The sequence below is a fragment of the Lutibacter sp. TH_r2 genome (assembly GCF_033101135.1).
GTDB lineage: Bacteria > Bacteroidota > Bacteroidia > Flavobacteriales > Flavobacteriaceae > Lutibacter.
This window is the reverse complement of sequence record NZ_JAWMPV010000001.1, coordinates 1,499,460-1,728,227: the sequence shown is the minus strand read 5'-3', so window position 1 is coordinate 1,728,227 and position 228,768 is coordinate 1,499,460. Positions and strand designations below refer to the sequence as shown.

Here is a 228,768-nt window from a genome sequence, read left to right as displayed (position 1 = left end):
TGATAGAGGAATACAATATTGCAGTAATGTATACACTCAAATACTCAAGAGAAAAAAAATTGAAATTTCTATGACTGAAGAAAATCACTGTTACGAAAATGCACTTGCAGAGAGAGTAAACGGAATATTAAAAGATGAATTTTATTTAGATCAAACCTTTATGAATACTGCGCACGCAAAAAGAGCTGCAAAAAATGCAATTAATTTATACAACCAAATAAGATTACACTTATCTTTAGACTTTAAAACACCAAATATGGTATACAAATTAACAGCGTAAAATTCAATTTAACCTGTAGCCGTATTTTAGGACTAGACATTAAAAAAAACGATAAATATTAGATTTATAAGTTAAATGATAGTATTTTTGATAATATCAAATGATAGTATCAATATGAATCCACCTTACGAGATAACTCCAGAAATATTAAGATTAATAACTTCAATTTCAGAAAAAATAGGAGAAGTCAATGCAAATTATTTAAACAAACCTTCTACTCTATTGAGAAAACAGAATAGAATTAAAACAATTCATTCTTCTTTAAAAATTGAGGGAAATACATTGAGTGTTGAACAAATAACCGCTCTTTTAGAAAACAAACGAGTAATCGGACCGAAAAAGGATATAAAAGAGGTTTTAAACGCTATTGATATTTATGAAAATTTAGAAAAATACAATCCATTAAGTGAAAAATCCTTTTTAATAGCACACAAGGATTTAATGAGTAACTTAATAGAAGATGCTGGAAAATATAGAGTTCAAGGAGTTGGAATTGTAAAAGGAACCAAAGTTGAACATTTAGCTCCTCCGTATGAAAATGTAAAATACTTAATGAAAGACCTTTTTGAGTATTTGAAAAACCCAAATGAACTTGAATTAATCAAAAGTTGTGTATTTCATTATGAAATGGAGTTTATTCATCCATTTTTAGATGGTAATGGTAGAATGGGAAGATTATGGCAAACACTGATTCTTATGGAAAAATATCCAGTTTTTGAATACTTACCATTTGAAACATTGATAAGTAAAGATCAAGAAAAATATTATAAAGCATTATCTGAATCTGATAAATCAGGAAAATCAACTAAATTCATTGAATATATGCTCAAAGTAATTGACATATCCATAAGTGAATTATTGAACTTTAATAATCGAACTTTAAATGAAAAAGATAGACTAGAATATTTTAGTTCACTGAATAAACTAGAATTTACGAGAAAAGATTATATGGATGTTTTTAAAGATATTTCATCCGCAACAGCTAGTAGAGATTTAAAAAAAGGAGTTGAATTAAACTTATTTGAAAAAATCGGAAAAATGAATAAAACGAAATACAAATTAATAACTGGGTACAACAATGCATAACCAAAATTGTTTCATTTAGTAAAATAGAATGTTTCTTAATTCTAAATTTATTAATTTTATTAAACGAAAAATTGCAAAACCAAAACACAACTTTGGTTATTCTAAACCGTTGTAATTAACGGCGGATTTCAGGTCTGAAATCTTTAATAATGGAGATTAATATTACTGCAAGAAAATAATATATATGAGAGATTTCTTTAAAGAAATATTTAAAATAATATTGGGATTGTTTGAACAATTCCCAATTATAACGGGGATTTTATCTCTTTGTATAGCTATTTATTGTATCAAATATTCTTTACCAAAAGCCTATAGAGATGATAAAACAAGTCTTTATTCGTATTATAATATGTTAGGACTAATAATAGTTATAACATTATTTAGTTCAATAATATTTTTTATTCAATTGTTTAGAATATTCTAGGAAATTCAAACTATCTGAATATAATGATTAATGGTAATGACAAATTGAAAAATAATCGATAAAAACGAATTTAGAATTACATCGGATTTAAGCAATGAAACGTGAATGATAAATAAACAATGATTAGAATATTTAACCAAACAAGTTTTAAAGAATAATTAAAACAAACTGACAAATTCAAGATTTTGACAATTATACCGAATTTTAAAGTTGAAACGAAAAGATTTTTTAGCACTGGAATGAAAAGCCGCTAAATTACAACACCGTGTATAATTCATTGCTAGTTATAGCCTACTTACGAAAGTCCTCGCGGACTTTCTATCTGTGATTTATTTGCTACTTTAGTGCTTAAACACGCAACGAAATCATACACAAAACCGTTGTGGTTTATATTACGATTGAAAAAAACAAGAAAAATTATAACTTGTCTAAAATTTAAAAACTTGAATATTAATAATTAAATTTAAATACTATGAGAAAGATTAAAAACCATTTATGGAAATCAATTCTATTTTTAGGATTACTGATTTTAACGACAAATTGTGCTGATGATGACCAACCGTTAAAAGTACTTGAGCAAAAATCAGGTATTATTATCAAGCAATTAAACTATCAAGAATTATTGTCTGATAATAAAGTAATCGAGAAAATTCAAGATATTCAGAAACTGCAAAAAAAATCACTTTACAACAAATCAACTAAATATATAGCTGAATATGATTTTTCTATTGATTTGGAAACGGCAAAAACTGTAGAATTAGAAAATTATAAAACCTATAATTTTCTAATTCAAAGAGAAAACCCCCAAGATGATAAACTTGAAAATTTATTTTTAAGACTAAATAATGTAGGAGAATATGATACTTATATTTTAAAATATGACTTTTCTGCAACTGAATTTGAAAATTTAACCATAGTAGATTTAAACAATAGAAGAACAGAATACACCCCTATTGATATTGCTTTTTCACCAACAACAAACACTTCTGAAAAATATATTTGTACAGAAACATGGGATACAATAGAATTTATATCTCCAAGAGATTTTGGCTCTGATGAAAATAATATTATTGTTACTTTTTTGGTAAGTAGTGAATGTGTGTGGTTTAATGAAGGTGCAGGTATTCCCATAGGAGAAAACAATTATGAAAATGACCCAACTGACACAAGTTCAGGGGGAGCACCAACTGATACAACTAATAATAACTATGTATATTCAACTCCTGTATTTAAAAGCCCAGAAGCTAAAATGCTTGATGATTTTTTTGAGAACTTGACAGATGGTCAAAACGATTGTTTAAATTCTCAATCAAATTTAGATTTGCATAGTGAAATTAAAACTTTTTTAAAAGCAAATTTTGATGAAAATAATACCACTCTTGATGAAAACTTTATTGACGCTCAAAATTTTGCTAAATTAGTACTTGATAATTGTGGAAGTCAAGTAGATTGGGCTGAAAAAATTATTTTAGACCCTTCATTTAAGAATAATATTAAAGCTTTATGTGCTTATGAAAAACTAAAAGAGGCAGGAGGTCTTAAACAAATTCTAAAAGATTTTTTTAATACCAAAAGTACGGCTAACTTAATAATAAAATTAGAACCTAATCTTACTTGTAATAATAACCCATCTTTCGGCTGTACCTCTTTTAATAAAACTACACAAACTGCAACAATTTCAGTTGACACAGATTATATTACTGAATTTCAGTGGCAAAATAGTCCAGTCGTATACAAAACACCTATGCTAAGTATAGCGAAGATTATTATACATGAAGCAATACACGCTCAATTGTTTTATAATGCATATCAAGTAGATATTAATACTGAACTTTCAGATAAAACTTTCGAAGATTTATATGAAGAGTATAGAAAATTAGAAGGATGGCAACACGAATATATGGCAGATCATTATATCTCAATAATTTCAAGTGCTCTTGAGGAAGTACACCTTTTATTAAACGACCAAGGCTATATAAATTATATAAACAACAATTACCCTGATTGGACTTGGCAACAGATTTATGAAAATATGGCTTGGAATGGTTTAACACAAACAACAGCTGGTCAAACTTATCTATCAAACCCAGATAATGCAACATTATATTCCTTGCAAAACACAAATGTAGCTACCAACTCTAATGAAACTCAAAATTGCGATTAATATGAAAAAAATAATTTTATTATTAATACTACTCACCTTAAATTCTTGTGCTAGTCAAATTAAAACCGATAAAGAAAAGGGAGGAGAAAAATATTATTTCTATTTTGATAGTGCACATCCAAAAATGACAGTTTATGAAAAAAATAATTATTATAAGTTTTATATACAGATGGATAACGACTATCCAGTAATTTTTATTCCTAAAGATAGTGTTATGAAAGAGATTAGGATAGAATCTTTGAATAATTATGATTATAAAGATATTAATTGGCTAAATAAATTATCCAATATTGAGAGAAGTAGATTTTTTTCAAGAACTGCTACAACAAATGAATATTACCTTATCGAAAAAAGAAAATCTGATAAATTTCTATATTTAAGAAAAGTTTATTTTATCGAGGAAATAGATTAAAAATACAAACCACAACCACGTGTTCATTTCATTGCTTTTTTATTCACTTCACTAGAAATCTCAAATTAAATAAATGTAAAAAAAATTTAATTAACTTTGAACTAGATCAACACTACAAAGTTAAACTCCAAACCGTTGTCGGTAATTAAAAAATAGATAAACACTATAATTTCAAAAATATGAATAAGTTACTTACTCTTATACTTTTTTTTAATTTGTGCATCTCACATTCGGTTTCATCGCAATGCCAATATGGAGATGCTGGTATGGTAGTAGATTCGAACTGCTTGGATTTTTCACAATATCCTATCATTAGTGAATTTGTAACAGCTGGCGTACAAGGAGGTGTTCCGAACAACTTACCGGTAATAGCTACAATAAATAACACAGTTAATATTCAAACCACAATAGATAATTCAAATGGAGCTGGCGTTATAATACTTACTGCTGGAACTTACTCCATACCTTCAACCATATACATGAAAAGCAACATTGTACTTAGAGGTGAAAATGCTGAATTAGTTATTCTTGAATCAACAATTAAATCTACATGGACACAAGGCAAAAAAAACACCATAGAATTTGATAATGTTTCTAATTCAGGTATTGAAAACCTTACTATACTTTATAATGTTATTGGCTATGAACCCATTGATAGGTTAAATTGGCTTGATGGGAGTTGGTGTGGTGACTGTTTTCAAAATGAGCCTCATGGCCTAAACAACCTTTATGTTAGACAAGTTTCTATTAATAATTCAAGTAACAATTGCTGGGTAGATGGTTGCAGAATACTAAAATCTGGTACTGACCCTATTTTATTAGCAGGTAATCACAACACACTTCGGAATAATTACATTGATAGATGTTATAACAAAGGAGGTTCTGGTAATGGATATTACGATATTCGTGGCGACTATAACTTAATTACAAACGAAACAATTAAAAGAATAAGACATTTTGCTATTCAACAAGGAGCTGAATACAATGTTATTATTGGAAATTATATAGAAGGAGATGTAAATTTTCATAATGGAGATAATGGTAATAATCTTTTAGAAAACAATGAGATAAAGCTTCCTACTTGGCATGGTTGGGATATCTTTGGAACAGGAGGAATTGCTTATGGACATCAACCTCCAGGTCCAAATAACATATTTGTAAATAATACTACAAATTACAAAAATAAAGGACCTAGGTATGCTGACGCAAATGTTATTTATACTTTTACCAATTACGGACAACCAGATACTACTAATTTAACTATGCCTAAATGCAATACTTTTTATCCTATGAGTATATTATAACACCTTAAATTTACTAACGTACATAGACTTAAATAAAATTTTTATTCACCAAACCCTCTGAAAGATAAATTATATTTAAAAGGAAATATCATCTTATTAAAAAAAGAAATAAACATGTATAATGTACTTGGATAAAAAGTTGATTTTGCTATAAACAACTCAAGTCAAAACAATTTTGAAATAGATATGAGTAATTTTAAAACAGCGTTTTATATATTAAAAACTAAAACTACCAAAAACAACTAGTATATTTTATTGTTTGGTTCTAGCACACTTACAAAAATCCGTGAAGATTTTCTATATCAGTAATTATTTACTAAATTTAATGCTTAAATTCTCAACAAAACACACCAAAAAAAACTTACATAAAACAGCTATGAAAATATTTTTTACAGTATTAATTCTGTTATTGAGTATTCATGGTTATTCTCAAAAAAAATATCATTTTGACTATGTTTTAGAATATGATATAATTATGAACGAGGATTCAATTAAACTTGAAGATCAATATCATAAGCAGTTTAATAAAAACTTCAAAAGATATTATTTAACTAATTCAAAAAACAATCAATATTTTGCTGCAATTACAGAAAAAGACAGTTTAAATTATAAACTTATTTTGATTGACCACTCTTCTAATATTATAGCAAAAGTTGACTTCTTAAAATCTGATTTAAATCGAGCTGAATTTATAAACATAAACTGTGAAAATGTAAAACAAACAATAAATTTTTTTAATAGTAAAAAATATGAAATATATAAATTGAAAGATACAATAATCAACAAAAATTCTTTTTTCTTTTATAGATACGGCTTAAAAAAAGAAAAGAAACGAAAAAAAGAAGAGGAAGGTTTTGATTATTATATAATTGATAAAACATCCGATTTCCATCTACCATTACTAACATTCTCCAATATATTTGAAAATTGGTCGAAAAACAAAAATTTACCAAATGGGTTTATTAAAGAAAGTTATCATATTAATTTTAAAGGGAAATTGAGGGCTTCTGAAAAATTTGTAACATTCAGAAAAACTGATAAAAATATAATTCTACCGAAAAATTGCATTAAGAAAAAAATTATTATCAAATAAATAAAACTTGTTGTAATAACATACAAAATTTAACGCTTAAAAACGCAACAAAACATACCAAAAAGTATACAACATTCGAAAATTTGTATAAAAAGTTAGTCTACTATTAACCGACTTTTGTCTTATTATTTTAATCCAAAAAAATAAAAATGAATACAAATCAATTTGGTAAAAAAGGTTGGACACCAGACAGAATAGAAAACCTAAATGGTAAAACATATGTAATTACAGGAACTACAAGCGGAACAGGATTTGAAGCAACAAAAATATTGCTTTCTAAAGGAGCAAAAGTGGTAATACTAAATAGAAACCCAAAGAAAGCAGAAGACACCATTAAAACTTTAAAACAAGAACTTGGTAACCATATAGACGTTACAAATATTGTATTAGATTTATCAATACAAGACTCTGTAAAAAAAGCAGCCAAAGAAGTTCTAAAAACAACACCTCAAATTAATGCTTTAATATGCAATGCAGCAATTGCCCAAGTACCAAAACAAACGCTAACAGTAGACGGTTGGGAAAGCCAAATGGGAACCAATTACTATGGAAATTGGACTTTACAAGCTTTACTGTTTCCTCTTATTGAAAAATCAAAAGGACGAATTGTAACTGTTGGAAGTATGGGTTATAATATGGGTATTAAAACCATCAAATTTGATGATTTAAATTGGGATAATAATTACACGCCTAATAATGCCTATAGTCAAAGTAAACTGGCACAGATAATGTCTATGTATGAATTACAAGATAGATTGAAAGAAGCTGGAAAAACTGATGTTAAGGCATATGCTTGCCATCCAGGCTCTTCAAGAACCAACTTAATAAATACAAGTGGAAGTACAATGATGAAATTCATCTTTAACCTAATGAAATTATCACCATTAACACAATCGGCTAAAAAAGGTGCGTATCCACAATTAATGTGTGCAACAGAACCTAATTTAGATCAAAGTGGTTTTTACGGTCCTAAAGGAAAAAATAATTGGGTTGGACCTGTTGGAGAACATAAATTAGAGCCACACGCCAAAGATAAAGTGGTAGCTAAAAGGCTATGGGAACTTTCGGAAAAAGAGACAGGTATAAAATGGAATATTTAAATTTGTAGTATGCAACATTTTAAAACACTATCATCGTATTTAGATTATGTAGGACTTCCTCGACCAGAGCATCCTATGGTAAGCATTTTCAACTCAAAAGGCGAAGGTTATTTACCTTGTCCACGAGAAAGTTCACCACCAATTACAAATGATTGCTATTCCATTAGTTTAAAAAAGTTTGTAAAGGGAGATTTAAACTACGGACGAACAACATATGATTTTACAAATGGCGCTTTAATTTTTATTGCACCAAGACAGGTATTACAATGGGATAGTAGTGTTGTTTTTGAGCAAAAAGGCTTTTCAATAAATTTCCATGAAGATTTTTTAAAAGGAACGGAATTAGCGCTACAAATAAAAAAATATAGTTTCTTTTCCTATTCTGTAAATGAAGCATTACATCTTTCTCCAAAAGAAGAAAAACAAATAGAATCAATTGTAGAAAATATCGAAATTGAGTATCAAAATAACCAAGATGTTTTTAGTAAAGACATTATTATTTCTCATTTAAACACATTATTAAAATACGCTAATCGTTTCTACCAAAGACAGTTTTTGAATAGAAAAGAACTATCAAATAACTTGTTAGAGCAATTTAATCTACAATTGTCTGAATATTTTGAACTAGGACAACTACAAGAAAAAGGTATTCCAAGTATAGAACAAATAGCAAATAAAATGTCTGTTTCTCAACGGTATTTAAGTGATACACTAAAAAAAGAAACAGGAAAAACCACTACCGAACATTTACACTTACATTTAATTGATGAAGCAAAAAATATTTTATTGAAACCTAATAAAAGTATTTCAGAAGTGGCTTATGAATTGGGATTTGAATATCCTCAATATTTCTCAAAATTATTTAAAAAGAAAGAAGGAATTAGTCCAACTGAATACAGAGAAAAATATAAACTAAATTAAAACTATGGATATTTTAAAAACAGCAACAAATTGGGCAAAAGCTGAACTATTCTCAACTCCATTTTTTATACTCTTTGGGCTTGTATTTATAGCGGTGAGTTTAGGTTTTTGGCAGTTAGGTAAAACAGATATAGCACGAGCATACATAATTCCAACTTTGGTAGCAGGTCTTTTACTTTTAACCATAGGTTTAGGATTATTTTTTACCAATAAGTCAAGAATTACTCAATTTGAAAAAGCTTATAATAAGAATGTTACCACATTTGTCGAATCAGAAATCACTCGATCTGAAGCAACTCTTAAAGAATACAATACCATTGTTTTTAAAGCTATTCCAATTATAATTATAATAGCAGCCTTGTTAATTATTCTTATAAATACACCTACTTGGCGTGCAATTAGTATAACAACAATAGCTATGCTAATAGTTATCTTATTAATTGACGGAACTGCACACTCTAGAATTGAAGCCTACCATAAAGAATTGAAATTAGTGTATATAAAAAATGAAATGAAAAAATTACAAATTAATCATTAAATCATTTAAAAAAGCACTGTAATTATTCAACTCAAAAGGAACATCTGCATTTTTTTCCATATCGTGAAAATGATGTGTTGCTAATAATTCCATTCCTGTAAAAGCATTCATTCTGTGAAACCCAAACATAGCACCTTCATCCACACTTTTTTGATTAAAAAATTCATTTTCAAAAGTAAAAGCCGTTTTAGGCGCATTCCAACTTGTAGTTAGTATATATTTTTTTCCGTGCATTAAACCACCAGTTCCGTAATTGATGTTTGGATTTTTTCTACTTCTTCCATCACTTGCGTAAATTCCATTTTGATGACCTTCTGTAAAAACTTCATCTATATATTTTTTAAATCCAAAAGGTATTTGAAACCACCAAATAGGCGTATGATAAATCACTGTATCAGCCCATTTAAATTTTTCAACCTCTTCCTTTACATCGTATTTTTCACCTACTTTAGTAGCTTTTACTTCAAATCCTTCGTGTGATTCAAAATATGAAATAGTGGTATTAAAAAGTGTTTCGTTAAACTTTCCGCCAGAATGTGCAAATGGATGACTTCCATTAATTATAAATATATTTTTCATTTGTTTCTTATTGTATTTGGGGCAAAATTAAGCCAACACTTTCCATTATAAAAATAATATAAATCATACCTTTGTATAAATATTTTAATAATTATGGTCAATTTAGAATGGTACAGAACGTTTAAAGAAATATATGAAAACGGGACGTTAACAAAAGCTTCTGTAGCGTTATATGCATCGCAACCTGGAGTTAGTGTGCATTTAAACGCTTTAGAAGCTTATGTTGGTAAAAAACTATTTGAACGTACTTCTAGAAAAATGATTCCAACTGAAGATGGAAAGTTTTTATATGAATATATTATTGAATCTTTAAAAAAACTTGAAATTGCAGAACAGCATTTTAAAAGAACAACACAAGAAAAAAATCCATCACTTAACATTGGAATGTGTTCAGAAATGTTTCAACTTATTATTGAACCCGAAATCCCTAAACTAGACTTTGACCTTGTAGCTCGATTTGGAGCACATACAGATTTAATAAAAGACCTAAACAATGGCATTTTAGATTTAGTAATTACACCTAAAAAACAGCATGAAAAAAAATCATTGGTTGAATATGTTCCTTTTTCAAAAGAAAGAATCGTATTAATAGCTGGAAATAAAACCAACACAAGTGAAATACAAAAACATATTAAATCAAAAAATTTAAGTAAATTAGAAGATGAATTACTTCAAAATGTTTGGTATAGTTCATCAAACGAAATGGAGCATTTTAGACGTTTTTGGTTTGAGAATTTTAATAAAAAACCTGCTTTTAAGCCCAACTATATTTTACCAAATATTACCTCAATTATTAGATGCTTAAATAATGGAAACGGGCTTGCATTGGTTCCAGATTTTTTATGTCAAGAACAAATTTTAAGAAACGAAATAAATTTAATTTGGGAAGGTGAAGTGAAAACGGAAAATATCTTATATTTTGCATCGAGAACAGATTTAAAGTATAAAAAAGAATTAGATACAATTAAGACTATATTTACATCAAAAATGAAATAAATTAGTCCAAAAAGGTTTATATTTTACAACATAATCAAAACAAATAAAATGGTTGAAATTTTAACTACTATATTTTTCGTTTTTGCAGTAATTGATCCAATTGGTTCAATACCTGTATACCTAGAGGCAACTAAAGAGTTTGACTTGGTACATAAAAAGAAAATAGCTATTCGAGCCTCAATAATGGCTTTTCTAATACTTTTATTTTTTATTGTAATTGGACAACTAATTTTAGAAGGAATGTCAGTATCACTTGATGCTTTTCAAATTTCAGGTGGAGTAATTCTATTTTTATTCGCTTTAACTATGATATTTGGAGATGGTAAACCTGAATTGGAAAAAAACCGAATTACTGACTACAAACACGTTACAATATTTCCTATTGCTATTCCTTCTATAGCATCTCCAGGAGCAATTATGGCAGTAGTTTTAATGACAGATAATCATCTGTACACAATTCAACAACAATCCATTACTACTGGAATTGTTTTGCTTGTTATAGGAATTACTTGTTTAATTCTTTTAGCAGCAAATCATTTACAAAAGAGAATAGGAAATTATGGAATCACAGTTATAAGTAAAATTATGGGACTAATTTTAGCTTCTTATGCTGTTCAAAGTATATTAAGCGGAATTAGTAGTTACTTTGGAAACGTGTAAAAACGTATGGTAATAATAGGTTTAAAAATGCTTAATTCAGTAAAATACAATGCTTCTAAAACTGTGCTTTCCTGAAAAAAATTTGCTAAAAAACAAACATCCTAATTTACAATAAATAAAAAACGAAAACTAACTAGTTTTCGTTTTTAGGTTTAATAAATTCAGACTGATATTTTTCTAAAAATTTCTTCTGTCTTGCTAGCATTTTCTGTCTTACCTTATCAATATCCATAAAATCTTTTCCAAAATTACTTCCAAAAAAATCATCATTAAAATAATGGTTACTAAAAAGTGAATCTTGAGAAAAAATATCTTCAAAACCTTGATTTTCAAACTGTGAAAAACCTGTAAAAAATCTTGACTTAAAAGATTGCATTAAACTATCTTTATCTAGATTGGAAAAATTATCAAATTTATTATTTGATGACCACGAATAAATACTATCATATCTTATTAAATTTCCATTTTCATCAAATTCTTTATCAACTTTCCAAGTTCCTCTAGGTTGTTCGGCTATAGTCTCTTCACTTTCTTTAGGTGCTATTTTTCTAGCCTCCTTATTTTGACCACTACAACTAACACTTAATAATCCAACCATAAATAATAAAATATACTTTTTCATCACTTTAAATTTTTTAAGTTAAACTCTAGTATTAATAGGATGCTGAAAATATCAGCATCCTGTTTAGCATTTTACACTGATTTAGTAAAACAACTATGAAATTTTAATACTTCTAGCAGGCTTTTGTTTAGCCTCTTCTTTTTTAGGTAAATGAATACTTAAAATACCTTCTACATAGCTTGCATTAATCTTTTCATCATTTACACTTTCCGGTAAATTAAAAGTTCTTTTGAATGAAGAGTAACCAAATTCTCTACGAGTATAATTTTCTTCTTTTTGCTCTTTAGTTTCTGTAGAAATTGATAATACTTGATTATCTAAATCGATATGAAAATCTGATTTCTTTAAACCTGGAACTGCCATTTCTACTATAAAAGCATCACCTGTTTCTTTTATATTTACTTTTGGTAATGTAATACCTGTATTAAAATTTGAAGTAAATACTGATGGTAAGTCTCTGTTAAAAATATCATCTAACCAATTTGATAAAGTTGGGAAGCTTACATTTGAATTTGTGTTTGCTAAACTTCCGTTTTTAGGAACACTAACTAAATTGCTCATAATTACAAAATTTTTAATTAAACATTATTTCAAATTTGAAATCTTAAATGACTTCTTTTTCTTTTAAAACAAATAAAATACCAAAATGAAAAATTTATGATATTCTATGAAATTTTGACATATAAATGTATAATTGACATATTAAACCTAAAAAACTGACATATTACTACTACAACATCAAACTTATAACCCAACCATAAATAAAAAGAACCAATACAGCTAATACTATTTTTTGTGCATTACATATGCTTATGCATTAAATAAATTATAATTCTTCAAAACCAATGTTGATATGTTTTTGTTTGTTTTTTACTAACTTTATTACATGAAATTATATCTATATATATTCTTAATTATTGCTTTTACTTCATGTAAAAAAAATACACCTGTAGTTACTGAAGTAGATGAACCAATAGAAAACCCAACTGAAAACCCTTCCGAAATTTTAAGTTTTTATTATGGTGCAGATTTATCGTATGTTAATGAAATGATAGATTGTGGAGCTATATATTACAACACTAATGGTGAAAAAAAAGATCCATATACAATTTTTAAGGAAGCAGGAACTAATTTGGTTCGCGTACGGCTTTGGCATAATCCAACTTGGACTAACTACTCTAATTTAGATGATGTAAAACTTACTATTGAAAAAGCTAAAAATGAAGGAATGAAAGTATTACTCGATTTTCATTATTCTGATACTTGGGCTGATCCTGAAAAACAAGAAATTCCAATAGCTTGGGAAAGTGAAATTGACAATAAAGAAAATTTAGGTGAACTAGTATATAATTATACATATTCCACATTAACTAGTTTAAATAATTTGGATTTACTTCCTGAAATGGTACAGGTTGGAAACGAAATTAATGGAATGATTCTTCAAAAAGGTGAACTTGTTTGGCCAATTGACTGGGACAGAAATTCATATTTAATTAATAAAGGAATAAAAGCTGTTAGAGATTTTTCATCTAAAAAAAATAAAGACATTGAAATAATGCTTCATATTGCACAACCTGAAAATGCTTTATGGTGGTTTAAACAAGCTACAGCAAATAATGTAACTGATTTTGATTGGATTGCGCTCTCCTACTATCCAATTTGGTCTGAATATAATTTAAATACTGTTGGAGCTGCTCTAGAAACTCTTATCAACACTTATAATAAAAAATTAATGATTGTTGAAACGGCATATCCATTTACACTCGAAAACAATGATGAAGCAACTAATATTTTAGATAATAATGCTTTAATTGATGGTTATCCTGCTACACAACAAGGCCAATTAAATTACTTAAATAAATTAGCAGAAATTGTAAAAATTTCTGGAGGTGAAGGTATTATTTACTGGGAACCTGCTTGGATTTCAACAAATTGCAGTACACTTTGGGGAAAAGGTTCGCATTGGGATAATGCAACACTATTTGACCATAATAATAAGGCAAATTTAGGAATGCAATTTTATAATAATTTGAACGAATAAATTAAATTCTCAAGTGACATTTTACTAAAAAACGTGTCTAATTTATAAATACGTTTTAATTATGAATAGGATGTCTCCGATTGATGTTTACACTAAAAATAAGTACGAAGAAAAATATAGAGTTTATTTAAAACAATACGCTATAAATGAATGGAAGCCTAGTGTTAAAAATATTGAGGAGTTTGTTGAAAAAATAATTTCATAAAATTAATTATAAATAAAAAAGCCTCCGTTTTGGAGGCTTTTTTTATATTATTAAACTAGTACTTTTCAGGCACAAATGTTTGATAATCCATTGGAGGTCTTACATAACCAATATGTTCTGGTAACGAAGGCAGTTCAATTGGTTCCAAATTCATTTTTTCGTAAGGAATTTTACTTAAAATATGGCTAATACAATTTAATCTTGCTTTCTTCTTATTATCAGCATCAACTACATACCAAGGCACTTGTTTTGTATCGGTATGAGCAAACATAGCATCTTTTGCTTTTGAATATTCCATCCATCTAGATCTAGATTCTAAATCCATTGGACTAAATTTCCATCGTTTTACTGGATTTGCAATTCTATTTTTAAATCTTCTTTCCTGTTCTTCATCACTAACAGAGAACCAATATTTTAATACAACTATACCAGAACGCACCAACATTCTTTCAAATTCTGGACAAGAACGTAAAAACTCGTTATACTGCTTATCTGTACAAAATCCCATTACCTTTTCTACACCAGCTCTATTGTACCAACTTCTATCAAATAACACAATTTCTCCAGCTGCAGGCAAATGCGATACATAACGTTGAAAATACCATTGTGTTTTTTCTTTTTCAGTAGGAACACCTAATGCAACTACTTTACAAACTCTAGGATTTAATGGCTCTGTAAATCTTTTAATTGTTCCTCCTTTTCCTGAAGCATCTCTTCCTTCAAAAATAATAACAACTTTTAATCCTTGAGATTTCACCCATTCTTGAAGATGCACTAACTCTTTATGAAGAATAGCAAGTTCTGCATCGTAATTCAACTTTTTCTTTTTCTCTGTTTTCATATTTGATTCTGCCATACGCTAATTTAACAAAAAACATAAAAAAAGCCTCCAAATTGGAGGCTTTTTACTTTAATATATCATTTTTTATAATCCAAGTGCCTCAACACCTTGCTCAAAAATTACATCAACAGGTATATTTTGCTCACTTAATTTATCTAAATCAGCTTGTAAATCTGCAGGAATAATACCTTTTTCTTCAACCAATTTTAAAACACCATCATAATCTCCATTTCCTTGCAAGGTCAAAATTAGGTTTGAAAGATCTTTCATTGCCACTTCCATTTTATCATAATCTACTTTATAAGTACCATCTTCATTTTTAGAAAATGCTCCTTTTTCTTTAAAGAAATTAAAACGAATCATATTTGCTTTACCGTGTGCACTTGATGCTCCAAAACGTACAGAACGAAAAATACCAGCCATAAAAGTGGTCATATAATCTTTCATATCACCATCAATTTCACCTTTTTTGTGCAATTGCTGTACCATATACAACCCTAAAATATCTGCTTTACCTTCTTCTAATGCTGAAGCTAATTCTTTTAATGAAGAACGAACAGTTCCCTTGCCATTAATTGTATTTTTTATACCTAAACCGTGCGCAACTTCGTGAAACATTGTGTTTGCAAAAAACGCATCAAATTTTATGTGTTTACGTTGACTTTCTTCAATTAAAACATTTGAAATAGGAATTAAAATTTTATCGAATTTAGCACGCATTGCATTTTTTAATTGCAAACGTCTTGATCCATTTTTTAGTTGAACTTCCTCATCATTTGGCAAATTAATAGCAATGGTTTTACTTCCTGCATTACAATCACCAGCATAATAAACAACATCATAAGCGTTTAATTCAGAATCTGTTCCTGGTTTTTCTTGTTTATAAGCATCATCTACCGGTAAACCTACTTGTAATTCAGGTAAAAATTGAGCAAATTTTTCTAATTTTTTACTCCATTCCATATCCTTAATTAAAACATAACCTTCATGTGATGCTTTGTTACCAAACAATTGATCTTCATACGTTTCAATTGGTCCTACAACAATATCTAATCTATTTGTTTTCATTTCCATCCAAGCAAAATCACTTGGTTGGTAATCATCAGTTAAAAATGCTTGTGAACGTAATTCTAAATATTTTTTTAAACCTGCATCTTCGGCAAGTTTAGAAGCTTCTAATAATAAATCTGAAACTTCTTTTACTTGTGCTTCAAACTGAACTTTATAAGGTATAACCTTTAAACTTCCATCTTCATTTCTTCTTACAAAAGTGTATAAACTAGATTTGCTTTCATCTGTAAAAGCTTCAAATTCAGCCTTTGTAATATCAGCAGGATAATAATTTGCTCCTAGAGGTTTGGTTCCAATTCCTTCAACAAAAGATGTATTCCCGTTTAATCTATCCCAAGGACCGTAATTAATTTCAACAAACTTTTTAGTTTCTTCATCTTCTATTTTTGAAAGTAACTCGTTTTTATCTCCATAAGCTTCATACCAAAACAATTCATTCATTTTACTTGCTGCCTCTATTAAAAGCGGTAACATTTTACGTTCGTTTTCAGACAATAAACTAACATCTGAAGTTAATTTAAATGGTACATATTTGTCTAAATTTTTACTCATTTCACTAGTGTTTTCTTCAACAGTTACTTGTTTTTTTGGTTTACGTGCGTTATCTCCTTGTTTACAAGAAAACAGTACAGCTAAAACCATTATTGCTATAACTTTTTTCATTATTCTATTTTTTACTTATGTTATTTATAATTTCTTGTATTCTTTTTTCGTCTATATTATAAGGTAATTCTAACCCTTTTTTCTCTGGAAATTGCTCAATCATAACAGTTGTAGAAGGGAAAGCAAAATCAACACCAATTTCTTTAGCTAATTTTAAAATTGCAATATGCAAACTATGTTTTGAAGCTTGCTCTTTATTCCAATCTAATGCTGTAAAATAAACATTTACCAAAATTAATAAAGATGAATCTCCAAAGCCAGAAAATTCTACGTTAAAAGCATCATCTCTAGTTGCTGAATGTAGTTTAATAATTTTTCGAACTCCATCAACAAAAGCATCAATTAATTCTGGCGGTGTATCATAACGTAAACCTAGATTAGTAGTGTAACGCCTGTATGCGCGCAAACCTTTGTTATTTACAACCATTTCAGACAATGTACTGTTTGGTATTTGATACACTGAAGTATCAGCCGCACGCACTGTTGTAGATCGGAAACCAACTGTTTCTACCGTACCAACAACTTCACCAGCCTCAATCCAATCGCCAATATGAAAGGGTTTGTCTATAAAAATCATTATAGTTCCAATCAAGTTTTTTACAGTGTCTTGAGATGCTAACGCTACTGCAATACCTCCAATAGATGCACCTGCAATTACCGTAACTGGTTTAATACCAAACAAGGTTAGCATTTTTAAAAAACCAACAAAAATTACAATTCCCGTTAAAAAATTATTTAATATTGGTACTAATTGATCGTCTAATTTATTGTGTGTAGATTCTGCAAATTCTTCATAAACACTCATTATAACCTTTACTAATTTAAGAAATACATATATCCAGAAAACAGTTACCATTATGTTTAATACTAAAAATATGACTGTATTTACATCTAAATCTAGCATTAAAGATGGAAGTAAAGTTTTCAGAAACCAAATGACTATTAATAGCACAATTGGTCTAGTTAATTTTTTTAATGCTACATCTATTTTGGCATTTGATTTATGAACTATCCATAATTGAATTTTACGTAAAATATAAAGTACAATTTTCTTTAAAAGAAAAAATAGAATAAAACATAATATAACTAATATTAACAAACCTAAATATTGCCATAATTCAATATTTAAAATTTTTGAATGCCCTATTTCAGGAATAATTTGAAGTAGTTTTTCAGTATGCCAAGGGTAAATACTTTTGTATAAATTATTTACTTGGCTTGTAGTTTCAGAAGAATAATACCAATTACCTCCTACTCTTTCTACATAAATTTCAGGCATTTGGTATGGAAACAATACATATCTATTTCCAATTTTATAACCCGTAGTATCTGAATACATTGTATTAGTTGGTACTTTACTAAAATCTACTTTTAGCCCTTTACCATCTAATATTTTCTTCAACTTTATAGCAATTTCTTCAGCTTCTTCACCCTGAAAACCGTAAATGGTAGTTGCTGCTTTTACAGGTTCATAAGAATCTGACTGTAAAAAATATAAATGCGTATAAATTGCTGAATTTGGGTTGCTTAAATCAACTTTTACTTCTTTTTGAGAATATAATAGCATTGATGATAGCAACAAAAAAAATAATGTTATTTTCTTCATTCTAAATATGGTTAAATACAATTTCAAATTTAAGATATTAATATATAGAAATTATTACCTTTTTCTCCTTTTCTTATATTTATTTTTTCTTCTAGGAGCTTTAGTAATTGTATCATCAAAAGTATCTTTTGCTTTTCCTGGTTTATTTTTTCTCCAAGAATTTCCTTGTGGAATTAACTTCTCTAATAAATCTTTTCTACCAACATTATTTAAAATATTTCGAATCCAATCTTGATTTTCTTTCTTATACCAAAAGAAAAATTTATGTTGATCGTCTCGCTCCTTTTTTGTTTTAGGAGTTTTTGTTGGCTTTAAAGTGTACGGATGATAACCAGAGTAATAAATCACCGTAGCAACCGTCATTGGTGTTGGTGTAAACCCTTGAACTTGTTCTAACTGAAAGCCCATATCTTTAGTTTCTGCAGCTAAATTTGCCATATCTTGCAATTCTGATGCTGGATGACTTGATATGAAATATGGTATTAATTGTAAGTTTAATTTTTTACGAATATTAATTTTATCAAAACGCTCTTTAAACTTATGAAAATACGTAAAAGAGGGTTTACGCATTAACTTCAACACAGGATCTGATGTATGTTCTGGTGCAACCTTTAAACGACCAGAAACGTGGTTAGTCATTACTTCTTCAGTATACGCATCTAACTCTTTTGGATCTGCTTTTTTATTGAATTCAGGCACCAACATATCGTGTCTAATTCCACTTCCTATAAACGATTTTTTTACTTTTGGATGCTTATCTACAGCCTTGTATAAATCTGTTAATGGTTTGTGTGAAGTATCTAAATTATGACAAATAACTGGTGAAATACAAGAAGGCGCAACACACTTATCGCAAATCTCCTGCACTTTACCTTTCATTTTATACATATTTGCTGAAGGTCCACCAATATCAGATAAATAACCTTTAAAATCTGGCATTTCAGCAACCTTATCTACTTCTTTTAAAATAGATTCTTGACTTCTGCTTGCAATAAATTTACCTTGATGTGCAGAAATTGTACAAAAACTACAACCTCCAAAACAACCTCTATGAATGTTAATAGAAAACTTAATCATTTCAAACGCAGGTATTGGTCCACGCTTGTTATATTTTGGGTGTGGTAAACGCGTAAACGGCAAATCAAAAGAAGCATCAATTTCTTCTTCCGTCATAGTTTCATATGGCGGATTGATAACCAATGTTGAATTACCAACATTTTGAAAAATTCTTCTAGCATGCAGTTTGTTTGATTCTTGCTCAATAGTTTTAAAATTTGCTGCAAACTTTTTCTTATTCAACAAACAAACTTCGTGAGAATTAATTCTAACATCTTCCCAATTTTTATTTTTAGGTATGTTTTCATCTCTAGGTAATAACAAAGCTGTTTGCTTTACAGTTGTTAAACTAGAAAAAGGAACACCTTTTTGCAATAAGTTTACAATTTCTCGTAAAGGCTGCTCTCCCATTCCATAAACTAACAAATCTGCTTTAGAATCTTCTAAAATAGAAGGTTTTAATTGATCACTCCAATAATCGTAATGTGTTACTCTTCGTAAAGAAGCTTCAATTCCACCAATTAAAACTGGAACATCTGGAAACTTCTCCTTTAATATTTTTGAATATACTGAAGTTGCATAGTCTGGTCTAAAACCCTTATCACCATTTGGTGTGTATGCATCTTTATCTCTTCGTTTTTTACTTGCGGTATAATTACTTACCATTGGATCCATACAACCACCAGTAACTGCAAAAAACATTTTTGGAGTTCCCATTTTAGTAAAATCCTGTAAATTATCGTTTACACTTGGTTGTGGTACAATGGCTACGCGCAAGCCATAACTTTCTAAAATTCTACCAATTACTGCTGGCCCAAAGGCAGGATGATCTACATAGGCATCTCCGCTAAACAATATAACGTCTAATTCTTCCCAGCCTCTTAACTTAACTTCTTTGTTTGTAGTTGGTAACCAATCTGAAAGTTTGTTCATTCTCATATTTTGCAAAAATACACTATTTAAAACAATTCTAAATCAGAATATTAAAACCAACTTAAAGTTAAGTAGTGTTAATGAGTGTTAACAAATTAAACCTTTATAAAACTTATCAGTCATAGTACCAAACAAGAATAATTAATAACAAATTAAAAACATAGAAAGATGAAAAAATTAATTGCACTTTTAACATTAGTATTGGTATTTTCTTTAACAGCAAATGCACAAAAACAAAAATCAGGTAAAAAAGGTAGTCAAACAAATTTAACTGCAGAACAAGTTGCTACAGTTCAAACTAAAAAATTAGATCTTCTTTTAGATTTAAATGAATCACAAAATGATAAAATTTACACCATATTTAAAAAACAAGCAGAAGACAGAGAAGCTGCACGTGCCGAAATGCAAAAACGTAGAACAACTGGAACAAGACCTACTGAAGAAGAAAGATTCGCATTTCAAAATGAACGTTTAGACAGACAAATTGCTCATAAAGCTGAAATGAAGAAAATTTTAAACAGTGACCAGTTTGAAAAATGGGAAGAATTTCAAGAAATGAGAAGACAAAAAGGAAATAAATTCAATACCAAAGGTAAAGATGGTAATGGATCTCAAAAAAATAATAGAAGAAATTAAAATAATGTTAAGTAGTTTAGTTTAACATTTAAGTTAAGTTTGGTTTATAAGCTCTGTAATGCAGAGCTTATTTTTTTATTTGTAAAACTTGACCAATAGAAATTTCGTTAGAATTTAAACTATTTAAATGTTTTAATTCAGCTACTGTTAAACCATATCTTCTAGAAATTGAATATAAAGTATCACCCTTAACAACCGTATAAGTATCCATTTTATTAGATACTACTTCCTTTGGTACAAATCTTTTTCCTAAAACTTCCGTATCGTATTTATGTAAATCGTATTTCTCAATTAAGGCAATTAATTTAGCTGGATATCTTCTGTCTGTAGCATAACCAGCAGCACTTAAACCTTTAGCCCAAGCTTCATAATCTCCCTCTTTTAATTTAAATAATTTTGCGTATCGAGATCTTCCAACTAAAAATAATGAATGATCTTCAAAAGATTCTGCAGGATCGGTATATTTTCTAAAACACTCTCCTTTAGCATCATCATCATGATACACTTTTCCACCAGTCCAACCTTTATGACATTTAATTCCAAAATGATTATTGGATTTTTGTGTTAGTTGACTATAACCACTACCCGATTCTAAAATACCTTGTGCCAATGTTATACTAGCAGGTATTTTATATTCACGCATTTTATCCATAGCAGTACCATTAAACTTATTAATGTAAGCTATTGTTTTATTTTGAATGGGTGTAGTTTTATTGGGTTTTGTAACTATAGTTTTTGATGAACTAGTGCGCTGTTTTACAACTACTTCTTTTTTATGTTTAGAAGTTTTTTCAACAACTTTCTTTTTAGATTTACAACTTCCTAATAAACCTACAATTAATAAACTATATAGTATGTATTTTATTTTCATTCTATGCAATTATGGGTAATTTTTTCTTTTTTAATATTGAATTCATTCCATCAATTCCTTGTAAACCTCCAGTATGAATTGCTAATAATTTGGTTCTTTCGGGAAAATAATCTTTTTTAATTAAATCAACAATTCCAAACACCATTTTTCCTGTATAAACTGGATCTAAAGGAATTCCTGTTTCTTGTTTAAATTTATTTATAAATAGTATTAATTCTTCTGAAATTTTTCCATAGCCACCAAAACTATAATCAGTATTTAAACTCCAATTTTTTGAAGTTAGTACATATTTTTTTATTTCATTCTGAAGAAAATCTCCCTTTAAAGCAGGAAAACCTAATACTTTTTGATGTGGTTTTAACGAATTTATCAATCCTGAAATAGTTCCTCCTGTTCCAATTGCAGAGCAAACAACATTATAAATTGAGTCTTCTTCAGTTAAAATTTCTTCACAACCTTTTACCGCTAACTCATTAGTTCCACCTTCCGGAACTAAATAAAAGTTACCATATTTATTTTTTAATTTTTGAATAAATGCTGAAGAAGTTTTTTCTCTATAGTCACTTCGCGAAACAAATTCAAATTGCATATTATGTTCTGAAGCAAATTTTAGCGTAGGATTATGTACTAAAACTTCATCTAATTTATTAGCTAATTCATCGCCACGAATTACGCCAATTACTTTAAAACCAAATTCAAAACCTGCAGCTGCAGCTGCGGCTATATGATTAGAATATGCGCCACCAAAAGTTATAAGTGTATGATGTTTTAAGCGTTTTGCTTCTTCTAAATTGTATTTTAATTTTCGGTATTTATTTCCAGAAATAAAGTGATGCAATTTATCTTCTCTTTTTATAAAAAGCTGAACTTTTTTCCCTTCTATTTCAGAAAAAGAAACTTCTTGTATACTGCTATTTTTATTTTTTAAGAACAATTTTCAATCTCTTCAGTTAAGTTAGACCATTCATCCATCAACTCATCCAATTCATCTTTTTTAGCTTGATAATTTGCGAAAAAATCCGGATTCGAAGTAACAGCTTCAGCGTTTTCAAAAATTTCAGCATCTAAATCCATAATTTCTTTTTCTAAAGAAGCTATTAATTTTTCTACCTTACTTAATCTATTTTGAAGCTTTTTCAACTCCTTTTCTTTCTGTTTATTCTCTAAATAAGCATCTTTCCCTGTTGATTTAACTTCTGATTTCTCAACAGTTCTTTTTTCAACTTCACGTAAATCATCCAATTTATGTTGTTCCAAAAAGTAATCTATATCACCTAAATATTCTTTAATTTTTTGATCTCTAAATTCATAAACCAAAGAACCTAAACCTTGTAAAAAATCACGATCGTGAGAGACCAAAATTAAGGTTCCTTCAAATTGTTGTAAGGCTTGTTTTAATACATTTTTTGAAGCAATATCTAAATGGTTTGTTGGCTCATCCATTATTAAAACATTAAACGGATGCAACAACATTTTACACAAAGCCAAACGGTTTCGTTCACCTCCAGAAAGTACTTTTACCTTTTTATCTACTTCTTCACCTCTAAACAAAAACGAACCCAACATATCACGAACTTTGGTTCTGTTTGAGTCTGTTGAAGCGTCTTCCATTATTTCTAAAACCGTTTTCTCTTGATCTAAATATTCAGCTTGATTCTGCGCAAAATATCCCAATTGAACATTATGCCCCAATTTCATTTGCCCATCATACTCAATCTCTCCAACAATCATTTTTGCCAACGTAGATTTTCCTTGTCCATTTTGCCCCACAAAAGCAATTTTACTATTGCGCTCAATCAACAAATCTACATTTTGCAATACTTGATTGTCACCATAATTTTTAGCTAAACCTTCAGCTTCAATAATTATTTTACCTGGTTGAACAGAAACTGGAAAACGAACATTTAAAACAGCATTATCATCTTCATCAACTTCAATTCGCTCAACTTTATCTAATTTCTTAATTAACGATTGTGCAAATGCAGCCTTTGAAGCTTTGTAACGAAATTTTTCAATTAATTGTTCCGTTTGTTTAATCTCCTTTTCTTGATTTTTTTGAGCTTGTAATTGCTTTTCTTTAATATCCCCACGCAATTCTAAAAATTGAGAATATGGTTTTGGATAGTCATAAATTTTACCTAATGAAATTTCAATAGTTCTATTAGTAACATTATCTAAAAACATTTTATCATGCGATACCAAAACCACAGCTCCCGAATAGGTTTTTAAAAAGTTTTCTAACCAAATAATAGATTCAATATCTAAATGGTTTGTTGGCTCATCTAATAATAAAATATCATTTTTTTGAAGTAGTAATTTGGCTAATTCAATACGCATACGCCAACCTCCAGAAAAAGTTTCTGTTAACTTTCCAAAATCTTCACGTTTAAAACCTAAACCTTGTAATATTTTTTCGGTATCACCTTGATAATTGTATCCTCCAAGTAATTCATACCTATGTGTTAAATCGTCTAAATCGTGTAATAAATCATTATAGCCTTCACTTTCATAATCTGTTCTTTCACCAAGTTGATTGTTAATTTTTTCAAGTTGTTTTTCTATTTTTTTAATTTCAACAAAAGCAGTATACGCTTCCTCCAAAATTGTTTTACCAAAAGTAAAATCAATATCTTGTTTTAAAAAACCAATAGTAGTGTCTTTCTCAAAAGCTAATGTTCCTGAATCGTATTCTTGTTCATCAGAAATAATTTTTAACAATGTGGATTTTCCTGCTCCATTTTTACCTATCAAACCTACTCTATCTCCACCGTTTAACTTAAAGGTTATCCCTGAAAAAAGTTCAGTTCCTCCAAATGAAACGGTAATATTATGTGCATTCAGCATAAATTGTTACAAATTAAATGTTCAAAAAAATTAACTTTGCAAAGCTAACTAAAATTGTAAAACCGTAATGATTAAAAAAGGCACAAAACTTTATAGCATTTTATTTAATAAATGTCCAAGATGCCATGAAGGTGATTTTATGGTTGAAAAAAACATGTTTAAACTTTCTAAAGCCTTTAAAATGCATGAAAAATGTAGTAATTGTGGCTTAAAATATACCATGGAACCTTCTTTTTTTTATGGAGCAATGTACGTGAATTATGCTTTAACTGTAGGAATTGCTATAGCTACGTTTGTAATTTCTACTTTAGTATTTAACCTAAATTTATTACAAAGTTTTATTCCAATTGTAATTGCTTTATTATTACTTTTTCCTGTTTCTACTCGATTATCTCGAATTATTTGGATTAATATTTTTGTGAATTATGAAAAAGGGTTAAAATCTAATGAAAACGCTGAATAGAAACTTCTTTATCTAGCTCTATTCCTTTTTCTAAATGATTATACAGTTGTTCTGAAACAGTTGGTGCAATCATTACTCCACGAGTTCCTAAACCGTTTAAAACTACTAAATTTAGGTGTTTTGGATGTTTTCCTACTAAAGGTCTTCTGTCTTTTATAGTTGGTCTAATTCCTGCTTTGTGTTCAACAACTTTAAAGGGTACAGTTATAAATGATTTTAATTTTGAAATCAATTCTTCTTTCCCTTCTTCAGTTGGAATCGAAGTTTTATCCTTCCAATTAAAAGTTGCGCCAACTCTGTAATAATTATCGCCTAAAGGCAATACAAAAACAGCTGCTTTTATTAAAAAATCTACATTTAATTCTGGCGCATGAATAGTTATTAATTCACCTTTTACTTCTACCATTGGTAAATAATTAAAAAAAGGATTCTTTTTAATGCCAAAACCTTCACAAAACACAATTTTTTTTGCTGACGTTTTTTTATAAACAACACTCTTTTCAGAAATCTTCAACTTTTCATAATCAAAAGATTCTTTTATTAATTTTCCTCTATCTAAAAGATAGTTTTTATAATCACTTAATAGCGAAATTGTATCTATTCTTCCAGTTTTAGTTAATCTTCCAAAGCCACATTCCGAATTAATACCTTTGTATTTTTCATTTACAATTGTTGTATTCATAAACGGCGACAACCTTGGTTTATCTGCAGCTACAAACCAATTATTCTGTTCCTCTACCGTTTTAAATATTCTATAAATATCAATTTTATAATCGTATTTATTATTGAATTTGGCTTCTAATTTTTTGTAAAAAGGCAATGCTTTTTCTAGTTGTGGAATTGCATTCCAAACAGGAGAAAAACGCTTTAAAATAACTGGATTGTACATTCCTCCAGCAACCAAAGATGAATTTTGAGATTCATCTTCAAAAACAATAAACGTTTTATTGTTTTTTTCTAATTCTTGGGTAAAAGCTAATCCTGCTAATCCCAAGCCTACAACTATATAATCTACTTGCATTTGCCAAATATACTAAAACAAAAACTCCTGCAATTGCAGGAGTTTTTAATATTTATTTTTAGTGAAAATTAGTAATTCCACATATCTAATTCCTTATTTCTAATTTCGTCTTTAATCTTGTTAGATTCCAATACTTGGAATAAAGCATTTCCTTTTACGTAATGTGCAACATCTCTATCTCCATATATATTTTCTTCACGATAAATAATTGCATTAAATCTACGAGCATTTAACAAATGGTCAAATGAAATTGGATATGCAGAATTTTTCTGATTGAAAACTTTCATTTTATGAAGCGATTTTCTTGCATCTGGATACCAAACCCAAAATAATGCTAATTGCTCTGAAATATCCATATCTTCTCTACCCATTGTTTGTACATCTGGTGCAACTGGAGCCAAAGCAAGTAATCTATACTTTAATTCTCCTTGACGTTTGTCAAAATACCAAAGACCTTTAATTTTAAAACCTTCAACATCTTGAGATGTTAAATTAATTCTATCAATATATTCATTAATATTAGTATTCCCTGCATTTAGCTCATCAAATCCGGCATCTGTAGTATCAATACGTTGTAATTTTACATTAATTTCAGATTTAGCCATTTTAGCGGTAAAATAAGAGTCATCATAAATCTCATCAATTTCACCATTTTTAATGTTTCTCAATAATGTATCAAATAAAGAACGTCTATCCATAGAAACATTAGTTGTATCTACTGGGTAGTAATATGGTAAATTAATTCTTTCATTCAAATCAATATACTCCCACACTACTTTAGACCAAAGAATATCTCTATCATCAATATAACCATATTCTAAAGGCTCATCATTATCATAGGCTAATTGTTCAATCGTTTTCTTCCCAATGTCAGAAGGATTTCTAGCATTTAGTAAATTAGATTGTGCAAATGCTGTTTGAAACAACACTAGCGCTACAATAAACATTCCAATATTCTTCTTGTTCATTACTTTAATTTTTTATTATTGAATTTCAATACTTACAGGAGAAGCTGGCTTAATTCTATAACCAGAATTTCCCGAAATAGTTGATTTTATATCAAAAATTGTTATTACATCTCCACGTTTAGCTTTTGCAATAGCTTTTTGAGCTTGTACATTCATTCTACTACCTCTAACAACAACAGCAGATTGCCCAGGAACTTTAACAGTAAAACCTGTTGTATTTAATTTTAAGTCAAAATCAAAATCTGCCAATTCAACACCTACTGTAGAATTTCCTAAACTAGTTTTAGGCATTTTTACAACACCACTTTGTTTTCTAATTGTTCCTTGCGGTGAAGGAATATCTTTAATTCTAAAGGCCATTGAAGAACTTACCGGGCTTCCGTCAGGTAATTTCCCCGTAACTCTAATTGTTACTTCTTTACCTTGTTGAGGAATCATTACATATTTTCCTGAACCAGCTACTGATTTTAATCCAGGTGCTGATGCACTTACTAAATTATCAGGCACTCCTGGAATAGAAATAGTCATAGGGTTAGAAACTCCACGGTAAACCACATTCATTTTATCTGCTGAAATTACGGCACTGTTTGGTTTTGGAATTACAGCATAAGATGAGTTAATAGGAATCTCTACATCTTCACCTTTTTCTTTAAACACAAACATTCCTTTAATATCACGTTCTCCAACTCCACCCGCAGGAAATTGCAATAATACTTGACCTGCTTCAATATTTTCACTGCTAACTTCCTTATTATTAACAGTTACTTTTTCAGGTTTTAAAGTTGGATCCACTTTTCCTAAAACAATTTTTCCTTTGAACATTTCACCTTGGAAAAAAGCAGTTTTTTCAGGAATTACAATAGCTTCATATTTAGTCATAGAAACATCACTTTCTAATTGACCTCCTAATAAAGTATTATATATTTCAGATTGTGTATTTTTAACATCATTCTGCATAGCAGTAAGGTTAGTAACAGTAGATATTAAAGGAAAACCTTCATATCTGTTATTTAACCATGGTTGTTTTGTTCCGTCATCTGAAGTTTTTTGATCTGATGTATCAAATCGTTTTAAAATATTAGCAGCTAAAGGGCTATCTTCTCCAATAAGTTTTAAAACTTCAGTTCTATAACCATTTACTTGGTCTAAAAATTCTTTTCCTTCTTTTGTAAATGCGTCACCATTAAAAAAGTGACTATCTACAAAATCTGTTTTATCCATACTCTCGTAATCAGATTTATCTTCTTGTTTTTCTAAAAACAAGGTTTTTTTAGAATCTAAAAAAGTATTAAAATCGTTTGATAACTTATTAACTCCGGATGCTACTTCGTATAATGATTTATACTTTTCTGGTTGCTCTGAAGCTTTAGTTGCTAGATTATTAAGTATATCTTGGTTTTTTGCAGATGCTGTGATATTATTCTCTGTAAATTTTTCATTCATGTAACCAAAAGCAGATAAAACTTCTTTACTCATTTGCATCGCAATCATTGCAATGAAAACCAAGTACATTAAGTTAATCATTTTTTGTCTATTCGATAATTTTCCTGATGCCATTTAATTTAGTTTTAAATTAATAATTAGTCTTAAAAACTAATTAGTTTTTAGGTGACATTGCAGAAAGCATACCTCCATAAACTCCATTTAATGAAGAAAGATTTGAAGTTAAAGATTCCATTTGCTCTTTTAATTTCCCAGCATTTTGAGCAACCTGCTCATTAATTTCAGTTTGTCTACCAGTACTTTCTAATTGAACTTTATACAAACTGTTTAGTGATTCCATTTGAGCTGCAGCCATAGATAATTGTTCGCTATATTTATTTGTTGCTGCTATAGAGTCAACTGCTGGGGCTATATTTTCAGCTGCTCCTTTAAAATTTTGAATGCTTTCACCTAAACTTGTCATTAATCCTGCATCTAGTTTAGCTTCTTTTAACATATCATCTAATTTTTGAGATAATAACCCTTGTGCTTGTACAGCGTCCTTTCTATCTTTATCTCTTTCATTACCTCCTGCTAATTCAGGATATACTTTTGACCAATCTAAATCATCTTCTACAGGTTCAAAAGCTGAAATAGCAAATACAATTGCTTCTACAATCATACCGAATGCTAGTACCATACCTCCTGAAATAGGACCTAGGTTCCAGTGTAAAATTTTAAAAAGTGCTCCAATAATTACAATAGCGGCACCAATTCCGTATGCCATATTAAATAATTTCTTTGTGTTTTTTGACTGTGCCATAATTAAATATTATTAGTTTTGAGTTGATTTTTTTTTAATTTCCTTCGATGTTTGTTCCAAGATAATCTTGAACGGTTCTAAAGCCAATATAGCTTCTAGCTGAATCAGCATACTCATAATCACGAGTGCTCACTTGTAAGAAATAAGCTACATCTTTCCATGAACCACCTCTTATTACTTTTCGCTTATTTTCTTTCATTTCAACGTTTGGATTCATAGTTGAACCTATATAAAATGAAACTTCGCTATATGCAGTATTTGTCCATTCTGAAACATTTCCAGACATATTGTACAATCCATAATCGTTTGGATTAAACGATTTTGCTTCCATTGTGTATAAAGCACCATCCACAGCATAATCTCCACGTTGTGGCTTAAAGTTTGCTAAAAAACATCCTCTATCACTTGTTGTGTAAGGACCACCCCAAGGGTATGTTCCGTACTCTAGACCTCCACGAGCAGCATATTCCCACTCTGCTTCAGTAGCTAATCTAAAATATGGTACTGAACTAGGATTCTTTTTTGAACGAAGAAAATCATTTTTCTTTTTTGTTCTCCAGCTACAAAATGCTTTTGCTTGACTCCAAGTTACTCCAACTACAGGATAATCATTATAAGCTTGATGGAAAAAATAATCTTGGTGCATTGGATCGTTATATGAGTAGTTAAAATCTTTTACCCAAACTGTTGTGTCTGGATATACTTCAACAACTTCACTTTTAATAAAGTCTTTTCGTTCTCCTTTACTTCTTGCTGCATTTTCTCTATCTAACCAAGAATGTCTAAATTTTAATTTTTTTGTATCAAGAATTCGCTTTTCATCTAAACTATTCTCAATTGGAATATACATTGTATCCATTACTTCAGAATAGTATTCATCTGGAAATTCACTCGGATCCCAAATTAAATCTTCATCCCAATTTAAAGCATTTTCTTCTGTTCCATAATTATCTCTCATATACTTTTGATATGGAGACATATCTGCAGTATCTGCTGCTTTAAATTGATAATCTTCAAGAATAATATTTGTATCATCCGACAACAATTTAGAAAGCATTGCTAATTCCGTTCGAACTATTGAATCTCTTACCCAATGAACAAATTCTTTATATTCTGCATTGGTAATTTCAGTTTCATCCATATAGTAAGGACGCACTGTAACTGTTCTAGTTGGGGTGTTTAATGCCCCGGCAATATCTTCATCTTGACGTCCCATTGTAAACGAACCTCCAGGAATTAGTGCCATTCCCATTGGTTTTTTTGAGTGCCATTTAGTTTTTGACGTAACTCCCGTTAATTCTCCTTGGTCGCTAGAGCCACAACTGTACACTAAAAATGTTACTAAAATATACAACGATATTCTCTTCATAATAATTTTCTTAAATCAAATTAGGCAAACCTATTACTATTTCTTCTAAAAAACAATATTTATTTTAATCTGTTTTTAACGCAAAAACAAAGATATTAGTATATAAACTATTAAAAATTTATACTAATTTTTTCAATGTTCTTATCCATCTATCAGGAATATCTTGGTTTGTTGCGCAAACATAATCCTGATAAGTACATGGTATTAACGCATGTCTTTTATATTTATTATCATTATTTAAGTTAATTTCCATCCACCATCTTCCACTTTTATTACTTTTATGGAAATTTAGTACCTGATCTTCTATTGGTACAATATATTTTTTATAATTTTCTTTTAATCCAAAAGGATAATCATGTGCTCTATAATTAACACCTTCAATAAAATACCAAATCATTTGTGCAATTAATTGTGCTGTCTGATTTTTACTATCATATTTTTGGTTGAACTCATAAATTCCAAAAGAAGAAACCTTATCACTTATCCCTGCGTATCTCGAAATTGCACAAATTTCAGCACCTGAAAATCCATTTGGAGTTCCATTATTATTTGCTGGAGCTTCTGTGTTTTTTATTGCTGATAAATCTATACTAACAATATCTGCATCACGCAAAATTGGTTCTACTACTTTTAAATCGGCAGTAACTTCACCTAAACGATGTGCATCAAAAAATAAATTTTCGAGTAAATCAATTTCATCTTGAGAGTTAAAATAGGTTTGATAACCTATGTTAGAATAATTAAATAAGTTATTGGGCTTATTCATAATTATTTTACTCACAAATGATTCTGAATTTAATTCATCTTCAATGTTTCCAATATTGAATTTATTATCTACAGTTACTAAATTAACTGTTTGTTCTAGTGCATCGTAAGCTCTGTAATTAGCGTAGGTTAAATCTTGTCCACCTCCAATTATTAATGGTATAATATTCTTTTTTAATAATGATGAAGTTATTTCAGATAAAGCAAAATATGTATCTTGAATAGTGTTCCCTTGCTGAATATTACCTAAATCCGCAACTTGTATTGGCCAATTACCAGGATATAATTTATATAATTCTTCTCTTATTTTATTTAAATTATTTCCAACTCCATTGTTTTCAATTGAAGCTCGTCCTTCTTTAACGCCAATTATGGCAATTTTCACAGTTGAAAGGTCAGGAAAATCTGATGTTGAAGCATAAATTTGAATACGCTGACCAATTGTTAAATGCGCTTGCATTTTAGCATGTGCCAACAACGATTCGTCAATTGGTTGAAGATATTCGAAATTCATTTTTAAAAGGGGTTATTTTTTCTTTTTCTACGGAGCAAGTTACTAAATTTTATTTTTTCTTGGTTTTTCGTTTCGTAGTTTTTTTCTTTTTTGTGTTTTTTTCTACAATATCCTTAACTTCTTCTAACGTTAATTTAGAAGCGTCTACTGTTTTAGGTAATTCTATAACTTTGGTTTTTCCTTTAAAAATATTTGTACGCCCCCATCTTGCTTTTTCAACTCTAATATTTTCTTCTTCCCAATTGTGAATTACTTTTTCAATTTCTTTTCTCTTTTTATCTTCAATAAGTTCAACAATATTATCATACGTTAAATTATCAAAATCGTATTTTTTATTTACATTGATAAAAATATTATTCCACTTAATAAAAGGTCCAAATCTACCAACACCTTTTTGAACTGGAAGATTTTCATACTCTGCAATTGGTGCGTCAGCCTCTCGCTTTTCTTCTATTAGTTCAATAGCTCTATCTAAATCTATAGACATTGGATTTTCGTCTCTTGGAATAGAAACAAACATTTTATCGAAACGAATGTATGGTCCAAATCTACCACTTGCAACAATTACTTCAGTTTCTTCATAATTACCAATAGTTTTTGGTAATTTAAAAAGATCCATGGCTTCTTCATAAGTAATAGAATTAAGTGTTTGTTCACCTTGTAAACTTGCAAAACGAGGTTTTTCTTCGTCTGTAGCTTCACCTATTTGTACCATTGCTCCAAACCTACCCAATCTAGCATATACATTTTTTCCACTTTCAGGATCTATACCTAACAAACGCTCACCAGTTGCTCTACTTGCATTTTCTGAAACATCTTCTACCATTGGATTAAAAGCTCCATAAAACTCTTTAATCATTTCAATCCAATCTTCTTTTCCATCAGCAATATCATCGAATTCATCTTCTACTTTAGCAGTAAAACCGTAATCCAATATTTCTTTAAAATTAGCTACTAAAAAGTCATTTACAATATTTCCTATATCTGTAGGTACTAATTTTCCTTTATCCGCACCAACTTTTTCAGTTAACAATTCTTCTGAAACTTTATCTGAAGTTAATTTTAATTGCGTATAATTTCTTTCAACACCATCAATTGTTCCTTTTACAATATATTCTCTACGTTGAATTGTAGAAATTGTTGGCGCATAGGTAGATGGACGGCCAATACCTAATTCTTCCAAGCTTTTTACTAATGAAGCTTCTGTAAAACGGTAAGGTGCTTTAGTATATCGTTCAGTTGCAGTAATAAAATTATTATCTACTTTTTGACCAACAACTAAATTAGGTAACATTCCTGCTTGTTCTTCGTCTTCTTCATCATTACCTTCTAAATAAACTTTTAAGAAACCATCAAACTTTATCATTTCACCATTTGCGGTTAAAATTTTATTGTTATTTGAATTCTCAACTTTTACATTTGTACGTTCTAGTTGCGCTTCACTCATTTGAGAGGCTATCGTTCTTTTCCAAATTAAATCGTACAATCTATCCTGATCATAATCAACCGAAATAGTTTGAGTACTCATATTTGTTGGTCTAATTGCCTCGTGTGCTTCTTGTGCTCCTTTAGAATTTGTATTGTAATTTCTTACTTTACTATATTCTTTCCCGTATAAATTTTTAATTTCATCTTTTGCATGATTAATAGCATCTTGCGATAAATTTACACTGTCTGTTCTCATGTAGGTGATTAAACCTGCTTCGTACAAACGTTGAGCAATCATCATAGTTTTTGCTACTGGAAAATACAATTTTCTTGCTGCTTCTTGTTGCAATGTTGATGTTGTAAATGGCGCTGCTGGGAATTTTTTTGCAGGTCTTTTTTGTAAATCTGCAATAGAAAAATCTGCTGCAACACATGAATCTAAAAATTCTTGTGCTTCTTTTTTAGTTTTAAAATTAGAAGGAAGTGATGCTTTAAACTTTTTACCATCTTCTGAAATAAATTCAGCTACTACCTTGTAAGATGCCACTGGAGTAAACTCTTGAATTGCTCTTTCGCGCTCAACAATTAAACGAACAGCAACCGATTGAACTCTACCAGCTGAAAGACCTCCTTTTACCTTTCTCCATAATACCGGAGATAATTTATATCCAACAAGCCTATCTAAAACTCTTCTAGCTTGTTGTGCATTTACTAAATTGTAGTCAATAGCTCTTGGATTATCTACAGCTTTTAAAATTGCTTTTTTTGTAATTTCATGGAAAACAATTCGTTTTGTTGAATCGTCTTTTAGTTTTAACTGCTCAAATAAATGCCATGCAATTGCTTCTCCTTCTCGATCCTCATCCGAAGCCAACCAAACAATTTCTGCTTTTTTAGCTAAATCTTTTAATTTTTTTACAACTGCTTTTTTATCACTTGAAACAATATAGTTTGGCATAAAATCTCCATCAACATTAATTCCAATTTCTTTAGAAGGTAAATCTGCAATATGCCCAAAACTAGATTCTACTTGAAAATCTTTTCCTAAAAATTTCTCAATGGTTTTTGCTTTTGCAGGTGACTCAACTATTACTAAATTTTTTGCCATAAATTTTATAATTTCAACTTTTCAATCTCAAAAAAACAGCCTTTCTGACCTATTATATTTAGAGATTTTGGATTGCAAAAGTATATGATTTTTTTTTAAAACAAATTTTCAATTCAAAAAAACATAAAAATAATAGTATTTTACCATTGTTAAAATTCTGCCAATATGTCATAAATTTGATTTTTTGGTTATATCTTTGCAAAACAATAAAAACTATATGGGGAGCGAAAAAATTATAGAAGAAAAAAACCAAGGACAAGCACTTTTAACAGCACAAAAAGAAGGCAACACAAAAAAACTTTACATAGAAAGTTATGGCTGCCAAATGAATTTGAATGATAGTGAAATTGTTGCTTCAATTTTAAATGGACAAGGATATAATACAACACATTTAATAGAAGAAGCTGATTTAGTTTTAGTAAATACCTGCTCAATTAGAGAAAAAGCAGAACTAACTGTTAGAAAACGTTTAGAAAAATACAATGCTGTTAAAAAAATAAACCCAACTATGAAAGTTGGTGTACTTGGCTGCATGGCCGAACGCTTAAAAGCTAAATTTTTAGAGGAAGAAAAAATAGTAGATTTGGTAGTTGGCCCTGATGCTTACCGAGATTTACCAAACTTATTAGATGAAGTTGAAGCTGGGAGAGATGCTGTAAATGTAATTTTATCTAAAGAAGAAACTTACGCCGATGTTTCTCCTGTTCGATTAAACTCAAATGGAGTTTCTGCATTTGTGTCCATTACTAGAGGTTGCGATAATATGTGTACCTTTTGTGTAGTACCATTTACTAGAGGGCGTGAGCGCAGTAGAGATCCAAAAAGTATTTTAGAAGAAGTAAATGATTTAGTTGAAAAAGGATACAAAGAAATTACGCTTTTAGGTCAAAATGTAGATAGCTATTTATGGTACGGTGGAGGCTTAAAAAAAGATTTTAATAAAGCTTCTGAAATTGCACAAGCAACAGCTGTTGATTTTTCTCAACTGTTAGATATAGTTGCAACTACGCATCCAAAAATTCGAATCCGTTTTTCAACCTCTAATCCTCAAGACATGAGTTTAGATGTAATTAAAACCATGGCAAAACATAATAATATATGTAAATACATACATTTACCTGTCCAATCAGGTAGTACAAGTGTTTTAAAAAGAATGAATCGTCAGCACACTCGAGAGGAATACATTGAATTGATTGACAATATTCGTAAAATTCTACCCGATTGTTCAATATCTCAAGATATGATTACTGGTTTTTGCGGAGAAACAGAAGAAGAACATAAAGATACGTTGAGTTTAATGGAATACGTTAAATATGACTTTGGCTTTATGTTTGCATATTCTGAAAGACCTGGAACTCCAGCAGAAAAACGCATGGCAGATGATGTTCCAAATGATGTAAAAAAAAGAAGATTAAACGAAATTATCCAATTACAACGAAAACACGGTTTAAAAATTTTAGAGGAATTTATAGGCAAAACGGTTGAAGTTCTAATAGAAGGTTCATCAAAAAAATCTGATGCACATTGGAAAGGAAGAAACTCTCAAAACGCCATGGTTGTTTTTCCTAAAGGTGATGAAAAAATTGGTGATTTTGTAAATATTTATATAGAAGACTGTACTTCAGCCACGCTATTAGGAAAAAGAAAATAAAAAATTATGGAATCTTTACAAGCAATTAAACAACGTTTTGGAATTATTGGAAACGATGTACATTTAAATCTAGCTTTAGAAAAAGCAATACGCGTTGCTCCTACTGATATTTCAGTATTGGTAACCGGTGAAAGTGGTGTTGGTAAAGAAAGTATTCCAAAAATTATACATAATTTATCACATCGTAAACATGCAAAATACATTGCTGTAAACTGTGGTGCAATACCAGAAGGAACTATTGATAGTGAACTTTTTGGTCATGAAAAAGGAGCTTTTACGGGTGCAACTCAAACCCGTAAAGGTTATTTTGAAGTTGCTGATGGTGGAACCATTTTTTTAGATGAAGTTGGTGAATTACCTCTTACTACTCAAGTTCGATTATTACGTGTGTTAGAAAATGGTGAATTTATCAAAGTAGGTTCTTCACAAGTACAAAAAACAGATGTTAGAATAGTTGCGGCAACTAATTTAAATATGCCCAAAGCAATTGATAAAGGTAAATTTAGAGAAGATTTATTTTATCGTTTAAGTACTATTGATATTAACCTTCCTCCTCTTAGAGAAAGAGTTGGAGATATTCATTTGTTGTTTCGAAAATTTGCAGCTGATTTTGCGCAAAAATACAATATGCCAACAATTAGGCTAACTGATGATGCAATAAAAACATTAATCAATTATAGCTTTCCAGGAAACATTCGTCAATTAAGAAACATAGCTGAAGAAATTTCAGTTGTTGAAGAAAATCGAATAGTAGATCCCAACACTCTAAGACGTTATTTACCTCAAAAAGGAACCAACCTTCCTTCTATTATTGAAAACAATAAATCTAATAGTGATTTTGCTACCGAACGAGAAATTATGTATAAAATTTTGTTTGACATGAAAAATGACATCCATGATTTGAAAAAATTAACCATGGATTTAATGCAAAACGATTCTGTAAAAGTTAAAGAAGATAACAAACAACTTATTCAAAAAATTTACAAAGAAGAAGAAACGTTAGAATCTAAAATTTCCAATCAAGTTGAAGTAGTTAGATATGAAAATAATTTCGATGATTCAAATGATTACGAATTTGCTGAAACTATTGATGAACATGAAAACTTATCTATTCAAGAAAAAGAAATTGAACTGATAAAAAAATCTTTAGAACGCAATAGCGGCAAACGAAAATTAGCCGCTAAAGAGTTGGGAATTTCTGAAAGAACATTATACAGAAAAATAAAACAATACGATTTATAGTTTAATTACTACTTTTGAACAATGAAAAAAAATTATTTCATATTACTTTTTATTTTAATAATAACTTCACAAGCTTGTGGCGTTAGCGTAAAATATTCTTTTACAGGAACCAATTTAGATCCAAGAGTAAAATCAGTACAAATTGATTATTTCCCAAACAACGCTGTTTTGGTTGAACCAAGTTTAAGCCAAACATTTACCACTAACTTTCGAGACTTATTTTTAACACAAGCTAATTTAGATTTAGTTGATTCTGGTGGAGACTTACAGTTTGAAGGAGAAATTACAGGTTATAAAATAAATCCAATGACAGCTACCGCAGAGCAAACAGCTGCGCAAAACAGATTAACCATTACAGTGAATGTTCGTTTTTATAACAATATAGTTGAAGATGATAATTTTGAAAGAAATTTCTCCCATTATTATGATTATGATGCTGACACCCAACTTATTGGAAGTGCTCTAGATGATGCCTTTGAAGAAATTATAGAACGTATTTCACAAGATATTTTTAACGCTTCAGTAGCTAAATGGTAATATGAACAATCAAGAATTTACGTATCTATTAAACAACCCAACAGCAAATGTAAACAACGTAGCTTTAGAAAACATTGTAGAAGAATTTCCTTATTTTCAAGCTGCTAAAGCAATACAATTAAAACACTTAAGCACAACCAACAGTTATAAATACAACCAAGCATTAAAAAAAACTGCAGCATACACAATTGATAGAAGTGTTTTATTTGAGTTTATTACCTCTCCTATTTTTATTAATGAAAAACAAAAGGATCTTGATTTAGAAAAAATTGAATCAGAAACAATAGAAAAAATTCATCAACAAGTTTCTAAAAACTCGTCAACAGAAGAACCACCTCAAATAAAAGAAGAAATTGCACCAGAAAAAGAAGTTGCTAAAGAAGTTTTAGAACTTGGAAAGCCAATTCAATTTACCAGTTCAGAACCTCACTCGTTTGTTGAATGGATGCAATTGATTAGTACCAAACCTATTATCCGCGAAAAAAAAGAAGAAAATTCAACAAAAAACACTTCAAAAATTGAAGAAAAATTTAATTTAATTGACAAATTTATAAAAGCCAACCCAAAAATTGGCCCAGCAGATAAAACCCTTACTAATTCTAACGTCACTTTAAATCATCATCAAGAAAATGAGAGTTTAATGACCGAAACTTTAGCAAAAGTTTACTTAGAACAAAAAAAATATGATAACGCCATAAAAGCTTATCGCATTTTATGTTTGAAATATCCAGAAAAAAGTGGTTTCTTTGCAGACCGAATTAAAGCAATAAAAATTTTACAAAGAAATAAGATATGACTTATACAGTATTTTTAATCTTGATTATGATCGTAGCACTTTTATTAGTGTTAATTATAATGGTTCAAAACCCAAAAGGAGGAGGATTATCATCATCATTTGGTGGAGGTGGAACTCAATCTTTAGGAGGAGGAGTTCAAAATACAACTAACTTTTTAGATAAAAGTACTTGGACACTTTCTATTGTGCTATTAGCATTAATATTATTATCAAACTTTGCAGCGCCTAGAGCTACTGCAACTACAAGTTCAGAAGTTGAAAACACTATTGAAAATAGAGAAGTTACTGAACCAATTCAAGATGCAGCAACAACAACTATTCAAGATTCAGTTCAATAGTTGATTATTAAAAATAATATAAAATGCCAACGTGTCACCTACGTTGGCATTTTTTTTTGTTAAAAAGTTCAGTTTGTCATAATTTAGAAAATGGCACACTTTTAGTAAAATAATTCAAAGAATTATAATTTAAAAAATATATAAAATGAGTGAAATAAATATTAAACCATTAGCAGACAGAGTTTTAATAGAACCTGTAGCAGCTGAAACCACAACAGCTTCAGGCTTAATTATACCAGATTCAGCAAAAGAAAAACAACAAAAAGGAACTGTAGTTGCTGTAGGTAACGGAACTAAAGACGAGCCAATGACCGTAAAAATTGGTGATACAGTTTTATATGGAAAATATGCTGGTACTGAACTTATTTTAGAAGGTACAGAATATTTAATTATGCGAGAAGCTGATATTTTAGCAATTGTTTAAAAACGGCGATTAGCCTTTTGCAATTGGCAATTAGCAAACACAAAAAATAAAATATTTAATTAAATGAATAGCTAACGGCGAAAAGTCAATAGCTAAAAGCAAAAAACATAAAAATGGCAAAAGATATAATTTTTGATATAGAAGCACGTGACGGTTTAAAACGTGGAGTTGATGCATTGGCAAATGCAGTTAAAGTAACTTTAGGACCAAAAGGAAGAAATGTTGTAATTGGTAAAGCTTTTGGCGGTCCAGTTATTACAAAAGATGGTGTTAGCGTTGCAAAAGAAATAGAGCTAGAAGATACTCTTGAAAATATGGGAGCACAAATGGTAAAGGAAGTTGCTTCAAAAACAAACGATTTAGCCGGTGATGGTACAACTACCGCTACTGTTCTAGCACAATCTATTGTAAAAGAAGGATTAAAAAACGTTGCTGCTGGTGCAAACCCTTTAGATTTAAAACGTGGAATTGATAAAGCAGTTGAAGCAATTGTTCAAGATTTACGCAAACAATCTCAAGAAGTTAGTGGAACTTCAGAAAAAATTAAACAAGTAGCATCTATTTCAGCAAATAATGATGAAGCAATTGGTGATTTAATTGCACAAGCTTTTGAAAAAGTTGGAAAAGAAGGTGTAATAACTGTTGAAGAAGCAAAAGGAACAGCAACCTATGTTGATATTGTTGAAGGTATGCAATTTGATAGAGGATACTTATCGCCTTATTTTGTTACCAATGCAGATAAAATGTTAACTGATTTAGAAAATCCATACATTTTATTATTCGAAAAGAAAATTACAAACCTTAAAGATCTACTACCAATTTTAGAGCCTGTTGCTCAAAGCGGAAAACCTTTATTAGTTATTGCTGAAGATGTTGAAGGTGAAGCTTTAGCTACTTTAGTAATGAATAAATTACGTGGTGCTTTAAAAATTGCAGCTGTAAAAGCTCCTGGATTTGGCGACAGAAGAAAAGCAATGTTAGAAGATATTGCTATTTTAACTGGTGGTACTGTAATTTCAGAAGAAATGGGATTAACATTAGAAAACACTACGTTAGAAATGTTAGGTACTGCAGAAAGAGTAACTATTGATAAAGACAATACAACTGTAGTTAATGGTGCTGGAGATGCTGAAGCTATTAAAGCTAGAGTTAATCAAATTAAAACTCAAATTGAAACTACTACTTCAGACTACGACAAAGAAAAATTACAAGAGCGTTTAGCTAAATTAGCTGGTGGTGTTGCTGTACTTTATGTTGGTGCTGCTAGTGAAGTTGAAATGAAAGAGAAAAAAGATAGAGTTGATGATGCTTTACACGCAACTAGAGCTGCTGTAGAAGAAGGTATAGTTGCTGGTGGTGGTGTTGCTTTAGTGAGAACCAAAGAAGTATTAAAAACTATTACTACTGAAAATTTAGACGAAGTAACAGGTATTAAAATTTTAGACAGAGCTATTGAAGAGCCTTTACGTCAAATTGTTGAAAACGCTGGTGGTGAAGGATCTGTAGTTGTTGCTAAAGTTATGGAAGGAAAAGGAGATTTTGGTTACAATGCTAAAACTGAAGAATACATTAAAATGCTTTCTGCTGGAATTATTGATCCAACTAAAGTTACTAGAATTGCATTAGAAAATGCAGCTTCAGTTGCTGGAATGATTTTAACTACTGCTTGTACGCTAGTAGATATTAAAGAAGATACTCCAGCTGGTGGTGGAATGCCTCCAATGGGTGGTGGAATGCCAGGAATGATGTAAAAATCAAATTTTTAAAAAAATAAAAAGCGCTTCAATTTAAATTGAAGCGCTTTTTTTATGAGCAAAAATTACTGAAAATTGATAAAACTCTGATATTCAATAAGGTTTTTAAACCAATTATACATTTTTATGGATTCTTAATTAATTTCATACTATATTTATAGTTATTGTATAAACTGTTCCCCTCAAATACATATGCAATAAAACCACCTAAAAATTGTTGTTTTATTTTTTTTGATTCTAATACTATCAAAAAATGAAAATGTAAAAAAATGAAAATATTCAAACTTGCTGTATTATTTTTAATAGCCATTAATTTTAATAGTGACACACTTACAACTAATAATTGCACACAAAAAGTTTCTGGAAAAATAACTACTATTAATAATTTACCAATAGCTAATAGTTTTATTTCAGTTTTTTTAGATGGTGTTGAAGTAAAAACAACTACCACAAATTCAAACGGAGAATACAGTTTAATTTTAAATTGTAATAATACATATGGAATTGTTGCCTCAGCACCTAATTTTTTAAGCAATCGAAAAATTGTTTCTACAAGCAACAATTCAGATGATTCAAAAACTCAAAACTTTATTTTAAAACCTGAATGCTATCAAAAAATAACGGGAGTTGTAGTTAACGATTTAACACAAGAGAAAATGGAAGATGTTAAAGTAACCTTACATCTAGATGGCGAAGAAATAGAAAGCACACAAACAAATTCCAATGGTTCTTATTCATTTCAAACAATTTGCAATTCAAACTACTACATAATAACTTCAAAAAATAATTTTATAAATGATTTTTACGAATTTTCTACTTCAACAAACAATAATGAAATAATAAAGTATAATCCTGTTTTAGAGCCTGAATGCATTCAAACAATTAGTGGTACCATTAGAAATAAAATTACTAAAGAACCTTTAAGCGTAGAACTTCGTCTTTTATTAAACAATGTAATTGTAGAAACTATTAAAGTAAATAATGATGGAAAGTATTTTATTCAGTTTCAATGTACTACTAACTATAGAATAATAGCCAGTAAACCTGACTACAAAGATGATTCGTATAACTTTTTAACTGATTACATTGAAAACAAACAACCAGACTATTACAATCTAAAAAAAGATTTATTTTTAGAACCTAATGAATGTTTTCAAGTAGTTCTCGGTAGAGTTTTAAATGAAAAAAACAATCCGATTTCTAATTCTAATGTTTCGTTATTATATCAAAACCATGAAATTAAAACATTTCAAACAAAACCTGATGGGTCTTTCTTTTTTAATATTAAATGCGGAAAAGAATATAAATTAAAAGCTTCAAAAGAAAATTTAACCACCGAAATAGTTAGTTTCAAGGCTACCGAAATAAAAGATGCCACACAAAATAAAGACATTTATTTAAAAGAACTCGATTGCAATCAAACAATTACTGGCGTTATAACCGATGTCGAAACAAAACAACCTATTGCAAATACACAAGTGAAGCTTTTTGAAGGTGCTTCTGAAGTGAATACTACAACTACAGATACTTCTGGAAAATATAGTTTTACAGCGAATTGTGAAGCTGATTATAAAATTACTGCTTCAAACGTTAATTACAATTCAAACGAAATTAAATTCGCTACAGACAAAAAACGCGATGCTACTTCATCAAAAAATATTGAATTAAAAGAACTCGATTGCAATCAAACAATTACTGGAGTTATAACCGATGCTGATACAAAACAACCAATTGCAAATACAAAAGTGAAGCTTTTTGAAGGCGCTTCTGAAGTGAATACTACAACTACAGATACTTCTGGTAAATATAGTTTTACAGTGAATTGTGAAGCTGATTATAAAATTACTGCTTCAAACGTTAATTACAATTCAAACGAAATTAAATTCGCTACAGATAAAAAACGCGATGCTACTTCATCAAAAAATATTGAATTAAAAGAACTCGATTGCAATCAAACAATTACTGGAGTTATAACCAATGCTGATACAAAACAACCTATTGCAAATACACAAGTGAAGCTTTTTGAAGGTGCTTCTGAAGTGAATACTACAACTACGGATACTTCTGGAAAATATAGTTTTACAGTGAATTGTGAAGCTGATTATAAAATTACTGCTTCAAACGTTAATTACAATTCAAACGAAATTAAATTCGCTACAGATAAAAAACGCGATGCTACTTCATCAAAAAATATTGAATTAAAAGAACTCGATTGCAATCAAACAATTACTGGAGTTATAACCAATGCTGATACAAAACAACCTATTGCAAATACACAAGTGAAGCTTTTTAAAGGCGCTTCTGAAGTGAATACTACAACTACAGATACTTCTGGTAAATATAGTTTTACAGTGAATTGTGAAGCTGATTATAAAATTACTGCTTCAAACGTTAATTACAATTCAAACGAAATTAAATTCGCTACAGATAAAAAACGCGATGCTACTTCATCAAAAAATATTGAATTAAAAGAACTCGATTGCAATCAAACAATTACTGGAGTTATAACCAATGCTGATACAAAACAACCTATTGCAAATACACAAGTGAAGCTTTTTAAAGGCGCTTCTGAAGTGAATACTACAACTACAGATACTTCTGGTAAATATAGTTTTACAGTGAATTGTGAAGCTGATTATAAAATTACTGCTTCAAACGTTAATTACAATTCAAACGAAATTAAATTCGCTACAGACAAAAAACGCGATGCTACTTCATCAAAAAATATTGAATTAAAAGAACTCAATTGCAATCAAACAATTACTGGCCTTATAACCGATGCTGATACAAAACAACCTATTGCAAATACACAAGTGAAGCTTTTTGAAGGCACTTCTGAAGTGAATACTACAACTACAGATACTTCTGGAAAATATAGTTTTACGGTGAATTGTGAAGCTGATTATAAAATTACTGCTTCAAACGTTAATTACAATTCAAACGAAGTTAAATTCGCTACAGACAAAAAACGCGATGCTACTTCATCAAAAAATATTGAATTAAAAGAACTCAATTGCAATCAAACAATTACTGGCGTTATAACCGATGTCGAAACAAAACAACCAGTTGCAAATACACAAGTGAAGCTTTTTGAAGGTGCTTCTGAAGTGAATACTACAACTACAGATACTTCTGGAAAATATAGTTTTACAGTGAATTGTGAATTAACCTATACATTAAATACTGAAAGTGAGAATTATAATACTGCTTCAAAAGCTTTAACAACTTCAAATAAAAGAGATGCTTCAAACAAATTAAATTTTGAACTTTCATCTAAAGTTTGCAACCAAGAAGTTACCGGAATAATAAGAGATAAATTAACCAAAAAACCTTTAGCTAAAACAACAATCTCATTGTACCAAAATAATAAAGTTATTTCTACACAAACAGTTGGTGCCGATGGAGTTTATCACTTTGATTTAGAATGCTCTTCATCCTATAAATTAACTGTTTTCAAAAACAATAATTTAGAATCTTTTAGACTTAAAACAGCACTTCAAAATGGTAGAACACTAACATTACATATTGATATTGACCCACCAAATTGTATTCAATATATTAATGGTATTACTTTAGAAAACATAAGTAAAGAGCCAATTCCAAATACTAAAATTTCATTGTTAAATTACTCTAATGAAGTAAAAACCACCACTAGTGACTCTAATGGAAATTTCTATTTTGAAATAGATTGCAATAAAACTTATACAGTTATTGCAAATAAAGAAAAATATACAAAAAGTCAGCTATCTATAGTGTCAAATAATTTAGCTGGAGCACCACATACTGTTGAATTAATTTTAGAGCCTATAATTGAAATTAAAGAAAAAAATGGCATCTATTACATTGAAACTAAACCTATTGTATTTGAATTAGACGAGTATGAAATTAAAGATAATGTAAAAACGGAATTAAACAAGGTTTTATTTAATATGAACCAAAATCCACAAATTAAAATAAGTATTAATTTCCATACAGATAGCAGAGGACCAGATAATTACAATATGACGCTTTCTCAAAATAGAGCAGATGCTGTTAAGGAATACCTAATTGAAAATGGGATAAATTCTAATAGAATTTCAGCAAAAGGTTATGGAGAAACTAAACTAGTTAATAAATGTAAAAATGATGTAAAATGTTCTGAAGCTGAACATGCACAAAATAGAAGAACAGAATTTATTATAGAAAACAAATAAAAAAAGCGCTTCAATCTAATCGAAGCGCTTTTTTAAAATACTTATTTTATTTTTAAGCTTTACATTCGCAACTACCTGGTTCACATTTAGTACACTCACTAACGGTTTTAGCTAATTTACTACTCTCACAAGAACTCTTTTTTGAATCACAAGATTTTTCACTTGATTTACATGACGAAGTATTTGCTGCAACATCTTTTTTACATTCACATTTTCCAGGTTCACATTTAGTACATTCAGACATTTTTTTATCATTGCATTCTGAAGGCTTACAATCAGCATCTTTTTTAGATTTCAGTTGTTTTAAATCCATTTTACAAGTTGGGCAAGTACCTGCAACATCGTATGTTTTACCTTTATCGCAATCCATTGGACATTGATAAGCTAATTTATCCGTAGCTTCTACTTTATTTTCATCACAGCTACTGCTAGTTGCACAAGCTTCGCTACATTCTGTTTTTACCGCTTCCTTTTTTGTCTCTTTACAAGAAGCAAACATTATCACCATCGAAAAGATTGTAGCAACTAATATTATTGATTTTTTCATGTTTTAGTAATTTGTTTAATTAAAATATTCGCCTAAAATAGTAAAAAAAAAGAAGTGTCTAAAAAATTAATTTTTTTTGGCTATTTGTTGATAATAAAAAGCTGGTAATAAAATAAGCAATAATAAAGGATGAATTAAAAATCTTCGAACATAAAACAAAACTAAATAGGTGTTTGAAAAATTAAAATTAAGTTCAATAAAAAAAATAAGATTTAGAAGTAAAAACAGAAATACATAAATTTTTAATGCAAGAAAAACTACCTTCTTATTATTAAAAAATACGAATATTATTAATAATGAAATAACAGAATTTAAAAAATAACGTACCGTAACAGTTCCAAAATACTTCAACTTATTAATATCAGGAAAACCTTCATTTAAATAACTAAAATTAAAATATTCAGTTAAAGGATCATATAAAAAACTACGATAAATACCTCTTAAAAAAATAAGAGCTACAAACAATATTATAACAGAAAATATTTTTACTATGTTACTCATTTCTTAACTTTAGAAAACTTTCGAACCCAAATAAACCACAGTAAAAAAGTAACTCCGTAAATTATAGCTGGGAATAAATAATTGTGCAACAAATGTTCATATTCTGGAAACTCATATAAAGCTATTGCAATAATTACAATACGAACAATGTTTATTGAATAAATTAATAAACTACCAAAAATTATATAAAATAAAGTAGTTTTAAATGTAGATGAAAAAGCAACTATAAAAGCAATAAATAAAATAATAATACTTATTGAATTACAACCTTCAATAACCCTAGCAAGAGGTTTACCCCTTACAATTAAATTAATAGAAAGCTCAATTTCACTTTGAACAATTTCAGAAGAGTATCCAACAAAATCTAATATTACTTTTGAATGCTTTGCAACACTTTTAGTTATTGGAGCACATGAAAAAACAGCACTCTTTTCTTGTGTTAAATTTAAATAAATAGAATACAATAAAAACAAAACTATGTAAGTCCCAAAAAACTTAATTAAAAATATTAGTACTGTTTTATTGCTTTTCACTTAAAAAGAATTTTATTTTGCATAAAACTACAAATTAAAATGAATTTAGAACACTTTAAAAGTTCGATTACTGAATTAGTGAACTCAAAACAAACAACAAGTTACAAACTACAAGCTATTTGCGACTTTTTAAAAAATGAAATTGACTATTATGATTGGGTGGGATTTTACTTTAAAAACGGAAATAAAGAAGAACTAAAACTTGCTGAATTTGCTGGTGAACCAACTGATCATACAATTATCCCATTTGGAAAAGGAATCTGCGGTCAAGTTGCGGTAAGTAATCAAAACTTTGTAGTACCAGATGTTGCTGCCCAAGACAATTACATTTCTTGTGGTTGGAAAGTTAAAAGTGAAATTGTAATTCCAATTTTTGTGAAAGGTGAAAATATTGGTCAAATAGATATTGATTCCCATAGCGTAGACCCATTCTCAAAAAACGATGAAATTCTATTAGAATTTGTTTGTAATACAGTTTCTGAAATTTTATAAAATCACACACTTATTAGCAAAAACATTTCGTTTATAATTAAAAACAATCCATTTAAAGCATAATTTATCATATTTTATTGTGTTTTTTAACAAAAATAAATAGCTTTGCTACATCTTAATAGCCCAATTTTAAAGATGTCAAAATTTAACCCTAGCTCAAAATTAAATCAAAAAAATATTGGAAAAAACTTGACTTTTTTCATGAAATTTTTTGAAAAAAAACAACCTAATTCTAGTTCAGAGAATTACAATGATATGGTTAATAAATTTAATTCAAAAATTAAGAAAATTTCCTAAAAAATAGCAATCATTTGTATTGTGTAAACTACCGATTATTAGTAGCTTTGCGAAAAAGCAACAACACAACAAATGAGCACAACTAAAAAAGCAAAATCGGCACTAATTTCGGTATTTCACAAAGACGGATTAGCACCAATTGTAAAGAAATTAAACGAGTTAGACATCACTATTTACTCTACCGGAGGAACCGAAAGTTTTATTAAAGAGCAAGGAATTAATGTTATTCCCGTTGAAGAATTAACTTCGTATCCTTCAATTTTAGGAGGAAGAGTTAAAACATTACATCCAAAAGTTTTTGGTGGAATTTTAGCCAGAAGAGAAAATGAAAATGATTTATCTCAACTTGGTGAATTTGAAATTCCTGAAATTGATATTGTAATTGTAGACCTTTATCCTTTTGAAAAAACTGTAGCAAGCGGAGCTTCAGAACAAGATATTATTGAAAAAATTGATATAGGTGGTATTTCTTTAATTAGAGCTGCAGCAAAAAACTTTAAAGATGTTATTTGTGTTTCTTCTATGGAACAATACAGTGAGTTTTTAGAAATAATGACAAATGATAATGGTAATACAACTATTGAACAACGTAAAAGTTTTGCTGCAAAATCTTTTGCTGTTTCAAGCCATTACGATACTGCCATTTTTAAATACTTAAATAATAACGAACTAGCTTTTAGAGAAAGTTATAATGAATCTTCTACTTTACGTTACGGAGAAAACCCACACCAAAAAGGATATTTCTTTGGTAATTTAGATGAGTTATTTACAAAACTACATGGTAAAGAACTTTCATACAACAATTTACTAGATGTAGATGGAGCAGTAAATTTAATGAGTGAATTCAAGAATGATGCACCAACTTTTGCAATTCTTAAACACAACAACGCTTGTGGTTTAGCTCAACGCGAAACGCTAAAAGAAGCTTATGTAGATGCATTAGCTGGTGACCCAACTTCTGCTTTTGGTGGTGTTTTAATTTCAAACAAAGAAATTGATGCTGAAACTGCTCAAGAAATTCATAAATTATTCTGTGAAGTAGTAATTGCACCTTCTTATAATGAAGAAGCTTTAGCTATATTAAAAGGTAAGAAAAACAGAATTATTTTAATTCAAAAAGACATAGAGTTACCATCAATACAATATAGAACAGCATTAAATGGTGTACTTTATCAAGATAAAGACAACAAAACAGATGATGCTAGCGTTATAACAACTGCAACAACTATTGAACCAACTAGTAAAGAATTAGAAGACTTATTTTTTGCTTCAAAAATTTGTAAACACACAAAGTCAAACACAATTGTTTTAGCTAAAAACAAGCAATTAATTGCAAGTGGAACAGGACAAACAAGTCGTGTAGATGCATTAGAACAAGCTATTGCAAAAGCAAATCATTTTAAATTTGATTTAAACAATGCAGTAATGGCAAGTGATGCTTTTTTCCCATTCCCTGATTGTGTTGAAATTGCAAATAAAACTGGAGTAAATGCTGTAATTCAGCCTGGAGGTTCTATAAAAGATCAATTATCAATTGATTACTGTAACAATAATAAAATGTCGATGATATTTACAGGAATTCGTCATTTTAAACACTAATATTTACTAACTTTGAAGGTTTTCAATTAAAAATAAAGATATTATATGGGGTTTTTCGACTTTATGACTGAAGATATAGCCATTGATTTAGGAACTGCAAACACCTTAATTATACATGATGGTAAAGTTATTATTGATGCGCCATCAATTGTAGCAAGAGATAGAAGTACGGGAAAAATAATTGCCACTGGAAAAAAAGCCAGTTTAATGCAAGGTAAAACCCATGAAAACATCAAAACTATTCGACCATTAAAAGATGGTGTTATTGCCGATTTTGAAGCTTCGGAACAAATGATAAAAGAGTTTGTTAAAAACATTCCAAGCATTAAAAAGAAGTTTTTCACACCTTCATTAAGAATGGTTATTTGTATTCCTTCTGGAATTACTGAAGTTGAAAAACGTGCAGTAATTGATTCTGCAGAACATATGAATGCCAAAGAAATTTACCTAATTCATGAACCAATGGCAGCTGCAATTGGTATTGGTATTGATATTATGCAACCAAAAGGAAACATGATTATTGATATAGGTGGTGGAACTACAGAAATTGCTGTTATTGCTTTAGGTGGAATTGTTTGCGACAAATCTGTAAAAGTTGCAGGAGATGTTTTTACAAGTGATATTGCCTATTATATGCGTACGCAACACAACTTATACGTTGGAGAACGAACTGCTGAAAGAATTAAAATTCAAATTGGTGCAGCTACCGAAGATTTAGAAACTCCACCTGAAGACATGTTAGTTCAAGGTAGAGATTTATTAAGCGGAAAACCAAAACAAGCTCAAGTTTCATATAGAGAAATTGCAAAAGCACTAGATAAATCTATTTTACGTGTTGAAGATGCTGTAATGGAAACATTATCTCAAACACCTCCAGAATTAGCTGCCGATATATATAATACAGGTATTTATTTAGCAGGTGGTGGATCCATGTTGCGTGGTTTAGATAAACGTTTATCTAGAAAAACAGATTTACCAGTTTATGTAGCTGAAGACCCTTTAAGAGCGGTTGTTCGTGGTACTGGAATTGCTTTAAAAGATCTTGAGAAATACAAAAATGTATTAATGAAATAATAACCTTTTTGGAGTTAGAATATGCAGCAAATTTTATATTTTATTAAAAAATTTAGGTACTTTTTGCTGTTTTTTGTTCTTCAAATTATTGCTTTAGGTTTCACAATTCAACATCATTCATACCATAAAAGTAAATTTGTTAACTCCTCTAACGCTTTTACTGGAGGTATTTACAATAGGTTAAATAGCATTTCTGAATTTGTAAATTTAAAAGAAGAAAATTTACGATTAATTGAAGAGAATGTATTTCTAAAAAATAGTATTCAACCAAATAATAATAAAATAACACCGTTAAACGATACAACTTTTTCAAATAAGAAATATCAGTATACTTTTGCTAAAATTATAAACAACAACTATACAAAACCAAATAATTTTCTAACCATAAACAAAGGAAAAAATCAAGGTATTCAGCAAGATTTAGGTGTAATAAATAGCAAAGGAATTATTGGTGTTATTAAAAATACTTCTAATAAATATGCTTCAGTACTTTCAATATTAAATAGAAGTTCAAAAATTAATGTAAAATTAAAACACGATAATCATATTGGAACAATTACCTGGAATAGTAAAAACCCTAATATAGTCCAATTAAGTGATATTCCCCGTCAAGCAGTTTTAAAAAAAGGAGATACAATTATTACTGGAGGAAAGTCTGCTATTTTTCCTGAAGGAATTTTAGTTGGAACCATAAATAATTTTGCCTTTGAAAATAACCAATACACAGAAATAAATGTTTCTCTTTTTAACGATATGACCTCATTAGGATATGTTCAAATTATAAAAAACTTAGAAAGAGAAGAACAATTAAATTTAGAACAACAAACTGAAAATGAATAACGTATATTTTTTAAATAGTATTCGATTTATTGGGTTGCTATTATTACAAGTTCTTGTTCTAAATAAACTAAACTTATTTGGAACTATAAACCCAATGGTTTATATAGTTTGGGTCTTTTTATTTCCTTATAAAAAAAATTTAAACTCAATATTACTTTTAAGTTTTCTACTTGGATTAGCTGTAGATTTCTTTTCTGATTCAGGAGGTATTAATGCTTCAGCTACTTTATTTATCGCTTTTATTAGATTGCCTATTTTAAAACTTGTATTGGGAAAATCTGATTTTGATTATCCACTTTTTAATTTAAGAAATATTTCTTTCGGAAAATCACTTTTATTCCTATCAACTTTAACAATAATTCATCATTTTATCGTTTTTATGTTAGCATACTTTAGTTTTAGTGCTATTTACTTAATAATCACAAGTACAATATTTACAAGTATAGCAACTATAATTTTAAGTGTTTTAGGAATTATTATTTTTACGAATAAAAAATAAATGAAGAGATCAGGATTATTAGTTTTTTTAATAATAATTGTTGGATTAATTTATATTGGTAAATTATTCTATTTACAAGTATTAACTAACCCTTATAAAAAACCAACTTTAAATAGCTCTGCAGTTAAAATAAAATATGATTATCCTGGACGTGGTTACATATATGATAGAAATGGAACTCTACTAGTTGCCAATCAATTATCATATGATATTATGATTATTCCTAATGAAGTAAAACCACTAGACACATTAGAATTTTGCTCATTATTAAAAATTACAAAAGAAGATTTTATAAAAAAATTTACAAAAGCAAAAACATACTCTTGGCGCATACCATCAACTTTTGTTGCACAACTATCAAAAACTGATTATGCTTTTTTACAAGAAAAAATGCACAAATTTAAAGGTTTCTATATCCAGAAAAGATCACTGCGTGAATACCCAATAAATTCAGCTGCAAATGTTTTAGGATACATAAGTGAAGTTAATGAAGGAATGTTAAAAAAAAATCCTTACTATCAATTAGGAGAGTTAATTGGAACATACGGTGTTGAAAAAACTTATGAAACAACTTTAAGAGGTACTAAAGGCGTAAAATACATTCAAAGAAATAATATTAATAAAGAAATTGGTCCCTATAAAAATGGAAAATATGATACCATCGCAATTCCTGGTAAAGATCTTACTATTACAATAGATAGTAAACTACAACAATATGGAGAAGCACTAATGGCTAATAAACGTGGTGGAATTGTAGCAATTGAACCAGCAACTGGTGAAATTTTAGCATTAGTCTCAACTCCCACCTACAATCCAAATTTAATGGTTGGTAGAGAACGATCAAAAAACTTTTCTAAACTGTATCTCGATTCTATTAACAAACCTCTTTTTGATAGAGGCTTAAAAGGTGAATATCCACCAGGCTCACCATTTAAAGTGCTAACCGCTTTAGTTGGACTACAAGAAAAAGTAATAGATACAAAATCTACTATTAAATGCTTTGGAGGCTACAGATATGGATCTAGACCAAATGCTATTATGGCTTGCCACTGTGGAACACATGGAAGTCCAATAGCGTTAAACAAAGCAATTTATCGCTCTTGTAATTCTTACTTTGCAAATACATATCGAAAAATAATTGAAAAATACCCAACAGCTGGAGAAGGTATGAATGTATGGAGTAAGCATATAAAAAGTTTTGGGTTAGGAAGCTACCTACATAACGATTTATCTGTTGGCGATAAAGGTTTAATACCTGATGCAGCCTTTTACAATCATTGGTACCCAAATGTAAGATGGAGAGCAACGTATACAATTTCTAATTCTATAGGCCAAGGTGAAATTAAAACTACACCTATTCAATTAGCAAATATGACAGCCGCTGTAGCAAATAGAGGTTTTTATTACACTCCACATATTGTTAAACATATTGCAGGAGAAAATATTGATGAAAAGTTTACAACTCCAAAAGTTACCTCTATAGATAAAGAACATTTTGAACCAGTAATTGAAGGATTATTTAATGTTTTAGAAAACCCTAGAGGTACCGCAAATTGGTCTAGAGTAAAAGGAATTGAAATTTGTGGAAAAACTGGAACAGCAGAAAACCCACACGGACAAGATCATTCAATTTTTATTGCTTTTGCACCAAAAGACGACCCGAAAATTGCCATTGCTGTGTTTGTTGAAAATGGATATTGGGGCTCTCGTTGGGCTGGTCCAATTGCAAGTTTAATGATAGAAAAATATCTAACTGGAAAAATCACTAAAACTTGGGAAGAACAACGAATGTTTAATGGAAGTTTACAAGAAGAATACGACAGACAATTAGAACTAGAAATAAAAGAAAAACTTGAGAAGCAGAACCAATAATATTTTTTTAGGAATTGATTGGATTCTAGTCCTATTTTATTTCATACTCATTTCATTTGGATGGGTAAATATCTATGCTTCAACAGTTAGTGAAGAATCTTTTGAATTAATTAATTTTTCTACTGAATATGGAAAACAACTTATTTGGATAGGTTTAAGTATTCCGTTAATTTTATTAACACTAATGTTTGATGCTAAATTTTATGAAAAATATGCTTCATTAATGTTCCTAGGTTCATTAGCTTCATTAGCTGGTTTATTCATCTTTGGAAAAAACATTAACGGAGCCACTTCTTGGTATAATTTAGGGATATTTAGTCTACAGCCTTCTGAATTTGCAAAAGCAGCTACAGCATTAGCAATGGCTAAACTAGTTAGTGATAAACATTTCAATTTAAAAAAATTAAATACACAACTACAAGCATTTGTAGTATTATTTATTCCTGCTATCCTAATAACTTTACAACCCGATCCAGGTTCAGCTCTTGTTTATGGAGCTTTTATTTTTGTATTATATAGAGAAGGATTACCTATTTACTATATAAGTTTAGGGTTTATTGCGTTATTTTTATTTATCGCAACCCTATATTTTGGTTTACAAAACACATTAATAGGTACACTTATATTATTTGGTGTTGTACTTCTCTACTTTTATTTTTTCAGAAAAAAAGCTTTAAAAAGAGGGAAATTGAAAATTTTTGGGCTTTATTTAATTTCTGCAATGTATGTTTTTAGTGTTAATATTATTTTTAACAACGTTTTTGAACAAAGACATAGAGATCGATTTAATATACTTTTAGGAAAAACTACAGATATAAAAAGCATTGGTTACAACACTAACCAATCAATTACTACAATTGCATCTGGAGGTTTTTCTGGAACAGGATTTTTACAAGGTGAACGTACTCAAGGTGATTTTGTACCTGAACAACAAACCGATTATATTTTTACAACTGTAGGTGAAGAATGGGGTTTTGTAGGTACAAGTTTACTTATTCTTGCGTTTGTATTATTTACACTTCGTATTATTTTTATTGCTGAACGACAAAAATCAAAGTTTAGTAGAGTATATGGATATAGTATTGCAGCTATATTCTTTTTTCACTTTGCTATTAACATAGGCATGGTAATAGGTATTTTACCAACTATTGGAATTCCGCTTCCTTTCTTTAGTTATGGTGGATCAGGACTTTGGGGTTTTACTTTACTTCTATTTATATTTATAAGGCTTGATGCAAACCGAACCTATGAGTGGTAATCTGAAATTTTAATCAACAAAAAAAGCACCCAAATAGGATGCTTCAATATAAATAAATATTGTTCTAAATTATAGTGTAGCTACAAATTTAGCTAACTTAGATTTCATATTTCCAGCTTTATTTTTGTGGATAATATTATTTTTAGCTAATTTATCAAGCATTGCCACAACTTTTGGGAATAATTCTTCCGCAGCTTTCTTATCTGTTGTAGCACGTAAATCTCTTACAGCATTTCTTGTAGTTTTATGCTGATATTTATTTCTTACTTGCTTAACTCGATTACTTCTAATTCTCTTTAATGCCGACTTATGATTTGCCATTATAATTTTTTTTAAAATTGTAGTCCGTAGGGGAATCGAACCCCTGTTACCAGGATGAAAACCTGGCGTCCTAACCCCTAGACGAACGGACCATTGTTATTATAAATAATTTGTAACTTTTATAGTTACTTGAACTTTTGTAGTCCGTAGGGGAATCGAACCCCTGTTACCAGGATGAAAACCTGGCGTCCTAACCCCTAGACGAACGGACCATTAATTTACAACTTATTAATTTCTTTTAAATTGCGGTTGCAAAAATACACACTTTTTTTTAGCAAACAATATTTTTTTTAAAAAATATTAATACGCTTTAGCAAACAAAACTCTTTGAGTAGATTTTTCGCCAGTTAAAATACATTTTCCTTCTTCTTGCTTGTTATTCAAAGGTATACAACGTATGGTTGCTTTTGTTAAATCTTTAATTTTATCTTCTGTTTCTGGAGTTCCGTCCCAATGTGCTGAAACAAAACCTCCTTTTGTTTTAATAATTTCTTTAAATTCATCAAAAGTATCTACTTCTGTAATATGTGTTTCTCTATAATTTAACGCTTTTTCAAATAGATTCTCTTGAATTTCTTTCAACGTTTTCTCAATATAATCAACAACACCTTCTTGTGAACGATTTTGCTTTTCTAAAGTATCACGTCTTGCAATCTCCAATGTTCCATTTTCTAAATCACGTGGTCCCATTGCAATACGTAAAGGCACACCTTTTAGTTCATATTCAGCAAATTTCCATCCTGGTTTATACGTAGTACGTTTATCGTACTTTACAGAAATTCCTTTAGCCCTTAAATCTTTTGTAAGTTCATCAACTTTCTCTGAAATAGCATCTAATTGCTCATCATTTCTATGAATTGGAATAATAACAACTTGTATAGGCGCTAAATTTGGAGGTAACACCAATCCTAAATCATCAGAATGCGTCATAATTAAACCACCCATTAAACGTGTTGAAACTCCCCAAGAAGTTGCCCAAACGTGTTCTTTTTTCCCTTCTTTTGAAGTAAATTGAACATCAAAAGCTTTCGCAAAGTTTTGACCTAAAAAATGAGATGTTCCAGCTTGTAAAGCTTTTCCATCCTGCATTAAACCTTCAATGCAATAAGTTTCAACGGCACCTGCAAAACGTTCTGACTCTGTTTTTAAACCTTTAATAACTGGCATTGCCATAAATTTTTCAGCAAATTCGCTATAAACATTAATCATTAACTCTGCTTCTTCTACAGCTTCTTTTTCAGTTGCATGTGCTGTATGACCTTCTTGCCATAAAAATTCTGCTGTACGTAAAAATAAACGTGTACGCATCTCCCAACGAACAACATTTGCCCATTGATTAATTAACAATGGTAAATCTCTATAAGATTCTATCCATTTTCTATAAGTATCCCAAATAATGGTTTCAGAAGTAGGTCGAACAATTAATTCTTCCTCTAATTTAGCTTCCGGATCAACAACTACTCCACTTCCATCTTCTGCATTTTTTAATCTATAATGCGTAACTACAGCACACTCTTTTGCAAAACCTTCAACATGTGCTGCCTCTTTACTTAAGTAAGACTTTGGGATAAATAAGGGAAAATAAGCATTTTCATGCCCTGTTTCTTTAAACATTCTATCTAGTTCGGCTTGCATTTTCTCCCAAATAGCAAAACCGTATGGTTTAATTACCATACATCCTCTAACTCCCGAATTTTCAGCTAAATCAGCCTTCACTACGAGCTCGTTATACCATTTAGAATAGTCTGTTTCTCTCTTTGTTAAATTCTTACTCATATTAAAAAGTTTGGCATAAATATTGCAACATTGTTAGTAAAAAATACTAATTTCGACAAAACTAGTACTTTTTGATTTGTTCAACAATAAAAATAACAACTGATTATGAAAGTTTCAACTATATTTAAATCCAGACTTGCTCGATTGAGTGCTTTAGTAGTACTTTTTTTGAGTTTTTATTCTTGTGGAACCTATCAAAGTGTATATAATAATGATGATGATGGAATTTACGCTTCTAACGAAAGGTACAATGATGAAAAGCTTATTGTTATAGATCAACGCACTTTTGATGAAAACTATTTTGCTAAAGAATTAGATAAAATCGATCAAATAAATGATGATGATATAATAACTGATATTGATGAATATTACTATGATGATGAATACTATGATGAAGATGAAGTATATTATGAAGAAGATGAAGAGTACGGACCATGGGAATATACAGATAATGTAACTGTTAATATTGATTCTGGTTATAATTATGGATATGGTTATAACAATTATTATGGTGGTTATTACGATTATAACTGGTACAACCCTTTCTACCATCCATACCATAATTATTACCCATATTATTCAAGTTATTATTACAATCCTTGGAGATCTAGACATTATGCTTCTTATGGGTTTTATGGAGGTTTTTACAGCCCATTTGGATATTATGGATATTCTTCATACAACCACCCTTATTACAACAACTATAATCACAGAAACAATTATAACAGATACGATAGTTATGGTAAAAGAACTGCTTATAACACAAACTCTAGAAGAAATACTAATTCCACATCAACAAGTAGAAGAACTCCTAGTTCAATAAAAAATTCTACAACAAGTACAAGTAGAAGGTCTTCAACAAATTCTAGAAATACTACAATTAAACCAAGTACAAGAACAAGCAGAACTTCTACAATAAATAGAAACTCAACAAGACAACCAAGCAGAACATACAGAACACCAAGCAGTACTTCAACAAGAAGAAATTCTGCTTACAGTTCACCTACTAGAAACTATTCTAGATATTCTTCTTCAAGAAACAAAACAGTTACACCTTCTAAAAACACTAATACAAGTTCTAGAAATAGTTCAACAAGAAGTACTAAACGTTCTTCTAATAGTAACTACTCTCCTAGTAATACAAGAAGAAGTAGTAATAGTTCATATAGTAGAAGTAGTTCTAATAGTTCTAGAAGTTATAGTAGAAGTAGCGGAACTTCAAGTAGATCTTCTTCAAGCTCATCAAGAAGTAGTTCTCGTAGAAATTAAAATACCCTAAAAAAATTAAATAATAGAACATTATGAAAAAACTAATTTTTGCAGCAATGGTTTGCATTGCTTACATAAGTAATGCTCAAACATTAAGTTATAATGACATTGGAGTTCTTTTTTCAAAAGAAGAAATTAATGGTACTGCACGTTACAATGCTATGAGTGGTGCATTTGGAGCTTTAGGAGGAGATTTATCTTCTATTGGAATAAATCCTGCAGGTGCTGCGGTATTTATGAATAGTGAATTTTCAGTTTCATTAGGTATTAGAAATTCAACAACAGATGCCACATATTACGGAAACACTTCTTCAACCGAAAACGATAAAACAAATTTATCTCAAGCTGGTGGAGTTTTTGTTTTTGATAGTGGAAAATATTCAGATATTAACAAAATAGCTATTGCTTTTAATTATAGTAGAGTTAATGATTTTGAAAATTTTTGGAACGTTAAAGGTAACAATGGTTCAGCTGCTCCAATTACAGATATTTACGATTCAGAAGTTATGTACGATCTAATTGATGGTCAATATTTTGAAAATTTTACCGATGGTAGAAATGATAAATACTCATTTACAATTGCCACTCAAAGAAATGAAGATTTATATTTAGGATTTACCTTAAATACCTACGATATTGAGCATTACCAAACTACATTATTAGAAGAGTACAATAGCGACAGTGACTCTAATACATTTGATATTTCTCAAACTCAAGAGTTATTAACTTACGGAGAAGGTGTTTCGTTTGGTTTAGGCTTAATTTCAAAACCTGCTGATAACATGCGTTTAGGTTTGGCTTATCAATCTCCTGTTTGGTACAATATTTCAGAAGAAAGTATTGAATATGATGTAAATATTTTTGAAAACGATATAAATATTACAAACGAATATAATGCTAATGATACGTATTCAGGTATAAATGGTTTCGATTACAAATTACGCACTCCAAGTAAATTAACTGGAAGTTTTGCTTATATATTCGACAAACAAGGATTAATTAGTATTGACTATACTTACAAAAATTACAGCAATATTGAATTAAAAAACGCAAACTTCACTTCAGAAAATCAAGCTTTTCAACAAGATTTAGAAAGTACCGGAGAATTAAGAATTGGTACAGAATGGCGTTTTGATAAAGTATCACTTCGTGGAGGATATCATTTTGAAAAAAGTCCTTATAAAAACGCTAAAGATTCTGATAATCTTGAAGGCTATTCATTAGGTGCCGGATTTAAGTTTAGAGGTGGTAAATTAGATTTTGCTTACCAGAAAGAAACAAATACTGCTCCTTATAATTTTAACCCTGCTGATTACAATCTAAATTCAACAGAATTAGACTTTAACAATTCAAAAATTACAGCAACGTTAGTTTTAAGTTTATAAAAACTAACATCTATATATTTGAAACGCCTCAAATTTTGAGGCGTTTTTTATTTAAAAAACATTGATTTTAGTTTTGTACTTTTGCATCACAATAATTTTAATTTAACTATGAGCAATTATTCTTTTAATATAGAAACAACAAATACCGATACTATTATTAAATTTATTTCTAATGAAGTTTTAACTAGTGGAAGCTATCAATTTAATAATATTGACGAAGCTAAAAACTCACCACTAGCACAAGAATTATTTCATTTACCTTTTGTAAAACGCATATTTATTTCTGCAAATTTTATTGCAATAGAACGTTTTGATATTGTAAAATGGGATGATGTTCAAAATGAGGTTAAAGAGCAAGTTGAAAACTATCTTAATAATGGAGGTATTTTATTAAATGAGGAACAAAAAAAACTTCCTATAGAAATTTATGCTGAAACAACTCCAAATCCAAATGTTTTAAAATTTGTTTCAAATAAAATATTATTCGAAAAAGATTATGAGTTTAAAGCTATAGATGAAACTAAAAACGCTCCTTTAGCTGCAAACCTATTTAATTTTCCATTTGTAAAAGAAGTGTTTTTATCTGAAAATTATGTTTCCATCACAAAATTTGATGGTGTTGAATGGAGCGAATTAAGTAATGAAGTTAGAAGCTTTATAAAAGAATATATTTCAGCTGGAAGAACTTTGGTAAACAGTGCTCAACAAGCTACTCAAACAATTAAAAGTTCAGAAACTGAAAAAGAATTAGATGAAATTTCATTAAAAATAATTTCAATTTTAGATGAATATATTCGTCCGGCAGTAGCAGCCGACGGAGGTAATATTGCTTTTGAAAGTTACAATACTCAAACACAAACAGTAAATGTAGTTTTACAAGGTGCTTGTAGTGGTTGTCCATCTTCTACTATAACACTTAAAAATGGTATTGAAAATATGTTAAAACAATTAATTCCAGGTAAAATTGGAGAAGTTGTAGCAATTAACTACTAATTTTTATGGCTGAAAAAGTAAAACCTTATAAAAATTCCGAACTCGGAAAAAAAGAACAAGTCACCCAAATGTTCGATACTATTTCTAAAGAATATGATGGTTTAAACCGAGTTATATCTTTTGGAATAGATATTAAATGGCGAAAAAAAGTGGTGAATATTGTTAAACAATCACAACCAAATTCAATATTAGATATAGCTACAGGAACTGGTGATTTAGCTATAAATTTAACAGACACTAATGCTGAAAAAATAGTTGGTTTTGATATTTCTCCCGGAATGCTTGAAGTTGGAAGAAAAAAAATTAAAAAACTAAAATTAAATCAAATAGATATGATTTTAGGAGATTCTGAAAATATGCCGTTTGAAAATAATTCGTTTGACGCCATAACAGTAGCTTTTGGAGTTCGTAATTTTGAAAATTTAGAAAAAGGATTAAAAGAAATTTTAAGAGTTTTAAAACCTAATGGTACTTTTGTAGTTTTAGAAACATCAGTTCCAACAAAATTCCCTTTTAAACAAGGATATAAAATTTACACCAATTTTATTATGCCAACTATCGGTAAATTGTTTTCAAAAGATAAAGTTGCTTACAAATATTTATCAGATTCTGCTGCTACTTTTCCATATGGAGAAGCATTCAACAATATTTTACAAAAAATTGGGTTTAATAGTATTGAAAACAGACCACAAACTTTAGGTGTGGCAACAATTTACATTGCTAAAAAATAATTTATGAAAAAAGTATTAGCGTTTCTTATTATCTCCATGGTAAGTACTTGTTTTTTAACTGCCCAAATAAAAGACAAAGTTATTTACAAACAAAACTGGGATAAAAAACGTGTTTTTTGGGGCTATTATTTAGGTTTAAATAAAAAAGATTACAAAATTAATTATAAGCATAATACTAATACTTTTGTAGATGTTTCTGCCTCTACAGGTTTTAGTGTTGGATTAATTGGAGATTTACGCCTTCATAAAAATATAAACCTACGTTTTGAACCAGGACTTTCTAGTAACACAAAAGAACTTGCATTTACACACATTTCAGGTGGTAAAAGTGATAGTATTAGAGAAGTAAGCTCTACTTATTTAAGGTTTCCTTTGCTAGTAAAATTTAGTACTAATAGATACTATAATATTCGCCCATATGTAATTGGAGGTATTTCATATGATTACAATTTTTCTAGTAATGAAGATAATCCAGACGACAATGCTAGTGGTGAATTTAGAATGAAAAAAAATAATTTTACTTATGAAATTGGAGCAGGAATAGATATTTATTTACCGTATTTTATATTTTCACCTTCAATTAGAGGTGTATTTGCTATTAACAATGAATTAGTTCCGGATAACGATCCTAATAGCCAATGGACAGGAAATATAGATTATCTTGGAACTAGAGGTGTGTTTTTAAAATTAGCATTTCACTAATTTCGTTTAAATTCACTTAACAAAATAGCTGTAGCAGTTGCTACATTTAAACTTTCAGTTTGTTGTAAATCGCCAAATCTAGGTATTGAAATGGTTTTTGAAATATAGCTATAAACATTTTTAGAAATTCCGTTAGCTTCATTACCCATTACCAAAATTGCATTTTTTGGCAATGTTATTTTATACACATTTTCACCATTCATATCAGCAGCATATTTTGGAAGTTCCGAATTTTTTAAATACTCTAACAACTCTGTATAAATTATTGAAGTTCTAGTTAGCGAACCCATACTAGATTGTACTACTTTTCCATTATAACAATCTACCGTGTTTTTAGAACAAATTAATTGATCAACACCAAACCAATCGCATAATCTAATTATAGTTCCTAAATTTCCTGGATCATTCACATCATCTAAAACTACGATTAAGCCTTCATTCAATAATTTATTTTTTTTAGGAATTTCAAACAAGGCTAAAACATTATTTGGCGTTTTTAAACTACTTATTTTTTTTAATTCTTCTGAAGAAATTAAAGTACAATTATTTACTTTAGAATAAGCTTCAGCCTCAACACAAAACAGTTCTATTAACTTAAAACTAGAGTTTAAAAATTCGTTTACAACTTTGGTACCTTCAGCAATAAAAAGATTATGTTTAGTTCGGTACTTTTTTTGCTGTAAACTTGTTATTAATTTAATTTGATTTTTACTTAAACTCATTGTGTTTACTAAAAATATGAAATTTGATTATAGTATTAAAAGTTATACATTTGAAGCATTAAATTTATGTTCATGTAAACTAAAATTTATGTAAAAATAGTAATTCTTCAAAGCTTTAGCGAATTAAAATAATTTAAAACTAGTTTATTGAAAAACAATATTAGAATAGTAACCTTAATAATAGTAATAACTATTTGTTTTTCTTCGTGTAATACGATTAAATATGTTGCAGATGACGAACTAATGCTTACTGAAAATAATATTTATGTAAACAACAAAAAAAACGTTGATGATGAAATTAACGATTATGTTGTGCAACGCCCTAATCAACAAGTTTTAGGTTTTATTCCTTTTCCTCTTCATTTTTATAATATTGGAAATAAAGATTTTGAAAAGGATTATGAAGAGTGGAAAAATAATAAACCTGGCTGGTATAAATTTACATCTAGTGTTTTTTCTGAAAAGCAAACTCGTGGAATGCGAAATTTTAAATACGGCGTTCATCAATGGTTTTTAAAAAATGGAGAGCCTCCAGTAATTTTAAACAATCAAAAAACACTACAAACAATAGAAAATTTAAAGCTTCATTATTTTAATGAAGGATTTTTAAAAGCAGATGTAACTGCCAAAAAAGATACTATTAGAAATAAAAAAGCTGAAATAAATTATTTTGTAACTACCGATAAAGTTTTCAAAATAGATACAGTTTCTACAGTTATTGAATCAAAAGTTTTAGATTCTATTTACACTAAAAACATTGAACAATCTATAATTAAAACAGGAAGCGTTTTTAAAACTTCATCTTTTTCCGATGAGCAAAACAGACTTACACAACTATATAGAAATTCTGGAGTATACCGATTTAATAAAAATGCCATTAGTTTTGAGGCCGATTCAATACACAGCACCTACAAATCAAATGTTACACTTTTAATTAATGATAGTATTGCAAACGTACCTTATAAAATTCAACAGATTAAAAATATTAAAATTCATACAGATTTCTTTTTCAACACTAAAAACAAACCCATAAAAGATAGCGTAAATTACAATGGATATTTATTCTTAGGTCGAGAAAAATTAAAATACAATCCAAAATTTTTACTTGATGCTATTTTTATTGAACCTAACAAAATTTATAAAGACGAAAATAGAGAACTTACAAGAAAACACTTACGCGGCTTAAATAACTTTAGATCTGTAGATATAAAATACACCGAACTTGAAAACGATATGTTAGAAGCTGAAATATTTCTAACTCCTAGAAAAAAATACTCAATTGGTACAAGTACAGAATTAACCCATTCAAATATTCGCCAACTAGGTATATCGGGTAAACTATCGTTCTCAAATAGAAATGTTTTTAAAGGTGCTGAAATTTTAAATTTCTCTGTTCAAGGTTCATTTTTAGATTCACAAGACGCTGCAGAAAACGAAACACTTTTAAATGCTTGGGAAGTTGGAGCAGATATTTCTTTAGAAATCCCAAGATTTATTCTTCCTTTTAATTCTAATAAAATTGTACCAAAAACAATGAGCCCAAAAACTACATTTACATTAGGTACAAGTTTGCAAAGAAATATTGGACTAGATAAACAACGTTTTACAGGACTAATAGATTATACTTGGCAAACTACAAAAACCAAATCGCATAGTTTTCAATTACTAAATATGCAGTACATTAAAAACTTAAATATAAATAACTATTTTGAAATTTATGAATCTGAATTTGAAGATATTGAAGAAATAGCTGACACTTATTTTAATATTGACCTAACAACTGATACCGTAATTGAATTTATAGATGAATATATAGATAATGATTTTGAAACGTCAAATTCAACAGAATACAAAACTGCCATAAACATTCTAAACAGATATCAAATTTTAACCGAAGATGTTTTAGTACCTTCAGTTGCATATACCTTTACCTACAACAATAGTGAAAATTATAAAGACACCGATTTTTCATTTTTTAGAGCAAGATTAGTTTCTTCAGGTAATTTAACAACACTTTTATCTACTAGTAAAGATGAAACAGGTGTAAAAACAATATTTAACACTCAAATAGCTCAATACATTAAAACTGATTTAGAATATAAAAAATTCTGGAATATATCTAGAGAAAATGTATTAGCATACAAAGCATTTTTAGGAATTGCTTATCCATATAAAAACTCAAACTCTATACCTTTTAGTAAAAGTTACTTTATTGGTGGTCCAAACGATTTAAGAGCTTGGAAAATTTATGATTTAGGTCCGGGAACAACTAATTCAGGATTAGAATACAATGTAGGTAATCTTAAATTTTTAACAAGTTTAGAATATCGTTTTAAAATATTAAACAGTATTAAAGGTGCCTTTTTTGTAGATGCAGGTAACATTTGGGATATTTCTAATAATGAATTAACTGAAGAAAATGCAAAATTTAAAGGCATCAATTCTATACAAGATATTGCTATAGGAAGTGGTTTTGGATTACGTTACGATTTAAGTTTTATTTTACTTCGTTTAGATTTAGGCTTTAAAACATACGAACCTTATTTAGACAACAACAAATGGTTTTCTAATTACAATTTTAACAACACCGTTTATAATTTTGGAATAAGTTATCCATTCTAAAAAATGCAATAAAACTATTTCGTTTTCGTTTTTTTTCTAATTAACCTATTTATTAAATTATAATTTAGTTAATTTTGTAAGTATATATTAACGCAATTTATTACACATAAATAATTATGAGTCATTCAATTAAACCAGGAGTTGCAACTGGAAAAGAAGTACAAGCAATTTTTCAATACGCAAAAGCTAAAAAATTCGCTTTACCAGCTGTAAACGTAATTGGTTCCAACACCATAAATGCAGTTTTAGAAACAGCAAAAGAGTTAAATTCTCCAGTAATTATTCAATTTTCTAATGGAGGAGCACAATTTAATGCAGGAAAAGGATTATCAAACGATGGTCAAAAAGCTGCTGTAGCAGGAGGTATTGCAGGTGCAAAACATGTACATACATTAGCAGAAGCTTACGGAGTTCCTGTAATTCTACATACAGATCACTGCGCAAAAAAATTATTACCTTGGATAGACGGTTTATTAGATGCTGGTGAAGTATTTTTTAAAGAAACTGGAAAACCATTATTTAGCTCTCACATGATAGATTTATCTGAAGAGTCTCTAGAAGAAAACATGGAAATCTGTAAAGAGTATTTAGCTCGTATGGATAAAATGGGAATGACATTAGAAATTGAATTAGGTATTACAGGTGGAGAAGAAGATGGTGTTGATAATTCAGACGTTGACGCTTCAAAATTATATACTCAACCTGAAGAAGTTGCTTATGCTTATGAAGAACTTAAAAAAGTAAGCGATAATTTTACAATTGCTGCTTCATTTGGTAATGTTCACGGTGTATACAAACCAGGAAACGTAAAATTAACTCCAAAAATTCTTGACAATTCTCAAAAATATATTGAAGAAAAATTTGGAACTGAAACAAACCCAGTAGATTTTGTATTCCACGGTGGATCAGGTTCAACTTTAGAAGAAATTAGAGAAGCTATTGGTTACGGTGTTATTAAAATGAACATTGATACAGATTTACAATTTGCTTTTACTGAAGGAATCAGAGACTATATGACATCTAAAGTAGACTATGTATCAACACAAATTGGTAATCCAGACGGTGCAGATCAACCAAATAAAAAATACTACGATCCTAGAGTTTGGTTACGCGAAGGAGAAAAAACTTTTGTTACTAGGTTAAAACAAGCATTTGCTGACCTAAACAATGTAAATACATTGTAAATCAACTTGTTAAATACAAAAAAATCAAAGAGAGTCTATTTTTTATATGCTCTCTTTGTTTTTTTTAGTATTTTGCACCTCAATTTAAACTTAAAACTAATAAGTTATGTCATCTTGGTTTAAAAGAAAAGATAAAGGGATTCAAACCCCAACAGAATCTAAAAAAGATGTTCCAAAAGGGTTATGGTATAAAACACCTAGTGGAAAAATAGTAGATACTGAAGAATTAAAAGCAAACTACTATGTAAGTCCTGAAGATGGTTACCATGTTAGAGTAGGAAGTGCTGAATATTTTGAAATTCTTTTTGATAATAATGAGTTTAAGGAATTTGATAAAGATATGGTTTCCAAAGATCCATTAAAATTCACAGACACTAAAAAATACCCAGACAGATTGAAACAGGCTTATGAAAAAACAGGCTTAAAGGATGCTATTAGAACTGCTGTTGGAAAATCATTAGGAAAAGATCTTGTGGTAGCTGCAATGGATTTTTCATTTATTGGTGGTTCAATGGGAAGTGTTGTTGGTGAAAAAATTGCTAGAGCAATTGACTATTCAATAAAAAAGAAAATACCTTTTTTAATGATTTCAAAATCTGGTGGAGCAAGAATGATGGAAGCTTCATACTCTTTAATGCAATTGGTAAAAACTTCAGCAAAATTAGCGCAATTAGCAGAAAAGAAAATTCCATACATCTCATTATGTACAGATCCAACAACTGGAGGTACAACAGCATCTTATGCAATGTTAGGTGATGTAAATTTTGCAGAACCTAATGCTTTGGTTGCCTTTGCCGGACCAAGAGTAGTAAAAGACACAACTGGAAAAGATTTACCTGAAGGTTTCCAACGTTCAGAATTTGTATTAGAGCATGGTTTTTTAGATAAAATTATTCAACGTAAAAATTTAAAAAAACAAATAAATCTATATATTGATTTAATTGAAAACATACCTATTAGAAAATAATAGACATAAAAAAAGCGAGCTTAATGCTCGCTTTTTTTTTAACTAATTTTAAAAAATTATTCGATTTTACAATTTCTTTTTCTCAAAGTAATTTCAGTTTCTACACCATCGGCATCTGTATAAATTGCAATATCATCGCAAGTTCCATCACCAAAATCTAAAATTCCAGTTACATCATTCTTTGTTAATTCAATAGTTCCACTAACTATAAATCTACATGACATTTCTCTTCTTAACTCTTTAGTAATTGTTGCAGATACCACTACACCATTTTTAAAAGTTGTAGCCCAATTACCTGTAATTTCAAATACGTTATCTGCCCATTCTCTAGTATCATAACCTTCAACCCATTCTCTAGTTTTTGTACCTACTCTTGAAGCAGTTTCACCATCTTCCCATGTCATTGTAATATCCATAGTTTTAACAGATTCAGGATTACCATTTTCATTTTCATAAGTTCTAACAATTATATTTTCACCTTCAACCATCACATCATTAAATGTAAATCCCTCATAAGTTTGAGTTATCGTCATTGTCATAGCATCTACGTCAAATTCATGTGAAATAATAATTTTACCAGCAACTATATGACCATTTGGAAATTCACATCCTTCACCAAAATCAAAAGTAATAGTTCTAGTTGTTCCTTCCATTACAACTGTTTTCACAGCACAATCAGGTCTTCCAGTTCCTTTTTCTCCATCATCTTTTAATGCTAACTCATCTTTACTACTTAATTCGTCCTCAAATAAATAGTCATCAATTAAATTATCTAACTCATCGGATACATCGTCTGCTTCCGTAATTGCAATAGTTTCGTCTTCAGTTAAAGCTTCTGAAATTTCTGGAGCATCAATTACTTCACTGTCTTCACAACTAATAAAGAATAATCCTCCTACTAAAAATGCTAAAAGCAATGCTGTTTTAAGCTTGTAAATTTTCATAAGGTTATATTTTAAATTATTTAAATATTTTGTTTGTTATAAGTTTAGACCTTAACTATTTTAAAAAGTTTAAATTAATACATAAAAAAATAGACACAACTAATCAATTGTCAATCAAAATAATAGTAGTATATTTGCCGACTGTTAACCATTTAGGTTAGCGTTGCATAAAAATTATTAATAAAATTAATGTTAGCATGTTATTAACAAAAGAAAAAAAAGCAGAAATTTTTGCTAAACACGGTAAATCAGCTACAGATACTGGTTCATCAGAAGGTCAAATTGCCTTATTTACAGAAAGAATTAATCACTTAACAGAACATTTAAAATCAAATCGTAAAGATTACAACACAGAACGTTCATTAGTTAGGTTAGTAGGTAAAAGAAGAAACTTACTTGATTATTTAATTAAAACCGATATTGTTAGATATCGTGAAATAATTAAAGAATTAGGATTAAGAAAATAATAAATTAAGAGGCATTTTTTGCCTCTTTTTTATTTTTAAAAATTCGAAAAGAAAGCATTAATTAAACTTTTCATTGGTAAGCCAACACACAACAACACAACACAAACCAAAATGTTTAATTAACAAAAAATTATTATATGATACCAAAGGTTCATAAACAAATTATTGATTTAGGAGATGGAAGAACCATTTCACTAGAAACAGGAAAACTTGCAAAACAAGCACATGGTTCTGTTGTTGTTCAAATGGGTAAAGCTATGTTACTTTGTACAGTAGTATCTAACTACAAACAAAGTGATGTTGACTTTTTACCATTAACAGTAGATTACAGAGAAAAATTTGCTGCAGCTGGACGATATCCAGGTGGTTTCTTTAAAAGAGAAGCAAGACCAACAGATGCAGAAGTTTTAACAATGCGTTTAGTAGATAGAGTTCTACGTCCATTATTCCCAAAAGACTACCACGCTGAAACACAAGTAATGATTCAGTTAATGTCTGCAGATGAAGATGTAATGCCAGATGCTTTAGCAGGTATTGCTGCTTCTGCGGCTATTCAATTAAGTGATATCCCTTTTGAAACTCCAATTTCAGAAGTACGTGTTGCTAGAGTAAATGGTGAATTTATAATCAACCCAAGTAGAGAATTATTAGAACAAGCTGACATTGATATGATGGTTGGTGCTTCTGCTGATTCTGTAATGATGGTTGAAGGTGAAATGGATGAAATAAGCGAAGAAGAAATGGCTGATGCCATTAAATTTGCACATGAAGCTATTAAAGTACAATGTGCTGCTCAAGTTGCTTTAGCTGAATCATTCGGTAAAAAAGAAACTCGTACATACGAGCCAGAAGAAGAAAATGAAGAATTAGCTGCTAAAGTACATGAATTAGCATACCAAAAATGTTATGATATTGCTAAAAAAGGTACTTCTAAAGTAGAAAGAACTGATGCTTTTGCTGCTGTAAAAGAAGAAGTTATAGCTTCATTTACTGAAGAAGAAGTAGCTGAATTTGGTGGTTTAATTGGAAAATATTTCGGTAAAGCTAACAAAACAGCAGTTCGTGAATTAACATTAGCTGAAGGCTTACGTTTAGACGGAAGAAAAACTACAGAAATTAGACCAATTTGGTGTGAAGTAGATTACTTACCATCAACTCACGGTTCTTCAATATTTACTCGTGGAGAAACTCAAGCTTTAGCTACAGTTACTTTAGGAACTTCAAGAGAAGCAAACCAAATAGATATGCCAACTTACCAAGGTGAGGAAACTTTCTATTTACATTATAACTTCCCTCCTTTCTGTACAGGTGAAGCAAGACCTTTAAGAGGTACTTCACGTAGAGAAGTTGGACACGGAAACTTGGCACAACGTGCACTTAAAAAAGTAGTTCCTGCAGATTGTCCTTACACTGTAAGAGTTGTATCTGAAGTATTAGAATCTAATGGTTCTTCTTCAATGGCAACTGTTTGTGCTGGTACAATGGCATTAATGGATGCAGGTGTACAAATTACAAAACCAGTATCTGGTATTGCAATGGGATTAATTTCTGACGGTGATCGTTACGCTGTTTTAAGTGATATTTTAGGTGATGAAGATCATTTAGGTGATATGGACTTTAAAGTTACTGGAACTGAAGATGGTATTACTGCTTGTCAAATGGATATTAAAGTGAAAGGTTTATCTTATGAAATTCTTGTAAATGCTTTACAACAAGCACGTGCAGGTCGTTTACATATTTTAAGCAAATTAACTGATACTATTGCTCAACCAGCTGATGATGTTAAATCTCATGCTCCAAAAATGGTTTCAAGAACTATTCCTAATGAATTTATTGGTGCATTAATTGGACCTGGAGGAAAAGTAATTCAAGAAATGCAAAAAGAAACTGGATGTACTATTGTAATTAATGAAGACCCAGTTACTGAAGAAGGTATTGTTGAAATTTTAGGTACAGATCAAAATGGTATTGATGCTGTTTTAGCTAAAATTGATTCTTTACTATTTAAACCTCAAGTTGGAAGTGTTTACGAAGTGAAAGTAATTAAAATGTTAGATTTTGGTGCTGTTGTTGAATACAACGAAGCTCCTGGAAACGAAGTTTTATTACACATTTCTGAATTAGCTTGGGAGCGTACTAATAACGTAACCGATGTTGTTAATATGGGTGATGTATTCGATGTAAAATACTTCGGAAAAGATCCAAAAACTCGTAAAGACAAAGTATCTAGAAAAGCTTTATTACCAAAACCTGAAGGTTTTGTAGAAAGACCTCCAAGAGATAACAACAGAGGACGTGATAACCGCGGAAGAGATAACAGAGGACGTGACAATCGTGGTGGTGATAGAAGACCAAGAGAACCAAAAAACGATTAATAAAATAGTTATACTATTTATTTAAATATTACAAAAAAGCTTCTCTAAATAGAGAAGCTTTTTTATTTTCATAAAAAAAGAAAGGAGAGTTTACAATATAATTTGTAAATTTCTCCTTTCTAAATACAAATAATAATTATTAGAAAGCTAACCCATAACATCTAATAATCTATTAAAATTCAAGAGCACCAATCATTAGTAATACTAATGATTGGTTTTTTTTGCTCTCTAAACAATAGAAGTAACTAACCCCTAACACTTCTATTGTATTTTTTTTAAACAAAAACTTATCTAAAAGTCTTTATTTTATTTCAATATCTTGATCTACAAACTTTTTAATTGGTATAACTACTATTCCATCTGCTGTTTTTATAGTTATACAAATATTATCTATTTGTTGAATTGTACCTTCAAACTTTTTAGTTTTTACATGTTGCCCAACTTCAAAATTTCTTCTTGAGTAAAATCCAAATAGCAACCTTAAAACTACATCACGTGCTCCTAACCCAAATGCAATGGTAAATGAAATTAATACAGAACCAAGTATTAAGGTTAAATTATCAGTAATCATTTTAGTTTCAATTCCTGCTTGGTCTAAAGCCGTAATAGAAACAACTACAACAATTGCATAAAAAACAATATTACTAACCAGATTAGAACCTGAAATTTCTAAAGATTTAAAAGTATCAACTATTGCTTTTTTTACTAATGAAGCTATATAAACTCCAACCACAAAAATTAATAACGCACTAATTAAAATTGGTAAATAAGCAATAAAACTACTTATACCTTCTGACACCATTTTTAGTCCAAGCATTTCAGAAGCTACAACCGTAAATATTAATATTAAAAGATACTTTACAAATTTTAATATTATTTTAGAAGGAACTACCGTAAAATCTGATTTTCCAAATAATTCAGCCTCATTTAATTTAGTTGTTAAAGAATCTATTTTACTAAAAGTTAGCACTTTTTTCAAAATATAATTTACAACTTTAATTACTAGCCAGGCTAATATTATAAAACCAATTCCTTTTAATAAAGTTGGTAAAAAACCTATTACTTTATTCCATAAATCTTGTGCAAATGTTAAATCTTGAAGTAAAAAAATTGTTTTCATTTTTTTATATAATTTGGGTTAAATATTATTTTTTATCTCCTTTATTTTTATTCTTTTTAAGAGAATCATTTTCTGTCTTCAAAAACTCGCCAATTGTATTTGGATATTTCACCACAAATAAATCGGCAATATCAAGAGAAAGTTTTATCAATGAAATATCGTTGATAACCTTCTCCTTGAGTACTTTTGGCACCTCTTCGTTATGTAATAATTTCTTAAATGGGTTTTCCATTAGTTAAGATTTTTATATACATTAATAACTTTCTCTCTTGCGCGTTTTAAACGCATTTTTACTGCACTTTCACCTATTTCTAATGCTTCTGATAATTCTCTTACAGAAAAATCATCTTGATACTTCATTAACAATATCATTTTATCATTAGGATCCAAAAGCTCCATTGCTTTACCAAGCTTTTCAGCTTTTAGTTCTAATAACACAGATTCACTAACATCATTATCAAGATCTTTAGAATCTGGTATTTCTCCTTCAAAGTTTTTTTCGTTCTTTTTATAATTATTTCTGGTTACATAATTCACACAAAAATTGTATGTAAATGAATATAGCCAAGTTGAAAATTTAGACGTTCCTTTAAACGTTCTTAATTTCACAAATAACTTTATAAAAACATCGTGGGTTAAATCTTGCGCCTCTTCTTTAGAGGAAGCAAACCCGTAACATTTATTATAAACTTTAGTAACATGGCGGTCATATAGCACAGCAAACAAATGACTATCATTTGATTTTACTATCCTTTCCACTAATTCGTTATCACTTAATAACGATATGTTACTTTTAGAATTCAAAAACTTATTATTGGGTTATACTTTTGTAAGACACATTTATTTAATTAAAGTCACTAAATTAAAATTTTATATAACTTTTTGTAACAATTTCAAAAATACAACGTATATATTGTATACCACTTATTAAAATCAAAAATATTTTAAATATTACATGAGACAACTAAAAATTACCAAGCAGGTTACAAATAGAGAGACTGCTTCATTAGACAAATACTTACAGGAGATTGGAAAAGTTGATTTAATTACTGCTGAAATGGAGGTAGAATTAGCGCAACGAATTAAAGCTGGAGACCAAGTTGCTTTAGAAAGATTAACTAAAGCAAATTTACGTTTCGTTGTATCTGTTGCTAAACAATACCAAAACCAAGGGTTAACATTGCCAGATTTAATTAATGAAGGTAATTTAGGTTTAATTAAAGCTGCTAAACGTTTTGATGAAACTAGAGGTTTTAAATTTATCTCTTATGCTGTTTGGTGGATTAGACAATCTATTTTACAAGCATTAGCTGAACAATCTAGAATTGTACGTTTACCTTTAAACAAAATTGGTTCTATTAATAAAATTAATAAAATGTATGCCTTTCTTGAGCAAGAGAATGAGAGACCTCCTTCTGCTGAAGAAATTGCAAAAAAATTAGATATGACGGTGAACGATGTAAAAGAGTCTATGAAAAACTCTGGTCGTCACGTATCTATGGATGCTCCTTTAATAGAAGGTGAAGATTCTAACTTGTACGATGTATTAAATACAGGTGAATCTCCAAATCCAGACAAATCATTATTACACGAATCTTTAAAAGTGGAAATTGAAAGAGCTTTAGAAACCTTAACTCCAAGAGAAGCTGATGTGGTACAGTTATACTTTGGTTTAGGTGATGCTCACCCAATGACTTTAGAAGAAATTGGAGAAACTTTTGATTTAACTCGTGAACGTGTTAGACAAATTAAAGAAAAAGCTATTAGAAGATTAAAACACACTTCTAGAAGTAAAATATTAAAAACATATTTAGGATAGTAGATGTACTTACTTTTTTGAAAATGAATTAAAAACGCTCGAAGTATCGAGCGTTTTTCTTTTTTAAATTATATTTGCCAATCTAAACAACTTAAAATGAGTAAATATATAGCTCCATCAATGTTAGCCTGTGATTTTGCTAACCTTCAAAGTGAAATTGAACTGGTTAACAATAGTGAAGCCGATTGGTTTCATATTGATGTTATGGATGGTGTTTTTGTTCCAAATATTTCTTTTGGAATGCCTGTAATTAAGGCTATGAAACAACATACTAAAAAAACAATGGATGTACATTTAATGATTGTAAATCCCGATAAATATATTGAAGATTTTAAAAACGTAGGAGCAGATATTTTAACTGTACATTATGAAGCCTGCACACATTTACACAGAACCGTACAAGCTATAAAAGCTACCGGAATGAAAGCTGGAGTTTCCTTAAATCCACACACCCCAATTGCTGTTTTAGAAGACATTATTAACGATATTGATTTGGTTTTAATAATGAGTGTTAATCCTGGTTTTGGAGGACAAAGTTTTATAGAAAACACCTATAAAAAAGTGGAACAGTTAAAAGCACTTATTGAGTTTTGCGATGCTAAAACACTAATAGAAGTAGATGGTGGAGTTACAAGTGAAAACATAGAACAGCTATCAAAAGCAGGTGTAGATGCATTTGTTGCAGGTAGTTTTGTTTTTAAAAGTAAAAATCCAACCAAAACTATTTCTGAACTAAAAAAATTAGCTGAATTTTAAATTAATTCTTCTTTTTTAGCTTCTAATTCATATTGTTTTAAAAGGTAATTTAATAAATCTGTAGTGGTAACCATACCTACTAACTCATTATCATCTACAATAGGCAAAGAATGAAATTGATTTTTAGCCAATATTTCAGCGGTAGATTTAACGCTAATGTTAGAATTTATTGTTACTAAATTTTTAATCATTATTTGTTGAATATCAAACATTTCATATACTGCATTATCAATTTCAATTTCTTTTGAATCAAAAGAATCTAAAAAACTAATACGTTCTAAATCTGAATGGCTTAACATTCCAATAAGTTTTTTACCTTCTAAAACTGGAATATGACGAATATTATTCTCTTTAAATAATTGTTCTGCCTTGTATAAATTATCATTTAAGCTTAACGTAATAAGCTGCTTAGTCATTATTTTAGATACTGGCTCAAGACGTTTCATTGTATTCTATTTTTAAGTGTTCTATAAATTTCGAGAAAAGGTGGCTGAATTACTATGATTTAAATCATTTAATCTAAAAAAGAGGTATTATATTGCAGTATAATTTAGATTAAAACAACTCAAAATGTTTCAAAAGAATCATTTTTTAACCTTACTTTTTAGAATTACTCTTTTGGTGTTTCTTTTTATTTCTTGCTCTAGTAAAAATAAAAATTACATAAGTATTGCAACGGCTGCAAATATGCAATTTGCCATGAAAGAATTATCTGAAAATTTCACTCAAAAAACTGGAATTAATTGCGAAATAATGGTAAGTTCATCTGGAAAATTAACTGCACAAATTAAAGAAGGTGCACCTTATGATATTTTTGTTTCAGCAGATATGAAATACCCAAATAACTTATACAATGCTGGATTTACAAAAACAAAACCTGTAATTTATGGTTATGGAAAATTAGTATTGTGGACATTATTTGACTCCATTAAACCATCGTTTAAAATTCTTCAAAATAAAAATATAAAACATATTGCTGTTGCCAATCCAAAAACGGCACCTTATGGCAAAGCTACTTATCAACTTCTTCAGAAAAAAACTATTTTAAGCTTATTAGAGCCCAAATTTGTATTTGGAGAAAGCATTGCTCAAACAAATCAATTTATAACAACAAAATCTGCAGAAATAGGTTTTACAGCTAAATCTGTAGTAGTTGCACCACAAACTAAAGGAAAAGGTAATTGGATTGAAGTAAATGAAGAATTCTACACTCCTATTTCCCAAGGAATTGTTTTGCTAAAAAATGGAACTGGTAACAAAAATCACACACAACAGTTTTATAACTTTATACTTTCTGATGAAGGAAAGAACATTTTAAGTAAATTTGGATATTCAACAAACTAAATGAATATTTTAAACGGAACCATAGAAAAATTAACTGTAAGTGGCAGTTTAACTTTAATCAATCTTAAAGTGCAACATTTACCAATTACAGCTATTGTAATTGATACACCAAAAACTGCAAGCTATTTAAAAATTGGCAATTCAATTTCAGTTGTTTTTAAAGAAACCGAAGTTATTATAGGCAAAGGAAATGTTGACCAAATTAGTATGCGAAATAAATTTAAAGGTGTTATTTCAAAAGTAGAATCTAAAGAGTTGTTAAGTAAATTAACTATTGATACTTCCGTAGGAAAAATTTCATCAATAATAACAACAAATGCCGTTAAACAATTAGAATTAGAAAAAGGCGTAGAAGTTACCGCCATGATTAAAACTAACGAAATAATGCTATCTGAATGATTGATTGGGAGCCACTAATATTAACCTTTAAATTAGCATTTGTAACAACTGTTTTGCTACTGTTTATTTCAATTCCATTAGCATATTGGTTAGCGTATTCAAAATCTAAATTAAAACCTATTGTTGAAGCTTTGGTTAGTATGCCTTTAGTGTTGCCGCCAACTGTTATTGGTTTTTATCTATTGGTTGCTTTTAGTCCTTCTAATGAATTTGGAAACTGGTTGAACGAAACATTTGGATTACGATTTGTATTCTCTTTTGAAGGATTAGTTATTGGTTCTATTATTTATAGTTTACCATTTATGGTGCATCCAATACAAGCAGGTTTTTCTAATTTATCAAATTCGTTATTAGAAATGAGTTCTATTTTAGGAAAATCAAAAACTACAACACTAGTTAAAGTACTATTACCAAATATTCGTCCTTCATTATTAACAGGTATTGTGTTAGCGTTTGCCCATACTATTGGTGAATTTGGAGTTGTTTTAATGATTGGTGGAAACATACCTGGTAAAACCAAGGTTGCATCCATTGCAATTTATGATGAAGTTGAAGCTTTAAATTACAGCGATGCCAATATGTATTCCATTATTTTATTTGTAATTACCTTTTGTATTTTATTAGCTGTGTATCTAATTAATGGAAAGTATTTAAAACAATTTTTTTAATGATTGAACTTAACTTTCATAAAAAATTAACTGCTGCTACTGGCGAAATGTTGCTAGACATTAACACTTCCATTAAAAAAGGAAGTTTAGTAACACTTTATGGAAAATCTGGAGTTGGAAAAACTACTATTTTAAGAATTCTTGGAGGTTTATTAAAACCTGAAAAAGGAACAATTTTAGTGAATAAAACTACTTGGTTTAACAGCGATGAAAAAATAAATTTAAAACCTCAAAAACGAAATGTTGGTTTTGTTTTTCAAGATTATGCATTATTTCCAAATATGACTGTAAAAGAGAATTTGGAATTTGCTTTAGAAAAAAACCAATCAACTAAAATAGTTAAGGAACTAATTGAATTAATTGAATTAGGTGAATTACAAAATAGAAAACCTACAACACTTTCAGGAGGTCAAAAACAACGTGTAGCTTTAGCTAGAGCTTTAGTAAAAAAACCATCTATTTTAATGTTAGACGAACCACTTTCAGCATTAGATTATGAAATACGTTTTAAACTTCAACAATATATTTTACAAGTTCACCAAGAATTTAATTTAACCACTATTTTAATTAGCCATGATATTTCAGAAATACTTCGAATGAGTGACCACATTATTGAAATTGAAAATGGAAAAATAATACGTGAAGGTAAACCTACCGAAGTTTTTAATATTAAAGAGTTTAATGCTAAATTTCAATTTACGGGAACTATTATACATATTGAAAAACAGGATTTTTTATACATCCTCACAGTTCATATTGGAAAAGATTTAGTAAAAATTGTTGCAGATGAAAGTGAAGGAAGTCAATTAACAATTGGTGATAAAATTTTAGTTTCGGCTAAAGCTTTTAATCCAATAATTAATAAAATAAATTAGTTTTAAACGTACTAAACTAATACATTTTCCAAATTAGAATCTACACAAAAAATAGCAGATATTCTAGATTCGTTAACTATTGTAATCATATCTAAAATTGACATTTCAGAATCAACACTAAATATATTTACATCAGCATTTCTATGTTTTTTTACATTACTTAAAAGATCACCTTTTTTAACACTAATATTGGTTTTATTAGGAAACCTTACCATTGTTTTAAAATAATCAATATCGCTTTCTAAAAATTTTGAATTTGGATTGTTTTCTAAAATCAGCGCATCAATTGTACCTTTCCAATTCTTACTAATTAATAAAGATAAAAGTGTTGACAAATCGTTATGGCCAATATTAAAATCTTCTTTCCAATTGGTTGGAATATTAGTCAACCATAAGTTAATATTTTTTTCTATAGCTAAACTTGCAGTTGAAAAAGGAATGTAAATAATCATTCCAAAATTATTTTTTTTAACATCTGCTATCAACGTATTAAAATAATCTACGTTAACATTACCGGTGTCTACACTTACAAAAATAATATTTGGTTTAAAAAATGCCGCATTTAAAGATTGCATACTAATATTAATAGTAGTATTTAACTCTTTATTTTCTATAAAAGCATAAGAAACAGATATACCACTTTCCTTATATTTTTGTGAAGCGTTTTTTAAAAATAACTCAATATTTTTTTGTTCTTCAACATTTTCATTTATAAGTGATAATATTTTAATAGAGCCTTTAGGATAAACTATAGAATGAATAAGTTTATAGGAACTTCTAATTTCCTTTGGCATTGTCATTGGTATTAAAAGATCTGGTCTCCAAGATCTCACTTCTTTTTCTGGACTTAAATCGCTCGATTTTTTTGTAGCCCATTCTGCTAATGCTGTAAACAAACCGCTTCGCGAATCACCAGCTTCAGATTTCAATTTTAATCTCACCAAATAAAAATAAAACAAGAAAATTAATATTAACGAAGTAAGAGCTACAATAACATTAATAACAAACATAATTGCTATGGATCCAAACGCTCCCAAAGCTGGAATTATTAATGGCACTTTTAAGGTTGGTCTATAACTTGGTAAACTTAATGATTGTTCCACAAGAACAACAATATTTACCATAGCATAAGTAATCATAAAAAACATAGTAAGTATTGGCGCAATGGTGTTTAAATCACGTAATGATATACCAATAAGCACAATAACCGCTGTTATTAACATTGAATTTACTGGTTCTCCTTTTTTTGATATTTTAGAAAGCTCTTTACTTTTAGGTAAAATTCCTTTCTCTGCAAGTGCAAGCATAATTCGAGGTGCTCCAATAAACGAACCTAATGCCGAAGAAAGTGTTGCTCCTAATAAACCAGCTAATACAATTGGACTAAACAATGCCTTTTCTATAAATAAATTATAATTTGAAGCCATTTCATAAGGAGTTGCCAACAGTGATGCTACAAATATTAAACTAATATAAATAACGGTAGTTAAAAGTACTGCAGAAATAGTTCCCTTTGGAATACTATCTCGAGGACTTGTTAAATCTCCCGACATATTTGCACCAGCCATAACACCTGTTACTGCAGGAAAAAACACAGCAAAAACAACCCAAAATGAACCTCCACTAAAATTATTTTCTATAGATCCAGGATATTTTCCAAATAATTCAAAATCGTAATTTAAATCATTTACAAAAAGCGACCCATAAATTGAAATTAAAGACAAACCTATAATTCCAAGAATAACATATTGAATTTTAAAAGCAAAACTTGTACTTATAAAAGCAATAGTCATTACTACAGCAAAAATACCAAGATCTAAAAATAAAGAATTTAAATTGGGTAATATTGAAACTAAACCTTCTCTAAAACCAAAAACATACATGGCTACCGCTAAAGCTTGAGCAATATAAAATGGAATTCCAATGGCTCCTCCTATTTCCAACCCTAATGATTTAGAAATAATACTAAATGCTCCTCCAGTTCCAATACGAACATTGGTAGTAATTGATGATAAACTTAACGCTGTTGTTAATGTTATTGCAACTGATAATAATACTATTCCAAGTGCTCCAACTATTCCAGCATTACCAACAACCCAAGGTTGACGTATATACATAATTACACCAAGAATTGTTAATGTTGTTGGTGTAAATACTCCTGCAAAAGTGCCAAACGTTTTTTTTGTCATATTTTTAAAACCTTTTTAGATTAACAAATATGTGTTTTGCAATTCTTCTTTATAACATTTTAGAATTTAGCTTAATAAAGATACCTAATAATCTTTATATTTAGAAGTAAAATTTTATTGTTAGAAAAAAAACAAGCTTATAACCTACAATTATTTTAACAATTATAGATTATAAGCTTATTCTAAATCTTCTTTTTAAAGCAACTAAATTATTACTTATTAGAAACTGTTTTTTTTAAATCGAAGATATCCTTTCTTCTATCTTTTAAGTTTCTAACACTACCAAATTGATTTAGTTCTCTTAACAAACTAATATCTACGTCAGCAATTAAAATCATTTCTGTATTTGTAGTTGCTTCAGCTTTAATTCCATTTGCCGGAAAAGCAAAATCACAAGGTGTAAACACCATAGATTGCGCAAATTGTATATCCATATTATGCACTTTTGGAAGGTTACCAACACTTCCTGCAATTGCCACGTAACATTCGTTTTCAATTGCTCTAGCTTGTGAGCAGTTTCTAACTCTTGAATAGCCATTTTGTGTATCTGTTAAAAAAGGAACAAATAAAATATCCATGCCTTCATCTGCTAAAAGTCTGCTTAACTCTGGAAATTCAGAATCATAACAAATTAGCACACCAATTTTCCCACAATCAGTATCAAACGTTTTTAATACGTTTCCACCTTGTAATCCCCAAACTTTAGATTCATCTGGTGTAACGTGAAGTTTTTCATACCTTTCTGTGGTTCCATCCCTTTTACATATATAACCAGCGTTGTATAAAAGATCATCTTTAATTTCTGGCATACTACCTGTAATTACATTTATATTATAAGTTATGGCTAGTTCTGAAAATTTTTGAACAATTTCTGGAGTATATTTGGCTAACTCACGTATTGCTTCAGACTCTGGTAAGTGATTATTATCTGCCATTAATGGCGCATTGAAAAATTCAGGAAATAACGCAAAGTCAGAACGATAAGCTGCAACTGCATCTATAAAATACTCGGCTTGCTGCATTAATTCTTCTAAATCTTTATACAATCTCATTTGCCATTGAATTAATCCAAGGCGCACTATTTTTTTCTTGGTTAAGGCTTTTTTTGTTGGTTTTTCATAAGAAATATTATCCCATTCTAGCAATACCGCAAACTCTCCAGAATTTGCATCACCTTCTAAATAACCTTTTAAAACTTTTGAAGGATGAAAATCGTTAGACATTTGAAAATTTAATACAGGATCGTGTATTTCTTTTCGTTTTACTTTCTCTATATATTCTTTTGGCGTTAATTTATCTGCGTGTTTGTGATAATTTGGAATTCTTCCTCCAAAAGCAATACCTCTTAAGTTTAATTTTTCTGCTAATTCTTTTCTATAATCGTATAATCTTCTACCAAGACGTAACCCTCTATATTCTTTTTTTATAAAAACATCAATTCCATAAAGCACATCTCCTTCTATATCGTGTGTTTCAAACGTATAATCTCCCGTAATTTCTTTATACGTATGGTGTTCATCAAATTTATTATAATCTACTACTATAGATAATGCACAACCAGCTAATTGATTATTAATTTTAATAACAACTTGCCCTTCAGGAAACTTCTCAATTAAAGCTTTTAAATGCGCTTCTTTCCAATAGGAATCTGGCATGCTAGCATAAGCTTCAATCATTGCTGCTTTTAATTCTTTATAATCTTTTAAAGTTAAAAATTGAAGTTCTATATTTTCAATGTTCTCAATCATTTTTTTAATTATTTTGTATAGTTACAATTGTGGAATTGTTGCTAAATTTTATTCTTATTATTTTGTTTATAACCACTTTTTAGTTCTATTAATTCCTTATTTAAAAATTAATTTACTAGGCTAAAAACTCTTTTTTATTTAAATTTTTTAAATAATAAAAAGACCATTAAATACGTATTTGTTCTCTAGTAGGTATTGCAAAGTGAAACCTATTAATAAGATAAAGTAAAATAGAAGTTAGCTTTAGATTTTGGCAACTTATTCTATAAGTTGTTTTTGAATATGACTTCCTAATTTTCAAAAACCCAAATGTGAAAACACTTTTCATAATGTTCAGCTAATCACACATTTAAACACATATATAATTAACAATACAAAGGAAGTCTTTTTTTCTAATTTCGCAAATTTTTTAAAAATATTTCACATAATAAAAAACTTATAAACTTGTTTTTTATAAAGTTTTATTAATTAAGATTACCTATTGTAAATTTTTAAAATATCGATATTCAACGCTTTATTCACTAATAAAAAAAGTTTTGGTAATTTACTTTTAAATTCATTAGGTGTTTCAAAATAATGCTCTATTAAAACAGCTATAAATTCATATTTATTCTCATATCCATAAGAACGAAAATAATTAGCTTTTAATAATCTTTCTCTATTCTTCTCATTCTTTAAATATTCTAAAATTTGATTAAAATAGATCTTAAAATTGAGAGCTGAATAACTTTTTTCATTTAAAAAACCAAAATGTAAGGCATGAGAAAATTCGTGTAAAGCTAAATTTAGATTATCATTTTCATTCCTTATACCATCTAAAAAATCAATCCAAGAAAAAACTACTAAATGTAATTTAGGATTTGTTTCTCCTTTATGGTATTGTTTTAAAATAGTTGAATAATAACTTTTAGGATAAATAATAATAGTTTTTACACGAGAAAATAAATAACTACGCATTCCAAAAGTTAAGGTAACCGCCATAGTTGCAACTAATATTTTTATTTTTGAAGTAATCTCAATTTTATTTCCAACAAAATTATGTTCTTCAATAAAACGATAAACTCTATGCTCAAAAACTTTTTTTTCTTTCGCTGATAAGCATCTATAAAAACGTGAATGTTTATAAATAATTTCCTGCTGTTTTAGATCCAACTGTTTTGGAAAAACAACAAATTGAGAAAAATTTGTATGAACAAAAAAGATTCCTTTTAATGAATTAATTAAAAATGTAAGTATACTCACCAATTTTTTCTAACTTAACTAATAATTTAATTCACTAATTTAAGTGTTATAGTGACCCCGGCAGGATTCAAACCTGCAACCGCTGGAGCCGAAATCCAGTGCGCTATTCAGTTGCGCCACGAGGCCTATTTATTTTTTATGACAATAATTGTTTTACTATTGCAGAAATTGTTTTACCATCTGCCTTACCTGCTAATTGTTTAGATGCCATTCCCATTACTTTTCCCATATCTTTCATTGAAGTTGCTCCAACTTTATTTATAAGTTCTGTAACTACTTTTTTAATATCATCTTCACTTAATTGCTCTGGTAAAAATTGAGCTATAATTTCAACTTGCTCTAATTCTGGTGCGGCTAAATCTTCTCTTCCTTGCTCTTTATACACAGCAGCGCTATCTTTACGTTGCTTTACTAACCTTTGTAATAATTTTAACTCTTCATCTTCTGTTAAATCCATTGTAGCTCCACTTTTTGTTTGTGCTAATAAAATTTCAGATTTTACTGCTCGAAGCGATTGTAAAGCTACTGTATCTTTAGCTTTCATTGCTTCTTTAATTTTATCCATTATCTTTTTTTGCAAACTCATAATTCTAACTATTTTGTTATGCGAAGATAAAAAAAAAGAACTCGAAACTCTTCATTTTATACTGAAGAATTTCGAGTTTAAACTTAGAAAATTAGTCTAAGGGCAATCGTCTTTGGGCAATATTTTAATCTACATTATCGTGTAAAAAAGAATTATTTGAACGAAATTGAATATCGTTATTATCATCAACATCTAAAGTTGTACGAGATTGTGTAGTTTCAGATGAATGTGTGTTTTCGTCTAATTCTACTCCCATACGTTTGTATGCTGGTTCTTTTTCAATTTCTTCAATATTTCTATTTACTTTGTTTTGAAATTTGTAATTCAATTCTTTAAATTTTTCTCTACGTTCAGTTGCTTTTGCTCTTAATTCAGAAATTGTTAAATCTAATGGAGAAACTTCTTTAAAATCAACAACTTCAGTATCATTTATAGAATGTTTTTTTGATTGAGGTTTTACCGTAATTTTTAACTCTTCTTCTTCATCATCTAACGTAACTTGTTTTTTAGCTTTCACTAAATTATCCTCCAATTCTGAATATTCTTCTAACGAAAAATACTTTGTTTCCTCTACAGTTTTTATTGATTCTTTTTCTTCTAAAGTAGATTCAATTACCTTATGATCCACAACTTCAATGGTGTTTAAATCCACTTCCGTTTCAACAGGTTTACTTATAGAAACTGGAGTTTCTTCTACAACATCGCTTTTAACTTCTTTTACTTCACTTAAAGGTAAATCAAAAGTAAATGCTATTTGAGGCTCTTCTTTTACTTCCTCTTCTTTAGGTTCTTTAACTTCAGCTGTTATAGGTGTTATAACAAAATCTTCTTCAGAAATTTCTTCTGTAGAAATTTCTTCGTATACTACATCAATGTTTTTTATAAATTCTGTTGTAGGTATAATATTAAAATCCTCTTCATCTTCATCTTCACCTAGATCAAAAACAATTTTTTGTTCCTCTTTAGCTTCCACTTCAGTTTCCTCAATTTCATCATCTAATGAATGAATTATTTTTTGTTCAGCAACTTCTATTTCAATTGAATTACGCTCTGTTAAATCCACTTTAGCTATTTGATCATCTCCACCAAGTGTATGAATTATTTTTTTAGCTTCAGTATTTGAAATTTCGTGTTGTTGGTCTTTATTAAAGCCTGTTGCTACAATTGTAACAGCAATAGCATCTCCTAAAGATTCATCTTCACCAACTCCCATAATTATATTTACATTGGATTTAGCTTCAGATTGAATAAAATCGTTAATTTCTCCAATTTCATCAATTGTAATTTCTTCTGCTCCTGAAACAATTAATAACAATACATTTTTAGCTCCAGTAATTTTATTATCATTTAATAATGGAGAATCTAATGCTTTTGAAATTGCTTCTTCAGAACGATTTACCCCAGTTGCTGTTGCTGATCCCATAATAGCAGTTCCACTATTAGAAAGTACCGTTTTAGCATCTTTTAAATCTATATTTTGTGTGTAATGGTGTGTAATTACTTCAGCTATACCACGAGCAGCTGTAGATAACACTTCATCTGCTTTTGAGAATCCGGCTTTAAACCCTAGATTTCCATAAACTTCACGTAATTTATTATTATTTATAACTACTAAAGAATCTACATATTCCCGTAATTTTTCAATTCCATTTTGAGCTTGTTCGTTTCGCATTTTTCCTTCAAAAGAAAAAGGAATTGTTACAATACCAATAGTTAACAAATCTAATTCACGAGCAGCTCTAGCAATAACTGGCGCAGCCCCAGTTCCAGTTCCTCCACCCATTCCAACAGTTAGAAATACCATTTTAGTATTACTACCTAACATGGATTTAATTTCTTCATAGCTTTCTTCAGCTGCTGATTGACCAACTTCAGGGTTTGCTCCTGCACCTAAACCTTCGGTTAGGGAAACTCCTAATTGAATTTTAGTTGGAATTGGACTATTTTGTAATGCTTGTGCATCGGTATTACAGACTACAAAATCAACTCCGTTAATTCCTTGTGAATACATGTGGTTTACGGCGTTACTACCTCCACCACCAACACCAACTACTTTGATTACGTTTGATTGATTTTTTGGTAAATCGAATGCTATACTACTAAATTCTGTACTGCTCATAATATGGAACTTATTATAATTCTTTTTCTTTTTTTTCTATTCTGCGTTATCTAAAAAATCTTTTAGTTTATCTCCCCATTTTTCAAAAATGGTTCGTTTAGGCTCTTTTGGTTCTTCAACTTCTTCCTCAACTACTTTAGTCTCTTCTTCATTATTATTATCAAGAATTTCTTTAACTTCTATAGTTTGAAGTCTTGCTTTTTCTTTATCAATTTTACTTAATCCATTCATTAATAGACCAACGGCAGTTGCATATTGTGGACTTGAAATACTTTCATCAGAATCTCCAGCTAAATTTTCGTTAGGATAACCAATTCTGGTATCCATTCCGGTAATATATTCAACTAATTGTTTTATATGTTTTAATTGAGCTCCACCACCTGTTAAAACTATACCAGCTATTAGTTTTTTCTTTGGCTCTTCGTGACCATAATTTTTAATTTCTGCAAAAACTTGCTCAATAATTTCTACTACACGAGCGTGAATAATTTTTGATAAATTTTTTAATGTTATTTCTTTTGGATCTCTTCCTCTTAAACCTGGAATAGAAACTATTTCATTATCTTTATTTTCACCTGGCCAAGCTGAACCAAATTTTACCTTTAATAATTCTGCTTGTTTTTCAATAATAGAACAACCTTCTTTTATGTCTTCTGTAATTACATTTCCCCCAAATGGTATAACTGCAGTATGACGAATAATTCCATTTTTAAAAATTGCTAAATCTGTTGTTCCACCTCCTATATCAATTAATGCTACACCAGCTTCTTTTTCTTCATTACTTAAAACTGCTTCAGCTGATGCTAATGGTTCTAAAGTAATTCCTGCTAAATCTAATCCAGCGCTTTTAATACAACGCCCAATATTTCTAATGGATGAAACTTGACCTACAACTACATGAAAATTAGCTTCTAATCTTCCACCATACATACCAACAGGCTCCGTAATTTCAGCTTGTCCGTCAACTTTAAATTCTTGTGGTAACACATGAATAATTTCTTCTCCTGGTAACATTACCAACTTATAAACTTGCTTTTCTAGTTTATCTAAATCATCGTCACTAATTACTTCTTCGGAATTTGGACGCGTAATATAATCGCTATGTTGTAAACTTCTAATATGTTGGCCAGCAATACCAACTACTGCTGAATCTATTTTAATTCCAGAAACTGCAATAGCTTCATCTACAGCCATTTGTATAGATTGAATTGTTTGCGTAATATTATTAACTACACCTCGGTGCACACCTAAACTCTTGGCTTTTCCTGTTCCAAGTAGTTCAATTTTTCCATAATCATTTCTACGACCAATCATAGCAACAATTTTTGTTGTTCCTATATCTAATCCTACTGAAATATCATTCTGTTCCATACTCTACTTTTTTGTGCACACAACCTGATGGTTGTATTTTAAATTTATTGTTGTGTATTTATTCAATGTACTATCTAGCATTGCTTTTGAATAAAACGATTTTAGATCTTTAAATTTTGAATTTAAATTATCCAAACTACCTAAAATTATTTTTTGTTCTCCAACTCTAGTGTTCAACACATATTCATTTTGTTTAGAACGCTGAATACCAACTATTTGTTTTTTTAAAAAATTATCTTCTAAAATAGTTGAAACTAACTCAAAAACTTCAGCAGTATTTTTTTCTGAAACTTCGCCCGAAACTACTATAACTCTTGCTGAATGCTTATGAGACAAAGGCATTATTTTTGCCTGCCTATCAATATAATAGCTTTTATTATTTGTAAAAACTCTTGCAATAGGAATTCGCTGTTTTACGCTAGCTTTCAACAAACCATCAACCGTTAAATATACCGAAGCATTTTCTACCATAGGATGTGCTAAAATGTTCGATTCCAACAAATGTAAATCTATAACAGATTTTGCTTTATTTTTAACCGATTGTTCATTTTGTATTAACAACTTATTAACCATTTGATAATCCATAAATAAGAGCTCTCCTTCTTCAAAATTCACTTGAATATCTTTCACTTTTTTACGCTCGTTCTTGTTATTCGAAAATCCGAACAAAAATACTACTAAAGCTAGTAATAACAAAGACTTTATGTAATTCCAATTAATTTTCAACTGTTAAATTTTCTTTAACTTCAGTTACCAATTCACCTATATCTCCAGCACCCATCATTACAATTATTTGAGCGTCAGAATTTAAAATATTTGACACCAAATTTTCCTTTGATGAAAGTTGCTTGTTTTTTGATTTAATTTTACCCAATAACCACTCCGAATTTACACCTTCAATAGGTAATTCTCGAGCTGGATAAATGTCTAATAAAATTAATTCATCAAATTTTGAAAGACTTTGCGCAAAATCATCTACAAAATCTTTAGTTCTACTAAATAAATGTGGCTGAAACACAGCTAAAACTTTTTTTGAAGGATACATTTCCCTTACTGCATTTTCAACTGCATTTATTTCGGTTGGATGATGTGCATAATCATCAATCAAAATTAAATTTTCAGTTTTTATTTTATATGAAAACCTGCGCTTAATTCCTCTAAAGGTTAGTAAAGCTTTAGCAATGGACTCAATTGATAGTCCAAAACTACTTGCCATTGCTAAAGCTGCCACTGTATTTAGCACATTGTGTTTTCCTGGGAGCGTAATTTTAATATTTTTAAAAAACTCTTCTGGAGTTTGAATATCAAAAACATAGCTTCCGTTTTCTATTCTTAAATTTTCTGCATTAAAATCTGCATCTTCTTCTATTCCGTAGGTTACTCCTTGAATTGGTAATCCTTTTTTTACAATTAAATCATCTGTAACTTTCTCTGAAAACTCTATAAATGAATCTTCTAATTCGGATGCTTCTCCATAAATATCCAAGTGATCTGCATCCATAGAAGTTATGCATGCAATATTTGGAGATAACTGCAAAAATGAACGATCAAATTCATCTGCTTCCACTACAGAAATCTCACTTCCTCCCAAAATTAAATTTGAGTTATAGTTTTCTGAAATTCCTCCTAAAAATGAAGTTGCATTTACACCACATTCTTTTAAAATATAACCTAATATTGTTGACGTGGTTGTTTTTCCATGTGTGCCCGAAACTGCTAAACAAAACGAATTTCTAGTAATTTCACCTAATATTTCTGAACGTTTTAAAACCTTGAAATCATTTTTTAAAAAATAATTTAATTCTGAATTATTTTTTGGTATTGCAGGCGTGTAAATTATTAATGTTTTTTCTTTATCTCTATAGTTTAATTGTATTAAATCTAACGAATCTTCAAAATGAATATCTACTCCTGAATTTTGAAGAGATTTAGTAATTTCAGTTGAAATTCTATCGTACCCTGCAACGTTTTTACCGCCATGCTTAAAATAACGAGCCAAGGCACTCATTCCAATGCCTCCAACACCTACAAAATAAACGTTATGTATATTATTTAAATTCAACTATCTAATTAATTTTTCTATTTCTTCAACAATACTTTTAGTAGCATTTGGCAAAGCTAATTTTTTTATGTTTTTACTCAACTTAACTTGTAATTCTTCATCATTTAACAATTCAAAAAACATAGTTTCAAACATATTCAGCTCGCTTTCTCGCAACAACAAAGCTGCATTTTCACTAACAACAGCTAGTGCGTTTTTTGTTTGATGATCTTCTGATACATTTGGAGATGGTATAAAAATTACAGGCTTTCCAACAATGCATAATTCTGAAATACTTCCTGCTCCTGCTCTACTAATTATAAAATCTGCAGCAGCATAGGTTAAATCCATTCTGTTCAAAAAATCAAAGGTCTGCACACCTTCTAATTCATCATATTTTTTAAATTCATTATAATACAACTTACCAGTTTGCCAAATAACTTGAACTTTGTTTTTAACTAGCCAATTAATATTACTTTCTATTAAATTATTAATTGCTCTGGCTCCTAAACTTCCACCAATAATTACTAATGTTTTTTTACCTGAATCTAAATTGAAAAAACTTAAAGCTTCTTCTCTTTTAGAATCTATTTCTAATAAATCTTGACGAACAGGATTTCCTGTTTTTATCATTTTTTCAGCAGGAAAAAAACGCTCTAATTTATCATAGGCTACACAAATTTTATCTGCTTTTTTACTCAATAATTTATTAGTTATTCCTGGATACGAATTTTGTTCTTGAATTAAGGTTTTTACACCTAAAATTTTTGCCGCATATAGTGTTGGTCCACTAGCAAAACCACCAGTTCCAATAACAATATTTGGTTTAAACTTTTTTATAATTCTAAATGCATTCCATAAACTGCTAATTAACTTAAACGGAAATGCTAAATTTTTTAATGTTAAACTTCTTTGAATTCCCGAAATCCATAAACCTTTAATTTTATAACCAGCTTGAGGAACTTTTTCCATCTCCATTCTATCTTTTGCACCTACAAACAAAAATTTGGCATTCGGATACTTTTCCTTTAGCTCATTTGCTATAGAAACTGCAGGATAAATATGTCCGCCTGTTCCACCTCCACTTAATATGATATTAACCGATTGTTTCATGTAATACATCTAAAGGGTTATCTATATTCTCTTCTGTTTTTAATTTTTCTTTATTGGCAGTAACACTCAAAATAATTCCAATTGCCAAACACGTCATCCAAACAGATGTTCCACCACTACTAATTAAAGGCAATGTTTGCCCCGTTACCGGGAATAAATTAACAGCTACAGCCATATTTATTATAGCTTGAAAGATGATTGGAAGTCCTACACCTATTACCAACAACGAACCAAAAATACTTGACGCTTTTTTTGCAGCAACTATAATTCTAAACATTAAAAAGAAATAACAAGTAATTACAAGAAATGCGCCCATTACCAGTCCAAACTCTTCAACAATTATGGCAAAAATAAAATCGGAAGTAGATTGTGGTAAAAAGTTTTTTTGAACACTTTTACCTGGTCCTCTACCTGTTAATCCTCCGCTTGCTATTGCTATTTTAGCTTTTTCTACTTGATAACCTTCTTGAGAATCTTTACTTGAAAAATTTTCAACTCTACTTATCCATGTATCAACTCTATTTGGCATTGCATTTGGAAATGCTTTTGCAGTTAGCACAAATAGAGTTAACACCAACAATCCTGTCCCCACAACGATCGCTATGTATTTTAATGGATAACCACCAATAAAACATAACAAAAGCACCATTGAAAAAATGATAGCTGTTGTTGAAAAATTGGCAGGTAAAATTAATACAAGTACAGCTGCAACTGGTAGCCACAGCGGCACAATACTCTCTTTAAAAGAATATTTTTTATCTTTATTTTTTGCAAGAAATCTAGCTACATACATCATTAACACAACACTAGCAAAGGTTGACGTTTGAAAACCAACTCCAATAAAAGGAATTTTTATCCATCTACTTGCATTTGCTCCACCCATGGTAGTTCCCTGTGAAATAGTAAATATTAATAATACTATAACTAACGGAAGTAATATTACCGAACCTCCACTAAAATATCTATAAGGAATTTTATGCGTTCCATATATTATTAAAAACCCAAAGAATAACAGAATAACATGTTTCATTAAGTGATATGCTGGAGTTCCCATTTTTACCACATACACTAAATTTGTGCTAGCACTATACACAGGCATAAATGAACAAAATGCCATAAATAATACTATTGACCAAATAGCTCTATCTCCTTCGATATGTTTAAGATATTTTTTCACTATAAACTTCTCACAGCATTTTTAAATTGTCTACCTCTATCTTCATAATTTTCAAACAAATCAAAACTTGCACAAGCTGGAGATAACAAAACTGTATCACCTTTTTCTGAAACTTTATAAGCTACTTTTACAGCTTCTTCTGCTCCAGAAGTTTCAACTATTAAATCCACTACATTTGAAAATGTTTGAATTATTTTTTGGTTGTCAACACCTAAACAAATAATAGCTTTTACTTTTTCTCTAACAAGCGACATTAATTCTAAATAATCATTTCCCTTATCAACACCTCCAACAATCCAAACTGTAGGAGTTTTTACACTATCTAAAGCGTAAAATGTAGCATTTACATTTGTTGCTTTAGAATCGTTTATATATTGTACACCATTAATTTTTAACACTTGCTCCAATCTATGCTCAGCACCTTCAAAATCTTCTAAACTCTCTCTAATAGCTTCTTTTCTCACCTTCAATATAGAAGCTGTCATAGCTGCTGCCATAGCGTTTTTTGTATTGTGTTTTCCTTTTAATGCTAATGTTTTAATCCCCATTATGCTTTCTTCGGTTTTATATTTTATTATTATTTCTTCATCTTTTAAATAAACTCCTTGCTCTAATTCTTGTTCTACTGAAAAAGGAAGCAACGTTGCTTTTACTTTGTTATTTGAAAGCCATTCTCTAATTACTTCATCATCATAATCATAAATCAAAAAATCTTTTTCTGTTTGATTTTCTGTTATTCTGAATTTAGAATTGATGTAATTTTCAAACTTATAATTATACCTATCTAAATGATCTGGTGTAATATTTGTAATTATTGCAATATGTGGTGCAAAATCTACAATACCATCTAACTGAAAACTACTCAACTCTAACACCTGAATATCAAAATTTTGATTCGCTACTTGCTCTGCAAAACTTTCTCCAATGTTTCCACCCATTCCAACATTTAATCCTGCTTTTTTCAAAACATGATTTGTTAACATTGTAGTTGTTGTTTTTCCGTTTGAACCAGTTATTCCAACAATTACAGAATTTGTGAATTTTGATGCAAATTCAATTTCAGAAATCACTGGAATATTCTTTGAAATTAATTGTTGAACTAAAGCAACTTTATCTGGAATCCCAGGACTTTTCATTACAACATCTGCTTCAAAAATTTTCTCTTCAGAATGTTTTCCTTCTTCAAAGGATATGTTATTATTTAAAAGAACTTGTTTATATTTTTCAGTAATTATTCCCCTATCAGAAACAAAAACTTCATACTTTTTTTGTTTACCTAAAATTGCTGTTCCAACACCACTTTCACCTGCACCTAAAACAACCAATTTTTTCATTTATCTTAACTTTAGTGTCACTATTGTAAATACAGCCAGCATAATTCCTATAATCCAAAATCTTGTTACAATTTTACTTTCGTGATAACCCGATTTTTGATAATGATGATGCAAAGGCGACATTTTAAAAATGCGTTTTCCTTCACCAAACTTCTTCTTTGTATATTTAAAATAACTTACCTGTAAAATCACAGATAAATTCTCCACTAAAAAGATTCCTGCTAAAATTGGAATCAACAATTCTTTTCTAACTGCTATGGCCAACACTGCTATAATTCCACCAATAGTTAAACTACCTGTATCTCCCATAAATACTTGTGCTGGATACGTATTGTACCATAAAAACCCTACCAAACCTCCAACAAAAGCAGCAATAAAAACTGTCATTTCACCAGATTTTGGTATGTACATTACATCTAAATAATCAGCAAAAATAATGTTACCCGACACCCAAGCTAAAATCCCAAGCGTTAGTACAATTATTGCTGAAGTACCAGCAGCTAATCCATCTATTCCATCGGTTAAATTTGCACCATTTGAAACTGCCGTAATAATAAAAATTACAATAGGAATAAAAATTAACCACGCATAATCTTTAGCTCCATCGCCTAACCAAGAGATAGCAGCAGCATAATCTAGCTCGTTATCTTTTAAAAATGGAATGGTAGTTTTTGTAGATTTTTTAGCATCAGCAAACAACACTGGTGATCCTTCTTCAGTTACATATTGGTATTCTGTTGGTAATTGCTCTTTCATTGTAACACTTGGGTGGAAATACAGCATTGCACCCACAAAAATTCCAAGCGTAACTTGACCTAATATTTTAAACCTACCTTTTAAACCTTCTTTATCTTTTTTGAAAATTTTTATATAATCATCTAAAAAACCAATAGTTCCCATCCAAATTGTTGAAACTACTAAAATTACTATGTAAACATTATCTATTTGCGCAAATAATAATACAGGAATTAACGTAGCTAGAATAATTATTATTCCACCCATTGTTGGTGTACCTGCCTTTTCTACTTGACCTTGTAAACCTAAATCACGAACAGATTCTCCAATTTGTTTGGTTCTTAAATAATTAATTATACGCTTACCATAAATAGTAGAAATTAGCAATGAAAATATAAATGCCATTGCAGAACGGAATGTTAAAAACTGAAATACACTTGCTCCAGTTAACTGATAATGCGTTTCTAAATATTCAAATAAATAATATAACATCTTAACTTTCTACTAGTTTTAATTGTTCTTTAATTTTTTCTAAATCATCAAAATGACTTCTCACTCCATTTACTTCTTGATACGTTTCGTGCCCTTTACCAGCTATTAAAACTATATCTCCCTTTTTAGCCAATTTACAAGCAGTTTTAATTGCTTGCCCTCTATCTAAAACGGCTAATGTTTTTCTAAAATCTTGAGGTTCTACTCCAGATTCAACTTCATTTAAAATAGTTTGAGGATCTTCAGTTCTAGGATTATCTGACGTGAAAATTACTTGAGAACTTAAGAGAGCAGCTATACGCCCCATAATAGGACGTTTAGCTTTATCTCGGTCTCCACCGCATCCCACAACGGTTATAACTTGCTCGTTTCCAGTTCTAATATTGTTAATTGTCTCTAATACATTTTTTAAAGCATCAGGAGTATGCGCATAATCTACAATTGCAGTGATACCGCCTTTTGAAATAAAATATTCAAACCTTCCCGAAACATTTTCTAACTTACTTATTTGGGTTAAAGCTTCGGTTTTATCAATATCTAGTAGTGTAGCTACTGCATAAACAGCTAACAAATTATAAGCATTAAAACTACCTATAAGTTTTGCCCAAATTTCACTATTATCAATAGTTAACAATAAACCTGAAAACTGATTTTCTAAAATTTTTGCTTTAAAACTTGCCATAGTTTTTAAAGCGTACGTATATTTTTTTGCTGATGTATTTTGAAGCATTACTTCTCCATTTTTATCATCTACATTCACCAAAGCAAAAGCTGATTTTGGCAACGAATCAAAAAATGATTTTTTTACATCTCTATATTCTTTAAAAGTTTTATGATAATCTAAATGATCGTGTGTTAGATTTGTAAAAATTCCACCTTCAAACTGCAAACCTTCTGTTCTTTTTTGATGAATTCCGTGAGAACTTACTTCCATAAAACAATACTCAACTCCAACCTGAACCATTTCGTTCAAATATTTATTTATTTGAACTGAATCTGGAGTAGTATGTGTAGTTTCATATTCTGAATCTCCAACCACAATTTTAACAGTAGAAAGCAAGCCTGTTGAATAGCCTAAATTTTTAAACAATTCACTTAACAAAGTTGCAATGGTAGTTTTACCATTTGTACCTGTTACACCAATTAACTTTAATTTTGATGAAGGATTTTCGTAAAAATTTGAAGAAATAATTGCCAATGCACTATTTGAATCTTTTACTTTAACGTAGGTGATTTTCTCTTCTATTTTAGAAGGAATCTCTTCACAAACTATTACTGAAGCACCTAATTCAATAGCTTTATTAATAAATTTATGTCCATCAAAAACCAACCCTTTTTGAGCAACAAATAGACTATCGGTTACCACTTTTCTAGAGTCAAACTCAACATTAGACACAGCAATATCTAAACTACCATAAGTAGTACTAATATTTACATTGTTCAATATGTCCGTTAACGCTTTCAATTATCCTAATGTTAATTTTATAGTTGATCCTTTTTCAATTTTATTTCCTGAAGGAATTGATTGATTTAAAACTTTTCCTTTTCCTTCATAACTTACATTTAATCCTAAATTTTCTAAAAAAGGAACAGCATCCATTAATGCCATTCCTTTTACATTTGGGATCGAATTAAATTCCTTATTAGCTACCGTTAAATAAGAATTAAAGGTATCTTCAACACTATTAATTGTTAGTGTTGTATTTTTAATTTTATTAATAATATGATTTGAGGTATATATTTTTTGAGCAATATCTTTAAATACTGGTCCTGAAACATCAGCTCCATAAAAACCTTTATCTAAATCTGGCTTATGTATTACAACTATGCATGAATACTTTGGGTTTTCTGCAGGAAAATAGCCCGTAAAAGAAGAAATATATTTTTTATCCTTTAACCATTCTTGATAATTTGCATAATCAACACGTGCAGTTCCTGTTTTTCCTGCCATTGAAAAATTCTCTGCATATAATTTTCTTCCTGTACCTCTAACTACAACATTCTTTAAAACTTCTTGAACCTTTAAAGCTGTTTCCTTTGAGCAAATTTTGGTATCAATAACCTCTTTCTCAAAAACTTCTATACTACTATTTCTTGATTTAATTTCTTTAATAAAACGAGGTTTTACCATTTCACCATTATTGGCAATAGCATTATAAAAAGTTAATGTTTGTAAGGGCGTTAACCCAACGTTGTACCCATATGCAATAGAAGGTAATGCATTTTTGCTCCACAATTTATCTCCAGGACTAGGAATGGTTGGTTTCCCTTCTCCTTTTATAGGTAAACCAATTTGCTGATCCAAATGCATATCTTTAAGTTTATCAATAAAAACCTCTGGTTGCTCTCCAAAATTTTCTTCAATTATTTTTGCAAAACCAATATTTGAAGAAACCTCTAAAGCTCTTGCTGCAGATATTTTTCCATAACCACCTCTATGAGAATCGTTAATATACCTTCCATACATTCTATATCTTCCATTACCAGTATCTACTATAGTACTTGTATCAATTACTTTAGTATCTAAAGCAACCACAAAAGACATTAATTTAAAAGCTGATCCTGGCTCATGTGATTCCCAAACAGCATAATTTCTTTTTTCAAAATATTTTCCATCCGAAGTTCTTCCTAAATTAGAAATAGCTTTTATTTCACCAGTATTTGTTTCCATAACAACCACACATCCATGATCTGCATTATAGTGCTCTAATTGTCTTAATAAAGAATGGTGTGCAATATCCTGTATATTAATATCTATTGTTGTTATTACATCTTTCCCATCAATTGGCTCACGTTCATTATTATCATTAATTGGTTTCCATTGACCTTGAGCAATTTTTTGTTTTTTTCTCCAACCAAATTCACCTTTTAAATAATTTTTATAGGCACCTTCAATACCTGGAGCTCCACGATAATCATCATAACCTATAGTTCTTTCTGCAACTTTACCTAAAGGATGTGCTCTAACAGTAGTTTGTTCTGCAATAAAACCACCTTTATAAACTCCCAAATTAAAAATTGGAAAACTTTTAATCTTCAGATAATCATTATATCCAAGTCTTCTAGCTATAAATAAATATCTATTTTTCTTTTTTCTTGCTGTTCTAATTTTAGTTTCCCAATACGATGTGGATTTCCCTAACATTTTTGACAATTCTTTAGACAATCCTCTAACATTTTTTTCAAAAACATCACCTTTAACGGTATACACATCCATTCTAATCTCGTATTGAGACATTGAAGTTGCTAGCAAACTACCATCCGCAGCAAAAACATTCCCTCTATTCGCATAAATAGTATCGTTTCTAACAGTAAGTTGTTGAGATAAATTTCTATATTTCTCCCCATTAGTAAATTGAATATTTACTAACCTTGCAATAATAGCTACCAAAAGGATTGTGATTACCACAAGCACACCGTAAAGTTTATTTGTTATTCCTTTTTGGGTTACCATTATTAATTTACTTTATTACTAACTACTTTTATAACTTGAGGTGGTGTTTCACTAGGAATCAACCCCATATTCTCAACATTTTTTTTAATAGTTGATTCTAGCTTCATTCTCATTGCAATTGAACGAGTATCAACAAATTCGGTTCTCAACTCTTTAATTTCTTTATTCAATTTTGCAATTTGCATTACCTTTTTATCAGAACTATGAGAACTACCAATCATAACCAACATTAAAACCACAACAAACAAAATAAAACGCCAGTTTCTAAATGAATTCTCATTCACTAAAAAACTACCGCGCAAAAAGCCATAAATTGTGTTTTTTACTTTACTCATTTAGATAATGTAGCTATTCTTAATTTTGCACTTCTAGCTCTATTATTAATTTTAATTTCTTCTGAAGTAGGAATTATCATTTTTCCAACTTTTCGCATTGGCACACTGATGTTACCATAAAAATCTTTCTCTGGCTCTCCTTCAAATAACCCACTTCTAATAAATCTTTTCACCAACCTATCTTCTAACGAGTGGTACGATATAACACTTAACCTTCCATTTTCATTTAATAAATCTGGAATCTGAAGTAAAAATTCTTTTAAAACCTCAATTTCTTGGTTTACTTCAATTCTAATTGCTTGAAATATTTGAGCTAAAATTTTATGCTCTTTAGCCTTTGGAATAAAAGCGCTCAAAACTTCCTTTAACTCAAAACTTGTTTTTATTTTTTTCGACAAACGTGTTTCAACTATTTTTTTAGCAATAGCTTTTGCACTTCGTAATTCTCCATATTGAAATAAAATACTAGCCAATTTTTCTTCATCATAATCATTAACAACATCATACGCAGAAATACCAACAGCCTGATTCATTCTCATATCTAAATCTGCATCAAAACGAGTTGAAAACCCACGTTCAGCCTCATCAAACTGATGAGAGGAAACACCTAAATCTGCTAAAACTCCATCCACTTTTTTTACACCATAAAACCTTAAATAACGTTTTATAAATCTGAAGTTTTGAGGAATTAACGTAAAACGATCATCGTCAATTGTATTTTTCTGCGCATCCTCATCTTGATCAAAACCAAACAACTTACCACCTTCTCCAAGCCTATTTAATATTTCTTTAGAATGGCCACCACCACCAAACGTAACATCTACGTATACACCGTTAGGTTTTATATCTAAACCATCAATACTTTCCTTTAATAAAACTGGGCTATGATACATCTCCATCTGTTTTTTTATTACTCATAACTCTTTCGGCTAAATCAGCAAATGGATCATTTACATCTTCTTCTAATGATTTTTCATACTTTTCTTTATCCCAAATTTCAATCATATTACCAGCAGAAGACAAAACCACTTCCTTGTCTAAACCAGCATAAGCCATTAGATCTTTTGGCAATAAAAATCTACCAGACGCATCTAACTCCACCATTTTCACACTCGCATTAAATTTTCTTATAAATGCATTATTATCTCTACTAAATCTGTTTAAATTATTCACGTCTCTACTTAATTCATTCCATTCCTTCATCGGAAACAACTCTAAACACGACTCAAAAATTGATCTTTTAATCACAAAACCATCCTGTAAAACAGCAGCTAATTGCTTCTTAAACGCCACAGACAGAGAGACTCTACCTTTTGCATCAGCTTTACATTCGTATGTACCTATTAGGTTTATCATTTTTTTTGAGTATTGATTCAAAAATATAAAATAATTCCCACATTTTACCACTTTACCCCACTTTGTTGATAACTTTCGCTTTTACAGGCCTAAAAACAAGTAGTTTTTTGACTTACAAGTATTTATCTAATTAATTAGTAACCGTCAATAAAAAGCGCATACTTCCAAAAAAAAAGTTACCTTTGTATCTAGTGAAAAAAGTAATTTAATGAGTAATAATCTTATCACAGAAGGAAAATTTAGCTACCTTGAAAAAGGTGAAGGACAACCCATAATTTTACTTCATGGTTTAATGGGTACTTTAAGTAATTTTGATTCGGTATTCAATCATTTTTCAGAAAAAGGCTACAAAGTAATTATCCCTGAATTACCTATCTACACACTACCTCTTTTAAAAACAAATGTTAAAAACTTATCAAAGTTTTTAAAAGAATTTATGGAGTTTAAAAATATAGATAAAGCAATACTTTTAGGTAATTCTCTTGGTGGTCACATAGCATTATATTTTACCAAACTTAACTTAAATAGAGTAGCTGGATTAGTTCTTGCTGGAAGCTCTGGATTGTACGAAAAATCAATGGGTGATACTTATCCAAAACGTGGAAATTACGAGTACATTGAAACAAAAACTCAAGAAGTTTTTTACGATCCAAAAGTAGCGTCTAAAGAAATGGTTGATGAAGTTTTTGAAACTGTAAACAACAGAGGTAAAGTTATTAAAACTTTAGCTATTGCCAAAAGTGCTATTCGACATAATATGGCGAAAGATTTAAATGATATGGATACACCTGCGTGTGTTATATGGGGTAAAAATGATACTGTAACACCACCAGAAGTAGCTGTTGAATTTGAAAAGTTATTACCTGACGCAAAATTATACTGGATTGATAAATGTGGGCACGTACCAATGATGGAACATCCTGAAGAATTTAACAAACTACTAGAAAACTGGTTAAAAGAGAGGAACTTATAACATGAAAATTAAAAGTGCTAATTTTGTAATTAGTAATTCCGATGTTTCCAAATGTCCAAATGAGAGGCTTCCTGAATATGCATTTATTGGAAGGTCTAACGTTGGAAAATCGTCACTTATAAACATGCTAACTGGTCAAAACAAGTTAGCTAAAACTTCTGGTCGACCAGGAAAAACTCAATTAATAAATCATTTTAAAATTAATGATGATTGGTTTTTAGTGGATTTACCTGGTTATGGTTATGCACGTGTTTCAAAAAGCGTTAAAAAAACATTTCAAAGTTTTATCAAAAACTATTTTCTACAACGTGAGCAACTTATTTGCTCTTTTGTTTTGATAGATTCTCGCCACGAACCTCAAAAAATAGATTTAGAGTTTATGGAGTTTTTAGGAGAAAATGGAATTCCATTTTGCTTAATTTTTACAAAATCTGACAAGCTTAAACTTTCTGAATTGAATAGAAATGTTAAGAACTATATTAAAAAAATGACCAGTACTATTTGGGAAGAAATGCCTCCGTATTTTGTTACTTCTGCAACTTCATCAAATGGTAAAGAAGAACTACTTCAATATATTGATAAAATAAATAACGGATTAGATAAAAATCTTTAAAATGGCTTCAACTAAAGAAAATTTAGAAGTTTTATTTGAAGACAACCATCTAATTATTGTCAATAAAAAATCTGGAGATATTGTACAAGGAGATAAAACTGGAGACAAACCTTTAAGTGATGTTGTTAAAGAATATATTAAAGATAAATACAACAAACCTGGCAATGTTTTTTTAGGTGTTGTACACCGATTAGATAGACCCACAACAGGAATTATTGTATTCGCTAGAACTTCCAAAGCTTTAGAACGCTTTAATAAAATGTTGCGCGATAAAACAGTAAATAAAACCTATTGGGCTGTTGTAAAAAACAAGCCAAAAAAAACACAAGACACTTTAATTGGTTATTTAAAAAAAAATCCTAAAAACAACAAATCTACATCGTATTCCTCTGAAATTGAAGGAAGTAAAAAAGCAATACTTCACTATAAAACCATTAAATCTTTAGATAATTATCATTTACTAGAAGTTGATTTAGAAACTGGAAGGCATCATCAAATTCGCTGTCAATTATCGTCTATTGGAAGTCCTATTAAAGGTGATTTAAAATATGGCTTTGATAGAAGTAATAAAGATGCTAGTATTCATTTACACGCTAGAAGAATTGAATTTACCCATCCTGTAACAAAAGACCAAATTTCAATTATTGCTCCTACTCTAAACGAAGTTATTTGGAAGGCATGTAACTAAAGTTACAATACTAAAATTATAATTACTACGTTTTATTAATAAATCAGAACCGCACTAAAACTATAGCAGAATTACCTTCTTATAAATTTCAATTTATCTATTATGTTAAAAAAAATAATATTAAGTTTCACTTTCATATTCACTACTTTCATAAGCTTTTCACAAAATTGGATTACAAGTATAAATGAAGCAAAAGAAATAGCCTCAAAAGATGGTAAAAAAATTGTATTGGTTTTCCAAGGATCTGATTGGTGTGCGCCATGTATTAAATTAGATGTAGAAATTTGGAGCACAGAAGAATTTAAAAGCTATGCTGCTAAAAATTTTGTAATGCTAAAAGCAGATTTTCCCCGTAAGAAAAAAAATGAACTATCACCTGAACAACAAAAACAGAACAATAAATTAATGGAAAAATACAATACAAAAGGTTATTTCCCTTTTGTTGTAGTTTTAGACAAAGATGCTAATGTTCTTGGCAAAACTGGCTATAAAAAAACAACACCTAAAAATTATATTAGCCTTTTATCTTCATTATAACTCAATGAAAAAATATTTATTAATAAGTCTTTTAATACTTACTACTACTTTTTATGGTCAGCATTTACAAAAACGCACCTTAAAATTAATGGGTAGTAGATTTGATATTACAGTTTCTGCAAATGATTCCGTAAGTGCTTTAAGCTATATTAATATGGCTATTAATGAAATATCAAGAATAGAAAAATTAATTTCTTCTTGGGATCCAAATTCTCAAACTTCAGAAATAATAAAAAATGCAGGAATTAAACCTGTAAAAGTAGATACTGAACTTTTTCAGTTAATTGAACGCTCATTAGCAATTTCAAAATTAACAGATGGTGCTTTTGATATAACTTACGCATCAATGGATAAAATTTGGAAATTTGATGGCAGTATGAAAACAATGCCTTCTAAAGAAAATATAAAAGCTTCAGTTGCAAAAGTTGGCTACAAAAACATTGAGCTTAACAAAATAAATCACACTGTTTTTCTAAAATTAAAAGGAATGAAAATTGGTTTTGGAGCCATAGGAAAAGGTTACGCGGCTGACAAAGCTAAACAGTTATTAATTTCAAAAGGCGTAAAAGCTGGTATTATAAACGCATCTGGAGATATGAATACTTGGGGTAAACAACCAAATGGAAAAGACTGGATGGTTGCTATTACAAACCCTATGAATAAAAATAATGCTTTTGCCACCCTACCTATTAGTAATAAGGCTGTAGTTACATCTGGTAATTATGAAAAATATGTGACTTTTAACAATGTACGTTACACACATATTATTGATCCAAGAACCGGTTATCCTGCTACAGATATAATAAGTGTTTCTGTTTTTGCACCAAAAGCTGAATTAGCTGATGCATTGGCAACTTCAATTTTTGTAATGGGCACTGACGTTGGATTAAACAGAATAAACCAATTAAAAGCAATTGACTGTATAATTATTGATAAAGAAGGAACTATTCACACATCAAATAAAATAAATATAAATAAATATGATTAAAAAGTTGAGTTTACTGCTTTTAGGCACAATCTCTTTAACATCTTGTGTAGCTGTTAAGGAGTATGAAAAAGTATATATAAATGATCCTGATATGGTTTTGTCTTCTAGAAAAATAGAGAAGTTTGAAACTAGCGCACAAGTATATCGTGAAGCTGCTTCAGGCGCTAATGGAGGAAAATCAGGTGGAGGCTGCGGCTGTAATTAATATTGATATTAAAATGAAAAAAATACTTATCCTTTTTACAGTTTTATTCACTTTTGTTGGGTTTTCACAAACAAAACAAGAAGAGAACAAAACTTATAAAAAAAGAGTTTTAGAAAATACCGAAGTAGATTTTATTTCTAGCTACTACTCTCAAGACGGAGATAATGCCGCTGTTACTGGAGGAATTGGAACAGAAGAATTAACAGATATTGCAAGTAGTTTAACGGTTTCTATTCCTTTAAACGATGATGATGTTTTAACAATTGACGCTACAATTTCAGCATACAGTTCAGCTTCTTCAAGTAATTTAGATCCTTTTGATTCTTCTGGCGCTTCTGCTGGAGGTGGAGACGACGAAGATGATATTGATGGTGATGATGAAGATGATAACTATAACAGCAATGGAGGTGGAAGTCCATGGGTAGAATCTTCTGGAGCTTCACAATCTGACGCATGGGTAAACTTAACTGCAAACTACAGTCATTCTTCAGATGATAGAAATACAATTGTAGGTGGAAACGTAAGCGTTTCAAAAGAATATGATTATACTTCTTTTGGATTTGGTGGAAGCTTTACAAAATTATTTAACGAAAAAAATACCGAAATTGGAGTAAAAGCAAATGTATATTTCGATTCTTGGCAACCTGTTTTCCCAACCGAATTAGATTCGTATATCGAAGCTGGACAAAACTTAAATAATGGTTTTTTTAATGGAATTGATATATTAAACCAAAATGGAGATGTTATTGATAAAAATAATTCTGCGGCTTGGAGTCCTTTAAATACAACACTAATAGATGATGAATCTAGAAATACGTATTCTTTATCTTTAAGTTTTTCTCAAATTTTAAGTAAAAAAGCACAATTTTCAATTTTTGCAGATATTATTCAGCAAAATGGTTGGTTAGCAAACCCAATGCAGCGTGTTTATTTTTCAGATAGAGATAATTATTATGTTGGAAATGCTTCAAGTATACCAAATTACACTTCAAAAGAAAATACTGATGTTTTTCAACTAGCTGATGACATTGAACGTTTGCCCGACACTCGTTTTAAAATACCTGTTGGAGCTCGTTTTAACTATTATTTAAACGAAGTAGTTTCATTAAGAACGTATTATCGGTATTATTATGACGATTGGGGAGTTTCATCTCACACAGCTAGCGTTGAAGTGCCTATTAAATTAAGCGACAAGTTTACAATTTACCCTTCATACAGATATTACAATCAGACAGCGGCTGATTATTTTGCTCCGTATGAACAATTAGTTTCTACAGATGAGTTTTATACTTCTGATTACGATTTATCTGAATTCAATTCTAATCAATATAGTTTAGGAATCTCCTATACTGATATTTTTACCAAACGAAGAATATGGAAACTTGGCTTAAAAAGTATTGATTTAAAATACAGCAACTATGAAAGAAATACGGGATTAACTTCTAGTATTTTTTCTTTAGGATTTAAGTTTGTAATGGATTAAGTAAAGTAGATATCAACTTAATAAGATTCTGAAACAAGTTTAGAATAACCAACAAAAAAAGAGCCTAATTAAATTAGGCTCTTTTTTTGTTTATGCTCTATTTTTCTTGGCTACAATTTCATCCAAACATAAATTACCTACACTTCCTTTGTGTGTATGTTTTACTGTTTTATCTGGATTAAAATTACCTTCATTAATATCTTTACCTACAATTTTATAAGCATCTCTAAAAGGCGTGCCATTTTGAACAAGCCTATTAACTTCTTCAACACTAAACATATATAAATACTTATCATCTTCAACAATATGTTCTTTTACTTGAATATTTTTTAATGAATACGTTAACATTTCTAAACAAGATTTTAAGGTTGAAAATGAAGGAATTAAACCTTCTTTTAACAATTGTAAATCTCTATGGTAACCACTTGGTAAATTATTAGAAATCATTGTAAATTCCATTGGTAATGCTTGTAACTTGTTACATTTACCACGAATCAATTCAAAAACATCTGGATTTTTTTTATGAGGCATAATACTTGAACCTGTTGTTAACTCATCTGGAAAAGAAATAAAATTAAAATTTTGACTCATATACAAACAGATATCCATACTCATTTTAGCCAACGTAGCCGCAACAGAACTTAATCCAAATGAAACTGATTTCTCTAGTTTTCCACGTCCCATTTGAGCCGCAACAGAATTAAATTTCAGCGTTTCAAAATCTAATAATTTAGTGGTTTCATCTCTATCAATAGGGAAAGAACTTCCGTAACCTGCAGCAGACCCTAACGGATTTTGATCTACAACTTTATACGCTGCTTTTAAAAAGTAAATATCATCAATCAACGTTTCTGCATACGCTGAAAACCACATTCCAAAAGAAGATGGCATTGCCACTTGTAAATGCGTGTAACCAGGTAACAGTACGTTTTTATACTGTTCTGCTAATTGGATTAACAAATCAAATAATTCATCAACACCATCGTTAATTTCAGTTAAAGCATCTTTCAAATACAAATGCACATCCACTAAAACTTGATCGTTTCTAGAACGTGCTGTATGAATTTTTTTGCCTGTATCTCCTAACTTTTCCGTTAGCATATACTCTACTTTTGAATGCACATCTTCAAAAGAATCTTCAATAGTAAATTCTCCTGCTTCTATAGTTTTTAAAATAGCGTTCAATTCAACTTCTAAAGCTGCAATTTCTTCAGTAGAAAGTAATCCTATTTTATGTAACATTTTAGCGTGTGCTAAATTTCCAATTACATCATATTTTGCTAAAATTAAATCTAACTCTCTGTCGTTTCCTACAGTGAAAATATCTATTTTTTTATCTGTTGAAAATCCTTTATCCCAAAGTTTCATATTGTGTGTATTTTTATTCTGGTAGTTAAGCGGAGTCAAAATCACTTTATGCTTAATTGTTGTCACTTCGACTTCGTTCAATAACCAATTAAATTATTTCTTCTAATATTTTAATATACAAATCTATTCCCTCTTCAACTTCTCTAACATATATAAATTCATCTGCCGTATGTGAACGTAAACTTTCACCTGGCCCTAATTTTAAAGAAGGACACGTTAATACGGCTTGATCCGAAATTGTTGGGGAACCATACGTACTTCTTCCTAATTTTATTCCTGCTTTTACAATCTCATGGTCTTTTGGTATTGATGAAGAGTTTAAACGTTGTGATCTTGGACAAACCTCTGATTTCACATTTGCAGCAACAATATCAAAAACTTCTTGATTTGAATAACAATCCGTTACACGTACATCCACTACAAATTTACAACTCGAAGGTATTACGTTGTGTTGACTTCCGGCTTCAATTTGCGTAACGGTCATTCTAATTTTTCCTAATGTTTCAGAAACCTTTGGAAATTCATATTCTTTAAACCAGTTTATATCTTCAATTGCATTGTAAATAGCGTTATCAACATTTCCATGAGCAGCATGACCAGCAGTTCCTTTTGCTTCGCAATTTAAAACCATTAAACCTTTTTCTGAAATTGCTAAATTCATTAATGTTGGTTCTCCAACAATAGCAAAATCAATTTCAGGAAGTATGGGTACAATACTTACCAAACTATTTGGGCCTGTATTTTCCTCTTCAGCAGAAGCTACCATTACAAAGTTGTATTTTAAATCCTCTCTACTATATAAATAAGTAAATGTTGCTAATAACGAAACCAAACAACCACCAGCATCATTACTTCCTAAACCATATAATTTACCGTCAATTATTTCTGGTTTTAACGGATCTCTAGTATAACCTTTATTTGGTTTTACTGTATCGTGATGAGAGTTTAATAAAATTGTCTTTTTTGAAGGATCAAAATGCTTGTTCTTTGCCCAAATGTTATGCACTTTGCTTTCAAATTTTATGTTATGATCTGAAAACCATTGCATAATTAACAATGCTGTTTCATTCTCTTCTCCAGAAAAAGACTGCTTTGAAATTAATTTTTTAAGCAATTCAATTGCTTCTTTTGTTAGTTGTTCTATCATTTTAGATTAACATTTTGTTGCTTTTTTTGTCACCCTGAACTCGTTTCAGGGTCACACAAAATTAACACCTCATTTGTCTTTGATGTGATGCTGAAACAAGTTCAGCATAACTACCAAATTACAAACTTAATGTTGTGTATAATTTAGTATCATTTTTTACTAATGAGGCATCTCCAATCTTCACTTTACTCACTCCTTTTTTTAATGAATTAAAACAATTATGAAGTTTAGGAATCATACCGTCAGCAATAATACCTTGCTTAATTAATTGTTTATATTTTTCTGAATTAATTTCTGAAATTACAGAATTTTTATCTTCAATACTTTCTAGAACACCTTTTAATTCAAAAACAAAATTCAATTCTGTAGTGTACAGTTTACTCATTCCAATGGTAACTTCTGAAGCAATGGTATCCGCATTTGTATTTAATAATTGCCCTTTTTTATTGTGTGTGATTGCACAAAAAACTGGAGTTACATTATTTTTAAGTAAAACATCAATTATTTCTGAATTTATAGCATCTACATCACCTGCAAAACCATAATCAACATCCTTTACAATACGTTTATGAGCTAAAATACAATTAGCATCGGCACCAGACAAACCCATTGCATTGCATCCAAAACTTTGTAATTTTGCTGTCACTTTTTTATTTAACAAACCTGCATACACCATAGTTACAACTTCAACAGTAGCCTCATCTGTTACACGGCGACCGTTTATCATTTGCGGTTTTAAACCCATTGCAGAAGAAACTTCAGTTGCTTTTCTTCCTCCACCATGCACCAATATTTTTGGTCCTTCCAATTCAGAAAAATCTTTTAAAAACGAGAATAATGCTTCTTCATTATTAATTACATTACCTCCTATTTTAAATATTCTTAAAGGTTGTTTTATCATTGTTTTATCTTTCATTCCATTGTTATTCCTGCGAAAACAGGATTCTAGAACACACTTGTATTAGATTTCTGCCTTCGCAGGAATAACAATTTAATTATAAATCCTCCAATATCTTTTTCAATACTGTTTGTGCTGAATAGGTTCTGTTATTTGCTTGTTCAATTACAATAGAATTTTCAGAATCTATTACTTCATCAGTAACTATTACATTTCTTCTTACTGGTAAACAATGCATAAATTTAGCATTGTTGGTCAATTTCATTTTATCTCCTGTTAACATCCATTCAGGATTATTTATCATTACCTCACCGTATTCTTTAAATGAACTCCAGTTTTTAACATACACAAAATCTGCATTTTCTAAAGCCTTTTTTTGATCATATTCTATAACCGAATTTTTAGTAATATTTGGGTCCAATTCATAACCTTCAGGATGCGTAATTACAAAATCTGCATCTTGTAATTGCATCATTTCAATAAATGAATTTGCTACTGCGTGTGGCAATGCTTTTGGATGTGGTGCCCAACTTAAAACAACTTTTGGTTTGTGCTTAACTTTGTATTCTTCCATAGTTATGGCATCAGCCAAGGCTTGCATTGGATGCCCTGTTGCGCTTTCCATATTAACCACAGGAATACCTGCATATTTTTTAAAATTATTTAATACAACCTCGGCTAAATCTTTTTCTTTATCGGTTAAGCTTGCAAAAGCTCTAATAGCTACAATATCGCAATATTGCGCAATTACTTTAGCTGCTTCTTTAACGTGTTCTGATTTATTTTGATTCATTACAATACCATCTTCATACTCCAACTGCCAACCTTCTGCACCAAAATTCATTACTATAGGATTCATCCCTAAATTTTGAGCAGCTTTTTGGGTACTTAAACGTGTACGAAGACTATTATTGAAAAATAATAAACAAATTGTTTTACCTTTTCCTAATTCTTCAAATTTTAATGGTTGTTTTTTTAACTCAATAGCCTCTTGCACTGTTTGTTGCAAATTATCTAAATCGTTAATATTTAAATAATGATTCATTTTATTTTGTAATTATTTTAGTAAACTCCAAAGTATTATTAATAGCATCTATAATAAAATTATCTTTTAACCCATTAACAATCCAAGTTTCAATATTTGCTTCTTGAGCAATTTCGGCAGCAGCAATTTTAGTTGCCATACCACCCGTTCCGTGTTTTGAAATTGAGTTATTATTAATTTGCGCTTTTAGCTGTTCAATTTCAGAAGTTACCTTTATTGTTTCTACTTTATCTGCCTCAATGGAAGCTTTTGTATAAATACCGTTTGTATTTGTTGCAATAATTAGTAAATCAACATTTAATAATGAAGCCGTTAAAGCCGACAATTTATCATTATCTCCAAATTTAATTTCGTCCGTTGCAACGGTATCATTTTCGTTAATAATTGGTATGTAATTGTTTTCAACCAATACATTAATGGTGTTTTTAATATTGGTTCTAGATTTTTCTTTTTTAAAATCGGAATACGACAATAAACATTGAGATGTAAATAAACCTAGCTCCCAAAAATTTTCATGAAAAATACGCATTAAATGTGGCTGACCTATAGATGCCAACGCTTGTTTTACATTTATAAGTTTACCGTTACTTTCTAACTCAACAAACTGTTTTGCTACTGCAATTGCTCCAGAGCTTACAATAACAAATTCATATTCGTCTTTCAATTGCGCTATTTGACGTGCAATATCTTCAAGCTTTCCTCTAGAAATTTGATTGGTTTCCTTTGTTAAAACATTAGAACCTATTTTTAATAATATCCTTTTTTTACCTGATTTGCCCATTTCCTTTAACGTACCATTTATTAGTTACCAAATGATGTAATCCCATTGGACCTCTATGATGTAATTTATCTGTACTAATTGCTAATTCTCCACCTAAACCAAACTGACCTCCATCCGTAAATCTTGAAGATGCATTTTGATACACAGCAGCACAATCGGTATTTTCCATAAACATTTCTGCAGTAGCATCATTTTTTGTAATAATTACTGCGGAATGCCCACCACTATACTTGTTTGTTTTTACTATTGCTTCTTCCGTAGAATTAACACTTCCAATTACTATTTTATAATCTAAAAACTCTTTGTACCAAATTGATTCTTCTTCATAAGCTGAAATATGATCATATTTAGACAACTCATCATCACCTAATACTTCAACATTAGACTCTAATAATTTATCAACCAATGTTTTTATAAATTGATTTTTATTCGCCAATTTTGAATTTATCAACACTTTATCTACGGCATTACAAACGGAAATATTGGAGGTTTTTCCGTTATTAATAATACTCAAAGCAACATCTAAATCAGCTTCTGCATCTACATACACAAAGTTATTTCCTCTTCCACTTACAATTACTGGACATTTGGCGTTTTTCTTCACAAACTCAATTAAGCGTTCACCTCCACGAGGTACAATTAAATCTAATTGCTGTGTTGGATTTTCTAAAAATGCTTGTGTTTCTGTTCGATTGTAATTTAAATACTCAACCCAATCTGAAGAAATATTATGTTGTTTTAAAGCTTTATGCCATAATTCAACAATTTTTAAGTTTGAATTTAACGACTCTTTACCGCCTTTTAGTAATATTTTATTTCCAGATTTAAAAGCAATTCCTGCAGCTTCAACAGTAACGTCAGGTCTAGATTCATAAATAATTAAAACAGTTCCAAACGGAGCTGTTTTATTCACTATTTTAATACCATTATCGTGCGTGAAATTATACAATTCTTTACCAATTGGTTCAGAATCTGCAACTAATTGATTTAAAGATAAAATCATTCCATCAATTTTAGCATCATCTACTTTTAGTCGTTTTTCCATTGCTAAATCATCTCCATTGTATCCTTCTACATCTATAGTATTAGCTGTAACAATTGATGCTTGCTCTTTATCGATCAATTGAGCCATTGTGCTCAAAACATCGTTTTTTTGTTGCGTTGTTAATAAAGTATTCATTCTAAAACTTCTTTTAATGCTTTGATAAAAACGTCTACTTGCTCTTTTTTCATTGTTAAAGGAGGTAAAATTCTTAACAACTTTTTATTCATTGCTCCACCTGTAAAAATTTGCTTATCAAAGATTAATTTTTTACGTAACTCCCCAACTTCAAAATCAAATTCTACACCTAACATTAAACCTTTTCCTTTCACTTTTTTAACGTGTGAAACCGTTTTAATTTGCTCTAAAAAATATAATGAAACTTCATTCACATTTTGAATAAGTTTTTCTTCTTCAATAATATCTACTACTGAAATTGCAGCTGCACATGCTAAATGATTTCCTCCAAAAGTGGTTCCTAACATTCCAAATTTAGCTTCGTGTTTATCTAAAATTAATACACCACCAATTGGAAAACCATTTGCCATTCCTTTGGCAGTTGTTATAATATCTGGTTGAATATTATGATATTGAAAAGCGAAAAATTTTCCACTTCTACCATAACCAGACTGAATTTCATCTAAAATTAGAAATGCACTATGCTTTTTACACAACTTTTCAACTTCTTGAAAAAACTCGGTAGTTCCTTCATCTAGTCCACCAACACCTTGAATTCCTTCAATAATAACTGCAGCAACATCACCTTTACCAAGCTCGTAGATTAGTTTTTCTACATTATTTAAAGGTAAAAATGTTACTTCTTGTTGAAGATTTATGGGTGCATTTATAGTTGTATTATCGGTTGCCGCAACCGCCGCTGAAGTTCTTCCGTGAAAGGCATTATTAAAAGATATAATTCTACTTTTCCCTGTTTTAAATGAAGCCAATTTTAAGGCATTTTCATTTGCTTCTGCTCCTGAATTACATAAAAACAAGTTGTAATTTTCACAACCTGAAAGCTTTCCTAATTTTTTAGCCAACTCCTTTTGTAAAGGATTTTGAATAGAATTAGAATAAAACCCCAAATTGTTTAATTGATTTGAAATTGCTTTTACATATTTTGGATGTGTATGCCCAACAGAAATTACTCCGTGACCACCATATAAATCTAAATATTTTACTCCTTTATTATCCCAAACATACGTGTCTTCTGCTTTAACAGGAGTTACATTGTACAATGGGTAAACATCAAATAATTCCATAATTAAAATTTAAATTTGATTAATTTTTTCGAATGACGCTCTTAAACCCTTAATTAAAGAAGAGCTTAAACCTTGATGCTCCATTTCGTTTAAACCTTCAATTGTGCACCCACTTGGCGTTGTAACTTTATCAATTTCTTCTTCTGGATGATTTCCAGATTTTATTAATAAACTTGCGGCACCCAACGCTGTTTGCATAGAAAGTTCCTGTGCTTCTTCAGCATCAAAACCTAGTTGAACTGCACCTTGTGTAGTTGCACGTATTAAGCGCATCCAAAAAGCAATTCCACTTGCACAAATAACAGTTGCAGCTTGCATTAAACGTTCTTCAATACACATAGTTGTACCTAGCGAATTAAAAATCATTTTAGCAAAATCTATGTTTTTGGCTCCTTTTTTATTACTACTCATACAAGTCATAGATTGCCCAACAGAGATCGCTGTATTTGGCATACTTCTAACAATAGCAACATCTTCACCCAAAACTTTTTCTATCTCATTAATTTTCCTTCCAGTAACTACTGAAATTACGGTGTGTCTTTTAATATTGATTGAATCTTTAATTTCTTCTAAAACACCTTGTAATTGTTTTGGTTGAACCGCAATAATAATAACATCTGAAAAGCGAACAGCTTTTTTATTATCAGTCGAAATTTTAACATTTGGTAATTTTGACCAAGAATCTAACGATGACGTATCTCTTTTAGTTAGATATAAGTTTTTAAACTTAAAATTTTCTTGTGTTAAAATTCCAATTGCTATTGAATATCCTAAATTTCCTGTTCCTAAAATTGCTATTTTCATATTGTTGTTAAATTTCTACTATTTACTTGTCAATCCTAAATAAAACAAATAGGCTTTAGATTGTTACTATGCAAGAATGACAAGATATTCCTAACATTATCTATATAAACTAAAATGAATTAGCTTTTAATTTTAATCCTTCTGTTTCTTCAAAACCAAACATTAAATTCATATTTTGAATTGCCTGACCCGATGCTCCTTTTAATAAATTATCTATTGCAGAAGTTATTAATAGTTGATTTCCGTGTTTTTGAAGATGTAAAAAACAATTGTTTGTATTTACAACTTGCTTTAAATGAATTGGAGTTGTTGAAATGTGTGTAAATTTTGCATCTTTATAAAAATCTTCAAATAATTTTAATGCTTCTTCAATACTATCTTCAAATTTCAGATAGATTGAAGCAAATATTCCTCTACTAAAATTTCCTCTATTTGGAATAAAAAGTAGCTCTTGATTAAAACCCTTTTGAAGTTCAGCTAAACTTTCACCAATTTCACCTAAATGTTGGTGTGTAAATGCTTTATACACCGAAAAATTATTATCTCTCCAACTAAAATGTGTTGTTGCCATTGGCGAAACTCCAGCTCCTGTAGAACCCGTTGTTGCGTTTATATGCACCGTATCATTTATTTTTGAAGCTTTAGCTAATGGTAATAATGCCAATTGAATTGCTGTTGCAAAGCAACCCGGATTTGCAATATTTGTTGCAGATTTAATCTCACTTTTTTTAAATTCAGGCATTCCGTACACAAATTTTCTACCTTGAAAAACGTCATCCGCATTCAATCTAAAATCGTTGCTTAAATCAATAACTTTTGTTGTATTTGAAAAAGAATTATTCTCTAAAAACGCAGTTGAATTTCCATGCCCTAAACACAAAAATAACACATCAACTTCCGGATTAATTTCACCTGTAAATTTTAAATCTATAGCTCCTAATAAATCTTGGTGTACCTGATAAATATAATTACCTGCATTTGATGTGCTGTACACAAAATCTAATGTAGCTTGTGAGTGGTTTACTAATAATCTAATTAATTCACCTGCTGTATAACCTGCTCCACCAACTATTCCTACTTTAATCATAATTACGAGTTTACGCTGTGGTAAATTTTATTTGCAGTTCCTAAAATTTTAATAAATCCTTTTGCGTCTTCTGCACTCCACGCTTTATTAGTTTCTCCATATTCTCCAAATTTAGATTTCATTAAATCGTGTTTAGATTCAATTCCATTTAAACTAAAGTGATATGGTTTTAATGTTACAAAAACGTCTCCTGTTACTGTTTTTTGAGAATTAGTTAAAAAAGCTTCCAAATCTCTCATTGCAGGTTCAAAATACTGACCATCATGCAATAAAGTTCCGTAAGTACTACCAATTCCTTCTTTTAAATTTTGTTGATATTTAGAAAGCACGTGTTTTTCTAATAAATGATGTGCCTTAATAATTACAGTAGCTGCAGCAGCTTCAAAACCAACTCTTCCTTTTATTCCTACAATAGTATCTCCAACGTGAATATCTCTACCAATAGCATATTTTGAGGCTATTTCTTCAATTTTTAAAATGGTATTTACAGGAGTATCGAACTCTCCATTTAAACCAACTATTTGACCTTTCTCAAAATGTAATTTAATATCTGTTGGTTCTGTTTTTTCTAATTGGCTTGGGTACGCATCTTCAGGTAAAGCTTGGTGAGAGGTTAAAGTTTCAACACCACCAACACTTGTTCCCCAAATACCTTTATTTATAGAGTATTTAGCTTTAGACCAAGGATAGTCTACACCGTGTTTTTTTAAATAATCAATTTCTTCTTTTCTTGATAGTTTTAAATCTCTTATTGGAGTAATAATTTCAATTTCTGGAGCTAATGTTTGAAAAATCATATCAAAACGAACTTGATCATTTCCTGCACCAGTACTTCCGTGAGCAATATATTTTGCATTAATTTTTTTTGCATATTCAACAACTTCAATAGCTTGAAAAACACGTTCTGCACTTACAGATAATGGATATGTATTATTTTTCAACACATTTCCATATACCATAAACTTAATAGCTTTTTCGTAATAAAGATCTAAAATACTATGATTGGTATGTGATTTAACACCCATATCATACGCTTTTGCTTCCACTATTTTTAATTCATCTTCAGAAAACCCACCAGTATTAACCAATACACTATGAACTTCTAAATTTAATTCGTTTTGTAAATACTTTACACAATATGATGTGTCTAAACCTCCGCTATATGCAACTACTACTTTTTCCATTGTTTTATTTTTTATTCTTTTTAAGAAATAATGCTTGTTTTATTTTTTTTAATCTGCTTAACACTTTTGAATTGTATTTATGCTCCTTTACATTTTTATCATGTTTTGGATCATATAACATTCCTGTACATAAACACATTTTACGTTCGGTTCTTGTCAAAACATCAAAGTTTTTACAAGTTCGGCAACCATTCCAAAAAGCTTCATCAGTAGTTAGTTCAGAAAAAGTTACAGGCTGATAACCTAAATCGTAATTAATTTTCAAAACTGCTAATCCTGTAGTAATTCCAAATATTTTAGCTTCAGGATACTTTTCTTTTGAATGTTCAAAAATCTTTTTCTTTATTTTTTTTGCTAAACCTTGATTTCTATAATCAGGATGCACAATTAAACCAGAATTTACTACAAACGATTTATTATCCCAAGTTTCTATATAACAAAACCCAGCAAACTTATCGCTATCTAACGCTATTATAGCGTCACCACTATCTATTTTTTTTGAAATATATTCAGGCGTTCTTTCTGCAATACCTGTACCTCTAACTTTTGCCGACTCCTTAATGGTGTCACAAATTATTTCTGCATATTTAATATGCGAACTATTAGCAATAACAATTTTCATTGTTTACTTTTTGATTTAAAATTTATGTATTGATGTTTTTTTGAGAAGCGAAAACGAACTCATCGTTTTCAATAGAAAATTACGCCCATAAGGGGCGACGTGCGAAGCGGCGTACAATTGTTGTATATAAATTGTTTATTTTCATTAGTACAATATTACGCAAAAAAACTATTCCAACATTCATTTTGTTTAATAATTAACAATATTTACAATTTAGTATAAGATTATTAACAATAATTACTATAATTTTTGATTATTATATTAAAAACTGAAACAATTCTGGGTTATTATTTAGATACTCCCCTAAAAATCCTTTTTCTTTCATTCTCTTAACCAATGGGTCAAAATCTTTTTTATCAGTTAATTCCAAACCAACAACTGCTGGCCCTTCTGCTCTATTATTTTTTTTAGTGTATTCAAAATACGTAATATCATCAGTAGCTCCTAAAACATCTACCACAAACTCTTTTAACGCGCCAGTTCTTTGAGGGAATTTTATAATAAAATAATGTTTTAAACCTTTAAATAACAAGGCTCTTTCTTTCATTTCCTCCATTCGAGTAATATCATTATTACCTCCACTTACTACACAAACTACTGTTTTACCTTTTATTTTTTCTCTATATTGCTCAAGTGCTGCAATTGACAATGCTCCAGCTGGTTCAACAACCAATGCGTTCTCGTTGTAAACTTTTAGAATTGTAGTGCAAATTAAACCTTCACAAACAGTATCTGTTTCATCCAATAACTCTTTACAGAACTCAAATGTAATTTCACCCATTCGTTTAACCGCTGCACCATCTACAAACTTTTCAATTTCGTTTAACGTTGTGTTTTCTCCTTTTTTTAATGACGTTGTTAATGAAGGTGCTCCCTTTGGTTCTACTCCAATTAATTTAGTTTCTGGACTTAACGATTTAAATACACTCCCAAGTCCAGAGGCTAAACCTCCACCACCAACTGGCATAAATAAATAGTCTATTTTTGAATTGATATCATTTAAAATTTCAAGTCCAATGGTTCCTTGTCCAGCAATTACATCTAAATCATCAAAAGGATGTACAAATGTGCTTTTATGAGCTTCACAAAACTCTTTTGCAGCTAATTGGCTATCATCATAACTATCACCAAAAAGTTTAATTTCCACAAACTCTCCACCAAACATTTTTACTTGCTCAATTTTTTGATGAGGTGTTGTTACAGGCATAAAAACGGTTCCTTTAACTTTTAGTTTTTTACAAGCAAATGCTACACCTTGAGCATGATTTCCTGCACTTGCACAAACAATACCATTAGCCAGTTCACTTTTAGACAAGCCTTGAATTTTATTATACGCTCCACGTATTTTATAGGAACGCACTACCTGAACATCTTCTCTTTTAAAGTAGATATTTGCTTGGTACTCTTCCGAGAAATTTTTCATAAAAACTAAAGGAGTTGTTTGCACAACTCCTTTAATGCTCTGTTGAGCTTTATAAATTTTCTCTAATGAAAGGCTATTTTTAATAGTTTCACTCAAAATTTAAATATGTATTAAACTAATTAAACAATCTTCGTCATTGCAGTCATAGAAGCTCTTAAAAATTCTCCAATTTCTTCAACTGGGTGATTTCTAATTGCATCATTTACTTCAATTAATTCTTTGTTATCAACTCCGTTAGCACCATTATTAAAAGCTTTACCAACTAAATTACTTGGCGCATTTTTCACATAATCAGCTATTAAAGGCTTACATGCGTGGTCAAATAAATAACAACCATATTCTGCTGTATCAGAAATTACACTATTCATTTCGTATAATTTTTTACGAGCAATAGTATTTGCAATTAATGGTGTTTCGTGTAAAGATTCATAATAAGCAGATTCATCAATAATTCCAGATTCTGTCATAGCTTCAAACGCTAATTCTACACCTGCTTTCACCATAGCCACCATCAATACTCCGTTGTCAAAATACTCTTGTTCAGAAATTTCAACATCACCTGCTGGAGTTTTTTCGAAAGCAGTTTCACCTGTTGCTGCTCTCCAAGTTAATAAGTTTACATCGTCATTTGCCCAATCTTCCATCATAGTTTTAGAAAATTCGCCTTCCATAATATCATCCATATGTTTTTGGAATAACGGGCGCATAATATCTTTTAATTCTTCTGAAGCGTTGAACGCCGCAATTTTAGCTGGGTTTGATAAACGATCCATCATATTGGTAATTCCACCATACTTTAAAGCTTCGGTAATAGTTTCCCAACCGTACTGAATTAATTTTGAAGCATAACCTGCATCAACACCTTCAGCTATCATTTTATCAAAACATAAAATAGATCCTGTTTGTAACAAACCACATAATATTGTTTGTTCTCCCATTAAATCTGATTTTACTTCGGCTACAAATGATGATTCTAACACACCTGCTTTGTGTCCTCCTGTTCCAACAGCATAGGCTTTGGCTTGTGCCCAACCTTTTCCTTCTGGATCATTTTCTGGATGAACTGCAATTAAAGTTGGCACTCCAAATCCTCTTTTATATTCTTCTCTAACTTCAGATCCTGGCGATTTTGGTGCAACCATAATTACCGTAATATCTTTACGAATTTGCATTCCTTCTTCTACAATATTAAAACCGTGAGAATACGATAATGTTGCTCCTTTTTTCATTAAAGGCATTACAGCAGAAACTACTGCGGTATGCTGCTTATCTGGTGTTAAATTGATCAACAAATCGGCAGTTGGAATCATTTCTTCATAAGTTCCTACTGCAAAATTGTTTTCAGTTGCATTTAAATACGACTGTCTTTTTTCGGCAATTGCAGCTGGCCTTAAAGTATAAGAAACATCTAAACCAGAATCTCTCATATTTAAACCTTGATTTAAACCTTGTGCTCCACAACCAATAACTACAATTTTTTTTCCTTTTAAAGCTTCTACACCTTCTCCAAACTCTGAAGAATCCATAAATCTACATTTTCCTAATTGATCTAATTTGTCTCTTAATGAAAGTGTATTGAAATAATTTGCCATTTTTTTATTTTTATTCTTTTAATTAATTTCTTCTAATAATTCTGATATTGCCATTTTAGGTCTGGTAATTGCTATACGCCCTGAACGCACAAATTGAAGCAAACCAAATGGTTTTAATTTATCATACATTTTATCAATGTTTTCTTTTGAACCAGACGCTTCTATTACAAAATAACGTTCAGTTATTGTAAGTACGTGAGCTCTTCTAAATTTCATTCTTTTTTGAATCTCTTCATTATACAAATGTTCTGTTGAGATTTTAAACAATGCTGTTTCATTGTAAATAATTTCATCTTCAAGATGGTAAAACGCTCGAATAACTTCTATTTGTTTTTCCATTTGACCTATTACTTTTTCAGCTCTTGCTTCTGTAATATTTACAACAAATGTAAACCTGTGAACATTATCTATTTCCGATTTAGAAACAGTCATGCTTTCAATATTAATATGTCGCTTTAAAAATATTGCTGAAAGGCGATTTAATATTCCTACGTTGTTTTCAGTATATACTGAAAATGTTAAATTTTTAATTTTTTCCATTTTAACTTAATCTTACATCTGAAACACTTGCTCCTGTTGGTATCATTGGGAACACATTGTCTTCTTGTTCAATAACAACTTCTAAAAAATAGGCTTCTTTTGAAGCCATCATTGTTTTAATAGCTTTATCTAAATCTTCTCTTTTAGAAACTCTTGTTGCTTCAATATCATAAGCTTCTGCTAGTTTTACAAAATCTGGACTTATCATTTCGGTTGAAGCATAGCGTTTATCAAAAAATAATTCTTGCCATTGACGTACCATTCCTAAATAACTATTATTTAGAACTACTATTTTAACTGCTGCTTTTGTTTGAAGTATTGTTCCAAGCTCATTACAGGTCATTTGGTATCCACCATCTCCAATAATTGCAACTACTTCTCTATCGGGCACTCCCATTTTTGCTCCAATTGAAGCTGGTAAAGCAAATCCCATTGTACCTAAACCTCCAGAAGTTACACTACTTCTAGTTTTAATAAAATCGGCATATCTACAAGCAAACATTTGGTGTTGACCAACATCTGAAACTATTACAGCCTCACCTTCTGAAACTTTGTTAATTCCGCCTAATACTTCACCCATTGTTAATCCTTGTTTAGTAGGATTTAATTGGTTGTGAATTACTTCATTTTTCTCAATTTCATACAACTTATCAAACTCACCCATCCAATTTTTATGATTGGCTTTTTCTACAAACTGCATAATTTCTACTAATGTTTGTTTTACATCACCTAAAATAGCAATATCTGTTTTTACATTTTTATCAATTTCAGCAGGATCAATATCAAAATGAATTACTTTGGCTTGTTTTGCGTAGGTTTCTAGATTACCTGTAACACGATCGTCAAAACGCATTCCAATAGCAATTAACACATCACATGAATTAGTTAATACATTTGGCGCATAATTTCCATGCATACCAACCATACCAACGTGTAATGGATGTTTTGTCTCTAAAGCCGAAAGCCCTAAAACTGTTGAAGCTGATGGGATATCTGTTTTTTCTATAAAACTTTTAAATTCTTGTTCAGCACCTCCAATAATTACACCTTGACCCCAAACAATAAATGGTTTTTTTGCTGCATTAATAATTGAAGCGGCTTCTTTTATTTTTTCAACATCAAATTTAGGAGTTGCTCTATAACTTCTAATTCTTTCGCATTTTTTATAACTAAAATCTAACTCTCCAAATTGAGCATCTTTAGTAATATCGATTAAAACTGGTCCTGGACGACCAGATTTTGCAATATAGAATGCTTTTGCAAATACTTCTGGTATTTCTGAAGCATCTGTTATTTGATAATTCCATTTTGTTACTGGAGTTGATATACCAACAATATCTGTTTCTTGAAAAGCATCAGAACCTAATAAATGTGAACCTACTTGCCCCGTAATACATACTAATGGTGTAGAGTCTATTTGTGCATCTGCAATTCCGGTTACTAAATTTGTTGCTCCGGGACCTGAAGTTGCAAAAACTATCCCTGGCTTACCTGTAACTCTTGCAAAACCTTGAGCTGCATGTGCGGCTCCTTGTTCATGACGTGTTAATACATGATGAAATTTATCTTGATATTTGTATATCTCATCGTAAACTGGCATAATTGCTCCTCCTGGATAACCATAAGCTAAAGTAGCATCTTCTTCTAACAAACACTTTATAACTGCTTCTGCTCCGGTAATTTTAACCGTTTTATCAGTTACTGTTGTTTCAGCTTCTTGATTTAAAGTATTCATATTAATATTTTTAAATTTATCTGTAACACAACCCTGAAACTGAAGCAACAGTGTTTGCGTAATTATTTTATTGCATTTATTTTAACTATTTTATACTTTCACTGTTAATTTCACAATAAATGTATTTTTTAGTTACATTTTAAATAACGAACTACAAATTTAATTTTAGCTTTTAATATTACAGTTTTTCTTTTATTTTTTTTACAATACTCACTACACCTTTATTTAATGTAATAATTTGATTTTGTGACAATTACCATTTACCTTATTACAATGATTATTAAATAAAAAAACCTAACTAATCTTTTATTAGAAAGGTTTTAAAATTTATTTAAAATATATCATTTCTAATCGGTTTGAAAAATAAACACCACTACACTAATAGAAATAGTGTTGATTAAATTTTATTCATTTAAAAAAACAAATGATGACAATTAATTTTGATATAAAAACTATTTTATTAGGCTTTTTGCTTTTTCTTGTATAATACTTTCAACAGTTACATTATTAATTTTACTTTCTAACCAAGAAATAATATCTAAATATAAAAATGCTCTTCGCTCATAAGGATGATTTTCATATACTTTTAATTCTTTATGAAGTTTAATAAATTCCTTTTTTATGTCTTGGGGATAAATATTACTTAAATTCTTTAAAAAGGCAATCATTTTTAATTGCACTTGTTTTAAATCATTCATTTTACGTAAAAATTTATAGGTAGATACAATTAGTTTCTCAATATTATAATCCAAACCAGCTTCATAATGTGCTACTAAATTTAAAACACGAGAAAAACACAACAAATCTTCGCGCATTTTTAATTCTTTATTGGTAATAATTTTTTGCAAATATGCAATACAAGTTTCATTGTCTCCTGCCCCAAAGTACATGCAACCAATTTTATAATAAAACACCATTATATGATGCTTATCAATTTTATCACTGTATAACTCAATTTCATTATTTAACTGAACTGCATAAGGTAAACCAACAGTAAATTTACCTTCTAAAAAATGTAGATTTAATTTGTTTTGGTTATAATATAAAAATATTAAAGTTTTGGTGTTTTCATTTAATGAAATATGTTCGTATCGAATATCGTTTTCCAACATCTCTAACACAGCATTAAACTTTGTTTTATATTTTAGTAAATACAACGATTCTAATAAATAATTAATTGCTTTTAAATAGAAAACAGGGTCTTCTTTTTTTCGTTTAGGATCTTCTTTAAATAAATCCACCCATTTTTGCGCGTACTTAAAACTTGAAATAAAATCTTGATTAATTAAACTCAACCACAAATATGCTTTATATAAAAACAATTTCTCTTTAAAACCTAATTCTGAAATTTTATATTTAGGCATTCGCTTTTCAAAATACTCCTTTACACGTTTAGAATCGTTGTCAACTTTTACATAGCCTTCTTTTAGCATTAAACTATACAATTGTAAAGATAAATTTGAGAGTTTACTAATTCTAACACTTCTTAAACTTAAATCTTTTGCTTGCTCTGTTAACTCGTCAGCTCTATTTAAAATACTTCTAGTTATGTATTGAGATTCTATAACTTTTTCAAACTCAACTATTTCATATGCTAAATTATTCTCGCTATTTTCTAAAGCAATTTCTTTAGCTTTTTCAAGAATTTTTAAGCTTTGCTTATATAACCCTTTACTATATAAAATAGCTGCAAAATCAAATTGCTCTCTTATTTGAGAACGAATATTTTGATGCACAGGATTAAAACGTAAACTCACTAAAATTTGCTTATACAAATGTGCTTTAGTATTTGAAATTTGTTGTTTTTTAATCTTTGTTTTTTTTAAAATTAAAGCATCATTATATTCACTTACTTTTTCTAACAAATTAAACAATGACATAAAATTTGCTTCAGCATTTCCGCCTAATCTACCAACATATAATTTAAATTGTCTTTTTTCAGATTTAGACAAAGATTTGATTAATGAAAAAAGTGCGTCTTTTTGCTCAATAGCCATTGTAACTAGAATATTTTTATTTACTTGATTTTCAGATACTTTAACACATTAAATATAATTTGAATATAGTAAATATGCAACTTTATTATAATTACTTAATAACGTATAAGTATATTTTTGATATTCAAATGTTATAAAAAAAAATCAATAATGAGTAAGAATCGAGTCCAAATTTTTGATACAACGTTAAGAGATGGTGAGCAAGTACCTGGATGTAAGTTGAATACAGAACAAAAAATAGTTATCGCTAAAAGACTAGATATATTAGGTGTTGATGTAATTGAAGCTGGATTTCCAATATCAAGTCCTGGTGATTTTCAATCGGTTGTTGAAATTGGAAAAATTGTTAAAAATGCAACTGTTTGTGGATTAACTAGAGCAAACAAAAAAGATATTGAAGTAGCTGCTGATGCTTTAAAAACAGCTAAACACCCAAGAATACATACTGGAATTGGAACTTCTGATTCTCATATAAAATTTAAGTTTCGTTCCACTCAAGAAGAAATAATAAAAAGAGCTTTTGATGCCGTAGCTTATGCCAAAAGTTTTGTTGAAGATGTTGAGTTTTACGCTGAAGATGCAGGTAGAACAAATAATGAATATTTAGCTCGTGTTTTAGAAGAAGCAATTAAAGCAGGAGCCACTGTTTTAAATATTCCCGATACTACTGGATATTGTTTACCTGATGAATATGGTGCGAAAATTAAATATTTAAAAGAAAATGTAAAGGGTATTGACAACGTAATTCTATCATGTCACTGCCACAACGATTTAGGTTTAGCAACTGCCAATGCAATTGCTGGAGTACAAAACGGCGCTCGTCAAATAGAATGTACAATTAACGGAATTGGTGAACGTGCTGGAAATACTTCATTAGAAGAAGTTGTTATGATTTTAAAACAACATCCTTATTTAAATTTAGATACAGGAGTAAACACCAAATTATTATACGATACTAGTAAAATGGTACAAGATAGTATGGGAATGTATGTTCAGCCTAACAAAGCAATTGTGGGTGAAAACGCCTTTGCGCATAGTTCTGGAATTCATCAAGATGGAGTGATTAAAAACCGTGAAACTTACGAAATTATTGATCCTGCTGATGTTGGAGTTACAGAATCTTCAATTGTATTAACCGCTAGAAGTGGTAGAGCAGCTTTAGCCTATAGAGCTAAAAATGTTGGTTACGACTTAACTAAAATTCAATTAGATGACGTGTACCCACAATTTTTAAAATTTGCAGATCACCATAAAGAAGTAAATGACGAAGATATTAACCATTTAATGGGTCTAAATCATATTAAAAAAGCAAGTTCATTAACTTAAACTCTTTATTTTTTTATTCATTTTGCATTATTCAATTAAAACTTTGTAGTTTTACTTAATTGATATTTAATTATTGAACTATGAAGTTAGAAATTGCAGTACTTCCAGGTGATGGAATTGGACCTGAAGTAACTCAACAAGCTACAAAAGTTTTAAATGCTATTGCCGAAAAATATAAACACTCTTTTAATTACAACAAAGGGTTGGTTGGGCATTGTGCTATACTAGAAACCGGAGTTCCATTACCAAATGAAACATTAGAAATATGTACCAATGCAGATGCTATTTTATTCGGTGCTATTGGCGACCCTAAATACGATCTAAATCCAAATTTAAAAATTAGACCAGAACAAGGTTTATTACAATTACGCAAAAAACTAGGTTTATTTGCAAATATTCTTCCAATTTCTACATACAACGCGTTACTTCATAAATCAAATTTAAAAGAAGCAGTAATTGATGGTACCGATTTTATCATTTTTCGAGAATTAATAGGTGGTATTTATTTTGGCAAAAAAGAGTTTAGCAACAATGGTAAAAGCGCTTCAGATACTTGTAGTTATTCTATTGATGAAATAGATAGAATTGCTCATTTAGCTTTTAGAGCAGCCAAACTTCGAAGAAAAAAATTAACGCTAGTTGATAAATCTAATGTATTAGCTACTTCAAAATTATGGAGAACAAGAGTTGCAGAAATTGCACAACAATATCCAAGTGTTCAATTAAGTTTTTTATATGCAGACAATGCATCTATGCAGTTAATTTTAAAACCAACACAATTTGATGTTATTTTAACAGAGAATATGATTGGAGATATTTTATCTGATGAAGCAAGTGTAATTTCTGGTTCAATTGGGTTACTGGCTTCAGCCTCCATTGGCAAACATAATGCTTTATTTGAACCAGTTCATGGCGCTTATCCAAAAGCTAAAGGTAAAAATTTGGCAAACCCGTTAGCAGCTATCTTATCTGCAGCATTACTTTTAGACCATTTCGAATTGTATGATGAAGCTGAAAATATAAGAGCTGCTGTTGAAAAATCTATAGATTTAAATATTACTACACCAGATTTAAATTCAACAAACCATTTCTCAACCACAAATGTTGGGAATTTTATTAGCGATTTTATTTTAGACGATGACAGTACATTTTACAATAAAAACAACATAGATTTAGGCCAATCTACCATCATCTAAACTTTAATAAGTTAGAATTCCTTTTGAAGAATTTTACACTAAACGGTAAAAAATTATGACCGCAAAAGAAAACATTATTAATAAAATAATTGAAAGTAAAAATAAACCTCATTTAGATTTTAGCTTAAAGCGAAAAACTGAAGCTTTCACAAACAATTTATTTAACACATTATTTGATTCTAATGAGTGTGTCGCAAATAATATTGAATTATTAGAAGCCGATTTTAATGAAATATACAATCTCGCTAGAAAAACAATCAATCACCGTTGTGGAAATATTTGGAATGACTTTTTAAGAGGCTTACCCGATATTTTTGAAAACTTAAATGCTGATGCAAAATCATTAGTTAATGGCGACCCAGCTTCAAATAACATTGAAGAAGTTTACTTGGCGTACCCAGGGTTTTATGCCGTTGCTATTTATAGATTAAGTCATTTACTTTTTAAATTAAATACACCACTTATTCCTAGATTAATGAGTGAATATGCACATAGTAAAACAGGTACCGATATTCATCCAGGAGCTACTATAGGAAAATCATTTTTTATAGATCACGCAACAGGAACTGTAATTGGAGAAACGTGTATTATTAAAGACAATGTAAAAATTTACCAAGGTGTTACATTAGGAGCCTTACAAGTTTCAAAAGAATTAAAAAACATAAAACGTCATCCAACAGTAGAAAACAATGTGACTATTTATGCAAACGCAACTATATTAGGTGGAGAAACTGTTATAGGAGAAAATAGTATTATTGGAGGTAACGTATGGATTACAGAATCTGTTCCACCTAATTCATTAGTCTATCACAAACCCGAAACACAATTAAAGCAAAAAAAATATGAATAAAAATATAACTCATTTAATTGGAAATACACCTTTAGTAAAGCTAAACTCTATTCTAAAAAAGGAAGGTGTTGAGTTATTTGTAAAATTAGAAGGAAACAACCCTGCAGGAAGTGTAAAAGACCGACCAGCTAGAAATATGATTACTGCTGCTTTAGAACGTGGAGATCTAAAAAAAGGCGATTGTTTAATTGAGGCTACCAGTGGAAATACAGGAATTGCTTTAGCAATGGTTGCGCAACAATATGGTTTAAAAATAGAGTTAGTAATGCCTGAAAACTCAACTAAAGAACGCGTACAAACCATGCGAGCTTATGGTGCAAAAGTAACCTTAACTTCTAAAGAAATTGGTATTGAAGGTTCACGTGCTTATGCAGAAAAAACAGCTAAAGAAAAAGGCTATGTAATTTTAGATCAATTTGCAAATAATGATAATTGGAAAGCACATTACAAAACTACTGGACCTGAAATTTGGAATGCTACAAATGGAGAAATAACACACTTTATTTCAGCAATGGGAACTACAGGTACTATTATGGGAACTTCAACCTATTTAAAAGAACAAAACACCAATGTTCAAATTATTGGAGCACAACCAATGGATGGATCAAGCATTCCTGGAATTAGAAAATGGTCTCCTGAATTTGTCCCGAAAATATTCAACCCAAAAAAAGTTGACAAAGTAATTGAAGTGAGCGAAGATGAATCTCGCACTATGACCAAACGTTTAGCAAAAGAAGAAGGAATTTTTTGTGGAATGAGTAGCGGAGGCGCTGTAACTGCTGCATTAAAATTAGCAAAAACCATAGATAAAGGTATGCTTGTTGCTATTATTTGTGACAGAGGCGATCGTTATTTATCATCTAATTTATTTGAGTAAAACGTTGTCGCAACAATTCGTATTAATAATTGTATTAGATACGCTTTTATTGTAATTTTACAATTCATAATAGTACGTACAATGAGAAAAATTCAAATGGTTGATCTTAAAGGTCAATACGAAAAAATAGAGAAAGAAGTAGACCAAAAAGTATTAGAAGTTTTAAAATCTACAGCTTTTATTAATGGACCAGAAGTTCATGCATTTCAAAAAGAATTAGAAGAATATTTAGGCGTTAAAAATGTAATTCCTTGTGCTAACGGTACAGATGCTTTGCAAATTGCAATGATGGGATTAGGCTTAAAACCTGGTGATGAAGTTATTACTGCCGATTTTACATTTGCCGCAACAGTTGAAGTTATTGCTTTGTTAGGTTTAACACCAGTATTAGTTGATGTTGAAAAAGACACTTTTAATATTGATATAGACGCTATTAAAAAAGCAATCACTCCAAAAACCAAAGCAATTGTCCCTGTACATTTATATGGACAATGTGCTAATATGGAGGCTGTTTTAGAAATTGCTAAAGAGCACAACTTATTTGTTATTGAAGATACTGCACAAGCTATTGGAGCGAACTATACTTTTAAAAATGGTTCTAAAAAGAAAGCTGGTACAATTGGTAATATAGGAACAACTTCATTCTTTCCATCAAAAAATTTAGGATGTTACGGAGATGGTGGTGCAATTTTTACTGATGATGATGATTTAGCTCATATTATTAGAGGAATGGTAAACCACGGAATGTACAAACGTTATTATCACGATGTGGTTGGAGTAAATTCTAGACTAGATAGTGTACAAGCTGCAATTTTAAGAATAAAACTTCCACATTTAGATACTTATTGTGACGCAAGAAGAACAGCAGCTAAATACTATAATAACGCATTTAAAAACAATAATAATATTGTAACTCCTAAAACAGGAAATAGTTGTGATTTTATTTGTGAATCTTGCGATTGTCATGTTTTTCACCAATACACTTTACAAATTTTAAATGGAAAACGTAATGAGTTGCATCAGCACTTATTAGATAGTGGAATTCCAAATGCAATTTATTATCCAGTTCCTTTACATAGTCAAAAAGCATATGCTGATGAGCGTTATAATGAAGCTGATTTTCCTGTAACTAACCAATTAAAAGATACAGTTATTTCATTACCAATGCACACAGAATTAGATGAAGAACAATTGGCTTTTATCACCAAAACTATCAACAATTTTGTAAATAAATAATAATGAAAAAAGTATTAGTAACAGGCGGATTAGGTTTTATTGGCTCACATACCGTAGTTGAATTACAAAATGAAGGATTTGAAGTATTAATTATTGATAATTTATCTAATTCTAGTATTGAAGTTTTAGATAGAATTACATCAATTACTGGAACTAAACCTTCCTATTTCAATATAGATTTAAGAGAAAAAGAAGCGGTTAAAAATTTCTTTGCAAATAATAAAATTGATGGCGTTATACATTTTGCAGCCTCTAAAGCTGTTGGTGAAAGCGTACAAATGCCTTTAGAATATTACGAAAACAACATTGGAAGTTTAGTTTACATTCTTCAAGAATTAAAAGCAAACAATTTAAATAATTTTATTTTCAGCTCTTCTTGTACTGTTTACGGACAAGCAGATGAATTACCAATTACTGAAAATGCACCCATAAAACCTGCTGAATCTCCTTACGGAAACACAAAGCAAATTGGAGAAGAAATTATTAAAGACACTACTAAAATTTCAGATTTAAAAGCAATTGCTTTACGTTATTTTAACCCAATTGGAGCTCACGAATCTGCAAAAATTGGAGAATTACCAATTGGAGTACCTCAAAACCTAATTCCTTTTGTAGTACAAACTGCTGCCGGTATTAGAAAAGAACTTTCAGTTTTTGGAAGTGATTATAATACTCCTGATGGAACTGCTGTTCGAGATTATATTCATGTAGTAGATTTAGCAAAAGCACATATTGTAGCTTTAAAAAGACTAATTGAAAACAACAACAAAGCTCAATACGAAGTATTTAATTTAGGTACTGGTAAAGGAAACTCTGTTTTAGAAGTAATCAATTCTTTTGAAAAAGTAACAGGTAAAAAAGTAAACTACAAAATGGTTGACAGACGAGAAGGTGATATTACTGCTGCTTATGCAGATACTAGTTATGCTAAAAATGAATTAGGTTGGGAAACTGAATTATCTTTAGACGATGCCTTACTTTCAGCTTGGAAATGGCAAGAAACCTTATAAAAAAAATCTTTAAAAAATAAAAACTCGTTTGAATTTCAAACGAGTTTTTTTTATACATTATATTTAGTAAAAATTAGATACTTGCTCCACTTGCAGCAACACTTCTATCTATTTTACGCATTAATCCTTGTAAAACTTTACCTGGACCAACTTCTATAAATTCAGTACCACCATCAGCAATCATAGCTTGTACACATTGTGTCCAACGTACCGGAGCTGTTAATTGTGCAATTAAATTTTCTTTAATCTCATCAGGACTAGTAACTGCTTTTGCAACTACATTTTGATACACTGGACAAGTTGGCTCACTAAACGTTGTGTTTTTAATTGCTTCAGCTAATTCTTCTCTTGCAGGAGCCATTAATGGTGAATGAAAAGCTCCACCTACTGGTAATTTTAATGCACGTCTTGCTCCTTTTTCTGTAAGCGCAACACACGCTTTATCAATTGCTTCAACTTCACCAGAAATTACTAATTGACCTGGGCAGTTATAATTTGCAGCAACCACTACTCCATCAATACTTGCACAAACTTCTTCAACAACAGCATCATCTAATCCTAAAACTGCAGCCATTGTAGATTCTTGAGCTTCACAAGCTTTTTGCATAGCTAAAGCTCTTTTAGAAACTAGTTTTAATCCGTCTTCAAAAGTTAATACTCCGTTTGCAACCAATGCAGAAAACTCACCTAAAGAATGACCTGCAACCATTTCTGGCTTAAAATTGTCACCCAATACTTTTGCTAAAATTACTGAATGTAAAAATATAGCTGGCTGGGTTACTTTAGTTTCTTTTAATTGTTCTGGAGTTCCTTCAAACATAATATCAGTAATTGGAAATCCTAGAATTTCATTTGCTTGTTCAAAAAGACCTTGTGCTAATGGAGAATTTTCGTACAAATCTAAACCCATACCTGTAAATTGTGCTCCTTGACCTGGAAAAATATATGCTTTCATATTGTATTATTTCAATTTAAAATTCAAAACGCAAAAATAGTAATTATTTGTTATATTCGTGTCAAGTAACTACAAATGAATAACAAACTAAAATCTGAAGCGCTTACCATCTATTTAATTTTAGCATCTATGTTTATAGCTGCTTTAGTGGCTTCAAATTTAATATTTCAAAAATTTTTTTATTGGAATCCTTTTGGATGGTTTAGATTTGAACTATCAGTTGGTATTTTACCGTACCCAATTACTTTTTTAATTACTGATATTATTTCAGAAATATACGGACGAAAAAAAGCAAATCAAGTTGTTGTAGCTGGTATTTTTGCTTCCTTTTTTTCAATGCTTATAGTTTTAGTTGCAAATTTTACTCCTGCAATAGATGGCTCTCCAATTAATAATGAAATTTTTACCAAAGTTTTTGGGCTTTCTCCAATTGCTGTTTTAGCATCTATGCTTGCGTATTTATTTGCACAATTTATTGATATTAAAATTTTTCATTTTTGGAAACGAAAAACAAACGGAAAACACTTATGGTTACGTAACAATTTCTCAACATTTTCATCGCAATTAGTAGATACATTAACTGTTGTAACGCTGTTGTGTATTTTTAAAGTTATACCATGGAGTTTGTTTTACACACTTATAATAAGTGGTTTTTTATTTAAAATACTTATTGCGCTTTTAGATACACCTATTCTATATTTTATTGTCTATTTATTTAGAAGTAGATTTAACTTAAAAGAAGGTGAAGAAATAAAAATTCATTAATAAAACTTTAGCATATTAAATTTACTATTGTTAATTTTTTTTCGTTTTATTTGAACTCAATTAAATTTGTTTGAATTATAAAACAAGTATGCTAAAAAGTTTATCACTCAACAAAATGATAAATAGCGAACGGCATAAGACCGTTTAATAAAAATAAAAAAACACATGAAAAAAGCAATCAAGATTTTTATAGGTATTTTAATTCTATTTTTGGGAATATTAATAGCTATTCCTTATCTGTTTGAAGATAAAATTGTTGAACTTGTAAAAGAAACAGCAAACAACAACGTAAATGCAAAAGTAGATTTTAACAACGTTGATATTAGCTTAATTTCTAGCTTTCCAAATGCAAAAGTTAGTTTAAATAACTTATCAATCATCAACAAAAAACCTTTTGATGGAGATATTTTAGCTAGCGCTAAAAGTTTTTCTCTTCAAATGCCAATTGTAAGCTTATTTACATCAACTTCTAAAGAAATTAATGTGAGTTATATTGCTATTGATGAGGCAACAATTAATGTTTTAGTAAACACAAACGGTGAAGCTAATTACAATATTACTAAAGAAAGTACAACTTCAAGTACAGAAAATAACCAAAAAAATAGTGGAATTAAACTGCAATTAGATGGTTATTCTATTGAGAATAGCTCTATTAATTATACAGACGCTTCTACAGGAATGATTTTAAAATTAGAGAATTTTAACCATAAAGGAAGTGGGAATTTTTCTGAAGCTATTTCAGAATTAAAAACAGAAACTAGTTCTAACGTCTCTTTTGAATATGAAAAAACAAGTTATTTAAAAAATAATTCAGTCCAACTAACAGCAGATATAGCTATGGATTTGAATCAACAAAAATTCACTTTTTTAGAAAATGAAGCGCTTATAAATCAACTACCATTAGTGTTTAATGGATTTGTAAAATTAAATGAAAACAACCAAGAAATTGATTTAAACTTTAAAACACCTTCATCCGATTTTAAAAACTTTTTAGCTTTAATTCCTGAACAATATTCAAAAAACATTAGCGATGTAAAAACAACAGGAAATTTTTCGGTTGAAGGAAATTTAAAAGGAATTGTTGATGAGAAACACATTCCTCAATTTAACATAAACATAGCATCTAACAACGCTAGTTTTAAATATCCAGATTTACCAAAAACTATTCAAAATATTCAAATAAAAACCAACATTTTAAACACTACAGGAATTACAAACGACACCAAAGTTAATATTGAAAATTTAGCGTTTAAAATTGATGATGATGTATTTACTTCAAGTGCTTTTATTAGTAACATAATTAACAATCCTAAAATTAAAGCAAAAGCAAAAGGAACTGTTAATTTGGCAAAAATTAGTAAAGCATACCCTATGGAATCTATTAAGGATTTACAAGGAGTTGTAACAGCTGATTTTGAAACTGCTTTTGATATGAATTCCATTGAAAAAAAACAATATGAAAACACTAAAAACACTGGAAATATTTTATTAACTGGCTTTAAATATGAAGGTGATGAAATGGCAAATCCTTTAGAAATTGAAAATGCTAAAGTTACGTTTAACACAAAAAGTGTACAGCTTAATAATTTTGAAGCTAAAACAGGAGAATCAGATTTAAAAATGAACGGAACTATTGAAAATTTAATTGGTTTTGTTCTAAATAATGAAGCCGTAAAAGGGAATTTCAATTTAAATTCAAACACCTTTAATTTAAATGATTTTATGGTTACCGAAACAGAAACTACTGAAGACAAAAAACCGGATGAAACAACATCTGAACAACTAAAAATACCTTCGTTTTTAGATTGCACTATCAACGCAAACGCTAACAATGTAATTTACGACAATCTTACCTTAAAAAATGTAAAAGGAAATTTAGTAATTAAGGATGAAAAAGCTGATTTAAAAAACTTATCATCTGGATTATTTAATGGAAATGTAATAATGAATGGAAACGTTTCTACAAAAACTGAAACACCCACGTTTGCATTTAATTTAGATATTAAAGATTTTGATATTGCGCAATCATTTACACAATTAGAATTATTTAGTGCGCTTGCTCCAATAGCAAATATTCTTCAAGGAAAAATAAATACAGATTTAAAAGTTTCTGGAAATTTAAATAACGATTTAACACCAAATTTAGCAACATTAAGCGGTAATGCATTGTCTGAATTATTAACTTCAAAATCTACGTTAGAAAACTCAAAAGCACTTTCTTTATTAAGTAATAATTTAGATTTTATAAATTTAAAAGACCTTAATCTAGAGAAAATAAAAACCTCTTTAACTTTTAAAGATGGGAAAATTTCTATAAAACCATTTAACCTTAATTATAAAGATATTCCTATTGAAATTAGTGGTAAACATGGTCTTGACCAAACCATGGATTACAATGTTACTTTTGATGTTCCAGCTAAATATTTAGGTTCAGAGGCCTCTAATCTAATTGCTAAATTAAGTGAGCAAGAAAAGGATAACATTACGGTTCCTGTAACTGCTAATATATTAGGTTCGTTTACACAACCTAGTGTAAAAACAGATCTAAAACAAGCTGTTACTAATTTAACAGCTCAACTTGTTGAAACTCAAAAAAACAAATTAATAGATAAAGGTACAAGTGAGTTAACTAAATTATTAAATGGTAACAAAAAAAGTAGCGATTCTACTAAAACAGAATCAAATAACGCGCTAAAAAATACCGCTAACCAACTAATAAACGGATTGTTTAAAAAGAAAAAAGTGGATACTACTAAAAAAGAGTAACTATTTAGTTCAAAATCTTGGCATACTTTTTGAAATATTCACATCAAATAGGTAACAAAAAAATTACTTATTGATTTATAGATGTAAGTGAAACATAAAGTAAATGCTCCGCCATCACTAAAAAGAAACATTTACACGTATAAATCTCAAAATAAAAAGTGTCAAAATCTTATTCTGAAATTGTAATTGTTACTTTGTAACCTTCACTATTTCTAACATTAAAAACTGTTGAATCTTCAAACATAAGATATTGCCCTTTAACGCCAATTAATTTACCAGAATAAAAAGGTGTTTTATCTAAACTCAACGATTTTACTTTAGTTGGATAGTTAACAACTGGATAGTTAATTTCAGTAACTTTATTATTGTTTTCCAAAAAGTAAGATTTAGCCTCTTCTGGAATATGTGATTTCAATTTATCGCGTTCGGCAATTAAATCAGCTTCAGCAACATTATTTTTTAGCATTTTTTGCCAACTCGTTTTATCTGCAACATAGTTTTTTAAAGCAACTTCAGTAATTCCAGCTAAATATCTATTTGGAACCTCTACAATTTCAATTGCTTTAGACGCTCCTTGATCTATCCAACGTGTTGGAACTTGTGTTTTTCTAGTAACTCCAACTTTTACATTACTACTTAATGCCAAATACACAATATGTGGTTGTAATTGAACTTTCTTTTCATACTCCAAATCTCTATCCTCAATACCTAAATGCGCAGTACTTAATTCTGGTTTCATAATCCAATCTCCAACAGCAGCACTTGCATAAAAACAATCGTAACAAAAACCTTGTCTAAATATTTTTTTAGCTTTTCCACAACATAAACATTCATATCCTTCAAAATTAATTTCAATAGTTCTACCTAATATTTGATTAAAATTTATAAAATTATTATCGGTAGTTAAATAATATTGAACTTTATCGGATAATTCCGTCTTCATTTTTTTTAAAACAGTACTGAATTGCATAAAAGTTTTCTTAAATTTATCTCGCTAAAGATACTTAATAAATTATGCCGTTTACAATATTTAATTCAATAATTTCTTGGTTTTTAAAAAAGCGAAAACATCAAATGGAATTATTTTTGAAATATCCTATCGATGTTCAAAACGAGCTGTTAAGCAAACTTATAAGTAAAGCAAAAAACACTGAAGTAGGTCAAAATTTTAATTTTTCATCAATTAAAAATTATGAAGATTTTACAAAAAATGTTCCTATTCAACAATACGAAACCATAGAACCTTTAATTGAACGCTCACGAAAAGGGGAACAAAATATTTTTTGGCCAACTCCCATAAAATGGTTTGCAAAATCTAGTGGTACAACCAACTCTAAAAGTAAATTTATTCCAGTAAGTGATGAGGCTTTGGAAGATTGCCACATGAAAGCCGGAAAGGATATGCTGTGTATGTTTTTCAACAACAACCCTGAATCTGTTTTATTTAAAGGAAAAGGATTGCGGTTAGGTGGAAGCAGCGCTGTTTACGAAGACAACAATTCCTATTTTGGAGATTTATCGGCAATTATTATTGAAAACATGCCTTTTTGGGCAGATTTTAGAAGTGCGCCTAAACAAGAAGTTGCATTAATGGATGAATGGGAAACTAAAATGAAAGCCATTGTTGATGAAACTATTGAAGAAGACATAACAAGTTTAGTTGGAGTTCCAAGTTGGATGCTAGTTTTATTAAATCGTGTTTTAGAAAAAACTGGAAAAAACAATATTTTAGAGGTTTGGCCAAATTTAGAAGTTTATTTTCATGGTGGTGTAAATTTTAACCCATATAGAGAACAATTTAAAAAACTAATTCCTAAAAATAATTTTAAATACTACGAAACTTACAATGCTTCTGAAGGATTTTTTGCCATTCAAGATTTAAATAATTCATCAGATTTATTACTAATGTTAGATTATGGAATTTTTTATGAATTTATTCCAATGGACACATTTAATGGAGAAAATTCTGAAGCAATTCATCTTTCCGAAGTAAAACTAAATGTAAATTACGCTATAGTAATAACTACAAATGGTGGTTTATGGCGCTATTTAATAGGTGACACTATTAAATTTACTTCTTTAAAACCTTATCGAATTAGAATTACAGGTAGAACCAAACATTTTATAAATGTTTTTGGTGAAGAACTAATTATAGAAAATGCTGAAGATGCTTTAAAACAAGCTTGTTTAAAAACTAATGCTGAAGTGAGTGAATACACAGTTGCTCCAATTTTTATGAATGAAGAAAAAAGTGGCGGACACGAATGGTTAATTGAATTTTCAAAAGAACCAACTTGCATAAATTATTTTACCGAATTACTAGACAATGCATTAAAAGCTATTAATTCAGATTATGAAGCAAAACGCTATAATAATATGACACTAGCAATGCCAAAAGTAATTGTTGCAAGAAAAGGTTTATTTTACCAATGGTTAAAGAAAAATGGAAAACTAGGCGGACAACATAAAGTTCCTAGACTCTCTAACTCGAGAAAACATTTAGAAGAACTATTGAGTTTGGAATTAGTTAACTAATCACTAGGGAATTTATTATTTAAATTATCAAAAATTGACTCCAATTGATTTTCCGAATAATCTAACTCCAATATTTTTAACCCTAACTTTATAGTAGAACAAGTAAAGCTTTTATGTCCTTTTTTTGTAAGTATATCACTATATAACATTGACATTGCAGTAGAATCTGGCAAATCCAATAGATGAACAATTCTATCAATGTTTTTATGAAAATCGTCTCTTAAATTTGCTATAAGTAATAAGTCATTATGAACAGGCAATAAACTAACTCCTCTAAAATCAGTAAAAATCTTTTTAATTGAACCTAACTGTTTTTGCTTTACTAAAAAATGATGGTAATCAATTAAAGTATTTAAATCCCATTCTCCTTTGAATTTTTGGACTAGTAAATTTTGCTCTTCAAAAAATTCAAAATAAATCTTCATAATTCAATTTTCGCTATTTTTTTCGTTCAATAACATAATTCACCATTGTTAATAGTGAATCTTTATAAGGTGAAGACGGATAGTTTTCTAAAATCTGAAGAGCTCTTTCCTGATATTCTTTCATTTTAGAAATGGTATATTCCATTCCTCCTTTTTCTTTTACAAAAGCAATCACTTCTCTAACTCTATTTTTATTTCTATTGTGTTTTTTAACAGAATTAATTAACCATTTTTTTTGTTCTTCCGAGCAATTATTTAAGGTATAAATAAGTGGAAGCGTCATTTTTTGTTCTTTAATATCTATTCCGGTTGGTTTTCCAATTTTAGCATCGGTATAATCAAATAAATCATCTTTAATTTGAAAAGCTATTCCAATTAATTCACCAAACTCACGCATTTTTTCAATTTCTTCTTTACCGCTACCAACAGAAGCTGCACCAATTCCACAACAGGCAGCAATCAAAGTAGCTGTTTTCTGACGAATAATTTCAAAATAAATTTCTTCGGTAATATCTAATCTTCTCGCTTTTTCAATTTGAAGCAATTCACCTTCGCTCATTTCTCTAACAGCAACAGAAATTAATTTTAGAATGTCAAAATCATCATTATCTATTGAAAGAAGTAAACCTTTTGAAAGTAAAAAGTCACCAACTAAAACTGCAATTTTATTTTTCCAAAGTGCATTTATTGAAAAGAAACCTCTACGCCTGTTACTATCATCAACCACATCATCGTGTACCAGCGTCGCCGTATGAATTAATTCTATAATAGAAGCTCCACGGTAGGTACGTTCTTCAAATTTACCATTAGAAACCATTTTAGCCACCAAAAACACAAACATTGGTCGCATTTGTTTTCCTTTTCTTCGAACTATATAATGGGTAATTCTGTTCAGCAGCGGAACTTTGGTAAGCATTGCCTCTTTGAACTTGCTTTCAAAGAGTTCCATTTCTTGAAGTATGGGCTGTTTAATTTGCTCTACTGCTTTCATCTAATATTCAAAAGTAACTAAAAAAAAGAAAAAAAGGTTAACTTTTATTTGCTAATTGTCCGCAGGCTGCATCAATATCTTTACCTCTACTTCTACGCACGTTAACAACTATGCCATTCATTTCTAAATTACTAATGTAATTATTTATTGTTGTATTATTTGCTTGTTGAAATTCACCATCATCAATTGGATTGTATTCAATTAAATTCACCTTACAAGGTACGTGTTTACAGAATTTAACCAAGGCTTTTATGGCTTCTTGAGAATCGTTGATTCCTTTCCATACAACATATTCATAAGTAACTCTACTATTTGTTTTTGCATACCAATATTGAAGCGATTCTTTTAATTCTTCTAAAGGAAAAGCTTTGCTAAATGGCATAATTCTGCTTCTAACTTCATCTATTGCTGAATGAAGTGATACGGCTAAACCAAATTTCACATCATCATCGGCTAACTTTTTAATCATTTTTGGAATTCCTGATGTAGAAACTGTAATACGTTTTGGAGACATTCCTAAACCTTCTTCTGAAGTAATTTTATCAATTGCTTTAAGTACATTGTTATAATTCATTAATGGCTCTCCCATTCCCATAAAAACAATGTTAGACAATTTGTGATTGTAATACAGTAAGCTTTCTTGATTTATTGCGGAAACCTGATCAAAAATTTCATCGGGATTTAAGTTTCGCATTTTTTTAAGTCGTGCAGTAGCACAAAAATTACAATCTAAACTACATCCAACTTGGCTAGATACGCAAGCTGTAGTTCTAGAATCGGTAGGAATTAAAACAGACTCTACAATTAAACCATCGTGTAAACGAACTGCATTTTTCACCGTTCCATCTGAACTGCGTTGCATGGTATCTACTTCTATATGGTTAATTACAAAATTTGCTTCAAGCATTTGACGTGTTTCTTTAGAAATATTCGTCATTGCTTCAAAAGAGTAAGCACTTTTACTCCAAAGCCATTCATAAACTTGGTTTCCACGAAAAGCTTTGTCTCCATTCTCTTCAAAAAAATTTCGTAACTGATCTTTGGTTAAAGCTCTAATGTCTTTTTTTGCACTCATTTTAAATCTGTTTTATAAAAGAATTCCCGCCAAAGCGGGAACTCAAATTTATTTTATAAAATTCTAATTTTTAAATAATCAACATCGCATCTCCGTACGAGTAAAACTTGTATCCTTCCTTTACAGCTTCTTCGTAAGCTTCCATTAAAAAGTCGTAACCAGCAAATGCTCCTGCCATCATCATTAAAGTAGATTTTGGTGTATGGAAATTAGTAATCATTGCGTTTGCAATACTAAAATCATAAGGAGGGAAAATAAATTTATTTGTCCAACCATCAAATTCATTTAAATGGTGATCTGATGATACTGAACTTTCCATTGCTCTCATAACTGTAGTTCCTACAGCACAAATTCTTCTTTTACTATCTATAGCTTCATTTACAACTTTAACAGTTTCTGGGCTTACTATAACTTGTTCAGAGTCCATTTTGTGTTTAGATAAATCTTCAACTTCAACAGCGCTAAAAGTACCTAAACCAACGTGTAATGTAACTTCAGCAAAATCAACTCCTTTAATTTCTAAACGTTTCATTAAATGTTTAGAAAAGTGTAAACCTGCAGTTGGAGCAGCTACGGCACCTTCATGCTTTGCATAAATAGTTTGGTAACGTTCCTCGTCACTTGGTTCAACATCTCTTTTAATATATTTTGGAAGAGGAGTTTCTCCTAATTCTTCTAATTTTTTTCTAAATTCTTCGTAAGAACCATCGTATAAAAAGCGTAAAGTTCTACCTCTTGAAGTGGTGTTATCAATTACTTCAGCAACTAAACTTTCGTCTTCACCAAAAAATAATTTGTTTCCAATTCTAATTTTTCTTGCAGGATCTACCAGTACATCCCATAATCTACTTTCGGCATTTAACTCACGTAACAAAAACACTTCAATACGCGCTCCTGTTTTTTCTTTTTCACCAAACATACGTGCTGGAAACACTTTTGTATTGTTCAAAACCATTAAATCTCCTTCATCAAAATAGTTGATTAAATCTTTGAATTGCTTATGTTCAATAGTTTGTTCTTTTCTATTCAATACCATTAATCGAGATTCATCTCTGTGTTCTGCTGGATATTCAGCCAATAAATCTTCTGGCAAATCAAATTTAAAATGTGATAATTTCATCTGTATGTTTTAGCTCTTTAATTAAGTAAAATGAAACTTTTTTTGAATTAAATATTTATGTTAAAACATAAATTTATACGTATTTAATTCAGAATGTTTCACTGAAAAATTTTTTAATTGTGCGCAAATATACAACATCGGCATAGGCGTTGTCAAGTGATTTGCAATAAAAGTTTGTTTTTGTGATTTTTAACTTGTGATTTTTTTGAAATCATCCCAAAAAGTTGGGTATGATTTTGAAACTACATTTGCATCTTCAATATTAATAGGAACTTTTAAAGCTAATGGTGCAAAAGCCATTGCCATTCTATGATCTTTATAAGTAGCAATTGATATGTTTTCTTTTATGTTTTTTGAAGATTTTAAATGGAGCGTTTTGTTAGTAATAATAACTTTTCCACCTAATTTTTCTAATTCGGTTTTTAAAGCTACTAACCTATCTGTTTCTTTAATTTTTAAGGTATGAAGCCCTGATAAAAAACATTCAATTCCTAAACCAAAACATGTAACTACAATAGTTTGAGCAATATCTGGAGCGTTTTTTAAATTTAGTTCTTTAAAATAATCTGGATTTATTTCTCCTGTATTTTTTAGTACTATTGAATTAGTTTTAAATGAAGTTTCAACACCCAAATTTTTATAAATTTCCACTAAACACGAATCGCCTTGTAAACTTTGTTGCTTGTATGAAGAAATTTTGATTTCAGCATTTGGACTTAAAGCTACATAACTAAAATAATACGAAGCCGAACTCCAGTCTGATTCTACTACTATTTTTTTAGGCTCAATTTGTTTTTTAGGCTGAATGTTAATGGTGTTTTCAATCCAAGTATATTCAATCCCTAAATCTGTTAATATACCTAACGTCATTTTTATATATGGAATAGACGTAATTTCACCTTTAAAACTTAATTGTAAACCGTTTTCTAAAGAAGATGCAATTAATAATAAAGCTGAAATATATTGACTACTAACACTTCCATTAATTTCGATCTTGTTTTTAATTAATTTTGTTCCAGTAATTTTTAACGGAGGAAAACCATCTTTTTCTACATATTCTATTTTAGCGCCCAATTCTCTCAACGCATCAACTAAAATTTCAATAGGTCTGTTTTTCATTCTGTGCGACCCAGTTAAAACCACTTCAAATTTATTTTTTACAGCAAAAAAAGCAGTTAAAAAACGCATTGCCGTTCCTGCATGTCCAATACTAATTTCATTTTCTACAGAAGCTAATGCTTTTTGCATTACAACTGAATCGTCTGAATTTGATAAGTTATCTATATTTAAATTTGGATAAAATTGCTGTAAAATCAACAACCTATTGGATTCACTTTTTGAACCTGTAATTTGAATTTCTCCATTTACAGTTTTTTTGATTTTATCTAATTTCAACAACTTCATTTTTTATTTCTTTAGTACTTTAAACTAAAACTTCTAATAGTTTTTATTAATTTTTCACAATATTTAGCACGCAAAGTTAACTTTCAAAAGGAAGTATCCAAATTTACAGGATCTATTATAAAAAGAAATTTTACGTATTACTAACTTATGTAAATTGAAGTAATTATTATTTTTTAAATAACTTATAATATCCAGCCATTAATAAGCCATAAGCAATTGATCCGATTACAATTTGCATTATAAATTTAGTAAAGGTTTCTGGTCCAAAATAATCTGCTGCCATTTGACTAAAACTACCTGTTTTTATAATTTGAAGTACAATTTTAAAAATTGAAAAAAATACTAAAAATACAGCTGCAAATTTTACAAACAATTTATGAAAAGGTACCGTTTTATACTTGTTCATTATTTTAATTTTTTATTGTTATGATGACGATTGTGATCGCGTTTTGTTTTAATATCTAATTTTTTATCAAAAGCATCTTGTAAATCAATGCCTGTTTGATTTGCCAAACATAAAACAACAAACATAACATCCGCTAATTCTTCACCTAAATCTTTAGATTTATCACTTTCTTTTTCACTTTGCTCTCCATATCTACGTGCAATAATTCGGGCTACTTCACCAACTTCTTCAGTTAATTGCGCCATGTTTGTTAGCTCGTTAAAATAACGAACTCCATGCGTTTTTATCCAATTATCTACTTCTAATTGTGCGTTTTTTATATCCATTACTTATTTTTTTAAATACTTTAAAAATTCTTTTTGAGGAATTTCAATTGCTCCTAAACTTTCCAAATGTTTATTGTACACTTGACAATCTATTAATTTATAATTCTCTTTTTCTAACTTTTGAGCCAAATAAATAAATGCTGCTTTTGATGCGTTACTAACTTTGCTAAACATACTTTCTCCACAAAATATAGTTTTCAAATCAATTCCGTACAAACCTCCAACTAATTTGTTGTTTTGCCAAACTTCAACAGATTTTGCTTTTCCTAATTTATGTAATTTAGTATATGCTTGTTGCATTTCATCTGTAATCCAAGTTCCGCCTTGTCCTTCTCTAGTTATTGTTTTACAGTTTGATATTACTTCTTCAAAATTTTGATTAAATGTAATCTTAAATTCATTTCTTTTAAGAATTTGACGCATACTTTTTGAAATTTTTACTTCATTAGGAAATAATACCATTCGCCATTTTGGACTGTACCAAATTATTGGTTCACCTTGATTATACCAAGGGAAAATTCCAGATTTATATGCTAATTGTAATCTTTCAACCGATAAATCGCCTCCAATTCCTAACAATCCATCTTCATTTGCCAAATGTACTGGTGGAAAAACTAATTCTTCGGTTATTAAATACATGGTTACAAATATAATGAAACAAAAAAAGAGAAAAACAATTGTTTTTCTCTTCTTAAAAATATTTTTCTAAACTATTTAGAAAGGTAAATCGTCTGGTTCATCACTACTAACATCAGATACTTTTTCTAAATTATCTAATGGCGCAACTGGAGGTGCTCCAGCACCTTCTGGTTGAGCTGCTTCAATTCTCCAACCTTGAATAGAGTTAAAGTATTTAGCAACACCTTCTGGGTTTATCCATTCTCTACCTCTTAAGTTTATAGACACTTTTACATCTTGTCCAACTTGGTAACTGTTTAATAAATCACATTTATCTTGTACAAATTCAATCATTAACATTTGAGGATACTGCTCATTAGTAGTTACTACCATTTCTCTTTTTCTAAATCCGCTCGCTCCAAATGTTTGCGTTTCGTTTATTAATTTAATTTTTCCTGTTACTTCCATTTCTCTAACTCTTAATTGATTTTAAGCAAAAATAATTTTTTAATGAAGGAATGCAAACAATTTTTAAACTCACTTTTATAAACTTATCAACAGAAATAAAAATAAAGTACATATACTATTCCAGGCTTTTTAATGTTATAAAGAAGCATTATATTTGATTTTATGAGCTCCTCAAAAAATATTCAAATTATTAGATATGTAGTTATACTACTTTCATTTAGTATTGTTTCTCTAATTTTATGGAATACTTATACTTTTTTTCAAAAATTTAAGGAAGAAGAACGCGCTAAAATGGAAGTTATAGCAAGTGCTTTAGAAATGCTTGCTTCTACAAGTAATTTAGAAGCAGACATAGAATTACCTCTTCAAATATTGAATAATAATAAGAGTATTCCTATGATTTGGGCTGATGTTGACAATGCGGTTTTAGATTTTCACAATTTAGACTCCATTAAAGCTTTAAAAACCACTTATTTAAATAAACAATTACAACAAATGGCAAGTGAAAATGAAGCCATACATATTGAATATGTAGATTCGGTAGGTGATGTTGTAAAACAATATATTTATTATAGAAATTCAGATTTACTAAACAAATTAAAATATTATCCATTAGCGTTAATATTAATCCTTTTTCTATTTGCATCAGTTATATTTTTATTTTTCAAATCGAATAAAATTGCGGAACAAAATAAACTTTGGACTGGAATGGCTAAAGAAACTGCTCACCAAATTGGAACACCACTTTCTTCACTTTTAGGATGGATTGAAATTTTACGAATGGAAAATACCGATGAGTCAACTGTAAAAGAAATTGAAAACGATGTTTTTAGACTAAATACTATTGCTGAACGTTTTTCAAAAATTGGCTCTATCCCTACTTTAAAACAAGAAAATGTAGTTGAAATTACAAAAACAGCTTTTGAGTATTTAAAATCTAGAAGTTCTAAACAAACTTCGTTTACTTTTAACACTACAAATAATAAGTTATTTACAAATTTAAATGCTCAACTATTTGCATGGGTAATTGAAAACTTAATTAAAAATGCTTTAGATGCTATGAATGGAAAAGGAAGCATTAAATTAACTATTGACGAAACTGAAAAACACATCACAATTTTAATTTCTGACACAGGTAAAGGTATTCCAAAGCAATTACAACAAAAAATATTCAATCCAGGTTACACAACAAAAAAACGTGGTTGGGGATTAGGGCTATCACTAGCAAAACGAATTATAGAAGACTACCATAATGGTAAAATAAATGTTCTAAAATCTGAAGTTAATGTTGGAACTACCTTTAAAATTTTATTAAAAAAATAATTACATTTTATATGCAATTGATTTAGCAATGGCATCAAACTCATGTGGTTCCATTTTTACTTTTTTGGTAAACTGAATATCTTCCATTTCATTTAAAGGAATTAAATGCACATGAACATGAGGTACCTCTAAACCAATTACAGCCATACCAATTCTATCACATTTAATTACTTTTTCCATAGATTTTGCAATTTCCCTAGAAAAACTCATCAAACCATTGTACAAATCTTCATCTAAATCAAACAATCTATTTACCTCCTTTTTTGGAACTACAAGTGTATGCCCTCTTGCATTTGGATTAATATCTAAAAAAGCGTAAAAATTTTCATTTTCAGCAACTTTATATGAAGGTATTTCACCATTAATTATTTTTGTAAATATTGTACTCATGTTTTCAATTTTTATCAAAATTAAGAAACCCTTCTCAATTGAACAACTGAAAAGGGTTTATAATAAATATGTTGTTATTGTTTAAGCTCTCGATATTTCTAAAATTTCGAATTTTAGAACACCACTTGGCACTTGAATTTCAGCAATTTCACCAACTTTTTTACCAAGTAAACCTTTTCCTATAGGTGAATTTACAGCTAATTTACCTTCTTTTATATTTGTTTCAGAATCTGCAACTAACGTATATGTAAATTGCATGTTATTTGCAGTATTTTTTAATTTAACAACTGAATGAATCAAAACTTTAGAAGTATCTAACATAGAATCATCAAGAATTCTAGCATTAGAAACTACCTCTTTTAATTTTGCTATTTTTAATTCTAATAACGACTGCTCTTCTTTAGCCGCATGATATTCTGCATTTTCACTTAAATCACCTTTATCCCTAGCTTCAGCAATATCATTACTTACTCGTGGTCGTTCTACACTTTCTAAATGCTCTAATTCAGCTTTTAGTTTTTTCATTCCTTCCGGAGAATAATACGAAACTTTACTCATAATTTACCTTTTTAATAAATACAAAAAATCTCAAAACCGGATACCCAGAATGAGATTCATTACAAATGTACAAAATATTTGTAAATTGCCATCGTTTACATAAAATACAACATTTAATAATGCGAAAATTTCTATATATATTATTTTTTATAAGTTTAATTTCTTGCGAGAAAAACGAAACAAATGATATTTTACCAAACAAAGATGTAAGTATTACTGTAAATTTAAATTTACCACAATACACCGATTTACAAATACCAAGCGGTTGGGCTTATGCTAGCGGAGGCATAAATGGAATTGTTATTCAAAATACGGGTACAGGTAACCCTAATTTTAAAGCATTTGATAGAGCCTGTCCAAATTACGACTGCACTTCTGCTATGACATTTGATGGAAGTTTAAAACTAACTTGCCCATGTGATGATAGTGTTTACAGCATTATTGATGGATCTCCACAAACTAGCGGAAATAATTATTTTGCAAGAGAGTATAATGTTTCTGAAGTTGGCGATGCATTAATTATTAGTAATTAATCATTTATTTAAAACAGATTGTTATTTTTGTGCGAAAGGACAAACAACGTGATTAATTATTTTTCTTCAAATTTTAGATTAGGAGTTTTAGGTGGCGGACAATTAGGTAAAATGCTACTTGCTGAAACTCATAAATTAGATATTTATACTGTTATTTTAGATAAGGCTAAAGATGCTCCATGCGCCAGAATTTGTAATGAATTTCATCAAGGTGATTTAATGGATTTTGATACCGTTTATAATTTTGGTAAAACAGTAGATATTTTAACTATTGAAATTGAACATGTAAATATTGATGCTCTTATTAAACTCGAAGAAGAAGGATTAGAAATTTATCCACAACCTTCAGTTTTAAAAATTATTCAACATAAAGGAATTCAAAAAGATTTTTTTGTTGAAAACAATATTCCAACATCGCCACACAAACGTTTTACTTCATTAAAAGAATTAAAAAATGAAGTTTTAAGTTTTCCTTTTGTATGGAAATCAGCGCAATTTGGCTACGATGGAACCGGAGTAAAAATTGTTAAAAACATAAACGATTTAAATAATTTAACAGATACCGATTGTATTGCTGAAGATTTAATTCCTTTTAAAAATGAACTTGCTGTAATTGTTTCAAGAAACAAAAGTGGAGAAGTTAAAACCTATCCAGTTGTTGAAATGGAATTTCATCCAGAAGCAAACCAAGTAGAATACGTTATTTGCCCGGCAAGAATTAGTGATGAAGTTGCAACTAAAGCCCGAAACATAGCACTAAATGTTGCTAAATCTTTTGAGCACATTGGTTTGTTAGCTGTTGAAATGTTTCAAACTGAAAACAATGAAATATTAGTAAATGAAGTTGCTCCAAGAACTCACAATAGCGGACATTATAGTATTGAAGCTTCTTATACAAGTCAGTTTGAGCAACATGTTAGAAGCATTTTAAATCTTCCTTTAGGAAACACTGAAAGCAAAGTTGCCGGAATTATGGTAAATTTGGTTGGTGAAGAAGGATTTTCAGGTGAAGTAATTTACCAAGGAATGGAAGATATTTTAAAAATGGACGGAGTTACACCACATATATATGGTAAAAAAGAAACACGTCCGTTTAGAAAAATGGGACATGTAACTATTGTAAATAATAATTTATCTGAAGCCAGAAAAATTGCTGAAAAAGTTAAAAACACCATTAAAGTAATAAGTAAATAATACAATTATGAGCAAAGTAGGAATTATAATGGGAAGCAATTCAGATCTTCCAATAATGCAACAAGCAATTGATATTTTAAAAGGTTTTGGAATTGAAACTGAAGTTGATATAGTTTCAGCACACAGAACTCCTGAAAAACTTTGGGAATATGCAACTAATGCTCATAAAAGAAACGTTTCTGTAATTATTGCTGGTGCTGGTGGTGCTGCACATTTACCTGGTATGGTTGCAAGTATGAGTCCATTACCTGTAATTGGAGTTCCTGTTAAATCTAGAAATTCTATAGATGGTTGGGATTCTGTATTGTCAATTTTGCAAATGCCTGGAGGTGTTCCAGTTGCTACTGTAGCTCTAGATGGAGCACAAAACGCTGGAATTTTAGCTGCTCAAATTATTGGAAGTGCTGATAAAAAAATTCAGGATAAGGTATTAAAATACAAAGAAGACTTAAAAACTAAAGTTTACAAAGCTTCTGAAGAAATAAAAAACAGCAACTTATAAAGTTGCTGTTTGAATGTTTTTTACTTCAATTCCCAAATGGTTTATATAACTAAAACCTGGGATTATACTATTAATTTTCATTTTACTTATATTTATTTGTGGTTTTTCAATAATTGCTTCCATTTCTACATATTTCATTAAACATAACTTTTTAACGCAGCTCTAATTTATTTAGTATAAAAATTAAACACCTTTACAAATATTTAACATTTTAGGCTCTAATTTTAAGACCCTAAGATTAATTAAAAGTCACTTTAAGTAATATATTTGCTATTCAAACTAAACACAATATGAGCAATCCTTTATTACATAAATTTAACACTTTATACTCAACGGCACCATTTTCAAAAATCAAAAACAAGCACTTTAAACCTGCTTTTGAAAAGGCTATAGAAAGTGCCAAAAACGAAATAGATACCATTGTTTCTAACACCTCTGTTCCAAATTTTAAAAATACTATTGAAGCTTTAGAGTTTTCAGGCGAACAATTAAGTAGAATTTCAAGTATTTTCTTTAATTTAAATTCAGCTGAAACTAATTCTGAAATTCAGAAAATTGCTCAAGAAGTTTCACCTTTACTTACTGAATTTTCTAATGATATTAACTTAAACGAAGATTTATTCAAAAAAGTTAAACTTGTTTATGACATTAAACAGGAATTAAATTTAACAACAGAACAAGAAATGCTGTTAAATAAAACCTATAAAAGTTTTTCAAGAAATGGAGCTAATTTAAATGATGGTGACAAACTTAAATTACGTAAAATAGACACCGAACTCTCAAAATTAAAATTAACTTTTGGAGAAAATGTATTAGCCGAAACCAATGCTTTTGAACTTCACATAACAAAAAAAGAAGATTTAAAAGGTTTACCTGAAGCAACTATTGAAGCTGCAAACATGGTTGCAACACAAAAAGAAAAAGATGGTTGGATATTCACTTTAGATTACCCTAGCTACATTCCATTTATGACTTACTCTGAAAATAGAGCCTTAAGAAAAAAAATGGCACTAGCTTTTGGAGCAAAAAGTTTTCAAGAAAATAAACACGATAACCAACAAGTTGTGTTAGATATTGTAAACCTTCGTAATAAACGAGCAAACTTATTAGGCTACAAAACACATGCAAATTTTGTTTTAGAAGAAAGAATGGCTGAAAATCCAGAAACCGTAACTTCTTTTTTAAACGATTTACTAAAAAAAGCTAAACCTGCTGCTACCAAACAATTTAATGAGTTAAGTGAATTTGGAAAAACATTAGGAATAGATAAACTTGAAAAATGGGATGGAGCTTTTGTGTCTGAAAAATTAAAGAAAAAATTATTTGATTTAGATCAAGAACTTCTAAAACCATATTTTAAACTTGAAAATGTAATTGAAGGTGTATTTACTATTTCTAATAAACTCTTCGATTTAAATTTTGAAGAAATTAATACCATCAATAAATACCACAAAGAAGTAAAAACCTATAAAGTAACAAATTCTAAAAACGAATTCATCTCCATTTTATATGCTGATTTTTTCCCAAGAGAAGGAAAACGAAATGGCGCTTGGATGACTTCATTTAAAAACCAATGGAAAAAAAATGGCGAAAATTCACGTCCACACATTTCAATTGTTTGCAATTTCACAAAACCAACCGATACAAAACCATCTTTATTAACGTTTAATGAAGTAACCACTTTATTTCACGAATTTGGACACGCACTTCATGGAATGTTAGCGAATACTAACTACCCTAGCCTATCAGGAACCAATGTGTTTTGGGATTTTGTGGAGCTTCCAAGCCAACTATTAGAAAACTGGTGTTTTGAAAAAGAAGCCTTAAACCTATTTGCAAAACATTACAAAACAAATGAACTTATTCCAATGGAATATGTAAAAAAAATAAAAGAATCGGCTAATTTTCTAGAAGGTATTCAAACATTACGTCAATTAAGTTTTGGTATTTTAGATATGAATTGGCACGGTAAAAACCCTTTAGAAATTAAAAATGTAAAAGAATTTGAATTAAAATCTTTTGAAAACACAGCACTTTATCCAGATGTAGAAAGTAATTGTATGAGCACATCCTTTTCTCATATATTTCAAGGAGGATATTCTTCTGGGTATTACTCCTATAAATGGGCTGAAGTTTTAGATGCAGATGCATTTGAGTATTTTAAAGAAAATGGCATTTTTAATAAAACCATTTCTAAAAAATTTAAAACTGAAATTTTAGAAAAAGGAGGAACAGATAAACCTATGAAATTATATGAAAATTTCAGAGGTAAAAAACCTTCAAATAGTGCTCTTTTAAAACGTGCTGGATTACTTTAAATTTCATTTTAAAAACAATAAAAAACCCTAATTATTTAAATAATTAGGGTTTTTTATTGCGTGTTTTTAATAATAAATGGATATATTTATTCAATAAATGGTTTTATTTCTGTAAATAAAATACTCTCCTATAAGCTTAAAACGCTTATTTAAACTAATAAATGGTATGTTTTTCACAATAAATGGTATATTTTATTTGTTTACTTCATTTTTTTATGTAAATTTGATTCATAGAATTTCATTAACCCTTATGATTTTTTCATGGAATTTAATTTAACAATAAATAAAAAAATAACCCCAATCAATTCTTGTTTAAAAAACAGAATTAATTTAAACTCACTAAAATTATGGGCTTACGCCTATAGTTTTTATGAGTTTATTTTTTTTACAAGAAAACATCAGAATAGTAATTTAAAACATTTAGTTTTTTAGTAAAATGAAGAGTCAGCTGTGTTTATTCACCCAATAAACACAGCTTAATCTCAAAACAAAATAAATCAACCCCAAAACCCCACAATTATGAAATCTTTCATTTTTAAACTTTTTCCCTTACTTTTTTTAAGTTTATTTATAATTTCTTGCGCTAGCGATAATGATATGGAAGAAATGCAATTATCCGAAAGCACAACCACAACCACTCAAGTAGAAACTGTAACCTATACTAGTCTAGAAAGCGATGTTTTAGATTTAGTAAATAGCCACAGAACAAGTATGGGCTTGAATGAATTACAAATTTTAAATTTAATTTCAAGTGTTGCTGAAGATCATACTAAATATATGATTGAGAATGGACAAATAAGTCATGATAATTTTAGCGAAAGAGCAAATATTTTAATGCAAAATGCTAATGCTAAATCTGTTGGTGAAAACGTTGCTTTTGGTTACACAACTGCCGAAGATGTTTTTAATGGTTGGTTAAATAGCGAATCCCATAGAGCAGCTATAGAAAAATCGAGCTTTACACATATGGGCATATCAACTGAATGCAATTCAAATGGAAAAAATTATTACACAAATATTTTTATAAAAAAATAACCCCACAACTGTAGTATTAATTAAAACAAAAAAATTATGAAAGCTGCTCAAAAAAACATTCAACCCCAAAACCAACCCCACTTTAAAGTGATTAAAAATAGCCCACAAAACAGATCTGAAGTATACATCAATACTTTAGCACCAAATTTCTCTTACCTTAATGAAAAAGGAGATGAAATAATTAAAAACAATTGTATAAAACTATAAATCAGTTTTTAATTATTTAAAACTTATTTAAACTTTAAGCCGTCGTCCCCATGATTGCTGCATGTACATAAAGTTTCAATAAGTTTTTTTGTATCCGCTATTTTCTTCTACAAATTATCCTATTTTTGTATTTAAACATTAAGTAAAAACTATGACTAAATATGATGTAGCTGTTATTGGCTCTGGACCTGGAGGATATGTTGCAGCAATTAGATGTGCACAATTAGGATTAAAAACTGCAATTATTGAAAAATACAATACACTTGGAGGAACCTGTTTAAATGTAGGTTGTATTCCTTCAAAAGCATTACTAGATTCTTCGCACCACTACTATGATGCTACAAAACATTTTAAAACACACGGAATTGAAGTTCAAGGTTTAGAAATAAATTTTGAACAAATGATTACTCGTAAAAATGAAGTAGTTTCTCAAACATCAGGTGGAATCAATTATTTAATGGATAAAAATAATATTGATACTCTGCAAGGTGTTGGAAGTTTTATTGATGCTACTCATATAAAAATAACAAAACAAGACGGTTCTTCTGAAGAAATTGAAGCAGCAAAAACTATTATTGCTACAGGATCAAAACCTTCAACATTACCTTTTATTGAAATAGATAAAAAAAGAGTAATAACTTCTACCGAAGCATTAAGCTTAAAAGAGATTCCAAAACATTTAATTGTTATTGGTGGTGGAGTAATTGGTTTAGAATTAGGTTCTGTATACAGTCGTTTAGGTTCGCAAGTTTCAGTTATTGAATATATGCCAACAATTACACCTGGTATGGATGCGATGCTTTCAAAAGAATTGCAAAAATCATTAAAAAAACAAGGAATTAAATTCTTTACAAGTCATAAAGTAACATCCGTTGTAAATAATGGTGATGAAGTAATTGTAACTGCCGACAATAAAAAAGGGGTACCTACAGAATTTAAAGGAGATTATACTCTAATTTCAGTTGGAAGAAAACCTTATACTGAAGGATTAGGATTAGAAAATATTGGAATTAAAGTTTCTGATCGTGGACAAATTGAAACTAATGAGCATTTACAAACAAATGTTTCTAATATTTATGCCATTGGAGATGTTGTTAAAGGTGCAATGTTAGCGCATAAAGCAGAAGAAGAAGGAACTATGGTTGCTGAATTAATTGCGGGTCAAAAACCACATATTGATTACAATTTAATTCCTGGCGTTGTTTATACTTGGCCTGAAGTTGCTTGTGTAGGAAAAACAGAAGAACAATTAAAAGAAGCTGGTGTTAACTACAAAGCAGGTTCATTTGCAATGCGAGCTTTAGGTAGAGCAAGAGCAAGTATGGATATTGACGGACAAATAAAAGTATTAGCTGATGCTGAAACAGATGAAATTTTAGGAGTGCATATGATTGGAGCTAGAGCAGCTGATATGATTGCTGAAGCAGTAATAGCAATGGAATTTAGAGCATCAAGCGAAGATATTGCTCGTTCATCGCACGCACACCCAACATTTACCGAAGCTTTTAAAGAAGCTTGTTTAGCTGTAAATGATAGAGCAATACACAGTTAAAACACAATAATATTAAATTAAAAAGAGGCTGTTTTTAAAATAAATTTTTCGTCAACCTTAACTTGTTTCTGGTTCGCACACTAATTAACAATCAACATAATAAAATTCTGAAATAAATTCAGAATAACAGTTTTAATACTTTTTAAATAGCTTCTTTCTATTTTTATTACAATGCAACGCACCAATCAAATAATTCAGGTATCAAATATTTCTGAATTTAAAACAAACCTTTTAAACTGGACACATCAGTTTAAAACTGCTGTTTGGCTAGATAGCAACAACTATCAACAAAAACACTCTAGTCTAGACGCTGTACTTGCTGTTGGTGCTTTTTCTGAAATTAAATCTAATTATAAAAATGCTTTTGCTGCATTAAAAAAATTTCAAACTAAAACAAACGATTATATTTTTGGTTATTTAAGTTACGATTTAAAAAATGATGTTGAAAAACTAGAATCTCATAATTTTGATGGTTTACATTTTCCTGATTTGTACTTTTTTCAGCCTAAAAAAATATTCTTAATAAAAGAAAACACTGTTGAAATAAAATACTTAAATCAATTTTCATCTGAAATTGAAACAGACTTGAGAAACATAAAACTTATAAAAAGTCAAAAGTCGAAAGTCGAAAACAACATAAAAATTAAGTTACGTATTCATAAAGATGAATATTTTCAGAAAATAAATTCAATACTAAACCATATTCATCGTGGTGACATTTATGAAGCTAGTTTTTGCCAGGAATTTTACAGTGAAAATTCAACTATAAATCCTGTAGAAGTTTACCAAAATTTAAATCAAATTTCAAAACCACCGTTTGCCACTTTTTTAAAATTAAATGACAAATTTTTATTGTCAGCTTCACCTGAACGTTATTTAAAAAAAAATGGAAACACTGTTATTTCTCAACCTATAAAAGGAACTGAAAAAAGAGCAAATTCTAAAAAAGAAGATTCTATATTAATTAAAGAACTTGAAAATAACCCAAAAGAACGCGCTGAAAATATTATGATAGTTGATTTGGTAAGAAATGATTTATCTCGCTCCGCAATTAAAGGTTCTGTTAAAGTTGATGAATTATGTAAAGTGTATACTTTTGAACAAGTACACCAATTAATTTCAACCATTTCTTGCAAAGTAAAACCATCTATTCATCCTGTTGATATTATTAAAGATACATTTCCAATGGGAAGCATGACAGGAGCTCCAAAAATTTCAGCAATGAAAATTATTGAAGAATTAGAAGAAACAAAACGCGGTTTATACTCTGGCGCTGTTGGTTATTTCACTGCTAATGGAGATTTTGATTTTAATGTAATTATCAGAAGTATTTTATATAATAAATCAGAAAAATACGTTTCCTATTCTGTTGGTGGAGCAATAACTGCACAATCAATTCCAGAAAAAGAATACGAAGAGTGTTTACTCAAAGCAAAAGCTATGAAACACGTTTTATTAAATACAAAATAGTATATTTACTTTGTTATGATTAGAGCTTTTAAACAACATATAAAATCTGATTTTCCTTTTTTAAAATCAAAAAAATTATTAGTTGCAATTTCTGGTGGAATTGACAGCGTAGTACTAACTCATTTACTTTATAAATCAAAATTTAAAATTGGTTTAGCGCATTGTAACTTTAATTTACGAGGAAAAGACAGCAATAAAGACGAGCAATTTGTAAAAGATTTTGGTGAAAAATTAGAATTAGAAACATTTACAACTAATTTTAACACTAAAGCATATGCCGAGACTAATAATGTGTCTACCCAAATGGCTGCTCGTGATTTAAGATACAATTGGTTTCAGAAAATTATTAAAAAAAACAAGTACGATTATATAGTTACAGCACATCAAAAAGATGATATAATTGAAACATTTTTAATTAATTTAACACGTGGAACAGGTTTAGATGGTTTGTGTGGAATTCCACCTATTAACAAAAATATTGTTAGACCTCTTCTACCCTTTTCTCGCAACGAAATATTAACCTACGCCACTAGAAATAAAATTCATTGGAGAGAAGATAGCAGCAATTCATCAATAAAATATACCAGAAACAAAATACGCCATAAAGTTGTTCCTGTATTAAAAGAATTAAACCCAAGTTTATTAGAATCTTTTCAGAATACTTTAGAAAACTTAAACCAAAGTAAACAGTTAATTAAAGATCGAATTAAAGAAGTTTCACAAAATGTTAAAACCAAACATGAAAATGAAATCCATTATAATTGTGAAAAATTATTAGCACTAAATAATACTAAAGCGTATTTGTACCAACTTTTAAAAAAGTACAATTTCACAGAATGGAATGATGTTTTTGATTTATTAACAGCTCAAACAGGCAAACAAATATCAAGCTTAACACACCGATTATTAAAAAATAGAGAAGTTCTTATTTTAACAAAAATAGAAGATTCTAAAAATAGTTTAGAATATAAAATAGAACGAGATACTAAAAAAATAAGTGAACCCATAAAACTAAAATTTGAAGTAGTTCACAAAGTAAACGACACCAAAAATTCTTCCTTTTTATTTGATGAAATAATAGATAAAAAAAATGATTTTATTGCAATAGATGCTGACAAAGTACAATTCCCACTAATTATTAGAAAACGACAAAATGGTGATTATTTTTACCCACTTGGACTTAATGGAAAAAAGAAATTAAGCAAGTTTTTTAAAGATGAAAAACTTTCAATAATTGAAAAAGAAAATAGTTGGGTGTTAACTTCTAATAACAAAATTGTTTGGGTAATTGGCAAACGTTTAGACGATAGATTTAAAGTAACAGCTAAAACCTCTACAATTTTAAAAATAAAATATTAACTTACGTTAATCAATTTTAACTTATGAAAACTCTTTCACACTTTGTTATTTACAGTATTTTTTTTCTAATTTCATTTGTTTCATTTTCTCAAACTACTAAAGCCAAAAAACCTATTCCAACAAGCATCTATTTTTTAAATTCAAATTACCAGTTTTCTACTTTTAATTTAAATTCAAAATTAGATTTAAACTCGTATAAGTTTCTTCAAATAGGAAATGAATATTTTAAAAATAATCAACTAACTATAAATGCTAAATCCTTTTATTTTAAACCATCAGAATTTATTTATGATTCTTTTCAAAAAAATAAAGAAAAAGAATATTTAGAAAAAAGTTTCTTCAAACTTTCAACACTATATGATTTACCTAGAAATAATAAAAATTTATAACTTTTTATAACGATTTCGTTAAATTAGCATATCAACAATCAATATATAAAAGAGATTTTATATTTTTCGCTCAAATAATTAAAAAACATGCACAAACAACCAAAATTAACACGGTTTCAAGAAAACGTATTATCGAAATATCAAATATACAACAGTATATTTATGACACTTCCATTTGATACAATTACCAAAACTGGTGTGCTTTTACCACTATTTCATGAAATATGTAAAAATGGTTTTTCAAACAAGTTAAACCCAACAGAAATTATAGAAAACTTCTTTAGTACCTATCAGCAAAATCCTTCAGAAGAAGAAAGAATAAACCTACTTTTTAGATTTATTCAATATATTGAGCGTCAAGTTGTTTTATTTGATGCTATTGAAGATGCAGCTTTTCCAATTGTAAACAATATGGATGGTGTTGGAACTATGAGAAACACTAAAGAAACTGCTACACAGGAAAACAAAAAAGAAGCATTAAAAAAATACCTAGAAGAATTTAAAATTCGTATTGTTTTAACGGCACATCCAACTCAATTTTATCCTGGAGCTGTTTTAGGAATTATTACAGAATTAGCAGATGCAATTGAAAAAGATGATTTATTACTAATTAATAAATTATTAGCTCAACTAGGAAAAACACCATTTTTTAAACACGAAAAACCTACACCTTATGATGAAGCTGTAAGTTTAATTTGGTATTTAGAAAATGTATTTTACCATTCAGTATCTGACACTTACAATTATATTCAAAACAATGTTTTTGATGGAAAAAGAATTCCAAACGAAATTATTGATTTAGGTTTTTGGCCAGGTGGTGACCGTGATGGAAATCCTTTTGTAACTACAGAAATTACCTTAAATGTTGCAAAACGCTTAAAACAAACTATTTTAAAAAATTACTATAGAGATATTAGAATTTTAAAAAAACGCTTAACCTTTAACGGTGTTGAAAATTCTATTAGCGAATTAGAAAAACTACTGTTTGATAATAGCGTAAATCCAGACTTAAATACCATGTTACCTTTAACTGTATTTATTGATAGATTGGAAGAAATTAGAACTATTATTATTGATAAACATCAATCGTTATACGAAGAAGAAATTAACGACTTTATTAATAAAGTTCACCTATTTGGTTATCATTTTGCAACACTAGACATTAGACAAGATAGCCGTGTTCACCACAATGTTTTTTCTGAAATTGTAACCACTTTACAAGAAAATGGTAATACTGAATTTCCTAAAAATTATTTAGACCTTTCAGAAGATAAGCAAATAGAAATTCTTTCAAAAGTAAAAGGATCAGTAGATGTTTCAATTTTTGAAAATGAAATGGTTTCTAAAACTTTAAGTTCTATTTTTGCAGTAAAATCTATTCAACAAAGTAATGGCGAACGTGGTGCAAACCGCTACATTATTAGTAATAACCAAAAAGCTGTAAATGTGATGGAAACATTTGCAATGTTTAATTTGTGTGGTTTTGACCATAATATTACCGCAGATATTATTCCGCTTTTTGAAACTATAACAGATTTAGAAAATGCTGAAGGCGTTATGGATAAACTATATGCTAATAAAGCATATATGAAACATTTAATAGCAAGAGGAAACAAACAAACCATTATGTTAGGTTTTTCTGACGGAACTAAAGACGGTGGTTATTTAATGGCTAATTGGGCTATTTTCAAAGCCAAAGAAAACTTAACAAGAATATCAAGAGAATACGGAATTAAGGTTATATTTTTTGATGGTCGAGGTGGACCTCCAGCACGTGGCGGTGGAAAAACACATCAATTTTACGCTTCATTAGGGCCAACTATAGAAAATAAAGAAATTCAATTAACGGTTCAAGGTCAAACTATTAGCTCCAACTTTGGAACGCAAGATGCTTCACAATATAATATTGAACAATTGTTAAGTGCTGGTATAGCAAATAAATTATTTAGCAACACCAACAATATTATGACCAAGAATGATATTGAAATTATGAATGATTTAGCAGAAGTAAGCTATAAAGCATATTCAGATTTCAAAAACCATCCTAAATTTTTACCGTATTTAGAACGTATGAGTACGCTAAAATACTATGCAAAAACAAATATTGGAAGTAGACCATCTAAACGTTCAAGTGGTAATGAATTAAATTTTTCAGATTTACGTGCCATTCCTTTTGTAGGTTCATGGAGTCAGTTAAAACAAAACGTACCTGGTTTTTATGGTGTTGGAACTGCTTTAAAAAAATACGAAGATGCTGGTGAGTTTGACAAAATAATTGATTTTTACAATAATTCAGACTTCTTTAAAACATTAATAGGCAACAGTATGATGTCGCTCTCTAAATCGTTTTTTGGCTTAACACAATACATGGAAAAAGATGAAGAGTTTGGCGAATTTTGGAAAATTATTTTTAAAGAATATGAAACTACACACCGTTTAATATTAAAATTAGCTGGTTATACAGAATTAATGCAAAGCAACAAGGTTGGTAAAGCTTCTATTGATATTCGTGAGAATATTGTATTGCCATTAATTACCATTCAACAATTTGCATTAATTAATATTCAGAAATTACAAAAAGATAAAAATGCCGATCCAGAATTATTAAAAACATTTGAAAAAATGGTAACGCGTTCACTGTTTGGAAATATTAATGCAAGTAGAAATTCTGCCTAATAATGAATTCAGCACATTTAAACGAAAACGAATATGCTCCGTTTTATAGTGATTATATAAAAGCTTTAGGTGAAGCTGATTTACGCACTGTTTTAAAATCTTCATTAAAAGATTTAACAACAACTATTGAAAATTTACCTGAAAAAAAATTAACGTATCGTTATGCAGAAGGTAAATGGACCATTAAAGAACTAATTCAACATATAACTGATGCTGAACGCGTTTTAAGTTATAGAGCTTTACGTTTTTCTAGAAATGACGCTACAGATGTGCCTGGTTTTGATGAAGATTGGTACGTAGATAACTCTAATGGAAACGAACGATCTATAGATGATTTATTAGAAGAATTTAAACTGGTTAGAAAAGCAACCTTATCGCTTTTTAACAGTTTTACACTCGAAATGCTTGGAAAAACAGGTTCTGCAAATGGAAGTGATATAACGGTAAGAGCACTAGGTTTTATTATTGCTGGACATCAAATTCATCATTTAAAAATTATTAAAGAAAAATATATTTAACAAGCACCTATTAAAAAAAGCATCCTATTAAGGATGCTTTTTTTTTAATACTTAATTTTAGAAATCCTATATTTGAAGAAACCAACCAATTATATTTCAAAAAATGAGTGTGTTCAAAAAAATAACACTTACGGTAACTCTTACTGTGCTACTTGCTTTTTTAGGAGGTTGGATATATTATAATTCTTTAAAACCTGATTATTCTGGAAACATTTTATTAAAAAACCTTCAAAATAAAACTACAACCTATTTTGATGATTATGGAATACCTCATATTTATGCTGAAAATGAAAAAGATGCATATACAACATTAGGCTACGTACATGCCCAAGACAGATTATGGCAAATGGAATTGGTTAGAAGAATTACTCCTGGAAAGCTATCGGAAATTTTTGGGATGGATGCTTTAAAAACAGATAAATTATTTGCAAGTATAGGAATTGACGAAGCTTCGGAAAAAGCAATTGGCAAGCTAGATACAAATGGAGAACCCTATAAACTTACTCAAGCATACCTAAATGGTATTAATCAATTTATTAAAAACGGACCAACTCCCATTGAATTTACATTAATAGGTATTGAAAAAACACCTTTTACAATTAAAGATGTTTATAATACTGTTGGGTATATGGCATTTAGTTTTGCTATGGCACATAAAACAGATCCATTACTAACTAGTATCCAACAAAAACTTGGTAATAACTATTTAAAAGAACTCAATATTAATGTTGATGCAAACTCAACTTTAATTAAAAATGCACATCCAAACTACGCTCAAATTTCAAAAGAAATAACAACACTTTTAAATAAAACTCCCATTCCTCTTTTTGAAGGAAGTAATAGTTGGATTGTTTCTGGTAAAAAAACTAAAAGTGGAAAAGTGCTGTTTGCAAACGATCCACATATTGGATTTTCGCAACCAGCAGTTTGGTTTGAAGCTCATATCTCAACTCCCAACTACGAAATGTATGGTTACCATTTAGCTGGAGTTCCATTTCCATTATTAGGTCATAATAGAAACTACGCTTACGGATTAACAATGTTTGAAAACGATGACATCGATTTTTATCAAGAAGAAAACAATCCTTCAAACCCCAATAAATATAAAACAACCAAAAACTTTGAAACCTACAAAACTATCAGAAAAACTATAAAAGTTAAAGATGCTGAAAATGAAATTTTAGATTTAAAAATCTCAAAACACGGCCCTATAATAAACAATGTAATTGACGGTGTTTCCAATACCAATCCAATAGCAATGTTTTGGGTGTACACACAATTAGAAAATAAAGTTTTAAACGCTCTTTTTGAAATTTCTCATGCTAAAAACAAAGATGAATTTAAATTAGGAGTTTCTAAAATTCATGCACCAGGCTTAAATTTAATGTACGCTGATGCTAAAGGAAACATTGCTTGGTATGCTGCAGGAAAATTATACAAACATAAACCAAATGTAAACTCTAAATTAATTTTAGATGGTGCCTCTGGAGAAAATGAAATTGCTGAATATTTAGATTTTTCAAAAAATCCAATGGCTGAAAATCCAAAATGGAATTATGTATATTCTGCCAATAATCAGCCAGATACAATTGCTGGAATTTTATACCCTGGATATTACATACCCGAAGACAGAGCCAAAAGAATAGTACAACTTTTAGAACCCAAAAACAATTGGACAAAAGAAGATTTTTCAGAAATGATAAATGATGTTACATCTTCTGTAGCTCCAGAAATAATTTCAGAATTAATAAATACAATTCAAAATTCAGAATTAAATACAGATGAGAAAAAAGTTCTAGAAATACTAAAAAAATGGGATGGTTCAAATACTATTGAACAAATTGCGCCAACCATTTATAATAAATGGACGTATTTATACCTAAAAAACACTTTTGAAGATGAATTAGGCGAAGAATTATTTACTCAATTTTTACAAACACACCTTTCTAAAAGAGTAATTGCAGAACATTTAAGCAAAAAAGAGTCCATTTGGTGGGATAATAGTACTACTTCTGATAAAAAAGAGAGAAAAAATAACATTTTATTAAAATCATTTAAAGAAAGCGTTGTAATTTTGCAAAATCAATTAGGTAAAACGTTTGAAAACTGGGAATGGGGAAAAGTACACACGTTAGAACATCCTCACCCATTAGGAACTATTGAAGTGTTAAAACCTTACTTTAACGTTGGACCTTTTAAAAGTAAAGGAGCAAGAGAAGTAATTGACAATAGAGGGTATAACTTAACAGAAACTGGAATTTACAATGTAACATCCGGACCTTCAACAAGAAGAATTATAGATTTTTCGGATATTGAAAATAGTCTTAGTATTATACCTACCGGACAATCTGGAAACCCATTCAGCAAACATTACAAAAATCAAGCTGAAATGTTTAATAAAGGAAAGTTCAGAAAAATGAAATTAAATAAAAACGAAATTATTAAAGTCTCAACCAAGTTAATAGCCACACCTAACTATGAGTAAAAGAATAACCATTAAACAAATTGCGCAAGCATTACATGTTTCTATTTCTACAGTTTCAAAAGCTTTAAATGATAGCTATGAAATTAGTGATGAAACAAAGAAAAAAATACAAGAATATGCAAAACTGCATAAATATAAACCTAACACACTAGCTTTAAGTTTACAAAATAAAAAAACCAAGACTATTGGAATTTTAATTCCTAATATTTTAGCTTATTATTTTGCAAGAGCTCTACGTGGTATTGAAAAAGTTGCTGCCGAAAGAGGTTACAACCTAATTACATGTATTACTAATGAATCTTATAAAAAAGAAGTTGATACTGTTGAAATGCTATCAAATGGCTCTATTGATGGGTTTATTGCATGCCTTTCAGTTGAAACATTAAAATCTGAAAAATTTGAACATTTTCAAGATATTATTAATGATGGAACTCCATTAGTTTTATATGATAGAGTTCATAAAGACATCCATTGCGATAAAGTAGTTACAGACAACATTAAAAGTGCCTATAAAGCAACAAGATATTTAATGAAATCTGGATGTGAAAATATAGCTATAATCTCTACTACAGAAGGTTTAAACATTAACAAATTCAGAAAAAAAGGATATTTAAAAGCTTTAACAAAATACAATCTTGAAATAAATGAAGAATTAATTATTCGCCAAGAAGGAGAAGAAAACTTAAAAGAACGCATCAATACTATGTTAGATAACAATAAAGTTGATGGAATATTTACGGTAGATGAAATTTCAGGAGCAATAACTATTCAAGTTTTAAATGAAAGAGGAATTAAAATTCCTGAAGAAATGTCTATTATAGGGTTTACAAATGGAATGTTATCTCGTTATAGCTCTCCTCCATTAACTTCAGTAAATCGTTTTGCACATACAACTGGAGAAGTAGCTGCAAGAAGATTAATAGATAAAATTGAAGAAAAAATAGCTTTTGAAGATGTTACTACAGAAATAATTAGAACTAAATTAGTAGAACGTGAATCTACTAAAAAATTATTTTTAAAATTCTAACATCAACACATATTAAAACATTAAAAACCCAAGAAATAATCTTGGGTTTTTTGTTAACAAAACTTTTAGTATTTTTAAGAAAAAAAAAGATGCTAGTTAAAGTTTTTGGAAGCGCCGTTTTCGGTGTTGAAGCTACCACTATTACTGTTGAAGTAAATATAGATAAAGGTATTGGTTACCATTTAGTTGGCCTACCAGATAATGCTGTTAAAGAAAGTAGCTATAGAATTTCGGCTGCACTCAACAATAACAATTACAAACTTCCTGGTAAAAAAATTACTATAAATATGGCTCCTGCCGATTTACGTAAAGAAGGTTCTGCTTACGATTTAACGTTGGCTATTGGTATTCTAGGAGCATCAAACCAAATAAAATCCGATAAAATTAGTGAGTATTTAATTATGGGAGAACTCTCTTTAGATGGAAGTTTACAACCCATAAAAGGAGCTTTACCTATAGCTATAAAAGCCAGAGAAGAAGGTTTTAAAGGCTTTATTTTACCAAAACAAAACGCAAAAGAAGCTGCTATTGTTAATGACTTGGATGTATTTGGAATTGAAAATATTACAGAAGTAATCGATTTTTTTAATGAAGATGAAAAACTTCAACCTACAATTATTGATACTAGAGCAGAATTTTATAAAAATTTAGATTTTCCCGAATTTGATTTTTCTGATGTAAAAGGTCAAGAATCTGTAAAACGAGCTATGGAAATTGCTGCAGCTGGAGGACATAACATTATTTTAATTGGACCTCCAGGAAGTGGAAAAACCATGTTAAGCAAAAGAATACCATCCATTTTACCTCCAATGACACTTCAAGAAGCTTTGGAAACAACCAAAATTCATTCAGTAGTTGGAAAAGTTAAAGACGCTGGATTAATGTGTCAACGGCCTTTTAGATCTCCACACCATACTATTTCTGATGTAGCTTTAGTTGGTGGAGGACAATATCCACAACCTGGTGAAATTTCATTATCTCATAACGGCGTTTTATTTTTAGATGAATTACCAGAATTTAAACGAACCGTTTTAGAAGTAATGCGCCAACCTCTAGAAGATAGAGAGGTTACCATTTCAAGAGCCAGGTTTACAGTAACGTATCCAAGTAGTTTTATGCTAGTTGCTAGCATGAACCCAAGCCCAAGCGGTTATTTTAACGATCCGGATGCTCCTGTAACATCATCTCCCGCTGAAATGCAACGTTATTTAAGTAAAATTTCAGGACCCTTATTAGATCGAATTGATATTCATATAGAGGTAAATCCTGTTCCATTTGAAAAACTTTCAGAAGATTCAAAAGCTGAATCTAGTGTTAAAATTAGAGAACGTGTAACAAAAGCTAGAGAGTTACAATCAAATCGTTTCAAAAAAATAGAAACTATTCATTACAATGCCCAAATGAATGTAAAACAAATTAGAAAGTTTTGCGAATTAAATAAAGACAGTAAAAACCTTCTTAAAAACGCCATGGAACGTTTAAACCTTTCCGCTAGAGCTTATGATAGAATTTTAAAAGTAAGCAGAACCATTGCCGATTTAGAAAACGAACAAGAAATTTTAACACATCATATTTCTGAAGCTATTCAATATAGAAGTTTAGATAGAGAAGGTTGGTTAGGTTAAAATAGTTAAAAACAACTATAAATTCTTTAAAGGGGAAAATCCCCCTTTTAATTTCAGTTGTTCTCCCCTTTCCCCGCATATAGATAGCAACGTATATTTGTAGTAGAAAAAGATAAGTATTGTTATTTTATGGGAAATTGCAATAAAAAAACCACACGGCGCCGTGTGGTTTTTTATTTTGTGGAGAAGATGGGAGTCGAACCCACTACCTCTTGACTGCCAGTCAAGCGCTCTAGCCAGATGAGCTACATCCCCAATAGTTTATAAATTTTTAAATTTCACATAACACCTAACACATACTATAACTTTATTAAGTTACTCTTTTTTTTCTCTTTAAATATATATTATACACTAACCCTGTCAAAATTAAAAATATACCTAATAAAGTCCATAAATTATATATTTCTCCAAACCAAAAAGTTCCAATAATAATCATAAAAACAACTTCTAAATATTTTAAGGGAGCAATTACATTTGTTTCATGAGATTGAAGTGCCTTTGTCATATATACTTGACCAACATAACCAAAAACACCTAAACTTAACAATAATAACCATTCTATTTGATTAGGAGTTTTCCAATTATTAATAGACATGATTCCACCAAATAGAAAAGCCATCATCATAAAATAATTAATAATTATTAAATGATGTTCTGTATTTTTAATTTTACGAATTATAACAAATATTAATCCTAAAAAAACTGCAGATAATATAATTAAAAACAATCCAATAGAATTTACATCGCCACCAAAACCTTTAATTATTATAACGCCTGTAAACGCTAATAAAAACAAAAACCACTGTATTGGTTTTACCTTTTCTTTTAAAAGAATAAGTGCAAAAATTGCTGCAAAAATTGGAGATGTATATCGTATTGAGACTGCTGTACCAACAGATAAATAGTTTAAAGATTCAAAAAAACAGGTTAAGGATATTACCCCAGAAACCCCTCTTATAAATAGCAGCTTTTTATTGTTTCCAAATAACTTTACTTTATTTTTTATAATTAATGGAATTGTAAAAAATAAAGTTCCAATAGATCTAAAAAAAACAATCTGATACGCACTAAAATCATTTAAATATTTTACAACTGCAGTCATTAATGAAAATGCTATTACACTAAAAATCATATAAAAAATTGCTGTTGAGTTTTTCATGAAATATACCTGTATTTTAACTATTTAAAAAATAACACCTTTTAAAAGAAAAACCCCAAACAAATTAATGTAAGGGATTTGTAATTCTTTTAAATAAATAATTCCTTCTTCTTTTTAAAAAAAAAGAATTACTTTAATTTTAATATCTATAATATTCTGGCTTAAATGGTCCTTCAACCTTTACACCAATATATTCAGCTTGATCTTCACGCAATGTTTCTAATTCAACACCAATTTTAGCTAAATGTAAACGAGCTACTTTTTCATCTAAATGTTTAGGTAACATATAAACTTCATTTTTATAAGCATCTCTATTATTCCAAAGCTCTAATTGTGCCAACGTTTGGTTAGTAAATGAATTACTCATTACAAAACTTGGATGCCCAGTTGCACAACCAAGGTTTACCAATCTACCTTCAGCTAAAACAATAATTTCATTTTCACCAATTGTATATTTATCAACTTGTGGTTTAATTACAACTTTAGTATCACCATAATTTTTGTTTAACCAAGCCATATCAATTTCATTATCAAAATGACCAATATTACAAACTATGGTTTTGTCTTTCATAGCTTCAAAATGGTGCCCTTGTACAATATCTTTATTACCTGTAGTAGTAATTACAATATCAGCTTTTCCAACAACATTCTCTAAACGTTTTACTTCAAAACCATCCATTGCAGCTTGTAAAGCACAAATTGGATCAATTTCAGTAACTGTTACAATTGCTCCAGTTCCTTTAAATGAAGCTGCAGTTCCTTTACCAACATCACCATAACCGCAAACTACTACTCTTTTACCTGCTAACATTGTATCTGTTGCTCTTCTAATAGCATCCACAGCACTTTCTCTACATCCGTATTTATTATCGAATTTAGATTTAGTAACAGAATCGTTTACATTAATTGCAGGCATTGGTAATGTACCAGCTTTCATTCTATCATATAAACGGTGAACTCCTGTTGTTGTTTCTTCACTTAAACCATTAATTCCAGCCGCTAATTCAGGATATTTATCCAATACCATATTGGTTAAATCTCCACCATCATCTAAAATTAAATTCAATGGTTTTTTATCTTCACCAAAAAATAATGTTTGCTCAATACACCAGTCAAATTCTTCTTCAGTTAAACCTTTCCAAGCATAGACTGAAACTCCTGCAGCAGCAATTGCAGCAGCAGCTTGATCTTGTGTAGAGAAAATATTACAAGAACTCCAAGTTACTTCTGCACCTAAATCAACCAATGTTTCAATTAAAACAGCAGTTTGAATAGTCATATGCAAACAACCAGCAATTCTAGCTCCCGCTAAAGGTTTTTTACCTTTATACTCTTCTCTTAAGCTCATTAAACCTGGCATTTCAGCTTCAGCAAGTTCAATTTCTTTTCGTCCCCAATCTGCAAGATTGATGTCTTTTACTTTATATTTTACGTAAGTTGATGTTTCTGTACTCATATTTATTAAATTTGTTATTTATTTAAAACAAGTATAAATTAGTTTTAAAGTTTTGCAAAAGTACAAAATCCATTTGAAAATATAAATGCCTTTATATAAAACAATTAGACCTAACAATCACACAACTGTTTATGTGTGGAAAATTGAAGCAAGTTTTGATGAGCTTTCAGAAGAAATTGAATTGACTGAAAGAAGTAAAAACAGACTCGCTTCAATGAAAAGTGAAATTCACAGACGTGGTTTTTTAAGCATTCGTCATTTATTACTAGAAGCAGGTTATACCGATTTTGACTTGTATTACAACGAGAACGGAAAACCACATTTAAAAGATGAAAAACATATTTCAATAACACACTCTTTTGAATATTCTGCCATCATTATCAGTAATGTTGAAGTTGGAATAGATATTGAAAAAAACAGAGAAAAGATTAAAATTATTCAAAACAAGTTTGTGAATTTTGAACGTTGGTTTATTAGCAAAGATGATGATTATATTGAGCAGTTAACTGTAATTTGGGGCGGAAAAGAAAGTTTGTACAAAATTTATCCGCACGGTGGTTTAACTTTTAAAAATGACATTGATATTGAATCTTTTAAAATGAAGGATGGCAAAACAAAAGGCCATATTAGAACTTATGATTGGGATAAATTTTACGATATAGAATTTAAACAATTAGAAGGTTTCACGCTTGTTTACGCTATGGGAAATGAATAAATCTGTGTTAACCTACATACAAAAAGCTTCAAAAAAAGGCGAAAAACTATTAGCCATTTTATTAGATCCTGATAAAACTTCTTTAGAAGAAATTTCTGCTATTTCAAAAAGAATTGAAAACCTAAAAGCAAACTTTATTTTTGTTGGTGGAAGTACTGTTGAAAATGGCTTCACCAATTTATTTGTTGAAAAACTAAAAGAAAATACGCAGATTCCTATTGTTATATTTCCTGGGGATTACAGTCAGGTTACCAATAATGCAGATGCATTGTTATTTTTATCACTACTTTCAGGAAGAAACCCTGAATATTTAATTGAGCAACAAATTAAAGCAGTTCCGCATTTAAAAAACTCTAGTTTAGAAATAATTCCAACAGGTTATATTCTAATTGATGGCGGCACTAATTCTTCGGTTTTAAAAGTGAGTAAAACTTCACCTATTCCACAAGAAAATGTGCAATTAGCAGTTGACACAGCTGTTGCAGGCATGTATAAAGGTAAGCAACTTATTTATTTAGAAGCTGGTAGCGGAGCAAAAATACCCGTTAACGAACAAATTATTTCAGAAGTAAAAAAAGAACTAAATATTCCATTAATTGTTGGTGGAGGAATTCGATCTAAAGAACAACTAAAAAAAGCGTATAATTGTGGTGCCGATTTGGTAGTTATAGGAACAGCTTTTGAACAAAATAAATTTTAAATGAACGAGATTTTCAACTTTTTTTTCGGACAATATTTCGAATATGAAACTTTAGACATTGTATTAGAAATTGTAGCTGTTATTTTTGGTTTTTTATCTGTTTGGTATTCTAAACAAAATAAAATTTGGGTGTTTCCTACAGGAATGATTAGCACCTCCATTTTTGTGTATTTATTATTAAAATGGGGATTATTAGGTGACATGATGATTAACGGCTATTACTTTATTATGAGTGTTTATGGCTGGTATATTTGGACTAGAAAGGTTGATGCAACACATGTAACACCAATCTCTAAAACAACTAAAAAAGAGCATTTACAAAGTATCGCTATTTTTATAGGAACTATTATTTTTGTATATTTTATCTACAATACATTTGATAAATGGACTAGTTGGGTTGCGTATGTAGATGCTGTTACAACCGCAATTTTCTTTGTTGGTATGTGGTTAATGGCAAAACGAAAAATTGAAAACTGGATTTATTGGATTATTGGAGATATTATATCTGTACCTTTGTATTTTTATAAAGGATTTACATTTACAAGTCTGCAATATTTAGGATTTACATTTATAGCAATATTTGGATATTTAGCGTGGAAAAAACACTTAAACAACAGCCCAACAACTTAATAAAAGTTGTACTATTTGGACCTGAAAGCACAGGTAAAACAACCATTTCAAGAATGTTAGCCAGACATTACAATACTGTTTGGGTACAAGAATATGCACGTGAATATTTACAAGAAAAATGGAATAACGAGCGTAAATTATGTGATGGAAGCGATCAACTTCCAATTGCGTATGGTCAAATTGAACTTGAAAACCAGTTGGCTAAAAAAGCTGATAAAATTCAAATTTGTGATACAGATTTATTAGAAACGGTAGTTTATTTTGAAAACTATTACGATAAAACTATTGATGAGAGTTTAAAAAAGGCTGCTTTAAAAAATGATTACGATTTGTATTTGTTAACCTATATAGATACGCCTTGGGAAGCAGATGATATACGTGAAAATCCACATCAGCGCTTGGAAATGTTTAAAACTTTTGAAACTGCTTTAATAAAATATAACAAACCTTACATTTTATTAAAAGGAAGTTTAGACACTCGATTAAAAATTGCTACTAAAGAAATTGATAAATTATTAAAAGAAAAAGGATATCTATAAATTGTAAAACAAATTGAATTCAGAAATAATTATACATGAATTAAATTTTAAAGCTGTTAGAAGTAGCGGAGCTGGAGGACAACATGTAAATAAAGTTTTTTCTAAAATTGAACTTTTCTATAATATTGAAGATTCTAATGGTTTATCCTCTGAAGAAAAAGAACTTCTTTTAAAAAAATTAGCAAACAAACTTTCAAAAGACAACACACTTATTTTAACCTGTTCCGAAAGTAGAAGTCAACATAAAAACAAGGAACTTGCTATCAAAAAACTTTTTAAACTACTTAAAAAGAGCTTAATTCAACCAAAAAAAAGAAAAGCTACAAAACCTAGTAAATCAAGTATTAGAAAACGTTTAGAAAAAAAGAAAAAGCAAGCTTACAAAAAAGCCTTTCGAAGAAAACCTAGTTTAGAATAAATATTCTAATTTTTATTTGTAATTTTGCAGCATCTCAAAAGGGGTGCCGATAACGGCTGAGATCAAACCCATTGAACCTGAACAGGTAATGCTGTTAAGGGACGTCAAAAACGAGTAATCGTTTGGGCAACAACGTAATTTATTCAAAACATCGATTAATTACCTCTTTTTAAATCGTTTTATTTTATAAAAAAATGAAACAATTTTTAAAACTAAACTTTAAAAAAGTGAAGCTATTAGTAGCTTTTTTAATCATTGCAACTACTGCAAGCGCACAAGATTTTTATAAACTTTCTGGAAAAGTTTATAATGAAAACAAACAACCACTTCCAAATGCTACAGTTAAACTTCTTGACCAGAAAAAAGCTACTGCAACCGATAGTGATGGTAATTTTGAATTTCAACTTAACAAAGGAAATTACGCTATTGAAGTTTCATACATAGGTTATGAAACCAAAATGCAACTAATTGAAATTATTAATAGCAATCAAAAAGTTGATTTTTATGTTGCTCCTTCAACAGAAAAACTAAATGAAGTGTTAGTCTCTGCTGTTCGTGTAAAACCTTCTTCGCCCGTAACACATAGTAATGTCACAAAAGAGGAATTGGAAAAACGTAATTTAGGGCAAGACATTCCTGTTTTGTTAAATTACCTTCCTTCGGTAACAAGTTCATCTGATGCTGGTGCTGGTGTTGGATACACGTACATACGAGTTAGAGGTTCTGATGCTTCTAGAATTAACGTAACGTTAAACGGAATACCTTATAACGATACTGAAAGTCAAGGTACATTTTGGGTGAATTTAGGTGATTTTACTTCATCAACTCAAAGTATGCAGTTACAACGTGGTGTGGGAACTTCAACAAATGGTTCTGGTGCTTTTGGAGCAAGTTTAAATTTACTTACCGATGCTATTTCTGATGAAGCTTATGGTGAAATAAGCAGCGCTATTGGTTCTTATAACACTTATAAAAATACTATTAAATTTAGTACTGGAAAAATAAATGACCATATTGAAATTGCTGGACGATTTTCAAAAATTGATTCAGATGGATATGTTGATAGAGCATTTTCTGATTTAAAATCTTACTTTTTACAAGCATCTTATGTAGATGATAATACTTTAATTAAGGCAATTACTTTTGGTAACGAAGAAAAAACCTACCAAGCTTGGTATGGTTTAAGTGCTGAAGAATTGAAAGAAGACAGAAAGCAAAATCCTTATACGTACGATAATGAAACTGACAACTACTGGCAAGATCACTATCAATTGCATTGGAACGAAACATTAAACGAAAACTGGTCTACAAACCTTGGGTTAAATTACACTAAAGGAAAAGGTTATTTTGAACAATACAAAGAAGGAAGCGCAGTTTCAAAATACAATAATATTGTTGAAGCTACCGGAACAGATTGGTATGGAACTCCTGCAACGGATTTAATTGTAAGAAGATGGTTAGATAATGATTTTTATGTTTTAAACTTTAATGCAAACTACAAAAATGAAGAATATGAAGTTATTTCCGGAATTTCAGCAAGTAACTATAAAGGAGATCATTTTGGTGAGGTAATTTGGGCTAGACAATTTGCAGCAGATGCAAACATTAGAGATCAATATTATTTTAGCGATGCTACAAAAAATGAATTCAGCATATATTCAAAAGCCTCTTTTAAAGTAAATAAAAACTTAAGTGCTTTAGTTGATTTACAAGGAAGGTTTGTAAACTATGAAACTGACGGTTTAACTTCAGACAGAGATGCTTTAAATATTGATAAATCATATAGTTTTTTCAACCCTAAAGTTGGTTTAACATATAAAATAAACAATAATAATAGTATTTACACTTCATTTGCCCGAGCAAATAGAGAACCTAATAGAGACGATTTTAAAAATGGACCAGATGTTCAAAATGAAATTTTAAATGATTTTGAATTAGGTTGGAGATTAAAAAATGAAGCCGTTAGTTTAAATACTAATTTTTATTATATGCAATACAAAAATCAGTTAATTCAAACTGGTGGATTAAATGATGTTGGTGAGTATTTAAGAGAAAACGTTGACGATAGTTACCGTTTAGGATTAGAAATTGATGCAAATATTAAACTTTCAAGTAAGTTTTCCATCAGTCCAAATTTAACTTTAAGTTCAAATAAAATTAAAAACTTTATTTTAGAAAGAGATGATACAAGTGTAAACATTGGAACAACAAACATTGCATTTTCACCAGATATAATTGCTGGAAACTCAATAAACTATCAACCTGCAAAAAATTTAAGTATTAACTTTTTGTCAAAATTTGTAGGAGAACAATATATGAGTAATACGGATACTGAAGCGTCTAAACTAGATAGCTATTTTACAAGTGATTTAAATTTAACTTATGAAATAAAACCAAAATCAATTTTTAAATCAATTGTACTTTCTGGTTTAGTCAATAATGTATTTAATAAAGAATATGTAGATCGTGGTTATACGTATTTAGATTATTGGTCAACTCCAGGGAATTCTTTTGAAGTTCAAGGTTATTACCCACAAGCTACTAGAAACTTTTTAGTTGGAGCAACATTTAAGTTTTAATGAAATAGCCTTTCTAAAAATTTAGAAAACCGTCATTCTGAACTTGATTCAGAATCTCATCAAACTACAACAAATCACGATGAGACCCTGAATCAAGTTCAGGGTGACGCATGTTTTCTTTATATAGCTAAAACACTATACCTCAATTCCTTTCATCATTTTATTCCAATATAAATATGGAAGTCCATATTTTTTAAGCATCCATAAACGCCAATGTTCTTTTGAAGAATCATTTAGCAACATTGGAAACTGTTTTAGCTTTGGGTCTGGTTTAAAATTCTTTTTATAATCAAATTCTGCTAATACCATTTTTCCATATCCAGTAACTAACGGACATGAAGTATAACCATCATACTCTTTTGTTGAAAGTGATTTCGAATCAATTAATTTTAAAATATTTGCAACAGCAACAGGAACTTGTTTTCTAATAGCTGCTCCAGTTTTTGATGTTGGTAAGTTAGATGCATCTCCAAAGCTAAAAATATTTGAATATTTAGTATGCTGCATAGTTTTTGAATCTACACTAATCCAACCAGTTTCAGCAGCCAAAGGAGAATTCCTAATAAAATCGGGTGCTTGTTGTGGCGGTGCCAAATGCATCATATCAAAATGAATTCCATATCTTTCACCTTCACGTGTAACTTTTACATCTTTATAATTATACTGTATATCTCTGTCTAAAGATGCCTCGTCACCATCAGCAATGGTAACACAACCACCGGCAGTTAAATCTTTATCAATTTCATACCAAGCTATTTTTTTATCAGCATCTACTTTAACTAACTTATGGAAAAAACGAACATTAATATCCTTTTTATCAACAACTTCCATTAATGTATCTGCAATAATTTTTACCCCAAAAATAGAACCACTTGGTAAAGCAAAAACAACATCTGTTTTATCTCTTACTCCAGCTTTACTGAAATGCTCTTCAGCTAAATACATGATTTTTTGAGGAGCTCCACCACATTTAATTGGAGTTGTAGGTTGCGTAAACAATGCAGTACCACCTTTAAAATTTTTAAGCGTTTCCCAAGTATGTTTAGGATTTGTATAATTACTACAAACCACACCTTTATCCATAGCATCTTTTAATCCTTCCACTAATTCTGGAGCAATTTTTAATCCTGGAACAACAACTAAATAATCATAGGTAAATTCAGTACCATTTTTTGTAACAACTTTATTATTCTCTGGATCAAAAGTTTCAGCAAATTCTTTAATCCAACTAACCCCATTTGGAATTAATGAAGCCATAGGTCTTCCAGTTTTTTCAAAATTATAGGTATTCGCTCCAACTAAAGTCCAAGCTGGTTGATAATAATGTGTTTCAGCAGGTTCTATAATAGCAATTTGTAAATCTGATTTCTTTCTTTTTAACATAGAAGAAACCATAATTCCAGCTGTACCTCCTCCAATTACAAGTACTTGAAAATGTTGTGACATTGTTTTAATAAGTTTTAATTGATTATTAATTTTTAGGAGTTGAAAAATATATAAAAAATTATATCTATAAGTGATTTAAATCACTTATAGATTAATGCCATTTTTAAAAAAACATATTATAGCTTACACGTATTTATACCAAATAATTTATAAATACCACAAAACCCCGTTATTAGAGTAATAAATAAAACAGCAGAAACTATGTACAATACAGTTTTAATCCATTGAGTATCAAATTCAGTTGAATATGCAAAATAACCAATACCAACTGCTAAAATAATTCGAATAACTCGATCGCTAGTACCAATATTTTTTTTCATTATTTTAAATTATTTAAGTTACTTTCTAACTAAAAGTACGAAAAAAATTAATGATGACCATAAGGTACATGATCCATTTTACCTTTAAAAATTCTATATTGAACAATTAGGTAAATTCCGACTAAAATAATTGCTATTACCCACCACCAAATACCAACAGATAAGCCATAAGAATCGGCAGCTGTGTTGTAAATAGTTAATGAAGGGTTTACCGTATTTGTTGAAGGTAATACTACTGGAAATAAAGCAGAAGCAGTTGAAGCAAATGCTCCAAATAAAAATAATGATGAATTTAAAAATCCAAGGCCATCTTTTTTAAACTTTTTAATTCTAAATAAGTTAATTAACCCAAATAAACTAATTACTGGAAAAACAATTAAAAATGGATATTCTATAAAGTTATTAAGTGGATTATTATTTACAGTACCCCAAACCATTACTGAAATAATAATTAATAGACACAATACAATTGTTAATTTAAAAACTACATCTTTCAACTTATTATTTATTGTACTGTTCGTTTTAAATATTACCCAATTTGCTCCGTGTATGGTTAAAGCAACTACTGCTACAAGACCTAATAATATTGTAAACCAATCTATAATTCCTAAATGTTCAGAAAATGGTGAAAATTCAGCATTCCATAGTGGAACAAAAAAATAAATACCTTCATGTGTAGAAACTCCATTTTCAACAACACCTAAATTAACTCCTCTTACAACGTTACCTAATGCCAACCCAAAAAATAAAGCTAATAATAAACTGGCAACTCCAAATGCTTTGTCCCATATTTTATGCCATATTGCATTATTCACTTGACCTCTTAATTCCAAGCCAATAGCCCTAAAAATAAGCAACCATAAAATCATAATTAACGGTAAATAAAACCCACTAAAGGAACTCGCATATAGTGTTGGGAAAGCAAAAAACAAAACACCTCCAGCTGCAATTAGCCAAACTTCATTAGCATCCCAAAACGGACCAATACTTTTAGTAATTGAGGATTTATCTTCTTCCTTTTTAGCAAAAAATAAATGAATAATCCCTACTCCAAAATCGTAGCCATCAAGTATCACATAAACACCTAACATTAACATTAAAACTATATACCAGAAAATCTCCATTTTTTTAAGCTTTTAGTGTTTGTGGACCTTTGTATATTATTTTTCCTACTAAAATTAAAAATAATAAACCTAATAATAAATATAAACCTATAAATCCAAGTAACGTAAACAATGTACTTCCAGCTGAAACTGTTGGAGAAGCTCCTTCAGATACACGCATTAAATTATAAACCAACCAAGGTTGTCTCCCTAATTCAGCAGTATACCAGCCAGTTATATTTGCAATGTATGGAAATGGCATTAAAAACATAATAATCCATAAAATCCATTTTACATTGTATAATTTTTTGAAGTATAAATAAATAACTGCTATTAATAAAATACCAATAAAAATAGTTCCTAAACCAACCATAATATGGTATGAATAATACAATCCAGGAATATTTGTAGGGTATAAACTTTCGTCAAATTCATTTAAACCTTTAACTTCTGCATTCCAATTATTATAGGTTAAAAAACTTAAAATATTTGGCACAGCAATTTTATTATCCAATCTTTTTTCTTTGATGTTTGGTTGCCCAATTAACACAATTTCTGCACCTTGTTCAGTATCAAACAAGCCTTCCATGGCTGCAAACGCAACTGGTTGATATTTAGCAACATTTTTAGCTGCTAAATCTCCTGTTGGAAATGCCACTAGTAAACTTGATACTAGACCAAAAATAACACCGGTTTTTAAAAATATTTTACCAAATTCTAAATGTTTTTTACTTAACAAGTAAAATGCTCCAATTCCTCCAACTACAAATGAACTTGTAACTAGTGAAGCCGCTTGATTATGAAAATATGATGGTAATAACCAAGGGTTACTAAACAAGGCTGAAAAATTATTTAATACAAATTTTCCATTTTCTAAAATTTCATAACCTACTGGGTATTGCATCCAAGAATGTGTAGCTATAATTAAATAACCACTTGCCCATGAGCCTAAAAAGACTAAAAAACCAGTTAAAAAATGAAGTTTTTGACCTAATAATTTCTCACCAAATAAAAATAATCCTAAAAAACTTGATTCTAAAAAGAAGGAAAACATACCTTCCATTGCTAATGTTTGCCCTATAATACCTCCTGTTAATTCCGAAAATTTAGCCCAATTGGTACCAAATTGAAATTCCATAGGAATACCTGTTACTACACCCATTGCGAAATTTATGGCAAATACTTTCATCCAAAATTTTGCAGCATCGTTGTATTTTTCTATTTTATTTTTTAAGTATTTACCTTTGAAATAAACAATTATTAAAGATAATCCCATTGTTAATTGTGGAAACAAATAATGAAATGTGATAGTAAATGCAAATTGCATTCTATCGTAGAAAAGAGCATCCTCCATTTTATTTTATTTAGACTGTAAAAGTAATTAAAGCTATAAATAATATTGCAACATAAATCACTAAATATTTACGTGACTTATGTTGCAATATTGAACTTTAGTGAATTAAATACTACTCTTCAGTAGACATTCTTCCTGTTGCACAACTCACAAATGATTTTGCTTTGTGAATTACCGTATTTGCATCTCCAATTTCTGGATAACCCATAGAAGATAATTTCTTTTTAACTTCACTTAAAATTTCTTCATTAGCAACTTCTACAGTTACTTTTGAAGTTTCGAGTTCTACACTAACTTCACTAACACCTTCTATATTTAACAAACCTTTTTTTATAGAATTGGCGCAACCACCGCATTTTAAGTTTACTATTTCTATATTGTTTTTCATTTAAAATAATTTAATTTAATAATTTAGTAGTTATTAAGAATGACCCCTTACAACTATAAGCATAACTTTTAAATTTAACTTAAAAAAGTTATAAATTTGGTATAAGAAACAAACTCTCATAAATTTAACTAACCTTGTTGGTTCTGTTCCATAAGACATATTGCTATATGGAATGTTTTTATCTAAACTTTTGCTCATAACTTTAATTTTTTATTCAGGAATTAACCACCAAAATGGTTTTGCTTTTGCTTTATAAATAAACATGTAATGCATAAATAGTTTCATCCAATGCCCAGCAGTACCTACAACTCCAACAGTATCATTTATATCTCGTCCCCATTTTGGATATTTTTCCCAATCTGCAACAATAGGGTTTACTGTCATAACAGCAGCTTGTCCTTTTCGTAATCCATAACCTGCTGAAACTATACATGCAGCTCCCATTTTTGCCATTGAGGCTTCGTGTGGATGCTCCACTATTCCCGTTTTTATTTGATGAATAATATTTTGGGCTACAATTTTTCCAATTACTCCTGAAGGCATTCCTGTACGTGGTGGAGTTGGAAATATTTTAGTTCCGTTTGGACTTTGCATTGGTTTTGACATTCCGTGTGGTGGTGCAAAAGCAATACCTGCTGCATAAACGTTAGCATATTCAGTACTTTGATAATTTAACGGCCAATCTTGTGCTTTCCATTCTTCAAAAGGTTTTGGAGTATAATCTGCATCAACTTTCATCATTCCATTTGCTGCAAATACTCTTGCGGAAATATCTTCACCTTGTTTATCAAAAGCTTTCATTCCTGCACCTGCAAAACCTGGAATTAACATGGCAAAATCGAACTCTTTTGTTTCTAAATCACCATCTAAAGTTTCATAATGAACAACACCTTTTTCAATTTTAGAAACTCCTGCTTGTTTAATCCATCTAACTCCATGTTCTTTCAATATAGATTCAGCAAATATTTTTGTTGGTGTAATATATCCATTTCGTTTTATATATGCTCCACCCATTCCAAAATCACCTAGTTCATATTCGTTAGTTATCCACCATAAATCTGCTAAATGATTTAATTTTCTTTTATTAATTTCAAAGGCAATATTTAAAATATATTCAAAAGCTGCACCTTGGCAAGTTGCTAATGCGTGACCAGTACCAACTAAAAAGGTTTGTTTTTCGCCATTCTCCATCTTTTTAAAAGATTCTTGTAAATTTTCCCATGCGTGGGCTGCATGATCATAGGTACAAACAGATTGTGTGAATTTTTTTGGACCCAATCCTTCAGTTGCTTCAAAGTTTAATTTTGGCCCTGTGGCATTAATTAGGTAATCATAGGTTACTTTTTCTTCAACATCTTTATTTTCTTCAGTAACGTATTTAATTTTTACATAACCTTTCTCATTTTCTGTATCACCTTCTGGATAAATTGCTGTTGCTAAAGCTTGTTTATAATCAATACCCATTTTTTTATAAACTGGTGCTAATTTAAATTTTACCTGATCTGGTGTCATTAAACCCACACCAACCCAAATATTAGATGGTACCCATTGAAAATTACTATTTGGTGATACCATTACAACTTCGTGCTTGTTTTTTAAAGCTCTGCTTAAATAAGAAACTGCAGTATGCCCAGAAATACCAGCACCTAAAACTACTACTTTTGCCATGCTATTATTTATTAAAAGTTATACTCCAAATTCCTCTAACATCACCTTCGCTATAACCGGTAGCAATATCAAAAGGATAGATAGATTTTATAATGGAGTCTGTTTGAACTGTCATGGTTTCATTTACTTTTCCATGGCAAACTAAACATTGTGATTTTATTAGAATTGGCGAGTAAAAATGTTTATTTCCTTCGTTATCAATTTCAACTATTGGTTTTAACTCTTTTTGTTGTGATTTAGATTGTTTGTATGCATGTATTATATCTAACTCTCTCAAAGCCGGTTCAATTTTACAACTTCTCAATTGATCTGAAGATCTTTTAATAGTTGCATTGTGTTTTTCTGAAAGTTCAGCTAAAATTGGTAAGGCTTCTTCTTTACAAAATGGTATTGCCTTTGCTGGTCCACCTGCTTTCATTTGGGTTTTTAAATTTGTACTTAACTCTTTGAAAGAGGCTTGTGCAATTTCTTTTCCTTTTTTAGTATATTCTAATTGCTCTTTTTCAGAAAACTGGTTTCCACATGAAAACAGCGTTATTGAAAGTACTAAAATGAATACTTTTTTTATCATCCTATTTTACAATTTTTAATTTATTTCTATACCAATTAACAATACCTCCATTTAACTCATAGACTTGTGTAAATCCTAAATTTGATATTTTTTTTGAAGCACTAGATGTTCTGCTTCCTGATCTACAGTAGATAAATATTGGTTTTGATTTATCAAATTTAGAAATTTGCTCAATAAAAGCTCTATCATAGTAATTAATATTTACGGCACCTTCTATATAACCTTGAGCAAACTCTCTTGGAGTTCGAATATCAATCAAAGTATTATTTTTTAATTTTTCTTGAAATTCTAGAGGAGTTACTCTATTAATTTCTCCATTTGAGGTAGCTATTTTAGCTGGTTGTTTTCCATTACACGAAAAACTTAATACTGTAAAAATTAATACAATAGTTAAAGTTACGTATTTTTTCATTAAAAGTATGTTTTTGATATTTTACAAATGTAATTTTCCATTTATGAATGCTAGTAACCAAAGTTACCCAAAAAAGAAAGGGAGTCCAAAAACTCCCTTAACTATTTATTACTACTAAAAACTTTTAAAATAATTATAAAAGTGTTGTTGGACACACATAATCTGTTAATGGTGCGCCAGTATCTTTAATATCTTTAAAACCTCCTCTAACATCGGTTACATGTTTTGCTCCTTTTGCCATAAAAATAGATGAAGCAATTAAAGAGCGATAGCCACTTGCACAATGTAAAAAGTATTCTTTTTCAGGTTTAATTTCTGCAAAATTAGAATGTATTGTATCTAAAGGGAAATTTTCAACACCTACAACATGTTCTGATTGATATTCTGATTCTTTTCTAACATCTAATAATACTTTAGATGAATCTTTTTCTTTAATCATTTTTGAGAATTGAGTTGCTGAAATAGAACCTATTTTATCAACATTATGACCTGCTGCTAACCATGAGTGAATTCCTCCTCGTAAATAACCTACTGTATTATCGTATCCTACGCGAGAAAAACGCGTAACTACTTCTTGCTCTCTTCCTTCTTCGGAAATAAAAATTATTTTTTGATTAATATCTTTAATTAGCGCACCTACCCAAGGAGCAAAACTACCATCAACTCCAATATACCAAGCGCCAGGAACTGTTCCTTCTTCAGAATATATTTCTTTTGAACGGGTGTCAATAACCATAATATCATCTTGCTCACTCATTTCTTTAAACGAATCTGCATCAATTGGCGTTGTTCCTCTTTTTAAAATTTCATCAATAGTTGTATTAATGCCTTTATTCATTCTAACATTATTTCCAAAGTACTGTGGTGCTGGCTTTAAACCTGTAGTAACTTCTTTAATAAATTCTTCTTTGGTCATATCTGCTCTTAAAGCATAATTGGTTTTCTTTTGATTACCAAGTGTGTCAAATGTTTCAGAACTCATATTTTTACCACATGCAGAACCTGCTCCGTGATTTGGATAAACAATAATATCATCTGGTAATGTCATTATTTTATTTCGAAGTGATTCAAATAAATGACCTGCTAAATCTTCTTGTGTTAAGTCCGACTTCACTGCTAAATCTGGGCGTCCAACATCTCCAATAAACAAACAGTCTCCTGTAAATACATAAGGTTTTTTTCCTTTTTCATCTATTAATACATAGGATGAAGATTCCATAGTATGCCCTGGTGTATGTAATAATTTTAATGTTAAATCTCCAATTTTAAATTGTTCTCCATCTTTACCTTGGTGAATGTTATAATTAGGATTGGCATTTGGCCCAAAAACAATGGTTGCTCCAGTTTTTTTAGCTAAATCAACTTGACCAGACACAAAATCGGCATGAAAGTGAGTTAAAAAAACGTATTTAATTTTAGCTCCATCTGCTTTCGCCATTTCTATATATGGTTCAGTTTCTCTTAATGGATCTATAATTGCAGCTTCTCCATTAGAATGAATGTAATAAGCCATTTCTGCTAAACAGCCTGTAAATAATTGTTCTACTTTCATAATTAACTGATTTTTATTTTGTTAAACTTCTAGGTTGTAGTGTTTTCAAAACTACAAGTTAGAAACTATCTTTTTGTAACTGAAATCACATAGCTTTATAAACTATTTAGTATTGGTTTGTTTTATATAGTCAAAGTATTTAACTTCTATATCTCTATTCAATTTTTCATTATTAAAAGCATCTACAGCTTCTTGAACACTCATAAAACAGGAATTGTAACCAATATCAGAAATAATTTCACTTCGTTCTAAAACATCTCTCACAGGTCCTTTCATTCCTGTAAACATTACTTGAATTTTTTTTGTTTTGTATTTATCTATGATTTCTTTTAAACTAAAAATTGCTGAACTATCCACACTATTAATACTTTCACCATCAATAATAATTTGTTCTAATTTTTTGCCCTTTTGGTTTACATATTCTTCAAGTTTATCTTTAAAATACTGCACATTAGCAAAATATAATTGAGCATCAAATCTAACAATCAGTATTTCTTCTTGAACTTCCAGTAAACCTTCAAATCTTTTTAAATTTCGATAAAAATGGGTATTTGGCACTTTACCTAAAACAGCAATATGAGGTTTGGTACTTCTATAAATTAACATTGCTATGGACAATATAATACCTGTAAATACTCCTTCTTTTATTCCAACTGTTGCTGTGACTAATAGTGTAATGTTAAGAATTATTAATTCTCTTTTTGAAGATTTTAATAATTGACTTGGTACAGAAAAATCTAACAATCCAAACACTGCAACAATAATAATAGCTGCTAAAATTGCTTTTGGTAAATAATAAAAAACTGGAGTTAAAAATAACAATGTTAAAGCTACAATTAAAGCTGAAAAAATTGACGCTAGTGGTGTTTTTGCACCAACTTGATTATTTACCGCAGTTCTTGACAAGCCGCCTGTTGCTGGATAGGTTTGAAAAAACGAACCAATTATGTTTCCTAATCCTATAGCAATCAATTCTTTATTTGGATTTACTTTATAATCTGAATGTTTTAATTCTATAGCTTTTGCAACTGATATAGCTTCCAAAAATGCAATAAAAGATAGTGTTAAAGCAACTGGAAATAACTGTTGAATAATTTCTATATTGAAATTTGGCATTCTAAAACTTGGTAAACCTTCTGGTATTTTACCAATAATTTCTACACCTAAATTTTCTAATTTTAAAAACTTTACAATTATTATTCCTAGTATAACAACAACTAATGCTGCTGGGATTTTTTTTGCATACTTTTTTAAAAAAACTAATATTATTATTGATAAAATTCCAATTAACGGCGTGATCCAACCAATATTTTTAATATTTTCAAAAGCTTCAATTAGTAAATATTGAATTTTATTATTTCTACTAATATCTATTCCTAATAAGTGTTTTAATTGATTTAAGCCTATAATTAATGCAGCTGCTGATGTAAAGCCACTAATTACTGGTCTTGATAAAAAATTGACTAAAAATCCAAGTTTAAATATTCCGAAAATCACTTGGATTATTCCCATTAAAGTTGCCAATAGAATTGCAAATTCAATAAAATTTTCTGTTCCAATTTCTGCTAATGCTGCAACACCAGAAGCTACAATTAAAGAATCCATTGCTACAGGACCAACAGCTAACTGACGTGAAGTACCAAAAATAGCATATACTATTTGAGGAATCATGGCGGTATATAAACCATAAATTGGTGGTAATCCAGCAATCATGGCGTACGCAATACCTTGAGGTATTAACATAATACCAACAGTTAAGCCAGCTCCAATATCGTTTTTAAGCCATTCTTTTTTATAATTTGGTAACCACTCAAGAATTGGAAAAATTTCTTTTAATTTCATTATTATATTTTTCTACTTACACTCTTCAAATATTTTAACAGTACAAGATTTACATATATTTTGGTCTAAATTTGGATAAATAGTAGCCAAAGCCGTGTTCTTATCTTTAAAAAAATGATGCGCTCCTATTGTTTTTATAAATCCTCCATTTTTTAAAATATCTTGACTTATTATTTTTAGCCCAACAAAATAAATTCCTCCTCCTCTTTTTTCCCACTTCAATGCTTCTTGTGTAATCCATTCTGCACCAGCTAAATCAATAAAATTAACTCCGTTTGATATAATTAATAAATTTTTGCTTTCTCCTTTATCATACAATTCAGCAAAATAATTTGAAATAACTTCTACAGCCCCAAAATAAATAGAACCATCTATTCTAACAATTTTTAATTGTGGACATTCTTTAGTTGAATTATCTCTAATTATATTAATAAAGTTATTGTCTTTATTTTTTCCAAAAATAGCAATGTTTGGTTTTGATGTTTTTTCTAAATAGAAAAATAAAGAAATCATAATACCAGAAAACAAGGCAGTTTCAAGTTCAAAAAATAAAGTACCTAATAATGTAACTGCTAATACTATAAACTCACGTTTGCTACTTTTTATAATTTGTTTTATATGATGAATATCAATTAATTTATATCCAATCATTAAAATAATTCCTCCCATTGCTGGTATTGGTAAATAGGAAGCATATTCTGCAAAAAATAATACCACTATCATTAATCCTATAGCAGAAATAATAGCAGAAAAGGGAGTTTTAGCACCAGATTGATAATTAACACTAGACCTTGTAAATGATCCTGAACTTACGTAAGACGAGAAAAAACTTGAAATTATATTGGTTAAACCTTGGCCTATAAACTCTTGATTGTTATCTAACTTTTGATGTGTATGCAATGCAATTGATCTTCCAATAGAAACTGCCTCAACCAAACCAAGTAATGCTAAAGTTACCGCACCTGAACTTAACATTTTCATATTGTCAAAACTAAAATCTGGAATTTTAAATGGTGGTAAATTAGAAGGAACATATCCTACTGTTTGAATTCCTAATGCACTACCATCTATTAAAAAAGCAACAACACTGGCTAAAATCATTGCAATTAGCATGTGTAATCTAGACAAGACTTTTATGAATTTTTTTATAAAAATTGAGACTATTAATGTACCTAAAGCTATGGCTAAAACATATACGTTGGTTTCTTCAATATGGTAAATAATATATTTCAGAATATCGTAAAACGAACTTCCCAATGGTACTTTAATTCCAAAAACATGCTTTAATTGTTTCACTGCTATTAATATTCCAGCACCTGCAGCAAAACCTATTACAACAGAATTTGAAACAAAATTTACTAATTTACCCATTTTAGCAATTCCCATTAACAGTTTTATAATACCTGCCATAAACGATATTAAAATTGCCAAAGAAATAAATGCTTCTAATTCTGTTTCTGGATTTACATGTTTACTAATAATGGCAAAAACTACTATTGAACTTGTTGTAGTTGGACCGGAAATTAAATGATATGATGAGCCAAAAAAAGCTGCAATAACTGGAGTTATCATAGCTGTATAAAACCCATAAACTGGCGGCAAACCTGCTATCATTGCAAATGCAACAGCCATGGGAATTACAACTACTGTTCCTGTTAAACCTGCAATTAAATCATCTTTCCATGTGTTTTTAACTAAAGGTAACCATGTTAAAAAAGGAAGATATTTTTTAAAACTCATTTGATAAGTTTTTCAATTTGATAAACAAAAGTAACGTGTCCGTTTTTCTGTCTTTGTGATTACTATCACATACTATTAAAATAATTCAGATTGTGAGGTGCCTTTAATTCTTCCTAAATGTTTATAGGCTAAATGAGTTACCTCTCTACCTCTTGGTGTTCTCATAATAAAACCTTCTTGAATTAGAAAAGGTTCATAAACTTCTTCTATAGTTTCTGAATTTTCACTAACAGCAGTAGCTAATGTAGAAATACCAACTGGACCACCTTTAAATTTATCTATTATGGTAGTTAATATTTTATTATCCATTTCATCTAACCCATGTGCATCTACATTTAAGGCATTTAAAGCGTATTGAGCAATTTCAATATCAATGGATCCATTTCCTTTTATTTGTGCAAAATCACGCACTCTTCTAAGTAATGCGTTAGCAATACGTGGAGTTCCTCTACTACGTCCAGCAATTTCAATAGCTGCTTCCATTGAAATTGCAACATTTAATATTCCTGAACTACGTTGAACAATAGTTGTTAATAATTCGGTACTATAGTATTGAAGTCTACTACTAATTCCAAAACGAGCACGCATTGGTGCTGTTAACAACCCTGAACGTGTTGTTGCTCCAATTAATGTGAAAGGTTCTAATTCAATTTGAACAGTACGCGCATTTGGCCCAGATTCAATCATTATATCAATTCTGTAGTCTTCCATTGCAGAATATAAATATTCTTCAACAATTGGGCTTAATCTATGGATTTCATCTATAAATAAAACATCACGTTCACTTAAATTGGTAAGTAAGCCTGCTAAATCACCTGGTTTATCAAGTACTGGTCCAGACGTGATTTTTAAGCCTACATTTAACTCATTAGATAATATGTGAGCTAATGTTGTTTTACCTAAACCAGGAGGACCATGAAACAACGTATGATCTAATGCCTCTTCTCTTTGGTTAGCAGCTTCAACAAAAATCTTTAAGTTTTCTAAAACTTGATCTTGTCCTGTAAAATCACTAAAAGAAAGAGGACGTAATTTTTTCTCTACATCTAATTCTTCAGGAGAGAAATTATCTTTATCTGGATTCAAGTTTTCATTCATAAAAACAAATATAACGCAAATAAAAAAACCTTTCTAAATTTAGAAAGGTTTTCATTGTATAATTTTTTGCTTTTTTTACGATTCTTCTTCTCCTTCTTTTAATGGAGTTGTTTGCAATACAAAATCTGCATCATGCCCTGGTTTACTATAATCGTAAGCCCAACGGTGAACAGTTGGAATTTCTCCTGGCCAATTTCCATGAACATGCTCTACTGGAGTTGTCCATTCTAATGTATTCGATTTCCAAGGATTTTGTTCTGCTTTTTTACCTTTATAAATACTTATAAAAAAGTTAGCCAAAAATATAATTTGAGATGCTCCACCTAAAATAGCAAACATTGTAATTACAATATTTACATCGGCTACATCATCAAATAGTGGAAATGCTGTATTTGCGTAATATCTACGTGGTAAACCTGCTAAACCAATAAAATGCATTGGGAAGAATACTCCATAAGCTGCAACAGCTGTTAACCAGAAATGCCAGTAACCAAGTGTTTTATTCATCATTCTACCATACATTTTAGGGAACCAGTGATAAACACCTGCAAACATTCCATAAATTGCTGAAACACCCATAACTAAATGGAAGTGAGCTACCACAAAATAAGTATCATGTACATTAATATCTAATGCACTATCACCTAACACTAACCCTGTTAAACCACCTGAAATAAATGTTGACACCAATCCAATAGAAAAAAGCATTGCTGGATTCATTTGGAGGTTTCCTTTCCAGAGCGTTGTTAAATAGTTAAATGCTTTTACAGCTGAAGGAATTGCAATTAGTAATGTTGTAAACGTAAATACTGAACCTAAAAAAGGATTCATTCCTGATACAAACATATGATGCCCCCAAACTATGGTTGATAAAAATGCAATTGCAATAATAGAACCAATCATAGCTCTATACCCAAAAATTGGTTTTCTGGAATTTGTTGAAATAATTTCTGATGTAATACCTAATGCTGGTAATAAAACTATATATACTTCTGGGTGTCCTAAAAACCAAAATAAGTGTTCAAACAATACTGGTGAACCTCCTTGGTAATGTAAAACTTCTCCTTGAATAAATATATCAGATAAAAAGAAGGAAGTTCCAAAACTTCTGTCAAAAATCAATAATAAAGCTGCTGATAATAATACAGGGAATGAAACTACACCAATAATTGCAGTTACAAAAAATGCCCAAATTGTTAATGGTAATCTAGTCATTTTCATACCAACAGTTCTTAAATTTAAAACTGTCACTATGTAATTTAATGAACCTAGTAATGAAGATGCAATAAATATTGCCATTGCCACCAACCAAAGTGTCATTCCTAATCCTGAACCTGGCATTGCTTGTGGTAAAGCACTTAGTGGTGGGTAAATAGTCCAACCTGCAGCTGCTGGCCCTGCTTCAACAAATAATGAAATAACCATTATAACACAAGATATAAAGAACAACCAATAAGATACCATATTTAAAAAACCAGAAGCCATATCACGTGCTCCTATTTGCAATGGTATTAATAAGTTACTAAATGTACCACTTAAACCTGCTGTTAATACAAAAAACACCATTATGGTTCCATGTATGGTTACTAAAGCCAAGTACATATCAGGTGTCATTACTCCTCCATCTTGATGACGACCTAAAAATGCTTCAATAATACTGAATGAATGATCTGGCCAAGCTATTTGCAAACGAAATAACATAGACATAAAAACCCCAATAATTCCCATAAAAATACCAGTAACTAGGTATTGTTTAGAAATCATTTTATGGTCTGTACTAAATACATATTTAGTTATAAATGTTTCTTTATGATGATGATTAGACATAAAATATTTTTTAGTTGTAGTTAGTTTTTTATTGAAGTACTTGTGCAATTGTTTTTTGTTCCTTAATCCAAGCATTAAAATCTGCTTCTTCTTGAACAACTATTTTCATTTGCATATTGTAATGTGATGCTCCACAAATTTTATTACAAAGTAATAAGTAGTCAAACTCATAAGGATCTTCTCCTTTTTCAGCTCTTATTTTATTAATACCATTAACTTTTGCAATAGTTTCTTCATTTAATCGCATTTCTTCAGTTGTATATTTTGGCGTAAATGCAAATTGAGTTACCATTCCAGGAACACAGTTCATTTGTGCTCTAAAGTGAGGCATGTATGCTGAATGTAGCACATCTTGTGAACGAAATTTAAAAATTACCTTTCTTCCTTTTGGCAAGTGTAATTCACGAACAGGAACATCGTCTAAAGCATTTTTATCCGTCATATCAACACCCATTGTATTGATTCCTTTTATGTTTCTTACATTAGCTAAACCTAATTCATTATCATCTCCAGCATATCTAGCTTCCCAAGAAAATTGTTTTGCGTATACTTCAACAATTAATGGGTTCTCTGCATCTGATGTATCCATAACATCGTTCCAAACAAATAAACCGTATAAAACTAAACCTGCTAATGTTATTGCTGGTACAACAGTCCAAATCATTTCTAATTTGTGACTATCAGCATAGAATAGAGCTTTTCTTCCTTTAATTCCTCTATATTTAAATGAGAAATAGAATAATAAAAATTGGGTAATAGCTTGAACTACTAAAATTAATATCATTGTAATTGCGTACAACAAATCATAGTTCTCACCTTCTATTGATGCTGCTTCAGGAAGTAATATTACTGAATATTTTACAAAACAGAATATCATTAAAGCATAAAAGAAAACACCAAATACCGCAAATAATATACCTTGAGTATTGTTGTCTTTTTCAGTAGCAACTACGTTTTTTAAGTTAAAAATGTTAGCTACTTGATAGATGCTAACGCCTACTACTATTGCTAGTAGTACGTACAAAATTGCAGTCATATTTTTTTAGTTAGTTATTATAGTTGTGCCAAATATAAAAAAAATCCTGAATTAAACGTAATTCAGGATTCTTTTCTAAAATATTTTTTATCGATTTAATAGTGATAATGTTCACTTTCTTTTATAAAAGGACTTCCTTTTGCTAACAATGGGGCTTTAGATAATGCTGTAAACACAACATAAATAAATATACCTAATATTAACAATATTGAAGATAATTCTGAAATTCCGAAGAACCATTGATCTCCAACCGTTGCTGGCATAATCATTACAAAAATATCAACATAATGCCCTATTAAAATTATAATACCTGTGGTTACAATAAACCATGGTACACGTTTGTAATCACTATTCATTAAAACTAATAATGGGAAAACAAAGTTTAAGGCTAACATTCCAAGAAATGGCAATCTATAATCGTTAAATCTAGTTACAAAATAGGTAACTTCTTCAGGAATATCTGCGTACCAAATTAACATAAACTGTGAAAACCATAAATAGGTCCAAAATACACTAAAACCAAACATATATTTAGCTAAATCATGTAAATGACTATTATTTACAAATTCTAAATATCCTTTTCCTTTTAAGTAAATAGAAATTAAAGCAATTGTTGTAATTGCCGAAACAATCATACTTGCAAATATATACCATCCAAATAAAGTACTAAACCAGTGTGGATCCAAACTCATAATCCAATCCCAACTCATCATAGATTCTGTTACTAAAAAGAAAACTAAAAATGCAGCTGAACGTTTAAATAACTTTGTGTAGTTACTTATATCTCCTTTTTCTGCATTATCTTGAGCCAACGTTAATTTACGTGCGTGATTTCTATAAAAAACCCAACCTATAATATAAATTGCTGCTCTAGCTAAAAAGAAAGGTACGTTTAAATATCCTGCTTTATTCTGAATTAATTGATCATGTGCAACAACTTCTGGATCCATCCATGTGAATAAATGATTCATATGTAAAGAAGAAAGTACAAAGAAAACAAACAACAATATTCCACCAACTGGTAAGTAAGCTGTTATTCCTTCCATAACTCTGAATAGTACAACTGGCCAACCTGCTTGTGAAGCATGTTGAATTGCGTAAAAAGCTAATGTTGCTAAAGAAATCATAAAAAAGAAAAACAAAGCAACATACAATGCTGACCATGGTTTATTTTGTAATTGATGTAAAACATGTTCTGCGTGTGCATCATCTGAATGTGTTGCATCAGCATGCGAATCATGCGCTGCTGCTTCAACATGTGCGGTTTCACCATGCGAATCATGACTATCAACCATCATTACTTTAACATCTTCTACTGTTTTTGGTGTAGTGAAAAATCCGTATGCAACACCTAATAATCCAATAAGCATTAAGGCGATTGATACTGTTTTTAATTTACTTGAAAAGGTATACATATTCTAAATCTTAAGTAAAAGTGTTATTTTAATAATTCTGTTCTTAACTGTTGAACATACATGGTAACTTGCCAACGTTCATCAGGTGTTAATTGAGAAGAATGAGATCCCATCATATTTCTTCCGTACATAATTACATGGTAAATACTACCTTCAGTAATATCTCTATCTTTATAATTAGGAACTCCTAAAAACTTATCTCTTTGTACTAAAGTTCCATCTCCAGCTCCAGTTTTACCATGACAACTTGTACAATAAATATCATACATAGCCTTTCCATTTTCAAGATTAGCCTCATTTACTTCTAAAGGATTTTTTAAATCAGCTTTTGCTACTAAATAATCTTCTTCCGTATTATTATATTCATAAGGAACTTGACCTCTGGCAATTGTACCCTCAACAGGTTTTTGAGTTGTCATTCCATTTGCATAATTTGGATTAGTTGTATACGTTTCATAACCAACCGATTTATACATATCAGGCATATATTGATAGTTTGGCTTTGTTTTATCACTCCAACAAGAAGATAATAAAAACATAAAAGCCAATGCGAATGTTATTTTTAAAATGTTTCTCATTTTAATTAATGCTTTTCAGTTACTTTAATTTCCACTGTTCCTGTATTTTCTAAAAACGAAACAAGTTCATTTTCATTACCTTCAACAGCAACTTCCATTACAAACATATCATCAGTTGTTCTTGGGTCTGGATTTTCTGCTTTTTTAAATGGCCATAATTTACTTCTCATATAAAAAGTAATTACCATTAAATGTGCTGCAAAAAATACAGTCATTTCAAACATTACTGGTACAAAAGCTGGCATATTTTGAAGAAATGTAAAACTTGGTTTACCTCCTATATCTTGTGGCCAGTTTTCAATCATAATATAATTCATCAACCAAACTGCAAAAGAAAAACCAATACATCCATAAATAAATGCTGTAATTGCAATTCTAGTATCTTTTAAACCCATTGCTTTTTCTAATCCGTGCACAGGAAACGGAGTATAAACTTCTTCAATGTGATGATTTGCAGCGCGCACTTCTTTAACAGCGCTCATTAGAACGTCATCATCATTATACATTGCTTGTATTACTTTTGAGCTCATAATTAACCGTTGTTTTTTAAGTTTTTAGCTTGTCCAGCCCAATCATCTCTTTTAGCTCTACCTTTAAAAGTAGTTAAAAGTGAGTCTAATAAATCGTATTCTTTTTCAGACATTTTACTTACTTGGTCAAAGCTATAAATTCCAATACTATTTAATGTTTTTTCCAATTTTGGTCCAACACCGCTAATTTGTTTTAAATCATCTGGAGTTTGAGTTTTTGTATCAAACACACCAATACTTCCCATTAAACTATTTGTATTATCTGAAATATTTTCTTTTGGAGCCTCAACAACTTCTTTAACAGTTTCTTTTACTTTTTTAGCTTTTACAGGTACGGATGGTGCTGGATTTGGTCCATTTTCATCTCTATATTTTTTATAATTTTCTCCTGAAGATTTTAAAATGGATTTCACTTCAGCTTGAGCAATTACTGGGAATGTTCTTGCATATAATAAGAATAGTACAAAGAAGAATCCAATAGTTCCAACATAAATTCCAATATCAACAAAAGTTGGAGAAAACATTGTCCATGACGATGGTAAGTAATCTCTATGTAATGAAGTTACAATAATTACAAAACGCTCAAACCACATTCCAATATTTACAACAATAGAAATAATGAACGAGAACATAATACTAGAACGTAACTTTTTAAACCACATAAATTGTGGAGAGAAAACGTTACAACTCATCATTAATAAATACGCCCACCAATAAGGTCCAGTTGCTCTATTTAAGAAAGCATATTGTTCATATTCAACACCTGAATACCAAGCAATAAATAACTCTGTAATATATGCACAACCAACTATTGAACCTGTAATCATAATTACAATATTCATTAATTCAATGTGTCCTTTAGTAATATAAGCTTCTAAATTAGAAACTTTTCTCATTATAATTAACAAGGTATTTACCATTGCAAATCCAGAGAATACTGCTCCAGCCACAAAATATGGAGGGAAAATTGTTGTATGCCATCCTGGAATTACTGATGTAGCAAAGTCAAACGATACAATTGTATGTACTGAAAGTACTAATGGTGTTGCTAAACCTGCTAACACTAATGAAACTTCTTCAAAACGCTGCCAATCTTTAGCTCTACCTGTCCAACCAAAACTTACTAAACTGTAAATCTTTTTTTGAAATGGTTTTACAGCTCTATCACGTAACATGGCAAAATCTGGAAGTAAACCTGTCCACCAGAATACTAACGATACTGATAAGTATGTTGAGATTGCAAATACATCCCAAAGTAACGGTGAGTTAAAGTTTGTCCAAAGTGTTCCAAATTGGTTAGGTAATGGCAATACAAAATGTGCATTCCATACACGTCCCATGTGAATTACAGGGAATAAACCTGCTTGAACAACAGAGAAAATTGTCATTGCTTCTGCAGAACGGTTAATACCCATTCTCCACTTTTGACGGAATAGTAAAAGAACGGCTGATATTAAAGTACCAGCATGCCCGATACCTACCCACCAAACAAAGTTAGTGATATCCCAAGCCCAACCTACGGTCTTGTTTAATCCCCAAACTCCAATTCCTGTTCCAATTGTATATATAATTGCGCCCAATCCCCATAGGAATGCTAAAAGCGAAATTATAAAAACTGTCCACCACAATTTATTTGCTTTACCTTCTACTGGAGCTGCTACATCCACAGTAATATCGTGGTAGCTTTTTTCTCCTGTAATTAAAGGTTTTCTAATAGGTGCTTCATAATGAGACGCCATAATTCTAGTTTAATTAGTATCTATTAATATTATTTTAAGCTTCTTCTGTATTTTTAACTTTCACTTGGTAAACAACGTTTGGTTTTGTCCCTACGTGTTCTAATAAATGATAAGCTCTTTTATCTTTTTCTAATGCTGTAACATCGTCATTTTCATTGTTAATATCACCAAATACCATAGCTCCAGTACTACAAGCATTTGAACAAGCAGTTTCAAACTCGTTGGTATCAACAGGCCTTCCTTCTTTTTTAGCTTTTAAAATTGTAGCTTGAGTCATTTGTATACATAATGAACATTTCTCCATTACTCCACGAGAACGCATAGTTACATCTGGATTCAATACCATTTTCCCTAAATCATCGTTCATATTATAATCGAACTCACTATTATTAGGGTAATTGAACCAGTTAAACCTTCTTACTTTATAAGGACAGTTATTTGCACAATATCTTGTTCCAACACAGCGATTATAAGCCATCTGATTTTGACCTTGACGACCATGGGATGTTGCTGCTACTGGACAAACTGTTTCACAAGGTGCATGATTACAATGTTGACACATTACTGGTTGAAAAGCTACAGATGGGTTTACAGAAGGATCTTCTAACTCTGCCATCGCATTTTTATAACCAGTTACACCTTTTCCATTTACTTTCTTTTCTACATCACCAGCAAAAGTTTCTTCATGAGAATAGTAACGGTCAATACGTAACCAATGCATATCACGAGATTTACGTATTTCGGCTTTACCTACTACAGGCACATTATTTTCAGCATGACAAGCAATAACACAAGCACCACAACCGGTACAAGCATTTAAATCTATTGATAAATTAAAATGATGCCCAACTGATCGATCAAAGGAAGTCCATAAATCAACTGATGTTGCATCTACTTCATTATGATCTAAAGATACTACTGGAACAACATTCCATTCTCTTGAATCTTTTGTGTTAAATTCGTTTAAGGTTGTTTCTTTAACAATATCTCCACGTCCCATTAATGTGTTGTGCAATTGGATACACGCAAATTCGTGCTCACCTTCTACAACTTTCACAGAAACATTAGACTGAAAATTATTAAAATCTTTATATAATTGGTAAGCATTCTTACCTGTTTGCATTTCTTCTTTTAAACCTTTAGTACGTCCAAAACCAAGAGCTAAACCAAAAGAGCCTTTAGCTTGACCTGGTTGAATATAAGCTGGAATTGTTAACGAAACTCCATTTACAGATAGTTCAACTAAACTACCATTTAAAGCTCCATTTGCAACATTGTAATTTACAACTCCTAAAGCATCTGCATCAGCTTTGGACATTGTAAGGTAATTATCCCAGGTTGTTCTTGTAATTGGATCAGGGAATTCTTGTAACCAAGGGTTATTAGCCATTTGACCATCTCCCATTCCAACTTTAGTATATAATTGAAGTTCTAAATCACTTCCTTTTATTTTTGCTAATTCTGAACCAGCTGCATCAATATCTACTTCTAAAGCAGTTACTTCTTTTGTTTCTCCTTCAACCTTATAAATTCCATCATGTAATGCTTGATTCCATGAAGTACTTCCTAAAATATCAGTTGTCCAAGATTCTTTTAAGAATTCGTAATACGAAACTTCACTTCCAGTCCACTTTAATAAACTATCTTGAAATTGACGTGTATTAAATAAAGGCTGAATTGTAGGTTGCATTAAACTAAATTCACCTTTTTTAATAACTGTATCTCCCCAAGACTCTAAATAATGAGGTGAAGCCAAAGCATACTCAACGGTATTTGCTGTTTCATTATCTTGCATTGAATTTGCTACGGATAATTTTACTTTTTTTAATCCTTCAACAAATTCTTTACTATTTGGTAATGTATACACTGGGTTTGAGTTGTTAATAATAACCGCTCCAATTTTACCAGCATTCATATCAACTATTAATTGCTTAACAGCTGTATCATTACCCATTCTTACATTCTTGGTTTTAACAACATCAATAACTTCACTTTTTAAAGCTTGGTTAATTGCTAAAGCTAATAATTGTGCATTTTTATCTTGAATTCCAGTTACAACCACTGCTTTACTACCAGCTTTTTTTAATTGAGCTGCTGCTTTTTGAACTGCATCATTTAAAGGTGAAGCTTCACGAGTTGCAATTCCTTTAACAACTGCTTGGTATAATTTTATTAAAGCTAAATTTTGTTCTGAAGGTTTTACAATTACTCTTTTATCTGCATTAGCACCTGAAAGCGTCATATTTGATTCAAACTGAATATGACGAGACATTTTTCCTTTAGTAGGAATACGTCCTTTTGCATAACTAGCTTCAAAACCTCCACCTTGCCAATCTCCTAAAAAGTCAGCACCAATAGAAACAATAACTTCTGCTTTTTCTAAATTGTAATCAGGCAATCTTCTCTCACCGTACATTACTTCAAAAGCATCTAATGCTGCTGATTCAGAAACTGCATCGTAAACTACAGGAACAACATTTCCATAAGCTTCTCCTAATTTGCCTATTAATTTTTTTACTGAAGGGCTTGCGCAAGTACTAGTTAAAAATGCAATTGGCAATCCAGCTTCTTTAACTTCGTTTAATTTAGCAACAATTTCTTTATCTGCGTCAGCCCAAGAAATTTCACTTCCTCCTTTTTTAGGAGCTTTTAAACGATTGCTATCATATAATGATAAAACTGAAGCCTGAACACGTGCATTGGTAGTACCTTTTGCATCTTTGTTAGGTTCAATTTTTATTGGACGTCCTTCTCTAACTTTTACTAATACATTTGCAAAGTCAAAACCATCTACCATTGTAGTTGCGTAATAATCAGCAACACCTGGAATAATATCATCTGGTTTGATTACATAAGGAATTGATTTTACAACAGGACCTTCACATGCTGCTAATGTAGCTGCAGCCGTTGTAAATCCAACATACTTTAAAAAGTCTCTACGCGAAGTTGCTGAAGTTTCTAAATTCTTCTTATCACCTAAAAATTGATCAGTAGGAATTTCTTCAACAAACTCGTTTTGTTTTAACGTATCAACAATCGAGCTATTTTCGTTAAGCTCTTCAACACTTTTCCAGTATTTTTTGTTTGATGCCATTTTATTTTTGATTGTTTACTTCGTAATTAATTAATAGTGACATTTACCACATTCTAACCCTCCCATTTCTGCAGCAGTTAGATTCTTTATGTTTTCTTCTCCATATTTTTTTGTTAACTCCTCGTGAATATTTTTGTAATATTCAGTTCCGTTAAAGTCAACTTCTGTATCTCGGTGACAGTCTATACACCATCCCATTGTTAATGGAGAAAATTGGTACATATCATGCATTTCTTCAACAGGTCCGTGACATTTTTGGCAATCTAAACCTGCTACTGTTACGTGCTGTGAATGATTGTAATAAGCAAAGTCTGCTAAATTGTGAATTCTAACCCATTCTATTGTTTGTTGTTCATAACCTTCAATGTATTCGAATTTTTCTTTATCCCAACCTACTGCATCATATATTTTTTGAATTTCTTTATCTAAATCTTCTTTTGTATAATCTCCAAACAATTCACCATTATATTCTGTAATTGATTTGTGACAGTTCATACAAACATTTGCACTTGGTATTCCAGATGTTTTACTGTGTTTTGCTGAAGAGTGGCAATATTGACAATCTATTTTATTATCTCCTGCATGTACTGCATGAGAAAATGCTATTGGCTGAATTGGTTGATAACCCTCATTAACATCAATTTGCATTAACCAACTAAATAGTAAATATGCTGAAAGTAATAATAAAAATATTACAACCAAGAAACGTAAAAATGGATTAAATAATAATGATTTTAAAACACTTTCTTCTTGTTCATCACCTTCTACAACACTCTTTTTAGTTGTAGCAGCAACAATTAATGATAGTAAAACAAATGCTAAAAGCGTTAAACCTAAAACAGGTAAAACTCCTGTTTTTGGATTTTCAAAAATTTTGTTATCATTTCCTGAAACAGTAGCTGCTGGTTTTTCAACAACATCACCAACTGCTAAATATTTCAAAATATTTTCAATATCCTCATCTGTAAGATTTGGAAATGGAGTCATAGCTGCAGGATTAGAATCCGTAACTTCTTTCGCTAATTTGTCTCCTGAAGCTGTTAAAGCATTATTATCTTTAATCCAAGCTTTTAACCAATCGTGTTCTCGCTTGTCTGTAATTTTTAATAATTCAGGACCAATTAATTTCCCTTCTAATTTGTGACAGGCAGCACATTGAGCTTTAAACAACTCTTTACCTAAAGCTACACCAGGATCCACCTCTTGCGAAGCAACAGCTGCTTTTTCAACTGGTTCTCCTTTGGTGTATTCCAAAATATCTATAATATCTTGATCTGAGAATTGAGGATAAGGAATCATAGCTGCAGGATTACTCTCCTGAACTTCTTTGGCTAATTTATCTCCAGAAGCAGCTAAAGCGTTGTTATCTTTAATCCAAGCAATTAACCAATCCTGATCTCTTTGTTCGGTTATGCCTTCTAGAGCTGGTCCTATTAATTTTTTATCTAATTTATGGCAAGCTGCACAATTTGCTTTGAATAGTTTTTCACCATTCTGAACATTTGCTTCTTGAGCAGATAAATTAATTGAAAAAAATAACAGAAACGCAAGACTTTTTAGAGCTAATCTTGACAGCGTACGGTGGTGTTTCACACTTTTCATACTTAAGTAATATGTTTTCTTTCTAGTTTGGTACAATATTTTCATATATTAAAATGACAAATGTCATTCTAAAACGATTTCACAAAAGTAACATTAATAAATAAAACTTAAAATAATAGCTTACTTTGCGTGTTAATTTATATCCATTCTAAATAATAAAATTTAAATATTGCGTTTACGTTTAAAAGTTTAAATTTGCATAAAAAATAATATTTCATGAGAAATTTAAAAAATAGATTATTTTTAATTACTCTAACAGTAATTTTTTTGAGTATTTCAGACTTAAGTGCTCAAAGTGACAAAACAAAAATTGACCAATTAATTAGTCAAAAAAAATCTTATAATAAAGAGAATAAAACCTCAATAGTTTATAAAATTCAACTTTATAATGGAAATGAAGATAAAGCATATAAAGTTAAATACAACTTTGAAACTACTTTTCCTCAATACAAAACTGTTATTAAATATGATCAACCTGATTGGAAAACTCAAGTAGTATATTTTAAAACAAGATTGGAAGCTGATAGGGCTTTATTAGAAATTAAAGAAAATTTTTCTGGAGCAATTGTTTTAAAAGATAAAATCTAGTAATAATAAAAAAGCATAAAAAAAGCGAGAATTTAATCTCGCTTTTTTTATGCTTTTATTTTAAAAGAATTATTTCAATTTCTTTTTTACTTCAACTTCTTGGTAAGCTTCTAATACATCACCTATTTGAATATCGTTGTAGTTTTTCAATTGTAAACCACAATCGTATCCTTTGGCAACTTCTTTAGCATCATCTTTAAATCGTTTCAACGAAGTTAATTCACCTGAATGAATAACTACGTTTTCTCTTAACAATCTAATTTTTGAATTTCTAAATATTTTTCCACTAACTACCATACAACCTGCAATGTTTCCAACTTTAGAAATTTTATAAACTTCTCTAATTTCAACATTACCTGTTACTTCTTCTTTTATTTCTGCAGATAACATTCCTTCCATTGCGTCACGTAAATCTTCAATAGCTGCATATATAATAGAATATGTTCTAATATCTATCTCTTCATCATCTGCAAGTATTCTTGCATTTCCAGAAGGACGAACGTTAAAACCAACTATAATAGCGTCAGATGCTGATGCTAATAATACATCAGATTCTGTAATTGCTCCAACTCCTTTATGAATTATATTTACTTGAATTTCTTCAGTTGATAGTTTTTGGAATGAATCTGTTAGTGCTTCTACAGAACCATCAACATCACCTTTTAATATAATATTTAATTCTTTAAAGTCTCCTAATGCAATACGTCTACCAATTTCATCTAGTGTAATATGACGTTGTGTTCTAACTGATTGCTCACGTTGTAATTGAGAACGTTTTGAAGCAATTTGTTTTGCTTCTTTTTCATCTTCAAATATGTGGAATTTATCACCTGCTTGAGGTGCTCCATCTAAACCTAGAATAGATACTGGTGTTGAAGGGCCTGCTGTTTGCATATTTTTACCACGTTCATCAAACATCGCTTTTACTTTACCGCTATGTTTCCCTGCTAACATATAATCACCAATTTTTAAAGTACCTTCTTGTACCAAAATTGTTGAAACATATCCTCTACCTTTGTCTAATAAAGCTTCTACAACTGTACCAACTGCATTTTTATTTGGATTCGCTTTTAAATCTAACATTTCAGCTTCCAGAAGAACTTTTTCTAATAATTCATCTACACCTGTACCTACTTTAGCAGATATATCATGAGATTGAATTTTACCACCCCAATCTTCAACTAATAAGTTCATTTGAGATAATTGTTCTTTAATTTTATCTGGATTTGCGTGTGGCTTATCTATTTTATTTATTGCAAATATAATAGGTACACCTGCCGCTTGTGCATGACTAATTGCTTCTTTTGTTTGTGGCATTACATCATCATCAGCTGCAACTACTATAATCACAATATCTGCAACTTGTCCACCACGAGCACGCATTGCTGTAAAGGCTTCGTGACCAGGAGTATCTAAAAATGCAATTTTTTGACCATTTTTAAGTTCAACTCCATAAGCGCCAATATGCTGTGTTATTCCACCTGATTCACCAGCAATTACATTTTCTTCACGAATGTAATCTAATAAAGATGTTTTACCATGATCAACGTGTCCCATTACTGTAATTACAGGAGCTCTTGCTTCTAATTCTTCTTGTGTATCTATATGTTCTTCAATAGATTCTTCAACTTCTGCTCCAACAAAATCAACTGTATAATCAAACTCTTCAGCAACAATGGTTAATGTTTCAGCATCTAAACGCTGGTTCATTGTCACCATCATTCCTAGAGACATACAAGTAGAAATAATACTTGTTACAGGAATACTCATCATAGTAGCAATTTCACTAACAGTAACAAATTCAGTTACTTTAAGTACTTTGCTTTCTGCTGCTTGTATTTCTGCGTCAATATCGGTTTGTTGACGATGTTGATCTCTTTTATCTCTTCTATATTTTGCTCCTTTTCCTTTTTTAGATTTCCCTTGTAATTTTTCTAAAGTTTCACGTACTTGTTTTTGAATTTCAGCATCGGTAGGTTCTTCTTTAGTAACTACTGGTCTTCTTTGTGGTCCTCTTCGATTTCCTCCTGGACCTCTATTATTTCCACCAGGTCCTCTATTATTTCCTCCTTGATTAGGTCTTGGTCCATTTTGACCTACAGGTTTTCTTATTCTTTTACGCTTTTTCTTATCTCCGTCAGCTGCTTTTTTAGTTGCAGAAGCTTCTGGTTTTTTCTTTTTAGGTTTCTCAAATTGTTTCAAGTCAATTTTTTGACCTGTCATTTTTGGTCCTGTAAGTTTTTTGTATTTTGTCTCAATTGCTTGAGGTTCTGCCGGCTCTACAGGCGTTTCTGTAGGTTTCTCAACCGCTTTTTGTACTGGCTTTTCCTGTGGTTTTGTAGGCTCTTGTTTTTTAACAATAGTTTTAGGCTTGTCTTTAACTATGTCTTTTTTATCAACTACAACTTCATCAACCTTTTTAGGAACTTCAACTTTTTGTTTTTCCTTTACAGGCTCAACAGTAGTTTTCTCAACTTCAATCTTTTTTTCTACAGATTTTGGTTTTTCGACTTTAGCTGGTTTTTCCTCTTTAACAGGTTCAGGAATTACTTCTTCAACTTTTTCAGAAACTTTTTCTTCAGACTTTGGCTCAATGTCAATTTTACCAACTGTTTTAAGTTCTAATTTTTCTGCTTTGGCTTTAACAACTTCATGTTTAGCTTCTTCTTCTAATCGTTGTTTTTCTAACTTTGCTTCTTGAGCTAAACGTAATGCTTCCTTTTCTTTTCTTTTTTCCTCACCAATTTCCTTGGAAGCTACTTTTTTATTTCTGTCGGTTTGAAAACCATCCAAAAGTACTTGGTACTCTTCATTAGATATTTTAGTTGTTGGGCGCGCTTCAATATCATGACCTTTGTCATGAAGGTGCTCAACAGCTCTATCTAACGAAATGTTTAATTCTCGCAATACTTTGTTCAGTCTCATTGTTCTGTTTTCAGCCATATAATTTTGTTTTAGCCTATAAAATTTGAAAAGAAGTTTGATTAATCTTCAAACTCTTCTCTTAATATTTTTTGAACTTCTAAAATAGTTTCTTCTTCTAAATCTGTTCTTTTAACAAGTTCTGTAACGTCTTTTTCAAGTACACTTCTTGCAGTGTCTAATCCAATTTTTTTGAATTCTTCAATTACCCATGCTTCTATTTCATCAGAGAATTCAGTTAATTCAACATCGTCTTCAGCTTCTACACCTTCACGTTGAACATCTAATTCATATCCTGTTAATTGTGATGCTAAACGTATGTTAACACCATTTTTACCAATTGCTTTTGAAACTTCTTCTGGTAACAAAAATACATCAACTCTACCTTTTTTACCATCTTCACGTCCTTCTTCTGCATGAATTTTCATAGAAACTACTTTTGCTGGGCTTAATGCACGTGCTATAAATAGTTGCTCGTTTTTAGTATAGTTAATTACATCTATGTTTTCATTTCCTAATTCACGAACTATTCCGTGAATACGAGAACCTTTCATACCTACACATGCTCCAACAGGATCAATTCTATCATCGTAAGAGTCTACAGCTACTTTTGCTTTTTCTCCTGGGATACGGGCTACACCTTCAATAGTTATTAAACCATCAAAAACTTCTGGTATTTCTTGTTCAAATAATTTTTCAAGAAATTGTGGTGATGTTCTAGATAATAAAATTACTGGTTTATTTCCACGTAATTCAACTGTTTTAATAATTCCTCGAACAGAATCTCCTTTTCTAAAATAATCTGAACGTATTTGTTCACTTTTTGGTAATACAATTTCATTTCCATCATCATCTAATAAAATTATTGCATTATGACGTATATGGTGAACTTCAGCACTATAAATATCGCCTTCTAGCTCTTTAAAATGCTTAAATGTATTAGTGCTATCGTGTTCATGAATTTTTGAAATAAGGTTTTGACGTAATGCTAATATAGCTCTACGACCTAAATCTATAAGTTTTACTTCTTCTGAAACATCTTCACCAATTTCAAAATCAGGTTCAATTTTTCGAGCTTCAGCAAGTTCAATTTCTTCATTATCATCTTCAGACATGCCGTCAGCTACAACAATTCTATTTCTCCAAATTTCTAAATCACCTTTATCAGGGTTAATAATAATATCAAAGTTATCATCTGATCCAAATTTTCTTTTCAACGCGGCTCTAAACACTTCTTCAAGAATTGCCATTAATGTAACTCTATCTATGTTTTTATCTCCTTTAAATTCAGAAAACGATTCTATTAATGCTATATTTTCCATGCATTCTGTTTATTAAAATATTATTTTCACTTTTGCTTCAACAATGTCGTTAAATGCAATAACGGCATTTTTTACCACTGTAATTTTACCTTTTCCAATTGGTTTTGGTTCACGAGCTTTCCATTGTAACTCAATTCCTTCATCTCCTACATTTATTAAATCTCCTTCAACAATAGAATTATCAGTTAATTTAACCGTTAGTTTACGATTTATATTTTTAATGTACTGACGTTTAACCTTTAGAGGGTGAGCAACGTCTGGCGATGTTACCTCTAATGAAAAGTCTTCTTCTTCTCTATCCAAATTATGCTCTACAGTTCGACTTATTCTAATGCATTCATTTAATGAAACACCTTTATCTCCATCAACTTCAACATAAATTTTATTCTCTGGTAAAAAGCTTAATTCAATTAAAAACAACTCCTTGTTTTCAGAAATTGCTCCACTTACCAATTCTTGTACTAATTTTCTATCCATAGTTTTTATAAAAAGAGGGGACTTTACGTCCCCTCCTATCCACTATCTGTATTAATTTGGTGCAAATATAGTAACATTTTTTTAAATGATGAAATCATTCTAATTAATTTAATTTTACGTAACTTTACAATACATGAATCAATAATTCCAAAATTTAAATTATGAAAAGTATATTAGTCCCTGTAGATTTTTCTAAACAAGCTAAATATGCTGCAAAAGTAGCCGCTGAAATAGCTAAACAAACCAACGCGAAATTACTATTACTACACATGTTGGAATTACCAACAGGAATTATCGATCCTTCAAGTTTTGGAAATGCTAGTAATACTCCAACTGCTCTATTATTTTTAAAAAGAGCTCGTGAAAAATTTGAAGAATTTAAAGAACTTCCTTTTTTAGAAGGAGTTAAAGTAGAGGATTCCGTATTATTTCACAAAGCTTATGATGGAATTATTGATGAAAGCGTAAAACATAACGTAGACCTAATAGTTATGGGTTCAAAGGGTACTTCTGGGCTTGAAGAGATGCTTGTTGGTTCTAACACTGAAAAAGTTGTTAGAAATTCTGATATACCTGTTATTGTTATTAAGGAAGATGTTGATAATTTTAAAATTGAAAATATTGTTTTTGCTTCAAATTTTAAAGAGGAAAATAAAATTGCTTTTCCAAAAATTTTGGATTTTGCTAAATTATTCAATTCAACACTACACTTATTAAAAATAAATACAATTCATAATTTTGAAACTACCAAAGAGTCTAGTGATGCAATTAAAAATTTTATTTCTGGGCATGATTTAGGTGATTTCACCTTAAATATTTATAATGATATTTCTGTTGAATCTGGTGTTTTAAATTTCGCTAAAGTAATTGATGCTGATGTTATTATTTTAAACACTCATGGTAGACGTGGTCTTGCGCATTTATTTAGTGGAAGTATTGGTGAAGATTTAGCCAACCATGCCAAATTACCAGTTGTTACATTTAAAATTTAACTATTTATTTTTTTATACTCCCACTTATTTCGCTGACTAAACTCTACATTTTCTTTAGTTATAATTTCTATTGGAGAAAATATTTTTTTAGATGGTTGTATATTTTGAATTAAATAATCGGTTATCACCTTTACGGATTGATAGCCTTGGTTAAATGATTTTTGAGATATTAAAAAGGTAACCTCATCGTTTTTTAAACATTCAATATTTTGAGTTGTAGTATCAAAGCCAATTAAAGTTAATTTATTTTTATACGCTTTTGAAATTCCTCTAGAAATAATTGAAATTCTACTTGAAGGAACTAAAACTCCACTTATGTGTGGATTCTTTTTTAGTATAGCATTCAATTCCAACTTTATCAAATTCTCATCTCTTAAACCTTCAAAATATAATGTTTTGTAATTAATAGATAATTGCTTTAAATCAAAATAATCTTTAAAACCTTTAATTCTATTTTCCAAAACCGAATTATTCTGAAGTTTTGACTCTACTAAAGGAATTAAAAAATCTGTTTTATTACCGGTACAAAGATGCATTAATTTAGCAGCTAAATAACCACTTTTATAAGCATCCTGACCTATAAAACAGATATTTTTATAACCATGCAAATCTAAATTAATAAACAAATAAGGAATCGATTTCCCTTCTAATCGCTTTGTAAATTCAAGTGTTTCTTTCTGAAAATAAGGAGAGAAAATAACAGCATCAGGATTTAACTCAACAATTATATCACATTGCTTTTTATAAGAAACCTCATCTAATTGACTAAATTGAAAATACTCAATTTGAACGCCCAAATGGTTCATTTCATCTCTAGCCTTTGAGATTCCTAAATAAGGAGATTTCCAAAATAAATTATCATTATTAAAACCGGGCATCAGTACCGCAATACTATATTTTTTACGTAGCGCTAGTGACCGAGCAATTACATTAATTTTAAAATTATTTTCTTTTAAAATTTTATTGATACGTTCTTTCGTTTTTTCAGAAACACCTTGTCTATTATGTATAACTCTATCTACTGTTCCAGTTGAAACATTAGCTATTTTTGCAATATCTTTTATTGTTACCATATCTATTTATAATCAATCCAAATTTTAGTAAAAAAACTTAAACTTTTCGCAAAATATAAAAATAATTTCTATTTTTGTGTGCGTACACGAAAATATTTATTACAAACATTAAATCATTTTTGAATAAAATATAAAAATTAACGTGTGCGTACACGTTTTAATCTATAACTTAATTATTATGAAATTTATAAAACTTTTTTCTTTGTTAATTCTAACAGCAATTATCTCTTGTGCTTCTGACCAAAACAAAGAACCATGGACAAATTTAATTAAAGGTAACACCCTTGAAGGTTGGAATATAAAAGGTGGCAAAGCAACTTACCATGTTGAAGAAGGAGTTGTTATAGGAACAACAGTTCAAAAAACTCCAAACACATTTCTATGCACAAATAAAATGTATGGAGACTTTATTTTAGAACTCGAATATTTGGTTGACCCAATAATGAATTCTGGTATTCAAATAAGAAGTAACAGTTTACCTGAATACAAGAACGGAAGAGTTCATGGCTATCAAGTAGAAATTGACCCATCTGAAAGAGCTTGGAGTGGCGGAATTTTTGATGAAGCTAGAAGAGGTTGGTTAAACGATTTAGAAGATAACGTATCTGCTAAAAAAGCTTTTAAACAAAACGAATGGAACAAATACCGCATAGAAGCAATTGGAGACACAATTAAAACATGGGTAAATGGTGTTCCTGCCGCCCATTTAGTTGATTCTATGACAAAAACTGGATTTATTGGCTTACAAGTTCACAGTATTGGTAATAAAAAACCAGGAACACAAATCAAATGGAAAAATATTAGAATAATTGATAAGAACGTTCAAAAATACGCTCATAAAACTCCTATTCCAGTTGTTGCTAAAAGAAATGTGCTAACCTCTCAAGAAAAACAAGAAGGATGGAAAATGCTTTGGGATGGAAAATCTAAAAATGCTTGGAGAGGTGCAAAACTAAAAGAATTCCCTAAAAAAGGATGGTTAATTAAAAATGGAATTTTAACAGTGTTAGCATCTGGTGGAGCAGAATCTGCTGCAGGAGGAGATATTGTTACTAAAGAATTATTTGGAGATTTTGAATTTAAAGTAGATTTTAAATTAACTCCAAGAGCAAATAGCGGAATTAAATATTACGTAGATACTGAATTAAATAAAGGTCCTGGCTCATCAATTGGACTAGAATATCAAATTTTAGATGATGCATTGCATCCAGATGCTAAAAAAGGAAATCATGAAGGTAGCAGAACGGTTGCTTCATTGTATGATTTAATTCAAGCAGATATAAATAAACCAATTAACCCAATTGGAGAATGGAATACTGCATATATTAAATCTATAAACAACCATGTTGAACATTGGTTAAATGGTGTTAAAGTATTAGAATATGAAAGAAAAAGTAAAGCATACAGAAAACTTGTTTCAGAAAGTAAATACAAAAAATGGCCAAACTTTGGAGAACTAGAAAAAGGTCAAATTTTATTACAAGACCACGGTGATAGAGTTTCATTTAGAAATATTAAAATTAAAACACACTAATTATGACTACTAGAAGAGATTTCATAAAAAAAACAGCAGTAAGTAGTGCAGGTATTACTTTAGGAAGTATGTTAATGCCTAATTTAAGTTTTAGCAATATTTTAGGATCAAACGAAAGATTAAATGTTGCAGTAATTGGGGTTAGAAGTAGAGCAAAATCGTTAATGCTAGCCATTAATAAGTATCCAGATGCTAAAATTATCTATACATGCGATGTAGACGATAAAATTATTGAAAAGAATAATGAATGGATGCAAAAAAATATTGGCTATGTACCAAAAGTTGAAAAAGATTTTAGAAAAATTTTAGAAGATAAAAATGTAGATGCAGTATTTATTGCAACTCCAGAACATTGGCACGCTCCTATGGCTATTTCTTCTTTACAAGCTAACAAGCATGTTTATGTAGAAAAACCTTGTAGCCATAACCTATTTGAAAACGAATTACTTGTTAAAGCTCAAAAAAAATACAACAAAGTAGTGCAAATGGGTAATCAACAACGTTCGGCTGAAACAAGTAAATTAGCTATACAAGAAATAAAAGATGGAATTATTGGTGAAGCTTATAAAGGTGAAGCTTATTACTCAAACAATAGAGGTTCCATTGGTGTTGGTAAACAAATTGCAGTTCCAAACACTTTAGATTGGGATTTATGGCAAGGTCCTGCTCCTCGTGAAAAATATAGAGATAATATTCATCCTTATAACTGGCATTGGTTTAAAACTTGGGGAACAGGTGAAGTTCATAATAACGGAACACATGAAATTGATGTTTGCCGCTGGGCTTTAGGATTGGATATTCCTAAAAGAGTTTCTTCTTTCGGAGGAAAATACAATTATCAAGACGATTGGGAATTTACTGACAACCAAGAAGTTATTTACGAATACGACAATAACAAAATTATCAAATGGACAGGACATAGTCGTGGTAAAATTATGCCAAATCAACCAGGTAGAGGCGCTACAATTTATGGAAGTAAAGGTTCAATAATGTTAAGCAGAAATAGCTATCAATTATTTGGATTAGATGGTAAATTAATTAAAAAAGTTAATGAAAAAGAAAGAAGTGCAACTTTAAATACTGCCGGTGCAGGTGGTTTAGATGTTAGACATATTGCTAACTTTTTTAATGCTATTAGAATTGGCGAAGAACAAAATTCACCAATAGCCGACGCAAGTATTAGCACTATGCTTTGTCATTTCGGAAATATCGCTCAAGATGTTGGTAGAACTATTAATATTGACACCAAAACTGGTCGAATTAAAAATGATAAAAAAGCCATGAAACACTGGAAACGTGAATATGAAAAAGGCTGGGAACCAAAATTATAAAATATGAAAAGAAGAGAATTTATAGGAAAAAGCTCTGTTGCAGCTGCTGGGATATTAGCTTCAACCTCTGCATTAAGCGCAATTGGATGTTCTGAACCACCTTTAACAAAATTGAATATTGGTGTTATTGGAACCGGAAATCGAGGGTGTGGATTAATTTCAATTTTAAATAATATTAAAAATGTAAATGTTGTTGCTATTTGTGATGTATTACCTTTTAGATTAGAAAATGGTCTAAAAAGAACTGAAGGAAAAGCAAAAACTTATACTGATTATAAAGAACTACTGAAGGATAAAAACGTTAATTCAATATTAATCACTTCTACGTTTAGCGCACATGCAGAAATTGCAATTGCTTCCATAAATGCGAAAAAACATGTCTACTGTGAAAAAACAGTTGCAAAAGGGTATGAAAACATCCTAGCGGTTGCAAATAAAGCAAAAAAATCTAGTAAAGTATTTCAGACAGGGCATCAATATCACAGCAGTAGGTTATATACTCATGTAGTAGATTTAATTAAAAACGGAAAAGTTGGTAAAATCTCAACCATAGAATGTCAATGGAATAGAAATGGTAATTGGCGTAGACCTCTACCCGATCCTTCTTTAGAAAAAGAAGTAAATTGGCGTATGTACAAAGAATTTTCTGGTGGTTTAACTGCTGAATTAAGTTCACATCAAATTGATTTTACAAATTGGATTCTTGAAGAAACTCCTGAAAAGGCTATGGGAATGGGCGGAATTGATTATTGGAAAGATGGTAGAGAAACTTTTGACAATTCACATTTAATTTTTAGCTATCCAAGTGGTGTAAAAGCAACATTTACTTGTTTAACAAGCAATGCTAAAGACGGCTACCAAATAAAAGTAAAAGGTGATAAAGGAACCATAACTTTAGGAACAAATAAAGCTTGGTTTTCTGCCGAAGGTCAAAAGAAAAAGGTTGTTAAAAAAGATGTTGACGGGGTTTCAGGAGCTACAGTTCAACATGGAAATAATTTTGGTGAACCTATAAACATAGAACACGCTGACCCAAGTAAACAAGCATTGCTAGATTTTAGAGATAGCGTTTTAAATGGTACAGAACCAATTTCTAATTTATATACTGGAGCAACAACAGCTATATGTGTTCAAATGGGTATAGATGCAATGCATACAAATGCAATTATTCATTGGAAAAATGAATATAATATTTAAAATAAAACATAATGAATCAATTTAATATTAAAGGAAAAATAATTGTTATAACTGGAGGAACTGGCGTTCTGGGAGGTGCTATTGCTAAAAGTTTAGCTAATGCTGAAGCTACAGTAATAATTTTAGGAAGAAACCAAGAAGTAATTGACAAAAAGGTATCGGAAATTGTTAAAAACGGAGGAAAAGCAGCAGGATTCGAAGCTAATATTTTAGATGAAGAATCCTTAAAAAACACAAGAAACACTATTTTAAAGCAATTCAATAAAATTGATGTTTTAATAAATGTTGCAGGAGGAAATATGCCTGGAGCTACTATTGGACCAGACCAAACAATTTTCGATTTAAAAATAAAAGATTTCAATACCGTAACCGAATTAAATTTAAATGGTACAGTAATACCTTCAATTGTATTTGGGGAAATAATGTCAAAACAAAAAGAAGGAGTTATTATAAATTATTCTTCTATGGCTGTTGATAGAGTTATAACCAGAGTTGCTGGCTATTCCGCTTCAAAAGCAGCAATGGAAAACTTTACAAAATGGATGGCCGTTGAAATGGCAACTAAATTTGGAGATAAAATTCGTGTAAACGCAGTTGCTCCAGGTTTTTTTATTGGAAATCAAAATAGGGCATTATTAACTAATGAAGATGGTTCTTATACCGAAAGAGGAAATACCATTATTAACGGAACTCCAATGAAACGTTTTGGAAAAGCAGAAGAGTTGGATGGAATAATTCAATTTTTATGTAGTGATGCTTCAAAATTTATAACAGGAGTCGTAATTCCAGTTGATGGAGGTTTCAGTGCTTTTAGCGGAGTCTAATTATATATTTTGATGAATAAAAAAAAATTAATCTTTGTCATTCTTGCTCTAGTGTTAAATCTATTGCATAGTCAAAACAAAAAAAATGTTTTATTTCTATGTATTGATGATTTAAGACCTGAATTAGCTTCCTTTGGAGCCGACTATATTATATCACCAAACATTGATAAATTGGCCGAAGAAGGAAGAGCTTTTCATAATCATTATGTAAACTCACCTAGTTGTGGACCTTCAAGATTTACAATGCTAACAGGACATTATGGAATTGCTGGGAATGATGCTATTTTTAAAAGAGCTAAACGCTTAACTAAAAATACTTCATCAGTCACGCCAAGTATGCCAGAATGGTTTAAAAACAATGGATATACCACAATTTCTTTAGGAAAAGTATCCCATCATCCTGGAGGTTTGGGAGGAAAAAACTGGGATGACCCAAATGAAATTGAAATGCCTAACGCATGGGACAAAAGTTTAATGCCTGTAAGCGAATGGCAACACCCTAGAGGTGCCATGCATGGATTAGCTAATGGAGAAATTAGAGGTAAATCCAAAACTATGAGTGTTTTTCAATCAACAGAAGGAGAAGATACTATTTATCCTGATGGTCATATTACCAACAAAGCTCTTGAGCAACTCGAAAAATTATCAAAAAGCAATAAACCTTTCTTTTTTGCTGTTGGTTTAATAAGACCTCATCTTCCTTTTGGAGCACCTAAAAAGTATTTAGATTTATACAACGATATTGAAATTCCAAAAATTCCACATCCTGAAAAACCTACACTTCCATCTACTTGGCATAAATCGGGTGAATTTTTCCGTTACAATTTATGGGGAAAAGATCCTAGAACAGATGAAGATTTCGCTCAAGAAGTACGTAAACATTATGCTGCTTGTGTGAGTTATGCCGACGCTCAAGTTGGAAAAATTATTACTAAACTAAAAGAAACAGGACAGTATAAAAATACTATAATTGTTTTATGGGGTGATCACGGTTGGAATTTAGGAGATCACAATATTTGGGGAAAACACAATTTATTTGAAGAAGCCTTACGTTCACCTTTAATAATCAGCCATCCTAATTTAAAAAGGAAAGGAAAAAAAACAAATGCTATTGTTGAAAGTGTTGACATATTCCCTACTCTTTGTGAGTTAGCAAATCTTCCAAAGCCAACTTTTGTTAATGGAACTTCTCTAATTTCTAATTTAAAGAACCCTAAAAAAAAGGGTCATTTTGCTTACGCTTACAATGGAAGTGGAAAAACCATTAGAACAGAAAGATACAGATTCACATTATTAAAAAAGGGTAATAAAGAATTATATGATCATAAAAACGACCCTTATGAAACTGAAAATATTGCAACAGAAAAACCAAAATTAGTTAAAAAACTAACTTTGTTAATTAACACTAAAATTGATCAAAATAAAAACCAAATAAAAAAATGAAACAAACATTTAGATGGTTTGGAGTTAACGACTCTGTAAAATTAGCTGACATCAAACAAGCCGGAGCAACGGGAGTTGTTACTGCTTTACATCATATAAAAAATGGTGAAATTTGGGAAGTTGAAGAAATTCAAAAAGTAAAATCTTTAATTGAATCTAAAGGGCTAGAATGGTCTTTTATTGAAAGTATTCCTATTCATGAGAATATAAAATTACGTACTGGAGATTATTTAAAACGTATAGAAAACTATAAGCAAAGCATTAAAAACGTAGCTGCTTGTGGCGTTAAAAACATTTGCTACAATTTTATGCCAGTTTTAGATTGGACTCGTACACATTTATTCTGGAATTTAGAAGATGGTAGCACAGCTTTACGTTTTGATAAAGTTGAAATGGCTGTTTTTGAAAAATATATAATGAAACGTGATGGTGTTGAAAAGTCATATACTTCAGAAATTTTAGCACAAGCCAAAAACCGTTTTTTAGAAATGACTTCAGAAGAAAAACAACGTTTAGAAGATTCCATTTTAAAAGGTTTACCAGGAACAGTTGACGATTTAACCATTCCAGTTTTTAAAGAAATGATTGCTCAATACAATGGAATTTCACATCAACAACTAAAAGAAAACTTATCATTCTTTTTAAATGAAGTAATTCCTGTTGCTGAAAAAAATGGTGTAAAAATGGCAATTCATCCAGATGATCCACCTATGGATATTATGGGTTTACCTAGAATTATAAAATCAGAAAGTGATTTAGAAGATTTGGTAAATTTTATCGATAGTCCTTCTAACGGAATTACTTTTTGTACAGGTTCTTTAGGTGCTAATTCAGCAAATAATCTTCCAAAAATGATTGAAAAATTTGCTGAAAAAATCCACTTTTTACACTTACGAAATGTAAAAAGAGAAGCAGATGGAAGCTTTTATGAAGACAACCATTTAGAAGGTTCTTCTGATATGTTTGAAATTGTAAAAGCAGTTTTAAAAGTAGAAAAAAACAGAAACATCCAATTACCTATGCGTCCTGATCATGGACATCAAATGTTAAACGATTTAGAAAACAACAAAGCCTATGCAGGTTATACTGCAATTGGTCGTTTACGTGGATTGGCAGAATTAAGAGGTCTAGAATTAGGTATTAAAAACTCAATAAACTAATGAGTTCAAAAACATTTATACACGATAACTTTTTATTACAAAATAAATATGCTGAAGAGTTGTATCACACCTATGCAAAAAATCAGCCAATTATAGATTATCACAATCACTTACCTCCACAAGAAATTGCGGAAGATAAAATTTATCCAAACCTCTCTAAAGTTTGGATTAACGGTGATCATTACAAATGGAGAGCAATGCGCACATTGGGTATTTCAGAAGAAAATATTACTGGAAGCGCTTCAGATTTAGATAAGTTTAAAAGTTGGGCAAAAACAGTTCCTTATACAATGCGAAACCCTTTGTATCATTGGACACATTTAGAATTAGCTCGTTATTTTGATGTTAACGAATTGTTGAATGAAAACAATGCTGAAAAAATATTTAATGAAACTGCTGAAAAACTAAACTCACCTGAATATAGTTGTAGAAATTTACTCCGTAAAGCAAATATAGAATTGGTTTGTACTACTGAAGATCCAATTGATACTTTAGAACAGCATCAAGCCTTAAAAAAATCAGATTTCGAGATTAAAGTTTCAACCGCTTTTCGTCCTGATAAAGCTATTTTTATAAACAACGATGGTTATAATAAATATATCGATTCACTTTCTAAAGTTTCAAAAATAGCCATCAATAATTATGTTGATTTGTGTGATGCTTTAAGAAATCGAATTATCTATTTTGATGCAAATGGTTGTAAATTATGCGATCACGGTTTAGATCAAATATATTTTGAAGAATTTACAGAAAGTGAAGTAAATTCAATCTTCAAAAAGAAAAGAAATAATGAAAATGTTTCAAACCAAGAAGCTGCAAAATTCCAAAGCGCTATTCTTATCTATTTAGCTGAAACGTATCACGAATTTGGTTGGGTACAACAATATCATTTAGGTGCATTACGCAACAACAATAAACGTATGCACTCTATATTGGGACCAGATACAGGTTGGGATTCTATTGGAGATTTATCACAAGCTCAAAAATTATCTAGCTTTTTAAATGCACTTGATAGTAAAAATAAACTGACTAAAACCATTTTATACAACTTAAATCCTGCTGACAATGAAATGATGGCAACTATGATTGGTAATTTTAACGATGGTAGTGTAAAAGGTAAAGTACAATATGGTTCAGGTTGGTGGTTTTTAGATCAAAAGGATGGAATGACTAAACAATTAAATGCCTTATCTAATATGGGATTAATTAGTTGTTTTATAGGAATGCTTACTGATTCTAGAAGTTTCTTATCATTTCCTCGTCACGAATACTTTAGAAGAGTGGTTTGTAACTTATTTGGAAAAGAAATTGTTAAAGGAGAATTACCAAATGATATGGAATGGATAGGGAAAATGGTTGCCGACATTTCTTATTTCAATGCCAAAGACTATTTTAATTTCTAAATAAAACAATTACAATGCGATTAAAAATAATTTTATTAGCAATAATAACTATAAGTTTCATTTCTTGTAAAAAAGAAAATGGAACTAAAGTTCTTTATTTAGGACATTCTCTTCCTCAAACACATCCAGTACATAAAGGCATTGTTGAATTTCAAAAAGCATTAGAAAAAAAATCTAATGGAACTTTAAAAGTTAAAATTTTTCCTGACGGGCAATTAGGTTCAGAACGTGAAGTATTAGAATTATTACAAATAGGAAGTGTTGCAGCAACTAAAGTTAGCGCAGCCACCTTATCTAATTTTGTTCCAGAATACCATATTTTAGGAATCCCATATTTATTTAGAGATAAGCAGCATCAATTTGAAATTTTAGAAGGAAAAATTGGGAAATCTATTTTAGAAAAAGGCTCAAAATTTTGGTTAAGAGGTTTGTGTTATTATGATGCGGGAAGTAGAAGCTTTTATACAAGTAACAAAGCCATAAGAACTCCTGAAGATTTAAAGGGTTTAAAAATTAGAGTAATGAATAACCAAATGGCAATTAATATGGTAAATGCTTTGGGTGGATCTGCAACTCCATTATCATATGGTGAATTATATACAGCCATTCAGCAAGGTGTAGTAGACGGTGCAGAAAATAATCCACCATCATTTGTATCTTCTAATCATTATGAAATTTGTAAATATTATACCATCGATCAACATTCGTCTATACCAGATGTACTTTTAATAGGAACAAAATATTGGGAGAAATTAACAGAACAGGAACAGAATTGGGTTCAAGCGGCAGCAGATGAATCTGCACAAGCCGAAAAAATATTTTGGAATGAATCAGTTGAAGAATGCATGGCTATCTCAAAAAAAGCAGGAGTAGAAATTATTATTCCAGATAAATCTTTATTTGCTGAAAAATCTAAATCTGTAGTCGAAGAATTTTTAAAGGAATTTCCAGAAATGGCACCTATTGTTAATGAAATTAAAAATAATTAATTATGGATAAATCTGAACTTATTTTTAATAAAGTATGCCTATTTCTTGAAAGGTTTATGATTGTAGTTTTTGGGCTATTAGTTTTAGATGTTTTGTTTCAAGTGTTTTCTAGATATCTTTTAGGCACATCATTTACATGGACCGAAGAATTTGCTCGATTTTCGTTGATTTGGATGACCATTTTAGGTGCCGCATATCTAAATGGAAAAAGAGAGCATTTATCTATGGATTTTTTATATGATAAATTATCTGAACAGAATAAAAGAAAAGTTTCTATTCTTATAGAAGTATTAATATTTCTTTTTGCTCTTATAGTTATGGTTATTGGAGGATTAAATTTAGTATACACCACCTTACATTTAGAACAACTTTCGGGGACTTTACGAATTCCTTTAGGATATGTTTATGCTATTTTACCTTTTAGTGGTTTTCTAATTATGTGCTTTTCTATATATCATATTTCAACTATTTACAAAAACAAAATAAACCTATAATTATGAGTATAGAAGTTATAAGTATTATCGTTTTATTTGTTAGTTTCTTTACGCTTTTACTGCTTAAAGTACCGGTTGCATATAGCATTGGAATAGCTACAACATTGAGTTTATTATTGAATATTGACAAAATGCCGGGATTAACAACCATTGCTCAACGTATGACAACTGGTATTGATAGTTTTGCTTTATTAGCTATTCCCTTCTTTATTCTTGCTGGTGATATTATGAAACGAGGAGGAATTGCCAATCGACTCATTAATTTTGCCAAATCTTTAGTTGCAAGTCTTCCTGGAGGTTTAGCCTATGTAAATATATTAGCATCGATGCTTTTTGGTGCAATTTCTGGATCTGCCGTTGCAGCAGCATCAGCAATAGGCTCTATTATGACCGATAGAATGGAAGAGGAAGGTTATCCACGAACTATAAGTGCTTCTGTAAATATTACAGCATCAACTACTGGATTATTAATTCCGCCAAGTAATATATTAATTGTGTATGCTTTGGCAAGTGGAGGATCAGCGTCAGTAGCCGCACTATTTATTGCAGGATATTTACCAGGAATTTTATTAGGATTTGCAATTATGGGCTATGTGGCTTTTATAGCTATTAGTAAAGGATATTCAAAAGGTAAACGCTCAACATTATTTGAAATATGGACTTTTTTCAGAAAAGCATTTTTTAGCTTACTGTTACTAGTTGTTGTTGTTGGAGGTATTGTAGCTGGTATTTTTACAGCTACAGAAGCTTCTGTAATTGCAGTATTATATGCCGCAGTATTATCTTTAATTTATGGAGATATGAAAACTAAAGATTTTCCAGCTGTATTGTTATCAAGTGCAAAAACTACCGCTGTTGTAATGTTTTTAATTTGTACTTCTATGGCTATGTCTTGGTTATTTTCTTTTGAAGGTATTCCAGAGATGATTAGTTCATTTTTATTGGAATCTTTAAATAATAAGTTTGCTATATTTTTAGCTATTAATCTAATTTTATTAGTTGTTGGAACGTTTATGGATATGACACCAGCTGTATTAATATTCACTCCAATATTTTTACCAGTTGTTACTACTTTAGGAATGCATCCCGTACATTTTGGAATTGTAATTGTGCTAAATTTATGTATAGGTATTTGTACACCACCAGTAGGTACTCTTTTATTTGTGGGTAGTGGTGTTGCCAATGTTTCAGTAACAAAGGTAATAAGACCATTGCTTCCTTTTTTGGCTATAATGGTTATTGTATTAATGCTAATTAGTTTTATCCCAGAAATATCTATGTTTTTACCAAATTTATTTGGTTTATAATCAAAAATTCTATGTTTAAATCACAAAAAAAGCTTCTCAATTGAGAAGCTTTTTTTGTGATTATAATTAATAAAACAATAAATTAACTTACAGCTTTTTTAATTCTACTAATTGCTTCTCTAATTTGCTCTTCTGAAGCAGCGTAAGATATTCTAATACAGTCAGGAGCTCCAAATGCTTCACCAGTTACTGTTGCAACATTTGCATATTCTAATAAATACAATGCAAAATCTGATGCATTTTCAATTTTTACACCATTTAATTCTTTTCCAAAAAATGCAGAAATATCAGGAAAAACATAGAATGCACCTTGAGGAACATTTAATTTAAAACCATCAATTTCACCTAATAATTCTAAAACAATGTCTCTTCTTTTATGAAATTCTTCAACCATATACCCAATTTTAGAAACCGGTGCTTCTAATGCTGCAATTGTAGCTCGTTGTGCAATACAGTTAGCTCCAGAAGTTATTTGTCCTTGCATTTTATTACACGCTTTTGCAATCCAATCTGGCGCTCCAATGTATCCAATTCTCCAACCTGTCATAGCAAATGCTTTTGCTACCCCGTTTACTGTAATTGTTCTGTCGTACATACTTGGTATTGCAGCAAAACTAAAGTTTTTAGCTCCATAATTAATATGCTCGTAAATTTCATCAGAAAGTACATAAATATTTGGATATTTTTCTATTACAGCCGCTAAAGCTCTATAATCTTCTTCACTATAAATAGTCCCACTTGGATTATTTGGTGAATTGAACATTATTAATTTAGTTTTTGGTGTAATAGCAGCTTCTAATTGCTCTGGTGTGATTTTAAAATCTGTTTCTATAGAAGAAGGTATTTCAGTATACGTAGCTCCAGATAAAATAGCCAGTGCAGAATAGCTTACCCAATATGGTGCAGGTAATAATACTTCATCACCCGGGTTAAGTAAAACTTGTAGCGTGTTAGCAATAGATTGTTTTGCTCCTGTTGAAACTACAATTTGATTTGGTTTGTATTCTAAACCATTATCGCGTTTAAATTTTGCAATAATTGCATCTTTTAAATCTGCATATCCATCAACTGGACTGTATGAATTATAATTGTCGTCAATTGCCTGTTTAGCTGCATCTTTAATAAATTCAGGAGTATTAAAATCTGGCTCTCCTAAACTTAAACCAATAATGTCTTTTCCTTGTCCTTTTAGTTCTCGTGCTTTCGCTGCCATTGCTAAAGTTGCCGAAACTGGTAAACTGTTAATTCTGTCTGATAGTTGGTTTTTCATTGTTATAAAATTTATACGTGTACTGGATTTGCTCCTAGTGTTTTAAGTTGTTTAAAGTGTTCAATTATTGCTTTACGCATTGTTTTGTATTCGTGATATGGCAAGTTAAATTCGTTAGCTGTTTCTTTTACAATTTTTGCTATTTTCCCATAATGAACATGTGAAATGTGTGGAAAAATATGATGTTCAACTTGGTGATTTAATCCACCGGTGTACCATGATACAAATTTATTATTAGGTGCAAAATTTGAGGTAGTAAAAAGTTGATGAATTGCCCAAGTATGCTCTAAATTTCCTTCTTTATCTGGCAATGGCATTTCTGTTTTTGGAACTACATGTGCTAATTGAAAAACAACACTTAAAATCATTCCTGCAGTATAGTGCATTACAAAAAAACCAATCAGAACTTTCCACCATGCAATATCTAAAACCAATAATGGTAATACAATCCATAAAGCATAATACAATATTTTGGTAATAATTAAAACTGTCCATTCAGTTGCTGGGTTTGGAAATTCACCATATGAAAGTTTTCTTTTTAAATAACGGCGCATTTGTTTAAAATCGGTTGTAATTGCCCAATTTATTGTTAACAAACCATATAAAAAAAACGAATAATACTTTTGAAATTTATGAATTTGAAGCCATTTAGCATGTTTAGAAAATCGGATAATTCTACCAGCATCAATATCCTCATCAAATCCTTTAATGTTTGTAAAAGTATGGTGTAAAACGTTGTGCTGTACTTTCCAATTGTATACATTTCCAGCTAAAATGTACATACTACTTCCCATTAGTTTATTTACCCATTTTTTACTTGAAAAAGATTCATGGTTACTATCGTGCATAACATTCATTCCTACTCCAGCCATACCAATTCCAATAACAACAGTTAATAATAATAAAACCCATTGTGGCATTGATACAGTTAATATTAAAACCAGAGGAACTAAAAATATAGCAAACATAATAATTGCTTTAGAATATAGTTTCCAATTTCCGGTTCTTTTAATTTTGTTTTCTTTAAAATATGAATTAACGCGTTTATTTAATGTTCTAAAAAACTTTGCTTTGTCAATTCTAGAAAAATTTATAGTTGGTGTTTTCATTTTAATTAGGTGTATAGTAGTCTACTATGGCAACGAAAATACACCATTTTTATTATCTACAAATAGATTTTTTAAAAAATAACAATTTTATAAAAGATGTTAATTTAAATTTTGAAACAGTAATTTTGCATTTGCCAAAACTAACTATATGGAAATTATAAAAGAACATTTTCCTAATTTAACGGAAATTCAATTAAAACAATTTTCTCAATTAGGAAAATTATATGAAGAATGGAATGCTCAAATAAATGTTATTTCACGTAAAGATATTGATGAATTATATACTCGTCATGTACTTCATTCATTAGGAATTGCTAAAGTTCAACCTTTTAAAAAAGGAGCAAAAATTTTAGATGTTGGAACTGGTGGAGGCTTTCCCGGAATTCCATTAGCTATTTTGTTTCCTGAAGTAGATTTTTATTTAGTAGATTCAATTGGAAAAAAAATTAAAGTAGTAAATGAAGTTGCTACAGCTTTAGACTTAAAAAATGTGAAAGCTGAACACATTAGAGCCGAAAAAGTAAAAGGTGAATTCGACTTTATTGTGAGCAGAGCGGTTACTAAAATGGATGATTTTGTAAAGTGGACAAAAAACAAGATTTCTAAAAAGCAGAATCATAAAATTAAGAATGGAATTCTTTACTTAAAAGGTGGTGATTTGTCACAAGAGTTACAAAACTTTCCCAAGGCAAAGTTGTTTAATCTTACCGATTTCTTTAATATTGACTTTTTTGAGACAAAAAAAGTGGTTCATATTCCTTTAAAATACAAAGGGTTGAAGTAGAAGCATGATAAATGTTAGGGTTTGTATAAATATAAAAAGGTAATTTTGTCTTTAATTAAAAAAGCAATTCATGTCAAACATAAAAGAGTGTATCGTTTGTAAATCCAATAGTACAGAGGTACCGGTAACAAAATTTTATTATCAAGAAAGTGAATTTTATATATGCCCTCAACATATTCCAATACTTATTCATAACCCTCATGATTTAAGTGGATTTTTACCTGGGGCAGAAAATCTTAAGAAAGGATAATAAAATGTTTTAAACATAGTAAATGAAAAGCTCGCCATTGGCGAGCTTTTCTAATTTTATATAGTATGTGTTCTATAAGGTTATTCTCCTAAAAACGGATATCTATAATCTGTTGGAGGAACAAAAGTTTCTTTTAAAGTTCTGTTACTTACCCAACGTAATAAGTTCCAAACTGAACCGGCTTTGTCATTTGTTCCTGATGCTCTTGCACCACCAAATGGTTGTTGCCCAACAACTGCTCCAGTTGGTTTATCGTTTATGTAGAAGTTTCCAGCTGCATTTTCTAGTTTGTTTGTTGCAATGTTAATTACATAACGGTCTCCGCTAAAAATTGCTCCGGTTAATGCATATTCACCAGTTTTATCTACTAATTCTAATGCTTCTTCCCATTGCTCATCTTCATAAATATAAATGGTAATAATTGGTCCGAATAATTCTGTACACATCGTTTCGTACATCGGGTTTGTAGTAACAATAATTGTTGGTTCAATAAAGTACCCAACAGAATCATCATAACCACCACCAACTATAATTTCAGCATCAGCATCTTTTTTAGCTTGGTCTAAATAACCCGCTAATTTGTCAAAAGATTTTCTATCAATAACTGAATTTACAAAGTTTGTAGGATCTTCAGGAGTTCCCATTTTAAAAGAATTAGCATCTTTTATAACAGACTCTTTAATTGCTGGCCATAAGCTTTTTGGTAAATAAGCTCTTGAAGCAGCAGAACACTTTTGACCTTGATATTCAAAGGCTCCTCTTGAAATTGCGGTAGCAACTTCTTGTGAGCAAGATGTTGGGTGTGCCCAAATAAAATCTTTTCCACCAGTTTCACCAACTATGCGAGGATATGTTTTGTATTTGTTTATGTTTTTACCAATTGTTTCCCAGAAACTGTTAAATACTGGCGTTGATCCAGTAAAGTGAACACCAGAAAATTCTGGACTATCTAACAAAGTATTAGTAATCATAGAAGAGCTTCCCATTACCATATTTATAACACCATCAGGTAAACCTGCAGCTTGGAATAATTCCATAATTACTTGTGCAGAATAAACTTGAGTACTAGCTGGTTTCCAAATAACAACATTACCCATTAACGCCGCAGATGCAGGTAAATTACCAGCAATTGCAGTAAAGTTAAATGGTGTAATGGCGTATACAAAACCTTCTAACGGACGGTATTCCATTCTGTTCCAAATTCCTGGAGCAGATTCTGGTTGATTGCTGTAAATTTCAGTCATAAACTGAACGTTGAAACGTAAAAAATCAATTAATTCACAAGCAGCATCAATTTCAGCTTGAAAAACGTTTTTAGATTGTGCAATCATAGTTGCAGCATTCATTTTATAGCGAAAAGGTCCTGCTAATAAATCAGCAGCCTTTAAAAATATAGCAGCTCTATCTTGCCAAGGCGTTTTAGCCCATTTTACTCTAGCTTCAGCAGCTTTTTTTATTGCTAATTCAATATGTTTTTTTTCAGCAGTATGGTATTGTCCAACACAATGTTTGTGATCGTGCGGTGGATGAATATCAACTGTATTTCCAGTTCTAAATTCTTCTCCTCCAATGTAAAAAGGAATATCAACTTTCTCGTTGAACATTTTTTTGTAAGTAGCCAAAACAGCAGCACGTTCTGGAGATCCAGGAGCGTACGATTTAACTGGTTCATTTACTGCTTTTGGTACATTATAAAATCCTGAAGCCATAGTAATATTATTTTACGTTTTTTTAGTTTAAATTTGCTAACAAAGTTACAAAATAGTATTTACTTTTTTGTTTTTGAGACTAATACAAATTATTCAATTTTTGATAGTATATGTGTACTGTAACCTTATTGCCTCTAGAAAATAAAAATTTTATTTTAACTTCTAACAGAGATGAACACCCAAATAGAGCAACAATTTCACCTAAAAAATATACAGAAAACGGCGTGGATATGTTTTTTCCTAAAGATGAAAAAGCTGGTGGAACTTGGATTGGAGTTAGTAAAAAAAATAGAATGATTTGTGTGTTAAATGGAGCGTATAAAAATCATGTTAAGAAAAAGAAATACCTAAAAAGTAGAGGTGTTATTGCAAAAGAAATTCTAAAGTCAAATAATTTTTTAATGTATGTTGAAGAATTAAATTTGAAAGGAATTGAACCTTTTACTATGATTATTGCAGATTGGAATTCATTAGAAAATTTATATTATGAATTAATTTGGAATGAAGAAACAAAGCATTTAAATAAACTGAACAATAAGCCTAAAATATGGTCTTCTTCAACATTGTATACAGATCAGATAAAAGAGAAAAGAAAGCTATGGTTTAAAAACTGGTTAGAAACATCGGAATTGAGTTCAAAAGAAATTTTAAAATTCCACCATTTAGAAAAAGGAGCTAAAGAGCAATCAATTTTAATGTGCAGACCAAATTGTGAAACCGTGAGTATTACACAGGTAAAAAAGGAATCTTTAAAAGTGGAAATAATTTATGAAGATGTGATTCATAAGAAAACTACCACAATTCAAATTTAACTAGCTAAAAAAGAAGCTATAGTAACTATAATAAATCCTATAACTCCTAAAAACATATAGTAACTGTTTAAAAATATAAATTTTAAAATAGTTTTTCTTCTACTTTGTTTGTAGAAATTCCGCATTGCCTTGTAAAGGTAAATTAGAAAAATTACTGTAAATACCCAAGCTGTATTTTCCATTTTAAAAAACAAATCTAAAATATAATAGATAATAAAAAGTAGGAAAAATACAGTTTGTGTATGAAAAACAAAAACTAAATGTTCCATATATGTGTATTTTCTTCTTATATATAGAAGCATTAAAAACATGGTGAAAACGGGTAGAAACACAAATAATGAAACTGAAATATAAGAGGTAAGTTTTTTTATAAAACTTTTACCATTATCATTTTCAATTTGTTGAATATTACGAACCGTATTTACATTTTGTTGGTAATAAAATTTATTCCAAAAAGTTTTTTTATAACCCAAGCTATCTAAAGCTTGAGTGTTAGAATATGTTGGATTTTTCTTGTGAAAATTCCGAAAATCTTCAATTCTGTTTGATAATGTAATTTGTTTTGAAGTATCTTTTTTGATGTGATATTGATAAGGTACACTTTTTTTTTCAGAATCAGTTTTAATCAATTTAAACACACTTCCTAATTGAGCCAGCTCATTAATAGATACAGAATCTTTAGGATTTTTAACTTTTATTTCTTGTTCAACATTGGTTAAAATAGAGTCTATAGCCTGGTTTTTAATTGAATCTAAATTTTGCTCTATAATTAAATCGTTTAATTTGTCAATTTCTCTAGTTGTTTCAACTTTATTTGTGATCCCCAATAATAAAAAAAAGACAATTGAAACATTTAAATATAGTTGAAACGGATTTACAAATCGTACGCGCTTGCCTTCAATATATAGTTTTGAAACTATTCCTGGTTTTGTTAAAAGCGGTATAAATGTTTTCCAAAATCTTGAGTCGTATGATAAAAATCCAGAAAATAAATTATCTAAAAAAACAAAAAAACTTAATTTTTTAGTAGTGTTTTTTTGTCCACAATATGAACAAAAATTCTCATTTCCAGTTAGTGGTTGCCCACAATTTAAGCACTCTAAACCTTTGGTGTTTTTAACTTTTTTTAAAGTTTTAATTAATGGAAGTTTCATTAAGCCATTCTTTAAATAGCTAATATAGTAAAATTTAAACTTTTATTTTTTAATTAAAAATACATGGCACCATTAGTTGAAAGGTAGGAATGTAAACTTTAAACATGTTTGAGGAGCTAAAATTTACCATTCTATAATAACCACTCATTGCGCCAATTGGAGATGTTAGTAAGCAATGAGATTTGTAAGTATGTGTTTCTCCAGATTTAAGAATTGGTTTTTTACCAATTACGCCAGGTCCTTCAACTATTTCAGTTTGATTTAAAGAGTCAAAAATATTCCAACGTCTTTCTAATAATTGAACTGTATTATTACTTTGATTTTCAATGGTAACTTGGTAACTAAATACAAAATTTAGCTGCTCGTCTCTATAGCTTGTCCCTTCAAATTTAGAAGCTACAGAAATTTTAATGCCATTTGTTACTTGTTGAACCATTTTTATTAAATAAATTTTTAATACGTAAATATACTAATTTCTACTAAATTAATTAGTTTATTAATTTAGTAGAATTACCATACCCTACTCCAATAACTTCAGTATATCTGCTTCCAAATTTTTTATAATAAACAATTACTGTATAGTCATTTTCGGTTTGGTAAAAAGAGCCATCAATATCTTTATTGCTAATTTTTCCATCTACAGTTTTAGTTACATATTGATAATTGTAAAAACCTTGTTTTAGTAAAATTTTGGTTTCGTATAACTTTGTATCCAAATTATAGGTTAATTTATTTGATTCATTTAATTGCCAATTATTAAAGTTTCCACTCACATAGATCTCTTTTTTTCCTAATTTTTCCAAACTTTCTAAAGAAAAATGAACCCAACTATAATCAGCATCAGTACTTGAATTATCGTTATTTAAAATTCTAACAATAAAGTTCCCATTAACATCTTCAAATAAAGTATAGGGTTGGTCAATTCTTTCATTATTGGTGTATAAATAGGAATGGTACAATTCTCGGCCTAATTCTACTCTACCAATATTTAAGGTAGGGTTTCTAATAGATTTTGAATCGAAATATAAAAATTCATTACCAGCCCAAAAACTAGTTTCTTTATTATACTTGTAAAGTAATTGTGTTCCGCGATAAAATTGTGGTTTTAATCCTGAAATTGCTGTTTGCCAATTGTTATTTTGAAGTATTACTGGAAAAATTTCATCATTAGCGTTGTTAATTGTAAAGTTTGAATGATTTATAGTGAATTCAACAGCTTGTTTAGTGTCGTAATATTTTAAATCTCTACTTTTTGAAATTGCAACAGCAACAGTTACTTCTGGTTTATAAATAACAAACCTTCTTGTTAAAACAACTTCTTCGTCTTCATTTAATAATGAAATTAAATAATTTCCTGAAATTTTTATTTGCGTATCATCATTAGGAAAAGTAACTGAATAATGTGTGTAATATTGTAATGTATTAAATGAATTTTCATAATCTCTAATACGTTCTTCAGCATAACCATTTAAAAATTCAGACTCCATTAAATTAGATGGATTCCAATCTATATCACAATGCTCAATTTTATAATAATAATCTCGTTCATCTGCATTTAAATCATCAAAACTAAAGGTAAAAAGTTGCCCTAATTTCATAATTGGAGCATAGTAATTAACAGTATTCGGTTTTAAAATAACAGTTTTAATATAGTCAGGATCATTTTCAATTTCTTGACTATAAAGTATGCCAAATCCAAAAAGTAAAATAAAAAGTAATTTATACTTAACTAACATAGAATAATTTAAGATGTTTAATTCAAAATTTGTACCAAAAATAAGAAGTAAATTTAAATGAATTGATTTTAAATTATAATTAGTGTAATTATTACATAAAAAAATGATTGAAAACGTGTAAATACAGTTAAAATTCTTATTTTTGCACAGTTTTTTATAGACTATTAAATAAACCAAAAATATGTCAATGGACATCAAAATAAAAAAAGGTCTAGATATTAAGTTAAAAGGTAAAGCCGAGAAAGTTACCGAAACAACTGTATCTAGTAGTGTTTTTACATTAAAACCTAAAGATTTCCACTCAATTATTCCAAAATTAACCGTAAAAATTGGCGAAAAAGTAAAAGCTGGTGAAACAGTTTTTTATAGCAAAGCTAATGAAGCAATTAAATTTGCTTCTCCAGTTAGCGGTGAATTAGTAGATATTGTTCGTGGAGAAAAGAGAAAAATTTTAGAATTAAAAATTAATGCAGACAAAGAGCAACAATTTGCTGACGCGGGTATAAAAAACCCTAAAGAAATGAATGCAGAAGAAATTACTTCACATTTATTAGCAAATGGTTGTTGGCCGTTTATTAAACAACGCCCTTATGATGTAATTGCGAATCCTGAAGTTGCTCCAAAAGCAATTTTTGTTTCAGGTTATGCAAGTGCTCCTTTAGCAGCTAATTACAATTATGTGTTGGCAGGTAAAGAAAAAGAGTTACAAGCTGCACTTACAGCATTAAGCAAACTTACCACTGGTGCAGTAAATGTTTCTGTTGGTGAAAAAGGAAACTCACCATTAGAAGGGTTAGACAACATTACGTTGCACAAAGTTTCTGGTCCACACCCAATAGGAAATGTTGGAACACAAATTGGAAAAATTAATCCGGTTAACAAAGGTGAAGTTGTTTGGACTGTGACTCCACAAGATTTAGTAATTATTGGAGAACTATTTTTAACTGGAAAATTCAATGCTGAAAGAACTATTGCTTTAGCAGGTTCATCAGTTAAAGCTCCTAAATATTACACTTCAAAAATAGGAGCTTCTATGGCTTCAATAGTTGAAGGAAAACTAAAAGAAGGAGAAAATAGAGTTATTTCAGGAAATGTTTTATCAGGAAGAAACGAATCAATTAAAGGAAGTTTAGGATACTATGATAATATGGTAACCGTGATTCCTGAAGGTAATGATTACGAGTTTTTTGGTTGGGCAAAACCTGTAGCAAATAAATTATCTAGCACTAGATCATTAACTTTTTCTTGGCTTTTCCCAAATAAAAAGTTTGATTTAAACACCAATACTAATGGTGAGCATAGAGCTTTTGTTGTAACAGGCCAATACGAGGAGGTTTTTCCATTAGATATTTATCCAATGCAAATTTTAAAATCTTGTATGTATAAAGATTTAGATGAAATGGAAGCGTTAGGAATGTATGAAGTGGCTCCCGAAGATTTCGCATTAACAGAGTTTGTGTGTATTTCAAAACAACCACATCAGGAAATAATTAGAAAAGGTTTAGACCTAATGTTAAAAGAAATAGGATAGTTATGGGATTAAAACAAAATTTACATAATTTCAAGGAAAAAAATAAAGATAAAAAATGGTTGCCTGCATATAGTGCTATCCATACATTTTTATTTACACCAAATGAAACTACACATTCTGGTGGTCACGTACGTGCAGTTGATGATTTAAAGCGTACCATGAATATGGTAGTATTAGCTTTAGTACCCTGTTTAATATTTGGAATGTTAAATACAGGATACCAACATTACGCTGCATTTGGAACACCAGTAGAATTTTTATCTTGGGAAGCATTATCTATTGGATTAATTAAAGTTCTTCCATTAGTACTAGTGTCA

At 29.8% G+C, this 228,768-nt stretch carries 208 protein-coding genes, 4 tRNA genes and 1 riboswitch (1 of these 213 cut by a window edge); of the genes, 100 read left to right on the top strand and 112 right to left on the bottom strand.

Annotated features, from left to right (window positions below):
- From R3X25_RS07385 to R3X25_RS07345, 9 genes are all read left to right on the top strand, one after another.
- On the top strand, positions 1-280 hold a 280-nt coding region (locus R3X25_RS07385), incomplete at its 5' end, for an integrase core domain-containing protein (RefSeq protein ID WP_317673367.1).
- A gap of 114 nt (positions 281-394) precedes the next feature.
- Positions 395-1,366: a Fic family protein gene (locus R3X25_RS07380; RefSeq protein WP_317673417.1), complete on the top strand. Its 972-nt coding sequence runs from the start codon at positions 395-397 to the stop codon at positions 1,364-1,366.
- Between the two features lie 896 nt (positions 1,367-2,262).
- Complete coding sequence (locus R3X25_RS07375) at positions 2,263-3,954, top strand: hypothetical protein (RefSeq protein ID WP_317673365.1); 1,692 nt, start codon at positions 2,263-2,265, stop codon at positions 3,952-3,954.
- A gap of 1 nt (position 3,955) precedes the next feature.
- On the top strand, positions 3,956-4,366 hold the full coding sequence (locus R3X25_RS07370) for a hypothetical protein (RefSeq protein ID WP_317673363.1): 411 nt from the start codon (positions 3,956-3,958) through the stop codon (positions 4,364-4,366).
- Positions 4,367-4,545: 179 nt separating this feature from the next.
- Complete coding sequence (locus R3X25_RS07365) at positions 4,546-5,670, top strand: hypothetical protein (RefSeq protein WP_317673361.1); 1,125 nt, start codon at positions 4,546-4,548, stop codon at positions 5,668-5,670.
- A gap of 376 nt (positions 5,671-6,046) precedes the next feature.
- Positions 6,047-6,763: a hypothetical protein gene (locus tag R3X25_RS07360; RefSeq protein ID WP_317673359.1), complete on the top strand. Its 717-nt coding sequence runs from the start codon at positions 6,047-6,049 to the stop codon at positions 6,761-6,763.
- Between the two features lie 149 nt (positions 6,764-6,912).
- Positions 6,913-7,863 (top strand): SDR family oxidoreductase, encoded by a 951-nt coding sequence (locus R3X25_RS07355; protein ID WP_317673357.1) that lies wholly within the window; start codon positions 6,913-6,915, stop codon positions 7,861-7,863.
- A gap of 9 nt (positions 7,864-7,872) precedes the next feature.
- Positions 7,873-8,784 (top strand): helix-turn-helix transcriptional regulator, encoded by a 912-nt coding sequence (locus R3X25_RS07350; RefSeq protein ID WP_317673355.1) that lies wholly within the window; start codon positions 7,873-7,875, stop codon positions 8,782-8,784.
- A 4-nt stretch (positions 8,785-8,788) separates the two neighbouring features.
- Positions 8,789-9,322 (top strand): hypothetical protein, encoded by a 534-nt coding sequence (locus R3X25_RS07345; RefSeq protein ID WP_317673353.1) that lies wholly within the window; start codon positions 8,789-8,791, stop codon positions 9,320-9,322.
- On the opposite strand, the gene R3X25_RS07340 is transcribed toward R3X25_RS07345, so the two are convergent.
- Positions 9,305-9,901, bottom strand: a complete 597-nt coding sequence (locus R3X25_RS07340) for an NAD(P)H-dependent oxidoreductase (RefSeq protein WP_317673351.1) — start codon at positions 9,899-9,901, stop codon at positions 9,305-9,307. The genes R3X25_RS07345 and R3X25_RS07340 overlap by 18 nt on opposite strands.
- A gap of 93 nt (positions 9,902-9,994) precedes the next feature.
- On the opposite strand from R3X25_RS07340, the gene R3X25_RS07335 reads away from it, so the two are divergent.
- Together R3X25_RS07335 and R3X25_RS07330 are read left to right on the top strand one after the other, a co-directional pair.
- Complete coding sequence (locus R3X25_RS07335; protein WP_317673349.1) at positions 9,995-10,897, top strand: LysR family transcriptional regulator; 903 nt, start codon at positions 9,995-9,997, stop codon at positions 10,895-10,897.
- A 48-nt stretch (positions 10,898-10,945) separates the two neighbouring features.
- On the top strand, positions 10,946-11,557 hold the full coding sequence (locus tag R3X25_RS07330) for a MarC family protein (protein ID WP_317673347.1): 612 nt from the start codon (positions 10,946-10,948) through the stop codon (positions 11,555-11,557).
- Positions 11,558-11,690: 133 nt separating this feature from the next.
- On the opposite strand, the gene R3X25_RS07325 is transcribed toward R3X25_RS07330, so the two are convergent.
- Together R3X25_RS07325 and R3X25_RS07320 are read right to left on the bottom strand one after the other, a co-directional pair.
- A complete protein-coding gene (locus R3X25_RS07325; RefSeq protein ID WP_317673345.1) occupies positions 11,691-12,179 on the bottom strand; it encodes a hypothetical protein in 489 nt (162 codons plus the stop codon).
- Between the two features lie 93 nt (positions 12,180-12,272).
- The gene (locus R3X25_RS07320; RefSeq protein WP_317673343.1) at positions 12,273-12,740 is read right to left on the bottom strand and encodes an Hsp20/alpha crystallin family protein; all 468 of its coding nucleotides are present in this window, start codon (positions 12,738-12,740) and stop codon (positions 12,273-12,275) included.
- 325 nt (positions 12,741-13,065) lie between these two features.
- Here R3X25_RS07320 and R3X25_RS07315 point away from each other — a divergent pair, with 325 nt between their 5' ends.
- Both R3X25_RS07315 and R3X25_RS07310 read left to right on the top strand, forming a co-directional pair.
- The gene (locus R3X25_RS07315) at positions 13,066-14,220 is read left to right on the top strand and encodes an arabinogalactan endo-1,4-beta-galactosidase (RefSeq protein WP_317673341.1); all 1,155 of its coding nucleotides are present in this window, start codon (positions 13,066-13,068) and stop codon (positions 14,218-14,220) included.
- 70 nt (positions 14,221-14,290) lie between these two features.
- Complete coding sequence (locus R3X25_RS07310) at positions 14,291-14,425, top strand: hypothetical protein (protein WP_317673339.1); 135 nt, start codon at positions 14,291-14,293, stop codon at positions 14,423-14,425.
- Between the two features lie 55 nt (positions 14,426-14,480).
- On the opposite strand, the gene ppk2 is transcribed toward R3X25_RS07310, so the two are convergent.
- The 4 genes from ppk2 to R3X25_RS07290 all read right to left on the bottom strand — a co-directional run bounded on the left by ppk2 (position 14,481) and on the right by R3X25_RS07290 (position 20,601).
- Entirely contained in the window at positions 14,481-15,281 is an 801-nt protein-coding gene (ppk2, locus tag R3X25_RS07305; protein WP_317673337.1) for a polyphosphate kinase 2, read from the bottom strand.
- A gap of 69 nt (positions 15,282-15,350) precedes the next feature.
- Positions 15,351-17,000, bottom strand: a complete 1,650-nt coding sequence (locus R3X25_RS07300; RefSeq protein WP_317673335.1) for a dipeptidyl-peptidase 3 family protein — start codon at positions 16,998-17,000, stop codon at positions 15,351-15,353.
- A 4-nt stretch (positions 17,001-17,004) separates the two neighbouring features.
- A complete protein-coding gene (locus R3X25_RS07295) occupies positions 17,005-18,606 on the bottom strand; it encodes a mechanosensitive ion channel family protein (RefSeq protein ID WP_317673334.1) in 1,602 nt (533 codons plus the stop codon).
- A 54-nt stretch (positions 18,607-18,660) separates the two neighbouring features.
- Entirely contained in the window at positions 18,661-20,601 is a 1,941-nt protein-coding gene (locus tag R3X25_RS07290; protein WP_317673332.1) for a YgiQ family radical SAM protein, read from the bottom strand.
- A gap of 162 nt (positions 20,602-20,763) precedes the next feature.
- Between R3X25_RS07290 and R3X25_RS07285 the strand changes: the two genes are divergently transcribed.
- Complete coding sequence (locus R3X25_RS07285; protein WP_317673330.1) at positions 20,764-21,231, top strand: hypothetical protein; 468 nt, start codon at positions 20,764-20,766, stop codon at positions 21,229-21,231.
- Between the two features lie 67 nt (positions 21,232-21,298).
- On the opposite strand, the gene R3X25_RS07280 is transcribed toward R3X25_RS07285, so the two are convergent.
- From R3X25_RS07280 to R3X25_RS07270, 3 genes are read right to left on the bottom strand one after another with little or no spacing between them, the layout of a single operon-like run.
- A complete protein-coding gene (locus tag R3X25_RS07280) occupies positions 21,299-22,102 on the bottom strand; it encodes a glucosaminidase domain-containing protein (protein WP_317673328.1) in 804 nt (267 codons plus the stop codon).
- Between the two features lies 1 nt (position 22,103).
- Positions 22,104-23,036, bottom strand: coding sequence for a 1-aminocyclopropane-1-carboxylate deaminase/D-cysteine desulfhydrase (locus R3X25_RS07275; protein ID WP_411556566.1), 933 nt, complete (start codon positions 23,034-23,036; stop codon positions 22,104-22,106).
- On the bottom strand, positions 23,027-24,946 hold the full coding sequence (locus R3X25_RS07270; RefSeq protein WP_317673326.1) for an ABC-F family ATP-binding cassette domain-containing protein: 1,920 nt from the start codon (positions 24,944-24,946) through the stop codon (positions 23,027-23,029). The genes R3X25_RS07275 and R3X25_RS07270 overlap by 10 nt, the downstream gene beginning before the upstream one ends.
- Before the next feature lie 67 nt (positions 24,947-25,013).
- On the opposite strand from R3X25_RS07270, the gene R3X25_RS07265 reads away from it, so the two are divergent.
- Complete coding sequence (locus R3X25_RS07265) at positions 25,014-25,409, top strand: DUF983 domain-containing protein (protein ID WP_317673324.1); 396 nt, start codon at positions 25,014-25,016, stop codon at positions 25,407-25,409.
- Here the strand turns inward: R3X25_RS07265 and R3X25_RS07260 are convergent.
- From R3X25_RS07260 to topA, 7 genes are all read right to left on the bottom strand, one after another.
- Complete coding sequence (locus R3X25_RS07260) at positions 25,390-26,430, bottom strand: FAD-binding oxidoreductase (RefSeq protein WP_317673322.1); 1,041 nt, start codon at positions 26,428-26,430, stop codon at positions 25,390-25,392. The genes R3X25_RS07265 and R3X25_RS07260 overlap by 20 nt on opposite strands.
- A gap of 68 nt (positions 26,431-26,498) precedes the next feature.
- Positions 26,499-27,398: a gliding motility protein GldN gene (gldN, locus tag R3X25_RS07255; RefSeq protein WP_317673320.1), complete on the bottom strand. Its 900-nt coding sequence runs from the start codon at positions 27,396-27,398 to the stop codon at positions 26,499-26,501.
- A gap of 15 nt (positions 27,399-27,413) precedes the next feature.
- A complete protein-coding gene (gene gldM, locus R3X25_RS07250; protein WP_317673318.1) occupies positions 27,414-28,955 on the bottom strand; it encodes a gliding motility protein GldM in 1,542 nt (513 codons plus the stop codon).
- Between the two features lie 40 nt (positions 28,956-28,995).
- Positions 28,996-29,643 carry a gliding motility protein GldL gene (gldL, locus tag R3X25_RS07245; RefSeq protein WP_317673316.1) on the bottom strand — a complete coding sequence of 216 codons (648 nt, stop codon included), beginning with the start codon at positions 29,641-29,643 and terminating at the stop codon, positions 28,996-28,998.
- Positions 29,644-29,677: 34 nt separating this feature from the next.
- Positions 29,678-31,012, bottom strand: a complete 1,335-nt coding sequence (gldK, locus tag R3X25_RS07240; protein WP_317673314.1) for a gliding motility lipoprotein GldK — start codon at positions 31,010-31,012, stop codon at positions 29,678-29,680.
- Between the two features lie 118 nt (positions 31,013-31,130).
- Positions 31,131-32,291, bottom strand: a complete 1,161-nt coding sequence (locus R3X25_RS07235) for a formimidoylglutamase (RefSeq protein ID WP_317673312.1) — start codon at positions 32,289-32,291, stop codon at positions 31,131-31,133.
- 49 nt (positions 32,292-32,340) lie between these two features.
- Positions 32,341-34,827, bottom strand: a complete 2,487-nt coding sequence (gene topA, locus R3X25_RS07230; protein ID WP_317673310.1) for a type I DNA topoisomerase — start codon at positions 34,825-34,827, stop codon at positions 32,341-32,343.
- Between the two features lie 217 nt (positions 34,828-35,044).
- Here topA and miaB point away from each other — a divergent pair, with 217 nt between their 5' ends.
- From miaB to R3X25_RS07190, 8 genes are all read left to right on the top strand, one after another.
- Complete coding sequence (gene miaB / locus R3X25_RS07225; protein ID WP_317673308.1) at positions 35,045-36,478, top strand: tRNA (N6-isopentenyl adenosine(37)-C2)-methylthiotransferase MiaB; 1,434 nt, start codon at positions 35,045-35,047, stop codon at positions 36,476-36,478.
- A 6-nt stretch (positions 36,479-36,484) separates the two neighbouring features.
- Complete coding sequence (locus tag R3X25_RS07220) at positions 36,485-37,720, top strand: sigma-54 dependent transcriptional regulator (RefSeq protein ID WP_317673306.1); 1,236 nt, start codon at positions 36,485-36,487, stop codon at positions 37,718-37,720.
- A gap of 21 nt (positions 37,721-37,741) precedes the next feature.
- On the top strand, positions 37,742-38,257 hold the full coding sequence (locus R3X25_RS07215) for an LptE family protein (protein ID WP_317673304.1): 516 nt from the start codon (positions 37,742-37,744) through the stop codon (positions 38,255-38,257).
- A gap of 1 nt (position 38,258) precedes the next feature.
- The gene (locus R3X25_RS07210) at positions 38,259-39,053 is read left to right on the top strand and encodes a tetratricopeptide repeat protein (RefSeq protein ID WP_317673302.1); all 795 of its coding nucleotides are present in this window, start codon (positions 38,259-38,261) and stop codon (positions 39,051-39,053) included.
- Positions 39,050-39,391, top strand: a complete 342-nt coding sequence (secG, locus tag R3X25_RS07205; RefSeq protein WP_317673300.1) for a preprotein translocase subunit SecG — start codon at positions 39,050-39,052, stop codon at positions 39,389-39,391. Before R3X25_RS07210 ends, secG begins: the two co-directional genes overlap by 4 nt.
- 145 nt (positions 39,392-39,536) lie before the next feature.
- Positions 39,537-39,815, top strand: a complete 279-nt coding sequence (gene groES, locus R3X25_RS07200; RefSeq protein ID WP_317673298.1) for a co-chaperone GroES — start codon at positions 39,537-39,539, stop codon at positions 39,813-39,815.
- 113 nt (positions 39,816-39,928) lie between these two features.
- Positions 39,929-41,566, top strand: a complete 1,638-nt coding sequence (groL, locus tag R3X25_RS07195) for a chaperonin GroEL (protein ID WP_317673296.1) — start codon at positions 39,929-39,931, stop codon at positions 41,564-41,566.
- Positions 41,567-41,838: 272 nt separating this feature from the next.
- Entirely contained in the window at positions 41,839-45,762 is a 3,924-nt protein-coding gene (locus tag R3X25_RS07190) for a carboxypeptidase regulatory-like domain-containing protein (RefSeq protein WP_317673294.1), read from the top strand.
- Between the two features lie 52 nt (positions 45,763-45,814).
- Here the strand turns inward: R3X25_RS07190 and R3X25_RS07185 are convergent, their stop codons facing one another.
- From R3X25_RS07185 to xrtF, 3 genes are all read right to left on the bottom strand, one after another.
- The gene (locus tag R3X25_RS07185; protein WP_317673292.1) at positions 45,815-46,309 is read right to left on the bottom strand and encodes a heavy metal-binding domain-containing protein; all 495 of its coding nucleotides are present in this window, start codon (positions 46,307-46,309) and stop codon (positions 45,815-45,817) included.
- 66 nt (positions 46,310-46,375) lie between these two features.
- Positions 46,376-46,810 (bottom strand): exosortase F system-associated membrane protein, encoded by a 435-nt coding sequence (locus R3X25_RS15240; protein ID WP_411556565.1) that lies wholly within the window; start codon positions 46,808-46,810, stop codon positions 46,376-46,378.
- Entirely contained in the window at positions 46,807-47,343 is a 537-nt protein-coding gene (gene xrtF, locus R3X25_RS07180) for an exosortase family protein XrtF (protein WP_317673290.1), read from the bottom strand. Before xrtF ends, R3X25_RS15240 begins: the two co-directional genes overlap by 4 nt.
- Before the next feature lie 39 nt (positions 47,344-47,382).
- Between xrtF and R3X25_RS07175 the strand changes: the two genes are divergently transcribed.
- The 7 genes from R3X25_RS07175 to rodA all read left to right on the top strand — a co-directional run bounded on the left by R3X25_RS07175 (position 47,383) and on the right by rodA (position 55,274).
- The gene (locus tag R3X25_RS07175) at positions 47,383-47,835 is read left to right on the top strand and encodes a GAF domain-containing protein (RefSeq protein WP_317673288.1); all 453 of its coding nucleotides are present in this window, start codon (positions 47,383-47,385) and stop codon (positions 47,833-47,835) included.
- Positions 47,836-48,204: 369 nt separating this feature from the next.
- Positions 48,205-49,731 carry a bifunctional phosphoribosylaminoimidazolecarboxamide formyltransferase/IMP cyclohydrolase gene (purH, locus tag R3X25_RS07170; RefSeq protein WP_317673286.1) on the top strand — a complete coding sequence of 509 codons (1,527 nt, stop codon included), beginning with the start codon at positions 48,205-48,207 and terminating at the stop codon, positions 49,729-49,731.
- A gap of 45 nt (positions 49,732-49,776) precedes the next feature.
- The gene (locus R3X25_RS07165; protein ID WP_317673284.1) at positions 49,777-50,805 is read left to right on the top strand and encodes a rod shape-determining protein; all 1,029 of its coding nucleotides are present in this window, start codon (positions 49,777-49,779) and stop codon (positions 50,803-50,805) included.
- A 63-nt stretch (positions 50,806-50,868) separates the two neighbouring features.
- Complete coding sequence (mreC, locus tag R3X25_RS07160; protein ID WP_317673283.1) at positions 50,869-51,645, top strand: rod shape-determining protein MreC; 777 nt, start codon at positions 50,869-50,871, stop codon at positions 51,643-51,645.
- A complete protein-coding gene (locus tag R3X25_RS07155; RefSeq protein ID WP_317673281.1) occupies positions 51,638-52,144 on the top strand; it encodes a rod shape-determining protein MreD in 507 nt (168 codons plus the stop codon). The genes mreC and R3X25_RS07155 overlap by 8 nt, the downstream gene beginning before the upstream one ends.
- Entirely contained in the window at positions 52,145-54,016 is a 1,872-nt protein-coding gene (gene mrdA / locus R3X25_RS07150) for a penicillin-binding protein 2 (RefSeq protein WP_317673279.1), read from the top strand.
- A complete protein-coding gene (gene rodA / locus R3X25_RS07145) occupies positions 53,997-55,274 on the top strand; it encodes a rod shape-determining protein RodA (protein WP_317673277.1) in 1,278 nt (425 codons plus the stop codon). Before mrdA ends, rodA begins: the two co-directional genes overlap by 20 nt.
- Positions 55,275-55,343: 69 nt before the next feature.
- On the opposite strand, the gene rpsT is transcribed toward rodA, so the two are convergent.
- From rpsT to proS, 4 genes are all read right to left on the bottom strand, one after another.
- A complete protein-coding gene (rpsT, locus tag R3X25_RS07140) occupies positions 55,344-55,595 on the bottom strand; it encodes a 30S ribosomal protein S20 (RefSeq protein WP_317673275.1) in 252 nt (83 codons plus the stop codon).
- A 20-nt stretch (positions 55,596-55,615) separates the two neighbouring features.
- Positions 55,616-55,687, bottom strand: a tRNA-Glu gene (locus tag R3X25_RS07135).
- Positions 55,688-55,735: 48 nt separating this feature from the next.
- Positions 55,736-55,807: transfer RNA gene (locus R3X25_RS07130), tRNA-Glu, on the bottom strand.
- Between the two features lie 88 nt (positions 55,808-55,895).
- Positions 55,896-57,371 (bottom strand): proline--tRNA ligase, encoded by a 1,476-nt coding sequence (gene proS, locus R3X25_RS07125; protein WP_317673273.1) that lies wholly within the window; start codon positions 57,369-57,371, stop codon positions 55,896-55,898.
- A gap of 105 nt (positions 57,372-57,476) precedes the next feature.
- Between proS and R3X25_RS07120 the strand changes: the two genes are divergently transcribed.
- From R3X25_RS07120 to R3X25_RS07100, 5 genes are all read left to right on the top strand, one after another.
- The gene (locus tag R3X25_RS07120) at positions 57,477-58,640 is read left to right on the top strand and encodes a hypothetical protein (RefSeq protein ID WP_317673272.1); all 1,164 of its coding nucleotides are present in this window, start codon (positions 57,477-57,479) and stop codon (positions 58,638-58,640) included.
- Between the two features lie 32 nt (positions 58,641-58,672).
- On the top strand, positions 58,673-60,025 hold the full coding sequence (locus R3X25_RS07115) for an OmpP1/FadL family transporter (RefSeq protein ID WP_317673270.1): 1,353 nt from the start codon (positions 58,673-58,675) through the stop codon (positions 60,023-60,025).
- A gap of 108 nt (positions 60,026-60,133) precedes the next feature.
- Positions 60,134-61,018 carry a NifU family protein gene (locus R3X25_RS07110; protein ID WP_317673268.1) on the top strand — a complete coding sequence of 295 codons (885 nt, stop codon included), beginning with the start codon at positions 60,134-60,136 and terminating at the stop codon, positions 61,016-61,018.
- 5 nt (positions 61,019-61,023) lie between these two features.
- The gene (ubiE, locus tag R3X25_RS07105) at positions 61,024-61,749 is read left to right on the top strand and encodes a bifunctional demethylmenaquinone methyltransferase/2-methoxy-6-polyprenyl-1,4-benzoquinol methylase UbiE (protein ID WP_317673266.1); all 726 of its coding nucleotides are present in this window, start codon (positions 61,024-61,026) and stop codon (positions 61,747-61,749) included.
- Between the two features lie 3 nt (positions 61,750-61,752).
- Positions 61,753-62,451: a porin family protein gene (locus tag R3X25_RS07100; protein WP_317673264.1), complete on the top strand. Its 699-nt coding sequence runs from the start codon at positions 61,753-61,755 to the stop codon at positions 62,449-62,451.
- On the opposite strand, the gene R3X25_RS07095 is transcribed toward R3X25_RS07100, so the two are convergent.
- A complete protein-coding gene (locus R3X25_RS07095) occupies positions 62,448-63,173 on the bottom strand; it encodes an RNA methyltransferase (protein WP_317673262.1) in 726 nt (241 codons plus the stop codon). The two genes, R3X25_RS07100 and R3X25_RS07095, sit on opposite strands and share 4 nt — an antisense overlap.
- 147 nt (positions 63,174-63,320) lie before the next feature.
- Here R3X25_RS07095 and R3X25_RS07090 point away from each other — a divergent pair, with 147 nt between their 5' ends.
- From R3X25_RS07090 to accD, 3 genes are all read left to right on the top strand, one after another.
- Positions 63,321-65,795 (top strand): BamA/TamA family outer membrane protein, encoded by a 2,475-nt coding sequence (locus tag R3X25_RS07090; protein ID WP_317673260.1) that lies wholly within the window; start codon positions 63,321-63,323, stop codon positions 65,793-65,795.
- A 116-nt stretch (positions 65,796-65,911) separates the two neighbouring features.
- Positions 65,912-66,979, top strand: a complete 1,068-nt coding sequence (gene fbaA / locus R3X25_RS07085; protein ID WP_317673258.1) for a class II fructose-bisphosphate aldolase — start codon at positions 65,912-65,914, stop codon at positions 66,977-66,979.
- 106 nt (positions 66,980-67,085) lie between these two features.
- Entirely contained in the window at positions 67,086-67,946 is an 861-nt protein-coding gene (accD, locus tag R3X25_RS07080) for an acetyl-CoA carboxylase, carboxyltransferase subunit beta (RefSeq protein WP_317673256.1), read from the top strand.
- A gap of 56 nt (positions 67,947-68,002) precedes the next feature.
- Here the strand turns inward: accD and R3X25_RS07075 are convergent, their stop codons facing one another.
- Positions 68,003-68,890, bottom strand: coding sequence for a hypothetical protein (locus R3X25_RS07075; protein WP_317673254.1), 888 nt, complete (start codon positions 68,888-68,890; stop codon positions 68,003-68,005).
- Positions 68,891-69,087: 197 nt separating this feature from the next.
- Here R3X25_RS07075 and rpsO point away from each other — a divergent pair, with 197 nt between their 5' ends.
- A complete protein-coding gene (gene rpsO / locus R3X25_RS07070) occupies positions 69,088-69,357 on the top strand; it encodes a 30S ribosomal protein S15 (RefSeq protein ID WP_317673252.1) in 270 nt (89 codons plus the stop codon).
- A gap of 137 nt (positions 69,358-69,494) precedes the next feature.
- A complete protein-coding gene (locus R3X25_RS07065; protein ID WP_317673250.1) occupies positions 69,495-71,732 on the top strand; it encodes a polyribonucleotide nucleotidyltransferase in 2,238 nt (745 codons plus the stop codon).
- Positions 71,733-72,033: 301 nt separating this feature from the next.
- Here R3X25_RS07065 and R3X25_RS07060 read toward each other — a convergent pair whose 3' ends face one another.
- Genes R3X25_RS07060 through R3X25_RS07050 form a run of 3 tightly spaced genes read right to left on the bottom strand, consistent with a single transcriptional unit; the run spans position 72,034 to position 73,656 of the window.
- Positions 72,034-72,852: a mechanosensitive ion channel family protein gene (locus R3X25_RS07060; RefSeq protein WP_317673248.1), complete on the bottom strand. Its 819-nt coding sequence runs from the start codon at positions 72,850-72,852 to the stop codon at positions 72,034-72,036.
- A gap of 25 nt (positions 72,853-72,877) precedes the next feature.
- Complete coding sequence (locus R3X25_RS07055; RefSeq protein ID WP_317673246.1) at positions 72,878-73,084, bottom strand: hypothetical protein; 207 nt, start codon at positions 73,082-73,084, stop codon at positions 72,878-72,880.
- On the bottom strand, positions 73,084-73,656 hold the full coding sequence (locus R3X25_RS07050; protein ID WP_317673244.1) for an RNA polymerase sigma factor: 573 nt from the start codon (positions 73,654-73,656) through the stop codon (positions 73,084-73,086). Before R3X25_RS07050 ends, R3X25_RS07055 begins: the two co-directional genes overlap by 1 nt.
- A gap of 151 nt (positions 73,657-73,807) precedes the next feature.
- On the opposite strand from R3X25_RS07050, the gene R3X25_RS07045 reads away from it, so the two are divergent.
- Complete coding sequence (locus tag R3X25_RS07045) at positions 73,808-74,671, top strand: RNA polymerase sigma factor RpoD/SigA (RefSeq protein ID WP_115877674.1); 864 nt, start codon at positions 73,808-73,810, stop codon at positions 74,669-74,671.
- Between the two features lie 96 nt (positions 74,672-74,767).
- Positions 74,768-75,427 carry a ribulose-phosphate 3-epimerase gene (rpe, locus tag R3X25_RS07040; protein ID WP_317673240.1) on the top strand — a complete coding sequence of 220 codons (660 nt, stop codon included), beginning with the start codon at positions 74,768-74,770 and terminating at the stop codon, positions 75,425-75,427.
- Here rpe and R3X25_RS07035 read toward each other — a convergent pair.
- The gene (locus R3X25_RS07035) at positions 75,424-75,873 is read right to left on the bottom strand and encodes a CBS domain-containing protein (protein ID WP_317673238.1); all 450 of its coding nucleotides are present in this window, start codon (positions 75,871-75,873) and stop codon (positions 75,424-75,426) included. The genes rpe and R3X25_RS07035 overlap by 4 nt on opposite strands.
- Positions 75,874-75,997: 124 nt before the next feature.
- Between R3X25_RS07035 and modA the strand changes: the two genes are divergently transcribed.
- The 4 genes from modA to R3X25_RS07015 are packed head-to-tail and all read left to right on the top strand — an operon-like array spanning position 75,998 to position 78,713.
- A complete protein-coding gene (gene modA / locus R3X25_RS07030) occupies positions 75,998-76,771 on the top strand; it encodes a molybdate ABC transporter substrate-binding protein (RefSeq protein ID WP_317673236.1) in 774 nt (257 codons plus the stop codon).
- On the top strand, positions 76,772-77,170 hold the full coding sequence (locus R3X25_RS07025) for a molybdopterin-binding protein (protein ID WP_317673234.1): 399 nt from the start codon (positions 76,772-76,774) through the stop codon (positions 77,168-77,170). It abuts the gene before it with no gap.
- A complete protein-coding gene (gene modB / locus R3X25_RS07020; protein WP_411556571.1) occupies positions 77,170-77,838 on the top strand; it encodes a molybdate ABC transporter permease subunit in 669 nt (222 codons plus the stop codon). The genes R3X25_RS07025 and modB overlap by 1 nt, the downstream gene beginning before the upstream one ends.
- Positions 77,838-78,713, top strand: coding sequence for a sulfate/molybdate ABC transporter ATP-binding protein (locus R3X25_RS07015; protein ID WP_317673230.1), 876 nt, complete (start codon positions 77,838-77,840; stop codon positions 78,711-78,713). The genes modB and R3X25_RS07015 overlap by 1 nt, the downstream gene beginning before the upstream one ends.
- Before the next feature lie 11 nt (positions 78,714-78,724).
- Here the strand turns inward: R3X25_RS07015 and R3X25_RS07010 are convergent, their stop codons facing one another.
- The 18 genes from R3X25_RS07010 to mraZ form a co-directional block, all read right to left on the bottom strand.
- Positions 78,725-80,902: an amino acid permease gene (locus R3X25_RS07010; protein ID WP_317673228.1), complete on the bottom strand. Its 2,178-nt coding sequence runs from the start codon at positions 80,900-80,902 to the stop codon at positions 78,725-78,727.
- A gap of 212 nt (positions 80,903-81,114) precedes the next feature.
- Positions 81,115-82,650, bottom strand: coding sequence for a bifunctional GNAT family N-acetyltransferase/carbon-nitrogen hydrolase family protein (locus R3X25_RS07005; RefSeq protein ID WP_317673226.1), 1,536 nt, complete (start codon positions 82,648-82,650; stop codon positions 81,115-81,117).
- A 474-nt stretch (positions 82,651-83,124) separates the two neighbouring features.
- The gene (locus tag R3X25_RS07000; protein WP_317673224.1) at positions 83,125-83,892 is read right to left on the bottom strand and encodes a zinc-dependent peptidase; all 768 of its coding nucleotides are present in this window, start codon (positions 83,890-83,892) and stop codon (positions 83,125-83,127) included.
- A gap of 52 nt (positions 83,893-83,944) precedes the next feature.
- A tRNA-Arg gene (locus tag R3X25_RS06995) sits at positions 83,945-84,018 on the bottom strand.
- Positions 84,019-84,028: 10 nt separating this feature from the next.
- Positions 84,029-84,478, bottom strand: a complete 450-nt coding sequence (locus R3X25_RS06990; protein ID WP_317673222.1) for a GatB/YqeY domain-containing protein — start codon at positions 84,476-84,478, stop codon at positions 84,029-84,031.
- A gap of 124 nt (positions 84,479-84,602) precedes the next feature.
- Positions 84,603-86,597, bottom strand: a complete 1,995-nt coding sequence (gene ftsZ / locus R3X25_RS06985) for a cell division protein FtsZ (protein ID WP_317673220.1) — start codon at positions 86,595-86,597, stop codon at positions 84,603-84,605.
- Between the two features lie 36 nt (positions 86,598-86,633).
- Complete coding sequence (gene ftsA, locus R3X25_RS06980) at positions 86,634-87,968, bottom strand: cell division protein FtsA (RefSeq protein ID WP_317673218.1); 1,335 nt, start codon at positions 87,966-87,968, stop codon at positions 86,634-86,636.
- A 3-nt stretch (positions 87,969-87,971) separates the two neighbouring features.
- Positions 87,972-88,598 (bottom strand): cell division protein FtsQ, encoded by a 627-nt coding sequence (locus tag R3X25_RS06975; RefSeq protein WP_317673216.1) that lies wholly within the window; start codon positions 88,596-88,598, stop codon positions 87,972-87,974.
- A gap of 85 nt (positions 88,599-88,683) precedes the next feature.
- Positions 88,684-90,030, bottom strand: a complete 1,347-nt coding sequence (murC, locus tag R3X25_RS06970) for a UDP-N-acetylmuramate--L-alanine ligase (RefSeq protein WP_317673214.1) — start codon at positions 90,028-90,030, stop codon at positions 88,684-88,686.
- Positions 90,031-91,122 carry an undecaprenyldiphospho-muramoylpentapeptide beta-N-acetylglucosaminyltransferase gene (murG, locus tag R3X25_RS06965; protein ID WP_317673212.1) on the bottom strand — a complete coding sequence of 364 codons (1,092 nt, stop codon included), beginning with the start codon at positions 91,120-91,122 and terminating at the stop codon, positions 90,031-90,033.
- Positions 91,106-92,299 (bottom strand): FtsW/RodA/SpoVE family cell cycle protein, encoded by a 1,194-nt coding sequence (locus R3X25_RS06960; protein WP_317673210.1) that lies wholly within the window; start codon positions 92,297-92,299, stop codon positions 91,106-91,108. Before R3X25_RS06960 ends, murG begins: the two co-directional genes overlap by 17 nt.
- Positions 92,299-93,633 (bottom strand): UDP-N-acetylmuramoyl-L-alanine--D-glutamate ligase, encoded by a 1,335-nt coding sequence (murD, locus tag R3X25_RS06955; protein ID WP_317673208.1) that lies wholly within the window; start codon positions 93,631-93,633, stop codon positions 92,299-92,301. Before murD ends, R3X25_RS06960 begins: the two co-directional genes overlap by 1 nt.
- A complete protein-coding gene (gene mraY / locus R3X25_RS06950) occupies positions 93,634-94,860 on the bottom strand; it encodes a phospho-N-acetylmuramoyl-pentapeptide-transferase (protein ID WP_317673206.1) in 1,227 nt (408 codons plus the stop codon).
- A 1-nt stretch (position 94,861) separates the two neighbouring features.
- Positions 94,862-96,325, bottom strand: coding sequence for a UDP-N-acetylmuramoyl-L-alanyl-D-glutamate--2,6-diaminopimelate ligase (locus tag R3X25_RS06945; protein WP_317673204.1), 1,464 nt, complete (start codon positions 96,323-96,325; stop codon positions 94,862-94,864).
- On the bottom strand, positions 96,326-98,314 hold the full coding sequence (locus R3X25_RS06940; protein WP_317673202.1) for a penicillin-binding protein: 1,989 nt from the start codon (positions 98,312-98,314) through the stop codon (positions 96,326-96,328).
- 2 nt (positions 98,315-98,316) lie between these two features.
- Positions 98,317-98,649 (bottom strand): FtsL-like putative cell division protein, encoded by a 333-nt coding sequence (locus R3X25_RS06935; protein WP_317673200.1) that lies wholly within the window; start codon positions 98,647-98,649, stop codon positions 98,317-98,319.
- Positions 98,646-99,548, bottom strand: a complete 903-nt coding sequence (gene rsmH / locus R3X25_RS06930; protein WP_317673198.1) for a 16S rRNA (cytosine(1402)-N(4))-methyltransferase RsmH — start codon at positions 99,546-99,548, stop codon at positions 98,646-98,648. The genes R3X25_RS06935 and rsmH overlap by 4 nt, the downstream gene beginning before the upstream one ends.
- A complete protein-coding gene (gene mraZ, locus R3X25_RS06925; protein ID WP_317673196.1) occupies positions 99,532-100,005 on the bottom strand; it encodes a division/cell wall cluster transcriptional repressor MraZ in 474 nt (157 codons plus the stop codon). The genes rsmH and mraZ overlap by 17 nt, the downstream gene beginning before the upstream one ends.
- 208 nt (positions 100,006-100,213) lie before the next feature.
- On the opposite strand from mraZ, the gene R3X25_RS06920 reads away from it, so the two are divergent.
- The 7 genes from R3X25_RS06920 to R3X25_RS06890 all read left to right on the top strand — a co-directional run bounded on the left by R3X25_RS06920 (position 100,214) and on the right by R3X25_RS06890 (position 105,492).
- Entirely contained in the window at positions 100,214-100,978 is a 765-nt protein-coding gene (locus R3X25_RS06920) for an alpha/beta hydrolase (RefSeq protein ID WP_317673194.1), read from the top strand.
- Between the two features lies 1 nt (position 100,979).
- Positions 100,980-101,591, top strand: coding sequence for a ribosome biogenesis GTP-binding protein YihA/YsxC (yihA, locus tag R3X25_RS06915; RefSeq protein ID WP_317673192.1), 612 nt, complete (start codon positions 100,980-100,982; stop codon positions 101,589-101,591).
- Between the two features lies 1 nt (position 101,592).
- Entirely contained in the window at positions 101,593-102,279 is a 687-nt protein-coding gene (locus tag R3X25_RS06910; RefSeq protein ID WP_317673190.1) for an RNA pseudouridine synthase, read from the top strand.
- A 102-nt stretch (positions 102,280-102,381) separates the two neighbouring features.
- Positions 102,382-102,816 carry a thioredoxin family protein gene (locus R3X25_RS06905; protein ID WP_317673188.1) on the top strand — a complete coding sequence of 145 codons (435 nt, stop codon included), beginning with the start codon at positions 102,382-102,384 and terminating at the stop codon, positions 102,814-102,816.
- Positions 102,817-102,820: 4 nt separating this feature from the next.
- Positions 102,821-103,804: an FAD:protein FMN transferase gene (locus tag R3X25_RS06900; protein ID WP_317673186.1), complete on the top strand. Its 984-nt coding sequence runs from the start codon at positions 102,821-102,823 to the stop codon at positions 103,802-103,804.
- Positions 103,797-104,009, top strand: coding sequence for a DUF4266 domain-containing protein (locus tag R3X25_RS06895; RefSeq protein ID WP_317673184.1), 213 nt, complete (start codon positions 103,797-103,799; stop codon positions 104,007-104,009). The genes R3X25_RS06900 and R3X25_RS06895 overlap by 8 nt, the downstream gene beginning before the upstream one ends.
- Before the next feature lie 13 nt (positions 104,010-104,022).
- Positions 104,023-105,492 (top strand): DUF3570 domain-containing protein, encoded by a 1,470-nt coding sequence (locus R3X25_RS06890; RefSeq protein ID WP_317673182.1) that lies wholly within the window; start codon positions 104,023-104,025, stop codon positions 105,490-105,492.
- Between the two features lie 90 nt (positions 105,493-105,582).
- Here R3X25_RS06890 and argH read toward each other — a convergent pair whose 3' ends face one another.
- From argH to R3X25_RS06810, 16 genes are all read right to left on the bottom strand, one after another.
- Positions 105,583-106,860 (bottom strand): argininosuccinate lyase, encoded by a 1,278-nt coding sequence (argH, locus tag R3X25_RS06885; protein WP_317673180.1) that lies wholly within the window; start codon positions 106,858-106,860, stop codon positions 105,583-105,585.
- A gap of 88 nt (positions 106,861-106,948) precedes the next feature.
- Positions 106,949-108,007, bottom strand: coding sequence for a M20 family metallo-hydrolase (locus R3X25_RS06880; protein ID WP_317673178.1), 1,059 nt, complete (start codon positions 108,005-108,007; stop codon positions 106,949-106,951).
- A 118-nt stretch (positions 108,008-108,125) separates the two neighbouring features.
- The gene (gene argB / locus R3X25_RS06875; RefSeq protein ID WP_317673176.1) at positions 108,126-108,923 is read right to left on the bottom strand and encodes an acetylglutamate kinase; all 798 of its coding nucleotides are present in this window, start codon (positions 108,921-108,923) and stop codon (positions 108,126-108,128) included.
- A gap of 79 nt (positions 108,924-109,002) precedes the next feature.
- Positions 109,003-109,950 carry an N-acetylornithine carbamoyltransferase gene (locus R3X25_RS06870; protein ID WP_317673174.1) on the bottom strand — a complete coding sequence of 316 codons (948 nt, stop codon included), beginning with the start codon at positions 109,948-109,950 and terminating at the stop codon, positions 109,003-109,005.
- 1 nt (position 109,951) lies between these two features.
- Complete coding sequence (proB, locus tag R3X25_RS06865) at positions 109,952-110,731, bottom strand: glutamate 5-kinase (protein WP_317673172.1); 780 nt, start codon at positions 110,729-110,731, stop codon at positions 109,952-109,954.
- On the bottom strand, positions 110,715-111,911 hold the full coding sequence (locus tag R3X25_RS06860; protein WP_317673170.1) for a glutamate-5-semialdehyde dehydrogenase: 1,197 nt from the start codon (positions 111,909-111,911) through the stop codon (positions 110,715-110,717). The genes proB and R3X25_RS06860 overlap by 17 nt, the downstream gene beginning before the upstream one ends.
- Positions 111,908-113,035 (bottom strand): aspartate aminotransferase family protein, encoded by a 1,128-nt coding sequence (locus R3X25_RS06855; protein ID WP_317673168.1) that lies wholly within the window; start codon positions 113,033-113,035, stop codon positions 111,908-111,910. Before R3X25_RS06855 ends, R3X25_RS06860 begins: the two co-directional genes overlap by 4 nt.
- Positions 113,036-113,044: 9 nt before the next feature.
- Positions 113,045-113,839: a pyrroline-5-carboxylate reductase gene (gene proC, locus R3X25_RS06850; RefSeq protein ID WP_317673166.1), complete on the bottom strand. Its 795-nt coding sequence runs from the start codon at positions 113,837-113,839 to the stop codon at positions 113,045-113,047.
- 109 nt (positions 113,840-113,948) lie between these two features.
- Entirely contained in the window at positions 113,949-114,926 is a 978-nt protein-coding gene (gene argC, locus R3X25_RS06845) for an N-acetyl-gamma-glutamyl-phosphate reductase (protein WP_317673164.1), read from the bottom strand.
- A 2-nt stretch (positions 114,927-114,928) separates the two neighbouring features.
- Positions 114,929-116,110 carry an argininosuccinate synthase gene (argG, locus tag R3X25_RS06840; protein ID WP_317673162.1) on the bottom strand — a complete coding sequence of 394 codons (1,182 nt, stop codon included), beginning with the start codon at positions 116,108-116,110 and terminating at the stop codon, positions 114,929-114,931.
- A 4-nt stretch (positions 116,111-116,114) separates the two neighbouring features.
- Positions 116,115-116,732, bottom strand: a complete 618-nt coding sequence (locus tag R3X25_RS06835; RefSeq protein WP_317673160.1) for a GNAT family N-acetyltransferase — start codon at positions 116,730-116,732, stop codon at positions 116,115-116,117.
- A 256-nt stretch (positions 116,733-116,988) separates the two neighbouring features.
- Positions 116,989-118,254 (bottom strand): threonine ammonia-lyase IlvA, encoded by a 1,266-nt coding sequence (ilvA, locus tag R3X25_RS06830; protein WP_411556570.1) that lies wholly within the window; start codon positions 118,252-118,254, stop codon positions 116,989-116,991.
- 20 nt (positions 118,255-118,274) lie between these two features.
- Positions 118,275-119,747 carry a ketol-acid reductoisomerase gene (gene ilvC / locus R3X25_RS06825; protein ID WP_317673156.1) on the bottom strand — a complete coding sequence of 491 codons (1,473 nt, stop codon included), beginning with the start codon at positions 119,745-119,747 and terminating at the stop codon, positions 118,275-118,277.
- Between the two features lie 18 nt (positions 119,748-119,765).
- Positions 119,766-120,287, bottom strand: coding sequence for an acetolactate synthase small subunit (gene ilvN / locus R3X25_RS06820; RefSeq protein ID WP_317673154.1), 522 nt, complete (start codon positions 120,285-120,287; stop codon positions 119,766-119,768).
- 1 nt (position 120,288) lies between these two features.
- Positions 120,289-122,022 (bottom strand): biosynthetic-type acetolactate synthase large subunit, encoded by a 1,734-nt coding sequence (gene ilvB, locus R3X25_RS06815; RefSeq protein ID WP_317673152.1) that lies wholly within the window; start codon positions 122,020-122,022, stop codon positions 120,289-120,291.
- Positions 122,023-122,474: 452 nt separating this feature from the next.
- Positions 122,475-124,019, bottom strand: a complete 1,545-nt coding sequence (locus R3X25_RS06810; RefSeq protein WP_317673150.1) for a hypothetical protein — start codon at positions 124,017-124,019, stop codon at positions 122,475-122,477.
- 150 nt (positions 124,020-124,169) lie between these two features.
- Here R3X25_RS06810 and R3X25_RS06805 point away from each other — a divergent pair, with 150 nt between their 5' ends.
- The 6 genes from R3X25_RS06805 (at position 124,170) to galE (ending at position 130,514) form a co-directional block, all read left to right on the top strand.
- Complete coding sequence (locus tag R3X25_RS06805) at positions 124,170-125,345, top strand: 2-isopropylmalate synthase (protein ID WP_317673148.1); 1,176 nt, start codon at positions 124,170-124,172, stop codon at positions 125,343-125,345.
- Between the two features lie 80 nt (positions 125,346-125,425).
- Positions 125,426-126,541 carry a 3-isopropylmalate dehydrogenase gene (gene leuB, locus R3X25_RS06800; RefSeq protein ID WP_317673146.1) on the top strand — a complete coding sequence of 372 codons (1,116 nt, stop codon included), beginning with the start codon at positions 125,426-125,428 and terminating at the stop codon, positions 126,539-126,541.
- Between the two features lie 55 nt (positions 126,542-126,596).
- Positions 126,597-127,391: a serine O-acetyltransferase EpsC gene (gene epsC, locus R3X25_RS06795; protein WP_317673144.1), complete on the top strand. Its 795-nt coding sequence runs from the start codon at positions 126,597-126,599 to the stop codon at positions 127,389-127,391.
- Positions 127,384-128,268, top strand: coding sequence for a cysteine synthase CysM (cysM, locus tag R3X25_RS06790; RefSeq protein ID WP_317673142.1), 885 nt, complete (start codon positions 127,384-127,386; stop codon positions 128,266-128,268). The genes epsC and cysM overlap by 8 nt, the downstream gene beginning before the upstream one ends.
- 81 nt (positions 128,269-128,349) lie before the next feature.
- On the top strand, positions 128,350-129,504 hold the full coding sequence (locus tag R3X25_RS06785; protein WP_317673140.1) for a DegT/DnrJ/EryC1/StrS family aminotransferase: 1,155 nt from the start codon (positions 128,350-128,352) through the stop codon (positions 129,502-129,504).
- A 2-nt stretch (positions 129,505-129,506) separates the two neighbouring features.
- A complete protein-coding gene (gene galE / locus R3X25_RS06780) occupies positions 129,507-130,514 on the top strand; it encodes a UDP-glucose 4-epimerase GalE (protein ID WP_317673138.1) in 1,008 nt (335 codons plus the stop codon).
- Positions 130,515-130,587: 73 nt separating this feature from the next.
- Here galE and fabD read toward each other — a convergent pair whose 3' ends face one another.
- Positions 130,588-131,469 carry an ACP S-malonyltransferase gene (gene fabD, locus R3X25_RS06775; RefSeq protein WP_317673136.1) on the bottom strand — a complete coding sequence of 294 codons (882 nt, stop codon included), beginning with the start codon at positions 131,467-131,469 and terminating at the stop codon, positions 130,588-130,590.
- 75 nt (positions 131,470-131,544) lie between these two features.
- Here fabD and R3X25_RS06770 point away from each other — a divergent pair, with 75 nt between their 5' ends.
- On the top strand, positions 131,545-132,234 hold the full coding sequence (locus R3X25_RS06770) for a queuosine precursor transporter (RefSeq protein ID WP_317673134.1): 690 nt from the start codon (positions 131,545-131,547) through the stop codon (positions 132,232-132,234).
- Between the two features lie 165 nt (positions 132,235-132,399).
- Entirely contained in the window at positions 132,400-135,000 is a 2,601-nt protein-coding gene (locus R3X25_RS06765) for an AsmA-like C-terminal region-containing protein (protein ID WP_317673132.1), read from the top strand.
- A 169-nt stretch (positions 135,001-135,169) separates the two neighbouring features.
- Here the strand turns inward: R3X25_RS06765 and R3X25_RS06760 are convergent, their stop codons facing one another.
- The gene (locus R3X25_RS06760; protein WP_317673130.1) at positions 135,170-135,970 is read right to left on the bottom strand and encodes a DUF2797 domain-containing protein; all 801 of its coding nucleotides are present in this window, start codon (positions 135,968-135,970) and stop codon (positions 135,170-135,172) included.
- Positions 135,971-136,014: 44 nt separating this feature from the next.
- On the opposite strand from R3X25_RS06760, the gene R3X25_RS06755 reads away from it, so the two are divergent.
- A complete protein-coding gene (locus tag R3X25_RS06755) occupies positions 136,015-137,535 on the top strand; it encodes a GH3 auxin-responsive promoter family protein (protein ID WP_317673128.1) in 1,521 nt (506 codons plus the stop codon).
- Here R3X25_RS06755 and R3X25_RS06750 read toward each other — a convergent pair.
- From R3X25_RS06750 to R3X25_RS06710, 9 genes are all read right to left on the bottom strand, one after another.
- Positions 137,532-137,960 (bottom strand): hypothetical protein, encoded by a 429-nt coding sequence (locus tag R3X25_RS06750; protein ID WP_317673126.1) that lies wholly within the window; start codon positions 137,958-137,960, stop codon positions 137,532-137,534. The two genes, R3X25_RS06755 and R3X25_RS06750, sit on opposite strands and share 4 nt — an antisense overlap.
- Before the next feature lie 13 nt (positions 137,961-137,973).
- Positions 137,974-138,951, bottom strand: a complete 978-nt coding sequence (locus R3X25_RS06745) for a polyprenyl synthetase family protein (protein WP_317673124.1) — start codon at positions 138,949-138,951, stop codon at positions 137,974-137,976.
- A gap of 37 nt (positions 138,952-138,988) precedes the next feature.
- Entirely contained in the window at positions 138,989-140,026 is a 1,038-nt protein-coding gene (gene rlmN, locus R3X25_RS06740) for a 23S rRNA (adenine(2503)-C(2))-methyltransferase RlmN (protein ID WP_317673122.1), read from the bottom strand.
- A gap of 70 nt (positions 140,027-140,096) precedes the next feature.
- Positions 140,097-141,146 (bottom strand): tRNA preQ1(34) S-adenosylmethionine ribosyltransferase-isomerase QueA, encoded by a 1,050-nt coding sequence (gene queA, locus R3X25_RS06735; RefSeq protein ID WP_317673120.1) that lies wholly within the window; start codon positions 141,144-141,146, stop codon positions 140,097-140,099.
- Positions 141,147-141,335: 189 nt separating this feature from the next.
- A complete protein-coding gene (locus R3X25_RS06730; protein ID WP_317673118.1) occupies positions 141,336-142,550 on the bottom strand; it encodes a 3-phosphoshikimate 1-carboxyvinyltransferase in 1,215 nt (404 codons plus the stop codon).
- Between the two features lie 166 nt (positions 142,551-142,716).
- Positions 142,717-142,956, bottom strand: coding sequence for a hypothetical protein (locus R3X25_RS06725; protein ID WP_317673116.1), 240 nt, complete (start codon positions 142,954-142,956; stop codon positions 142,717-142,719).
- Positions 142,956-143,282, bottom strand: coding sequence for a nucleotide pyrophosphohydrolase (locus R3X25_RS06720; protein WP_317673114.1), 327 nt, complete (start codon positions 143,280-143,282; stop codon positions 142,956-142,958). The genes R3X25_RS06725 and R3X25_RS06720 overlap by 1 nt, the downstream gene beginning before the upstream one ends.
- Positions 143,283-143,285: 3 nt before the next feature.
- Positions 143,286-143,921, bottom strand: a complete 636-nt coding sequence (gene aat / locus R3X25_RS06715) for a leucyl/phenylalanyl-tRNA--protein transferase (protein WP_317673112.1) — start codon at positions 143,919-143,921, stop codon at positions 143,286-143,288.
- Positions 143,922-143,996: 75 nt separating this feature from the next.
- Entirely contained in the window at positions 143,997-144,368 is a 372-nt protein-coding gene (locus tag R3X25_RS06710) for a DUF3127 domain-containing protein (protein ID WP_317673110.1), read from the bottom strand.
- 162 nt (positions 144,369-144,530) lie between these two features.
- Between R3X25_RS06710 and R3X25_RS06705 the strand changes: the two genes are divergently transcribed.
- Positions 144,531-145,691 carry a HAMP domain-containing sensor histidine kinase gene (locus R3X25_RS06705; RefSeq protein ID WP_317673108.1) on the top strand — a complete coding sequence of 387 codons (1,161 nt, stop codon included), beginning with the start codon at positions 144,531-144,533 and terminating at the stop codon, positions 145,689-145,691.
- Here the strand turns inward: R3X25_RS06705 and R3X25_RS06700 are convergent, their stop codons facing one another.
- On the bottom strand, positions 145,692-146,081 hold the full coding sequence (locus R3X25_RS06700) for an HIT family protein (RefSeq protein ID WP_317673106.1): 390 nt from the start codon (positions 146,079-146,081) through the stop codon (positions 145,692-145,694).
- Positions 146,082-146,162: 81 nt separating this feature from the next.
- Positions 146,163-146,639: a transcription elongation factor GreA gene (gene greA / locus R3X25_RS06695; protein WP_317673104.1), complete on the bottom strand. Its 477-nt coding sequence runs from the start codon at positions 146,637-146,639 to the stop codon at positions 146,163-146,165.
- 119 nt (positions 146,640-146,758) lie between these two features.
- Between greA and R3X25_RS06690 the strand changes: the two genes are divergently transcribed.
- Genes R3X25_RS06690 through purE form a run of 3 tightly spaced genes read left to right on the top strand, consistent with a single transcriptional unit; the run spans position 146,759 to position 148,868 of the window.
- Positions 146,759-147,172 (top strand): hypothetical protein, encoded by a 414-nt coding sequence (locus tag R3X25_RS06690; RefSeq protein ID WP_317673101.1) that lies wholly within the window; start codon positions 146,759-146,761, stop codon positions 147,170-147,172.
- Between the two features lie 51 nt (positions 147,173-147,223).
- Complete coding sequence (locus tag R3X25_RS06685; protein WP_317673413.1) at positions 147,224-148,366, top strand: 5-(carboxyamino)imidazole ribonucleotide synthase; 1,143 nt, start codon at positions 147,224-147,226, stop codon at positions 148,364-148,366.
- A gap of 7 nt (positions 148,367-148,373) precedes the next feature.
- Positions 148,374-148,868 (top strand): 5-(carboxyamino)imidazole ribonucleotide mutase, encoded by a 495-nt coding sequence (gene purE / locus R3X25_RS06680; protein WP_317673099.1) that lies wholly within the window; start codon positions 148,374-148,376, stop codon positions 148,866-148,868.
- On the opposite strand, the gene R3X25_RS06675 is transcribed toward purE, so the two are convergent.
- On the bottom strand, positions 148,863-149,006 hold the full coding sequence (locus R3X25_RS06675) for a hypothetical protein (protein ID WP_317673097.1): 144 nt from the start codon (positions 149,004-149,006) through the stop codon (positions 148,863-148,865). The two genes, purE and R3X25_RS06675, sit on opposite strands and share 6 nt — an antisense overlap.
- A gap of 152 nt (positions 149,007-149,158) precedes the next feature.
- On the opposite strand from R3X25_RS06675, the gene R3X25_RS06670 reads away from it, so the two are divergent.
- The 12 genes from R3X25_RS06670 to R3X25_RS06615 all read left to right on the top strand — a co-directional run bounded on the left by R3X25_RS06670 (position 149,159) and on the right by R3X25_RS06615 (position 165,529).
- Positions 149,159-151,186 carry a M3 family metallopeptidase gene (locus R3X25_RS06670; RefSeq protein ID WP_317673094.1) on the top strand — a complete coding sequence of 676 codons (2,028 nt, stop codon included), beginning with the start codon at positions 149,159-149,161 and terminating at the stop codon, positions 151,184-151,186.
- A 519-nt stretch (positions 151,187-151,705) separates the two neighbouring features.
- The gene (locus tag R3X25_RS06665) at positions 151,706-152,221 is read left to right on the top strand and encodes a CAP domain-containing protein (RefSeq protein ID WP_317673092.1); all 516 of its coding nucleotides are present in this window, start codon (positions 151,706-151,708) and stop codon (positions 152,219-152,221) included.
- Between the two features lie 36 nt (positions 152,222-152,257).
- Positions 152,258-152,428 (top strand): hypothetical protein, encoded by a 171-nt coding sequence (locus R3X25_RS06660; RefSeq protein ID WP_317673090.1) that lies wholly within the window; start codon positions 152,258-152,260, stop codon positions 152,426-152,428.
- A gap of 151 nt (positions 152,429-152,579) precedes the next feature.
- Positions 152,580-153,980, top strand: a complete 1,401-nt coding sequence (gene lpdA / locus R3X25_RS06655; RefSeq protein ID WP_317673088.1) for a dihydrolipoyl dehydrogenase — start codon at positions 152,580-152,582, stop codon at positions 153,978-153,980.
- Between the two features lie 171 nt (positions 153,981-154,151).
- Positions 154,152-155,450: an aminodeoxychorismate synthase component I gene (pabB, locus tag R3X25_RS06650; protein WP_317673086.1), complete on the top strand. Its 1,299-nt coding sequence runs from the start codon at positions 154,152-154,154 to the stop codon at positions 155,448-155,450.
- A gap of 15 nt (positions 155,451-155,465) precedes the next feature.
- A complete protein-coding gene (gene tilS, locus R3X25_RS06645) occupies positions 155,466-156,809 on the top strand; it encodes a tRNA lysidine(34) synthetase TilS (protein ID WP_317673084.1) in 1,344 nt (447 codons plus the stop codon).
- 23 nt (positions 156,810-156,832) lie between these two features.
- Positions 156,833-157,198, top strand: coding sequence for a hypothetical protein (locus R3X25_RS06640; RefSeq protein ID WP_317673082.1), 366 nt, complete (start codon positions 156,833-156,835; stop codon positions 157,196-157,198).
- 87 nt (positions 157,199-157,285) lie between these two features.
- A complete protein-coding gene (locus R3X25_RS06635) occupies positions 157,286-159,874 on the top strand; it encodes a phosphoenolpyruvate carboxylase (protein WP_317673080.1) in 2,589 nt (862 codons plus the stop codon).
- A 2-nt stretch (positions 159,875-159,876) separates the two neighbouring features.
- Complete coding sequence (locus R3X25_RS06630) at positions 159,877-160,392, top strand: DinB family protein (protein WP_317673078.1); 516 nt, start codon at positions 159,877-159,879, stop codon at positions 160,390-160,392.
- Positions 160,393-160,495: 103 nt separating this feature from the next.
- Positions 160,496-162,877: a penicillin acylase family protein gene (locus R3X25_RS06625; RefSeq protein ID WP_317673076.1), complete on the top strand. Its 2,382-nt coding sequence runs from the start codon at positions 160,496-160,498 to the stop codon at positions 162,875-162,877.
- Positions 162,870-163,904, top strand: a complete 1,035-nt coding sequence (locus tag R3X25_RS06620) for a LacI family DNA-binding transcriptional regulator (protein ID WP_317673074.1) — start codon at positions 162,870-162,872, stop codon at positions 163,902-163,904. The genes R3X25_RS06625 and R3X25_RS06620 overlap by 8 nt, the downstream gene beginning before the upstream one ends.
- Before the next feature lie 89 nt (positions 163,905-163,993).
- On the top strand, positions 163,994-165,529 hold the full coding sequence (locus tag R3X25_RS06615; RefSeq protein ID WP_317673072.1) for a YifB family Mg chelatase-like AAA ATPase: 1,536 nt from the start codon (positions 163,994-163,996) through the stop codon (positions 165,527-165,529).
- A 181-nt stretch (positions 165,530-165,710) separates the two neighbouring features.
- On the opposite strand, the gene R3X25_RS06610 is transcribed toward R3X25_RS06615, so the two are convergent.
- The 3 genes from R3X25_RS06610 to ahcY all read right to left on the bottom strand — a co-directional run bounded on the left by R3X25_RS06610 (position 165,711) and on the right by ahcY (position 168,144).
- Positions 165,711-165,784: transfer RNA gene (locus tag R3X25_RS06610), tRNA-Ala, on the bottom strand.
- A gap of 55 nt (positions 165,785-165,839) precedes the next feature.
- Positions 165,840-166,688 (bottom strand): DMT family transporter, encoded by an 849-nt coding sequence (locus R3X25_RS06605; protein ID WP_317673070.1) that lies wholly within the window; start codon positions 166,686-166,688, stop codon positions 165,840-165,842.
- A 139-nt stretch (positions 166,689-166,827) separates the two neighbouring features.
- On the bottom strand, positions 166,828-168,144 hold the full coding sequence (ahcY, locus tag R3X25_RS06600) for an adenosylhomocysteinase (RefSeq protein ID WP_317673068.1): 1,317 nt from the start codon (positions 168,142-168,144) through the stop codon (positions 166,828-166,830).
- A gap of 85 nt (positions 168,145-168,229) precedes the next feature.
- Between ahcY and R3X25_RS06595 the strand changes: the two genes are divergently transcribed.
- The 6 genes from R3X25_RS06595 to R3X25_RS06570 all read left to right on the top strand — a co-directional run bounded on the left by R3X25_RS06595 (position 168,230) and on the right by R3X25_RS06570 (position 173,725).
- Entirely contained in the window at positions 168,230-168,859 is a 630-nt protein-coding gene (locus R3X25_RS06595) for a 4'-phosphopantetheinyl transferase family protein (protein ID WP_317673066.1), read from the top strand.
- Entirely contained in the window at positions 168,852-169,559 is a 708-nt protein-coding gene (locus tag R3X25_RS06590) for a geranylgeranylglyceryl/heptaprenylglyceryl phosphate synthase (RefSeq protein WP_317673064.1), read from the top strand. Before R3X25_RS06595 ends, R3X25_RS06590 begins: the two co-directional genes overlap by 8 nt.
- Positions 169,560-170,189: a nicotinamide riboside transporter PnuC gene (gene pnuC / locus R3X25_RS06585; protein WP_317673062.1), complete on the top strand. Its 630-nt coding sequence runs from the start codon at positions 169,560-169,562 to the stop codon at positions 170,187-170,189.
- Positions 170,153-170,728: an ATP-binding protein gene (locus tag R3X25_RS06580; protein ID WP_317673060.1), complete on the top strand. Its 576-nt coding sequence runs from the start codon at positions 170,153-170,155 to the stop codon at positions 170,726-170,728. The genes pnuC and R3X25_RS06580 overlap by 37 nt, the downstream gene beginning before the upstream one ends.
- A 13-nt stretch (positions 170,729-170,741) precedes the next feature.
- Positions 170,742-171,146, top strand: coding sequence for an alternative ribosome rescue aminoacyl-tRNA hydrolase ArfB (arfB, locus tag R3X25_RS06575; protein ID WP_317673058.1), 405 nt, complete (start codon positions 170,742-170,744; stop codon positions 171,144-171,146).
- A gap of 29 nt (positions 171,147-171,175) precedes the next feature.
- Positions 171,176-171,265: riboswitch (TPP riboswitch) on the top strand.
- Between the two features lie 75 nt (positions 171,266-171,340).
- Positions 171,341-173,725: a TonB-dependent receptor gene (locus R3X25_RS06570; protein WP_317673056.1), complete on the top strand. Its 2,385-nt coding sequence runs from the start codon at positions 171,341-171,343 to the stop codon at positions 173,723-173,725.
- Positions 173,726-173,860: 135 nt separating this feature from the next.
- On the opposite strand, the gene R3X25_RS06565 is transcribed toward R3X25_RS06570, so the two are convergent.
- From R3X25_RS06565 to R3X25_RS06465, 21 genes are all read right to left on the bottom strand, one after another.
- On the bottom strand, positions 173,861-175,171 hold the full coding sequence (locus R3X25_RS06565) for an FAD/NAD(P)-binding oxidoreductase (RefSeq protein WP_317673054.1): 1,311 nt from the start codon (positions 175,169-175,171) through the stop codon (positions 173,861-173,863).
- Between the two features lie 116 nt (positions 175,172-175,287).
- Positions 175,288-175,491, bottom strand: a complete 204-nt coding sequence (locus tag R3X25_RS06560) for a DUF2892 domain-containing protein (RefSeq protein WP_317673052.1) — start codon at positions 175,489-175,491, stop codon at positions 175,288-175,290.
- A 47-nt stretch (positions 175,492-175,538) separates the two neighbouring features.
- Positions 175,539-176,615, bottom strand: a complete 1,077-nt coding sequence (gene cydB, locus R3X25_RS06555; protein WP_317673050.1) for a cytochrome d ubiquinol oxidase subunit II — start codon at positions 176,613-176,615, stop codon at positions 175,539-175,541.
- A 4-nt stretch (positions 176,616-176,619) separates the two neighbouring features.
- Positions 176,620-177,948, bottom strand: coding sequence for a cytochrome ubiquinol oxidase subunit I (locus tag R3X25_RS06550; protein ID WP_317673048.1), 1,329 nt, complete (start codon positions 177,946-177,948; stop codon positions 176,620-176,622).
- Between the two features lie 112 nt (positions 177,949-178,060).
- Positions 178,061-178,336 (bottom strand): heavy metal-associated domain-containing protein, encoded by a 276-nt coding sequence (locus tag R3X25_RS06545; protein ID WP_317673046.1) that lies wholly within the window; start codon positions 178,334-178,336, stop codon positions 178,061-178,063.
- A gap of 33 nt (positions 178,337-178,369) precedes the next feature.
- Entirely contained in the window at positions 178,370-178,534 is a 165-nt protein-coding gene (locus R3X25_RS06540) for a hypothetical protein (RefSeq protein ID WP_317673044.1), read from the bottom strand.
- Positions 178,535-178,546: 12 nt separating this feature from the next.
- Positions 178,547-180,004 carry an FAD/NAD(P)-binding oxidoreductase gene (locus R3X25_RS06535; protein ID WP_317673043.1) on the bottom strand — a complete coding sequence of 486 codons (1,458 nt, stop codon included), beginning with the start codon at positions 180,002-180,004 and terminating at the stop codon, positions 178,547-178,549.
- 4 nt (positions 180,005-180,008) lie between these two features.
- Positions 180,009-180,575, bottom strand: coding sequence for a DUF3365 domain-containing protein (locus R3X25_RS06530; RefSeq protein ID WP_317673041.1), 567 nt, complete (start codon positions 180,573-180,575; stop codon positions 180,009-180,011).
- Position 180,576: 1 nt separating this feature from the next.
- A complete protein-coding gene (locus tag R3X25_RS06525; RefSeq protein ID WP_317673039.1) occupies positions 180,577-180,987 on the bottom strand; it encodes a rhodanese-like domain-containing protein in 411 nt (136 codons plus the stop codon).
- A gap of 133 nt (positions 180,988-181,120) precedes the next feature.
- A complete protein-coding gene (locus R3X25_RS06520) occupies positions 181,121-182,539 on the bottom strand; it encodes an MBL fold metallo-hydrolase (protein ID WP_317673037.1) in 1,419 nt (472 codons plus the stop codon).
- A gap of 102 nt (positions 182,540-182,641) precedes the next feature.
- Positions 182,642-184,381, bottom strand: a complete 1,740-nt coding sequence (locus tag R3X25_RS06515) for a solute carrier family 26 protein (RefSeq protein ID WP_317673035.1) — start codon at positions 184,379-184,381, stop codon at positions 182,642-182,644.
- Between the two features lie 12 nt (positions 184,382-184,393).
- A complete protein-coding gene (locus R3X25_RS06510; RefSeq protein ID WP_317673033.1) occupies positions 184,394-186,121 on the bottom strand; it encodes a SulP family inorganic anion transporter in 1,728 nt (575 codons plus the stop codon).
- Positions 186,122-186,196: 75 nt separating this feature from the next.
- Positions 186,197-187,219 (bottom strand): Holliday junction branch migration DNA helicase RuvB, encoded by a 1,023-nt coding sequence (gene ruvB / locus R3X25_RS06505; RefSeq protein ID WP_317673031.1) that lies wholly within the window; start codon positions 187,217-187,219, stop codon positions 186,197-186,199.
- 75 nt (positions 187,220-187,294) lie between these two features.
- Positions 187,295-189,046: a cbb3-type cytochrome c oxidase subunit I gene (locus tag R3X25_RS06500; RefSeq protein ID WP_317673029.1), complete on the bottom strand. Its 1,752-nt coding sequence runs from the start codon at positions 189,044-189,046 to the stop codon at positions 187,295-187,297.
- A gap of 28 nt (positions 189,047-189,074) precedes the next feature.
- On the bottom strand, positions 189,075-190,082 hold the full coding sequence (locus R3X25_RS06495; protein ID WP_317673028.1) for a cytochrome c oxidase subunit II: 1,008 nt from the start codon (positions 190,080-190,082) through the stop codon (positions 189,075-189,077).
- A gap of 95 nt (positions 190,083-190,177) precedes the next feature.
- Positions 190,178-191,497 (bottom strand): quinol:cytochrome C oxidoreductase, encoded by a 1,320-nt coding sequence (locus R3X25_RS06490; protein WP_317673027.1) that lies wholly within the window; start codon positions 191,495-191,497, stop codon positions 190,178-190,180.
- 23 nt (positions 191,498-191,520) lie between these two features.
- On the bottom strand, positions 191,521-192,075 hold the full coding sequence (locus R3X25_RS06485; RefSeq protein WP_317673026.1) for a cytochrome c: 555 nt from the start codon (positions 192,073-192,075) through the stop codon (positions 191,521-191,523).
- Positions 192,076-192,080: 5 nt separating this feature from the next.
- On the bottom strand, positions 192,081-192,605 hold the full coding sequence (locus R3X25_RS06480; RefSeq protein ID WP_317673025.1) for a DUF3341 domain-containing protein: 525 nt from the start codon (positions 192,603-192,605) through the stop codon (positions 192,081-192,083).
- A 2-nt stretch (positions 192,606-192,607) separates the two neighbouring features.
- Positions 192,608-194,344, bottom strand: coding sequence for an NrfD/PsrC family molybdoenzyme membrane anchor subunit (gene nrfD, locus R3X25_RS06475; RefSeq protein ID WP_317673024.1), 1,737 nt, complete (start codon positions 194,342-194,344; stop codon positions 192,608-192,610).
- 34 nt (positions 194,345-194,378) lie between these two features.
- On the bottom strand, positions 194,379-197,438 hold the full coding sequence (locus R3X25_RS06470) for a TAT-variant-translocated molybdopterin oxidoreductase (RefSeq protein ID WP_317673023.1): 3,060 nt from the start codon (positions 197,436-197,438) through the stop codon (positions 194,379-194,381).
- A 30-nt stretch (positions 197,439-197,468) separates the two neighbouring features.
- A complete protein-coding gene (locus R3X25_RS06465; protein WP_317673022.1) occupies positions 197,469-199,040 on the bottom strand; it encodes a c-type cytochrome in 1,572 nt (523 codons plus the stop codon).
- A gap of 216 nt (positions 199,041-199,256) precedes the next feature.
- Here R3X25_RS06465 and R3X25_RS06460 point away from each other — a divergent pair, with 216 nt between their 5' ends.
- Complete coding sequence (locus R3X25_RS06460) at positions 199,257-199,628, top strand: SPOR domain-containing protein (protein ID WP_317673021.1); 372 nt, start codon at positions 199,257-199,259, stop codon at positions 199,626-199,628.
- A gap of 69 nt (positions 199,629-199,697) precedes the next feature.
- Here the strand turns inward: R3X25_RS06460 and infB are convergent, their stop codons facing one another.
- From infB to rimP, 3 genes are read right to left on the bottom strand one after another with little or no spacing between them, the layout of a single operon-like run.
- Positions 199,698-202,571, bottom strand: a complete 2,874-nt coding sequence (gene infB, locus R3X25_RS06455; RefSeq protein ID WP_317673019.1) for a translation initiation factor IF-2 — start codon at positions 202,569-202,571, stop codon at positions 199,698-199,700.
- Between the two features lie 41 nt (positions 202,572-202,612).
- A complete protein-coding gene (gene nusA, locus R3X25_RS06450; RefSeq protein WP_317673017.1) occupies positions 202,613-203,872 on the bottom strand; it encodes a transcription termination factor NusA in 1,260 nt (419 codons plus the stop codon).
- 12 nt (positions 203,873-203,884) lie between these two features.
- Positions 203,885-204,349, bottom strand: coding sequence for a ribosome assembly cofactor RimP (gene rimP / locus R3X25_RS06445; RefSeq protein WP_317673015.1), 465 nt, complete (start codon positions 204,347-204,349; stop codon positions 203,885-203,887).
- A gap of 161 nt (positions 204,350-204,510) precedes the next feature.
- Here rimP and R3X25_RS06440 point away from each other — a divergent pair, with 161 nt between their 5' ends.
- Positions 204,511-205,341 carry a universal stress protein gene (locus R3X25_RS06440; RefSeq protein ID WP_317673013.1) on the top strand — a complete coding sequence of 277 codons (831 nt, stop codon included), beginning with the start codon at positions 204,511-204,513 and terminating at the stop codon, positions 205,339-205,341.
- Here the strand turns inward: R3X25_RS06440 and R3X25_RS06435 are convergent.
- Positions 205,338-206,414, bottom strand: a complete 1,077-nt coding sequence (locus R3X25_RS06435) for a substrate-binding domain-containing protein (RefSeq protein WP_317673012.1) — start codon at positions 206,412-206,414, stop codon at positions 205,338-205,340. The two genes, R3X25_RS06440 and R3X25_RS06435, sit on opposite strands and share 4 nt — an antisense overlap.
- 178 nt (positions 206,415-206,592) lie before the next feature.
- On the opposite strand from R3X25_RS06435, the gene R3X25_RS06430 reads away from it, so the two are divergent.
- From R3X25_RS06430 to R3X25_RS06385, 10 genes are all read left to right on the top strand, one after another.
- A complete protein-coding gene (locus R3X25_RS06430) occupies positions 206,593-207,948 on the top strand; it encodes a DUF1080 domain-containing protein (RefSeq protein WP_317673010.1) in 1,356 nt (451 codons plus the stop codon).
- A 2-nt stretch (positions 207,949-207,950) separates the two neighbouring features.
- A complete protein-coding gene (locus R3X25_RS06425) occupies positions 207,951-209,279 on the top strand; it encodes a Gfo/Idh/MocA family oxidoreductase (RefSeq protein WP_317673008.1) in 1,329 nt (442 codons plus the stop codon).
- Between the two features lie 3 nt (positions 209,280-209,282).
- Positions 209,283-210,476: a Gfo/Idh/MocA family oxidoreductase gene (locus R3X25_RS06420; protein ID WP_317673006.1), complete on the top strand. Its 1,194-nt coding sequence runs from the start codon at positions 209,283-209,285 to the stop codon at positions 210,474-210,476.
- Positions 210,477-210,487: 11 nt separating this feature from the next.
- A complete protein-coding gene (locus R3X25_RS06415) occupies positions 210,488-211,300 on the top strand; it encodes an SDR family oxidoreductase (RefSeq protein WP_317673004.1) in 813 nt (270 codons plus the stop codon).
- 63 nt (positions 211,301-211,363) lie between these two features.
- Positions 211,364-212,743, top strand: a complete 1,380-nt coding sequence (locus tag R3X25_RS06410; protein WP_317673002.1) for a sulfatase — start codon at positions 211,364-211,366, stop codon at positions 212,741-212,743.
- Complete coding sequence (gene uxuA, locus R3X25_RS06405) at positions 212,740-213,903, top strand: mannonate dehydratase (RefSeq protein WP_317673000.1); 1,164 nt, start codon at positions 212,740-212,742, stop codon at positions 213,901-213,903. Before R3X25_RS06410 ends, uxuA begins: the two co-directional genes overlap by 4 nt.
- A complete protein-coding gene (uxaC, locus tag R3X25_RS06400; protein ID WP_317672998.1) occupies positions 213,903-215,306 on the top strand; it encodes a glucuronate isomerase in 1,404 nt (467 codons plus the stop codon). The genes uxuA and uxaC overlap by 1 nt, the downstream gene beginning before the upstream one ends.
- 14 nt (positions 215,307-215,320) lie before the next feature.
- The gene (locus R3X25_RS06395; RefSeq protein ID WP_317672996.1) at positions 215,321-216,295 is read left to right on the top strand and encodes a TRAP transporter substrate-binding protein; all 975 of its coding nucleotides are present in this window, start codon (positions 215,321-215,323) and stop codon (positions 216,293-216,295) included.
- A gap of 2 nt (positions 216,296-216,297) precedes the next feature.
- The gene (locus R3X25_RS06390) at positions 216,298-216,789 is read left to right on the top strand and encodes a TRAP transporter small permease (RefSeq protein ID WP_317672994.1); all 492 of its coding nucleotides are present in this window, start codon (positions 216,298-216,300) and stop codon (positions 216,787-216,789) included.
- Positions 216,790-216,791: 2 nt separating this feature from the next.
- On the top strand, positions 216,792-218,096 hold the full coding sequence (locus R3X25_RS06385; RefSeq protein WP_317672992.1) for a TRAP transporter large permease: 1,305 nt from the start codon (positions 216,792-216,794) through the stop codon (positions 218,094-218,096).
- Between the two features lie 82 nt (positions 218,097-218,178).
- On the opposite strand, the gene R3X25_RS06380 is transcribed toward R3X25_RS06385, so the two are convergent.
- Together R3X25_RS06380 and R3X25_RS06375 are read right to left on the bottom strand one after the other, a co-directional pair.
- Entirely contained in the window at positions 218,179-219,366 is a 1,188-nt protein-coding gene (locus R3X25_RS06380; RefSeq protein ID WP_317672990.1) for a pyridoxal phosphate-dependent aminotransferase, read from the bottom strand.
- 11 nt (positions 219,367-219,377) lie between these two features.
- Positions 219,378-220,475, bottom strand: coding sequence for an acyl-CoA desaturase (locus R3X25_RS06375; protein WP_317672988.1), 1,098 nt, complete (start codon positions 220,473-220,475; stop codon positions 219,378-219,380).
- A gap of 148 nt (positions 220,476-220,623) precedes the next feature.
- On the opposite strand from R3X25_RS06375, the gene rsmG reads away from it, so the two are divergent.
- Positions 220,624-221,259 (top strand): 16S rRNA (guanine(527)-N(7))-methyltransferase RsmG, encoded by a 636-nt coding sequence (rsmG, locus tag R3X25_RS06370; protein ID WP_317672986.1) that lies wholly within the window; start codon positions 220,624-220,626, stop codon positions 221,257-221,259.
- A 330-nt stretch (positions 221,260-221,589) separates the two neighbouring features.
- Here rsmG and pruA read toward each other — a convergent pair whose 3' ends face one another.
- Positions 221,590-223,218, bottom strand: coding sequence for an L-glutamate gamma-semialdehyde dehydrogenase (gene pruA / locus R3X25_RS06365; protein ID WP_317672984.1), 1,629 nt, complete (start codon positions 223,216-223,218; stop codon positions 221,590-221,592).
- Positions 223,219-223,328: 110 nt separating this feature from the next.
- Here pruA and R3X25_RS06360 point away from each other — a divergent pair, with 110 nt between their 5' ends.
- A complete protein-coding gene (locus R3X25_RS06360; RefSeq protein WP_317672982.1) occupies positions 223,329-224,030 on the top strand; it encodes an NRDE family protein in 702 nt (233 codons plus the stop codon).
- On the opposite strand, the gene R3X25_RS06355 is transcribed toward R3X25_RS06360, so the two are convergent.
- Genes R3X25_RS06355 through R3X25_RS06345 form a run of 3 tightly spaced genes read right to left on the bottom strand, consistent with a single transcriptional unit; the run spans position 224,027 to position 226,920 of the window.
- Positions 224,027-225,184, bottom strand: a complete 1,158-nt coding sequence (locus R3X25_RS06355) for a DUF3667 domain-containing protein (protein ID WP_317672980.1) — start codon at positions 225,182-225,184, stop codon at positions 224,027-224,029. The two genes, R3X25_RS06360 and R3X25_RS06355, sit on opposite strands and share 4 nt — an antisense overlap.
- Positions 225,185-225,233: 49 nt before the next feature.
- Positions 225,234-225,620 (bottom strand): Co2+/Mg2+ efflux protein ApaG, encoded by a 387-nt coding sequence (gene apaG / locus R3X25_RS06350; RefSeq protein WP_317672978.1) that lies wholly within the window; start codon positions 225,618-225,620, stop codon positions 225,234-225,236.
- Between the two features lie 52 nt (positions 225,621-225,672).
- Positions 225,673-226,920, bottom strand: coding sequence for a DUF5103 domain-containing protein (locus R3X25_RS06345; RefSeq protein WP_317672976.1), 1,248 nt, complete (start codon positions 226,918-226,920; stop codon positions 225,673-225,675).
- A gap of 181 nt (positions 226,921-227,101) precedes the next feature.
- On the opposite strand from R3X25_RS06345, the gene R3X25_RS06340 reads away from it, so the two are divergent.
- Complete coding sequence (locus R3X25_RS06340; protein ID WP_317672974.1) at positions 227,102-228,451, top strand: Na(+)-translocating NADH-quinone reductase subunit A; 1,350 nt, start codon at positions 227,102-227,104, stop codon at positions 228,449-228,451.
- Positions 228,452-228,453: 2 nt separating this feature from the next.
- Positions 228,454-228,768: the 5' end (the start) of an NADH:ubiquinone reductase (Na(+)-transporting) subunit B gene (locus tag R3X25_RS06335; protein ID WP_317672972.1), read on the top strand. The gene runs 885 nt beyond the window's last position; only the first 315 of its 1,200 coding nucleotides appear in the window; the start codon lies at positions 228,454-228,456; the stop codon falls past the right edge of the window.

Coding starts and splice junctions, on each gene's coding strand:
- R3X25_RS07035 (WP_317673238.1), bottom strand. CDS start 75,873: ATGAAACGTCTTGAGCCAGTATCTAAAATAATGACTAAGCAGCTTATT.
- R3X25_RS06720 (WP_317673114.1), bottom strand. CDS start 143,282: ATGGATATAAAAAACGCACAATTAGAAGTAGATAATTGGATAAAAACG.
- R3X25_RS06640 (WP_317673082.1), top strand. CDS start 156,833: ATGAAAACTCTTTCACACTTTGTTATTTACAGTATTTTTTTTCTAATT.
- R3X25_RS07310 (WP_317673339.1), top strand. CDS start 14,291: ATGTCTCCGATTGATGTTTACACTAAAAATAAGTACGAAGAAAAATAT.
- ppk2 (WP_317673337.1), bottom strand. CDS start 15,281: ATGGCAGAATCAAATATGAAAACAGAGAAAAAGAAAAAGTTGAATTAC.
- pnuC (WP_317673062.1), top strand. CDS start 169,560: ATGAACGAGATTTTCAACTTTTTTTTCGGACAATATTTCGAATATGAA.
- R3X25_RS06620 (WP_317673074.1), top strand. CDS start 162,870: ATGAGTAAAAGAATAACCATTAAACAAATTGCGCAAGCATTACATGTT.
- R3X25_RS06375 (WP_317672988.1), bottom strand. CDS start 220,475: ATGAAAACACCAACTATAAATTTTTCTAGAATTGACAAAGCAAAGTTT.
- R3X25_RS06385 (WP_317672992.1), top strand. CDS start 216,792: ATGAGTATAGAAGTTATAAGTATTATCGTTTTATTTGTTAGTTTCTTT.
- mraZ (WP_317673196.1), bottom strand. CDS start 100,005: ATGATAAACCTAATAGGTACATACGAATGTAAAGCTGATGCAAAAGGT.
- fabD (WP_317673136.1), bottom strand. CDS start 131,469: ATGAAAGCATATATTTTTCCAGGTCAAGGAGCACAATTTACAGGTATG.
- groL (WP_317673296.1), top strand. CDS start 39,929: ATGGCAAAAGATATAATTTTTGATATAGAAGCACGTGACGGTTTAAAA.
- R3X25_RS06340 (WP_317672974.1), top strand. CDS start 227,102: ATGTCAATGGACATCAAAATAAAAAAAGGTCTAGATATTAAGTTAAAA.
- mraY (WP_317673206.1), bottom strand. CDS start 94,860: ATGTTATATTATTTATTTGAATATTTAGAAACGCATTATCAGTTAACT.
- R3X25_RS07015 (WP_317673230.1), top strand. CDS start 77,838: ATGATTGAACTTAACTTTCATAAAAAATTAACTGCTGCTACTGGCGAA.
- R3X25_RS06425 (WP_317673008.1), top strand. CDS start 207,951: ATGACTACTAGAAGAGATTTCATAAAAAAAACAGCAGTAAGTAGTGCA.
- R3X25_RS07320 (WP_317673343.1), bottom strand. CDS start 12,740: ATGAGCAATTTAGTTAGTGTTCCTAAAAACGGAAGTTTAGCAAACACA.
- ahcY (WP_317673068.1), bottom strand. CDS start 168,144: ATGAGTACAGAAACATCAACTTACGTAAAATATAAAGTAAAAGACATC.
- uxaC (WP_317672998.1), top strand. CDS start 213,903: ATGAGTTCAAAAACATTTATACACGATAACTTTTTATTACAAAATAAA.
- R3X25_RS06515 (WP_317673035.1), bottom strand. CDS start 184,381: ATGAAATTAAAAGAAATTTTTCCAATTCTTGAGTGGTTACCAAATTAT.
- R3X25_RS06765 (WP_317673132.1), top strand. CDS start 132,400: ATGAAAAAAGCAATCAAGATTTTTATAGGTATTTTAATTCTATTTTTG.
- purH (WP_317673286.1), top strand. CDS start 48,205: ATGAGCACAACTAAAAAAGCAAAATCGGCACTAATTTCGGTATTTCAC.
- R3X25_RS07190 (WP_317673294.1), top strand. CDS start 41,839: ATGAAAATATTCAAACTTGCTGTATTATTTTTAATAGCCATTAATTTT.
- R3X25_RS06465 (WP_317673022.1), bottom strand. CDS start 199,040: ATGAAAAGTGTGAAACACCACCGTACGCTGTCAAGATTAGCTCTAAAA.
- R3X25_RS06530 (WP_317673041.1), bottom strand. CDS start 180,575: ATGATAAAAAAAGTATTCATTTTAGTACTTTCAATAACGCTGTTTTCA.
- proS (WP_317673273.1), bottom strand. CDS start 57,371: ATGAGTAAGAATTTAACAAAGAGAGAAACAGACTATTCTAAATGGTAT.
- R3X25_RS06615 (WP_317673072.1), top strand. CDS start 163,994: ATGCTAGTTAAAGTTTTTGGAAGCGCCGTTTTCGGTGTTGAAGCTACC.
- R3X25_RS06900 (WP_317673186.1), top strand. CDS start 102,821: ATGAAAAAATATTTATTAATAAGTCTTTTAATACTTACTACTACTTTT.
- R3X25_RS07380 (WP_317673417.1), top strand. CDS start 395: ATGAATCCACCTTACGAGATAACTCCAGAAATATTAAGATTAATAACT.
- R3X25_RS07055 (WP_317673246.1), bottom strand. CDS start 73,084: ATGGAAAACCCATTTAAGAAATTATTACATAACGAAGAGGTGCCAAAA.
- R3X25_RS06710 (WP_317673110.1), bottom strand. CDS start 144,368: ATGGAAGTAACAGGAAAAATTAAATTAATAAACGAAACGCAAACATTT.
- R3X25_RS07060 (WP_317673248.1), bottom strand. CDS start 72,852: ATGAAAACAATTTTTTTACTTCAAGATTTAACATTTGCACAAGATTTA.
- R3X25_RS06635 (WP_317673080.1), top strand. CDS start 157,286: ATGCACAAACAACCAAAATTAACACGGTTTCAAGAAAACGTATTATCG.
- rpsO (WP_317673252.1), top strand. CDS start 69,088: ATGTTATTAACAAAAGAAAAAAAAGCAGAAATTTTTGCTAAACACGGT.
- queA (WP_317673120.1), bottom strand. CDS start 141,146: ATGAAATTATCACATTTTAAATTTGATTTGCCAGAAGATTTATTGGCT.
- R3X25_RS07235 (WP_317673312.1), bottom strand. CDS start 32,291: ATGAATTTCGAATATCTTCAACCAATTGACGAATCGTTGTTGGCACAT.
- ilvN (WP_317673154.1), bottom strand. CDS start 120,287: ATGGAAAAAATTAAAAATTTAACATTTTCAGTATATACTGAAAACAAC.
- ruvB (WP_317673031.1), bottom strand. CDS start 187,219: ATGAATGAAAACTTGAATCCAGATAAAGATAATTTCTCTCCTGAAGAA.
- R3X25_RS06595 (WP_317673066.1), top strand. CDS start 168,230: ATGCCTTTATATAAAACAATTAGACCTAACAATCACACAACTGTTTAT.
- R3X25_RS06670 (WP_317673094.1), top strand. CDS start 149,159: ATGAGCAATCCTTTATTACATAAATTTAACACTTTATACTCAACGGCA.
- R3X25_RS06665 (WP_317673092.1), top strand. CDS start 151,706: ATGAAATCTTTCATTTTTAAACTTTTTCCCTTACTTTTTTTAAGTTTA.
- R3X25_RS07100 (WP_317673264.1), top strand. CDS start 61,753: ATGAAAAAAGTATTAGCGTTTCTTATTATCTCCATGGTAAGTACTTGT.
- R3X25_RS06890 (WP_317673182.1), top strand. CDS start 104,023: ATGAAAAAAATACTTATCCTTTTTACAGTTTTATTCACTTTTGTTGGG.
- R3X25_RS06990 (WP_317673222.1), bottom strand. CDS start 84,478: ATGAGTTTGCAAAAAAAGATAATGGATAAAATTAAAGAAGCAATGAAA.
- R3X25_RS07375 (WP_317673365.1), top strand. CDS start 2,263: ATGAGAAAGATTAAAAACCATTTATGGAAATCAATTCTATTTTTAGGA.
- R3X25_RS06565 (WP_317673054.1), bottom strand. CDS start 175,171: ATGTCACAACATTTTCAAGTACTTGTAATTGGAGGAGGTACAGCTGGA.
- leuB (WP_317673146.1), top strand. CDS start 125,426: ATGAAGTTAGAAATTGCAGTACTTCCAGGTGATGGAATTGGACCTGAA.
- R3X25_RS06525 (WP_317673039.1), bottom strand. CDS start 180,987: ATGAAAAAATACGTAACTTTAACTATTGTATTAATTTTTACAGTATTA.
- rpe (WP_317673240.1), top strand. CDS start 74,768: ATGAGTAAATATATAGCTCCATCAATGTTAGCCTGTGATTTTGCTAAC.
- R3X25_RS07290 (WP_317673332.1), bottom strand. CDS start 20,601: ATGAGAATGAACAAACTTTCAGATTGGTTACCAACTACAAACAAAGAA.
- R3X25_RS06550 (WP_317673048.1), bottom strand. CDS start 177,948: ATGGAGGATGCTCTTTTCTACGATAGAATGCAATTTGCATTTACTATC.
- R3X25_RS07005 (WP_317673226.1), bottom strand. CDS start 82,650: ATGATTGAGAACATTGAAAATATAGAACTTCAATTTTTAACTTTAAAA.
- R3X25_RS06485 (WP_317673026.1), bottom strand. CDS start 192,075: ATGAGAAACATTTTAAAAATAACATTCGCATTGGCTTTTATGTTTTTA.
- groES (WP_317673298.1), top strand. CDS start 39,537: ATGAGTGAAATAAATATTAAACCATTAGCAGACAGAGTTTTAATAGAA.
- R3X25_RS06745 (WP_317673124.1), bottom strand. CDS start 138,951: ATGAAAGCAGTAGAGCAAATTAAACAGCCCATACTTCAAGAAATGGAA.
- fbaA (WP_317673258.1), top strand. CDS start 65,912: ATGAGTCATTCAATTAAACCAGGAGTTGCAACTGGAAAAGAAGTACAA.
- rpsT (WP_317673275.1), bottom strand. CDS start 55,595: ATGGCAAATCATAAGTCGGCATTAAAGAGAATTAGAAGTAATCGAGTT.
- R3X25_RS07155 (WP_317673281.1), top strand. CDS start 51,638: ATGAATAACGTATATTTTTTAAATAGTATTCGATTTATTGGGTTGCTA.
- R3X25_RS06345 (WP_317672976.1), bottom strand. CDS start 226,920: ATGTTAGTTAAGTATAAATTACTTTTTATTTTACTTTTTGGATTTGGC.
- infB (WP_317673019.1), bottom strand. CDS start 202,571: ATGGCTGAAAACAGAACAATGAGACTGAACAAAGTATTGCGAGAATTA.
- R3X25_RS06860 (WP_317673170.1), bottom strand. CDS start 111,911: ATGAATACTTTATTAACAACGCAACAAAAAAACGATGTTTTGAGCACA.
- R3X25_RS07110 (WP_317673268.1), top strand. CDS start 60,134: ATGAGCAATTATTCTTTTAATATAGAAACAACAAATACCGATACTATT.
- R3X25_RS07260 (WP_317673322.1), bottom strand. CDS start 26,430: ATGCAAGTAGATTATATAGTTGTAGGCTTGGGATTAGCAGGATTAGCT.
- R3X25_RS06570 (WP_317673056.1), top strand. CDS start 171,341: ATGAAACAATTTTTAAAACTAAACTTTAAAAAAGTGAAGCTATTAGTA.
- rlmN (WP_317673122.1), bottom strand. CDS start 140,026: ATGAGTGCAAAAAAAGACATTAGAGCTTTAACCAAAGATCAGTTACGA.
- R3X25_RS06730 (WP_317673118.1), bottom strand. CDS start 142,550: ATGAAGTTGTTGAAATTAGATAAAATCAAAAAAACTGTAAATGGAGAA.
- R3X25_RS07165 (WP_317673284.1), top strand. CDS start 49,777: ATGGGGTTTTTCGACTTTATGACTGAAGATATAGCCATTGATTTAGGA.
- R3X25_RS06855 (WP_317673168.1), bottom strand. CDS start 113,035: ATGGAATTATTTGATGTTTACCCATTGTACAATGTAACTCCTGTTAAA.
- R3X25_RS06510 (WP_317673033.1), bottom strand. CDS start 186,121: ATGAGTTTTAAAAAATATCTTCCTTTTTTAACATGGTTACCTTTAGTT.
- modA (WP_317673236.1), top strand. CDS start 75,998: ATGTTTCAAAAGAATCATTTTTTAACCTTACTTTTTAGAATTACTCTT.
- R3X25_RS06905 (WP_317673188.1), top strand. CDS start 102,382: ATGTTAAAAAAAATAATATTAAGTTTCACTTTCATATTCACTACTTTC.
- ubiE (WP_317673266.1), top strand. CDS start 61,024: ATGGCTGAAAAAGTAAAACCTTATAAAAATTCCGAACTCGGAAAAAAA.
- epsC (WP_317673144.1), top strand. CDS start 126,597: ATGACCGCAAAAGAAAACATTATTAATAAAATAATTGAAAGTAAAAAT.
- R3X25_RS07325 (WP_317673345.1), bottom strand. CDS start 12,179: ATGAAAAAGTATATTTTATTATTTATGGTTGGATTATTAAGTGTTAGT.
- R3X25_RS15240 (WP_411556565.1), bottom strand. CDS start 46,810: ATGAGTAACATAGTAAAAATATTTTCTGTTATAATATTGTTTGTAGCT.
- galE (WP_317673138.1), top strand. CDS start 129,507: ATGAAAAAAGTATTAGTAACAGGCGGATTAGGTTTTATTGGCTCACAT.
- topA (WP_317673310.1), bottom strand. CDS start 34,827: ATGGCAAAAAATTTAGTAATAGTTGAGTCACCTGCAAAAGCAAAAACC.
- argH (WP_317673180.1), bottom strand. CDS start 106,860: ATGAAACTTTGGGATAAAGGATTTTCAACAGATAAAAAAATAGATATT.
- R3X25_RS06910 (WP_317673190.1), top strand. CDS start 101,593: ATGGCTTCAACTAAAGAAAATTTAGAAGTTTTATTTGAAGACAACCAT.
- R3X25_RS07340 (WP_317673351.1), bottom strand. CDS start 9,901: ATGAAAAATATATTTATAATTAATGGAAGTCATCCATTTGCACATTCT.
- R3X25_RS06560 (WP_317673052.1), bottom strand. CDS start 175,491: ATGAAAAAAAATATTGGTACTAGCGATCGAGTTATTCGAATTATTTTA.
- gldM (WP_317673318.1), bottom strand. CDS start 28,955: ATGGCATCAGGAAAATTATCGAATAGACAAAAAATGATTAACTTAATG.
- R3X25_RS07220 (WP_317673306.1), top strand. CDS start 36,485: ATGGAATCTTTACAAGCAATTAAACAACGTTTTGGAATTATTGGAAAC.
- R3X25_RS07365 (WP_317673361.1), top strand. CDS start 4,546: ATGAATAAGTTACTTACTCTTATACTTTTTTTTAATTTGTGCATCTCA.
- R3X25_RS06870 (WP_317673174.1), bottom strand. CDS start 109,950: ATGAATCATTATTTAAATATTAACGATTTAGATAATTTGCAACAAACA.
- R3X25_RS06590 (WP_317673064.1), top strand. CDS start 168,852: ATGAATAAATCTGTGTTAACCTACATACAAAAAGCTTCAAAAAAAGGC.
- rsmG (WP_317672986.1), top strand. CDS start 220,624: ATGGAAATTATAAAAGAACATTTTCCTAATTTAACGGAAATTCAATTA.
- gldN (WP_317673320.1), bottom strand. CDS start 27,398: ATGAACAAGAAGAATATTGGAATGTTTATTGTAGCGCTAGTGTTGTTT.
- R3X25_RS07370 (WP_317673363.1), top strand. CDS start 3,956: ATGAAAAAAATAATTTTATTATTAATACTACTCACCTTAAATTCTTGT.
- R3X25_RS07280 (WP_317673328.1), bottom strand. CDS start 22,102: ATGAAAATAAAATACATACTATATAGTTTATTAATTGTAGGTTTATTA.
- ilvB (WP_317673152.1), bottom strand. CDS start 122,022: ATGAATACTTTAAATCAAGAAGCTGAAACAACAGTAACTGATAAAACG.
- R3X25_RS06395 (WP_317672996.1), top strand. CDS start 215,321: ATGCGATTAAAAATAATTTTATTAGCAATAATAACTATAAGTTTCATT.
- R3X25_RS06520 (WP_317673037.1), bottom strand. CDS start 182,539: ATGAAAGTAGAACAATTATTTACAGGCTGTTTAGCAGAAATGGCTTAT.
- R3X25_RS06540 (WP_317673044.1), bottom strand. CDS start 178,534: ATGAGCAAAAGTTTAGATAAAAACATTCCATATAGCAATATGTCTTAT.
- ilvC (WP_317673156.1), bottom strand. CDS start 119,747: ATGGCAAATTATTTCAATACACTTTCATTAAGAGACAAATTAGATCAA.
- R3X25_RS07175 (WP_317673288.1), top strand. CDS start 47,383: ATGAATTTAGAACACTTTAAAAGTTCGATTACTGAATTAGTGAACTCA.
- nusA (WP_317673017.1), bottom strand. CDS start 203,872: ATGGAAAATATAGCATTAATAGAATCGTTTTCTGAATTTAAAGGAGAT.
- R3X25_RS06895 (WP_317673184.1), top strand. CDS start 103,797: ATGATTAAAAAGTTGAGTTTACTGCTTTTAGGCACAATCTCTTTAACA.
- R3X25_RS06940 (WP_317673202.1), bottom strand. CDS start 98,314: ATGGTAACCCAAAAAGGAATAACAAATAAACTTTACGGTGTGCTTGTG.
- gldK (WP_317673314.1), bottom strand. CDS start 31,012: ATGAAGAGAATATCGTTGTATATTTTAGTAACATTTTTAGTGTACAGT.
- R3X25_RS06435 (WP_317673012.1), bottom strand. CDS start 206,414: ATGGTAACAATAAAAGATATTGCAAAAATAGCTAATGTTTCAACTGGA.
- R3X25_RS06750 (WP_317673126.1), bottom strand. CDS start 137,960: ATGAAGATTTATTTTGAATTTTTTGAAGAGCAAAATTTACTAGTCCAA.
- R3X25_RS07300 (WP_317673335.1), bottom strand. CDS start 17,000: ATGAAAAAAGTTATAGCAATAATGGTTTTAGCTGTACTGTTTTCTTGT.
- R3X25_RS07285 (WP_317673330.1), top strand. CDS start 20,764: ATGAAAAAATTAATTGCACTTTTAACATTAGTATTGGTATTTTCTTTA.
- R3X25_RS07330 (WP_317673347.1), top strand. CDS start 10,946: ATGGTTGAAATTTTAACTACTATATTTTTCGTTTTTGCAGTAATTGAT.
- ftsA (WP_317673218.1), bottom strand. CDS start 87,968: ATGGAACAGAATGATATTTCAGTAGGATTAGATATAGGAACAACAAAA.
- R3X25_RS07345 (WP_317673353.1), top strand. CDS start 8,789: ATGGATATTTTAAAAACAGCAACAAATTGGGCAAAAGCTGAACTATTC.
- cysM (WP_317673142.1), top strand. CDS start 127,384: ATGAATAAAAATATAACTCATTTAATTGGAAATACACCTTTAGTAAAG.
- R3X25_RS06415 (WP_317673004.1), top strand. CDS start 210,488: ATGAATCAATTTAATATTAAAGGAAAAATAATTGTTATAACTGGAGGA.
- R3X25_RS07295 (WP_317673334.1), bottom strand. CDS start 18,606: ATGAAGAAAATAACATTATTTTTTTTGTTGCTATCATCAATGCTATTA.
- R3X25_RS06460 (WP_317673021.1), top strand. CDS start 199,257: ATGAGAAATTTAAAAAATAGATTATTTTTAATTACTCTAACAGTAATT.
- purE (WP_317673099.1), top strand. CDS start 148,374: ATGAGCAAAGTAGGAATTATAATGGGAAGCAATTCAGATCTTCCAATA.
- murD (WP_317673208.1), bottom strand. CDS start 93,633: ATGAAAAAATTGGTTGTTTTAGGTGCAGGTGAAAGTGGTGTTGGAACA.
- R3X25_RS06495 (WP_317673028.1), bottom strand. CDS start 190,082: ATGACTGCAATTTTGTACGTACTACTAGCAATAGTAGTAGGCGTTAGC.
- R3X25_RS06440 (WP_317673013.1), top strand. CDS start 204,511: ATGAAAAGTATATTAGTCCCTGTAGATTTTTCTAAACAAGCTAAATAT.
- miaB (WP_317673308.1), top strand. CDS start 35,045: ATGGGGAGCGAAAAAATTATAGAAGAAAAAAACCAAGGACAAGCACTT.
- R3X25_RS06785 (WP_317673140.1), top strand. CDS start 128,350: ATGAGAAAAATTCAAATGGTTGATCTTAAAGGTCAATACGAAAAAATA.
- uxuA (WP_317673000.1), top strand. CDS start 212,740: ATGAAACAAACATTTAGATGGTTTGGAGTTAACGACTCTGTAAAATTA.
- proC (WP_317673166.1), bottom strand. CDS start 113,839: ATGAAAATAGCAATTTTAGGAACAGGAAATTTAGGATATTCAATAGCA.
- R3X25_RS06660 (WP_317673090.1), top strand. CDS start 152,258: ATGAAAGCTGCTCAAAAAAACATTCAACCCCAAAACCAACCCCACTTT.
- R3X25_RS06420 (WP_317673006.1), top strand. CDS start 209,283: ATGAAAAGAAGAGAATTTATAGGAAAAAGCTCTGTTGCAGCTGCTGGG.
- R3X25_RS07065 (WP_317673250.1), top strand. CDS start 69,495: ATGATACCAAAGGTTCATAAACAAATTATTGATTTAGGAGATGGAAGA.
- R3X25_RS06360 (WP_317672982.1), top strand. CDS start 223,329: ATGTGTACTGTAACCTTATTGCCTCTAGAAAATAAAAATTTTATTTTA.
- R3X25_RS06675 (WP_317673097.1), bottom strand. CDS start 149,006: ATGAAATATGTAGAAATGGAAGCAATTATTGAAAAACCACAAATAAAT.
- mrdA (WP_317673279.1), top strand. CDS start 52,145: ATGAAGAGATCAGGATTATTAGTTTTTTTAATAATAATTGTTGGATTA.
- R3X25_RS06535 (WP_317673043.1), bottom strand. CDS start 180,004: ATGGCAAAAGTAGTAGTTTTAGGTGCTGGTATTTCTGGGCATACTGCA.
- R3X25_RS06605 (WP_317673070.1), bottom strand. CDS start 166,688: ATGAAAAACTCAACAGCAATTTTTTATATGATTTTTAGTGTAATAGCA.
- R3X25_RS06935 (WP_317673200.1), bottom strand. CDS start 98,649: ATGAGTAAAGTAAAAAACACAATTTATGGCTTTTTGCGCGGTAGTTTT.
- R3X25_RS06380 (WP_317672990.1), bottom strand. CDS start 219,366: ATGAAAAACCAACTATCAGACAGAATTAACAGTTTACCAGTTTCGGCA.
- R3X25_RS06760 (WP_317673130.1), bottom strand. CDS start 135,970: ATGCAATTCAGTACTGTTTTAAAAAAAATGAAGACGGAATTATCCGAT.
- R3X25_RS07355 (WP_317673357.1), top strand. CDS start 6,913: ATGAATACAAATCAATTTGGTAAAAAAGGTTGGACACCAGACAGAATA.
- R3X25_RS06880 (WP_317673178.1), bottom strand. CDS start 108,007: ATGATAGAACAACTAACAAAAGAAGCAATTGAATTGCTTAAAAAATTA.
- rsmH (WP_317673198.1), bottom strand. CDS start 99,548: ATGGAGATGTATCATAGCCCAGTTTTATTAAAGGAAAGTATTGATGGT.
- R3X25_RS06835 (WP_317673160.1), bottom strand. CDS start 116,732: ATGAAAATTGTTATTGCTAATAGTTCGCATATTAAATATGCAGAAATA.
- R3X25_RS06700 (WP_317673106.1), bottom strand. CDS start 146,081: ATGAGTACAATATTTACAAAAATAATTAATGGTGAAATACCTTCATAT.
- accD (WP_317673256.1), top strand. CDS start 67,086: ATGTCATCTTGGTTTAAAAGAAAAGATAAAGGGATTCAAACCCCAACA.
- R3X25_RS06390 (WP_317672994.1), top strand. CDS start 216,298: ATGGATAAATCTGAACTTATTTTTAATAAAGTATGCCTATTTCTTGAA.
- murG (WP_317673212.1), bottom strand. CDS start 91,122: ATGAAACAATCGGTTAATATCATATTAAGTGGAGGTGGAACAGGCGGA.
- R3X25_RS07265 (WP_317673324.1), top strand. CDS start 25,014: ATGATTAAAAAAGGCACAAAACTTTATAGCATTTTATTTAATAAATGT.
- apaG (WP_317672978.1), bottom strand. CDS start 225,620: ATGGTTCAACAAGTAACAAATGGCATTAAAATTTCTGTAGCTTCTAAA.
- R3X25_RS06430 (WP_317673010.1), top strand. CDS start 206,593: ATGAAATTTATAAAACTTTTTTCTTTGTTAATTCTAACAGCAATTATC.
- pruA (WP_317672984.1), bottom strand. CDS start 223,218: ATGGCTTCAGGATTTTATAATGTACCAAAAGCAGTAAATGAACCAGTT.
- R3X25_RS06480 (WP_317673025.1), bottom strand. CDS start 192,605: ATGAGCTCAAAAGTAATACAAGCAATGTATAATGATGATGACGTTCTA.
- nrfD (WP_317673024.1), bottom strand. CDS start 194,344: ATGGCGTCTCATTATGAAGCACCTATTAGAAAACCTTTAATTACAGGA.
- R3X25_RS07270 (WP_317673326.1), bottom strand. CDS start 24,946: ATGCTGAATGCACATAATATTACCGTTTCATTTGGAGGAACTGAACTT.
- R3X25_RS06705 (WP_317673108.1), top strand. CDS start 144,531: ATGAGCTCCTCAAAAAATATTCAAATTATTAGATATGTAGTTATACTA.
- R3X25_RS07075 (WP_317673254.1), bottom strand. CDS start 68,890: ATGAAAATTTACAAGCTTAAAACAGCATTGCTTTTAGCATTTTTAGTA.
- proB (WP_317673172.1), bottom strand. CDS start 110,731: ATGGGCAAATCAGGTAAAAAAAGGATATTATTAAAAATAGGTTCTAAT.
- R3X25_RS07360 (WP_317673359.1), top strand. CDS start 6,047: ATGAAAATATTTTTTACAGTATTAATTCTGTTATTGAGTATTCATGGT.
- R3X25_RS07185 (WP_317673292.1), bottom strand. CDS start 46,309: ATGAAAAAATCAATAATATTAGTTGCTACAATCTTTTCGATGGTGATA.
- R3X25_RS06725 (WP_317673116.1), bottom strand. CDS start 142,956: ATGAACAAGTATAAAACGGTACCTTTTCATAAATTGTTTGTAAAATTT.
- R3X25_RS06920 (WP_317673194.1), top strand. CDS start 100,214: ATGAGTAATAATCTTATCACAGAAGGAAAATTTAGCTACCTTGAAAAA.
- aat (WP_317673112.1), bottom strand. CDS start 143,921: ATGTATTTAATAACCGAAGAATTAGTTTTTCCACCAGTACATTTGGCA.
- R3X25_RS07210 (WP_317673302.1), top strand. CDS start 38,259: ATGAACAATCAAGAATTTACGTATCTATTAAACAACCCAACAGCAAAT.
- R3X25_RS06500 (WP_317673029.1), bottom strand. CDS start 189,046: ATGTCTAATCATCATCATAAAGAAACATTTATAACTAAATATGTATTT.
- tilS (WP_317673084.1), top strand. CDS start 155,466: ATGATTAGAGCTTTTAAACAACATATAAAATCTGATTTTCCTTTTTTA.
- R3X25_RS07115 (WP_317673270.1), top strand. CDS start 58,673: ATGAAAAAACTAATTTTTGCAGCAATGGTTTGCATTGCTTACATAAGT.
- R3X25_RS06690 (WP_317673101.1), top strand. CDS start 146,759: ATGCGAAAATTTCTATATATATTATTTTTTATAAGTTTAATTTCTTGC.
- rimP (WP_317673015.1), bottom strand. CDS start 204,349: ATGGATAGAAAATTAGTACAAGAATTGGTAAGTGGAGCAATTTCTGAA.
- R3X25_RS06625 (WP_317673076.1), top strand. CDS start 160,496: ATGAGTGTGTTCAAAAAAATAACACTTACGGTAACTCTTACTGTGCTA.
- R3X25_RS07095 (WP_317673262.1), bottom strand. CDS start 63,173: ATGAGTTTAAGTAAAAATCAAATTAAATTAATAACAAGTTTACAGCAA.
- R3X25_RS06755 (WP_317673128.1), top strand. CDS start 136,015: ATGCCGTTTACAATATTTAATTCAATAATTTCTTGGTTTTTAAAAAAG.
- argC (WP_317673164.1), bottom strand. CDS start 114,926: ATGATTAAAGTAGGAATAGTTGGTGGAGCAGGTTATACAGCAGGTGAA.
- yihA (WP_317673192.1), top strand. CDS start 100,980: ATGAAAATTAAAAGTGCTAATTTTGTAATTAGTAATTCCGATGTTTCC.
- argB (WP_317673176.1), bottom strand. CDS start 108,923: ATGAAAGATAAAACAATGATAAAACAACCTTTAAGAATATTTAAAATA.
- R3X25_RS06355 (WP_317672980.1), bottom strand. CDS start 225,184: ATGAAACTTCCATTAATTAAAACTTTAAAAAAAGTTAAAAACACCAAA.
- pabB (WP_317673086.1), top strand. CDS start 154,152: ATGCAACGCACCAATCAAATAATTCAGGTATCAAATATTTCTGAATTT.
- secG (WP_317673300.1), top strand. CDS start 39,050: ATGACTTATACAGTATTTTTAATCTTGATTATGATCGTAGCACTTTTA.
- R3X25_RS07045 (WP_115877674.1), top strand. CDS start 73,808: ATGAGACAACTAAAAATTACCAAGCAGGTTACAAATAGAGAGACTGCT.
- R3X25_RS07120 (WP_317673272.1), top strand. CDS start 57,477: ATGAAAGTTTCAACTATATTTAAATCCAGACTTGCTCGATTGAGTGCT.
- R3X25_RS07350 (WP_317673355.1), top strand. CDS start 7,873: ATGCAACATTTTAAAACACTATCATCGTATTTAGATTATGTAGGACTT.
- R3X25_RS06470 (WP_317673023.1), bottom strand. CDS start 197,438: ATGGCATCAAACAAAAAATACTGGAAAAGTGTTGAAGAGCTTAACGAA.
- R3X25_RS07215 (WP_317673304.1), top strand. CDS start 37,742: ATGAAAAAAAATTATTTCATATTACTTTTTATTTTAATAATAACTTCA.
- gldL (WP_317673316.1), bottom strand. CDS start 29,643: ATGGCACAGTCAAAAAACACAAAGAAATTATTTAATATGGCATACGGA.
- R3X25_RS07315 (WP_317673341.1), top strand. CDS start 13,066: ATGAAATTATATCTATATATATTCTTAATTATTGCTTTTACTTCATGT.
- R3X25_RS06770 (WP_317673134.1), top strand. CDS start 131,545: ATGAATAACAAACTAAAATCTGAAGCGCTTACCATCTATTTAATTTTA.
- R3X25_RS06805 (WP_317673148.1), top strand. CDS start 124,170: ATGAGTAAGAATCGAGTCCAAATTTTTGATACAACGTTAAGAGATGGT.
- R3X25_RS07335 (WP_317673349.1), top strand. CDS start 9,995: ATGGTCAATTTAGAATGGTACAGAACGTTTAAAGAAATATATGAAAAC.
- cydB (WP_317673050.1), bottom strand. CDS start 176,615: ATGGAGATTTTCTGGTATATAGTTTTAATGTTAATGTTAGGTGTTTAT.
- R3X25_RS06490 (WP_317673027.1), bottom strand. CDS start 191,497: ATGTATACCTTTTCAAGTAAATTAAAAACAGTATCAATCGCCTTAATG.
- argG (WP_317673162.1), bottom strand. CDS start 116,110: ATGGAAAAAGTAGTAGTTGCATATAGCGGAGGTTTAGACACATCATAT.
- R3X25_RS06630 (WP_317673078.1), top strand. CDS start 159,877: ATGAATTCAGCACATTTAAACGAAAACGAATATGCTCCGTTTTATAGT.
- R3X25_RS07025 (WP_317673234.1), top strand. CDS start 76,772: ATGAATATTTTAAACGGAACCATAGAAAAATTAACTGTAAGTGGCAGT.
- lpdA (WP_317673088.1), top strand. CDS start 152,580: ATGACTAAATATGATGTAGCTGTTATTGGCTCTGGACCTGGAGGATAT.
- R3X25_RS06810 (WP_317673150.1), bottom strand. CDS start 124,019: ATGGCTATTGAGCAAAAAGACGCACTTTTTTCATTAATCAAATCTTTG.
- R3X25_RS07010 (WP_317673228.1), bottom strand. CDS start 80,902: ATGACAAAAAAAACGTTTGGCACTTTTGCAGGAGTATTTACACCAACA.
- ftsZ (WP_317673220.1), bottom strand. CDS start 86,597: ATGAGCAGTACAGAATTTAGTAGTATAGCATTCGATTTACCAAAAAAT.
- greA (WP_317673104.1), bottom strand. CDS start 146,639: ATGAGTAAAGTTTCGTATTATTCTCCGGAAGGAATGAAAAAACTAAAA.
- R3X25_RS06545 (WP_317673046.1), bottom strand. CDS start 178,336: ATGAAAAACAATATAGAAATAGTAAACTTAAAATGCGGTGGTTGCGCC.